Source organism: Azospirillum rugosum (assembly GCF_017876155.1).
Classification (GTDB): Bacteria; Pseudomonadota; Alphaproteobacteria; order Azospirillales; family Azospirillaceae; genus Azospirillum; species Azospirillum rugosum.
This window is the reverse complement of sequence record NZ_JAGINP010000004.1, coordinates 166636-373084: the sequence shown is the minus strand read 5'-3', so window position 1 is coordinate 373084 and position 206449 is coordinate 166636. Positions and strand designations below refer to the sequence as shown.

Sequence of the window (206449 nt, the reverse complement as noted above, 5' to 3'; positions counted from 1 at the left end):
TGGGCTCGACCACTACGAGGTGCGTTCCTGGACCGGTTGGCACCGGCACATCACTTTGGCGATGCTGGCTCTGGCCTTTCTCACCGTCGTGCGCACGGCGGCTATCGGGGGGAGAGGACCCGGCCGATTTGGCGGCCGAGCTTCTGCCCTTGACCGTGCCGGAAATCCGCCGCCTGCTTCACCGGCTGCTCGCCCCACCACCCCCCGAACACGCCACCGTTATTGCCTGGTCACTCTGGCGAAGACGCCATCAGCAGCGGGCGCGACGCTCCCACTGGGCGCGCCGTACCCAAGCCGATAAAGTCCGGCTGTAGTATTAGGTCGCTGAAGTCGGGCACGTCCTGGCTGCGCGTGAGGTCGGCGAAGACCTGGACGTTCGCCCGCGGCTCCCACAGCAGGCCGATCTTCGGGTTCACACCCGCGTAGGTCTGGCTGGAGTTGCGCCGCGGGTTCCATTTGTCGCTGAACTCCCGCTCGTCGCGCAGAACCTTGGCGCCGGTCATCAGGGCAACGGTCGGCGTCAGAAGCAGCCGGTTCTCCGCGTAGGCCTCGACGTTGCGGGCGTCCTGCCGGTTGTTGGCGGTCTGCGCCCCCCGGCTGCCGGCAATGTTGGCGAATTGCAGCGCCGTGTTGTTGCCGGCGAACGCGCGGGCGCCGAGGACGAGGTCGTCGCGCAGGCCCCCCACCGTGAAGGAGGTCGTGTAGCGCGGCGCCACGCCGTAGGTCCAGCCGTCCTGATCGATGACTTGGAAGATGGGGTGGAACAGTTTCTTGTGGATCGCCCACGTGTCGAGGTCGACCTGCCCGCTGTCGAGCCGGACGGTCGTCCGGTTCGCCACCCGCTCCGTCCAGGTCATGCGCGACTGGTTCCCGGCGATCGCGCTGGGCGCCGCCTTGGTCGGGTTGTTCAGCGCGTCGCTCAGGCTGAGGGCGCCGGGCAACTGTTGGTCGACGATGTAGGCGCCGACGTAGAAGCGCGTCTCCACGTCGGGGTTGAAGCGGTAGCCGACGTTCCCGTTGATCATCTCGCCCTGCTGGCGCGAATGCTGGCGGAAGCCGTCGGCGTGGGTCACCGTTCCGCTGATCAGGAAGTCGGCGTCGCCGAGGTCCCGCGAAACCTGCCCGCTGGCCCGCGCCGTGCCGTAGCTGCCACCCTCCAGCCGCAGGATGTTCGGCGCCACCGCGGTCCGCGCCGTCGGCGTCACGAAGTTGATGGCGCCGCCGAGCGTCGAGGAGCCGTAGGCCAGCCCGTTGCCGCCGCGGAACACCTCGGTGTAGCGCAGGCCCAGCGGGTCGATCTGGTAGAAGTCGCCGCTGCCGTCGGCGAGATTGACCGGGATGCCGTCCTGCAGCACCTCCAGCCCGCGCAGGTGGTACCCGCGGGCGAGACCGGAGCCGCGCACGGACAGCCGGACCTCCTGTCCGTAGCGGCTCTGCACGAAGACGCCGGGCGTGTCCTGGAGGACGTCGCGCAGGTTCCCGGCGTGGCGGCCCTTGTAGGACTCGCTGTCCACGAAGCCGACCGAGCCGGGCGTCCGGTTCAGCTCCTCGCGCGCCTGATCGGCGGTCGGGGCGGTCAGCGAACCGGCGGCCTGCGCGTCGATGGTCAGTGTGTCCAGCGTGATCGGCTTGTCCGACGCGGGCGACGGCCATGGCGACGGCGATGGGGGCGTGGTGGTCTGCGCCAAGGCGGGCGACAGCGCGGTGGTCATCAGGAGGAGGGTGGCGAGCGCGGCGGCGCCGGAGCCAAGCTGTGCGAAGCGAGTCACGAAAGATCTCCCCATGGGCCGGCGATGCCGCCGGCCGGCTTTTCACGTCGATGAGGCGGAAGCGGAAGGAGACGACCCGGTGGAGCGCGGGCGTTGGGGCGGAAGCCGCGCGGCGGACGACGGGGGAGGGGCTGGCGACGCTGTGGCCACCGCGTCGCGCGGCGGCGCGGCCAGCGCTGGCTGATGAAGCGCCGGCGGCGTCTTCGGCGGAACCGGCTGCTGCGGCTTTGGCGGCGGCAGCGGAACCAACGCCGCCACAGCCGGGACTTCGGGAGGCGGAACCTCGGGAATCGGCGGTTCCGGATCGGCCGGCGGTTCTATCGGGGAAACCTCCGCCAGCGTCGGCGGCGGGACGATGGCTTCGCTCATCTCCGGAACAGGAGGAGGCTGCGGCAGCGGCGTGGCCTCAACGGCGCGCGCCTCTTCGACCGGTGGCAGCGAGACGTCGATTCGCAGGACCGGCGGCGTCGGCGGGGGTTGCTCGTGCCACGCCATCAAACCCGCCAGCACCACGGCATGTGCCGAGACCGACAGAACAGGAGCCCAACGGCGGACCATCCCGGCCATGGCTCAGGGCCCCCGGGAAACGGCCGGAGGGGCCGCCAGCCCTTCGGCTATCAGCGAGACCCGGGTGAAGCCGGCCCGGCTCACGTCGCCCATCAACTCCATCATGCGGCCGTAGCTGAGGGACTGGTCGCCAGCTTCCAGCCCGGCTTGGGCATCGGCTTGACACCGATCACCCCCTCCGGCAGGCGGATGCGGACCGCCGTCGTGGCGGCGCCGCCGCAGCCGTGCGGGACGCGGAGGACGGCCTTGCAATAGCTGCCGGCCGGGGCCTCGCGGGTTTCCAGCGAGACGTGCGCCGAGGCGGTGCCGGCCGCAGCGGCCAGGCACAGCAGCCCGGCACCGAGCGCCAGGGCGTGGACGTGTTTCATGGTGGCTCCGACAAGGGATCGGGCGCGGAGATAAGATGCAGCGATCGGATGCAGGGATCAGGCAGGGACGCAGTCGGCGTCCGGCTGTTGACGATTAGACCTGTTCGGTGGCCGGCGGTGCGCGCGGACCGCTGCCGATGAAGAAGAGTTGCGGCGGGCGGATCCCCGGCTGTGCGAGAACCACCGTCGCCGCGTAGCTGACCGGAACGGCAGGGTCGGCCCCGGGGTGGGCCGGCGTTCCGTGCGTGTTCAGCGCAAGGCAGAACGCGCACAGCTCTTCGTGTTGATGCCGGTCGGCCAGTGCCGGCGTGTCCGGCTGTGCCGTGCCTTCATGGTGCTGGTGATGGGCGTGATGGGTATGTTGGACCTGATGGGAAGCCGCCGCTTCGGCTTTCTGCCGGGCGGCGTTGCGGGCCGCCATGGCGAAGTCCGGGACGATGGTCTGCACCAGGATCGCCAGCACCGCCAGCCACCCCGCCCACCGAGCCCATCCCTCGACCGCGCGTGTGCCGGCGCCGCCGGAAGCGGCCCTTTCGACACGGCGGTTGGGGCGGAAGCTGGTCACGGCGTGGGCTGCTCGAAAGCGGTGGATCGTGCTGTCGCCCCTACCGATACGTGCATTCGCGATGCGAGCGTTTGTCCGTGGTCAAGTGTCGGCCGGCCGATTTCGTTTTTACGCGATCATTTTGGCGTTGTCGAGGTTCCGCCCAGTTCGACAGGCCGACCCTTGCAACCGTCCACGGTGCGGCATTCGCCCGAAAACTTGACGTTGCGCACAACACCTCTGTACACGGAACTCCCAAAAGGCCGTTCAAGGAAAGAAAATAGTGGAGATGAAGAGACTTTCTCTCAAACAAGCGCTGGCTCTTGGCGCGTTCGTTTTCCTGCCATTGCAGGCGAATGCCGCCTCGTCGTCCGTCGATGCGCTTGCGGCGAAGCACGCCTCGGCGAATTACAGGGAATTTGTCGAACTTCTGGCGATTCCCAACGACGCTGTTGTTCCCGCCGACATTCAGAAGAACGCCGCATGGCTGGAGCGGGCGTTCCAGAAGCGGGGCTTCCAGACGCGGCAACTGGCGAACAACGGCAAGCCGATGCTGTATGCGGAGTTGCCGGACGCCGATCCCGCCAGGAAGACCGTCCTGTTCTACGCGCACCTGGACGGACAGTCGGTCACCCCGCAGCAGTGGCAGCAGAAGAGCCCCTGGGACGCGGTGCTGAAGCGCAAGAACGCCAAGGGCGAGTGGGAAGCCATCCCGCTTGAGACCCTCTACGGCGACCAGGTCGATCCGGAGTGGCGGCTGTTCGCGCGGTCGTCGTCGGACGACAAGGGGCCGATCATGATGCTGCTGACGGCCATCGACGCCCTGAAGGAGACGGGCCGGAAGACCAGCGTCAACGTCAAGGTCATCCTGGATTCCGAAGAGGAGAAGGGATCGCCCTCGCTGGGCGAGGTCATCCGGCAGAACGCCGACCTGCTGAAGAGCGACGCGTTGCTGGTGCTGGACGGCCCCATGCACCAGACCAACAAGCCGACGCTGGTCTTCGGCAACCGGGGCGTCGCCCTGGCGACCGTGACCGTCTTCGGAGCCAAGCAGGGCCTGCACAGCGGCCATTTCGGCAACTACTCGGCCAACCCGGCCATGCGGCTCGCCCAACTGCTGGCCTCCATGAAGGACGAGAACGGGCGGGTGACCATCCCCGGCTATTATGACTCCGTGAAGATCGACGCGGCCGCGGAAAAGATCATGGCCGCCGTCCCCGACGACGAAACCGCGCTGCGCAAGCGCCTGGGCATCGCGCAGGCCGAAAAGGTCGGCCGGAACTACCAGGAGGCCCTGCAATACCCGTCGCTGAACATCCGGGGCATGGCGGCCGGCGACGTGGGCGCCAAGGCCCGCACGATCATCCCCGAAAGCGCCGTCGCCGAACTCGACCTGCGCACCGTTCCGGAAACGCCGCCGGAGCAGTTGATTGGCCTGCTGAAGAAGCACATCGAGGCGCAAGGCTATCACCTGGTCCAGGGCACCCCGACGGACGAGGAGCGGGCGCAATACGACAAGCTCGCCTCCGTGGCGTCAGAGGAGGTTTCCGCCTCCAGCTCGGCGGCGCGGACCGACATGCAGTCCGCGGTCGGCGAGTGGCTGTACCGCTCCTACAAGGCCACCTACGGCGAAGAGCCGGTGCGCATCCGCATGATGGGCGGCACGGTGCCCACGGGCTCGGCGGTCGAGGCGCTGAAGGTGCCCTTCGTGATCGTCCCGCTGGTCAACGCCGACAACAACCAGCACAGCTATGACGAAAACCTGCGCGTGGGCAACTTCGTGTCGGGCGTGACGGGGCTCATCGGGGTCCTCCAGCAGCCGTTCTGAGCCAACCGTCCCGCAAAGCAACCTTATCTGCTCGGCAAGGCCGGTCCCGGAAGCGGGGCCGGCCTTCAGGACTCCTTCACCTGGACCGCCCCGGTGTGGACGACGTCGGTCCGGGCGAGCTTGCGGTAGACCGCGTCGAAGGTGAAGTCGGCGATGAAGCCGATCAGCACCGCGAACAGCAGCAGCAGGCGCGGCGGATCGCTTGCCGGCGTCGCGCCGGTGCCGAGCATGGCCGGGTTCGCGGCGACTTGGGATACGATGTAGAGCAGCGAGGAGATGAATCCGGCGGCCACCCCCAGCGCCACCCCCCGAACGGTGGATTGGTCGGTTTCGCCGGCCCACAGCGTGCGCACCGTCGCGCCGGCCGCCCCGGCAAAGGCGCCGGCGGACATCAGCAGCGCCTGGAACGAGACCGCACCGACGGCGCTCCACCCCAGGCCGACCGCCAGGACGACCAGGGTGACCAGGACGAGAAGGATGACGCTGACGGACCTTTTCTGAACCTGGAGGTCCAACTCCCGCTTCGCCCGCTGCGCGGCCGCGCGGTCCTTCGCCCGGCGCTCGTGCTGGTCGAGCAGGGCGCGCACGCAGGCCGCGGCGCTGTCGTCGGCCCACTGCGGCCGTCCGAAGAGGTTGCGTTCGTCCTTCGTGACCAGATCCTCGCCGGGCGTGATCGCCCCCCAGACCCGGCTGGCCGCGCCGCCGAAGGTGCCCAGCGCCACCAGCGGCTTGCGTTCCGCCAGCGCCAGATGGCCGGTGATCAGCGTCGCCTGACCGCCGCCGATCAGCAGCACGCCGTCGGCTTCGCGGAGCGATCGGTAATAGGAGATCTCCCATTCCCGATGAGGGTCGGCGTGGAAGTCGAACAGATCCCGATGGTCCTGGCATTCGGGGAACTTGTCCGCCTTGCTCCCCGCCGGGCAGCGGACCTGGATCGCCTTCGGCTCCTTGGCTTCCGCGACGAAGCCGCGCACGACATCCCTCTCGATGAAGTTCTTGCTGGAGTAAACGATGATGCGGCACCCGGCTTTCGCCAACTCGGCGCCGAGCTGCTCCGCCGCCGCACGGGCGGCGTCGCAATCGACCGGCGGATCGTAGTCGCGCTCCGGTTCGGCGCTGCCGGCGATGGCGATGAGCGGTCCAGGCATGGGTGGTCTCTTTGTGGGGAGGGAATGTCGTCGGTCAGGTGCGGGGGATGTTGGGCGGGGTTATGGGTCGGGGTGGTCGCGCATCTTCCGGAGGACCAACTCGAGGTTTTCCTGAGTTGTCTGAGTGCGCGGATGCTGGTCACCGTACGCCGATCGAAAAATTCTCAGTGCGCGCTTCAATTGCCGCTCAGCGCCGACCAGATCACCCAGGCCCAATAGCACAATGCTTAAATTGTTGACGCGAGTCGCTAGATTCGGGTGTTCATGACCATAGACCTTCTCGCTAATGCTTATAGCGCGATCAATGTGTACCTTAGCGCTAACCAGATCACCCAAGTCACGCAGCACAAGGCCGAGATTGCTTAAACGAATCGCCACATTCGAATGGTCAGGGCCGTACGTCTTCTCGTCGATACGCAGGGCGCGTTCATAATTTTCCTTAGCACCGACTAAATCACCCAAGTCATGCAGCACAATACCAAGATTGCTGACGCGAATGGCGGCATTTGGATGATTAGGCCCATCGGTTTTCTCGCCAATTTTTATGGCGCGCTCAAAACTTTCTTTAGCGCCGGCCAGATCACCCAAATCCCGCAGCACAAGGCCGAGATTGTTAATGTCGGTCGCGACCTCCGGATTGTCGGAGCCTAGGGCTTTCTCGTCGATCCGCAAAGCGCGCTCGTAGAGTGCTCTAGCACCGGCCAGATCGCCCAACCCCCGCAGCACGCCACCGAGATTGTTGAGGCGACTCGCCATTATTGGGCGATCAGAACCGTCGGTTTTCTCGCAGATGCGGAGGGCCCGCTCGAGCTGTGCTCGGGCGGCGTCGAACTCCGCTCGCCCACTCTGATACAAACCAACCTGGTTGAGCAGAGTACCGATCTGACCCATAGCCAACCCGCGAATTTCTACCCAGTGTGCTGCCTGCAGAGCATGGGACACGAGCCGGGCGCAGGTCGGCCACGTCTCGGGATAATCACTGTCGTACGGAAAGGCCGCGGTCACCATCGCTAACGCCGCTTCCGCCCAGTTCGCCCAGCCGGCCTCGTCTAGGCGGTCCCGCACCACCATCTGCACCAGTCGGTGCACAGACAGATCGTCGCCCTTGCGACCGATCAAGGAGTATCGCAACAAGCCGGTCAGCGTTGCGTTTAGCGTCACCGGGTTAGCGGCCACTTGGTCCAGCGGTTCCGGCAGTTTCGCCGCCTGAGAGACGATAACCTCCAGCGGGATTTCCTCCGGCGCCAGGAAAGCGCACAGGTTCAGCAGAGCGCGGGCCGGTGTGTCCAGGCGTTCCATCGCCAGCGCCCAGGTGGTCGCCACCGTGTCCGGGTACTCGGTGGCTGGCTGCCCGGCTTTCAGCAGGGCGGCGTGATGCTCCTCGAACAGCTTCCGGTAATTCGCCAGCGAATCGCTGGCTTCTTCGATGTAGGCCGCCGCCTGCTCCAAAGCGAGCGGTAGGTATCCAAGCGCTTCGGCCAGGGACGCGGCGGCTTGGCGGTCGCCGTCGCCGGTTCGCCTCATCAGGAAATCGGTCGCCTCGTCCGGGTCCAGGACCTTCACGTCCAGGCGCTCGGCTAACCCACCCCAGACCGGTGAGCGGGAGGTGATGATCACGGCGCCACCACCGCCCTGTGGCACGTAGGGGCGAACCGCATCGCGGGTTTCGGCGTTGTCCAAGACGAGCAGCCAGCCCGTGTTCCGTTCGAGCCAGGCACGCACCGCGGCCACCACGACGTGCTGCTCCCGCGCTTGCGCCTCCGGCAGGCCGAGCGGCGCCGCCAGGGCGGCGTAGTCCGCCGCCAGCGTCGCCGGATCCTCCGCGCGGATCCACCAGACGACGGGGTGGTCGTCCCGGTGCCGCCACGCGTATTCCAGCGCCAGCTGGGTCTTGCCGATGCCTCCCAGGCCGGAAAGCGCTGCCGGACGCCCGGCCGACAGCGTCGCCCCTAGCTGGGCCAGGAGGGCCGACCGGCCGGCGAAGTTCGGATTGCGCCAAAACGGCACGTTCCAGACCGTCTGGGTGGGCGTGCCGGCCGCTGTGCGGACGGTTCGTTCCGCCGCGATTTCCTCGGCCGCCTTGGCGATGCCCTTGGCAATCGACAGGAACGCCTCGTCCAGAGAACCCCATGTCTGGCTGATCGCCGGTTCGCCATCCTTCGGCAGCGCCTGGAGCTTGGCGAAGACGCCGCGCTGCCACAGGCAGGGGCGCAGGATGATCGGCAGGACCCGCGCCTCGCCGGCCTCGTGTCGCTCCATCGCCAGAGTCAGCTCGACATCGTAGATGTAGTCGGACGCCAGGAAGTCGGCGCTGATCAGAAGCAGGACGATGTCCGCCGCCCGCAACGCGGCGTCGATCCGACCAGCCCATTCCCGCCCGGCGGTGATCTTGCGGTCGTGCCAGGTCTCGATCAGCCCTTGCCGGCGCAGGATGGCGAGCTGCTTCTCCAGCTTATCGCGCAAGGCTTCGTCCTCGTGCGCGTAGGAGATGAAGACGTTCAGGGCGCGCGGCGGAGGGGACATGGCGTCACGGGATTGTGGTGGATCGATGCGCAAGGACGGGCCCCGCCGCGCGCTCGTCCGTTCTCGAACCGGTGGGTTGAGGTGAGGTTGCGTCAGGCGCCGGAAAATATGAAGCAGCCGCCAATCCCGGTCAAGAAAACCACCGTCAGCTTTGGTCTGTGCAATCTGCGGATGGCGAGGGGGCGAGCCATCCCCGGTAATGCACCACAGGGCCGACCAGCGGAAACGCGACGTCGATGTCGAACAGGAAGCGCGTGCCGTTGCCGGATTCGCTGCACTCGATGGTCGGGCGGCTCCAGGCCGGCAGGGGGATGCCGAGCAATCTCCAGCCGGCCAGCGACCACGCAAGCCGGTCCTGCGTCGCCTCCAGCCGAAACAGCAGGTCGAAGGGACCGAAATGTTCGATCAACAGTCCGCCGTCACGCCGGCGGCCGGCCTCCATGGTGCTGGCGTACCGCCGCCCGGCGAAGCGGCGGTTCCAGACTTCGCGCCCCCGGCCGTCGGGATGGAAGGAGACGCTGACCGGCACGCCGTGCCCGGGCTTCGGCAGGCCGGCGACCTTGCACAGCAGCCAGGCTCCGGGATTGGCGGCGGCGCGGATGTCGGCCAAGCCGGCGGTGTGGGCGCTGGTGGTCAGTCCGTGCAAGGCGCGCACGGGAGCGGGAAGGTCATCGAACGCGGTGCCGAGGATGCGCTGAAAAGGGGTCATGGCAGCTTTCTCCGTTAGAAATCGGGCTTGAACACCATCAGCCCGACGATCGCCACCATCGCCGTGAAGGCGGGCCAGCCGAGCGCGAACCAGATGCGGAAATAGCGGTGGTACAGCGGGGGCAGGGGCGTTCCCGCGGCGACCGCGTCCTCGGCCATGCGGCGCATGCGGATTTGCAGCCACACCACCGGCAGCCAGCACGCGCCGGCCACGGCGTAAAGCACCAGCGTCAGGACGATCCAGCCGGAGGTGAGCGGCCATCCCTGCTCCAGCGCGAGCCACAGGCCGCTGACGGGCTGGATCACCACCGTGGGCGTGGTGAACAGCCAGTCGGCCAGCACGACGTTGCGGTTGGCGACGGCGATGGCGCGCACGTCCTTCGACAGGTTGCTCGCCATGCCGTGGAAGGCGGTCCCCAGGCCCGTGCCGAACAGCAGGATGGCCGACAGGATGTGGATGAGCTTGAGCGTGGTCGGGTCCATATCAGGCCTCCATGGCCATCATCGCCAGCGTCGCCGCGGCGATGGGCAGGTTCTTGAGCAGGGGGGCGAAGGGATGCGTCCAGTGGTCCAGGGGCAGGCCGGCGGCGATGATGGTGAAGGCCGCCACGCTGGCGAGCATGGCGCCGCCGACCGCCACCGGACGCCACCGGGCGAGCAGGAGAAGCCCGAGCGTCAGGTCGAGGCCGGCGCCGCCGAAGAGGGCCAGGTCGGCCAGCGGACCCTGCAACCCCACCGACGCGAGCAGGCGATGGGAGTCGGCCAGCGGATGCAGGCCGAACGACAGCAGGCCGGTGACGATCCACAACAGCGCAAGGCTCCAGCGCAACACCGGCCGCAGGGCATACAGGCGCGCGTGCAGGCGGTCGGCGTCGGACGCCGGGTGACGGGCCAGGGCGTCCGACAACGCCTGGGGCGCCCGGCCGAGAACCGCGGCGAAGGGCGCCGGGTCGGCGGTGTTGCCGGCCTTCAGCATGGCGAGGGTTTCGCGGTTGACGGGACCGCCCCGCAGGCGCTCGCCGATGGTGGCGACGGCGCCGAGAAGCGGCTCGGGAACCGGAAGCCAGCGCCGCGGCGGCAGGCCCAGCCACATCCGCAGCGTCATGGTCAGCGCGTCGGTGGTCATCGGCTCCGGGCCGACCACGTCGATGCGGCGGGGCAGCGGGCCATCCAGGGACACCAGCCGGACCACCAGCGCCGCGAGGTCGTCCACGTGCACCGGCTGGACCGTCCAGCCGCCGGGGCCGATGCGTGGGGCCAGGGGCAAGGCCGCGAGGGCGGAAAACAGCGCCGTGCTGGCACCGCCGCGGCCGATGACGACCGAGGGGCGGAGCACGCAGCAATCAATGCCGGGGCTGCTCGCCAGCGCGGCTTCCCCGCGGCCCTTCGTGCGCTGGTACCGGGTCGGCCCGTCCGGCGCCGCGCCCAGCGCCGACAGGTGGATCAGCCTTGGCACGCCGGCCGCCCGGCACGCCCGGACCAGCCGCTCCGTCCCTTCGGCGTGCACCGCCTCCATGCTGTTGCCGGCATGGCCCTGCACCAGGCCGGCGGCGTTGATGACCACCGCCTGCCCGGCGAGCTTGGCGGCGAGCGTGGGCTCATCGTCGCGGACCAGATCGAACCCCGTGCGGCCGGGCGCGGTCACGCGATGGCCGGCGGCGTCGAGGGCGGCGTGCAGGTGCCGGCCGATGAAGCCGCGGCCGCCGACGATCAGGATCGCGGTCACGACGGCATCCCGCCGCGCGTGAACGCCCACACCGCGAACAGCCTGTCCATCACCATCGATACCCCCAATCCGTTCCGTTACGCCCTGGGAATGGCAAAGGCTGTGCCACGCCGCGCGGGCCCGGATTTCGCGGTCGGGAGCGCTTCGCCTGTTAACCGCGGTTGCGGATTGCGGTAGGGTCCCTGTAAACGCTGGATACACCTGGGTTGAGTGGGGGAGCGGTCGGGGTGGTTGCATCGGCGGCGCTGGTCACGGCCATGGGGCTTTGCGCGCTGGGGGGCGCCGGGCTGGCCACCCTGGTGTGGCGGCATGGACGGGCGCTTCCCGGAACCAGGCCGCTGGCGGGCTTCCTCCTGCTGGTCGGCGGCTGGTCGGTCGGGCTGCTGATCCCCGGCCGGCTCGGTGCGGCGCTGATGGCCCTGGCTCCGCTGGGCGGCGCGCTGTTCGTCCATTTTGCCGCCGCCCTGACCGGGCGCTCCGGTCCGACGATCCGCCGGGCCTATGCGGCGGGTGCCGTGGCTGCGCTCCTCGCGCTCCTCGGCGGGACCGGCCGTTTCGTTCCCTGGCCACTGGTGGGGCCGGGCGTGGACGCGCTGTTCCGTTATGAAGGGGCCGGGTTGGTCGCCGGCGCGGCCACCATGGTCCTTGCGGCCGTGGGGCACTGGATGCTGCTGGGCGCGTGGCGCACGGCCGAGGGTGTGGAGCGCCGGCAGCTGACGCTGGTGCTGCTGTCGTCCGGCCTCGGGCTCCTTTCGGTCGGCGGCCTGGCCTTTCCGGTGCTTGGCATCGAGGCCTATCCGTGGCCGTTGCTGCTGCTTCCCCTGTATCTGGCCGTGCTGGCCTACGCCGTGCTGCGCTACCGACTGATGGCGGTGAACCGCTGGGCCGTGCGGGCGGTGTGCTGGGGGCTGCTGATCGCGCTGGCGGCCCTGGTCTCGGCGTCGAGCGCGGGGATCGCCGCGGAGCGGGCGGGCGCGCCCTTCCTGTGGACCGCGGCCGCGTTGCTGGGGGGCCTTGCCCTTGCCGGTCCGCTGCGCCGGTTGGCGGACCGCATCGTGTATCCCGGCGGCGAGGTGACCGCCGACGATCTGGCCCGCTGGCGGCGGGAACTGCAGGAGGCGGGGGACAAGGCCGCGCTGACCGCGACGGCGGAGCGGCTGCTGCGCGAGCGCCTTGCGCTCACCGATGGCGCTGCGCCGGAACGCCTCGATGCGATCGACCTTGACCGGGCCCCGCCCGGTCCGCGGCGGGTGGCCGGGGTGCTGGCGGAGCTGGCCGCGCAGGCCCAGGCCGACCTCGACCGGCGCCGTTCCTTCGCCGAACGCCAGCGCCTGGCCGAACTGGGAGCGTTGGCCGCCACCGTGGCCCACGACCTTCGCAACCCGATGAACATCGTCGCCATGGCGGTGGCCGACGCCGCGCCGGAGACGCGCGGCGAGGTCAGGACCCAGCTCGGCCGCATGGACGCCCTGGTGCGGGACCTCCTCGACTACGCCAAGCCGTGGCGGGTGGAGGCGACCGACGTCGACCTTGCGGACACGCTTGCCCAGCTGGGTGGGGAGGTGGCGACCGACATCCCTCCGGGGCTGTCGCTGCGGGCCGACGCGGGGCGTCTGAAGCAGGCCCTGGCGAACCTGCTGGACAACGCCCGGGCGGCCGGCGGCCGCGTCCTGTTGACCGCGGAGCGCCGCCCCGACGGCGTGGTCGTCGACGTCTGCGACGACGGTCCGGGCATTCCGGAGGAGATCCGCGCCTCGCTGTTCCAGCCCTTCGTGTCGCGCAGCCCTGGCGGCACGGGCCTCGGGCTCGCCATCGTCGCCAAGGTCATGGCCGCGCACGGCGGCTCGGTGTCGCTGGCCGAACGGCCGGGATGGCCCACCTGCGTCCGCTTGAGGTTCCCGTCATGAGCACACTGCTTCTCGTCGACGACGAGCCCGCCTTCCTCCGCCTCGCCGCCGCGTGGCTTGAGAAGCAGGGCCACAGGGTGGTCACCGCCGCCGATGGCGCCCAGGCGCGCGACCTGTTCCAGCGGGAGCGTCCCGATCTGGTGCTGCTCGATCTCGTCATGCCGCCCGAACGCACGCCGGAGGCCGGGCTCGCCCTGGTGCCCGCCTTTGCCGCGGTGCCGGTGGTGGTGCTGACCGCGCACGCGGAGCACGAACTGGCCCTGCGGGCGGTGGCGGAAGGCGCGTGGGACTTCCTCGCCAAGCCGGTGGAGCCGGAGCTGCTGCGCTTCGTCGTCGCCCGCGCCCTCGCCAAGCGCGGGTTGGAGATGGAACTGGCCGCCCTGCGCGCCGCCCGGCCACAGGACGATGGAATGGTGGGGGTCAGCCCGGCGATCCTGCGCCTGAAGGAGATGATCCGCCGCATCGGCCCGGCGGAGGTGCCGGTCATGGTGCTGGGTCCCAGCGGCAGCGGCAAGGAGCTGGTGGCGCGCGCCCTGCACGCGGCGAGCCCGCGCGGCGCCGGCCCCTTCGTGCCCGTCCATTGCGGCGCCATCCCGGCGGAGCTGCTGGAGAGCGAGCTGTTCGGCCACCTGAAGGGCAGCTTCACCGGCGCGCATCAGGACCGCCAAGGATTGCTGGCCGCGGCGGACGGCGGCACCCTGTTCCTCGACGAGGTCGGCGAGATGCCGCCGGCCATGCAGGTCAAGCTGCTGCGCTTCCTCCAGGAAGGCACCTACACGCCGGTGGGCGGGCGCCAACCCGTGGCGGCCGACGTCCGGGTGGTCTCGGCGACCCACCGCGACCTGGAGGGCATGGTGGCGCAGGGGGCGCTGCGCGAGGATTTTTATTACCGCCTGAAGGGGCTGATCCTGCGCACGCCGGCCCTGGCGGAGCGGCGCGAGGATGTGGCGCTGCTGGCCGCCCGCTTCCTGGCGGACCTGCCCAGGCACCGCCGCCTGCGGCTGGCGCCGGACGCGCTGGCGTGGCTGGCGGAGCAGGAATGGCCGGGCAACGTCCGCGAACTGCGCGCCGTGGTCACGACCGGCGCCGCGCTGGCCGAGGGGGACGTCGTGACCGCGGCCGACCTCGCCTTTGCGCGCAGCGGCGATCCGGCCGCCCTCGCCCCAGCCCCGCCGGCCACCCTGGCGGAGGCGGTGACCGCGCTGGAACGCCGGATGATCACCGCAGCGCTCGCCGCCACCGGGAACAACCACAGCGCCGCCGCGCGCCGGCTCGGCCTGTCGCGGGTCGGGCTCTTGAAGATGATGACCCGGCTGGGGCTGCGGCGGTCCGGCCCGTGAGGTTCAGAAACTTCCCACGCCCGGCCGGCGTAGCCTGACCTCGAACAGGGCGCCGCGCTCGGAAGGGAGCAGGTCGATGGCTCTGCCATGCGCTGGCGGAGAACCCGCGCGCGATGGCGAGGCCGAGGCCGGTGCCTCCGCTTCCGCGCGCCGTGGTGAAGAAGGGTGTGAAGACGCGGCCGACGTTGGCGGGCGGCACGCCCGGCCATGTGGGGATACAGGTGTTGCGTTGCCGGTATCGCTGAGATACAGGTGGCTGATGAGCGACGCACCCACCACCTCGGACTCCCGGTACGCCTGGCTGCTGCTGGCCCATCAGCTGCCGCCGAAGCCCGCGTACTTCCGCGTGAAGGTCTGGCGCCGCCTCCAGGCGTTGGGGGCGGTGGGCATCAAGAACTCGCTCTACGCCCTGCCCGCCGGGGAGCAGGCACGGGAGGATTTCCAGTGGCTGCTGCGCGAGATCAACGAGGGCGGCGGGGAGGCTGCGGTGTTCGAGGCGCGGTTCATCGACGGGCTGACCGACCGGGAGGTCCGGGCGCTGTTCGACCGGGCGCGCGACGCCGATTACGAGGCGCTGGCCACCGATGCCCGTGGAGTGGCCGAGGTCCTTGCCGCCGGGCCGCAGGCGTGGAGCGGGCGGAAGGGCGAGGTCCGGGTCCAGGCGGCCCGGCTGCGGCGGCGGCTGGCGGAAATCGTCGCCATCGACTTCTTCGGCGCGGGCGGCCGGGAGCCGGTGGAGGGACTGCTGGCCGGGATCGAGGCCCGGCTCGCTGAGGCCGAGCGTGGCCTGGGCGAGGAGGAGACGACCTTGGACGCCAAGGCGGTCGGGGACCTGAAAGGGCGGACCTGGGTGACGCACCGCGGCGTGCAGGTGGACCGCATCGCCTCGGCGTGGCTGATCCGCCGGTTCATCGACCCGGAGGCCCGCTTCAAGTTCGTGCCGGACAAGGGCTATGTGCCGGAACCCGGCGAACTGGGCTTCGACATGTTCGAGGCGGAGTTCACGCATGAGGGCGACCATTGCACCTTCGAGGTCCTGCTGGCCAAGCTGGCGCCGCCGGACGGGGCGCTTCGGGCGATCGCCGAGATCGTCCACGACATCGACCTGAAGGACGGCAAGTTCCAGCGCGAGGAGGCGGCGGGCATCCGCAAGCTGCTCTCCGGCATCGCCGCCGCCACGGACGACGACGAGCGGCGCCTGGAGCGCGGCGGCGCGGTGTTCGAGGATCTCTACGGTTATTTCTGCAAAACGCGCGACTGAGGAGACCCCGATGACCGAGGCGAACGCCACCGTGGATACACCCGTATCCGTGACGAGGGATGGCGGGCATGGGGGCGGCGGGCATGGGGTGAGCCTCCGCGAGGCGACACGGGTGTGGGCGCGCATCGCCGCGCTCAGCTTCGGCGGCCCGGCCGGGCAGATCGCGGTGATGCACCGCATCCTGGTGGAGGAGAAGCGCTGGATCGGCGAGACGCGGTTCCTGCACGCGCTGAACTACTGCATGCTGCTGCCGGGACCGGAGGCGCAGCAGCTGGCCGTCTATGTCGGCTGGCTGATGCACCGCACGCCGGGCGGACTGATCGCCGGCACCCTGTTCGTGCTGCCCGGCCTCGTCGCCATCATGGCGCTCAGCTGGATTTACGCGGCCTTCGGCAACGTCGGGCTGGTGCAGGGGCTGTTCTTCGGTCTGAAGGCGGCGGTGCTCGCCGTCGTGCTCGAAGCCGTCGTGCGCATCGGCAGACGGGCGCTGAAGAACCGGGTGATGCTCGGCATCGCCGCGGCGGCTTTCGTGGCGATCTTCGCCTTCGACGTGCCGTTCCCGATCATCATCCTGGTGGCCGGTCTGGTCGGCTTCGTCGGCGGACGGCTGGGCCGTCCGGAGTTCGCGGTCGGCGGGGGGCACGGGTCCGGCACGGGCAAGACCCTGGCGGACAGCGACAGCCTGCTTGGCGAGGGCACGCCCCCGCACGCGCGGCCGACGCTGGGCTGGTCGCTGCGGGTCGGTGCCATCTGCCTGGCGCTGTGGCTGGGGCCGGTGCTGGCGCTGCTCCTGACGCGCGGTCCGGGCGACGTGTTCGGCGAGATCGCGGTGTTCTTCTCCAAGATGGCGGTGGTCACCTTCGGCGGCGCCTACGCCGTGCTGGCCTATGTGGCGCAGCAAGCGGTCGAGCATTATGGCTGGCTCCGTCCCAGCGAGATGCTGGACGGCCTGGGCATGGCCGAGACGACGCCGGGGCCGCTGATCATGGTGACGCAGTTCGTCGGCTTCATGGGCGCCTTCCGCGACCCGGGCGCGCTGCCTCCGCTGCTGGCCGGCACGCTGGGCGGGCTGCTGACCACCTGGGTCACCTTCGTGCCGTGCTTCCTGTGGATTTTCCTCGGCGCGCCGTTCGTGGAGGCGCTGCGCGGCAACAAGGCGCTCGGCGGCGCCCTGTCGGCGATCACCGCCGCGGTGGTCGGCGTCGTGCTGAACCTGGCGGTGTGGTTCGCCCTGCACGTGCTGTTCGGGCGGCTGGAACCGGTGCGCGGCGCCGGCGTCTCGTTCGACGTTCCGGTGCTGAGCACGGTCAACATCCCCTCGCTGGTCCTGACCATCGGCGCGGTGCTCGCCGTCTTCCGGTTCAAGGTGGGCATGATTCCGACCCTGGCGGGGTGCGCGCTCCTTGGCTTGGCCCTTCGCGTGGCGACCGGCTAGTTTTCCGCATTCCTCCGCAACGATGCCGCGTGGACAATGTTCTGACGAAGGGAGGATGCACCATGACGTCTCACCGGCCCGCACCCCAGCCCCTGCCGCCCTTCGCTCGCCCTGACGGGTCCTGCCTGGGCCGCATTCCGGAGAATGAGGACGACGAGGAGTCCGTCCCTGCCGCACCAGCGGAGCCCAAGGACGCTTCGGTCCAGCCTGCCGAGCCGAGGGCGCCACAGGCCGGCCGGGCCATTTTGGGCTCTTGAGCCGGTCATGATCTTGGGGAATTGACGATGCTGTTTCGCGACGTCGGCGACGATGCGATCGCCATCCCGCAGCCGAGCCATGCCTGGCTTTCGGGCCAGTTGCTCCGCGCCTGGGGCAACGGGACCTTCGCCCCGGCTACGCCCTACGAGGAGGTCTGCCTCGGGGCGGAACTGCACGACATCGGTTGGCTGTCATGGGAGGCCGCACCGACGTTGAACCCGCAGACGGCCCGCCCGCACAGCTTCCAGGAGCTTGGCGCCGCCATCCACACCGGGCTTTGGACGGATGGCGTGCAGCGCGCGCTTGCGTTCGGGCGCTATCCGGCTCTCCTCGTCTCGCTGCACGCCGACACGATCTACGGCAGCTTCTTCGATTTCGCCAAGGCGACGACGGAGGATGCTGCGCTGGTTCGCCGCTTCCTGGATGACCAGCACCGCTTTCAACGCGCCTGCATCGAGGCGCTGTCGGACAACCCGCGTTATGCAACGGCTCTCTCCCCGCAGGCGGTCGAGCGCAACCGATTGCTCGTCGCCGCCGTGGACCGCATGTCGCTGGAAATCGGATGGGGTCTCACCGATGAAGCGCGGATTCCCAATGTGCCGACCGCCGGCGAGGCCCGGACGGAGGTCCGCCTTCGCTCACCGTCCGGTAACCCGGCGGATCTGGTCGTCGATCCCTGGCCCTTCGCCGCCGACCGCGTCGAGGTGCTTTGCGAGGGTCGCCTCCTGCGCGGTCGCTTCACCGACGAGGGGGCAATGCGTCGGGCGCTGGACAGTGCGAAGCCCGTCACCATCCTGACCGTGCTGAAGCGCCCGTAGGTGTGGATCGACCTCCGAGACGAGCGCCGTTCACACCCGGCCACCCTCGGGCATGGCGGCCCATAGCCGAATGAGCCGGCGTGGAAACGCCCTGGGGCCGTCTAAACTGTGCCGGCCCTGGCCCTGCTGCCCGGCCCGCACACAAGCGAGCGATCGCCCATGCTCACACGGCCCATGCTCAACCGGTGGACCCGGCGCGCGTTCGGCAAGATCGCCGGGCTGACCGCGCTCGGCCTGTCCGCCCGGGCCAGCGCCGCCGACGCACGGCCGGGCGGCCAAACCACGATCCACCCGGAGACCGCGCGCCGGTTCCCGGACGGGTTCCTCTGGGGCACGGCCACCTCCGCCTACCAGGTCGAAGGGGCCGTCGGGGAGGATGGCCGCGGACCGTCCATCTGGGACCGCTTTGCGCACACGCCCGGAAAGGTGCGCGACAACGACACGGCCGACGTGAGTGCCGACCACTTCCACCGCCATCGGGAGGATGTGGCGATGATCCGCGACCTGGGCGCGAAGGCTTACCGCTTCTCGATCGCCTGGCCCCGCCTGTTCCCGCAGGGCACAGGCGTTCCGAACCCGAAGGGCCTGGACTTCTACGACCGGCTGATCGACGAACTGCTGGCCAACGGCATCGAGCCCTTCCCGACGCTCTACCACTGGGACCTGCCGCAGGCCTTGCAGGATCGCGGCGGCTGGGAGTCGCGGGACACGGCCAAGGCCTTCGCGGACTACGCCGGCTGCGCCGCCGAACGGCTCAGCGACCGGGTCCGCCGTTTCATCACCACCAACGAAATCTCCGCCTTCGTGGAGCTTGGCTATGGCACGGGGGTGCATGCGCCCGGTCTCACACTGCCGCCCGGCCGGCTGAACCAGGTGCGGCATCACGCCGTGCTGGGCCACGGTCTGGCCGTGCGGGCGATCCGCGCGCATGGGCGACCGGGGACGATGGTGGGGCCGGCGGAGAGCATGGCCGTCTGCGTGCCGGTGATCGAGACGCCCGAGCACATCCGTGCGGCCGCGCTGGCGACGCGCGAGCGCAACGCCGGCTGTTTGACGGTGATGATGGAAGGCCGGTACACCGATGCCTACCTCGCGACGGCCGGCGCGGATGCCCCGGCCGTCACCGCCGACGATCTGGCCGTGATCGCGAGTCCCGTCGATTTCGTCGGGATCAACGTCTACACGCCGACCCACTATGTGCGCGCCATCGATGCGGCGCCGGGTTACGCCGAGGTGCCCTTCGCCCAGTCCCATCCGCGCATGGCGTCGGAGTGGCTGAGGATCGGCCCCGAGGCGCTCTACTGGGGCCCCCGCCATCTGGCCGATATCTGGAAGGCGACGGACATCCTCATCACCGAGAATGGATGCGCGGCGGCGGACATGCCGGAGCCCGACGGAACCGTGTACGACACCGACCGCGTCATGTTCCTGCGCAGCTATCTGACGCAATTGCAGCGCGCCACATCGGAGGGGGTGCCGGTGCGCGGCTATTTCCTGTGGAGCCTGATGGACAATTTCGAATGGGCGGAAGGCTTTGCAACGCGCTTCGGTCTGCATCACGTGGATTATGAAAGCCAGAGGCGAACGCCGAAGCTGAGCGCGTCCTTCTACCGGGCGGTCATCGCTCAAAACAGGGTGGTTTAGGAAAGGGATCGCGATGCAATGCACGTGGCTGGCCGACAGCGCCGGCACCACCCGCCGCCTCGTCCTGGGACAATGTGTGGCCGTGGTGTGGCTTGGCGAGACGGACTGGAAATGGCTGGTCACGGCGCCGGAAGACAACTTGGCGAGCGGTTCGTGCAAAGGCTTGAGCGGCGCCATGGCCGCCGCCGAACAGGCCCTGCACGCCGCCGTCGCGGGATGGAGCGGACATGGGTAGGTTTTCGTAATGCGACGAGTCACGTGATGCCCGACCAAATGAAATGGGCGGAACCTCGGGGTTCCGCCCATTTCATATTATGCGTCCCGAGTCCCACTTTATGGGTCGAAACAGAACAGGCCACATTTACACGTCGAGGTTGGCGACCTTCAGTGCGTTTTCCTGGATGAATTCGCGCCGCGGTTCAACGATGTCGCCCATCAGGGTGGAGAAGACCTCCTCCGCCTGGTCGGCGTGGCTGACCTTTACCTGAAGCAGCGAGCGCTTGGTCGGATCCAGCGTGGTTTCCCACAGCTGGTCGGGGTTCATTTCGCCCAGGCCCTTGTAGCGCTGGATCGTCACGCCGCGGCGGCCGAGCTCCATCACCGTGTCGAACAGGGCGACGGGGCCGGTCAGGCTGCGGCTTTCCTTTTGCTTCTCAAACGCACGGCCCGGCTCGGCGTAGACGCGCTTGAGGTCCGCCGCGATGGCGTCCAGCTTGCGCGCTTCGACGCTCTTCAGCAGGTCGGCGTCGAGGAGATGGCGGTGGGTCACGCCGCGGCGGGTGCGCACCAGCGCGTAGCCCCCCTGCGGCAGCGATTCGCCGCGCCATCCGCCTTCGGCGTCGAGTGTGTTCAGCCGATCCGCCACGGTCTGCGCCGCCTGCTGGGCGAGCGCCGTGTCCTGGGCCAGGGTGGCCGACAGGGCGCCGATGACCGCCGCCTGCTCCGCCACGTTCAGGCTGCCCGCCTTGCGGGCGATCGCCTCGATGTTCTGGCGGGCGCCGCGGGCCTGCTCCACCAGTTCCTTCAGCGTTTCACCGGTCAGCAGCGCGCCGTCGGCGGTGCGGACCGACAGGTCGCCCAGCGCCGCCTCGATCAGGTACTCTTCCAGCGCCCGGTCGTCCTTCAGGTACCGCTCCTTCGCGTTGCCGCGCTTGATGCGGTAGAGCGGCGGCTGGGCGATGTAGAGGTAGCCGCGCTCGATCAGTTCCGGCATCTGCCGGAAGAAGAAGGTCAGCAGCAGGGTGCGGATGTGGCTGCCGTCCACGTCCGCGTCCGTCATGATGATGATCTTGTGGTAGCGCGTCTTGTCCGGGTTGAACTCGTCGCGCCCGATCCCGGTGCCCAGCGCCGCGATCAGCGTGCCGATCTCGGCCGAGGACAGCATTTTGTCGAAGCGCGCCCGCTCCACGTTCAGAATCTTGCCGCGCAGCGGCAGGATGGCCTGGAACTGGCGCGAGCGGCCCTGCTTGGCCGAGCCGCCCGCCGAGTCGCCCTCAACGATGAACAGTTCGGACAGGGCCGGGTCGCGCTCCTGGCAGTCGGCCAGCTTGCCGGGCAGGGAGGCGATGTCGAGCGCACCCTTGCGCCGGGTCAGCTCGCGCGCCTTGCGCGCGGCCTCGCGGGCGGCGGCGGCCTCGACCACCTTCTGCACGACGCGCTTGGCATCGGCCGGATGCTCCTCGAAATACTGGGCGAGGCATTCGCCGACCACCGCCTCGACCACCGGGCGGACCTCCGACGAGACCAGCTTGTCCTTGGTCTGGCTGGAGAATTTCGGGTCCGGAACCTTCACCGACAGCACGCAGGTCAGGCCCTCGCGCGCGTCGTCGCCGGAGAGGTTGACCTTCTCCTTCTTCGCGATGCCCGACTCGTTGGCGTAGTTGTTGATCGCCCGCGTCAGCGCCGCGCGGAAGCCGGCGAGGTGCGTGCCGCCGTCCTTCTGCGGGATGTTGTTGGTGAAGCAGAGCGTCGTCTCGTGGTAGCTGTCGTTCCACTGGAGCGAGCATTCCACGGTGACCACCCCGCCATGCTCCGTCGGGCGTTCCGCCTTCATGGAGATGGCCGGCTTGTGCAGCGCCACCTTCGACCGGTCGAGCCAGCTCACGAAGGCTTCCAGCCCGCCCTCGTAGCACAGGTCGAGCACCTTCGGCTCCACGCCGCGCGCGTCGGTCAGCACGAGGCGGACGCCGGAGTTCAGGAAGGCCAGCTCGCGCAGCCGATGCTCCAGCGTCGCGAAGTCGAACTCGGTGTTGGTGAAGGTGTCCTTGGACGGCAGGAAGGTGACCTCGGTGCCGCTCAGCGGCTTCTGGCCGCCATTGCCGTCGTCCACCATCGGGGCGGCGGCGACGTCGGCCAGCCGGGCGTCGGCGACGCCGTGGCGGAAGCGCATGGACCATTCCCGGCCGCCGCGCCAGATGCGCAGGTCCAGCGTCTCCGACAAGGCGTTCACGACCGACACGCCCACGCCGTGCAGGCCGCCCGACACCTTGTAGGAGTTCTGGTTGAACTTGCCGCCGGCGTGCAGCTGGGTCATCACGACCTCCGCCGCCGAGACGCCTTCCTCCGGATGGATGTCCGTGGGAATGCCGCGCCCGTTGTCGCGCACGGTCACGGAGCCGTCGGCGTTCAGCTGAACCACGACCTTGTCGCAGTAGCCGGCCAGGGCTTCGTCGATCGCGTTGTCCACGACCTCGTAGACCATGTGGTGCAGGCCAGAGCCGTCATCGGTGTCACCGATGTACATGCCCGGACGCTTGCGCACGGCATCAAGCCCGCGCAAGACGGTGATCGATTCCGCGCCGTAGTCCTGCTGCGGGAGGTCGTTCTTCAATGCTTCCTGTGCCATGGTTCGACTATAACAGACTGCGTTGCGGTTTCGGCGGATTACCGTGCTGCGGTATGCGATTTTTCGGGATTTTTCGCGGTTCCCAGCAGGATTTGGGGCGGGGCTAAACCGGGGTCACGGTCGCGTCCTCGATGTGGAAGCGTTTGGCGGCCGAGCCCAGCGGGGCGAAGACGTTGTCGTCGGTTCCGGTCATCCAGGCCTGGGCGCCCAGCGCCAGGATCTCGTCGAACAGAGCCTCGCGCCGGTGCGGATCCAGATGGGCGGCGACCTCGTCCAGCAGCAGCAGCGGGGCGGCCCCGCGCTCCGCTGCCAGCAGGCGCGCGTTGGCCAGCATGATGGCGATCAGCAGCGCCTTCTGCTCCCCCGTGGAGCACAGGGCGGCTGGCATGTCCTTCTGCGCGTGGCGCACCGACAGGTCGCTCTTGTGCGGGCCGACCGCGGCCCCGCCGGTGTCCGAATCGAGTCGGCGGCTGTCGCGCAGGGATTGGCGCAACGCGTCCTCCGCGGCCAGCGCCGGACCCTCATCCAGCCAGCGCTCCACGGTGCCCTGCACGGCCAGGTCGGCGCCGGGGAACGGGCCGACGGAACGGCCGCAGGCGGCGCGCAGCCGCTGCACCACGTCGCGGCGGGCGGCGGCCACGGCCATGCCGGTGGTTGCCATCTGGTCCTCCAGCCCGGTCAGCCAGCCGTCGTCGACACGGCCGTCGCGCAGCAGGCGCGCGCGTTCGCGCAGCGCGTGCTCGTAACGGCTGAGGCGGCCGGCGTGGGCGGGGTCGAAGCCGAAGACCAATCGGTCGAGGAAGCGGCGGCGCCCGCTGGACCCTTCCAGGAACAAGCGGTCCATCTGTGGGGTCAGCCAGACGACGGCGACATGTTCGGCCAGCACGGTCTGGCCCTTGGCCGGATGACCGTCGATGCGGACGACGCGGCGGTCCCGGTCGCCGCTCCCTGATCCATGGGCTCCGGCCTCGCGTCCCGTGCCGATCTCCACCGGGCCCATGGGTGTGTCCAGGACGGCGGCCACGGCCCAGCCGGCTCCCGGCGGGGAACCGATCCGTTCCACCTCCGCCAGCTTCGCCCCGCGCAGGCCGCGGCCGGGTGCGAGAAAGCTGACGGCCTCCAACAGGTTGGTCTTGCCGGCGCCGTTCGGCCCGGTCAGCACCACCGGGCGGTTGTCCGGCTCCAGGCGCGCGCCGTCATAGCCGCGGAAGCGGGTCAGCGTCAGGCGCGTCACCGCCAGCGCCGCCGGACCCAACAGGTCGGGGCGGCCAGCCTCGGCGGCCAAGAGAGCGTTGGTCTGTCTGGCTTCGAGCAAAGTGTCCGTTCCGAACCGCGGCGGCGCAGCCTCCGCAGCCCAAGCTGGGGCCGTCCGATGGGGGCCGTCAGGCCCCTGGACGCCGTCCACAGGACCGATCACACACGCATCGGCATCAACACGTACAACGCGGTACCGTCCGCGACGTCGCGGATGATGGTCGGGGAGGCCGCGTCCGCCAGCGAGAAGCGGGCGCCTTCGCCCTCGATCTGCTGCGTGATATCAAGGAGATAGCGAGAGTTGAAGCCGATTTCCAGGGGGCCTTCCTGGTAATTGACCTCCAGCTCCTCCGTGGCGCTGCCGGCTTCGGGGCTGGTGGCCGACAGGGTCAGCGTGCCGCGGGTCAGCGACAGCTTCACGGCCCGGCTCTTCTCGGTGGAGATGGTGGCGACGCGGTCCACGGCGGCGGCGAACAGCTTGGCGTCCACCTCCATGGTCTTGTCGTTGCCGACCGGAATGACCCGCTCGTAATCCGGGAAGGTGCCGTCGATCAGCTTCGACGTCACGACGACCGAATCGAAGGCGAAGCGGATCTTGTTGTCCGACAGCGACAGCTCGATGCGGTCGGCCGCCTCGTCGATCAGCTTGCGGATCTCGTTCACCGTCTTGCGCGGCACGATCACGCCCGGGATGCCCGAGGCGCCGTCCGGAAGCGGCATCTCCACGCGGGCCAGACGGTGCCCGTCGGTCGCCACGGCGCGCAGCACCGGCAGCTCAGCCCCGCCGGCCTTGGCCTTGGCGGCGTGCAGGTAGATGCCGTTGAGGTAGTAGCGCGTCTCTTCCGTGGAGATGGCGAAGCGGGTGCGGTCCACCAGCGCGCGCAGGTCGCTCGCCGTCAGGTCGAAGCGGTGCGGCAGGTCGCCGCCGGACAACTGCGGGAAGTCCTCCATCGGCAGGCAGGACAGCTTGAACTGCGACCGGCCGGCGCGCAGCGTCAGGATCGTGCCGTCGCCGCCGATGTCCAGCTCCACCTGGCTGCCGTCCGGCAGCTTGCGGACGATGTCGTACAGCGTGTGGGCCGGGGCGGTGGTGCCGCCCGGGCGGGCGACGCTGGCCGGCACCGTCTCGACGATCTCAAGGTCCATGTCGGTGGCGGCCAGCGACAGCTCGCCGTCGCTCGCCTTCAACAGGACGTTGGACAGGATCGGAATGGTGTTCCTGCGCTCCACCACACTCTGCACGTGACCCAGGGACCGAAGAAGGGCGGCGCGTTCGATGATGATGTTCATGCTGGTCGTCGTCTCGGCAGGTCGTTTTTATGCGCGATTCGCAGGATTTCCGGTGCCGATCCGGCCGCCTTGCACGACGCGGAACGGGCGCGCATCATACCACAACACCGCTTTTGCCGAACGAAATTCGTGAACGGCCGGGGATGGGGCGGAAAATCCGTGTTTCGGCGCGGAAAGGGGGGCGGGAGACGCGCGCAGGAAGGGCGGATTCGGAGCCGACTCGGGTCCCGAAGAGGGGCCAAATCCGGCTCAATGGCCCTGTTCCGCGGCGAATTGCGCGTCCAGCCCGGCCCGGTAATCGGGGTACTTCAATTCCACCCCAAGCTGCCGCTTGATGCGGTCGTTCTTCACGCGCCGGCAATCCGCGTAGAAGCTCGCGGCCATCGGTGACAGGTCGGCCTTCTCGAACGGCACGAGCGGCGGGGGTTCCACCTTCAGCAAGTCGCAGGCGTAGGCGACCACCTCGTGCGAGGGGGAGGGCAGGTCGTCGGCGACGTTGTAGACCGCACCCAGGGTCGGCTGCGCCATGGAAGCCCGCAGCGTGCCGGCGATGTCCTCCACGTGGATGCGGCTGAAGACCTGCCCCGGCTTGTCCACGCGCTTGGCCGTGCCGTCGCGCACGTTGTCCAGCGCGCTGCGGCCGGGGCCGTAGATGCCGGCCAGCCGGAAGACGTGCAGCGGCACGCCGTACTGCCGGTACAGGTTCAGCCAGCCGCGCTCCGCCTCCACGCGGCGCTTCTGCCGGTCGCCGGTCGGGCGCAGCCAGGCGGCCTCGCCGACCCACTCCCCCCTCGTGTCGCCGTAGACGCCGGTGGTGGACAGGTAGCCGGCCCAGTCGAGCGTGCGGAGGTCGGCCAGATCCATGGCGTGTTGGTCCAGCACCGGGTCGCCCTTCTCGTCCGGCGGCACGCTGACCAGCAGGTGGGTCGTGCCGTCCAGCGCCGCCCTGGCGTCGGCCAGCGGACGGCCGCGGTCGAACAGGAAGGCATCAAAGCCCTCGGCCTCCAGCGCGGCGCGCTTGTCTTCGCTGCGGCAGGTGGCGGCGACCCGCCAGCCCTCGGCTTTCAGCGCCTCGGCGAACACGCGCGCGGTGAAGCCCAGGCCGAAGACGAACAGACGGGGTGCGGGCATCGTTCTCGAATCCTTGCGTCGAAACCTTGCGTCCAAGGCGGCAATGGCGGAGTGTAAAGGCGTCATGACCCAACGCAACGCTTACGTTCCGGCCAAGGTTCTCGCCAAGGCGTTCGCCGCCGGCCTCGCGCTCCTCACCGCGGGCACGGTCGCGGGCACGGCCGCCGCCGCGTCCGACCCCGCCGCTGCCAGTCGGGGCATCGACCACAACAGGGAATTGCAAGCCTGCCTCACCCTGGCCGAGCGCAAGCCGTCGGAAGCGTTCGAAAGCGCGCTGACCTGGCAGGACCGGGGCGGCGGCGACCTCGCGCGGCTGTGCCAGGCGCTGGCGCTGTTCCACAAGGGCGACTTCAAGGCCGCCGGCGCGCGGCTGGAGGAGCTGGTGCCGGCCCTCGGCAAGGACGATCCGAAGGCGGCCGCGTCCCTCCTCGGCCGCGCCGGCTGGGCTTGGCTGCGCGCCGGCGACGACGCGCGGGCGGAGCGGCTGTACAGCCAGGCGCTGGAGCGTCAGCCCAACGACGTGGACCTCTACATCGACCGGGCCTTCGCCCGCGGCGAGGCGGAGCGCTACTGGGACGCCATCGCCGACCTCGACACGGCCCTTGCCAAGGACCCGAAGCGGGCCGACGCCTATCTCTACCGGGCGGGAGCGCACAAGGCGCTGGCCAACGACCGGCAGGCCATCGCCGACATCGACCAGGCGTTGCAGCTGAAGCCGAACGACCCGGACGCCATCTTGCTGCGCGGCAACATCAAGGCGCAGGTCGGCAATGTCGCCGCCGCCAAGGACGATTGGCAGCTTGTCCAGCGGCTCGCCCCGGACACGTCGGCGGCGCGGACCGCGCAGATCAACCTGGACCGCGCTGCCAAATACCAGGCGGCGCAGGCACCCAAGGCCGGCCCCAAGGCCGGCCCCAACGCCGACAAGGCTCCGGACGCCAAAGGCGGAACAGACAAGCCGGCCAAGCCGTAACGAACGCGGGCGTCAGCGCGGCTGTGGGGTGATCGCCGTCAGGATCAGTTCGATCTTGCGGTTCAGTTCTGCGTGGTTCTCGTTCATCACGCGGACGATGGATTCCTGCCCGACCTCCAGGTTCGTCAGGCGTGTTTCCACACGGTCCAGGCGCGTTTCGACGCGGTCCAGGCGCGTTTCGAGCGCCTCCTGTCCCTTTTCCAGGTTTGCAAGGCGGTGGTCGACGGTTGCGAAACGGCCGTCGATGGCGCGGCCGAGCGTGTCGATGGCCTCGATGACGGAGTCCTTGGTGGCATAGTCCCTGCCGCGGGCCGCGGACGCGCGCTCGCCCAGGGGGCCCGGGGGCTTTGTGGGAAAACGCGGGGGCGTGGCCATGCGGGCGTCCTTCGGGGGAGGTGTCGGCCTGGGAACTCGGCTGGGGAAACTCGGGCGGGCTGATCTCTGTACGGTTGTATGCCGGAAGGGTTCCGCTGTCAACGCGGCGGCCGGCCGGCTCAGAAATCCAGATCGGCGTAATGGCGGGGTGGGGGGCAGCCGGGGATGTTGTCGGCGAGCAGGGAGCGGAAACTGGGGCGCGACTTGATGCGGGCGTACCAGTCCTTGGCCTCCGGCACCTTGTCCCACGGGACGTTGTCCACATAGTCGACGCAGGACAGCGCCGCCGCCGCCGCGATGTCCGCGACGGTGAAGTGCGGCCCGGCGAGCCAGGAGCGCCGCTCCGACAGGAAGGCGATGTATTCCATGTGGTACTGGATGTTCGCCAAGCCCGCCCGGATCGCCGGGGCGAACGGGTGGCCCTGGCCGGAGAGGCGCTTGATCAGCTTCTCGCCGACCAGATTCTCCGTCACCTCGCGGTCGAACTTCTGGACGAACCAGGCAACGATGCGCCGCACCTCCGCGCGCGCCACGATCTCCCGCGGCATCAGAGGCAGGTCGGGGTAGGCCTCCTCCAGATACTCCAGCAGGGGAAGGCCGCCGGCCACGACGGTGCCGTCCTCCTCCACCAGCACCGGCGGCTCGCCGGCTGGGTTCAGGAGCAGGAAGTCCTCGCGCCGATCCCACGGCTTTTCGATCACCGGTTCGAAGGGAAGGCCCTTCTCGGCGAGCATCACCCGCGCAATGCGGGACAAGGGATTGAGGGGGTGGTGATAAAGTATCCGCATGCCGGGCCGGACTGTAGCGCAAGGGAGACCCGGAAAACAGTCTGCGCTTCGGCGGGTGCCTTTTCCCGATCGGCGAGGGGAGTACCCTGGTCGGCGAGGGTCAGAGCGCGGATTTGCGGTACACGACCAGCGGGTCGACCTCGTCGCCCAGACCTGCGGACAGGACGGGGGTCCATCCATTGTGTTCGTAGAAGGCGCGGGCGGCTTCGTTGCGGACCGCGCAGGTCAGTTCGGCCGATCCCTGAAGCAAGCTGAGCGCTTCCCGCAGCAGCGCGCTGCCGATGCCACGGCCGCGCCAGAGGGGGTCGATGAACAGGTTGTGGATGAAGCGCTCCGCCACATCCACGGAGATGAAGCCGACGACGATGGAACCGGCGGCCCGACTATCCGCTTCCGCCACCAGGATTTCCTCCCCCGCCACGCAGTCGTAATAGTCGTTCAGGCCGAAGCGGTCTTCCGGATGCCAGGGGAAGGCCGCGCGGCGGCCGAGGAGGAAGATTTCGGCGCAGCGTGGCCCGTCGGCCAGGCTGGCGAACCGAATGCTGACGCGCGGGTCGTCCTGTGCCGGCATGACGCCCTCCCCCATGGCTCCGGATGTCTCCAAATGTTTGGACAAGCCGTCCAAACAACCATCCAGCGCATAGAATATTCCGGGGCGCCCGATCTGGATAGGCCATGCGTGCAACAGGTGCAGCAAAAACGGCGGCCCGGATGGTCCGGACCGCCGTTCGCACACGCACAATTGCCGGTCTTTACTCGGCCGGAATGGCCTTCGGCTGGGTCACCGGCACTTCCAGGCGGCTCAGCATCTCCTTGGGCACGACCTGCCAGAACTTGGCCATCTCGCGCGCCCAGTCGTTGAGGATCTCGGCCGCGAAACGGCTCTGCGTCTCCGCCACGTGCTCCTCGATCAGGCGCTTCAGCTGGTCCTCGTAATGGGCGACCTCGATGCGCTGGAAGATGACGCTCTCGTCGTTGATGTGGAGCGGCAGGCTGTCGTCCGGGTCGTAGACGTAGGCCATGCCTCCGGTCATTCCGGCAGCGAAATTGTCGCCGACCCGGCCCAGGATGACCGCCGTGCCGCCGGTCATGTACTCGCAGCCGTTGGAGCCGCAGCCCTCGACCACCACGGTGGCGCCGGAGTTGCGGACAGCGAACCGTTCGCCGGCCTGGCCCGCGGCGAACAGCTTGCCGGCCGTCGCACCGTAGAGGACCGTGTTGCCGATGATCGTGTTCTTGTTCGTCTCCAGCGGCGAGGAGGTGGTCGGCCGCACCACGATGGTGCCGCCGGATAGGCCCTTGCCGACATAGTCGTTGGCGTCGCCCATCACCTCCAGCTTGATGCCCTGGACCGCGAAGGCGCCCAGCGACTGGCCGGCCGTACCGCGCAGGCGCACGGTGATGTGGCCGGGCTGGAGCCCGAACATGCCGAACTTGCGCGTCACCATCGAGGACAGCCGCGTGCCGATGGCGCGCTGCGTGTTCCGGGCGTTGTAGGCGAGCTGCATCTTCTCGCCCTCCTCGAACAGCGGGCGGGCGTCTGCGACGATGCGGGCGTCCAGCGTGTCCGGCACTTCGTTCCGGCCCTGCAACGTGCAGTACCGCGCGTTTTCGCCCGGGTCGACCTGGGCCAGCAGCGGGTTCAGGTCGAGGTCGTCGAGATGCTCGGCGCCGCGGCTGACCTGGTGCAGCAGGTCGGTGCGGCCGATGACCTCGTTCAGCGAGCGGAAGCCGAGGCCCGCCAGGATCTCGCGCACTTCCTCGGCCAGGAAGGTGAAGAGGTTGACGACCTTCTCCGGCGAGCCGACGAACTTCTCGCGCAGCTTCGGATCCTGCACGCAGACGCCGACCGGGCAGGTGTTGCTGTGGCACTGCCGCACCATGATGCAGCCCATGGCGATCAGGCTGGCGGTGCCGATGCCGTACTCCTCCGCGCCCAGCATGGCGGCGATGACGATGTCGCGGCCGGTCTTGAGGCCGCCGTCGGTGCGCAGCCGCACGCGGTGGCGCAGGCGGTTCAGCGTCAGGACCTGGTGCACCTCCGACAGGCCCATCTCCCAGGGCAGGCCGGCGAACTTGATCGAGGTCTGCGGGGACGCACCCGTGCCGCCGGAATGGCCGGAGATCAGGATGACGTCCGCGTTGGCCTTGGCGACGCCGGCAGCAATCGTTCCGATGCCGGAACGGCTGACCAGCTTCACCGTCACTTTCGCATCCGGATTGATCTGCTTCAGGTCATAGATGAGCTGAGCCAGATCCTCGATGGAGTAGATGTCGTGGTGCGGCGGCGGGCTGATCAGCATGACGCCGGGCGTGGAGTGACGCAGCCGCGCGATCATCTCCGTCACCTTGAAGCCGGGGAGCTGGCCGCCCTCGCCGGGCTTGGCGCCCTGGGCGACCTTGATCTCCAGCTCGCGGCACTGGTTCAGGTACTCGGCGGTGACGCCGAAGCGGCCCGAGGCGACCTGCTTGATCGCGCTGTTCCAATTGTCGCCGTTCTTGTCCGGGCGGAAGCGTGCCGGATCCTCGCCGCCCTCGCCGCTGTCGGACTTGGCGCCGATGCGGTTCATGGCGACGTTCAGCGTGCCGTGCGCTTCCGGAGAGAGCGCGCCCATGGACATGCCCGGCGTGATGAAGCGCTTGCGGATCGAGGTGATGCTCTCGACCTCGTCCACCGACACCGGGGCGTTGGCGGAGCGCAGCTCCAGCAGGTCGCGCAGCTGCATCGGCGGCCGCTTGTTCACCTGCTCGGTGTACTTCTTGAAGGTCGTGTAGCTGTCGTTGGTCACCGCCTGCTGGAGGGTGTGGATGATGCCACCCTCCCAGCCGTGGCGGTCGCCCGACTTGCGGAAGCGGTAGAAGCCGCCGACCGGCAGGGTCACGACCTCCTCGTCGTAGGCCGACGCGTGCTGCTCCAGCACCTTCTTCTGGATGCCGTTCAGGCCGATGCCGGAGATGCGGCTGACCATGGCCGGGAAATGCTCCGCGACCAGCGCGCGGGACAGGCCGATGGCCTCGAAGTTGCCGCCGCCGCGGTAGCTGCTGATGACCGAGATGCCCATCTTGGACATGATCTTCAGCAGGCCGTCGTCGATGGCCTTCTTGTAGTTGGCCATGCCCTTTTCCAGCGGCACGGAGCCGAACAGGCCGCGGCGGTGGCGCTCGGCGATGGCTTCCTGCGCGAGGTAGGCGTTGACCGTGGTGGCACCGACACCGATCAGGACGGCGAAGTAGTGGACGTCCAGCCCCTCCGCCGTGCGCACGTTCAGCGAGGTGAAGGTGCGCAGGTTGGAGCGGATCAGGTGCGTGTGCACCGCACCCGTGGCGAGGATCGCCGGGATGGCGGCGCGCGCCGGGCCCATCGCCTCGTCGGTCAGGATGACGTGGTTGGCGCCGCCGCGCACGGCGTCCTCCGCCTCCTGGCGGATCCGGCGCAGCGCGTCGCGGAGCGCGTCATGGCCGCCGTCGACCGGGAAGGTGGCGTCGATCTCGGCCGCCGTGTCGCCCATGTAGTCGCGCATGGCGCGGAACTCGGCGGTCGTCAGGACCGGCGATTCCAGCTGCAGCAGGCGCGTCTGGGTCTCGTCCTCCTCCAGGATGTTGCCGAGGTTGCCGAGGCGCGTCTTCAGGCTCATCACCCGGCGCTCACGGAGCGAGTCGATGGGCGGGTTGGTGACCTGGGAGAAGTTCTGGCGGAAGAAGTGGTGCAGGCCGCGGTACTTGTCCGACAGAACGGCGATGGGGCTGTCGTCGCCCATCGAGCCGATGGACTCCTTCCCGTCCTCCACCATCGGGTGAAGGATCAGCTCCATGTCTTCCATGGTGATGCCGAAGGCCTGCTGGCGGCGGCGCAGCTCGGCCTTCTCCATCTCCGACGGCTCGCCCTTCTGGGAGGCGGTCTTGACCAGCTCGTCCAGGTGCGTGGTGTTCTTGACCCACTTGCCCCACGGCTTCAGCGTGGCGAGATGGTCCTTCAGCTCGCGGTCGTGGAACAGCCGGCCGGCCTGGAGGTCGACGGCGATCATCTCGCCCGGGCCGAGGCGGCCCTTCTCGACCACCTGCGTCTCGTCGATCTTCACCATGCCCGTCTCGGAGCCGGCGATGATCAGACCGTCGGTGGTGATGGTGTAGCGCATCGGGCGCAGGCCGTTGCGGTCCATGCCGCCGACGACCCAGCGACCGTCGGTCATGGCCAGCGCCGCCGGGCCGTCCCACGGCTCCATGACGGAGTTGCAGTACTGGATCAGCGCCTTGTGGTTGTCCGGCGTGGTCTGCGAGCTGGTCAGCGCCTGCGGCACCAGCATCATCTTGACCATCGGGGCCGTGCGGCCGGCGCGGACCATCACCTCGAACACCGTGTCGAGCGCGCCCGAGTCCGACAGGCCCACGCCGATGATCGGCTTCAGGTCGGCCATGTGGCTGCCGAAGGCCGGATGCTCCATCCGGGTCTCGTGCGCCTTCATCCAGTTGACGTTGCCCTTCAGCGTGTTGATCTCGCCGTTGTGGGCGAGCATGCGGAAGGGCTGGGCCAGCGGCCAGGTCGGGAAGGTGTTGGTCGAATAGCGCTGGTGGTAGATGGCGAAGTCGGACTCGAACCGCTCGTCCAGCAGGTCCGGATAGAAGGTCGTCAGCTGCTCCGCCAGGAACATGCCCTTGTAGATGAGCGAGCGGGCGGACAGGGAGCAGATGTAGAAGTCGTTGATCTGCTCGCCCTTCACCGCCTTCTCGATGCGGCGGCGGATGACGTACAGGTCCAGTTCGAACTGCTCGTCGGACACGCCCTTGCTGTTGCCGATGATGATCTGCTCGATCTCCGGCCGCGTGGCGTTGGCCTTCTCGCCGATGATGTCGACGTTGATCGGCACTTGGCGCCAGCCATAGATGTAGTAGCCGAAGGCCAGGATCTCGGTCTCGACGATGCAGCGGCAGGCTTCCTGCGCGTCCAGGCTGATGCGCGGCAGGAACACCTGGCCGACGGCCAGCTTGTTGTCCGGCGCGCGGTGGCCGATGACCTTGACATGGTCCTTGAAGAACTTCTGCGGCACGGCGACGTGGATGCCCGCACCGTCGCCGGTCTTGCCGTCGGCGTCCACCGCGCCGCGGTGCCAGACGGCCTTCAGCGCCTCGATGCCTTTCTCGACCACCGAGCGGCGGGGCTTGCCGTCGATCGCGGCGATGAAGCCGACGCCGCAGGCGTCGTGCTCATCCTCCGGGTTGTAGGCGTTGGCAGTGGTCAGCGCCGCGGCGTTGGCGCGGTATTCGGCGACGAACTGCTCACCCTGGTTCAACTCGGTGGTCATCGGTGGACCCTTTCCGTCTTCAATGCCGGAGGAGCGTTGCTCCTCCATTCCCGCATCGCGCGGGTGTCGTGGACCCCGTGTGTCGGGTTTCGCTGCGCTTCACCCGACCTACGAATTTCGGCTGAGTTCCCGGTTACTCGGCGGCCTGGGCGACCAGCGTCTCCGCCTTCGCCTGGGCGTAGGCGTGGATCGCGTCCGCCGCGTCGCGGCCGTCGCGGATGGCCCACACGACCAGCGAGGCGCCGCGCACGATGTCGCCGGCGGCGAAGACGCCGTCCAGGTTGGTCATCTTGCTGCGGAAGTCGATCGGCAGCGTGCCCCAGCGGGTGACCTTCAGCTCCGGCTCGGCGAACATGGCCGGCAGGTCCTCCGGCTCGAAGCCCAGGGCCTTGATGACCAGGTCGGCCTCGACCGTGAACTCGCTGCCCTCGATCACCTGCGGGGTCTGGCGGCCGGTGGCGTCGGCCACGCCCAGGTGGATGCGCACGGCGCGCACGCCGGTCACCACACTGTCGCCGGTGAAGCCTTCCGGGGCGGCCTGCCAGATGAACTCCACGCCTTCTTCCTCGGCGTGGGCGACCTCGCGCTGCGAGCCCGGCATGTTCTTGCGGTCGCGGCGGTACAGGCACTTCACCGAGGTGGCGCCCTGGCGGATGGCGGTGCGGACGCAGTCCATGGCGGTGTCGCCGCCGCCCAGCACCACGACCTTCTTGCCGGCCGCGTTCAGGGAGCCGTCGGCGTAGGCTTCCACCGTGTCGCCCAGGCCGACCTTGTTGGAGGTGGTCAGGTATTCCAGCGCCGGCACGATGTTGCCGAGGCCGCAGCCCGGCGCCTGGATGTCGCGGGCCTTGTAGACGCCGGTGGCGACCAGCACGGCCACATGGCGGCGGCGCAGCTCCGGCAGGGTGGCGTCGCGGCCGACCTCGAAGTTCGGGTGGAAGACCACGCCGGCGTCGGCCAGCAGCTGCACGCGGCGCTCGACGACGTTCTTCTCCAGCTTGAAGCCGGGGATGCCGTAGACCAGCAGGCCGCCCATGCGGTCGTAGCGGTCGTAGACGTGCACCTCATAGCCCTTGGCGCGCAGCTCCTCCGCCGCGGCGAGGCCGGCGGGGCCGGCGCCGATGACGCCGACCGACAGGCCCAGCTCCCGCGCCGGCTTGCGCGGCTTCACCCAGCCGTTATCCCAAGCGGTGTCGTTGATGTACTTCTCGACGGAGCCGATGGTGACCGCGCCGTGGGTCGACTGCTCGATGACGCAGTTGCCCTCGCACAGGCGGTCCTGCGGGCAGATGCGGCCGCAGATTTCCGGGAAGTTGTTGGTGGCCTGGGAAACCTCGTAGGCCTCCTCCAGCCGCCCTTCCGCGGTCAGCTTCAGCCAGTCGGGGATGTTGTTCGAGACCGGGCAGTGAACCTGGCAGAACGGCACGCCGCACTGGGAGCAGCGGTTGGCCTGCTCGTTGGCGCGCTCGTCGGAGAAGCGGGCGTAGATCTCGGCGAAGTCCTCGCGGCGCTCACTGGCGGGGCGTTTGTCGGGCATCCGCTGCGCGGTGTGCACGAAGCCCAACATCCTCTGGTTCGCCATAGCGCCTGCTCCTTCTTCGCGCGTCCCGTGTGCTGGGGACGATGCTGGCGGCCCGGCGCCTGATTTGGCGTGGCCGCGGTGAGAACGATTGTCCGCGGTTGTGCGGTCGGAACGTCATATACCGCATAGGAACAGGTCTGGCGAGCATAATTTCGCCGTTAAGGCAGGTTTGCTGACCAAACGGTCGCTCGCCGCCCAGGGAACCCTTTCGTTCGGCGATGAGCCCGGAAAAGCAGAAAGAAAATTAGTCCCGAAACGGACCTATAACCCTAATCGGGGTATCGCCCCTTGTCCCTTCGCCATTGCAGCGTGGCGCTGCTATAAGCCGGCATTGCCACCCGCACACCTCTTAGAAGGCCCTGTGCCGCATGTTCATCGACCAATATCTCGACGCGATTCTGCTCGGCCTGATCGAAGGCCTGACGGAGTTCCTGCCGGTGTCGTCGACCGGGCACCTGATCATTTTCGACCGTCTGCTGGACTTCCAGGGCCCTCCGGGCAAGGTGTTCGAAGTGGTGATCCAGCTCGGCGCCATCCTGGCCATCTGCACCGTCTATTTCGCGCGGCTGTGGAAGGTCGTCACCGGCCTGCCGGACAGCCCGGACGCCCGGCGCTTCGCCGTGGCGGTCATCCTGGCCTTCCTGCCCGCTATGGTGCTGGGGGCCGGCCTGCACGGCATCATCAAGAACGTGCTGTTCAACCCGACTGTCGTCAGCTTCGCGCTGATCATCGGCGGCGTCGCGATTTTGCTGGCCGAGCGCCTCGTGCCCGTCGCGCGCTATCACCAGATCGAGCGCTTCCCGGCGCCGCTGGCGCTGAAGATCGGGCTGTGCCAGTGCCTGGCTCTGGTGCCGGGCGTGTCGCGTTCCGGCGCCACCATCCTCGGCTCCCTGCTGATGGGCGTGGACCGCCGCACCGCCGCGGAGTTCTCCTTCTTCCTGGCGATCCCGACGATGGCCGGCGCCACCGCCTACGACCTCTACAAGAACTGGAGCGGGATGACCTTCGATTCCGGCGCGCTGATCGCCGTCGGCTTCGTCACGGCCTTCATCGCCGCGGCGCTGGTGGTGAAAACGCTGGTGGACTTCGTCGGCCGCTACGGCTTCGCGCCGTTCGGCTGGTACCGCATCGCGGTCGGCACAGGGATGCTGGCGTTCCTGTACCTGTAACGGCGCCCCCTCACGCGCGCCGGGGCACAGCGCGCGTGGAGGCCAGCGCGATCACCAGGGCCAGCGCGGCGACCAGGGCGAAGGAAAAGCCCACCGTGCTGGCCTCCGCCACGAAGCCGAGCAGGGCGGGGCCGGTCAGCACGCCGGCGTAGCCCAGAGTCGCCACCGCCGCGATGGACGAGGCGGCGTTGCCCTCCTCCCCCGATCCCGCGGCGCTGAACAGCACCGGCACGACGTTCGACAGGCCGAGGCCGGTCAGGCCGAAGCCGACCACCGCCACGACCGGCCCGCCGCCCAGCAGGGCCACGGCCAGGCCGGCGAAGGCGAGCATCGCCCCCGACCGCACCAGGGTCGCCCCGCCGACGCGCTGGCGAAGCGCATCCCCGCAGAAGCGCCCGGCGGCCATGGCGCCGGAGAACACCGCGAAGCCCAGGCCGGCGACCGTGGTCGCGCCGCCCAGATCCTCGCGCAGGTAAATGGCGCTCCAGTCCAGGATGGCGCCCTCGCTCAGGAAGGCCAGGAAGGTCAGCGCGCCGAGCAGCAGGGTCCCGCGGCTCGGCAGGGCAAGGCCACCCGACTCCGCGCCGCCGTCGGCCTTGCCCGGCAGGAAGCGGCCCTGCAGGGCCAGAAACAGCGCGATCAGTGCGCCGGCGATCACCGCGCAGGCCGCCGCGGGCGGCATCATCTGAAGCAGCAGGCCGCCGGCCGCCGCGCCCACAAGCCCGCCGAGGCTCCACATGCCGTGCAGGGACGACATGATCGGCCGGCCCAGGTGCCGCTCCACCAGCGCGCCGTGCGCGTTCATGGCGACGTCCATCGTCCCGCCGGCTGCGCCGAACAGGAACAGCACGGCGCACAGGCCGGCGAGGCTCGGCATCAGGGCCGGCAGGGGGAGCAGCAGCGCGAAGAGCAGGGCGGTCACGCGCACCGCCGGCGCGCTCCCCACCCGCCCGAGCAGGGCGCCGGTCCCGATCATCGCGGTCAGGGCGCCGGCCGCCAGGCAGAGCAGGGCCAGGCCGACCACGGCCGGGCTCAGGTCCAGATGGGTCTTGATCACGGGAATCTGGGTCGCCCACCCCCCGAAAACGGTGCCGTTCAGAAAAAAGGCCACGATGGTCGCCCATCGGGCCGCCGGGGCGCGCGCCGCCAGATCCTGCATCGGAAAACCCACGCTGCTTCAGCCGCTTGCCACCGCCCGGGGAGGGCGTGGGATGAAGCTAGGTGCGGGCTGGCCCGTTGGAATTCAAGGCTTGCCATGGCCGGCGGTTTCGTATCGGGGGCCGTGGACGATCATGCGCCGAAGCGTCAGCCGAGCCCGATGCCTGCGGGGTGCTGCGACAAAGTGTACAGGATGAGTTCGAAAGAACGCTCCCGCGTCCCGGGGGAACGCCGCGCGCGGAGGGAATTTCCCCAACGTTTCAAGGGCATATAAACAGATTGAAGTGGTTTCCAAAGATACTAATCCACATCAGCGCTGCTGGGTCAGTGAAGATGCATATTGGGATCTGCCACGTCCGGATTGAACATTAAAACATGTATGTCATTTTAGACGAAGTAGGCGGTTACGCCTGCTTTCGATCCTTCGTGTACGGGAGTGATTGGCATGGAGTATTGCATACGATGGCGTGGTAGTCTGAGTATAGTGCTCTTTTCTCTCGGTTTCTACGTGTGCAGCTTTGGAATTGCTGGTGCTACCACTGCAGAAATCATCGCAGCCCCCTACCTGGAGTATCGAGCACAGGAAACTATAAACACCCAATCTCTGGTTCAAATCGGTGCGCGGATCGTCTATGGCTTCGCGGCATTGAGCACTCTCTTCGTGCTTCTGTACGTCACCTCACGGGGCCGCTTTGTTGCGGAGATTCTCAAGGGAACTGAATGGGGGGAACGCTTTCTGAAGGTGCTCCGCGAGCAGGTCCTGACGACCGCAGCCTTTAAGACGCTGCTTCTCTATCTTATGATAGGGAGTCTGGCCGGTGAGATTGCCGTCCGTGTCTACTATTACATTGTGGCGGCTTGTGAATGACTTGGCGCAATCCGGACACCACACATCCGGAATTCATTGTCCATTGTTGAGGGACTTGTGATGGGTCGGCCTCGATCTGGACCGATGAACAAACACAACGGTGTCTATGTTCTGTAAAACTCGCCTGCTCACGTAAAAGCCCCGGCCGTTCCGCCGGGGCTTTTCGCTTTCATGGGCCTGCCGCGCTGTGGCAGATGGCGTCAGCGCGCGCTCGGGTACTTGTTGAACTTGCCCACATCGCGGGTCAGCGTGGCGTTGCGGCCGCCGACGATGAAGCGCGACAGGTAGGTCGGCAGGATCACCTCGCAGCTCGCCAGCTCGGTCATGCCCAGCTCCTTGAAGCCCGGGGTCGAGGGCGACGCCACGTTGTCCGTCTTCAGAAGCTCCACCTGGTCGCGGGTCAGCGGCGGGGCGATCAGCGGGATTTTCTCGCAGAAGGCGCCCAGCTTTTCCGCGATGTTGAAGGGCACCGGAACCAGCAGGCGGTGCTTGCGGCGGATCTCGTGGAGCATCAGCTCCATCAGTTCCTTGAAGGTGTAGACGCGCGGGCCGCCCAGCTCGAAGGTCTTGCCGGCCGCGCTGTCCTGGTGGACGGCGGCGGTGATGGCGTCGGCCAGATCGCCGACATAGACCGGCTGGAACTTCGTGGAACCGCCGATTAGCGGCAGCGCCGGGGCGATCTGGGCCATCGACGCGAACTTGTTGAAGAAGGCGTCCTCCGGCCCGAAGACGATGCTGGGGCGGATGATCGTCGCGCCGGGGAAAGCCTGGAGCACCGCCTGCTCGCCGGCCGCCTTCGACCGCGCGTAGGCGGAGGCGGAGCGGGTGTCGGCGCCGATGGCCGAGACGTGGACGAGCTTGCGCACGCCGTTGGCCGCCGCGATGCGGGCGATGCGCGTCGGGGCGTCGACATGGACGGTCTGGAAGCTCCAGGGCGCCGTCTCGTACAGGGCGCCGATCAGGTTGATCACCGTGTCGCTGCCCTGGATGGCGCGCGCGACCGACTGGTCGTCGGTGACGTCGGCGGCCATCGGGACGATCTGCCCGACCGAACCGGCCGTCTTCAGGAAATTCGCCTGGTTCGGGTGGCGCGACACGACGCGCACGATGGCGCCCGACTTGGCGAGGCGGCGGATCAGATGGCGGCCGATGAAGCCCGAACCGCCGAACACCGTGACCACTTCATTGCGATAGGACATCGACCTTCTCCCGTGCCGTTGGGCCCGCACATTCCCCGAAATCCAGCGATCCGGCAGCGGCCGGGCCAGGGCGAGGCCGGCGGATCGGAGGATGCTTATAGAGAAAACTCCCCGGCGAGGCTAGGCCCGCCGCGCGGGTCCCGGCCCAAATCGCGGCGAAGCGGGCGGGGGAGGGGAACGTCCGCGGGCTCCGCGCAAAAAGTGAAAAAAAGCTGTTGACGGGGATCCGCCGTCCGGCTACATAAGCGGCCCACACCGAGCCCAGGTGGCGGAATTGGTAGACGCGCAGGTTTCAGGTACCTGTGGCAGAAATGTCGTGGAAGTTCGAGTCTTCTCCTGGGCACCAAATCTACCCGGCTGCGCCGCATGCTACGGACCTCCCCTTCCGGGGGACGGGAAGGAAGCAGAGCGGCGTTCGTCGTTTCTGGGGTCCATGGCCGGGGGCCGTCCTCCAACGCGGGAAGCCACCCGATGCCCATCGATCTACATGACGGCGACCTGCCGGACGGTCTCGACCTGAAAGCCATGGCCCGCGACGGCGCCGTCGCGATCGACACCGAAACCATGGGGCTGAACCCCCACCGCGACCGGCTGTGCTTGGTCCAGCTGTCGCCCGGCGACGGCACGGTGCACCTCGTCCAGTTCCGCCAGGACCAATTCCAAAGGGGGCGCTACGACGCGCCGAACCTGAAGCGGCTGCTGACCGACCCGGAGGTCACCAAGCTCTTCCACTTCGCCCGCTTCGACGTCGCGATCATGCAGGCCTATCTCGGCGTGGTCTGCCAGCCGGTCTATTGCACCAAGGTCGCGTCCAAGCTGGTGCGCACCTTCACCGACAAGCACGGCCTGAAGGATCTGGTGAAGGACCTGCTGGGCGTGGAGCTGTCCAAGCAGCAGCAGTCCTCCGACTGGGGTGCGGACGAACTGACGCCGGAGCAGATGAAGTACGCCGCGTCCGACGTGCTGCACCTGCACGACCTGAAGGACAAGCTGGACGTCATGCTGGCCCGCGAAGGACGGACCCACCTGGCCAAGGCCTGCTTCGACTTCCTGCCGGCGCGCGGCGCCCTCGACCTGGGCGGCTGGGACCAGCCGGACATTTTGGCGCACTGAGCGCCAATCGGGTTGGAATAGGACCGTTCATCCGGGCGTTGATTTGACCGGCGGCGCAACGGTGGGCATACTGCCGGGGCGCGATCCCGCCCGTTGGTGCGTATGCCCAACCCGGGGTTTGTCGGTGTACCTGTGTTTGCCCGGGGTGCGTTATCGGCCCGCGGGGCCCAACTGAAGAGGCAACTTCGCCTTGACCAGCCTGATCGATTGCCCGGCCGCCGGGGAGCAGGACGAGACGCTCGCCACGGCCGTGCCCGACCGCGACATCGCCAGCGCCATGCGGGTGCTGCGCATGGAGGCCAACGCGCTCACCGCGCTGGCCGCCAGCCTGGACGGCGCCTTCACCCGCGCGCTCGACACGCTGGCCGGCATCGCCGGCCGCGTCGTGGTGACGGGCATGGGCAAGTCCGGCCATGTCGCGCGGAAGATCGCGGCGACCCTGGCCTCCACCGGCACGCCGGCCCTCTTCGTCCATCCGGGGGAGGCCAGCCACGGCGACCTCGGCATGATCGCGCGCGAGGACGCGGTGATCGCGCTGTCCAACTCCGGCGAGACGCACGAGCTGTCGGACGTCATCGCCTACACCCGGCGCTTCGCGATCCCGCTGATCGGCATCACCCGGCGCGCCGGCTCCTCGCTCGCCGAACAGTCGGACGTGGCGCTGGTCCTGCCGTCGGCGCCGGAAGCCTGCCCGCTGGGCCTCGCCCCCACCACGTCGACCACCATGATGCTGGCCTTGGGTGACGCCCTGGCCGTGGCGCTGTTGGAACGTCGGGGCTTCACCGCGTCCGACTTCAAGGAGCTGCATCCCGGCGGCCAGCTGGGCCGGGCGCTGCTGAAGGTCACCGACGTCATGCACAAGGGCGACGACATGCCCCTGTGCGGGCTGGACACTCCGCTGTCGGACGTGATCCTGGAGATGACGGCCAAGCGGCTCGGCTGCGTCGGCGTGCTCGACGATGCGGGCGTGCTGGTCGGCGTCATCACCGACGGCGACCTGCGCCGCCACCTGAAGCCCGAATTGCTGGCGGAGCGGGCGGACAGCATCCTGTCGCCCCGGCCGAAGACGATCCGTCCCAAGGCGTTGGTCGTGGAAGCCCTGCGGGAGATGAACGAGAAACAGATCACCAGCCTGTTCGTGATCGAGGCCGACCGGCCGCTTGGCGTCGTGCACATCCACGACTGCCTGCGCGCCGGGGCGGCGTGAGCGGCGGCCGGTGGAAGGTGGCCTGATGGACAGCGACTTGAAGGACGGCGGCCTGATCGAACGTCGCCGCGGGGAGCGTGGCCCGAATGAAGGCGGACCCATGAGCGCGGACGACCTGCGCGCCAACAATCTTCGTACGGGCGAACTTCGGACGGGCGACCTTCGTGCGGATGGCCGGCACCGGATCGGTCGAACGGGGGCCGCGGACGGGGAATCGTCCATTCCGCTGCGCGCCGATCCGTCGGGCGGTCGCGCCCACCAGCGCCGCGTCATCCGCCCGGTCAGCCGGCTGTACAGCCGTTTCGTCACCGGAATGAAGTACGTCCTGCCGGCCGTGGCGCTCGCCGTGCTGGCGCTGATCGCGGCCTGGCCGTCGCTGACCGAGCTGCCGACTCCGAAGATTGCGGCCGACAAGGGCCAGACGGAGATGATCAAGCCGCGCTACCTGAGCAAGGACGAGCAGAACCAGCCCTTCTCCCTGACCGCGGTGAAGGCGGACAAGCTGGCCGACCAGCCGGACATCGTGGTGCTGGACCAGCCGGAGATGGAGATGACCCAGAACGACGGCGCCTGGGTCAACATCCGGTCCGACAAGGGCTGGTACGATCAGAGCACCGGCATCCTGAAGATGCGCAGCAACGTCCGCGTGCTGCGCGACGACGGCAACGAGTTCACCACGGAAGAGGCCGAGTCCGACGTCCGCAAGGGCACGGCCTGGGGCGACGTCCATGTGGTCGGCCAGGGACCGCAGGGCGTGATCAACGCCGAGGGCTTCCGCCTGTCCGACCGCGGCAAGACGATGGTCTTCCTGAACCAATCCAAGGCCGACGTCCAGGCCGCCGAGCGCCCGGGGGGAGGAAAGAAGCGGTGAGTGCAGCCACCTTTGCGGCCCAGTTCGTGAGCAGGTTCGCGAGCAATGTCGCGGCGGGAGCGGCCGGCCTCGCGCTGGCCGGCCTTCTGGCGCTGTCGTCCGCCCCCGCCCAGGCGCAGGGGATGCCCGGCCTGGGCGGCGGGCCCAACCCGGTCGAGGTCAACGCCGACCAGGCGATCGAATGGCACCAGGATGTCCGCGCCTACGTCGCGCGCGGCAACGCCTCGGCCAAGCGCAACGACAGCACGGTCTACGCCGACGTCCTGACCGCCTATTACCGCGAGGTCCCCGGCAAGGGCAACGAGGTGTTCCAACTCGTCGCCGAGGGCAACGTGCGCATCGTCAGCCCGTCGCAGACGGTGTTCGGCGAACGCGGCGTCTACGACGTGGACAAGCAGGTGGCGGTGGTGACCGGCAACAACCTGAAGCTGGTCACGCGCACCGACGTGGTCACCGCCCGCGACACGCTGGAATATTACGAGGCCAAGGACATGGCGGTGGCGCGCGGCGACGCGCTGGCCGTGCGCCAGTCCAACGGCGACCGGCTGCGCGCCGACGTGCTGATCGGCCAATTCAAGAAGATGCCGGACGGCACCACCCAGATGGAGAGGATCGACGGGTCCGGCAACGTGGTCGTCACGACGACCACCGACGTCGCCCTGTCGGACAAGCTGGTCTATTCGGTCGCGGACGAGACGGCGGTGCTTCTCGGCAACGTCAAGATCACCCGCAACGACAACCAGCTGAACGGCGAAGCCGCCGAGATGAACACCAGGACCAAGGTCAACCGGGTCATCGCCGGCCCCGCCACCGGCGGGCGGGTGATGGGCCTGCTGGTTCCCGGCCAGGAGCCCGGCACTCCCGGCGCCCCGGCCTCCGGCAAGCCGGGCGCCAAGCCGGCCAAATCCTCCAAACCCTGACGGCTTCAGCCCCAACCGCCCGGCAGCCAACACGATGACCCCAACACGATGACCATGGATATCGAAGACCGGGACCTCGACGACCACCGGGCCGCAAGGCCGGACCCGGCGGCGGGATCCGCGCTGGGTGCGGACCTGCCGTCCGAAGGGCTCGTCGCCTTGCATCTGGGCAAGTCCTACAAGAAGCGCCCCGTCGTCCGCGACGTGACCGTGACGGTGCAGCGGGGCGAGGCCGTTGGCCTGCTGGGCCCCAACGGCGCCGGCAAGACCACGTGCTTCTACATGATTACCGGCCTGATCGCGGCCGACTCGGGCACCATCCTGCTCGACGGGCAGGACATCACGGCGCTCCCCATGTACCGGCGGGCGCGGCTCGGCATCGGCTACCTGCCGCAGGAGGCGTCGATCTTCCGCGGCATGTCGGTGGAGAACAACATCCGCGCCGTGCTGGAGGTGGTGGAGACGAACCGCGACGCCCGCGAGGCGATGCTGGACGAGCTTCTGGCCGAATTCTCCATCACCCATCTGCGGCGCGCCCCCGCTCTGGCCCTGTCCGGCGGCGAGCGGCGCCGCGTGGAGATCGCCCGCGCGCTGGCCTCGCAGCCGCACTTCATCCTGCTGGACGAACCGCTGGCCGGTATCGACCCGATCGCCGTGAACGACATCCGCGAACTGGTCAGCCATCTGCGCGACCGCGGCATCGGGGTGCTGATCACGGACCACAACGTGCGCGAAACGCTGGACCTCGTCGATCGGGCATACATCTTGCACGATGGTGTGGTACTAATGGAGGGAGAGCCGTCGGAGATCGTCGCGCACCAGGATGTGCGGCGCGTCTACCTCGGCGACCGGTTCAGCCTCTAGCCTGGTCTCCCTGCCCATGGCGCTCAGCCAACGACTCGATCTACGCCAAACACAGTCCCTGGTGATGACCCCGCAGCTGCAGCAGGCGATCAAGCTGCTGCAGCTGTCGAACATCGAGTTGTCGGATTTCGTGGACCGGGAGATCGAGCAGAATCCCCTCCTGGAGCGCGATGGCGGCCCCGGTGATTCCGGGGGCGACTCCGCCGGTGACGGCGGGAACGCGAACGGCGCGGTGGAACCGGGCATGGCCGACCTGTCGGGTCCGGAAGAGCCGCCGCCGTCCTTCGAAGGACGGACCCGCGACACGGTGGAGATGACCTCGTCGGAGACGATGGGCTCCTCCTCCGACGCGCCGCTCGACACCGATTTCGAGAATGTCTACGCCGACGACCGCTTTTCCGACGGAACGGACGGATCGAGCGACGTCTACGGCTCCTGGCAGGAGCGTGGCGGGCGCGGCGGCTTCGAGGATGACGACAGCAACCTGGAAGCGACGCTGACCGGCCAGGTCAGCCTGCGCGACCATCTGACCGAACAGCTGAAGATCGACCTGCCGGACCACGGCGACCAGCTGATCGGCCTGGCGCTGATCGACATGCTGGACGAGGCGGGCTGGATCACCGGGTTGGAGGTGGAGGCGCTCGCCGGGCAGCTCGGCTGCGAGCCGGAGCGGGTGGAACGGGTGCTGGCCGCCTGCCAGCGCTTCGACCCGCCGGGCATCTTCGCGCGGTCCCTGAAGGAATGCCTGGCCATCCAGCTGCGCGAGAAGAACCGGTTCGACCCGGCCATGGCGGCCCTGCTCGACAACCTGGAGCTTCTGGCCGCGCGCAACCTGCCGGCGCTGATGAAGGTCTGTGGCGTGGACGCCGAGGACATCGGCGACATGGTCGCCGAGATCCGCAAGCTGAACCCCAAGCCGGCGCTCTGCTTCGACCACACGCCGGCGCAGCTGGTCACGCCGGACATCCTGATGCGCGCCAACCCCGGCGGCGGCTGGCTGATCGACCTGAACCCGGACACTTTGCCGCGGGTGCTGGTCAACCACCGCTACTTCGCACGCATCTCCGGAACGGCCCGCAACAAGGCCGACAAGGAGTACATCACCGAGCGGTTCCAGTCCGCGAATTGGCTGGTGAAGTCGCTGCACCAGCGAGCCACCACCATTTTGAAGGTCGCCAGCGAGATCATCCGGCAACAGGACGCTTTCTTCATTCATGGTGTCTCTCATCTTAAGCCGCTGATCCTTCGCGACATCGCGGAAGCCATCGGCATGCACGAGAGCACGGTCAGCCGAGTCACCACCAACAAGTTCATGGCGACCCCGCGCGGCGTGTTCGAGCTGAAATACTTCTTCACCTCCGCCATCCAGGGTGCCGACGGCCAGGCCGCCCATTCCGCAGAAGCGGTCCGGCACCGCATTAAGACCATGATCGACGCGGAGAAGCCGGACGACGTGCTGTCCGACGACAAAATTGTCGAGATCCTTAGGGGTGAAGGGATCGACATTGCGCGACGGACCGTCGCGAAGTATCGTGAAGCGATGCGAATCCCGTCATCGGTGCAGCGCCGCCGTGCCAAGATGTCACGCATGTAAACGGGTCCGAACTAGGGCGTCGTTCGTTGACAGCCTGGGGCTTGGCCACTATGGTCCCGGTCCGCACGTGGCGGCCTGCCGTCGTCTTCTGTCCCTCGCGGACCAATTTGGAAACCTCCCAAAATGCAACTGACCGTCAAAGGCAAGCAGCTTGACGTTGGCGATGCCCTGCGCACCCACGTCGCGGATAGCCTGAACTCCGTCGTCGGCAAGTATTTCAACAAGCCGATCGAGGCGAACGTCGTCCTGACGCGCGACGCGCACCTGTTCAAGGCCGACATCCAGGTCCATGTCGGCCGTGGCATCGTGCTGCAGAGCGCGTCGGAAGCGACCGAGCCGTATCCGGCGTTCGACACGGCGTGCGAGAAGCTGTCCAAGCGCCTGCGCCGGTACAAGAGCCGCCTGCGCGATCACCACACCGTCGACGCCGCCCCGCAGCAGGAAGCCGTGCCGGCCCGCTACCAGATCCTGGAAGCGGAGAAGGACGAGGCCCATGTCGATGGCGACGAGGCGGTGGCCGAAAAGGCCCAGCCCATGGTCATCGCCGAGATGCAGACCTCCATCGCGACCCTGACGGTCAGCGAGGCGGTGATGCGCATGGAGTTGGCCGACTCCCCGGCTTTGCTGTTCAACAACAGTGCGCATGGCCGTCTGAACCTGGTCTACCGTCGCGCCGATGGCAACATCGGCTGGGTCGACCCGGCGGAGAAGGCCGGCGCCTGATCCCGGGCTCCGTCGCAACCACACCGCAACCGTCATGCTCGATCTCATCACGCCGCACGCCATCCTCCCCAGCCTCAAGGCCGGCAGCAAGAAGCAGGCCCTGCAGGACATGGCGCGCAAGGCGGCCGAGCTGACCGGCCAGCACGAACGGGCGATCTTCGACGTCCTGCTGGAACGGGAGCGGTTGGGCACCACCGGCGTGGGGCATGGCATCGCCATCCCCCACGGCAAGCTGTCCAACCTCGACCGCGTCCACGGCGTCTTCGCCCGGCTGGAGCGGCCCATCGACTTCGACGCGATCGATGAGCAGCCGGTCGATCTGATTTTCCTGCTGTTGGCCCCGGACCATGCCGGTGCCGACCATCTGAAGGCGCTGGCCCGTGTGTCGCGCCTGCTGCGTGACCAGTCCATGTGCGAAAAGCTGCGCGGCTCCGACTCGGCGGACGCCATCTACGCGCTTCTGACCCAGCACGAAGCCAGCCACGCCGTGTGAGGCAAGACGGGAGGGCGAGAGCCCTCCCGTTTCCTTTGCGCCCGCGGCGCGCTATAATCTTTCCATGCCGAACGTGTTCCGAATGCCGTGGATCACGCCCGAGGACTATCTCGCCGCCGAACGGGCGGCCGAGGTCCAGGACGAGTCACCGAGGGTGATGTTCTTCTGAAATCCATCAACGCCGCGGTGACGCTGGACGACCTGTACGCTCCATAAGGCCTGCGTAGGTTGGGTGGAGCGTACGCGGAACCCAACATTCCCAGCGATGGTGGGTTTGTTGGGTTGCGCTGCGCTCCACCCAACCTACGGGCTCATCAAACGCGTTCGGCCCAGGTCATGTAGTTCACGTCGAGGTCGCGCGGGTTCAGGCGGAACTCGTCGGACAGCGGGCTGTACGTCACCCCGGTCAGGTCCTTGATGCCAAGCCCGTGCACGCGTACGGCGGCGGCCAGTTCGCTCGGGCGCAGGAACTGGCGCCAGTTGTGGGTGCCGCGTGGCATCCAGCGCAGGATGTACTCCGCCCCCACAATGGCCAGCGCGAAGGACTTCGGCGTGCGGTTCAGCGTGGCGAGGAACAGCACGCCGCCGGGGGACAGCAGGTCGGCGCAGGACTTCACGAACAGGTCGACGTCGGCGACATGCTCGATCACCTCCATCGCCAGGACCACGTCGAAGCGCTCGCCGGAGGCGGCCAAGGCCTCGGCGGTGGTGGCGCGGTAGTCAACGGGCGTGCCGGTCTCCGCGGCGTGCGTGGCGGCGGTCCTCACGTTCTTCTCCGACGCGTCCACGCCGACCACCGTGGCGCCCATGCGGGCGATCGGTTCCGCCAGGAGGCCACCGCCGCAGCCGATGTCCACGACGCGGACGCCCTTCAGCGGGTCGGGCGCCAGCGGGTCGCGGCCGAGCCGCCGGCAAATCGTGTCGCGGATGTAGGTCAGGCGCAGCGGGTTGAGGCGGTGCAGCGGCCGGAACTTGCCGGTCGGGTCCCACCATTCCGCGGCGATGGCGGAAAAGCGGGCGACGTCCGCTGGATCAACAGTGCCTGCGGTTCCGGCAGTCGCGGTCATGAATGAAATCCCGTATGCTGGTTTGCGATAACAATTGCGGGGCGAACTTGCCTCGCTGTGAACGACAGAGTATGGATACGCCGCCCCGCGCCGGCAACGGTAGAGCGGGGGCGCGCGGACGGCCGGTTTTTCGGCACAGATATGGTGTGAGGTATGGCGCGGATCGTCCTCAAGTTCGGTGGCACGTCGGTCGGCGACATCGACCGCATCAAGAACGTGGCCCGCAAGGTCGAGCAGGAAGTGAAGGCGGGCCACCAGGTGGCCGTCGTCGTGTCGGCGATGTCCGGCGTGACCAACCAGCTCGTCAAATACTGCAACGACATCGACAAGCTGCACGACGCGCGCGAGTACGACGCCATCGTCGCTTCGGGCGAGCAGGTGACCTCCGGTCTCCTCGCCATCGCGCTGCAGTCGCGCGGCATCCCGGCGCGCTCCTGGCTCGGCTGGCAGATCCCGATCTACAGCGACGAGACGCACGGCAAGGCCCGCATCGTGTCGATCGACACGACCGAAATCGACAAGCGCATGGAGACCGGCGAGGTCGCCGTGGTCGCCGGCTTCCAGGGCGTGACCGAGGGCGGCCGCATCACCACGCTGGGCCGTGGCGGGTCCGACACCTCGGCGGTGGCGCTGGCCGCGGCGCTGAAGGCCGACCGTTGCGACATCTACACCGACGTGGACGGCGTCTACACCACCGACCCGCGCATCGTCACCAAGGCCCGCAAGCTCTCCAAGATCACCTACGAGGAGATGCTTGAGCTGGCGTCGCAGGGCGCCAAGGTCCTGCAGACGCGCTCGGTCGAGATGGCGATGAACCACCGCGTGCGCGTGCAGGTTCTGTCGAGCTTCGAGGAGGCCGCGGGCAGCGCGCTTCCCGGTACCCTGGTTGTGGACGAGGACGAGATCGTGGAAAAGGAAGTTGTGAGCGGCATCGCCTACAGCCGCGACGAGGCGAAGATCACCCTCATCGGCGTTGCCGACCGTCCGGGCGTGGCGGCCAACATCTTCGGGCCGCTGACCGACGCCGCCATCAACGTCGACATGATCGTGCAGAACGTGTCCGAGGACGGCACGTCCACCGACATGACCTTCACGGTCGGCAAGGCCGACATCGCCCGCGCCGTGAAGGTGCTGGAAGACGCCAAGGCCGAGCTGAACTACCGGCGCCTGGCGTCCGACGCCAACGTCGTGAAGGTGTCGGTGATCGGCGTCGGCATGCGCAGCCACACCGGCGTGGCCCAGCGCATGTTCAAGGCGCTGGCCGACAAGGGCATCAACATCCAGGTCATCTCCACCTCCGAGATCAAGATTTCGGTCCTGATCGCCGAGGAGTATGCGGAGCTGGCGCTGCGCGCGCTGCACACGGCCTACGGCCTGGACGCGGCCTGACGTCAGTAGGAAAAGGGGAGAGGCGGGCATGACCGACGCCAGGTCCGACATCCGTTCCGACGGGGCGGCGCGGGCGCGGCTCGACCAGCTGTGGGCGCGGGGGCGCGACTTCCTCGGCACGCGCACCGCCATCATGGGTGGTGCCATGAGCTGGGTGTCGGAGCGCCACCTCGTGTCCGCCATCTCCAACGCCGGCGGATTCGGCGTCGTCGCCTGCGGGTCGATGCCGCCGGAGCTGCTGGCCAATGAGATCGCCGGCACCAAGGCGCTGACCGCGAAACCGTTCGGCGTGAACCTCATCAACATGCACCCGCAGCTCGATCAGTTGATCGATGTCTGCCGGGAGCAGGGGGTGAGCCACGTGGTCATCGCCGGCGGCTTCCCGTCCGGCGCGACCATCAAGCGGATCAAGGACGGCGGCGCCAAGGTCATGGCCTTCGCCCCGACCCTGGTCAGCGGCCGGCGCATGGTGAAGCTGGGCGCCGATGCGCTGGTGATCGAGGGCACGGAGGCCGGCGGCCACATCGGCCCGGTGTCCACCACCGTGCTGGCCCAGGAAATCCTGCCCGACCTGCGCGACGTCCCGGTCTTCGTGGCCGGCGGCATCGGCCGCGGCGAGGCCATCGTCGCCTATCTGGAACTGGGGGCGGCCGGCGTGCAGATCGGCACGCGCTTCGTCTGCGCCACGGAATCCATCGCGCACCCGCGCTTCAAGCAGGTCTTCATCAAGGCGTCGGCCCGCGACGCGCAGGCGTCGGTGCAGATCGACCCGCGCTTTCCCGTCATCCCGGTGCGCGCGCTGGCCAACGCGGGCTCCAAGCGCTTCATGGAACTGCAGCGGGAGGTCATCGCCCGTGTCGACCGCGGCGAGATGTCGCGCGACGAGGGGCTGCTGGAGATCGAGCATTTCTGGGCAGGCGCACTGCGCCGCGCGGTCATCGACGGGGACATCGAGACGGGCTCCCTGATGGCCGGCCAGAGCGTCGGCCTGGTCACCCGCGAACAGCCGGTGGCGGAGATCATCGACGACTTGGTCGCCCAGGCCGAATCGTCGCTGGCGCGTCGGATCGGCGGCCTCGCTGCCGTCGGCCAGCCCGTCGAACCTGGGCCGGTCGAACCTGGGCCGGTCGAGCTGGGGCCGGCCGTGCTCGGGGCGGCCTGAGATGACCGACACCGTGGGCGAAGCTTCCGCCGGCTTTGATGGCGCCGCCTCGCGCCGGCTGCTGGCGCGCCTGCGCGACGTCATGGCGGGATCGGGATCGGGGCAGGAGCGGCTCGACAAGATCGTCTCGCTGATCGCCGCGGAGATGGGGGCGGACGTCTGCTCCGCCTACGTCATGCGCGCGGGCGAGGTGCTGGAGCTGTTCTCCACCTTCGGCCTGAACCAGACCGCGGTGCACAACACGCGCCTGCGCGTGGGCGAGGGCATCGTCGGCGACATCGCCGGCCACGCGCGGCCCATCGCGCTGGACAACGCGCCGTCGCACCCCAGCTTCGCCTACCGCCCGGAAACGGGCGAGGACCCCTTCCTGTCGCTGGCCGGCGTGCCGATCCTGCGCGGCGGCAAGGTGCGCGGCGTTCTGGTCATTCAGCACAAGGACCGCCGCCGCTACACGGAGGAGGAGGTCGAGACCCTGCAGACCATCGCCATGGTCGTCGCCGAACTGGTGGCCCAGGGCGAACTGGTCAACCCGCAGGAGGTCTCCTCCACCGGCGACCCGGCGCTGCTGCCGGCGCGCCTGTCCGGCACCTCGCTGGCCGGCGGCCTGTCCATGGGCCTTGCGGTCATCCACCGGCCGCAGCTGACCATCCGCCAGATGGTTGCCGAGGACGCGGAGAGCGAGCTGGTCCGGCTGAACGCCGCCATCGCCACCATGCACAGCGCCATCGACGACCTGCTGGCCGCGGCGGCGCTGGCGGGGCTGGGCGAGCCCAAGGACATCCTGGAAACCTACCGCATGTTCGCGGAGGACCGCGGCTGGCTCTCGCGCATCCGCGAGGCGATCCGCATGGGCCTGACGGCGGAAGCGGCGGTGCAGCAGGTGCAGAACGACACCCGCGCCCGCATGAGCCACCTGACGGACCCCTACATCCGCGAACGGCTGCTCGACCTGGAAGACCTGACCAACCGGCTGCTCCAGCATCTGGCCGGCCGCAAGTCGGAGGCCGACGGCGGCACCCTGCCGGATGACATCGTGCTGGTCGCCCGCTCCATGGGGCCGGCGGAGCTGCTGGACTACGACCAGCGCCGCCTGCGCGCCGTGGTGCTGGAGGACGGATCGCCGTCCAGTCACGTCTGCATCGTGGCGCGCGCGCTGAACATCCCGGTGGTGCAGGCCAACGACGCGCTGAACCGGATCGAGCCGCTCGACCCCGTCATCGTGGACGGCGACCACGGGCAAGTGTTCGTACGCCCGGCCGAAGACATCCAGATGGCCTTCGCCGAGAGCGTCGCGCTCCGCACGCGCAAGGAACAGATCTACGCGGAGATCCGCGGGCTGCCCTCGGTGACGCGCGACGGCGTGCCGATCTCCATCCAGCTGAACTGCGGCCTGCTGATCGACCTGCCGCACCTGAAGGCCAGCGGGGCGGAGGGCATCGGCCTCTACCGCACCGAAATCCCCTTCATGGTCCGGTCCTCCTACCCCGACGTGAAGGCGCAGACCGACCTCTACGCGCGCATCCTGGACGAGGCCGGCGACAAGCCGGTGGTGTTCCGCACGCTGGACGTCGGCGGCGACAAGATGCTGCCCTACATCGCGTCGGGCGAGGAGGAGAACCCGGCGCTCGGCTGGCGGGCGATCCGCATCGGGCTCGACCACCCGTCGCTGCTGCGCCAGCAGCTCCGCTCGCTGCTGCGGGCGGCGGCCGGCCGGCCGCTGTCGGTGATGTTCCCGATGATCGCCGAGGTGGCCGAGTTCGACGCCGCCAAGCGCCTGCTCGACCTGGAGCTGAAGCGTCTGGAGCAGCAGGGCTTGGAGCCGCCGAGCCGTCTGCGCGTCGGCACGATGATCGAGGTCCCGTCGCTGCTGTGGCAGCTGCCGGCCCTGCTGGCGCGGGTGGATTTCCTGTCGGTCGGCTCCAACGACCTGACGCAGTACATCTTCGCCAGCGACCGCGGCAACCCGCGCACGGCGACCCGCTACGACCCGCTGGCCCCGGCCATGCTGTGCCTGCTGCGGCGGCTCGTGGAGGCCTGTAACGACGCGGGCGTTCCGCTCAGCATCTGCGGCGAGATGGCCGGGCGGCCGCTCGACGCCATGGCCCTGCTGGGCATCGGCTTCCGCAGCCTGTCCATGTCCCCGCCCTCGGTCGGGCCGGTCAAGACCATGCTCCGCTCGCTGGACGTGGCGGCGCTGCGCCAGTACATGGCCGGGCTCTACCAGAAGGGCGACCACAGCCTGCGCGACAAGCTGCGCAGCTTCGCCAAGGACCACGGCGTCCTGATCTGAGCACCGGGGACGGCTCTGTCGCCCCCCTGTTGCCCCCCTCTGTTGCCTGGGCCACACGCCCCCTTGATCGTTTGTAGAAGCGACGTTTTGTTACAGCGGCTCGGCCGATTGGCGTATACAACGTCGCAGCGTTGCGGTCATTCGCGGTTGCGCAGCCATCGGGGCTGGCGTACCCATGCGAGGGGACGACCGCCTTGGTTTCCGGAGCGACGGTGCGGCTGACATGATGGGCAAGCGCAAGGTTCTCGACACCCTCGACCCCGCGTCCCAGTTCGGCTCTCTGCCGGCCGGGCCCAGCGTGTCGGACACGCTGCGCGAAACGCGCGAGAGCCTCGGCTACGACCTGCGCGAGGTCGCGACGATGCTGCGCATCCGCTACCCCTACCTGCAGGCCATCGAATCCGGCCGCTTCGACGAGCTTCCGGGGGCCGCCTACGCGGCCGGCTTCCTGCGCTCCTACGCCGAATGCCTGGGGCTCGACCCCGAGGCAATCATTACCCGGTACAAGGACGAGGCCGCCGGCAAGACGCGCAGCCAGCAGCTCTATTTCCCGACCCCCGTTCCGGAAGGCCGCATCCCCGGCGGCACCGTCCTGCTCGGCACCATGGTGCTGGCCGGCATCGTCTACGGCGGCTGGTACTATCTGTCGGCCACCGACCGGTCGATGGTGGACCTGGTGCCGACCCTGCCGGACCGGCTGGTGTCGCTGCTCGACACCTCGCCCCTGAACAACGTGCCGGGCAGCGCCCAGGCGCCGGCGCCCACGGACACGGCGCCGCCGGTTCCGAACATGACGGCGGAAGCGCCCACGACACCGCCTTCGGCTGGCGGGGCCTCCACGCCGGCTCCGGTCCCCACCGGTCCGGTCGCCGCCCCGGTGGCGCCCACCCCTGCGGCTCCCGCCGTTCAGTCGGCCCCCGCTCCCACGCCTGCTCCCGCCAAGGTGGCCAACGCGCCCGCCGCGGCGCCGCAGCCCGCCGCCCCGGCTCCCATAGCCCCGGCCCCCACGGCTCCGCCACCGGCGCCGGCCGCTGCGCTGCCGGCCCCGACGCCGGGGGTGAAGCCGTCCGTCGTCGCGGCGATTCCCCCGGCCGCCGTTCCGGCTGTGCCCGCGGCTCCCGCCGGCATGGTCAGCGTGCCTCCGCCTCCGTCCGAGGACGAAGAAGGCGAGGGCACCGCGCAGGAACCCACTCCGCTGTCGCCCGGCGCCCCCGCCATCGCCGGCCTGCCGCCCGCCCCGCCGCCGGCGCCGGCGCGCGCCGCGACCGACACGGCCGGCTTGCCGTCCAAGGTCTACGGCAGCCAGAACCCGACCTCGCGCATCCAGCTCCGCGCCACGCAGGACAGCTGGATCCAGGTCCGCGACGGCAACGGCGAGATCATCTTCACCCGCGTGCTGAAGCCCGGCGACGTTTACCGCGTGCCCGACCGCGCCGGCATCCGCGTTCGCACCGGCAACGCCGGCGGCCTGACCATGGTCACCGACGGGGTGGACGGCGCGCCGCTGGGTGCCGTCGGCCAGGTGCTGCGCGACGTGGCGCTGGACCAGGGCGGGGCGCCTCCCCGCACCGGCAGCGCCCGCTGAACCCGGCCGAGCGCGACCCGGCCGGTGGGTTCGGACGGATGGCAGACTTGAATCCCCAGGCTTCGACCGCACTTCAGGCGTGACGCCGGCTGCGCTATAAGGGCGTGGACGGCGCCTTCGCGACCGGTCCCTCCGTTCGAAGCCCCGAGGCTGAATCCCATGAGCAGCGTGCGTCCCTACCGCCAGATTCTCCGCCGCAAGTCCCGCCAGATCCGGGTGGGCAACGTGCTCGTCGGCGGCGACGCGCCGATCTCGGTGCAGACCATGACGAACACGCCCACCGCCGACGTGAAGGCGACGGTGGAGCAGATCCTGGCGGCGGAGCGCGTGGGCGCCGACATCGTGCGCGTGTCCTGCCCCGACCAGGAATCGGCGCTGGCCCTGAAGCAGATCGTGCCCCAGGTCAACGTCCCGATCGTCGCGGACATCCATTTCCACTACAAGCGCGCCATCGAGGCGGCGCAGAGCGGTGCCGCCTGCCTGCGCATCAACCCGGGCAACATCGGCTCGGCCGAGCGCGTGCGCGAGGTGGTGAAGGCGGCCAAGGACTATGGCTGCTCCATGCGCATCGGCGTCAACGCCGGCTCCCTGGAGCAGGACCTGCTGGAGAAGTACGGGGAGCCCTGCCCGGAAGCGCTGGTCGAAAGCGCGCTGAACCACGCCAAGATCCTGGAGGACCACGATTTCACCGAGTTCAAGATCTCGGTGAAGGCCTCCGACGTGTTCCTCGCCGTCGCCGCCTACCAGGGGCTGGCGGAGGCCTGCGACTACCCGCTGCACATCGGCATCACCGAGGCCGGCGGGCTGCGGGCCGGCACGGTGAAGTCGTCCATCGGGCTCGGCATGCTGCTGTGGTCGGGGATCGGCGACACCATGCGCGTGTCCCTGTCGGCCGACCCGACGGAAGAGGTGCAGGTCGGCTACGAGATGCTGAAGTCGCTCGGCCTGCGCCGCCGCGGCGTCACGGTCATCTCCTGCCCCAGCTGCGCGCGCCAGAACTTCAACGTCATCAAGACGGTGGAACTGCTGGAGGCCCGGCTGGCCCACATCACCACGCCGCTGACCCTGTCGGTCATCGGCTGCGTCGTGAACGGCCCCGGCGAGGCGCGGGAGACCGACATCGGCCTGACCGGCGGCGGCAACAACACCCACCAGGTCTACCTGTCCGGCGTGACCGACCACCGGCTGAAGGACCAGGACATCGTCGAGCACCTCGTCGGCCTGGTCGAGAAGAAGGCGGCGGAGATCGAGGCCGCCAAGGTGGCTGAACAGGCTGTCGAGAGCGCTCCGGCGGCGGAGTGACCGCCTTTCCACGGACGGCACGGATGAACGCGGAGCGATCGGCACTGCCATAGCGCCCAATCTGTGTTTATCTGTGTTCCTCTGTGGATTGAAAAAGCCCATCCGTGACCTCCTCCTACTTCGTCATCGGCGCCAGCCACCGGACCTGTTCGGGCGCGATCCGCGACCGTCTGACGACGGAGGAGGCGGAGGTGCCGATGATGCTGGATCGCCTGCGCGACGCCGGCCTGACCCAGGCGGTGTGGCTCAGCACCTGCGACCGGGTGGAGGTGCAGGCGGTCGATGAGCGCCCGCACGAAGCGGCGCTCGCCGTCGCCGGGATCATGGCGGAGCGGGTCGGCCTGTCGGAGCCGGACCTCGCCGGGCAGCTCTACACGCTGACCGGGGTGGACGCGGTCCGGCACGTCTTCGCCGTCGCCTGCTCGTTGGACAGCCAGATCGTGGGCGAGCCGCACATCCTCGGCCAATTGAAGGCGGCGCACCGCCACGCCGCGACGGCCGGGCTCACCGGGCCGGCGCTGGAGAGCCTCTTCCAGGCGGCCTACGGCGCCGCCAAGCGGGTGCGCCGGGAAACACCGATCGCGGAGGGGGCAACTTCGCTCGTCGCGGCGGCGGTCCAGGTGGCGCGCGACCTGCACGGCGACCTGAAGCGCTGCTCCGGCCTATTGATGGGCCTCGGCGACATGGGGGCGCTGGTGCTGGACGGCCTGCGCGAGGCCGGGCTGGGGCGGCTGACGGTGGCCTCCCCGGTGGATCGCCGGGCCGAATCGGCGGCGCGGCGGATGGACAGCCACTTCGTTCCCTGGGCGGATCTCGATTCCGCGCTGGCCGGTGCGGATATCGTGGTGACCGCGGCCGGTCTGGGGCGCTATATCCTGTCGGCGCAGGCGTTGGGGGCGGCGTTGAAGCGCCGCCGCCGGCGCCCGGTGTTCGTGGTGGACGCGGCCATCCCGGCCGACGTGGACCCGGCGGTCGCGTCGCTGGACGAGGCGTTCGTCTACGACCTCGCCGACCTGGAGCGCGTGGCGCTGCAGGGGCGGGTGGGGCGCGAGGCGGCGACCAAGGCGGCGTGGGCCATCGTGGACGAGGCCGTGGCGGCCTTCGCCCGGCATCGGGCGGAGCGTGCTGCGGTGCCCGCCGTGGCGGCGCTGCGCGCGCATTTCGAGGCGGAGCGTCGGCGGCTGCTGGACGAGCACCGCGGGCTGGATGCGGCGGCGGCGACGCGGCTGCTGGTCAACCGGCTGCTGCACGGCCCGTCGGAGGCGTTGCGGGCCATGGCGGCGGGCGACGGCTCGGAGGGTGGCGCCGACACCGGCGGGGCCGGGCTGGTGGAGCGGGCGGCGGCCGAACGGCTGCTGTTCCAGCTGTTCCGGCTGGCCGAGAGTGATGGCCCCCAAATCGATGGGAATGAGGACGAGCGACGTGAGCCTGGACGAGAAGTTCAATAAGGTCGTGGCCCGCCATGACGAGTTGCGGGACGCCCTGGCGGCGGGCACGGTGGACCCGGCGGACTTCGCCCGGCTGTCGAAGGAATACGCCGACCTCACCCCCGTCGCCGAGGCGATCGCGGAGCTGAAGAAGGCCAGGGCCGAGGCCGCCGACCTCGCGGGCATGATCGCCGACCCGGCCGGCGACGCCGAGATGAAGGCGCTGGCGGAGGAGGAGTTCGGCGACCTGACCCGCCGCATCCCCGGCCTGGAGCGCCGCGTGCAGATCGCGCTGCTGCCCAAGGACGAGGCGGACGAGAAGAACGCCATCCTGGAGGTGCGCGCCGGCACCGGCGGCGACGAGGCCGCCCTGTTCGCCGCGGAACTGTTCGAGATGTACCGCCGCTACGCCGGCCTGCACGGCTGGCGCTTTGAGACGATGGAGGTCAGCGAGACCGGCATCGGCGGCTACAAGGAGGCCATCGCCAGCATCACCGGCCGCGGCGTCTTCGCCCGGCTGAAGTTCGAATCGGGCGTCCACCGCGTGCAGCGCGTCCCGGCGACGGAGACGCAGGGCCGCATCCACACCTCCGCCGCCACGGTCGCCGTGCTGCCGGAGGCGGAGGAGGTGGACATCCACATCGACGAGAAGGACCTGCGCATCGACGTGTTCCGCTCCAGCGGCCCCGGCGGCCAGTCGGTGAACACGACGGACAGCGCGGTGCGCATCACCCACCTGCCGACCGGCCTGGTGGTCAGCCAGCAGGACGAGAAGAGCCAGCACAAGAACAAGGCCAAGGCCCTGAAGGTGCTGCGCGCCCGCCTGTACGAGCTGGAGCGGTCCGCCAAGGATGCGGCGAGGGCGGCGGACCGCAAGAACCAGGTGGGCTCCGGCGACCGCTCGGAACGCATCCGCACCTACAACTTCCCGCAAGGGCGCGTGACCGACCACCGCATCAACCTGACGCTCTACAAGATCGACAAGGTGATGGCCGGCGAAGCCCTGGACGAAATGATCGACGCCCTGGTCGCGGAAGACGAGGCCGCGCGGCTGGCCGAGTTGCAGTAGGCCAAGCGCTCAAGCCCCCTCCACCGCCGCAGGCGGGGGAGGGCTGGGGAGGGGACCGAGGGCGTCGCCGATCATGCGCGCCACGCCCTCGGAATTGCCGAGCACGTCGTTGTTCCAGAACCGCAGGATCCGCCAGCCGTGTTGCCGCAAGTGCCTGTCCCGAGCAGCGTCATAGGCGGACTCTGCGTGCTGCCCGCCATCGACCTCGACGATCAGCATGGTCTCGACGCAGGCGAAGTCCGCAATGTAAGGGGGAATAGGATGCTGGCGGCGGAAGTACCACCCGCCAATTTGCCGGCGCCGTATGATGGACCACAGCTTCCGCTCCGCATCCGTGGGCTCGCGGCGCATAGTCCGCGCGCGGTTGCGTGTTTTCTCCGTGATGCGGGGCATTGTATGCGTCCTTTTGCCCCCTCCCTAACCCTCCCCCGCTTCGCGGTGGAGGGGACGAAACGCCGCAGTGTCCAAGCTCCCTCCACCGCCAGAGGCGGGGGAGGGTTGGGGAGGGGGCTATGACCCAAACATTGAAACAGCTCCGCCGCGCCGCCGAAGCCCGTCTGCGCGAGGCCGGCGTGGACACGCCGGACCTCGACACACGGTTGCTCATCGAGCACGCGCTGACCCTCACCCGCGAGGACTTCTTCCTCAGGGCCGACACGCCCATCCCCGACGCCGACGCGGCCCGCGTCATGGCGTTGGTGGAGCGCCGCGCGGCGCATGAGCCGGTGGGGCGCATCCTGGGCCATCGGGAGTTCTGGACGATCGACCTCGCCCTCAACCCCGACACGCTGGAGCCGCGGCCGGACACCGAGACGGTGGTGGAGACGGTGCTGAAAGCCGTGCCCGATCCCGCCGCCCCCCTGCGGCTGCTCGACCTCGGCACGGGGACGGGTTGCATCCTGCTGGCGCTGCTTGCCGAGTTGCCGCAATCCTCGGGCGTGGGGGTGGACCTCAGCCCGAACGCGGTCGCGGCGGCGGCGGACAACGCGGCGCGCAATGGGCTGGCCGGGCGGGCGCGCTTCCAGGCCGGGAACTGGGGCGAGGGGCTGGCGGAGCGCTTCGACGTCGTCGTCTCCAACCCGCCTTACATCCCCAGCGCCGACATCGCCACCCTGGCGCCGGAGGTGCGGGAGCACGACCCGCGGCGCGCGCTCGACGGCGGGGCGGACGGGCTGGACGCCTACCGGGCAATCGCGGCGCAGCTTCCGGGCCTGCTGGAGCCCGGCGGGCTCGCCGCGCTGGAGGTCGGGCAGGGGCAGGCGGGCGATGTGGCGGGGCTGCTCCAGGCGGCGGGGCTGGAGGTGCGGGGTGTGTTCCGCGACCTGGGCGGGGTGGAACGCTGCGTCCTGGCCCGCAAGGCCCCGTAAATCCGGCCGTCTTAAAAACAGGTTGCCCCCAAAAAAAAAGGTTGGATTGCTGCGCCGTCCCCATTAGGGTGCAGGGTACGACGACAACCCTAGGGACGATGGCCCCAGGGGCGTTCCCAAGGCCACCGGAAACTCCGCGCAGGTGGGCGGAAGTCCGCTAGGCCACCCGGTTTGAGGGCGGGCGCGTCGTTTGCTCCCCGTGACCCATCCGCGGACTGCTCCGCGGCGGGCTCGACGGCCAGGACGGCCGCCGGGGTATTCCGGGGATTGCGCTTCTCTTGCAGAGGGCCCTAAGAGCCAAATGAGACAAGGACCGAACTCCAGGCGCTCGCGCGGTCGTGGCAACGGCGGCGGTGGTGGCGGAGGTGGTGGCGGCGGCGGCGGTGGAAACCGCCGGCAGAACGTCCCGCTGCGGCACCAGACGTTCGACAGCAACGGCCCGGACGTGCGCATCCGCGGCAACGCGTGGCAGGTCCATGAGAAGTACCAGGCGCTGGCGCGCGACGCCGCGTCCTCCGGTGACCGCATCCAGGCGGAAAATTACCTGCAGCACGCGGAACATTATTTCCGCATCATCAACCAGATCCAGGAATCGGAAAACCGCCAGCGCAATCCGGGCGGCAACGGCCATGGCGCGCTGTCCGGCAACATGCCGGCCGACGAGGACGAGGTTGGCGAGGCCGGCGAGGAAGCCGACGGCGCGGACGAACGGGCCCCGCTGAACGCCTGAGCGTTCGCCGGCCCACTCCCTTGGGCCTGTTTCCTTCAGGGAAGCGTGGTGTCGGACAGGGTCACCGGGTCGCCCAGCGCGATCCGGCCGCCCTGCACCACGCGGGCGTAGACCCCGCACTGCGTGTGGCCGTAGCCGCGCTCCAGGATTGGAAGCGTGTTGAAGTCGCGCGCGCCCGTGGCCGGGTTCACCTCGCTGGACGAGCGGCAATCCTTGTGGGCGCAGACCCGCAGGGTCGCTCCGCCGACGGTCAGCAGGGCACCGATCCACTGGCGCTCCACCCACGGCTCCAGCCCATCGATCATCAGGTTGGCGCGGAAACGGCGCGGGTCGACCGGCTGCTTGGCCACCCGCTCCTCCAGGTCGCGCACGCTGGCGAGGTTCAGGATCGAGACGGCCGCCTCTTCCCGGTCGGTGAAGGCGGCGTCCTTCGCCTCGGCGAGCTTGGGAAGCCCGGGAGCGGCGCCGGCGAGGTAGGCGGCGAAGAACTGCTCCACCAGCATCCGGCCCATGGGCTGGTCCAACCGCCCGCGCGACACGGGCTTGCCGCCGCGCCGGATGATCAGCGACTGGGTGTCCTCGTCGAACTCGCTGTCGAGAAGCGCCAGCTTTTCGTTGCGGTCGAGCGTGAAGAAATCCTCGTTGGGCCGCCAGACCCCCGCATCCAATCCGGCGTCTTGCGCCGCCGGCCCATGCAGGATGCCGAAACGGCGGTCGAACGGGATCGGCTGGCCGGTGACGAGGTCAACGGCGGGCAGGTCCTGGCCGCTCAGCCCCTTGATGGGGTAGCGGCGGATGGCGGCGACGGTCGCGGTCATTGCACTGCACAATGGTGGGACCGATTCGGTTCTGTCAACCGTCGCGAACGGAATCCGTCACCAACGCACTCACCAACGCACTCACCAACGCACTCACCACCGCTCTGGCACCGGTTCCCGACCCAGGAACTCGGCCAAGCGCCGCCGCGTCGCCGAGGAAACGTCGTCGGGAAGCTGGTCGAGCGGGAAAAAGCGCGCCTCCACGATCTCCACCCCGTCCGCGACGGGGGTCCCTGACCATTCCCGCGCGACGAAGACCGCCACATGGTCGCTCGCCCCATGACGGAAGCGGGCGTAGACGGCGAAGGGCTGCGGGTCGCTGTCGACGCTCAGCCCGACCTCCTCCCGCACCTCGCGGCGCATGGCCTCCACCAGAGTCTCGCCTTTTCCGACCCCGCCGCCCGGAAAATGCCAGCCGCCGACGTAGCTGTGCCGGATCAGCAGCACCCGCCTCGCGCCAGCCCCGCCCGATTCGTCCCCAGATTCGTCGATGATGATGGCCCGCACGCCCATGGTCAGCGGCCGCGCGACCAGATGCCACAGGTTGCGGGCGTGCCAGGCGAGGCGCAGGGCCGAGGAGGTCAGGGACAGCGGCACGATGGGGCGGCGGGACGTGGTGGCGATGGCCGACATGCGGGGCCTTCAGGGGCTTGATTCAGCTTCCAAAGCGCGGCGAAAGGAATCGAGGTCGGCGCGGAACGCCGCCAGCGCCCCCGGTACCGTGTCCGCGACCTCCAGCAACCGCTCTTCGTCGAGGTCGCCAACGTAGCTGTTGCGTTCGCGGTGACGGAAGGCGCGCAAACGGTCGAACGCCGATAGGGTGCCCCCCGACAGCACCGGAGGCCGTACCGCAGGCAGGGCAACGCCCATGCGGACGAGCAGGGTCCTATGCCACGCTTCGTCCTTCGGAACCGATCCGTCGATGGTGCTCGCGATCATCTTCAGCATGCGTTCGACCCCGGAATAGGCCTTCTCGACGCCGGAGGCGATGCCGCTGACCGCCAGCCAACGGATCACCCGGTCCGACCGCATCGCCGGATCATCCCGGAAGCGCCGCACCGCTTCGGCCAGCAACGCCCCTTCCTCGTCCACGCGCCGCCATTCCAGGTCGAGATCAGCGAAGATCGGGTGCACGGACCGCTTCCTCCAGCATTCGGGTGCGGTGGGGTGCCTTGACTTCGTCCAGATAGACCAGATCGAAGGGAAGATCCTCCATTACGGCCTCGACCCCGGTTTCCAGGGCGTAGCGCAGGTGCGGCGGGCAGGACAGCACCAGGAAGTCCACGTCCGAATGGTCTTTGAAACCGCCGCGGGCCAGCGATCCGATCACCGCGGCGTCTACCCCTTGTCCGGACAGCCAGTCGAGCGCGGATCGCGCCCTCAGGATGGCCGCTTTCCGGCGCTCCTCTGCCCGGCGGCGCAACAGCGCGTCAAGCCGCGACTCGGCCATGGCCCATCCTCCGAAAACCCTTCGGTCAAGGTGGTCTTGCATAGGCTGGACACGCTACCACATCTACGGCAACACAGCATCCTTGCGGATCGCACATCGTTTGTGGATCGGATCGACCGGGCTGCCCAGCGGACGGTCGGCGGATAAGGGAGCAGACCTATGGACTTCGAGAAGTACACCGAGCGCAGCCGCGGCTTCGTGCAGGCGGCGCAGACCCTCGCCTTGCGGCGCGGCCACCAGCGGCTGACGCCGGAACATCTGCTGAAGACCCTTCTGGACGACAAGGAAGGGCTGGCGGCCAACCTGATCCGGGCGGCCGGCGGCGACCCCGCCGCGGCGCTGGCGGGCGTGGACGCGGAGCTGGACAAGCAGCCCAAGGTGGAAGGCAGCGGGGCCGGGCAGGTGTACCTGTCGCCCGAACTGTCGCGCGTGTTCGAGCAGGCGGAGAAGATCGCCCAGAAGGCGGGCGACAGCTACGTCACCGCGGAGCGCATCCTGCTGGCACTCGCCATGGCCGACGGCACGCCGTCCGCCAACGTGCTGAAGCGCGCCGGCGTCAACCCGCAGTCGCTGAACACCGCGATCAACGAGATCCGCAAGGGCCGCACCGCCGACACGGCCAGCGCCGAGCAGGGCTACGACGCCCTGAAGAAGTACGCGCGCGACCTGACCGAGTCGGCGCGCGAGGGCAAGCTCGACCCCGTCATCGGCCGCGACGAGGAAATCCGCCGCACCATCCAGGTGCTGGCCCGCCGCACCAAGAACAACCCGGTGCTGATCGGCGAGCCGGGCGTCGGCAAGACCGCCATCGTCGAGGGCCTCGCCCAGCGCATCGTCAAGGGCGACGTGCCGGAGGGGCTGAAGAACAAGAAGCTGCTTGCGCTCGACCTCGCGGGCATGGTGGCCGGCGCGAAGTACCGCGGCGAGTTCGAGGAGCGGCTGAAGGCCGTGCTGTCGGAAATCCAGGCGGCGGCCGGCGAGATCATCGTCTTCATCGACGAGCTGCACACGCTGGTCGGGGCTGGCAAGGCGGACGGCGCCATGGACGCCTCCAACATGCTGAAGCCCGCGCTGGCGCGGGGCGAGCTGCACTGCGTCGGCGCCACCACGCTGGACGAGTACCGCAAGCACATCGAGAAGGACGCCGCCCTGGCGCGGCGCTTCCAGCCCGTCTTCGTGCCCGAGCCGACGGTGGAGGACACCATCTCCATCCTGCGCGGCCTGAAGGAGCGGTACGAGGTGCACCACGGCGTGCGCATCACCGACAGCGCCATCGTGGCGGCGGCGACTCTGTCCAACCGCTACATCACCGACCGCTTCCTGCCCGACAAGGCCATCGACCTGATCGACGAGGCGGCGAGCCGCCTGCGCATGGCCGTGGACAGCAAGCCGGAGAACATCGACGAGCTGGACCGCCGCATCATTCAGCTGAAGATCGAGCGCGAGGCGCTGAAGCGCGAGTCCGATGAGGCCTCCCGCACCCGGCTCGGCAACCTGGAGCAGGAGCTGGCCGACCTGGAGCAGGAGTCGGCCGAGCTGACCGCCAAGTGGCAGGCGGAGAAGGACCAGCTTCAGGGCGCGCAGAAGATCAAGGAGGATCTGGAGAAGGCCCGCACCGAGTTGGAGCAGGTGCAGCGCGAGGGCAACTGGGCGAAAGCCGGCGAGCTGGCCTACGGCGTCATCCCGGATCTTGAGAAGGCGCTGAAGGCCGCGGAGGAGCACGCGGCCAACCGCATGCTGAACGAGGAGGTGCGCGACACCGACATCGCCTCGGTCGTCAGCCGCTGGACCGGCGTGCCGGTGGACAAGATGCTGGCCGGCGAGCGCGAGAAGCTGCTGGCGATGGAAACGCGCCTGAAGACCCGCGTGGTCGGCCAGGACGAGGCCATCGTCGCGGTGTCCAACGCCATCCGCCGGGCGCGCGCCGGCTTGCAGGACCCGCACCGGCCCATCGGCTCCTTCCTGTTCCTCGGCCCCACCGGCGTCGGCAAGACGGAGCTGACCAAGGCGCTGGCCGAGTTCCTGTTCGACGACGAGACGGCCATGGTCCGCCTCGACATGTCGGAATACATGGAGAAGCACTCCGTCGCCCGCATGATCGGCGCGCCCCCGGGCTACGTCGGCTATGAGGAGGGCGGGGCGCTGACCGAGGCGGTGCGGCGCCGGCCCTATCAGGTCGTGCTGTTCGACGAGGTGGAGAAGGCCCACCCGGACGTCTTCAACGTGCTGCTCCAGGTGCTCGACGACGGGCGCCTGACGGACGGGCAGGGGCGGACGGTGGACTTCCGCAACGTGGTCATCATCATGACCTCGAACCTCGGCTCCGAAGTCCTGGCGAGCCAGCCGGAGGGGCAGGACAGCAGCGCCGTCCGCGACGAGGTGATGGAGGTGGTGCGGGCGCATTTCCGGCCGGAATTCCTGAACCGGCTGGACGAGATCCTGCTGTTCCACCGCCTGGACCGCAGCCACATGGGCGGGATCGTCAAGATCCAGCTCGGCCGGCTGGTCAAGATGCTCGCCGACCGCGACATCGCGCTGGAGGTGGACGACGCCGCGACCCAGTGGCTGGCCGAGGCCGGCTACGACCCGGTCTACGGCGCCCGCCCGCTGAAGCGCGTGATCCAGCGGGAGCTGCAGAACCCGCTCGCCACCATGATCCTGGAAGGCCGCGTCGCCGACGGCCAGACGGTGAAGGTGGGGGCCGAAGGCGGCGAGTTGACCATCAACGGCCTGCCCGTCTCCGCCCAGGTCCGCAGCGCCGCCGCGGCGGGGCCGGTGGCGACGACGGTGCATTGATCGCCCGGCCCTGATCGGGAGCCTTGATCGGGATGGGAGCGCGGATGGACGACACCGGAAGCGGCAACTGGATGTCGCTTCGGCACGACGCCGAGACCGGTGTCGAGACCATCCGCGCCCACTTCAAGGGGCACGCCTACGATCCGCACGACCACGACGACATCCTGGTCGGCGTCACCGAACAGGGCGTGCAGCAGTTCCAATGCCGCCGCCGCGTCCACACCAGCACGCCCGGCCGGGTCATCCTGATCGAGCCGGGCGAGGTGCATGATGGGCGTAGTCCCCAGGACGACGGCTTCACCTACGCCATGCTGTACCTGCCCTACCGGCCCTTCGCGGCGCGGATGGCGGAGGTGGCGGAGCTTGGGCCGACGTCAGGGCTTTTGGGTTTCCGGGACACGCTGTCCGACGATCCGGACCTCGGGACGGTGATCCGCTCCGCCTTCCTGGCGCTGCACGGGCGGGAGGGGCGGCTCGCCCGCGACCTCGCGCTCGACCGGCTGGCGCTGGCGCTCGCGGGTCATGCAGCCGTCCGGGAAAACGTCCGCCGGCCGCAGCGCGCGGCGGCGCTGGCGCGCGACGCCCTGCACGCCCGCATGGCCGAGGACATCGGCCTGGAGGAGCTGGCGGCCCTGGCGGGTGTGGACCGCTTCCGCCTGAACCGGGCCTTTCGCGAGTCCTTCGGCCTGTCGCCCCACGCCTATCTGGTGCAGCTGCGCCTGAAGGCTGCGCGCCGGCTGCTCGCAGTGGGGCAAACGCCGGCCGCAGCGGCGGCGGAGGTGGGCTTCGCCGACCAGAGCCACCTCGGCCGCTGGTTCCGCCGGGCCTACGGCATGACGCCGGCCGCCTACCGGCGTATCTGCACAAACGTTCCAGACTGAGGGCAGCCCCTTCCGCCACGGTGTCGGCGAAGGAGGCACAAGACATGTTCGACACCAAAATTGCGTTCGACACCAAGGTTGCCCTGATCGTCCGTTCCGACCTCGCCGGCTGGCAGAAGCTGAACGTCGCGGCCTTCCTCGCCACCGGCATCGCCGCCGCTGCGCCCGAGGCGCTCGGCGAGCCCTATGTGGACGCGCGCGGGCGCGTCCATGGCCGCATGCTCGGCCAGCCCATGCTGATCTTCGCCGCCGACCGGGACCAGCTTCAGGCCGCGCACCGGCAAGCGCTGGAACGCGACCTCAGCGTCGTGCCCTATGTCTTTGCCATGTTCTCGACCGGGCACGACGCGGCCAACCGCGCCGCCTTCGCCGCGGAGAATCCGGACGACACCGACTTCGTCGGTCTGGCTCTGCGCGGACCCAAGAAGGCCGTGGACAAGGCGACGAAGGGCCTTGCCCTGCACGGGTGAGCGCTGGAGTTTTACCCGATCAGCCCGATCCGGTTCAGCCGCAGCGCCTTCAGCCAGCCCGAGGGCGCGTCCAGCCGTGCGTTGAGATCCACGGAGAAATGCCGCAGGTCGGCCCGCCCGATCAGGTTCTCCGCGGGCACGAAGCCCACGCCGCCCAGCGGGGCCGGGACGCGGCTGTCCAGCGAATTGCTGCGGTTGTCGCCCATCATGAAATAATGCCCCTCCGGCACGCGGAAGGGCGGCGTGTCGTCCATCGCCGTCAGGCGGCTGTCCTGGAGGATGCGGTGGCGCACGCCGTTGGGCAGAGTCTCGACGTACTGCGGGACGCGCCGGAGGGTGCCGCCCTCGCCGGGTTCGGTGAAGTCGGCGACACGCTCCAGCCCGACGGGCGCACCGTTGATGTGGAGGACGCCGGCGATCACCTGCACCGTGTCGCCGGGCAGGCCGATCAGGCGCTTCACGTAGGACTGGTCCGGGTCGCGCGGCAGGTGGAAGACCACGATGTCGCCGCGCTCCGCCGGGTGTCCCAGCACCCGCCCGGCGAAGGGCGGCAGGCCTGCGGGCAGGGCGAAATGGCTGTAGCCGTAGGGAAACTTGCTGGCGAACAGGAAATCGCCGACGAGCAGGGTGGGCTCCATGGATCCCGAGGGGACATGGAACGGCTCCGCGACCGCGGTCCGCACGCCGAAGGCCAGCAGCAGGGCCACGACGATGGTCTTCAGCGTTTCCAGCAGGCTGCTTTTGGTGTCCATCCCGCGGCGCTCCACCACACAAGGAATGTGGTTATCCTACCGTCGTGCGCGGCGGACCGCCAGCGGCTTTCCTCAGGTCGCGAACTCGCCCGCCACCGCCGCGAAATGGCAGGCGGCCGCCACCACGACGAAGGCGTGCCAGACCGCGACGTGGTAGGGCAGCCGATCCAAGGTGTGGATCACCGCACCCACCGTGTAGACGATGCCGCCGATCGCCAGGAGCAGCAGGGTGGAGGGGGCCAGCGACCGCCACAGCGGCTCCGCCACCGACAGCACCGCCCAGCCCAGCCCCAGGTAGAGGGCGAAGCCCAGCCGTTCGAAGCGGAAGGGGAAGCGCAGCTTCAGCCAGACGCCGACGGCGGCCACCCCCCACACCGCGGCGCAGAGCGCGGTGCCCAGACCGCCGTTCAGCCGGTTCACCGCGAAGGGCGTGTAGCTGCCCGCGATCATCACGAAGATCATCGCGTGGTCGAGCCGCCGCAGCCGCTCCTTGCGGCGGCCTGGCGGCGTCAGGTGATAGGCGGCGGACGCCGTCAGCATCCCGATCAGCCCGGCGCCGTAAGCCGCCAGCGACAGCGTCTCGGCCGCGGACACGCGCCCGGCCGTGACCATCAGCAGCCAGGACGCGCCGATCAGCCCGGCGATCACGCCGATGGCGTGGACGACCGTGTCCGCCGCACGCTCTCCGGCCGTGTAGACGGGAAACTCGTAAGGGGAATCGGACTTCATGACCACCAGCGTGCCGGAAAGCCATGTAGAAGGAAACGCCTCCCCACGGATCCCGGCCGCCACGGAAACGTTAACTCCGGAGATACACCCGGTTGATGTAGGGGTCGTAGCGTCCGCCGGGATTCGGCAGAACGGGCTGCAACGGGCCGAAGCGGTTGCGCAGCAGGGTGTATTCGGTGACGACGATCAGCCGGTCGCTCTGCGTCGGCTGCAAGGCCTTGTGCATGCCCACATTGTCGGCCAGGAAGCAGTCGCCCGCCCGCCCGGTCAGCGCGACGGGGGCCGCCGCGCCGTAGGTCGCCTCCACCTCCTCGTCGCTGTAGTTGCGGCGGGCCACCAGATCCTTCCCGTGCTGCGAGGCCGGAACGTACATGTGCGGCCCGCCGCCCAGGTCCGTGTCCGTCAGGTACAGGAACATCTTGAAGTGGCGGACCTGGTTGTAGTCGCGGTGGTAGTTCTGCGTGCTGATCCGCGGGTTCGGGCGGGCCAGCGACCACCAGACCGACATGCCGTCGATGGTCGGCTTGCAGCCGTGGAAGGCCTCCGCGACCTCCAGCACCAGCGGATGGTTGATGGTGTCCAGGAGGTGCGGGGCGGCCAGGAACTGCTCCTCGACGTAGCGGGCCATCTGGATGTCCGGCGCCGGGACCTTGTCGATGGTGAAGGATCCGTACTGGCGATGGCCGCCGTCGAAGCAGGGCTGCTCCTCGAAGTAGCGCCGCATCGCCGCCACCTGTCCGTCGGTCATCAGGCGGAAGGCGTCCGTGTAGCCCCGCGTCTCCAGCTGCGTCTTCAGGGTCAGCGCGCGCTCCGACGGCTTGAAGCCGGGGGTGCGCGGCCGGAACGGGGCGATCATGGACGCCGCGATCTTGCGCCGTGGCTCGATCTCCAGGCGCGGGATCTGGTGCCAGATGACGTCGTCGATCCAGCGGGCCTTGTTGTTGAACGGGGTCTTCACGCGAACAAGCCCTCCGGATGGCTGCGCGGCTGCGGGCAACTTGTTCAGAAATATCCCAAATACGGGAAAATGTTTCGATGATTCGTGTGCGGCATTTTGTGCACAAATCCTGCGTTCGCGCGCGGACGGGCGGGACTTGTACCCGGACAATAAAGTTCGGGCGGTCCGGCTTTCGCAGCGCTATGGTCCACAACCCGACGCTGTTTCGAACCACCGTTTGACGATGACCAGACTGTCCAGTTTTGCCTCGGGCGCCCGCGACACCGTGCCGATGCTGGTGGGGGCCGCACCCTTCGGCGTGATCTTCGGCACTCTGGTGGCCGCGGGTCCGCTTGCCCTGTGGCAGGGGCAGCTGATGTCGCTGAGCGTCTATGCCGGGTCCAGCCAGTTCATCGCGGTCGGCCTGGTGGCCGGGCACGCGGGGCTGCTGGTGATCTGGCTGACCACGCTGATCGTGAACCTGCGCCACGCGCTCTACGCGGCCACGCTGCTGCCGCACGTGGCGCATCTGCCGGCCCGCTGGCGCTGGACGCTGGGATTCTTCCTGACCGACGAGACCTTCGCGGTGATGGCCGGCTATTACCAGCGGCACCCGCGCGCGCCGCTGGGCCATTGGTACTTCCTGGGATCCTGCCTGTCCATGTACGGGAACTGGCAGCTCTGGACCCTGGTCGGCCTTCTGTTCGGGGCGGCCTTCCCGCAGCTGCAGTCGCTCGGCCTCGACTTCGCGATGGTCGCGACCTTCATCGCCATCGTGGTGCCGCAGCTGGCCAGCCTGCCGCATTTCGCCGCCGCCCTGGCCGCGGGGACCATCGCCTATCTGGGGCAGGGCCTGCCCTACAAGCTCGGCCTCATGGCGGCGGTGACCGTCGGGGTGATGGTGGGGCTGTCGCTCCTGCGCTGGCGCGCGGGAAGCCGGGAACGGGTGGAGGAGGCCGCGTGATGGACGACGCGATCCTCACCAACACCATCATGATGAACACCTTCATGATCCTGGGGATGTCTGCGGTGACGGTCTTCGTGAAGGCTGCGCTGTTCATCCTGGGCGACCGGATCGTCTTCCCGCCGCTGTTGAAGCAGGCGCTGGGCTTCGTTCCGGTGACGGTGCTGACCGCCATCATCGTGCCGATGATCCTGTCCCCGCACGGCGAGGGGCTGGAGCTGACCTGGCGCAACCCGCAGCTGGTCGGCGCCGCCGTGGCCGTGCTGGCCTGCGTGGCGACCGGCGGGCGGCAGTTGCTGACCATCGTCGCGGCGCTGGCGACCTTCTTCGTGTGGCAGCTGGGCGTGCTCGGGTAAGCAGGCGGTGATGCCACAAACAGTGCATAGCCGGCGTGCTGCACCGCGGTGGCGCTCAAGCCTCCGCTTCCTGTATGGTCGCGCGATCGAAAGGGCTGTTCCATAGGGTCTGAGATGACGCGGCGTCTGCGAGTGCTTTCCCTGTCCGTGGCCGTTGGCTGCGCGGTGCTGCTCACCGCATGCGGGACGCGCGACCGGGCGCCCCGGCCTCCGGTCGTGCAGACGGCGCCGCAGACATCCGGCGCCGGGCTCGACCCGATGTACGGCGATTGGGAGACGGACAAGTCGACCCAGCTGCGGTCGCAGCCGTCCAACAGCGCGCCGATCGTCGCCTCCTTCCCGCCGGGCGTGCCGGTGAAGGTGATGGGCCGCTCCCGCGGGACCGATTGGGTCGCGGTGCAGGCCGCCGGCTCCACTGCCTATGTCCGCATGCACCTGCTGCGCCTGCGCGGCACCGCGGTGCAAACCACCAAGGGCAGCACGACCACGGTCGCCAAGCCGACCGACAACGCCGGGCCGACCATCAAGGCCGCCCCCCGCCGCAAGATCGAGGCGGCGCCGATCGCGAACTGAGCCGGCCGCCACGAAAAAGGGCCCCTCGTCCGGCGGACGAGGGGCCTTTTCTGTTTGGGACCGGCGGAACGGTCAGAACTCCTTCCAGTCGTCGTCCTCGCTGGTGTTCCGCTTCAGCACGGCGGCGGCGCTGGCGACGGGCTTCGCCACCGGCTTCTTGGCGGCGGGGCGGGCGTTGCGGCCGATGGGCGACGGCTTGGCCATGCCGCCCGTTCGATGGACAGCGGCCGGCTGGGTCGCGATGGCCTGGATGGAGCGCGGATCCAGCTTGAAGAAGCCGATCAGGGTCTTCAGGTCGCCCGCCTGCCCGGCCATCGCCTGGGCGGCGGCGGTGGTCTCTTCCACCAGCGCGGCGTTCTTCTGGGTCATCTCGTCCATCTGCGAGACGGTGGCGTTGATCTCATCCAGCGCGGAGGCCTGCTCGGACGAGGCTGCGGCCATCTCGGCGATCAGGCCGGCGACCTGCTGCACGCCCGACACGATGCCGCCCAGCGCGTCGCCGGCCTTCTTCACCAGGTCGACGCCGTCGCGCACCTGGCTGTCGCTGTCCAGGATCAGGCTCTTGATCTCCTTCGACGCCTGGGCGGAGCGCTGGGCGAGGTTGCGCACCTCCTGCGCCACCACCGCGAAGCCGCGGCCCGCGTCGCCGGCCCGCGCCGCCTCCACCGCCGCGTTCAGCGCCAGCAGGTTGGTCTGGAAGGCGATCTCGTCGATCACCCCGATGATGTCGGTGATCCGGCGGCTGGCGTCCTCGATCCGCCGCATCGCCTCGATCGCGGAGCCCGCGACCGCGCCGCCCGACTCGGCGGCGGAACGGGCGTCGGCGGCCATGGTGTTGGCGCGCTGGGCGTTGTCGGCGTTGGAGCGCACGGTGGCGCCCAGCTCCTCCATGCTCGCCGCCGTCTCCTCCAGCGAGGAGGCCTGCTGCTCCGTGCGCTCCGCGAGGTCGGCGGAGCCGGTGGACACCTCCGCCGCGGCGGACGCGATGGTCTCCGCCGACTGGGTGATCTGGCCGACGATCTCCGACAGCTTGGCGGAGGTGGCGTTGACGTCGGTCTTCAGGGTCTGGAAGGCGCCCTGGTAGTCGCGCTCGACGCGCTTGTTGAGGTCGCCCTGGGCGAGCGCGCTGAGCACGGCGCCGAGGTCGGCGATGACCGCCTCCACCGTGTCGGTCAGGCGGTTGATGCCCTTCGACATGGTCTTGTAGAAGCCGTCCTTGCCGGCGAGGTCGAGCCGGCGCGACAGGTCGCCCTTGGACACGCCGTCGATCAGCTGGGCGATCTCCTCGCCGATGGCCTGCTCGCGGGCCCGCTTGACCTCCTCCTCGCGGCGCTCCTCCTCCAGCCGGGCGCGCTCGGCCTCGTCCATCGCCTTCTTCTCGATGGCGTTCTCCTTGAACACCTGCACCGCCTGCGCCATCCGCCCGATCTCGTCGCGGTTGGACAGCGCCGGGATGGTCACCCCCAGGTCGCCGCCGGCCAGCGCCGTCATCGTCCCGGTCATCGCCGTAACCGGCTTCACGATCGACCGCGCCACCGCCCAGGCGGCCAGCAGGCCGACCAGCAACGCCGCCGCGGCCAGCGCAAGGTCGATGGTCATGGTGCGCTCCATGCCAGCCTGCATCTCCGTCTGGACGGCGTGGCGTGCCTGCGTCTGCGACTCGACGGTATGGTTGGCCAATTCGCCGAATTCCGCGGCTTCCTTCGCCATGACGGAGAAGGCGAGATCCTGCGTGGTCATGACCAGCGCCGCGACCTGCTCGAAAACCTCGACGTAGCGGTCGGACAGTTGGTCGGCTTCCTGGGCCAGCCGCTTGCGGGTCGGGTTGTGCAGCTGTTGGGCCAGCGGATGGATGACCGCGTTGAAATGGTCGTTGCGCTTCTTGACGTCGTCCGCCTGCTTTTGGCTCGGCTCGCTGAGGAAGCGCTGGGCGCTGAGGCGCGCCTGCATCAGCTTCTCCTGGGCGATGCCGGCGAGCGCTGCGGCTTCCATGTCGCCGTCGGCCATGGCCGACTGGATGATCTGCGTCAGGTTCTCCCGCGCCTTGGTGCCCGTGGGATTCATCTGTTCGGCGATCAGGCGGTCGCGCTTCTCGCGCATCTCCACCAGCTTGCCGAAGTTGGCGCGGTAGCTCTCGAAATGCTGGATCATCCGCTCGATCATGGCGCGTCGCCCGGGATCGTGCGTGGCGTCGCGCACCGTCCGCAGATCCTGCTCCAGCGCCTTCTGCCCGTCGCGGACCTTTTCGGCCGTCGCGCGGTCGCCGGTGAACATGTAGCTGAGCGCGTTCCGCCGCATCCCGCCCACCGACGCCTCAAGCTCCGTCACGCGGATCGAGTTGTCGGAAATGGCCACGTAGCGGTCGACGTCCGCGCTGGTGACCGACAGCGCCCGCACCCCGACGCCCACGACCAGGGCAAGCAGCGCAAGCACAAGGAGGAAGCCCGTGTAGATTCGGGTCCCGACCCGGAAGCGGCCGGAAAAGCTGGCGTTCTGCATGATCGAATGAATCCCAGCGTAGGATGACCCGCCAAGGATAGGACCCACATGTTTCAAGTGTCTTTACGTTCCCTCAAATTTCGTAATGTTTTTGCCCCTATGCCCGCAGGGCATGTTGCCCCTGTGCCCGCAAGGCAGCGATGCGCAGGCTCCGCCGCCCTTTGCGCGGGCGCCCCTTGCCCTTAGGTTAGGAGCGCCGCCGTTCAACCGCTTGCCGACCGGAATTCCTCCCCATGCGCCGCCGCTCCCAACCCAAGGGCCCAGCACTGTCCTACGCCGAGGCCGCGACCAGCACCGGCGACCTGGGGGCGCTGCGCTCGCTCGTGCCCTACCTCTGGCCCGCCGACTCGCTGGAGACGAAGGTGCGCGTCGTCCTGGCGCTGGTGCTCCTGGTCGGGGCCAAGGCAGCCAACGTCTATGTGCCGATCTTCTACAAGCGGGCGGTGGACGCGCTGGGTGGCGGAAACGCCAGTGCGGCGGTGGCGATCCCGCTGGGCCTGATCGTCGCCTACGGCCTGGCCCGCGTGACGTCGCTGGTCTTCGCGGAACTGCGCGACGCGGTGTTCGCCTCCGTCGCCCAGCGCACGATCCGCAAGGTCGCGCTGTCGGTGTTCCAGCACCTGCACGCGCTGTCCCTGCGCTTCCACCTGGAGCGGCAGACCGGCGGCCTGACCCGCTCGCTGGAGCGCGGGACGCGCGCGATCGAGGCGCTGCTGCGCTACGCCCTGTTCTCCATCGTGCCGACGCTGGTGGAGATCGCGCTGGTCTGCATCATCCTGTGGCGGATGTTCAACGGCTGGTTCGCGCTGGCGACCTTCGTCACGGTGTTCGGCTACATCGCCTACACCTTCTTCGTGTCGGAATGGCGCATCCAGTTCCGCCGCGCCATGAACGAGACCGACAGCAAGGCCAACACCAAGGCGGTGGACAGCCTGCTGAACTACGAGACGGTCAAGTATTTCGGGAACGAGCAGCACGAGGCGCGGCGCTACGACGCCGCACTCGCCTCCTACGAACAGGCGGCGGTGCAGAGCCAGCGCAGCCTGTCGCTGCTGAACATCGGCCAGTCGGCGATCATCTCCGTTGGGTTGGCGGTCGTCATGGGCATGGCGGCGCGGGGCATCGTCAACGGCTCCATGACCATCGGCGACTTCGTGCTGGTCAACACCTATCTCTTGCAGCTCTACCAGCCGCTGAACTTCTTCGGCGTGGTCTACCGCGAGATCAAGCAGGCGCTGACCGACATCGAATCGATGGTGAAACTGCTGTCGGTGGACCGGGAGGTGGCGGACCGGCCCGGCGCCCCGGCGCTGGCGGTGACCGGCGGCGAGGTGCGGTTCGAGGGGGTGGAGTTCGGCTACGACCCGCGCCGGCCGATCCTGAAGGGGGTGAGCTTCACCGTGCCGGCCGGCAAGACGGTGGCGATCGTCGGCCCCTCGGGCGCCGGCAAGTCGACCATCAGCCGGCTGCTGTTCCGCTTCTACGACGTGTCGAAGGGCCGCGTGCTGATCGACGGGCAGGACATCCGCGCGGTGACGCAGGAGTCCCTGCGCGCCTCGCTCGGCATCGTCCCGCAGGACACGGTCCTGTTCAACGACACGGTCTACTACAACATCGCCTACGGCCGTCCCGGCGCCAGCCCGGCGGAGGTGGAGCGGGCGGCGCGGCTGGCCCACATCCACGACTTCATCATGGCGCTGCCCGACGGCTACGAGACCACGGTGGGCGAGCGCGGGCTGAAGCTGTCCGGCGGCGAGAAGCAGCGCGTCGCCATCGCCCGCACCATCCTGAAAAATCCCGGCATCCTGCTGTTCGACGAGGCGACATCCGCGCTCGACACCCACACGGAGCGGGAAATCCAGGCCAACCTGCGCGAGGTCAGCCGCGGCCGCACGACGCTGGTCATCGCCCACCGCCTGTCCACGGTGATCGACGCCGACGAGATCCTGGTGCTGGAGGCCGGCCGGGTGATCGAGCGCGGCCGGCATGGCGAACTGCTCGCCCGCGCCGGGGCCTACGCCGCCCTGTGGGCGCGTCAGCAGGAGTCCTCGCAGGGGCCGGAGCCGGTGCCCGAAGTCCTCGCCCCCACCTGACCGACTCCGGTAAACTTCATCCATCCTCATCCGACGGGAGCATCCATGGGACCGGTACGGCACGCGCTGCGCGCGGCGACCCAGCCGATTCACGACCGGCTGGACAAGGCGGCGATCCTGCGCCCGCTGACCAGCCCGGACATCACGGTCGATGGCTACCGCGCGGCGCTGGTCGCGCTGCACGGCTTCAACGCCCCGCTGGAGCGGGCGCTGGGCGGGCCAGGAGAGCGGTTGGACCTGCTGCGCGCCGATCTCGCCGACCTGGGGCTCGACGCCGACGCGCTGCCCGTGGCGACCGGCCTGCCGCACCTCGACCGTCATCCGGCGCGGCTCGCCGCGCGCTACGTGCTGGACGGGTCGGCGCACGGCGGGCGCGTCATGCTGCCGAACGTCACGCGCGCGCTGGGCTTCGACGCGGGGCGCGGGGCGCGCTTCCTGGCATCGGCCGGGATCGACATGGCCGGACGCTGGCGGGCGCTGCTCGCCCAGCTGGAATGCGACCTGACGGAGCCCGCCGCCACGGCGGAGGCCTGCGACGCCGCCGTCGCGCTGTTCGCCGCCCTGGAGGTCTGGCTGGACCGCGGCGCACGGGAGACGGTCTGACCGGTCGGCGGTTGCCGTTGGGTTGCGCCTGCGGCTTCACCCAACCTACGGGGGCTACGGGGGCAGTTCGTATGGGTAGGTCGGGTCGAGACCCGACGTCGCTGCTTCCCAAGGCGGATTGCCGCGGGGGCTTCACCAGTCCCGCGGAGCCCGCTAGGTTCTCGGACCATGACGACCTCCGCCGCCCATACCCCCGCAGCGCTCGCCGAAGCGGTGCTTCGCGGGGACCGCCGCGCGCTCGCCCGCGCCATCACGCTCATCGAGTCGACCCGGCGTGACCACCGTGCCCAGGCCGACGCGTTGCTGGAGGCGCTGTTGCCGCACACCGGCAATTCGGTGCGGGTGGGCATCTCCGGCGTGCCGGGGGTGGGCAAGTCGACCTTCATCGAGGCGTTCGGGCTGCACGTCATCGGGCTGGGGCACAAGGTTGCGGTGCTGGCCATCGACCCGTCGTCGCAACGCACCGGCGGCTCCATCCTCGGCGACAAGACCCGCATGGTGGACCTGTCGCGAGAGACGGACGCCTTCATCCGCCCCTCGCCCGCGGGCGCCACGCTGGGCGGCGTGGCCCGGCGCACGCGCGAGGCCATGCTGGTCTGCGAGGCGGCGGGCTTCGACGTGATCGTGGTGGAGACGGTGGGCGTCGGCCAGTCGGAAACGGCGGTGGCCGACATGGTGGACCTGTTCATGCTGCTTCTGCTGCCGGCCGGCGGCGACGAGCTTCAGGGCATCAAGAAGGGCATCGTGGAACTGGCCGACCTCGTGGTCGTCAACAAGGCCGACGGCGACCTTGCGGCCACCGCGCGGCACACGGTCGCGGACTACCGCCACGCCTTGACCCTGCTGCGCCACGGCGACTGGCGCGTGCCGGTGCTCAGCTGCTCTGCCATTTCCAAGGCGGGCATCGACGCGGTCTGGAATACGATCGGGGAGCACCGGGGCATCACCGAAGCCTCCGGCGCCCGCGCGACCCGGCGCGCCGAGCAGGCCCGCGCCTGGCTGTGGAGCGAGATCCGCGAGACCCTGGTGGACGCCTTCAAGGCCCACCCCGCCGTCCGCGCCGACCTGGCCGACCTGGAGTCGCGCGTCACCGCCGGTGCCGTCACCCCGACCGCCGCGGCGCGCGGCCTGCTGGAACGGTTTCTCGGGCGCCCGGTGGAGTAAGAGCCCGATGATATAGGGGTGGAGTAGCGCTTTCCTCTTATATTGCGGCGCAGCATTTCCTATTGCACCGCGTTATCCCCGTGCATAAGTTGGCGTGGGCGGGAAAGGTGCGCCTTTTGGGCGCGTGGGCGATGGGATTTGCCCGCGATCTCCGGGGTTCCTTGCGGGCGTTGGCCTTTCCGATCTTGCCGCCGCATCGAGTCGCACAGGGGGAAACCTTCGACATGACCGCCACCAACACGCTTCTGAACCTTTTCGCGCCGTTCGGTTCGCTGGCCAAGGCCAACGCCGAAACCCACGCCGCCCGTTCGGCGCGCGTCGCCGGCCTGCTGCAGGACGGCTACCGCCGCCTGTTCGACAACGCGACCGCCGGCGTCGGCGAGACCTCGCGCCTGGTCGGCGAGTTCAGCAAGGTCCGCAACGCCGCCGACTTCGCCGCGCTTCAGGGCGAGTGGCTGAGCGTCACGCAGGCGCGCGTCGCCGGCCAGGTGCAGACGGTTCTCGACCTCTCCTCCAAGATCGCCGCCGAACTGACCTATGTCCCGGTCACGGCCGCGCCGGCTCCGGCCGCCGCCCCGGTCGCGAAGGCCGTTGCGCCCGTTGCTCCCGTGGTGCCCGCGCCGAAGGTCGAGGCTCCGAAGAAGGCCGCCGCCCCGAAGGCTCCCGCCGCCAAGGCGCCTGCCGCCAAGGTCGAGGTGAAGGACGAGGCCCCCAAGGCCGCGCCGGCGCCGGTGGCCGCTCCGAAGGTTGAGGCGAAGGCCGAGCCCAAGCCCGCCGCCCCGAAGAAGGCTCCGGTCGCCAAGGCCGCTCCGAAGGCTGCGGCGATCAAGGCTGAAGCTCCCAAGGCGCCGGCCCCGAAGGCCGAAGCCCCGAAGGCCGAGGCTCCCAAGGCGACCGCCCCGGCGCCCAAAGCCGAGGCGGCACCGGCGCCCAAGGCCGAGGTGAAGAAGGCGGAGGAGGCCAAGGCGGCCGCTCCCGCCCCTGCTCCTGTTGCCGCTCCGGTCGCCGCTCCGGTCGCCGCTCCGGTCGCCGAGGCCCCGAAGAAGGACGACAAGGCGGCCGCCCCGGCCGCCGAGTGACGTCCGGAGAACGACTCCCGTGAGTTGTCGACGCCGCGCGCGCCCGTCGCCTTCCTTGCTTGACGGGCGTGTGCCGGTTCGACTATAACGCCGCCTCCTTCGGGCGGAATGCTGCCCGGGACCGGGTTTCATTTGCTAAAATAAAGGATCAGTCCGATGGCACGTCGGTGCTCCGTGACCGGCAAGGGCACGCAGTTTGGCAACAACGTCAGCCACGCCAACAACAAGACCCGCCGCCGTTTCCAGCCGAACCTGCAGGAAACGTCGCTGCTGAGCGACGCTCTGGGTCAGTTGGTGCGTCTGCGCCTCTCCACCAACGCGATCCGTTCGATCGAGCACAAGGGCGGCCTCGACGCCTTCCTGCTCGACGCGAAGGACGCCGTCCTCAGCCTGGATGCGCGCCGCCTGAAGCGCCGCATCGCCAAGGCCCAGGACAAGCAGGCCGCCGCGGCCTGATTGCGGCCGGAGGCCGCGCTCGGCCTCCAGCCTTCTGGTGAAGCGTCCGCGGAGGGATCCTCTTCGCGGACCGGCTCAAGAGCCCAAGCCAGGACGACTCCGACTCTCGGTTGTGCCGAATCCCGGTTGAGAGTGTCGCGCGCGAGGCCGCAAGGCTCCGCGCGCGTTTTGTCGTGCCTGGGCGTTGCGTCAGAAGGACCGCTGCACGCCCACCAGCACGCGGTAACGCGGCGAATCGGGGCCGAAGCCGACGCCCACGCCGGCGCCCAGCGCCAGATCGTCGCCGATGACGTGCCGCACGCCGACCTCCACGAGGTTATCGGCTTTGCCGCGCTCCTGCTGCTGGTCGCGCAGGATGTCGAAGGCCACCGCCGTGTTCGGCGCGACGGCAAAATTCACACCGGCCACCATCAGGAAACGGTTTTCCCGCTGGTCCGACTCCGGGTCGATCAGCCGGCGCCAACCCAGGTTCACATGCAGGCGCGGCGCCCGGGTCGACGTGCCGAGCGGCTGGGTCACGCGCCCGACGATACCCACCTCGGTCGCCGTGCCGCCGGATCCGTAGGGAATGTCGATCAGCGGTTCCAGCGAGATGCCCAGCCGGCCATCCTTCGGGGCCAGCAGGTTGATCTCGGCCGACAGGTTGACGCCGCCCTGCCGCGTGTCGTCGGCGTTTCCGACCCGGTAGGTCGGGTTCGCCTTCAGCGACAGGCCGTTGGCGACGCCGACCTCGATTTCCGGGTCCAGGTTCAGGCGGTTGCGCCCGCCGTCCTGCTTCAGCCGGTCGAAGGTCCCGCGCAGCTTCAGGTCGACGCTGCCCTTTTCGATGGCCGCCGCGTCCTGCACCGTGATCGGGATTTCGCTGGACAGGCCCATCAGCGCCTTGTCGTCGGCCCAGGCGTCTCCGGCCACACCGGTGACCACCAGTGCCGCGATCGCGCCCGCAACACGCTTTTGCATTCTCGTCCCCCTCCACAAGCCGCGCCAGCGTCAACGCGGCTGGATCGGGAAGGGTCCCCCTCATTCCACAAGGGCCTCACTCCACCGAGTCGGGATCCTCGGCGTCCACGACGCGGCGCGCGATGTCGTAGGCGAAGCCGGCGCGGCCCAGCGCCGCCAAATCCTTGTCGCGGAACTCGGCGCGCTTTTCCGGCAGGCGGTAGGGGCCGAGCCGGCGGCGGCGCGCCAATGCCAGGGCGGCGGTCAGGTTCAGGTCGCCGTCCACCTCCTCGTCCAGCGCGTCCAATGCCTTGTCGGCCTCGTCGCGGGCGATTCCCTTGGAGGCCAGCTTTTCCCGGATGGCGCGGGTGGAGGTGCCGCGGCGGTGCAGGCTGGCCGCGCGCATCTCGGCGTAGGCCGCGTCGTTCAGCAGGCCGCTGCGCTGGTAGCGGGCGATGAGATCCTCCACCCAGCGCGCCCCCTCGGCGGGGTCGGTGCCGTGCGCCTGGGCGGAACGGTCCACCTTGCGCATCAGCACGCGCCGCAGGTTGGCCGAGGAGCTGGCGAAGCGTTGCAGGTAGTACAGCGCCGCGTTCTCCAGATACTGCGCCGTCACGCGTTTCGGCGGTTTGGGGCCGGACGGTTTGGCGCTGGGCTGGTTGGAGGTGGGCGGCTTGCGGGCCGGCGGCGATTCCCGCGTCATGGCTGTCTCCCGTACGGCGGCGGTTGCCGGGAGGGCGCACGCGCCCTAAAGTCCCGTCCGCCCCCGTGAAATGTGGTCCGATCCATAGTCCGATGACTCATCCTCTTCCTCCCATGCCCCGCACCGTCGGCGCCGTCAACTGGGTCGGCCTGTGGACCCTCTACGCCCGCGAGGTGCGCCGGTTCCTGAAGGTGCACCAGCAGACCGTCTGGGCGCCGGTGGTGACCACCCTGCTGTTCTACGCCGTCTTCGCGCTGGCGCTGGGCGGCGCGGTGCGCACCGTCGGCCCGGTTCCCTACCTGGAGTTCCTGGCGCCCGGCCTGATCATGATGGCGATGGCGCAGAACGCCTTCGCCAACACCTCCTCCTCGGTGGTGATCGCCAAGGTGCAGGGCAACATCGTCGACATCCTGATGCCGCCGATGGCGCCGCTGGAACTGGCCTTCGGCTTCGTCATGGGCGGGGTGACGCGCGGGCTGTGCGTCGGGCTGGTCACCGGGCTGGCGATCTGGTGCTTCGTGCCGGTGCATATGCCGCACCCCTTCTTCGTGGTCTTCCACGCGGTCATGGCCTCCATGCTGCTGTCGCTGCTGGGGCTGGTCGGCGGCATCTGGTCGGAGAAGTTCGACCACATCGCGGCGGTGACCAACTTCGTGGTGACGCCGCTGTCCTTCCTGTCCGGCACCTTCTATTCGGTGGAAAACCTGCCGCCGACCTTCTGGTGGATCGCTCATTTCGACCCCTTCTTCTACATGATCGACGGCTTCCGCTACGGCTTCATCGGCCGGTCGGACGGCACGCTGGGGGTCGGCATCCTCGTCATGCTGGCGATCAACGGTGCCTTGTGGTGGCTCGCCTGGCGCATGCTGAAGACGGGCTACAAGCTGAAGGCGTAAATCCAGGCCTTTGGGGGCACCCTGTCCGTTGACAGGACGGGGTGATCTCTTGATAGTCGTCGTTCCCCGACGGGCAACCCTGCCCGCCGGGTCGTCCTCATTCGGAGGTTTCTACCGTGATTCCGGTCGTTATGCCCACATACTCCCGCGCCGACGTCGTGTTCGAGCGGGGCGAAGGTCCGTATCTGTACGCGACCGACGGGCGACGATTCCTGGATTTCGCCGCCGGCGTGGCGGTGACGGCGCTTGGTCACGCGAATCCCTACCTGATCAAGGCGCTGACGGAACAGGCCCACAAGGTCTGGCACACCTCCAACCTCTTCCGGGTGGCGGGGCAGGAGAGCCTGGCCAAGCGCCTGACGGAGGTCACCTTCGCCGACACCGTGTTCTTCACGAACTCGGGCGCGGAGGCGTGGGAGTGCGGCGCCAAGGCCGTGCGCAAGTACCATTATGAGAAGGGCGACAAGAAGCGCACCCGCATCATCACCTTCGAGCAGGCCTTCCACGGCCGCACGCTGGGCGCCATCTCGGCCGCCCAGCAGGAGAAGCTGGTGAAGGGCTTCGCGCCTCTGCTCGACGGTTTCGACCTCGTGCCGTTCGGCGACCTGGACGCGGTGCGCAAGGCCGTCACCGACCAGACCGCCGGCATCTGCGTGGAGCCCATCCAGGGCGAGGGCGGCATCCGCGTCGGCTCGGTGGAGTTCCTGCGCGGCCTGCGGGAGATCTGCGACGAGCACGGCCTGCTGCTGTTCCTGGACGAAATCCAGTCGGGCATGGGCCGCACCGGCAAGCTGTTCGCCCATGAATGGGCCGGCATCACGCCGGACGTCATGGCGGTCGCCAAGGGCATCGGCGGCGGCTTCCCGCTCGGCGCCTGCCTCGCCACGGAAAAGGCGGCGTCCGGCATGACCGCCGGCACGCACGGCTCCACCTACGGCGGCAACCCGCTCGCCACCGCGGTCGGCAACGCCGTGATGGACAAGGTGCTGGAGCCGGGCTTCCTGGAGCATGTCCAGCGCATCGGCGGCGTGCTGGAGGAGAGGCTGCACGGGCTCGTCTCCGAGCATCCGGCCGTCTTCAAGAGCGTGCGCGGCAAGGGGCTGATCCTCGGCCTCGTCTGCGGCCCGGCCGTGGGCGACGTGGTGGCGAAGCTGCGCGCCAACGGCCTGCTGTCGGTTCCGGCCGGCGACAACGTCGTCCGCCTGCTGCCGCCGTTGATCATCGGCGAGGCCGAGGTGGAGGAGGCCGTCGGCATCCTCGATAAGACCGCGGCCGAGATCTCTGGGGAGATGGCGTGATGTCCTCCGCTTCTCCGACTGCCGTGCGTCATTTCCTCGACATCGACCGGTTCGACAAGGCGACCCTGCGCCAAATCCTGGACATGGCCGTCACCATCAAGAAGGACATCCCGGCCTACCGCTCGCTGTTCGCGGGCCGTGCGCTGGCGATGATCTTCGAGAAGCCCTCGACCCGCACCCGCGTGTCGTTCGAGGTCGGCATGCGCCAGCTCGGCGGCGACGTGGTGGTGCTGAAGCCCGACGACATGCAGCTGGGCCGCGGCGAGACCATCGGCGACACCGCCCGCGTGCTGTCGCGCTACGTGGACGTGGTGATGGTCCGCACCATGGGCGAGGAGCGCGTCCATGAGCTGGCGAAGCACGCCTCGGTGCCGATCATCAACGGCCTGACCGACCAGTCGCACCCCTGCCAGATCATGGCCGACCTGATGACCTACGAGGAGCACCGCGGCTCCATCGAAGGGCGCGTCGTGGCCTGGAGCGGCGACATCAACAACGTCGCCGTCAGCTGGGTGCACGCCGCCGTGCGCCTGGGCTTCGAGATCCGTCTCGCCTGCCCGGACGCCTACGGCCCGCCGCCCGGCCTGCTGGAGTGGGCGGCGAAGGAGGGCACCGGCCGCGTCGTGGTCGTCTCCTCGCCGGCCGAAGCGGTGGCGGGGGCCGACTGCGTGATCACCGACGCCTGGGTGTCCATGCACAACACCGACGTGGACGAGCGGAGCGCCGTGCTCGCCGGCTATCAGGTGAACGAGGAACTGATGAGCCTCGCCCACCCGGAGGCGCTGTTCATGCACTGCCTGCCCGCCCACCGCGGGGAGGAAGTGACCGACGGCGTGATCGACGGCCGGCACTCCGTGGTCTGGGACGAGGCGGAAAATCGCCTGCACGCCCAGAAGGCCATCCTGGCATGGTGCCTGGAAGCCAATGTCTGAAGCCACTATCTAAGGTCACTTGACCAAAGGACACCACGGCGGGAGCGCTTGGGTAAGCGCTCCCGCTCGTCCTGTTGAACGATTGAGGACATGATGGACGATCCTTCCGTCCAACCGCTTCGCGACGACCTCGTTCTGCCATTCCAGATCGAGGCGTCGCGCCTGCGCGGCCGCATGGTGAAGATGGGCCCCGCGCTGGATGAAATCCTGACGCGCCACGCCTATCCGGAGCCGGTCGCCCGCTTCCTGGCCGAGACGATGACGCTCGCCATGCTGCTGTCCAGCATGCTGAAGTACGACGGCATCTTCACGCTGCAGACCAAGGGCGACGGGCCGATCAGCCTGATGGTGGCCGACATCACCTCGGTCGGCGACATCCGCGCCTACGCCCAGTACGACGAGGAGGCGCTGAAGAAGGCCGCCGACGACGTGGCCATCGCCCCGGCGCCGGCCCTGCTCGGCAAGGGTCACATCGCCTTCACCGTGGACCAGGGGCCGAACACCGAACGCTACCAGGGCATCGTCGAGCTGTACGGCAAGACGCTGGCCGACTGCGTGCAGCATTACTTCCGCCAGTCGGAGCAGATCGACACCGGCCTGACCGTGGCGGTCGACCAGGAAACCCTGCCGGACGGAAGCAAGGGCGCCTGGCGGGCCGGCGGCATCATGGTGCAGCGCCTGCCGCAGGATCCGACGGAACATGTGCTGGGTTCCGGCGACGAGGACGCGTGGCGCCGCGCCATGGTCCTGCTGGCCAGCACCACGGGCGACGAGCTTCTGGACCCGGAGCTTGCGGCCAGCGACCTGCTGTTCCGCCTGTTCCACGAGGACGGCGTGCGCGTCTGGCAGCCCAAGGCCTTGCGGTTCGGCTGCCGCTGCTCGCGCGAGCGGGTGTCCGACATGCTGTCCCGCCTGCCGCGGGCCGAGGTCCAGGACCTGAAGATCGACGACGGCCGCGTCGAGGTGGTCTGCCAGTTCTGCTCCACCGCCTACCACTTCGACGACGCGGACCTGGACCGGGTCTACGGGGCGGCGAAGTAACGCACGGTGAAATAAGGCGGGCGGCGAAGTCGCCGCCTCAGGATCCGAATGCGCTTCCAAAGCGGCGCGGCTATAGTGCCGCGCCGTTTTCGTTTGTCCAACCGGAGCGATCATGCCCTCCCGCCGTTTCGTCCTTGCCGCCGGCATCGCCGCCCTGGCCCTGTCGGCCTGCCAGAGCGCGCCGCCGCCACGTCCGGCGCCGCGGCCCATCGACTTTTCCAACTTCGGCCCGATCGTGCTGAACGCGGGCAGCATCGATGTGGTCGACGCCTACCGCCCGAACGGCGGCGTCCATGTGGAAGGCCGCTCGGCGGTGCCTCCGGCGCAGGCCGTGCGGCTGTGGGCCAGCGAGCGGTTGCGGGCCGCGGGCGGGCCGGGCCGCGTGCGCGTCACCATCCGCGACGCCAGCATCGTCGAAGCCCAACTGCAGAAGACCGGCGGCGTGAAGGGCTACTTCACCAACGACCAGGCCCAGCGCTACGACGGCCGCATCGAGGTGGAGGTGAGCGGCGAGGCGCCGGGCGAGACCAGCTTCCGCGGCTCCACCCGGTCGATCGTGACCTATTCGACCACGGTGCCGGAGAACATCTCGCTGGCCGACCGCGAGGCCACCTTCCTGGAGATCACCCGCCGCATGATGGACGACCTGAACGGTCGGCTGGATGCGGGAATTCGGAAGGATCTGGGGCCAATGGTGCGGCGCTGACCGTCAGCCGGAACGCTCCACCCCGCTGCGTCGCGTGACGGTCCTACGGCGGGTCGTCCTGTTGGATGCGACGCATAAGGCGAATGTCCGTGTTGCGCTTCGCCTTCCGATGTTTTAGTTTTTTGGCGATGGGAGCGCTCTTCGGGGTGCTCCCTATCCCATTTCGCGTGTCGAGGGGACATGGAACTGTTGGCCTTCTTCACATCAGGCGATCCCTCGACCCCCGGTGTGCAATCCGATCAGGCGAACGGTGGCGCGGGGCGGAGCCCGTCGGCCAGCACCGTTCGGTCCGATGCCGACAAAACCGACACGAATCCGACGGACGACGCGCGATCGCGCCACCTCGGCGACGCCTACCTGGGAGCGCCCCGCGCGGAGGTCATGATGCCGGGAAGCGCAGCCCCGATCACCATGTTCGACTCCATTCTCCCCGCCGACGTGCGCCGGTCGTTGGATGAACACATTCGCCGAGTCAGAATCGGGTAACGTCATCATTCATGGGGATATACGACGACTATCTGCGCGACCCCGTCACGCGCGCTTACGCGATTGCCATGATCGCGGCGGCCGGTCGTCCCCTGGTTTCCAACGAATTCAACTGGTATGTGGCGGACGCCCTGGTTCGCGACATCACCGCGCGCGACAGGGCGGGTCAGCCCCTTTTCCTGGCGTACCAAAGCGCTTTGCGGATGGTGCGCCTATCGCCGACCTTGCCAAGCCTGTCCTACGCATTGCTGTGCGCCTGTGCGCCAATCACGTTCCAGACCGTTTTGGCTGACGAGGCCTGGGTGGCGTTGATGCCCGACCCGGCGGATGCGTCGCTCGATTTCCAGGGCAGGGGGCGCCGCCATTTCCGGGCAGTCTTCGCCGCAGGGCTGGTGGAGCGGCTGTGGGGCCAGATCTCCTTCCCGACGATCCAACGCGACCGCGACCTGTTCCAACAACTGCGCCTCAGGCCCGTCGCGCCGGACGTGGTCAGGCAGGAATGCGCCGCCCTGGCGTGGGACCTCATCGGCCATCCCGCTGCCGGTCCCGGCAACCCCGGCCTGATGCGCGCCTTCGACGAGGCGTTCGCCGCACCGCCGGGCGGATCGTCGGTGCAGCGGATGGAGGCGGTGCACAAGCCGGTGAAGGGACTGATCGAGGATTTGCGCCGCCGCCGCTGAGCCTCCGCTCGAACCACATCAGAGCGCAAGTTGGGTGGAGGCGGCAGCCGAAACCCAACATCGTTGCAATTCCGCTTGTGTTGGGTTGCGCTGGCACTCCACCCAACCTACGGCGAACACCACATGCAAAAAGGGCCGCCCCACGGGGCGGCCCTTTCCATTCGCGGATGCCGGACCGCTTACAGCGGATTGCGATCCGCTTTGGACTGCGACCGCAGTCCCGGCCGCACATGCGGCCGAAGCCCGGCCGGCAAATGAGGCCATGTGAATCTAAAGCGGATGGAAATCCGCTTTAGTAGCGGTAATGCTCCGGCTTGAACGGGCCTTCGGCCTTCACGCCGATGTACTCAGCCTGCTTGGCCGTCAGCGTGGTCAGCTTGGCGCCGATCTTGTCCAGGTGCAGGCGGGCGACCTTCTCGTCCAGGTGCTTCGGCAGCACGTAGACCTTGCGCTCGTAGTTGGCGTGGTTGTTCCACAGCTCGATCTGGGCCAGCACCTGGTTGGTGAAGCTGGCGCTCATCACGAAGCTCGGGTGGCCGGTGGCGCAGCCCAGGTTCACCAGGCGGCCCTGGGCCAGGACGATCAGGCGCTTGCCGTCGGGGAAGACGACCTCGTCAACCTGCGGCTTGACCTCTTCCCACTTGTAGTTGCGGAGAGCCTCGATCTGGATCTCGCTGTCGAAGTGGCCGATGTTGCAGACGATGGCGCGGTCCTTCATCTGGCGCATGTGGTCCAGCGTGATGACGTCCACGTTGCCGGTGGCGGTGACGAAGATGTCGCCCAGCGGGGCGGCCTCGTCCATGGTCACCACCTGGTAGCCTTCCATGGCGGCCTGGAGGGCGTTGATCGGGTCGATCTCCGTCACCAGCACGCGCGCACCCTGGGAGCGCAGCGAGGCGGCCGAGCCCTTGCCCACGTCGCCGTAGCCGGCGACCACGGCGACCTTGGCGGCGACCATCACGTCGGTGGCGCGCTTGATGCCGTCGACCAGCGACTCGCGGCAGCCATAGAGGTTGTCGAACTTCGACTTGGTGACGCTGTCGTTCACGTTGATGGCCGGGACCTTCAGCGTGCCCTTCTTCATCATCTCATAGAGACGATGGACGCCCGTGGTGGTCTCCTCCGACAGGCCGCGGACCTCGGCCAGCATCTCCGGGTACTTGTCGTGCATGATCTGGGTGACGTCGCCGCCGTCGTCCAGGATCATGTTCGGCACCCAGCCGTCCGGCCCGCGCAGCGTCTGCTCGATGCACCACCAGAACTCCTCCTCCGTCTCGCCCTTCCAGGCGAAGACCGGGATGCCGGCGGCGGCGATGGCGGCGGCGGCCTGGTCCTGGGTCGAGAAGATGTTGCACGACGACCAGCGGACCGTGGCGCCGAGCGCGGTCAGCGTCTCGATCAGCACGGCGGTCTGGATGGTCATGTGCAGGCAGCCGACGATGCGGGCGCCCTTCAGCGGCTTGGACTCGCCGAACTCCGCGCGCAGCGCCATCAGGCCCGGCATCTCGGTCTCGGCGATGGTGATTTCCTTGCGGCCCCACTCGGCGAGGCTGATGTCCTTGACCTTGTAGTCGGTGAAGTTGGCGGGCGCGGCCATCGGGCTGTCTCCTGGACAACGAAAAAGAACAGGGGCGGGCGCACCGGCCCGCGTCTGGCGCATGGTGTAGCAGCGTGCCCGCAAGCGCGCAAGCATAAAGATATCTTTATGTTTAAGCGGTATGTTGCGCGCCCGTGACGGCTTCCCGTGATGTGCGGCTTGCCACAAACGTCGCCGCCGTGCGTTGCTTCCGCGGGAATGGCCGGAGGAAGGCGATGGTGCGCTACGGTTTGTTGGCCCGGCTCGGCCGGCACGAATTGACGCTGCTCGTCAGCGTCGCGGTGGCCGCGGGCCTGATCCTGTCCTTCGCCCTGCTGGCGGGGGAGGTGGTGGAGGGCGAGACCGCCGCCTTCGACCGTACGGTCCTGATGGCCTTGCGGGTGGCGGGCGATCCGGCGGTTCCCCTGGGGCCGGCTTGGCTTCAGAACGCGGCGCGCGACATCACGGCGCTCGGCAGCATCGCGGTGTTGTCGCTGATCACGGCGATCGCGTTGGGCTTCCTGCTGTTGCAGGGCAAGCGCGCGGCGGCGGCGCTGGTGTTGCTGGCCGTGGGCGGCGGCATGACGCTCAGCTCACTGATGAAGAACCAGATCGGGCGGGCGCGGCCGGACCTCGTGCCGCACGGCGACGTCGTCTTCACCGCCAGCTTCCCCAGCGGCCATTCGCTGATTTCCGCGGTGGTCTACCTGACGCTGGGCGCCATGCTCGCCCGCTTCGTCGAGGGGCGGCGGCAGAAAGCCTATGTGCTGATGGTGGCCATCGGCCTGACGCTGCTGATCGGGTGCAGCCGGGTCTATCTCGGCGTGCATTGGCCGACCGACGTGCTGGCCGGCTGGTGCCTGGGGGCGGCCTGGGCGTCGCTGTTCTGGATGGTTGCGCTGTGGCTGCAAAGACGCGGTGCGGTGGAACCGAACCTTGAGGAGGAGTCCGCCCCCGATCGCGCTTGACCCGACCTCGCCTGACCCGATATCTCGGTGTGACGGAGATGGGACGGCACAGCATATCGATGTCCAAAGGCACCCTCGACCACGAAACCTTGCAAGCCGTCGGCGTCCTGAAGCGCGCCGTGGAGCAGGCGCGGGTGACCGGCGTGCTGGAGTTCCGACTGCTGGTCGCGGCGCTGGAGCGCACGCTGGAATCGCGCAGCGTGCGCGAACTTGACGAGGCCAAGCGCGTTTTCGACACGCTGGACGGCGAGATCCGCGCCCGCGTCGTGGAGTACGCGAACGAGGCGGCGCGGGCGGAGGCCGGCATCCACGGGGCGCGCGGCCCCGTCCCGGTGGCGGAACCGGAGGCGAAGCGCACCGCCCTGCGCAAGGCGGTCCGCTCGGCGACGGGGTTCCTCGCGGCGCTGAACGGGGCGCGGGGCGGCGCCCAGGCTTCCGTCGAGGCCACCAATCCGGGGGGGGCGCCCGACAGCCGTGTCACGGCCAAGTCGCGCCTGCTGGCGGCGGTGGAAGAGCGGCGGGAGAACGACCTCACCGCCGCGCGGTTGCTGTCCGGCGGTCCGCTGTCGCCGGCAAGCTGGACGTCTTAAGGAACAGGTTGGATGACGCAGTTCAGGGTTGGCGATCAGGTCACGATCCACAACAGCCAGACCGGACCGGAAAAGATCGCCACGGTAGAGGCCTTCACCGAGGGCAAGCGCTGCATGGTGCTGTCCGACGGATCGCAGTGGCGGGCGGACGGGCAGCGCCAGTGGCGCGCCGGCAGCGCCTACTACAAGGGGCCGGTGGTCGAGCCGACGCAGCCCGGCGACCTGGAGATCGTCACCAAGCGCCGCGCCATCGGCGTGATCCGCAAGTTCGCCCAGGACCTGAACATGGACAGCCCGCTCAGCGCCGAGGCGCTGAAGCGGGTGGTCGATTTGATCCAGGCGGAAAAGGCCGCCGCGAAGGTGGCCGATCCGGAGTGAGCGACCGGGCCTAGATGCAGCGCCCGCCGTCCACCTCCAGGCAGACGCCGGTCAGGAATTCGGCCTCGTCGGAGCATAGGAACAGGGCGGCGTTGGCGATGTCCGCCGGCTGGGACAGGCGGCCGAGCGGGATCGAGGCCTTGAATTGGGCGCGCTTTTCCGGCGTGTCCTCCCCCATGAACAGGTGCAGCATGCCGGTCTCGCCGGCCACGGGGTTCAGCGCGCAGACGCGGATCTTGTCGGGCGCCAGCTCGACCGCCATGGACTTGGTGAGCGTGATCGCGGCCCCCTTGGAGCCGTTGTACCAGGTCAGCCCTGGCCGCGGCCGCACGCCGGCCGTGGAGGCCACGTTCAGGATCACCCCGCCGCCCTGCCGCCGGAACACCGGCACCGCGTGGATGGCGCCGAGGTAGATCGACTTCACGTTGACCGCGTAGATGCGGTCGAAGGTGTCCTCGTCCACTTCGGTCATCGGGCCGTTGCGGTGGGTGTAGCCGGCGTTGTTGACCAGGATGTCGAGCGTCCCGAAGGACTCGACCGCCGCGGCGACCATCGCCTCCACGTCGCGGCTGACGGAGACGTCGGCGCGCACCGCACGGGCCCGGTCGCCCATTTCAGCGGCGACGCGCCGGGCGGCCTCCTCGTTGATGTCGGCGACGACGACGTTCGCCCCCTCGGCGATGAAGCGCTTGACGATTCCTTCCCCGAACCCCGACCCGCCGCCGGTGACGATGGCGACCTTGTTCGCAAGGCGCATGTGTTTTCCTCCCGGTGTTGTTTGTTGCTTCAGTCGTGCTTGATCGCCACGGTCTTGGTGACGGAGAAGCCGTAGAGCGCCTCGAAGCCCTTTTCGCGGTTGAAGCCGCTCTTCTTCACGCCGCCGAAGGGCAGTTCGACGCCGCCGCCGGCCCCGTAGTTGTTGATGAAGACCTGCCCGGCCTGGAGCCGCCGGGCCAGCCGCATCTGCCGGCCGCCGTCGCGCGTCCAGACGCCGGCGACGAGGCCGTAGGGCGTGCCGTTGGCGATGCGCACCGCCTCCTCCTCCCCGTTGAAGGGGATGCAGGCGAGCGCCGGGCCGAACACCTCCTGCTGCTCCAGGGCGGAGCCGGGGGCCACATCGCCGAACAAGGCCGGGGCGACATAGAAGCCGCCGGCCGGCGCGCCGTCCACCACCCGCCCCTCCGCCAGCAGGCGGAAGCCGTTGGCCTTCGCGGCGGCGACCATGCCGGCGACGCGGTCCTTCTGCTTGGCATTGATCAGCGGGCCGACGTCGTGGTCCTCCAGCGCCGGCCCGACGGTCAGGGCGCGGAAGCGCTCCGCGACCATGGCGGTGAAGCGGTCGTAAATGGGCCGCTCGACCAGCACGCGGCTGCCGGCGGAGCAGGTCTGGCCGGCGTTCTGCACCGCCGCGCGGACGACGAAGGTCAGCGCCTGCTCCAGGTCGGCGTCGGCGAAGACCAGCTGCGGGGACTTGCCGCCCAGCTCCAGCGTCACCGGCACGATGTTGCGGGCCGCCGCCTGCTGCACCAGCGTGCCGACCTCCTGGCTGCCGGTGAAGGAGATGTGGTTGATGCCGGGATGGGCGGACAGCGCGGCCCCGGCCTCCTCCCCATAGCCCGTGACGATGTTGACGGAACCCGCGGGGAAGCCCGCCTCCGCCATCAGCCGGCCGAGATAGAGCGTGGTGAGGGAGGCGTCCTCGCCCGGCTTGATGACGCAGGCGTTGCCCATGGCCAGCGCCGCGCCGACGCTGCGTCCGATGATCTGCAGCGGGTAGTTCCAGGGGATGATGTGGGCGGTGACCCCGTGCGGCTCCCGCAGGGTCATCACCGTGTAACCGTTGAGGTAGGGGATGGTGTCCCCGTGCACCTTGTCGGCCGCCCCGCCGTAGAACTCGAAGTAGCGGGCGCAGGCCGTCACGTCCGCCTTGGCCTGGGCCAGCGGCTTGCCGACGTCGCGGGATTCCAGGGTCGCCAGCGTCTCCGCGTGCTCAAGGATCACGGATGAGAGGCGCTGCATCAGCCGTCCGCGCTCCGCGGCGGTCAGGCGGCCCCAATCGCCGTCCAGGGCGGTGCGGGCGGCGGTCACGGCGCGGTCGATGTCGGCGGCGGTGCCGCGGGGGATGGCGGCGAACTCCTCGCCGGTGGAGGGATCGACGACGGGAATGCGGCCGCCGTCCAGGGCGTCCACGAAGGCCCCGCCGATCAGGAGAGAGGTGTCCATGGGGTCAAATCCTCAGAAGACGAGGCCGCGGAAGAACAGGGTCACCGCGGGCACGTAGGTGATGACCATCAGGCAGGCGAAGACGACGATCACGAAGGGCACCAGCCGGCCGACGATCTGCTCCAGGCTCAGGCCGGCGACCTGGCAGGCGGCGAACAGGTTCACGCCGAAGGGCGGCGTCACCATGCCCAGCGCCAGGTTCACGACCATGATCAGCCCGAAATGCACGGGGTCGATGCCGAAATGGGCGGCGACCGGCGCCAGGATCGGGGCCAGCACGATGATGGAGGCCGAGGTCTCGATGAACATGCCGACCACGAACAGGAACAGGTTCACCGCCAGCAGAAAGGCCCAGCCGCTGCCGATCGCCTCGGCGATCCAGGCACCGATGGCGGCCGGGACGCCGGCCCGCGTGATCAGGAAGCTGAACAGCCCCGCCGCCGCGATGATGAACATGATGATGGAGGAGGACAGGACCGATTTCTTCAGGATCGGCCCCAGGTCCCGCCAGCCGATGGCGCGGTAGACGCCCATGCCGACGACGACCGCGTAGAAGACGGCCACCACCGACGCCTCCGTCGGCGTGAAGACGCCGCGGTAGATGCCGCCGATGATGATCACCGGCATCAGCAGGGCCAGCGCCGCCCGCTCCGTCGCCTTGACGAATCCCAGGTTGCCGGCGGCGTCCTCCTTGCCCCAGCCGTTCATCTTGCAGGTGACGTAGACGAACAGGGTCAGCGCCCCGCCGATCAGCAGGCCCGGCCCGACGCCGGCCGCGAACATCTCTCCGATGGAGACCTCCGCCGAAACGCCGTAGAGGATCATCGGGATCGACGGCGGGATGATCACCCCCAGCTCCGCCGAGGTGGCCTGGAGGGCGGCGGCGAATTCCGCCGGGTAGCGGTGCTTGATCATCGCCGGGATGATGATGGAGCCGATGGCGAAGGTCGTCGCCACGCTGGACCCCGACACCGAGGCGAAGATCATGCAGGTCAGCACGCAGGAGCAGGCAAGCCCGCCCTGCACGTTGCCGACCACCGCCTTGGCGAAGTCCACCAGCCGGCGGGAGATGCCGCCGGCCTCCATCAGGTTGCCGGCCAGGATGAAGAAGGGCACGGCCATCAGCGGGAAGCTGTCGATGGTCGTCACCAGCTTCTGCGCCACCACGATCAGCGGCATGGTGGTGAAGGCGGCGATGCCGCCGATGCTGGCCGCCGCGATGGCGATCGCGATGGGCACGCTGAGCGCGAACAGTCCCACCATGACGAGGAGCATGAAGCTGGTCATGGCCTTAGACCTCGTACACTTCTTGGGGGGCCGGTGCGCTGGCGCGGGCGTGCAGGGCCTCGCGGATTTGCTCCGCCGTGCGGGCCAGCAGCCCGACGATGGCGAGCACGGAGCCCACGGGCACGGCGGCGTAGACCAGCGCGATGGAGATGCCCTCCCCGGTGAAGGGATTGTCCACGCCGGCCAGCATCTGGAAGCGGACGCGCACCGCCATGTCCCAGCCGTACCAGGCCATGACCAGCAGCACGCCCAGCGACAGGCCGGAAATCGCGACGATCAACACCACGCGCGCCCCTCCGTGCAGCCGGTTGAACAGGAACTCCACCGCCATCAGGGCGCCGGTGCGGAAGGCGACGGCGACGCCCAGATAGACCATCCAGATGTTGAGGGAGCGCGCCGTCACCTCCGACCAGGTGGAGGGTTCCTCGAAGACGAAGCGCGTCACCACTTGGTAGAGCGAGACGCAGCAGGTGAGCACCAGCAGCGCCATCGCCGCGCGCAGGGTCCAGCGCATCAGGAAGGATTCGATGGACGAGAGGGCCGCGAGCATGGGGGACTCCTCGAATCGCTTGCCCCCTCCCCATCCCTCCCCCGCTTGCGCGGGAGAGGGGGCTTGAATCCCCTCCACCGCAAAGCGGGGGAGGGTTAGGGAGGGGGCGCAGTGCGGCTCAGTAAGCGCGGCTCAGTACTTGTAGGACTTGATCGCGTCGATCTTGTCCTGGCCGAACTTCTTGGCGTAGTCGGCGTAGGCGGGCTTCAGGGCTTCCTGGAAGGCGGTGGTGTCCACGTCGGTGACCACCTCCATGCCCTGCTTCTTCAGCTCCTCGATGCCGTTCTTGGCGTCGTCCTCGGCCTTCTGGCGCATGGCCTTGGCGCCCGCCAGGGCGGCCTGCTTGAACCAGCCCTTTTCCTGGTCCGACAGCTTGTTCCACACCGACGGCGACAGGATGATCAGGGCTGGCGAATAGACGTGCTGAGTCACCGTCAGGTACTTCTGCACCTGGGAGAACTTGGCGGAGAGGATCACGCCGATGGGGTTCTCCTGCCCATCGACCGTGCCCTGCTGCATGGCGGTGAACAGCTCCGGGAAGGCCATCGGCGTGGGCAGGACGCCCAGCGCCTTGAAGGCCGTCATGTGCACCTGGTTCTCCATGGTGCGGATCTTCAGCCCCTTGGCGTCGGCCGGCGACTTCACGGGGTGCTTGGAGTTGGTCAGGTTGCGGAAGCCGTTCTCGCCCCAGGCCAGCGCGATCAGCCCGTGCTTGGGGAACTGGTCCAGGATCGCCTGCCCGATGGGGCCGTCCAGCACCGCGTGGGCGTGGGCGTAGTCCTTGAACAGGAAGGGGATGTCGGTGATCAGCGTGTCCGGCACGAAGTTGCCGACCGGGCCGGAGGAGGTGACGACGATGTCCACCGTACCGATCTGCGCACCCTCCACCATCTCGCGCTCGCCGCCCAGCGCGTTGGCCGGGAACTGCTTGATGGTCCATTTGCCGCCGGACAAGCGGGACAGTTCGTCGCCCATCGCCGTGGCGCCCACCCCGTAGTGGGAGGTCGGGGCGAGCGAGTAGCCGAGCTTCAACTCCTCAGCGCCGGCCGCCACGGACGTGGCGAGGCCGAGCGCGAACACACCGGTGGCGATGACCCTTTTCAGCAACATGAACGTGTTTCCTCCCTCAAGGAACGCGATGCGGCACAGCGGCCGGTGGTCCGGCTCTGAGACTGTTGGTGCCACGAGCAAATGTTAGCGTGTGTTGACCCGTTTTGGCATGTCCTCTTCGACATAGGCCTGCACGATGGCGTCGATGCCCGTGTCGCGGCCGAAGCCCAGCCGGTCGGCGCGATCCGTGTCCATGTCCGCCGGCCAGCTGGCGACGATGCGGGCGATCCGCTCGTCCGGCCGGTGGTCGATCAGGGACGAATCGCCGCCGGCCTTCTCCAGCGCCGCGATCATGCTGCGGACAGTGACGGAGATGCCCGGCAGGTTCAGCGTGCGATCGTCCTCCCACGCCTCGGGGGCCAAGCCGTGGGCGTGCAGCAGGTTGGCGACCACCCGGGCGGGGGAGGTGATCCACAGCGCCAACTCCTGCGGCACCGGGCAGGCCGAGCGCTCGCCCGACAGCGGCTCCCGGATGATGCCGCTGGCGAAGGAGGAGGCGGCGAGGTTCGGCTTGCCCGGCCGCACCACCACGGTCGGCAGGCGCAGGCTGCAGCCCTGGATGAAGCCCTTGCGGCTGTAGTCGTTGACCAGCAGCTCCCCGATCGCTTTCTGGGTGCCATAGGAGGATTGCGGGCGGGCCGGCGTGTCGTCCAGGACCAGCGGCGGTGCGTGGCCGAACACGGCGACGGAGCTGGCGAAGACGACGCGCGGCGGGGCGGGCAGGGCGCGGCAGACCTCCAGCAGGGCGCGGGTTCCGTCCACGTTGACGCGCATGCCAAGGTCGAAGTCGGCCTCCGCCGCCGCGCTGACCACGGCGGCGAGGTGGAAGACGCTGTCGAAGCCTTCCTTGCGCAGCCGGTCCTGCACCGCCGGGTCGCAGAGGTCGCCGACGATGCTGTCTGTACCGGGAAGGGGCTCCGCGCTTGGCTGGACGTCCAGCAGCGTGATGCTGTGTCCGCCCTCGGCGAGCAGACGCTGCGCCAGCTTGCGGCCAAGGAAGCCGTTGCCGCCGGTGATCAGGATCCTCATGGCATGACCTCCAGCGCGTCGGAGAAGAAGTTGGGGCCGCCGAAGTTGCCGGACTTCAGCGCCAGCGCGTAGGTCACGGGGCCGAGGCTGACGGTGGCGGGCACGCCCGGCGCGATCTCCGGCCCGATGCGCAGGGCCTTCACCCCCAGCGCGTCGACCACGGCGCCGGAGGTCTCGCCGCCGGCCACCACGAAGCGGCGGGCGCCGGCCTCCGCCAATCCCTGGGCGAGGCGCGCGAAGGCTTCCTCCACGCGCCGCCCGGCCTCCTCCCGGCCGTGGCGGTCCTGCACGGTCCGGACGCTGTCCGGCGGAGCGCTGGAGGCGACCAGGACCGGCCGATGGCCGAACTCGGCCATGACGGCGTCATGCAGCGCGGGCACCATGTCCGTGCCGGCCAGCAGGGCGTCCACGTCCAGCCGGAGCACGGGATAGCGTTGGCCCGCCGCCTCCACCTGCGCCAGCGTGGCGGGGGAGCAGCTTCCGGCCAGAAGCACCTCCGGCCCGGCGACGGCGGGCAGGTCGGTGGCGTTGCGGCCGCTGGCCAGCCCAGCCTCGATGAAGTTGCGGGCGATGCCGCCGGCCAAGCCCGACGCTCCGGTGACCAGGGAGAGGTCGCGGCAGGCGGAGCCGATGGCGGCGAGGTCGCCCAGTGTCAGCGCGTCCACCACGGCGGCCCCGATGCTGGCCTTGCGCAGCACGTCGAAGGCGGCGCGCACCGCGTCGGGCCCCTGCGTCACCGTCTGCCAATCCACCAGCCCGATCCGGGTCCGGCTCTGCCGTTCCAGGACGCGGACAAGGTTGGCGTCGCGCATGGGGTTCAGCGGGTGGTCCTTCAGCGGCGATTCGTTGAGCGGCTGGCTCCAGACGAACAGGTTGCCCTGGTAGACCGTGCGCCCGGTTTCGGGGAAGGAGGGGCTGGCGATGGTGAAGCCGGCGCCGGTCTCCTCCAGCAGCGCGTCCATGACCGGGCCGATGTTGCCGCGGTCAGTGCTGTCGAAGGTGGAGCAGTACTTGAAGTAACACTGCCGCGCGCCGAGCCCCTTCAGCCGCCGCCACGCGTCCACGGACATGCGCACGGCCTCCGCGGGCTCGATGGAGCGGCTCTTCAGCGCGGCGACCACGGCCTCCGCGTCGTCGGGGGCGTGGTCCAGCCCTTCGGGGCCGATGGTCTGGACGGTGTGCAGGCCCGCTTTGGCGAGCGTGTTGGCGAGGTCCGACGCGCCGGTGTAGTCGTCGGCCACGCAGCCCAGGAGCAGGCGGCTCATCGCGCGGCGTCCAGATAGCGCTTGGCCCAGCCGAGGCCGGCGACGGTTCCCGCCTTCGGCCGGTATTCGCACCCGACCCAGCCGGCGTAGCCGATCTCGTCCAGCACGCGCAGCAGGTGGTGCGGGTCGCACTCGCCGGTGTCCGGCTCGTGCCGGTCGGGGACGCCGGCGATCTGCACATGGCCGATCACGGGGGCGAGCCGGCGCAGCCGCATGGTCAGGTCGCCCTCCATGATCTGCGCGTGGTAGAGGTCGAACTGGAGCTTCAGGTTGGGGCGGTCCACCGCCTCGATCACCTGGACGGCTTCCGTCGTCGTGCGCAGCAGGTAGCCGGGCATGTCGCGGTCGTTCAACGGCTCGATCACGATGGTGCGGTCGTGGTCGGCGGCGCGGTGGGCGGCGTGGCGCAGCCGCTCCGCATAGAGCGCCAGCGCGTCCTCGCGGCTCATCCCGGCGGGCGGGATGCCGGCCATCATGTGCAGGGTGGGGCAGTCCAGGGCCGCGGCGTAGATCAGCGCGCGCTCGACCGATTCGACGAAGTCGGTCTCCCGGTCGGGGAGGCAGGCGAGGCCGCGCTCCCCCGCCGCCCAGTCGCCGGGGGGCATGTTGAACAGGGCGACCGAGACGCCGCTGTCCGCCTTGCGGCGGGCGACCTCAGCCTCTGGGAAGTCATAGGGGAACAGGAACTCCACCGCGCGGAAACCGGCGTCGGCGGCCGCCTGGAAGCGGTCGAGGAACGGGACCTCGTTGAACATCATGGTGAGATTGGCGGCAAGGCGCGCCATGGCCCTCTCTCCTCCCCGTGGTCGCGGACCGATTGTTGGGTCCGCTGATTGTCCGGCAGTGTCGACGCCCGCTCGGGGCGCCGTCAAGCCTGACGGCAGGAAAAGAGAGAGTGGCGCGAGTGACGGGACTTGAACCCGCGGCCTCCGGCGTGACAGGCCGGCGCTCTAACCAACTGAGCTACACCCGCATAATGGCTCCGGATGCTGGACTCGAACCAGCGACACGCGGATTAACAGTCCGCTGCTCTACCGACTGAGCTAATCCGGAACGGAGGCCGGCTTATAAAGCTGATCCGGGACCCTGGCAAGGGAAATCGAACAGGGCCTTCCAACTTTTTTCCAGGGGGCGGGATGGGGCCGGGAATCCCGTGACAAGAACGCCCACGGCTCGCCCGATGGTTGACAGGCGGGCCGGCTTTCGCTTCCTTCCGCGACCGGTGTTCCTCCTCCGTTGGTCCTAGCCCGCATGTCCAAGGTTGTCCCGTTCGCCGCCGCCCGCGAGGCCCTGATGGCCCGCCTTACCGAGCAGCTTCCCCCCTCCACCGAATGGGCCGGGCGTCTGCTTCTGATGCCCGAGGGGGTGCGGACCGAGCCGATGCCGGCGCAGGACGCGGTGGAGGGCCTGCGCGCCTTCCGCGCCGGGCTGGGCGAGGCGATCGGCGCCGCTCCCTGTTCGGTGGGCGGGATGTGGGTGTCGCGGGAGGATTGCCTGGACTGGGACGGGCTGCTGGCCCCCCTGGCCGTCGCCGCGGGCTATGTGGTGAAGGGGGCGACCGGCGGGGCCGGCCTGTCGGTGGAGCTGTTCCGCTGCAAGGCGGCGCTGGCCGGCTGGGGCGTGCGCGGCGTCCGTGGGGAGGCGTCCGTGGCGCGGGCGGCGGGCTACGCCGTGGTGTCGGTCAGCCGCCGCCCGGACGACCAGGAAATCGTGCTCGACCGTGTCATGGACACCTTCAGCTTCGTCCTGCGCAGCCAGGGCGAACCGACGGTGGAGGCCGAGGATCTGGACGCCCGCCTGGCCCGGCGGGCGTGGCCCATGCGGAAGTGACCGGAACCGCGTCAGCGGATCAGGGCGTCGGCGTGGATGATCCGTGCGACGGTCTGCGACCGCTGGACGTCCCGCACTTCCAGGATGATGCCGAGGTTCAGCGCGGCCAGGTTCTCCGCCAGGGAGCGCACCGTCTCCCTCACCTGGTCGAGGGCGTTTGGGTCCCAGTCCGAGTCGCTGCCGAGCGAACTGACAAAGGCATTGATTTCCAACTGCATTTCCGCCGGGTCCCGCCGATGGTGGTGTGTCCTTACACCTCCTGCATTACCCCGGCGCGATGGTCCCAACAATGACGCTTGCGCCATATGTCGGGAGCCGATCGTGACTCTCCCCTAGATATAGCGGGGGCGAAAGCGCAAGGTCTCACCGACCGTCGGTACGACGAAGCGGTTAGACTCTACGGATTGCTCGGCGAGGGCTTGGTCCAGCTCCCGGGCGGGGGCGTCGAAGGCTTCCGGCGTCAGCTGGAAGGTGCCGAAATGCATGGCGACGCTCTGCCGCGCGCCAAGCTCCCCATGCGCCCGCACGGCTTCGGCCGGGTCCATATGCTGGGCCGCCATGAACCAGCGCGGCTCATAGGCGCCGATGGGCAGCAGCGCCACGTCGATGGGACCGAACCGCGCGGCGATCTCGCGGAAATGGGGGCAATAGCCGGTGTCGCCGGCGAAATAGACGGTGACGTCCGGCGCCTCGATCACGAAGCCGCCCCACAGGGTCCGGCGGCGGTCGAACCGCCCGCGCGCCGACCAGTGCTGGGCGGGCACGAAGGTGATGCGCGTGCCCTCCGGCCCGTCGATGCCGTCCCACCAGTCCATCTCCGCCACCGCCTCGAAGCCGGCCCGGCGCAGCGGCGGCCCGTTGCCGATCCCGGTCAACGCCTGGACGGCGCCGTGGCGCCGCGCCAGCCGGCGCAGGCTCGGCAGGTCCATGTGGTCGTAGTGGTTGTGGCTCAGCAGCACGGAGTCGATCGGCGGCAGGTCCGCCATGCGCACCCCCGGCGCGCGGGCGCGCTTCGGTCCCAGCCGGCCGAACGGCCCCGCCCGGTCGGAGAAGACGGGGTCGGTCAGGAAGGCGGCGCCTCCGACCTGGATCAGGAAGGTGACGTGCCCGACGAAGGTGACCGCCACCTCGCCCCGCGCCGGCGGTGCCGCGGGCGGGACGCGCGGCTCCACCGGCGGCAGCGCCGGCCAGCGCTGCCAGGACGTCCGGTAGAGCCGCCAGAGGTCGCGCAGGCCTTTGTCCGTGTCCGCGTGTGGATTGAAGAATCGGTTGCCGTCCCAATGGTCGGAGGGTACGGCGGGAAAGCGGGCTTGGGAGTCGTCGCGCGGCATGGGCAACAGGTGGGGACGCGGCGGTTCCTTGGCTAGGCCTTGTCCATGGCGCGCGGGCGGTTAAGTCCTATAACGGTTGGCCAAACGAACCGTGGGCGTTGCAGAAAGTTTTGTTGACAACGCGTTGATAGAATTGCATTTTTGACGTGTTGCCATGCAAAATCAGCGCATAGGGTATTTGGTATACCAGTGTATAGTCTGCTCATCGAGAACGATGGAGATTGCCATGAACAGCTCGACCTTCACCAACGCCCGTTCCGTCCTGACCCAGCCCTCCCACGCGCAGATCATCCGCGAGTTCGTGGTGTCCTGGTTCAAGGCCACGCCGGTGTATCTGGTCTACCGCGCCCTGACCGAGAAGTGATCGCGGCGCGGCACGCAGCGGGGGCGGTTCCCTGAAGACTTCACCGCCGCCCCCCGCCGTCTGCTTTCAGGTTTCCGGCGGAAAGTTCCGCCGCCAGACCGGCGCCAGCGCCGGCAGGCTGTCGACGCGGTCCGCCACCGCCGCCATCTTCGGGCAGTGTTCCCGGAACCAGGCGCGGCGCGGCCGCCAGCGGACCATCGCCCCGGCATAGATGTCCAGGGCGGAAAAACGCTCCCCCAGCACCCATGGCCCTTTGACGGCCGTCTCCTCGAACTGGCGCCACAGCCGCTTGCGGTGCTCCAGCGTGGACGCGCCCAGATCGTCCGGCGCACCGGGCGCCCAGCGCTCCGGATAGTCGCCGTAGGTGAAGGTCGGGTAGACATTCGCCACCATCCACACCAGCCAGCGCAGGAAGTCCGGACGCTCCGCCGCATCGGGTGGGGGCGCCAAGCCCGATTCCGGGTGGCGCTCGGCCAGCAGAAGCGCGATCGCCGCGCTTTCCGTCATCACGGTGCCGTCGGGCAGGACCAGCGCCGGCACCTGGGCCAGCGGGTTCACCGCGCGCAGCCGCTCGCGCGCCGGGCCGTCCCGGTCGAAGCCCTCCACATCCTCGAACGCGACCGGCACGCCGCAGCAGGCCAGCATGGCCTCCACCAGCACCGAACCCCAGCCGGGCACCCCATACAGCCTGTAGCCGTCCGTCATTCCTCCACCCCCCGTCCGTGATCCGGCGCCGAGGCGAGCGCCCAGAACGCCTCCGCCGCCGGGCTCTGGCGCGCGCGGGGGCGGAACAGCCGCACCTCCACCGCGATGTCCCAGGCGCCGTCGCCCGCCCGCACCAGCAGGCCCCGCGACAGGTCGTCGGCGATCAGGCTTTCCGGCAGCCACGCCACCCCGCGCCCGTCCCGCGCCAGGGTGCGCAGCACCGCCGCCAGATGCGAGGTGAACACCGTTTCCAGCCGCAACGGCACGGGGAAAGCTCCCTGCGCAGCGCGGACGATGCGGCCCATGCCGGATTCCGGGCTGTAGGCAAGGTGGGGCAGGGGGCCTGCCGCCAGGCTGTGCAAAGGCTGGCCGTCCGCGCGCGGGGCGGTCACCGGCACCAGCACGTCCTCCCCTACGCGGGCGGAGCGGAAGGCGGCGGTGTCCAGCCGGGACGGGGCGGCCGCGTGGTGGTGGCACAGCAGGAACTGCGCTTGGCCTTGCAGCATCACCTGCTCGCAGGCCTGCATGCTGTCGGAGACGAGGTGGATGGCGCCCAGCCGCGCCGCGGAGTCGGCTTGGACGTGGGCCCGGCCCTCCAGCGCGCGCAGCCAGGCGGGAAAGAAGGTCAGCGACAGCGCGTGGGTCGCGGCGAAGCGCAGGGAGGAGGCCGCGACCTCCCCCGCCAGCCGCGCCTCGTCCCGCCCCTGGAGCAGGCGCCGCACCGTCTCGTCCGCGAAGGGGCGGAAGCGCCGCCCGGCCTCGGTCAGGCCGACGGGCTGCGTCGTGCGGTCGAACAGCGGCGTGCCGACCCAGTCCTCCAGCGCGCGGATGCGCCGGCTGAAGGCCGGCTGCGTCAGGTGGCGCCCCTCCGCCGCGCGCGAGAAGTTCCCGCACTCCGCCAGCGCCAGGAAATCCTCCAGCCAGTTCAGTTCCATACCTGTGTTCCAAAAAGGCTTGATGTGCGAGGTTGGAAAATGAGAAAATCAAGCATAGGAACTGATAATACTGATCCTGGAGTGTTAGACGATTCCGCGTTCATAGATTCTGGCGGGCAACCCATTGTGTGTGTTCGCGCGAAAATGCTAATTCTGCTTCGTTGACGAACTCGGAAAACGAGCTTTCGCTATCGACTTCCGATATTTTTCCCTGGAGTATTCCAATCTCATGAGCCGTGAGTGTATATGCAGAAGAAAGTTCATTGAATTTCTTTATTTGAACCCAGCCAACAATAGAGGAAGCGATAACAATCAAGGTGTCATTTGGCCATAATTTCCATTCTGGATAAGTTATCCGCATCAGTGTAAATAATATAGCCATAAAATAAATAAAAACACACAAAGCAACCCATTGGCTTTCCCTCTTTTTGTTATAGGCAGCTTTTGTCTGATACCATAGACGCTGCTCGCGTATTCTATTGACCTCGTATAAGTTTTTTCTCTCCTCTAAATCAAGCCCGCGCACAGTGTCCATGCTTGTAGTGATTTGATCATTTGCAGCTGAATCCGGCGGTATGCGCTCTCCAATATGGCGATTTGCCTCAAGAACACTTTTTAATAAATTCCGAAACTCGGCCTTTGCAAGCCTATGGTCAGCGGCGCCTTCGAAAGGCGCCGCTCGCATACAATATCTCCAGGTTGATGTTTTGATCGATTCCGCAAGCGCCCTACCTTTGTACCAGAATTGTTCAGGCTTCGTCTTTGATCTATACAGCAGAACAGCAAGAGATATTATGAATATAAACGCTGAGTGTGCATAATAAAGCCTGCTGTTATCAAGATCAAGGGACAAGATGGACGCAAGTATAAGAAGGCCATATTCCATCCGAAGGAGGAGTAAATATGTTTTCTGTGACGAATCGGATAGTTTGCTCGCGGCAATGTAAATTGCTGGGTAATCAAACGGTGTGTCACTTTTCACGGCGTGATTTCCCGAATTCCTGAAATTATCGATGCCGTGTTCCATCGGACCATTTTATCTGCTGCAATTGAAACGGCATATGGCGTTCGCTCTGCGCCCCAAGGCACAACTCCTAAAATAGGCTTTTCAAGTTCCTTCGCAAAATCGATTTCAAACTGAATCCATTCACTGTGTGCGACGTACATTCCCGCAAGAACCACCACGCACTGGACGGGCCGTATCTGCGCGCACAACTGCTCTTTAAGCTGAATTGTTGTCAAACCTTCGAACGCTTTACTTACAGGAACAGAATAGTTTGTCCAAAGGAAATTGGGAGCTCCATTTATAAATTCTTCCATTCGATTGTAGTCAGCGCTGTACCGCCACGCATGGCTTATAAAGAGTCTATAGTTGTGCAAATAAGGCATGATTCTAACTCATGACTTGCAGGAGGTGTCAAAAGGCGCATGCTTTGTAGCATTGTTAATGGGGTTCTGCAACCCTATGCGTGCGGTTGAGTCAACCCGTTCTCCACGTCTGCACTCCTAGAGCCCCTCTTCGGATTGTTTATGTTTGTGCTGAACAGAAACTCCAGATGACATGCCAAGGGAAAGAGCATTTATGCCGATCCTGCATCACGCGATCGGAAACTGGCATTGGCCCGGCGCTGCCGTCCATCCCTATGTTCCCGTCACGAATGCAGGAGGACGCGCCATGCGCATTGTGGGGATCCGGGAGAAGACCGTCGGCATCAAGTCCGACATCGCCAACGCCTACATCGACTTCAGCCAGATGACGTGCAGCGTCGTCGCGGTGGTGACCGACGTGGTGCGCGACGGCAAGCCGGTGATCGGCTACGGCTTCAACTCCAACGGCCGCTACGGGGCCGGCGGGCTGATGCGCGAACGCTTCATCCCGCGCCTGATGTCGGCCGCCCCCGACAGCCTGGTCGACGAGGCCAACGGCAACCTGGATCCCTTCAAGATCTGGGCGCGCCTGATGACCAACGAGAAGCCGGGCGGCCATGGCGAGCGCTCCGTCGCCGTCGGCACCATCGACATGGCGGTGTGGGACGCCGTGGCGAAGATCGCGGGCAAGCCGCTCTACCGCCTGCTGGCCGACCGCTACCGCGGCGGGGTGGCCGACGAGTCGGTGTGGGTCTACGCGGCCGGCGGCTACTACTATCCCGGCAAGGGGGTCGAGGCGCTCCAGGCCGAGATGCGCAGCTACCGCGACCGCGGGTACAAGGTCGTGAAGATGAAGATCGGCGCGACCTCGCTGGAGGACGACCTGCGCCGCATCGAGGCGGTGCTGGAGGTGGTCGGCGAGGGGCGGAACCTCTGCGTCGACGCCAACGGCCGCTTCGACCTGAAGACCGCCATCGCCTACGCCGAGGCGCTGAAGCCCTACGACCTGTTCTGGTACGAGGAGGCCGGCGACCCGCTCGACTACGCGCTCCAGGCCGAGCTGGCGAACCATTACGACAAGCCCATGGCGACCGGCGAGAACCTGTTCAGCCACCAGGACGCCCGCAACCTGATCCGCCACGGCGGCATGCGTCCGGACCGCGACTGGCTGCAGTTCGACTGCGCGCTCAGCTATGGCCTGGTGGAGTATCTGCGCACGCTGGACATGCTGGCGGAGAACGGCTGGTCCAGCCGCCGCGTCGTGCCGCACGGCGGCCACCAGATGTCGCTGAACATCGCCGCCGGCCTGCATCTGGGCGGCAACGAGTCCTACCCGGACGTCTTCAAGCCCTTCTGCGGCTTCGCCGACAGCATCGCCGTGGAGGACGGCCGCGTCCGCCTGCCGGACCTGCCGGGCATCGGCTTCGAGGACAAGGCGGAGCTGTTCGGCGTGATGCGCGAGGCTCTGGAGACCGGAGCGTGACCTGTTCCTGTGGTAGAGGCGGTTGAAGGCCGGGTGCGCACCGCACACATGCTTTCCCGGTGTTCAACATTTCGGAAAGGAGGTGATCCAATGTCTCATGGAGCCAAGCCGGTTGCCGCGCTGTTCGGTCTCGCCGCTCTCCTGACGGCGGGGATCGCCCAGGCGGAGTGCTCGTCCAACCACAGCACAAGCGCCAGCACGCAGAAGCCGGCCAGCGACACGGTCGCCACCGGCACCAAGGCGCCGAGCAGCCCCCGCGGTTAATCCCGGCCGCACCATGCCGGAACGGGCCGCTTCCCTGGACGGGGAAGCGGCCCGTTTCTTTTTGGGCGATTCTGCCATTTTTAAAGCGGATTGCGATCCGCTTTGGACTGCGACCGCAGTCCCGGCCGCACATGCGGCCGAAGCCTGACCTCTCGCGGGAACGAAGTTCCCGCTGGCGGCAGGCGGATGCCACAGGCATCCGCCGAGAGCCGGCAAATGAGGCCATGTGAATCTAAAGCGGATTGCGATCCGCTTTGGACTGCGCCTTTTGGCCGCAGAGACTCGGATCTCCCTTGCGCCGGTGGGGGGCGCAGGCGTAAACCGCAAATGAGAATAACTCTCATCCTTGGTCCGCGCCTGAGGTTCGTGCCGATGCCGACGTCGTCCCCCACCCGTTCCCGCGCCCTGTCCCTGATCGTTGCCGGTGTGGTCAGCGCCGGGCTGTTCGGGGGCGCCTCGGCCGTTTTCTCGGCCCAGCGGGCGGGCGCGCCGGACGCGTCGCCGAACGACCCCGCCTATTACGCCCGGCCAGCGGTGGTTCCCTTCCCGGCGTCCAACCCCTACACCGACGCCAAGGCGGCGCTGGGCGAGAAGCTGTTCCACGACACCGCCCTGTCGGGCGCCGGCGACCGCGCCTGCGCCTCCTGCCACGAGCCGGGCAAGGGCTTCCAGGACGGGCGGGCCGCGGCCGACGGGCTGGACGGCGCGCCGCTGGGCCGCCGCACGCCCTACATCGGCGACGCCGCCTGGGGCGAGCGCTACTTCTGGGACGGCCGTGCCGCCAGCCTGGAGGAGCAGGCGCTGGGCCCGGTCCAGAACCCGCGGGAGATGAATCAGACGCTGGACGGCATGGTGGCCGCGCTGAAGTCGAAGCCCGCCTACGCCCCGCTGTTCGCCGCCGCCTTCCCGGAGGAGCCGCAGATCACCGCCGCCAATGTCGGCAAGGCGCTGGCGACCTTCGAGCGCACGATCCTGTCCGGCCAGACCGCCTTCGACCGCTGGGTGGCCGGCGACGCCAAGGCCGTGTCGGACAGCGCCAAGCGCGGCTTCGAGCTGTTCACCGGCAAGGCCGGCTGCGCCTCCTGCCATTCCGGCTGGGCCTTCACCGACCACGCCTTCCATGACATCGGGTTGCCCGGCGACGACAAGGGCCGCGGCGCCATCCTGGGCGAACCCAGCGTCGACCACGCCTTCAAGACGCCGGGGCTGCGCAACGTCGCCAACCGCGCGCCCTACATGCACGACGGCTCCATCGCCACGCTGGAGGCGGTGCTCGACCATTACGCCGGCAACTACGTGGACCGGCCGACCCTGTCGCCCGACCTGCCGCGCCTGACCCTGACCGCCGGGGAGAAGGCCGACCTGCTGGCCTTCCTGCGCAGCCTGGACGCCACCGGCCCGGCCCCGGCCTTCAAGCCGGAGGCGCCGCCGGTCAAGGTGGCCTCGCTCGCCCCCGTCATTCCGGTCGCCGCGACGCTGCCCGCCGAGCCGCCGGCCAATCCACCGGTTGTCGGGCAGCGCGGCAAGCGCTTCAGCGTCGCCGCGGTGCAGCTGCGCGCCGGCCAGACGCTGACCGTCCACAACGACGACAACCGCGAGCACAACGTCCGCTACGAACGCGACGGCAAGGAGTTCAACAGCGGCGTCCAGGACCCGGGCCAGAGCGCGCTGATTCCCTTCCCGGAGGCCGGCCACTATTACGTCTTCTGCGGCATCCACCCGAAGATGAAGCTGGACGTGGACGTCGCCGGGCAATGATTGTGCTGGAATGAGAAACGAAATTTCTTGTATCGGATCTCGTTCGAAAAGGTGTCCAGCTCGTTCGTTGCAATTTTCATGATGTGAAATCCTTGACTCTTGCGCCTTGCGGGCGTGTGACGGAAAGATGGGGCCACCATTCTGGGTGGCACCCGCTGCCCGCAAGAACAGTCAGGGGCTTCCATGCACGACGACACCGGACACCACCATTCCCACGCGGACCATTCCCACGCGGGCCATGACTGCTGCGGGCACACGCCGCGCAACTCCCGCCGTTCCTTCCTGAAGATCGCGTCGCTGGGCGCCGGCGCCATGCTGCTGGCGCCGATGATCCCGGGCAAGGCGCAGGCCGGCGGGAACGTGGAGGCGCTGCTGCTCTCCTGCATGGACTACCGGCTGGTGGACGACGTCGCCCGCTACATGGACGGCCGCGGCCTGACCAACAACTACGACCACGTCATCCTGGCCGGCGCGTCGCTCGGCGCGCTGACGGACAAGAAGAAGGCCTGGGGCGAAGCCTTCTGGGACCATGTGGACGTCGCCAAGCAGCTGCACCACATCCACAAGGTCATTGTCATGGACCACCGTGACTGCGGCGCCTACCGCGTCTTCCTGGGCCAGGACCTTGCGGGCGACAAGGACAAGGAAACCGCCGCCCACGCGGAGCAGCTGCGCACGCTCGCCGCGATGGTCAAGCAGAAGCATCCGGACCTGGAGGTGGAGCTGCTGCTGATGTCGCTGGACGGCTCCGTCGAGTCCGTCACCCTGACGGCCTGATCCAAGCAGACCAATCGCCCGGAGTCCAATCGCCCGGCAGACCAATCGCAACTTGCGATTTCCGCGCCCGGCCCGGTGATCCTCACCGGCCGGGCGTTTTCCTGGCACGCTCGCTTTCATGATTCGTACACGAAATAATTTGGTTGTGGGGCGGCGGGGTATTTGGTAAACAACAAGTAAAGGGTGTGCCTGGCGTCGCAGCATGCATCCGAAGACGCGAGTGTGGCGGCAAGGCGCATCGATCCCAGTGGCAGGAGGGTCGCGTCGTGGCCCGCCGTTCATCCGCGCCGTTCCGCCCCATGACCCTGCCATCCCGCCTCATCCTCCTCGTTCTCCTGGCCACGCTGCCGGCCATCGGCATTCAGGCCTACAACGATTTCCGGGCGCGCCAGGCGGGGGAGGCGCGGGCCGTCGAGGAGGCCTCTCGGCTCTTGGCCCTGATCCAGGACGAGCAGCAGCGCGTCATCGACGGGGTTCGCGAGGTGCTGGTGACCGTGGCGGAGATCGCGCCGACGCTCGTCGGCGACGAGGCGCGGTGCCGGACCTTCCTGGCGCGCCTGCGGCGGCAGCTGCCGCGCGCGCAGGGCATCGTCCTGACCGACCTTGCGGGCGTCGTGCGTTGCGCCAGCGAACCGGGCCTCGTCGGCATCACGATCGGCGACCGCCCGCACATCCGCATGGCCCTGTTCGGGCAGGCCTTCGCGATCGGTGACTATGTGCTGCGGCGCACCGACGGACGCGCGGTCCTTCCCTTCGGGGTTCCCTTCACCGACGCGGACGGGCGCGTCGCCGGAGCCGTGGGGATCGCGGTCGATGCCGGCTGGATGCGCGACTATCTGGCGCGCAAGCCGCTGCCGCCGCACGCGGATCTTCTCCTGGCCGACCGCAACGGCGTCCTGCTCGGCCGCTTCCCGGACGAGGAGTCCAACGGTGGGCCGGTGGAAGCGGCCCAGGTCGGGAAGCCCCTGCCGTCCCAACTGCTGTCCCTCCTGCGCGCCGAGGCGGGCGGGGTGACCGTCATCCCCGGCCTGGACGGTCACGAGCGCATCATCGCCTCCGCGCCCGTGCAGGATCCGCCGCAGGGGCTGTTCATGGCGGTCGGGCTCGACCGGGACCAGGCGATGCGCGCCCGCGCGGCGGCGGCCCAGCGCAGCATCCTGCTGCTGTCGTTATCGACCGGACTGGCGCTGGCGGCGGCTTGGTTCGGGGCGCGGGCCTTTGTGCTGCGCCCCGTCGCACGTGTGCGGTCCGTGATCGAGCGCTGGCGCGCCGGCGACCACGGGGCGCGGATCGGGGCGCAGCCGGACGGGACGGAGATCGGCCACCTGGCGCAGACCTTCGACGCCATGGCCGACGAACTCCAGACGCGCGAGCGCGCCCGCGAGGAGGCCCACGCGGCGGAGCGGCGCATGGCGGCCATCCTCGCCAGCTCGACCGACGCGGTGCTGGAATTCGACCGCAACGGCGTGATCACCTTCGCCAACGACCGGGCCTCCGTCCTGTTCGGTGGCGGGACACTGTCCGGCCGGTCCTACACCGCGGTGCTTCCCGGCTACGCCGTCGCACCCTTCGAGGAGCGGTTCCGGCCGGCGATCGACCAGGGCGTGCCCGCCGAGCTTGAGGTCTGGTTCAGCGCTACCGACGAATGGCACGCGCTGCGGCTGTTCCCCATGGGCGACCGGCTGGCCGTCTACGCCCTGGACGTCACCGGGCGCAAGCGGATGGAGGAGGACCTGCGCCGGGCCAAGGACCAGGCGGAGCGGGCCAACCGGGCGAAGTCGCGCTTCCTGGCGGCGGCGAGCCACGACCTGCGCCAGCCGGTCCAGTCCCTGTTCTTCTTCGCGACCGCGCTGTCCGACCAGATGCGCCGCCAGCCGACCGGCTACGCCACGGTGGAGGCCATGCAGCAGGCGTTGGAGGCGCTGAAGCGGCTGCTCGACGGTCTTCTGGACATTTCCAAGCTCGACGCCGGGGTGGTGAAGCCGGTCCCGACGGTCCTGGCGCTGCAACCCGTCTTCGATCGCCTCGCCGCCGAATACCGGCCGCAGGCGGCGCGCAAGGGGCTGGACCTGCGCATCGTCGCGACCGGGCTGCACGTGCGCAGCGACGCCATGCTGCTGGAGCGCATCCTGCGCAACCTGCTGGACAACGCGCTGCGCTACACGCCGGGTGGCCGCATCCTGCTGGGCGCACGCCGGTGCGGCGGGGAGGTCCGCGTCACCGTGTGCGACAGCGGCATCGGCGTCCCGCCGGAACGCCGGGATGAGATCTTCGAGGAATTCACCCAGATCGGCAACCCGGAGCGCGACCGGGAACGCGGCCTCGGCCTCGGCCTCGCCATCGTGCGGCGCCTCTCGGCCCTGCTGGAGCACCCGCTGACCCTGCGGTCGGAGCTTGGCCGGGGATCGGCCTTCACCGTCGCCGTCCCGCGCGCGGAGGCGCCGCCGCTCCCGGCTCCGGCCCCCAAGGCCAGCCTTCCGCGCGATCCGGAACGGCCCACGCTCGTCCTGGTGATCGACGACGAGGTCATCATCCTGATGGGGCTGCGCGCCATGCTGGAGGGCTGGGGCTACGAGGTCATCGCCGCGACCGCGGAGGAGGAGGCGATCGGCCTGCTGGAAAAGGACGGCCGCCGCCCGGACCTCGTGCTGGCCGATTACCGTCTGCGTCAGGGCAAGACCGGGCCGGAGGCCCTGCGCGCCGTCCACGCCCATTTCAACGCGGCGATCCCCAGCATCATCCTGACCGGCGACACCGCCCCCGAACGCATCGTCGAGGCCCAGCGCAGCGGCTTCAGCATCCTGCACAAGCCGGTGTCGGCGCACCACTTGCGGAAGGTGGTGGGGGAGGTCGGGGGGGAGGTGAGCGGTGGTGCCCCCTCCCCATCCCTCCCCCGCTGCGCGGGAGAGGGGGCGGGAGCCTTGTCAACGTTCGGCGGCAGTCCCCTCCACCTCGAAGAGGGGGAGGGTTAGGGAGGGGGTATGGCTCACTCCGCCGGCCGCATCACCCCGTGCGGCATCTCGTCCCGCGCCGCCTCCCGCTGCGGGGCCTTCACGCGGAACCAGGCGGCGTAGAGGGCGGGAAGGAAAAAGATGGTCAGCACGGTGGCGCCGGTCAGGCCGCCCATGATGGCGACGGCCATCGGGCCCCAGAAGGCGCTTTCGGCCAGCGGGATCATGGCGAGGATCGCCGCCGCCGCGGTCAGGCCGATGGGGCGGGCGCGGCGCACGGTGGCCTCGATGATGCCGTCCCAGCGGCTGCGCCCCTGGCTCACGTCCTGCTCGATCTGGTCGACCAGGATGACTGAATTGCGCATGATGATGCCGGCCAGCGCGATCACGCCCAGCATGGCGACGAAGCCGAAGGGCAGGTTGAAGACCAGCAGCGACGCCGTCACCCCGATCAGCCCCAGGGGGGCGGTCAGCAGCACCATGGCGACGCGCGAGAAGCTTTGCAGCTGCAGCATCAGCGTCGTCACCATGATCAGCAGCATCAGCGGCAGCATGGCGTTGATGGAGTCCTGGCCCTTGGCGCTCTCCTCGATGGCGCCGCCCATGGCGATGGCGTAGCCGTCGGGCAGCGTGGCGCGGACCGCGTCGAGCTGGGCGTTCAGCTGCTGGCTGACCACCGGGGCCTGGACGCCGCCGGTCACGTCGCCCTTCACCGTCATGGTCGTCTCGCGGCCGCGGCGCCACAGGACGGGCTCCTCCAGCTCGTACTTGACGGAGGCGACCTGCGACAGCGGCACGGCGTCGCCGCGGCCGGTGCGGATGTTAAGCTCGCCCAGCCGCGACAGGTCCAGCCGCTCCTCCGGCGTGGTGCGCAGGACGACGCCGATCAGCTCCGTCCCCTCGCGGTATTGGGTGACCGGCATGCCGTTCAGCAGCAGTTGCAACGCGTTCGACAGGTCCTGTTTGGAGATGCCGAGCGCGCGGGCCTTGGCCGTGTCCACCTCCAGCCGGACGCGCTTGGACAACTCGTCCCAGTCCAGGTGGACGTTCGCCATGTTGGGGTGGGTGCGCATGCGGTCGCGCAGGTCGTAGGCGATCTTGCGGATGGTCGCCGGGTCGTCGCCGGTGACGCGGAACTGCACCGGGTAGCCGACGGGCGGCCCGTTCTCCAGCCGGCTGACGCGGACGCGCGCGGCGGGGAACTCCCCCTCCGCCCGGGCTTCCAGGGTGTTCAGGACGTGCTCCCGCTCCTCCAGCCCCTTGGTCATCACCATGAACTGGGCGAAGTTGCTGTTCTGGAGCTGCTGGTCGAGCGGCAGGTAGAAGCGCGGGGAGCCGCCGCCGGTGTAGGCGACCCAGTAGTCCACGTTGGGATCCTTGGCGAGGATCGCCTCCATCGTCCTCACCTCCGCCGCCGTCGCCTCGAAGGAGGATCCCTCGGCGAGGCGGACGTCCACCAGCAGTTCCGGCCGGCTGGCGCTGGGGAAGAACTGCTGCTGCACGAAGCCGAAGCCGACCAGCGCCGCGAAGAAGGCCGCGACCGTCACCCCGATGGTCACCCAGCGGGCGCGCACGCACGCCGCAACCATGCCGCGCAGGATGCGGTAGCCGCGGGTGTTGTAGATGTCGAGATCCTCACCGTCGTGATGGACGTGCTTGGGCTTGGGCAGCAGGACGTAGCCGAGGTACGGGGTGAAGATCACCGCCACGATCCAGGACAGCAGAAGCGACAGCCCGACCACCCAGAAGATCGCGTTGGTGTACTCGCCCGCCGCCGACTGGGCGAGGCCAACGGGGACGAAGCCCGCCGCCGTGACGACGGTGCCGGTCAGCATGGGGAAGGCGGTGGAGGTGTAGGCGAAGGCGCCGGCCTTCAGCCGGTCCCAGCCCTGCTCCATCTTCACCACCATCATCTCCACCGCGATGATGGCGTCGTCCACCAGCAATCCAAGCGCGATGATCAGCGCGCCCAGCGAGATGCGGTGCAGGTCGATACCCAGGATCTGCATGGTGACCAGGGTCAGCGCCAGCACCAGCGGCACGGCCAGCGCCACCACGATGCCGGTGCGCCAGCCCAGGCTGACCAGGCTGACGGCGATGACGATGGCCAGCGCCTCGGCCAGCGACTTCATGAACTCGCCGACGGAGGCGTCCACCACGCGGGGCTGGTCGGCGACCTGCGCCACCTCCAGCCCGACCGGCAGACCGGCCTGGATCTTCGCCATCTCGGCCTTCAGCGCCTCGCCCAGGTGCAGGACGTTGCCGCCCTTCGCCATGACGACGCCCAGCCCGACGGCCTCGCGGCCGTTGTGGCGCATGGTGAACTGGCGCGGCTCCACATAGCCGCGCTTGACCTCGGCCACATCGCCGATGGTCAGCATCCGGCCGCCCGTCTCCACGGGGATGGCGCGCACCTCCTCCGCCTTGTCGATGCCGAGGTCGACGCGGACGTAAACGCGCTGGCTGCCGGTGTCCACGTCGCCCGCCGCCGCGACGGCGTTCTCGCGCTGGAGCGCCTGGATCACCGCGTCCACCGGCAGGCCGAAGCTGGCGAGCCGCTGGCTGGAGATCTCGACGAAGATCCGCTCCTCCTGCGGGGCGATCAGCTCCACCTTCTCCACGTCCTTCAGGCGCAGCAGCTTGGCGCGTACGTCGTCGGCCACCTTCTTCAGCTGGGCGGGGGTGAAGTCCTCGCCCATGAAGGCGTAGATGGCCGAATAGACGTCGCCGAACTCGTCGTTGAAGCTGGGGCCAACGACCCCGTCCGGCAGGGTGTGGCGGATGTCGCCCACCTTCTTGCGCACCTGGTACCACAGGTCGGCGACCTTGCGCGGCGGCGTGGAATCCTTCAGCGTCAGGAAGATGACCGACTCGCCCGGCTTCGAGTAGCTGCGGGCGTAGTCGTAGTAGGGGACCTCCTCCAGCTTCTTCTCGATGCGGTCGGTGACGAACTGCTCCACCTCGCGCGCGGTGGCGCCGGGCCAAGTGGTGCGGATCGTCATCACCTTGAAGGTGAAGGACGGATCCTCCGCGCGGCCCAGCGTCCGGTAGGTCAGGGCGCCGGCCAGCACGGTGGCGAGGATGAAGAACAGCACCAGCGTGCGGTGCGAGAGCGCCCAGGCCGACAGGTTGTTGCGGGTGAGCGCATCCTTGAGATGGTTCTTCATCGCGCCGGCTCCGTCCAGACACGGACCTTCTGGCCGGCGTCAAGCTTGTGCACGCCGGCGGTCACCACCCGGTCGCCGTCCTTCAGCCCACCGGCCACGACCGCGAGGTCGCCGGCGTAGGCGACCACCGACACCGGACGCAGGTCCAGCCGGCCACCGCCGTCGCTGTTGCTGTCGCCGGGCAGCACCCAGACCGCGGTGCCTTGGTCCTTCTGCGTGATGGCCGTCAGGGGCAGTCGGGCGACCAACCCGCCGCGCTCCTGCCGGGCGACCAGCGTGGCGGTCATGCCCAGCTGCACCGACGGCGGCGGGTTCGTCAGCGTGACGCGCGCCTGATAGGTGCGGGTGCCGGGGTCGGCGCTGGGCGAGACCTCCCGCAGGGTTCCCGGGATGCGCAGGCCGGGCTGGGACCACAGCTCGACGCCCAGCTGCCGCTGCGGCAGGCCGGCCAGCTGCTGTTCGGGGATGTTGGCGACCGCCTCCACCTCGCCCAGGCGGGCGACGCGGAAGGCCGGCTGCCCCTGGGCGACCACCTGTCCGGGCTCCACCAGCACGGCGGTGACGACGCCGGGGCTGTCGGCCAGCAGGGTGGTGTATTGGACGGAGTTGTTCAGCACGCGCAGCTGCGCCTCGATCTCCCGGACCTTGGCGTCGGCCTTGTCCAGCGCGGCCTTGCGGCGGTCGTGTTCCTGGCGGGTCGTCCATTCCCCGCGGGCGAGCTTGGCGTAGCGGTCGAAGTCGGCGCGGGCGTTGGCCGCGTCGGCCCTGGCGGAGGCGAGCTGCGCCTGGGAAGCGCGCACCTGCAACTCGATGTCCGCCGGGTCCAGCCGGGCCAGCGGCATGCCGGGCTCGACCCGCGCGCCGACCTCGACCAGCCGGGCGACCACCTTGCCGGCAACGCGGAAACCCACGTCGGCCTCGACGCGCGGGCGGATGACGGCGGGGTAGCGGACGGTGTCGTCGGCGGGCTCCAGCGCCACGGTCGTCACGCGCACGGGGCGCGGCTCCGGAGCGCTTGCGGCCTGCTCGTCCTTGCATCCGATCAGCGCCGCGGCGCCGAGCAGGAGCCCCAGCGCCAGGGTCCCCGATCCCACCCGCCGAACCATAACCCTTCTCCCAACTGGACTGGACTGTATCGTACTGCTAGAGTCCTAGACCGCAGCCCGACCCTCGTCAAGAGTGAACGATACAGTTCAGTGCAGATGACATCAGAGCCAATTGCCGCACCCGCCGCGCCAGATGCGCCGACCCATGACCCGAAAGCCTTGAAGATCCTGGCGGCTTCGCGAGAGGCGTTCCTGGAACTCGGCTATGGCGGGACCTCCATGGACCTCGTCGCGCAACGGGCGCGGGTGTCCAAGACGACGCTCTACACGCGCTTCCCCAGCAAGGAGGAGCTGTTCGTCGCGACCATCACCGCGGAATGCGACCGCTATGGCCTGCGTTTCGCGCCAGACGCCTTCGACGATCTTCCGTTGGAGGAGGCGCTGGCCCGCGTCGGCCGCCGCTTCGTCGACCTGCTGTGGTCGCCGGAGGTCATCAAGATGCACCAGACCGTGGTCGGCGAGGCCTCGCGCTTTCCGGAAGTCGCGCGGCTCTATTACCAGGGCGGGCCGGAGCAGGCGGTCGCCGGATTCGTGGCCCTGTTCGAACGGCTCGCCCGCCGCGGTCTCGCCCGCATCGAGGATCCTGTGTTCACCGCGATGCAGTTCCTGTCCGTGCTTCAAGGCGGCGCGCGTTGTGCGCTGGAACTGGGCCTGTGCGACTACCCCCCGGCGGAGGAACGCGAGGCCTTCGTCCGCAAGGCCGTCGCGCTGTTCGTGCGGGGGATCGTGTAGGGCAGGGGATTGTGGTGGGTGGGGAGTGGTCGCGCCGGGCCCCCACCCTAACCCTCCCCCATCTTCGACGGGGGAGGGGACTGCCGCCGCTCGACCACCAAAGCCCCTCCCCCGCGAAGTGGGGGAGGTTGGGTGGGGGCCCAGAGAAACCACTTCCCCACCACCTGCCCGCCCCGCATGTTCCCTTTACGTTCATTCCTGCCGTCGCTATCCTCGCCCTTATGGACGAGCTTAAGCGACAGCCGCTGAAGGGGCGGGGGGCCATCAGCAACGCGACTTCGCGGTACGAGCGCGAGACGCGCGTCCTGTCGGACGACGGCTGGGGCGAGAACGAGGCGCTGGCGGAACCGGTGCGTACGACGGTCTTCGACGACACGGCGAAGTCCGTCCTGTCGAAGAACAGCTCCCCCGACGTGATCTTCGAACGCTCGGTGAACCCGTACCGTGGATGCGAGCACGCCTGCATCTACTGCTTCGCCCGTCCCACCCACGCCTATCTCGGCCTGTCGCCGGGGCTGGACTTCGAGACGAAGATTTTCCGCAAGGCCCGGGCGGCGGAGCTGCTGGCCGCGGAACTGCGGGCGAAGTCCTACCGCTGCCAGCCGCTGGCGCTGGGCGCCAACACCGACCCGTACCAGCCCATCGAGCGGGAGCAGCGCATCACCCGCGCGGTGCTGGAGGTCTGCCGCGACTTCAACCAGCCCGTGATGATCATCACCAAGTCCGCTCTGGTCCTGCGCGACCTCGACATCCTGGCGCCGATGGCGGCGAGGGGGCTGGTCAACGTCGCCCTGTCCCTCACAACGCTCGACCGCGACCTCGCGCGCCGGCTGGAGCCGCGGGCCAGCACGCCGCAGCGGCGGCTCGCCGCCATGCGCGACTTAACCGCGGCCGGCGTGCCGGTGGCCGTGCTGGCCAGCCCGATGATCCCGGCGCTGAACGACCACGAGCTGGAAGCAATCCTCACCGCCGCGGCGGAGGCCGGCGCGACGCAGGCCAACTACATCCTGCTGCGCCTGCCGCTGGAGATCAAAGACCTGTTCGAGGAGTGGCTGCGCGAGCACGCCCCGAACCGCGCCGAGCGGGTGCTGAGCCTGATCCGCCAATGCCGGGACGGCGAGCTGTACCAGTCGCAGTTCGGCAGCCGCATGAAAGGCTCCGGCCCGGTTGCGGAACTGCTGTCCCAACGTTTCAAGCTGGCCTGCAAGCGTCTGGGCTTGAACGCCCGCGATGCCAGCCTCAATTGCGCCGACTTCAAGCCGCCGCCCGCCAAGGGTGATCAACTGTCTCTGCTTTGATTTGATCGTTCTTCTGCGCGTCCGATGACCGGACCGCTTCTTAGCGGAATCTTCAACAATCGAGGCTCAATAAAGAGACTGAAATTCGGTAAATCGAGACAGCGCTGCGACAGATGGCGACCCTGGGCATCGAGAGCACTTCTCCTCAGAATTCCACAAATGATGTGACCGCCAATCGGCAGATTGGTGCGTTGACCGGGCTTCTGCAACTGGAGCGACGCGCGCGGCGGGCTGGAACGGTCGAGGAATTCGGGTTTCTGGCTGTGAATGAAACCCTGGGTTTGATCCGTTACAGGCAGGCGGCGCTGTGGCGATGCGACGGCGCACGGGGCGGCCGTCTGGTCGCGCTGTCCGGCGTGCCGCTGCTCGACCGCCGGGCGCCCTTCGCGGTCTGGTTGGAGCGCGTGCTGGAAGACGCGCAGGCCGACGCGGGGGACGCGCCGGATGCGGGCGGGCCACGCCGTATCGACGCTGTCTCCCTGCCGCCGGACCTGACCCGGGATTGGGCGGAGTGGCTGCCGGCGCACGCTGTGTGGGTGCCGCTGCTTGGCCGGGATCAGGCGCTGCTCGGCGCGCTCGTGCTCGCCCGGGAGGAGCCCTGGGGGGATGCGGAGCTGCACCTGCTCGGCTACGTCGCCGACGCCTACGGTCATGCATGGCAGGCCTTGGAGGGTGGTTCCCGTTCCGGGATGGGGACCTTGTTCCGCCGGCGGCGCGCCCGCGCGGCCGTGTTCGCGCTGGTTCTGGCCGGGGCGGCGGCTGCGCTGGCCTATCCGGTCCACCAGTCGGCCCTGGCCCCAGCGGAGGTGATCGCCCGCAACCCCACCGTGGTCCGCGCGCCCATCGACGGCGTGGTCGACCGCTTCGAGGTGCAGCCGAACGAGGAGGTGCGGGAAGGGCAGCTTTTGCTGGTGCTCGACCGCGTCCGCCTGCAAAACCGCCTGGACGTCGCCCGCAAGGCCTACGAGGTGGCGGAGGCGGAACACCGCCAAGCCGCGCAGCAGGCGCTGTTCGATCCCAAGAGCAAGGCCAACCTTGCGGTGCTGAAGGGCCGCATGGAGCAGCAGGCCGCCGAGGTCGCCTATGTGGACAGCCTGCTGGCCCGCGTGGAGATTCGCGCGCCGCGGGCCGGCGTCGCCGTCTTCGACGACGTGAACGACTGGATCGGACGGCCGGTGAAGATCGGGGAGCGCATCCTGACCGTCGCCGACCCGCGCGACACCGAACTGGAAGTCCGCCTGCCGGTCGCGGAGGCCATCGCGCTGGAGCCCGGGGCGGACGTCCGGCTGTTCCTCAACATCGATCCGCAGAACCCGGTGTCGGCCTCCCTGACCTACGCCGGGTACCAAGCGGAGCCGACGCCCGACGGCGTGCTGGCCTACCGGCTGAAGGCCGCCTTCGCCGCGGGGGCGCAGCCGCCGCGCATCGGGCTGAAGGGCACCGCGAAGCTGTACGGCGGAGACGGGCGGGTGATCGAACTGCTCCTGCGGCGGCCCCTCGCCAGCCTCCGCCAGCGGCTCGGCCTGTGAGCGCCGCCGTGATCGCCGGCGCGGCGGTCTCGTCGGTTCGGGTGGACGCGCCGCAACGGATGCCGCCCCTGCGCGAGGAGCTGATCCTGCACCCCGGGCCGCGGGCGCCGGGCGGCGCGCCGACCTGGACGTTGCTGGACCCGTCCAGCAACCGCTTCTTCCGCATCGGCTGGCCGGAGCTGGAGATGCTGGCGCGCTGGGACCGCGGCACGCCGGACGGCATCGCCGCGGCGGTGTCGGCCGAGACCACGCTGCGCGTTTCACCGCCGCAGGTCGAGGCCTTCGCGCGCTTCCTGTGGACGCAGGGGCTGTTGCAGGCCTTCGGGGACGGCGCGCTCGGCCGGCTGAAGGCGCACGCGGCCGCGGCCAAGCCGCCGTTCCTGACCCGGCTGCTGCACACCTACCTGTCCTTCCGCATCCCGCTGGTGCGGCCGGACGGCTTCCTGCGGGCGACCATGCCGCTGGTGTCGCTGATCTACACGCGGCTGTTCCTCGCGCTCACCGTTTTGGCGGCGCTGGTCGGCGGTGCGCTGGTGCTGCGGCAGTGGGACGCCTTCTTGGGCACCTTCCCGCATTTCTTCACGCTGGAGGGGGCGGTGCTGGCCGGCCTCGTGCTCGGCGGGGCGAAGCTGGCGCACGAGCTGGGGCACGCCTACACGGCCCGGCGCTTCGGCTGCCGCGTGCCGTCCATGGGCATCGTCTTCCTGGTGCTGTGGCCGGTCCCCTACACCGACGTGACCGACGCCTGGAGGCTGGTGTCGCGCAGCCAGCGCCTCGCCATCGGGGCGGCGGGCATGGCGGCGGAGCTGGTGCTGGCCGCCTACGCCACGCTGGCCTGGAGCTTCCTGCCGGACGGCCCCTTGCGCAGCGCGGCCTTCCTGCTCGCCGGGTCGACGTGGCTGCTGACGCTGGCGGTGAACCTGAACCCGCTGATGCGGTTTGACGGCTATTTCCTGCTGTCGGATTGGCTGGACGTGCCGAACCTCCAGGACCGCGCCTTCGCGCTGGCCCGCTGGCGGCTGCGCGAGACGCTGTTCGGCCTGGGCGAGGTGCCGCCGGAGGCGCTGCCGGCGCGCAAGCGTCGCATCATGCTGGCCTACGCCTACGCGACGTGGCTGTACCGCTTCTTCCTGTTCCTGGGCATCGCGCTGCTGGTCTACCACCTGTTCTTCAAGCTGCTGGGGCTGTTCCTGATGATGGTCGAGATCGGCTGGTTCATCCTGCGTCCCATCCAGAAGGAGCTGAAGGCCTGGGCCGAGCGCCGCGCCCGGTTCCGGCCGAACCGGCGGCTGGCGGTGACCGTCGCGGCGGCGCTGACCGCGGTCGGGCTGCTGCTGGTCCCCTGGCGCGGCACGGTGAGCGCGCCGGCGGTGCTGCGCGCCGAGCAGCAGGCGTCGATCTTCGTGCCGAAGGGCGCGCGGCTCGTGGAGGTCGGCGCGGTGTCCGGCGGGGCGGTGGAGGCGGGCCGCGTGCTGTTCCGCTTCGACTCCCCCGACCTCGCCCACGACCGCGCGCAGGCCGAGCGCAAGGCGGAGGTGGCGCGCTGGCGCACCGAGGTGCAGAGCCTCGACCGCACCCTTCTGGAACGCACCCAGGCCGGCTGGCGCGAGCTGGAGGCCGCCCAGGCGGAAGCGCGGGGATTGGCGGAGGAAGAGGCGAAGCTGACTGTCACCGCCCCCTTCGCGGGCGTGGTGCAGGACGTCGCGGACCCGCTGTCGCCCGGCGAATGGCTGCCGGAGGGCATGAAGCTGGCGACGGTGGTGTCGCCGCAAGCCCCCCTGATCGAAGCCTACGTGGCGGAGGAGGACCTGGCCCGCGTGCCCGTCGGCGCCCCCGGCGCCTTCCTGGCCGACGCGGGGGAGGACCGCTGGATTCCGGCGCGCGTCGTCGCCATCGCCGCCACCAGCAGCCGCACGCTGCCCGAGCCGGCGGTCGCCTCGGTCTATGGCGGGGCGGTCCCGACGCGGATCACGCGCGGGGAGGTGCTGGTTCCCGAAACGCCGGTCTACCGCATCCTGCTGCGCCCGGAAGGCGTTGCCGTCACGCCGGGTCGGGTTACCCGCGGCATGGTGCGCATGGACGGTGCGGCCGAAAGCGTGGTCGCCCGCCTGTGGCGGATCGCGGTCGGCGTGGTGCTGCGGGAAAGCGGGTGGTGAGAAGCGCCTGAGTTGGGCCCCCCTCCCGACCTCCCCCACTTCGCGGGGGGAGGGGCTGAGCGCGCGAGCGGCGGCAGTCCCCTCCCCCGCGCAAGTGGGGAAGGGTTAGGGTGGGGGCCCAGCGCGACACTCATCCATTCGGTAATTTCCTCTACCGCGGCGGCTCGAACTGGGCCGTGCCGCTCATCCCGGCGATCAGGTCGGGGGTGGGCTGGGTCAGGGCGCCGAAGACCTTGATCGACTGGCTGACCGGGTCGATGCGGGCGCCGAGGCGGACGATCTTGGCCGGGACGGTCTTGCCCGTCTCCTCGATGCGGACGGTGAAGGGCGCGCCCGGCTTCAGCCAGGACAGCCAGCGGGACGGAACGATCAGCTCCACCTCCAAATCCCGGTCGTCCAGGATCTCCATCAACTCGTGCCCCTCGGCGACATACTGGTCGCGGCGGACCTTCAGCTCGACGACGCGGCCGGGGTAGGGGGCGGTGATGGAGCAGCGGTCCACCAGCGTCTGCATCATGCTGACCTCGGCCTCAGCGGCGGCGAGCTGGGCGGCGGATGCCTCCACCTCCAGCGCGCTGATGGAGTTCAGCTTGTCGAGACGGGTGTGGACCTGGTGGGTCTTGCGGGCGCCCTGGGCCTGGGCGCGGGCCTTCTCCAGCCGCGCCTTGTGCAGGGAGCAGTCGATCCCGGCGATGCGCTGGCCGGCGGCGAAGCGTTCGCCCTCGCGCAGCGGCAGGTCGGCAATGCGGCCGGGAACCTCGGTCGAGAGGATGGTGCTGCGCACGGGGCTGAGCTGCGCGCGGATTTCGCCGGAAGCGTCGTTCGCGGACGGCGCCTGCTCCGCCCAGGCTGGTGCCGCCAGGAGCAGGCTGCCGAACGCGGCGGCCCGCAGACCCAAAGCGAGGCGGGCGGTCAGGACACCGGCTCCTTGCCATCGGCCTTTCCGGTCGGCTTTTCGGCCGATGTCGCGGCGGGCACCGCGGGATCGTCCTTCAGCTCCTTGGCGATGCGGCCGGACTGCCAATCGGCGAGAACCCGGTCGATGCCCGTGGACAGGCCCTTGACGTCGTGGCTCTCCACCGTGTCCGGCATCGGGTCGAGGCCGAGCGCCACGTAGACGGTGGAGATGGCGTTCTGCAGGTCGGCGTAGGCGCGGTCGCGCGCCAGCTCCGCGTTGATGGCCGAGGCCTTGGCGCGGATGCGCTCCAGCCCGGATTCGGCGCTCGCGGTCGCCTGCTGCTGCACCTGTTCGTTGATGCGCCGCTCGATGGATTCCAGAAGCTGCGTCTGCTCGTAGGTGGTGCGGGCGCGCAGGAACTGCTGCTGGGCGACGTGCACCTGGGTTAGCGTCGCCATGCTGACGGCCAAGCGGCGGAAATCGCTCGCCTCCTCCTGCGCCTCGGCGGCGGTGATGGCGGCCGGGCCGGAGGCCAGCGTCACAAGGTTGTAGGCGAGCCGCGCCCCGGCCTCCGCCCAGTTGTTGTACACGAGGAAGGAGTTGCTGTCGTAGTTGTAGCCGCCGGTCAGGCTGATGCCCGGCAGCATGCGCACCATGGCCTTGCGGACCTCGGCCACGTTGATGCGCTTCTGGTAGCGTTCCTCCTGCAACTCCGGCCGGCGCAGCAGCGCCACCGTCTCCATCCGCTCCATGGGGATCGACAGTTCCGGCAGGGTCTTGCGGAAGCCGTCCGGCAGCTGAAGCGTGTAGGTCTGGCCGAGCGGCAGGTTCATCAGGGCGGCCAGCTGCGCCTTGGCGATGGCGAGGTCCTGCTGCACCGTTTCCAGCTGGCGGATGATCTCGATCAGCGCCTTCTGATAGCGCAGCGATTCCAGAGGCGGGCGCAGCCGCTCCTCCTCCACCGTCTGGCTGTCCTTCAGCGCCCTGCGCGCCTCCTCCAGCACGGGGGCGATGCGGCCCTCCAGGCGCTCGCCCGTGGCGGCCTGCCAGTAGGACGCACGCACCTGCTGGATGATGGCGTTGATGATGCGGCGCCGCCGCTCCCCGGAGATCAGGACGCGGTCGGCCTGCTGGTGCGCCTGGAAATAGCTGACGCCGAAGTCGAGGATGTTCCAGGTCAGCGTCAGGTCGGCGGTCGCGCGGTTGCGGTCCTGGCTCATCGACGGTTCCAGCGAGCGGACGCCGGTCGTCGGGTTGCGGCTGATGGTCAGGTAGTCCTTGTCGCGCGTGGACAGGCCGGCGCTTGCGGCCAGCTTGGGCAGCAGGTCGTAGCTGGTCAGGGTCAGCTGGCGCGACTGCACCGCCTCCTCCAGCATCGCCTGCCGGTAGTCGAGGTTGTACTTGATGGCGCGGGCCATCGCCTCGGCGAGCGAAATGGGGCCGGTGACCGGTTCCTGGTTCGTGAACAGGCGGGCGCGGTCGGCCTCCACCTGGGCGCGGCGCTCCTCCAGCGTCAGCGGCTCGGGCGTCACCGCGCAGGCGCCGAGGGTCAGGGCGAGCGCCAGAAGGGCCGCGCCCTTCGCGCCATTGCGCGTCCCGTTGCGCGTCCATCCGCCCTTCAACCGCGCCCGCTTCGCCGTCCCTGCCGCCATGACCAGATATCTCGCATTCGATTTGCTTTCTAACTATGCCTATGTCACATTCAAGTATGTCGTGCAAGAGCATCGATGAAGACAAATTCACGGTTGGTAAATGAAAGGTAAACGACGCTCTTTAAGCGCTGAGTGAGGAGAAAATTTACATTTCATTAAACTGGCTGCAGCTTTCAATTGCGAAACCGCCGCTGCGGAGTGAATGAATTTTTATAATTTCCCTGGTGGTTGTGGAAATTTGGCGCGGTGTGCAATTTTCGGCACAACGAACACTGAACGCGCCCGAATGGGCGTGACGTAAAAAACCAAAGTCAAACGGGTCGAGCAGGCGGGGCAGAGGCAGGTCATGGGCATCATGAAGCGCACGGATGCTAAGCGGGTTTCGAAGGTTGAGGCGCCGATGGACGGGGCTGCCCAGGGGGTCGTCCCGGCGGCCGTCACGGCCATCGCCCTTGAGCCCCGCTTCCTGTTCGACGCGGCCGGGGTCGCCACCGCCGTCGAGGTCGCCCATGCCGACGACCACGCCATTCCCGCGGCGACGCCGGACACGCACGCGGTCGACCAGCAGCTGCTCGCCGGGCTCGCGGCGCAGCCGGCGGCCGCGGACGTCGCGGCACAGCCCGCGGCAACCCCCGCCGCCCCGGCGCCCGCACCGGCCCTGCCGGCGCACGAGGTCGTCTTCGTCGACGCGTCGGTTCCGCAGTACGACAAGCTGCTCCAGGGTCTGCCGCCGGCCACGCAGGTCGTGACGATCGACGCCAATCGCGACGGCCTGGCGCAGATCGCCGACGCGCTGAAGGGCCAGCAGAACGTCACCGCCGTCCACATCCTGTCGCACGGCTCCGCGGGCGAGATTTCGCTCGGCAACGCGGAGATCAGCAGCGCCACGCTGGCGACCCACACGGCGGAGCTGGACGCGATCAAGGGCGCGCTGGCGCCCGGCGCCGACATCCTGATCTACGGCTGCGACGTGGCGCAGGGCGAGCAGGGCGTCGCCTTCGTGAACCGCCTCGCCGCCGCCACCGGCGCCGACGTGGCCGCCTCGGTGGACGACACGGGCAGCGCTACGCTTGGCGCCAACTGGGTGCTGGAGGAGCACACCGGCGCCATCGAGACCTCCATCGCCGTCAGCGCGGCGGGGCAGGAGGCCTACCAGGGCCTGATGGCGAACATCCTGCCGGGCTCCGCCGGCTGGACGCCGCTGATGCAGGGCACGCTGTTCGATCCGAACAACGACACCCAGGCCAAGGCCGCGGACACCGATCTCGTCGGCGACACCTCCCACGCGGTGCTGTACGGCGCCTACGACAACAACGGCACGCCGGACAACCCGAACGACGATTTCCTGGCCTTCCGCATCCGCATCGACAACCCGACCAGCTCCACGGAGTTCGGCGGCGTCGCGGTGATCGGAATCGACGCCAACCAGGACGGCCGCATCGACCTGTTCCTGGCGGTGGACGGGCGCAACAACACGCAGGCGGTCCGCATCCTCGATCCGGGCACCGGGCTCAACAACTCGCCCAACACGACGACGACCTCCGCGCTTCCCGCCGGCTGGCTGCCCAACAACGGCGTCTATTCCTTCACCGCCACCAACTATTCGGTCGCCGCGGTCAGCGCCGCCAACGACCCGCAGTGGACCGGCAACAGCGACCTCGGCAACGACGGCAAGACGGACGTCTTCGTCAGCTTCAAGATCCCGATGGCCGACATCGCGAGCGTGCTGGCCAAGCCGTCGGCCACCGACCGCAGCGGCAACGTCGGCCCGCGCGGCACCACGGGCATCGCCGGCTTCACCAAGGACACCACCGTCTCCTACGTCCTGATGACGGAGACGCAGCCGGGCCCGATCAACGGCGACCTGGGCGGCGTCGGCGCCAACTACGACAAGAACGCAACCTTCGCGCAGCTGGGCGCGATCACCGGGCCGATGACGCCGTCCAACCCCGTGGCGGTGGGCCAGTCGGTGACCATCAACCACACCATCGGCGACGGCAACCTGTCGGCCAGTGAGGACGGCGCCGTCCTGCTGCAAGGCAAGGTCGGCTCGACCACCCCGAACGGCTCCTGGGTCAAGATCACGGTCACGGACAGCGGCAATCACAGCGTGACCGGCTATGCCCAGGTCAGCGGCGGCGCCTGGCAGATGACCAAGGATCTGTCCTCGCTCAACGACGGCACCCTGTCGGTGTCGGCGGAGTTGTGGACGACGGGCACCAACACTGGAACGCGCGTCACCAATTCCGTCGGCGACAGCACCACCGTGCTGCACGACCGGACGCCGCCGGTCATCGCCGTCTCCGCCCTGGCGACGGCCGGCCAGCCGACGATCAGCGGCACGTCGGACCTGCCGGTGGGCTCCACCCTCACGGTGACGGTCGATCCCAACGGCGACGGCATCCTGACCGACGCCGTCGTCTACAAGACGACCGTGAAGGCCGGCAACGTCTGGAGCATCGACACCGCCGTCGCGGCCCCCTTCAGCGGCGCGGTGGCCGCCGGCGGCTTCACGCGCACCGCCGGCGTGGCGGTCAGCGGCACCGACGACGCGGGCAACAGCACCAGCGTGCTGGCCATCACCAAGCCGACGGTCAACACGCTGACCACCAACAGCGTCACCCCGACGATCAGCGGCACATGGGGGGGAGCCAACGGCGGCACCGACAGCCTGTCGGTCCGGGTCAACAACGTCACCTACACCACGGCCACCGGCCTGACGATCACCGGCACCGTCTGGTCGGTCGCGCTGACGGCGAACACCGGCGCCAACGCGCTGGCGTCCGGGCAGAGCTACGACGTCGTCGCGACGGTGACCCGGACCTCGCCCGGCGGCAGCACGACCGACGCCAGCGTCAACGAGTTGACCGTCATCGCCGGCCCCTACGTCGACATCGGCAACGACGGCGCCGGCACCGCGGGCACCGCGGCCTCCGCCAAGCCGACGATCACCGGCAAGGCGACGGCGAACGCCGTGGTGGTGCTGGTCATCGACCTGGACAACAGCAGCGCCACGACCAACGACCGGGTCACCTACTCCGCCACGGCGGACGGCAACGGCGATTGGTCGGTCGACCTCCAGTCCGCCTCGCCCATCGGCGGCACGCTTCCCGCGGCCGGCCTGTCGGGCACCGTTGGGCTGGTGGCGACGGTCACCGACAGCAACGGCGGCACCGCCACCGACACCAAGGCCCTGACGATCTCCATCCCGTCGCTGACGATTTCCGGCATCAGCAACGCCCTGCCGATCGCGTCGGGCGTCACCGCCGACGGCATCCTCAACGCCTCGGAAGACGACGCTGCGGTCGTGACGATCAGCGCCACCAACGTCGCCACCAACCAGACGATCGCGGTCAGCGTCTCCGACGGCGCACACAGCGCGGTGACCGGCACGGCCGTCTATGACTCCGTCAGCGGGACGTGGAAGGCGACGCTGAACCTGTCGTCGCTGAACGACGGCACCAACAACCTGACGGTCACCGCCACCTACGGGCAAGCAAGCGCGAGCACGACCGTCAGCCACGACGTGCAGGCTTTCGCGACAGTCGTCTCCAAGGAGATTTCCAGCACCAGCGGCGCCACCATCACCGGCACGGCGGACGCCACCGCCAGCTCCCTGACCGTGACTCTCGTCGCCTACAAGCAGAACAACGGCGGTGGAAACAACGGAACCACCTACACCGCGCAAACGCCCATCGTCTACACGACCAGCACCGGCCTCACCTTCAGCAACGGCGCCTGGTCTGTGCCGGTGCCGACCAGCGGCGGCGTCATCAACCAGAACGGCGAATATTACGTCGTGACGGTGTCCGGCACCGACGCCGCCGGCAATTCGGTGAGCGCATCCGGCCAGGTCACGAAGATCAGCGGCACGGCGCCGACCGTCACGATCGGCGCGATCGCCACCGACAACATCATCGACGCCACCGAGGATTCGGCCCTCTCCATCACCGGCACGACGAGCGTCTCGAACGGCATCGTCAAGGTGACGGTCACCGACGGCACCAACAGCATCACCCAGGAGGTGACGGCCAGCGGGACGACCTGGACGCTGAACAACCTGAACCTCCACGCCTGGAAGGGCGGCCCGATCTTCGTCGAGGCGCAGCTGCTCGCCTCCAGCGGCAGCACGACCGTCTGGGCGGAGGCGTCGGCCACGCCCACCCACACCCTGGCCGTGCCGCCCACCATCGCCATCAGCACGCCCATCGGCGACGGCAACCTGTCGGCCAGCGAGGACTCCTCGGTCACGGTGACCGGCACGACGACCAACGCGGCCGGCAAGACCGTCACGGTCACCGTCACCGACGGCACCACGACGAAGACCGGGACCGCCACGGTCGGCAACGACGGCACCTGGTCCGCGACCTTCACCGGCGCCAACGTGCTGTCCGGCCTGAACGACGCCACGCTCCAGGTGTCCGCGTCGGTGACGGCGAACGGATCGACCGCGACCGCCAACGCCAGCGTCCTGCACGACCGGACGCCGCCGGTCGTCTCCATCGCGCCGCTGCTGACGGCGGGCACGCCGGTCATCACCGGCAGCAGCGACCTGCCGGCCGGCTCCGTCATCACCGTCACCATCGACCCGGACAATGTCAGTGGGACGGCGTCGGCGGTCAGCTATCAGGCGACGGTGCTCGCCGACCACAGCTGGTCGGTGGACCTGTCCTCCGCCACTCCGACCAGCGGCAGCCTGCCGACCGGCGGGCTGACGGCCTACGCCAAGATCACCGCCACCGGCCAGGACGCCGCCGGCAACGGCACCACGGCCACCGCGCTCGACAAGCCCGTCGTCGACAGCCTGCTGACCAACAGCACGACGCCGACCGTCACCGGCAGCTGGGCCAACATCGCCGGCCAGACGCTGTATGTCGTCATCAACGGCAAGGCCTACGGCGCCACCGCCGGGCAGTCGGTCACGCTGGGCGGCACCGCCTACACCACCGTGGCCGGCCTGAGCACCAGCCTCGACCGCTGGTCCGTCACCACCCAGGCCCTGGCCGCCGGCACCTACGAGGTGGCGGCCTACGCTGTCAGCGGCGCGACCCAGGCCGCCGACGCCACCGCCAACGAGCTGGTGGTCGACCTGACGGCGCCAGCCGTCGCGATCGCCACGATCACGGACGACACGGGAAGCTCCACGACCGACTGGATCACCAAGGACGGGACGCTGGTCTTCACCGGAACCGCGGAGGCCAACGCCAACGTCCTGGTGACGCTGACCAACGCGGCGGGCGCCACGGTCTTCTCCACGACCGTCGTCGCCACGGGCGGCGTCTGGTCGGTGGACCGCACCGGGCAGGCCGCGCTCGCCGACGGCGCCTACACGCTGACGGCCGTGGCCAAGGACGCGGCGGGCAACAGCGCCACCGCGACGCGGAGCCTGACCGTCGACAGCTCCGCCACGCTGGCCGTCACCACCAACCACAAGGCGGCGTCCACCGCCCCCGTCATCACCGGCTCCAGCGACCTGGAGGCCGGCCAGAGCATCGACGTGACGGTGAACGGCGCCACCTACCGCGTCCAGGCCCAGGCCGGCGGCGGCTGGAGCCTCGATCTCGCCACCGCCCAGCCGACCTCCGGCACGAAGACGGCGCTGGTGGACGGGCAGAGCTACACCATCACCGCCACCGGCATCGACGTGGCCGGCAACACGGCCACCGCCGGCAAGGCGATGCTGGTGGACGTCAGCGCGCCAAAGGTCGCCATCGTCAGCCCGCTGGACTGGAACGGCGGCAACAGCAACGGTGTCCTCACCCTGGCGGAGGACGGCAGCGTCGTCATCAAGGGCACCACCGCCAAGGGGGCCTCGACCACCGCGCTGGCCGGCGGGCAGATCGCCGTCACCATCACCGACGGCACGACGACGATCAGCGACACCGCCACCGTGCAGGCCGACGGCAGCTGGAGCCTTGCCGCGCTGAACCTGCGCGGGCTCGCCAACGGCACCATCACCGTCGCGGCCACCTACGTGGATTCGAGCGGGGTCGCCTACACCGACGTGGCAACCGTCCTGCACGACAAGAGCGGCCCGGTGTCCATCGACGGCATCGGCAGCGACACGGGCGCGCCGGGCGACTTCGTCACCGCCGACCAGACGCTGGTCTTCCGCGGCAGCGCCACGGCGGGCCAGCCCGTCACCGTGACGCTGACGAATTCCGGCACCGGCACCGTTTTCAGCGGCACCGTCACCGCGGGGGCCAACGGCACCTGGACCTACGACAACCAGGGAAACACGCTTTCCAGCGGCACCTATACGCTGACCGCCACCAGCAACGGCACCACCGCCACCCAGGCCATCACCGTCGACGCCGCGGCGCCGGCGGGCCCGGTGACGGTCGCCAGCCAGACCACGGGAAGCGTCACCCCGACCATCACCGGAACCGCGACGGTCGGCGCCGGAGAGACCCTGACCGTCACGGTGAACGGCAAGACCTACACGGCCGGCGACGGCAGCCTGACCCTGACCGGCACCTCCTGGTCGCTGACCATCCCGGCGTCGGACGCGCTGACCCCAGCCAGCACGGACAACGGCTTCAACGGCAAGTACTCGGTCACCGCGACCATCCGCGACACGGCGGGCAACACGCTCACCGACACGACGAGCGACGAACTGACGATCACCGACGTCACGAAGCCCGTCATCGACCTGGACAGCGTCGCGAGCGGCCTCGGCCATGGGGGCACCAGCACGGACGGCGCCGCGGTCAGCCTCGACAACGACAGCGCCGCCGCCACGGTGGTCGAGGCGAACAAGCTCCAGAACGTGACCGTCACCGCCGGCGGGTTGCAGAACGGCAGCAGCGAGAAGCTCATCCTCGGCCAGACGACGGTCGCCGCGGACGGTTCCAGCGGCAGCAAGCTGGACATCCTCGTCGGCAACGTCCGGGTGAACCTGAGCTACGCGTCGGGCGTCTTCACCATCACCAAACACGACTGGTCCAGCCTGACCGCCGCCGAGGCGCAGGCGGTGATCCGCGACATCCAGTACCAGAACGCGCTGGGAACCGGCTCCACCGCCGGCCAGCGGACCTTCGCCTTCCGGACCGTCGACCAGGCGGGCAACCTGTCGGACGCGGCGACGGCCACCGTCACGCTCGCCTCGGGAAGCAGCCCGACGCCGACGCCCACCCAGACGGTCGTGATCAGCAAGGCCGTGGACGACGTCGCCCCACGCACCGGCGATCTGGCGAGCGGTGCCGTGACCAACGACACAGCGCCCGAACTGCAAGGCACCATCAGCGCCGTCCTGGGCGCGGGCGAGGTCGTGGCGGTCTACCGGGGTGCGACCCGGCTGGGCACCGCCACGGTCACCGGCACGACGTGGACCTACACCGATACGGCCCTCAGCAACGGCTCGACTTACAGCTACACCGCGCGGGTGGAGAACGCCACCAACCAGGGCACGCCCTCCACCGCCTTCAGCCTGACCATCGACACGGCGGCGCCAAGCGCGCCGGGGTTGGCATTGGTGATGGACAGCGGGGCGAGCGGCAGCGACCGGATCAGCAACGTCGGCACGGTGACCGTCTCTGGCCTGGAGACCGGGGCGGCCTGGGAGTACACGACCAACGGCGGGACGAGCTGGACCACCGGCACGGGCAGCAGTTTCACGCTGGCCGAGGGCAGCTACGCCAACGGCGCGGTGAAGGTCCGGCAGACCGACACCGCCGGCAACCTCGACAGCGAAGCCAGCCTGGGCGCCACGGTCATTGATGCCACCGCGCCGGTGGTCGCCAGCGCGACGGTTTCCGGAACGTCCCTGGTGCTGGGCTACACCGAAGCGAACCGGTTGGACGCGGTCAACCTTGCGGGAACCAATGCCTTCACGGTGAAGGTCGGCGGCAGCACCGTCACCGTGTCGGCGGTCAGCGTGGATGCGGTCAACAAGACCGTCACGCTGACCCTGGGCAGCGCGGTGGTCGCCGGGCAGAGCGTCACCGTGTCCTACGCCGATCCGACCCTGGGCGATGACGCGAGCGCGACGCAAGACGAGGCGGGCAACGATGCCGCCGGCTTCACCGACCGGGCGGTCACCAATTCCACCCCGGCGACCACGCCCACCCAGACCGTCGTCATCACCAAGGCGGTGGACGATGTGGCGCCGAAGGTCGGCGATTTGTTGACCGGAGCGAGCACGAATGACACCGCTCCGGAACTGCGCGGCACGATCAGCGCGGCGCTCGGCACGGGCGAGGCGCTGGCGGTCTACCGCGACGGCGTGAAGGTCGGCACGGCGACGGTCAGCGGCACCAATTGGACCTACGCCGACAGCGGGCTGAGCAACGGGGCGACCTACAGCTACACCGCGCGGGTGGAGAACCTCGTCAACCCGGGCACGGCCTCCACGGCCTTCGCCCTGACCATCGACACCACCGCCCCGGCCGCGCCGGCCCTGGCCCTGGCGACGGACAGTGGCACGTCCGCGAGCGACCGCATCACCAAGGTCGGCACGGTGACCGTGTCCGGCCTGGAGAGCGGAGCGACCTGGGAATACAGTCTGGACAACGGCGCGAACTGGACGGCGGGTTCCGGCAGCAGCATCGCGCTGAGCGGGGATGGGGCCAAGTCGGTGCTGGTCCGACAGACCGACGCGGCCGGCAACACCTCGGCCAACTCCGCGGCGTTTGCCTTCACGCTCGACACCACGGTGGCCGCGCCGAGCGTGGCGCTCGCCACCGACAGCGGCACGTCCACGAACGACGGCATCACCAAGCTGGGCACGCTGACCGTCAGCGGCGTTGAGGCCAACGCCACGGTCCAGTACAGCAGTGACGGCTCGAACTGGAGCGTCACGGCTCCGACGCTGAACCAGGGCAGCAACACCGTCCACGTCCGGCAGGTCGATCTCGCCGGCAACGTGTCCAGCGCCACGCCCATCACCTTCACCTACGACACGGCGGCGCCAAGCGCGCCGGGTTTGGCGCTGGCGACGGACAGCGGGGCGAGCGGCAGCGACCGGATCAGCAACGTCGGCACGGTGACCGTCTCCGGCCTGGAGACCGGGGCGACCTGGGAGTACACGACCAACGGCGGGACGAGCTGGACCACCGGCACGGGCAACAGCTTCACGCTGGCCGAGGGCAGCTACGCCAACGGCGCGGTGAAGGTGCGGCAGACCGACACCGCCGGCAACCTCGGCAGCGAAGCCAGCCTGGGCGCCACGCTCATCGATGCCACCGCGCCGGTGATCGCCAGCGCCACCGTGTCCGGCACGTCGCTGGTGCTCGTCTACACCGAAGCGAACCGGCTGGACGCGGTCAACCGCGCCGGCACGAACGCCTTCACGGTGAAGGTCGGCGGCAGCACCGTCACCGTGTCGGCGGTCAGCGTGGATGCGGCCAACAAGACCGTCACGCTGACTTTGGGCAGCGCGGTGGTGGCTGGGCAGAGCGTCACCGTGTCCTACGCCGATCCGACCCTGGGCGATGACGCGAGCGCGACGCAGGACGAGGCGGGCAACGACGCGGTCGGCTTCACCGACCGGGTGGTCACCAACTCCACCCCGGCGACCACGCCCACCCAGACGGTGATCATCACCAAGGCGATGGACGACGTCGCGCCGCGGACCGGCGACCTGACCAGCGGGGCGAGCACCAACGACACCGCGCCGGAACTGCGCGGCACGATCAGCGCGGCGCTCGGCACGGGCGAGGCGCTGGCGGTCTACCGCGACGGCGTGAAGATCGGCACGGCGACGGTCAGCGGCACCAATTGGACCTACGCCGACACCAGCCTGAGCAACGGGGCGACCTACAGCTACACCGCGCGGGTGGAGAACCTCGTCAACCCGGGCACGGCCTCCACGGCCTTCGCCCTGACCATCGACACCACCGCCCCGGCCGCGCCGGCCCTGGCCCTGGCGACGGACAGTGGCACGTCCGCGAGCGACCGCATCACCAAAGTGGGCACGGTGACCGTGTCCGGCCTTGAGAGCGGAGCGACCTGGGAATACAGTCTGGACAACGGCGCGAACTGGACGGCGGGTTCCGGGAGCAGCATCGCGCTGAGCGGGGATGGGGCCAAGTCGGTGCTGGTCCGACAGACCGACGCGGCCGGCAACACCTCGGCCAACTCCGCGGCGTTTGCCTTCACGCTCGACACCATGGTGGCCGCGCCGAGCGTGGCGCTCGCCACCGACAGCGGCACGTCCACGAACGACGGCATCACCAAGCTGGGCACGCTGACCGTCAGCGGCGTTGAGGCCAACGCCACGGTCCAGTACAGCAGCAACGACTCGAACTGGAGCGCCACGGCTCCCACGCTGAACCAGGGCAGCAACACGGTCCACGTCCGGCAGGTCGATCTCGCCGGCAACGTGTCCAGCGCCACGCCCTTCACCTTCACCTACGACACGGCGGCGCCAAGCGCGCCGGGGTTGGCATTGGTGACGGACAGCGGGGTGAGCGGCAGCGACCGGAACAGCAACGTCGGCACGGTGACCGTCTCCGGCCTGGAGACCGGGGCGACCTGGGAGTACACGACCAACGGCGGGACCAACTGGACAGCCGGCACGGGCAGCAGCTTCACGCTGGCCGAGGGCAGCTACGCCAACGGCGCGGTGAAGGTGCGGCAGACCGACACCGCCGGCAACCTCGGCAGCGAGGCCAGCCTGGGCGCCACGCTCATCGATGCCACCGCGCCGGTGATCGCCAGCGCCACCGTGTCCGGCACGTCGCTGGTCCTCGGCTACACGGAAGCGAACCGGTTGGACGCGGTCAACCGCGCCGGCACGAACGCCTTCACGGTGAAGGTCGGCGGCAGCACCGTCACCGTGTCGGCGGTCAGCGTGGATGCGGCCAACAAGACCGTCACGCTGACTTTGGGCAGCGCGGTGGTCGCCGGGCAGAGCGTCACCGTGTCCTACGCCGATCCGTCCGTCAGCGACGACACAAACGCCACGCAGGACGAGGCCGGCAACGACGCGGCCAGTTTCACCGACCGGGCGGTGACCAACGCCACCCCGGCGACCACGCCCACCCAGACGGTGTTCATCACCAAGGCGGTGGACGACGTCGCGCCGAAGGTCGGCGATTTGTTGACCGGAGCGAGCACCAACGACACCGCGCCGGAACTGCGCGGCACGATCAGTGCGGCACTCGGCACGGGCGAGGCGCTGGCGGTCTACCGCGACGGCGTGAAGGTCGGCACGGCGACGGTCAGCGGCACCAATTGGACCTACGCCGACACCGGCTTGAGCAACGGCTCGACCTACAGCTACACCGCGCGGGTGGAGAACCTCGTCAACCCGGGCACGGCCTCCACGGCCTTCGGCCTGACCATCGACACGGCGGCGCCGAACACCCCGGCAATCACCTCGGCGACGGACGACGCCGTTCCGGTGATCGGCACCGTACCGAACGGCGGGGTGACCAACGACAGCACGCCGGCCCTGACCGGCACGGCGGAGGCCAACAGCACGGTCAGCGTCTACGACGGCGCGACGCTGCTCGGCACGACGACGGCGAACGGGTCGGGCGTCTGGACCTACACGCCGTCGACGCTGAGCCAGGGGCCGCACAGCTTCACCGTCACGGCGACCGATGCCGCCGGGAATGTCAGCGGCGCCTCCACGGCCTACGCGCTCACCATCGACGCGGCACCGGTCGGCACCGATAACACCATCAGCACGCTGGAGGACAGTTCCCGTACGCTGACGGCGGCCGATTTCGGCTTCACCGATGCCGACACCGGCGACACGCTGGTCAAGGTGAAGGTGACGCAGCTGCCCTCCGCGGGGACGCTGGCGCTGAATGGCACCGCGGTCGTGCTCGACCAGGAGATTCTGCGGGCCGACATCGACGCCGGCAAGCTGGCCTTCACCCCGGCCGCGAACGGCAACGGCGCCGGCTATGCGAGTATCGCGTTCAGGCTGTCCGACGGCACCGTCTACGCGGACGCCGCCAATGTCCTGACCATCGACGTCACGCCGGTGAACGACGCGCCGGTCGCCACGGCGAGCAGCGTCACCATGGCGGAGGACGCCACCCGCGCCTTCCAGGCCAGCGACTTCGGCTTCACCGACGTGGAAGGCCACGGACTGGCGGCGGTGATCATCACCTCGCGCCCGGCGGCCGGCACGCTGGCCTACAACGGCACGGCGCTCACGGCGGGCGACGTGGCGTCGGGCTTCGTGGTGGCCGCGGCGGACCTCGGCAAGCTGACCTTCACGCCGGCGCGCGACGCCAACGGCACGGGTTACGCCAGCTTCGCCTTCAAGGTCCAGGACAACGGCGGCACGGCCAACGGCGGGCAGAACACGTCCGCCGCGGCGACCCTCACCATCAACGTCACCCCGGTGAACGACGCGCCGACCGGCGCCGACAAGACCGTCGGCACGGCGGAGGACACGCCCTACACGCTGGCGGCGGCCGATTTCGGCTTTGCCGACGTGGACGCGGGCGACGCGCTGGCGGCGGTGACGGTGACGCGGCTTCCCGCGGCCGGCACGCTGACGCTGAATGGCATCGCCGTGACGACCGACCAGGTGATTTCCAGGGCGGACATCGACGCCGGCAAGCTGGTCTTCACCCCGGCCGCCGACGCCAACGGCGCCGGCTATGCCAGTTTCGCGTTCAAGCTGTCGGACGGGGCCCTCAACTCGGCGACCGCCAACACCATCACGGTCGACGTGTCGGTGGTGAACGATGCGCCCCTCGCCGTAGCGCAGACCGTCGCGGCGGTTGAGGACGTGGAGCGGACGATCACGCTGTCCGGCACCGACGTCGATGGCGACGCGCTGACCTACCGGGTCAACCGGCCGGCGGCCGGCACCCTGTTCCAGGTCAACGCCGACGGCTCGCGGGGCGCCGCGATCACCGCGGACGGCACCGTGGTGACCGACGGCGCCCACCGCGTGATCTACGTGTCGGCGGTGGACGGCAACGGCGCCGGCCACGGGACCTTCACCTTCACGGTCTCGGACGCCTCGGTCGCGAGCGCGCCGGCCACGGTGACGGTGAACGTCGCCCCAGTGAACGACGCGCCGGCCCTGACCGGAACGAAGGCGACTTTGGCGGCCGGCACCGAGGACGCCCCGTATACGATCCGCAAGGCCGACCTGCTGGCCGGCTACACCGATGTGGACGGCGATCCGCTGACCGTGGCCGACCTCGCCGCCGACCATGGCACGCTGACCGACAACGGCGACGGCACCTGGACCTTCACGCCCGACGCCGACTACAACGGGCCGGTCAGCCTGACCTACAGCGTGACGGACGGGCAGGGCGGCCGCACGGCGGCGGCGCAGGCCTTCGCCCTGTCGGCGGTGAACGACGCGCCGGCCCTGACCGGAACGAAGGCGACGCTGGCGGCCGGCACCGAGGACACGGCTTACGTGATCCGCAAGGCCGACTTGCTGGCGGGCTTCACCGACGCGGATGGCGACACCCTGTCGGTCACCGGGCTTACCGCGACCAACGGCACGCTGACCGACAACGGCGACGGCACCTGGACCTTCACGCCGAACGCCGACTACAACGGACCGGTCGGCCTGGCCTACAGCGTGACCGACGGCAAGGGCGGATCGGTGGCCGCGTCCAACGGCTTTGCAGTGGCTGCGGCGAACGACGCCGCGGTGATCGGTGATCCGACCTCGGCCGCGGTCACCGAGGACGCGAACGTCGCCAACGGCAAGCTCATCGCCACCGGCACCCTGTCCATCCGGGACGTGGACGCGGGGGAGGGGACGTTCCGGACGACGGTCGGCAGCGACCAGGGCAACCTCGGCAGCCTCGCGCTCCAGGCCGACGGGACCTACGCCTATTCGGTCGACAACAGCGCCGTGCAGTTTCTGGGGGCCGGGCGGACCAGGACCGACAGCTTCACCGTCACCTCCTTCGACGGCACCAGCAAGCGGATCAGCTTCACCATCACCGGCGTCAACGACGCCGCGGTGATCGGCGGCACCGATGCCGGCACCGTCACGGAGGACAAGGACGTCACGGCCGGCGGCCAACTGGTCACCGGCGGAACGCTGACCATTGCCGACACTGACACCGGCGAGGCGAGCGTCCAGCCGCAGGCGGGCACCGCGGGGCGCTACGGCGTCTTCGCGCTCGCCGCCGACGGTCGCTGGACCTACGCGGCGGACAACGCGCAAACCGCCATCCAGCGGCTCGGCGCGGGGGAGACCCTGACCGAGACCTTCACGGTCAAGGCGCTGGACAGCACCACGCACACGGTCACCGTCACCATCACCGGGACCAACGACGCGGCCGCGATCGGAACGCCGACCGTGTCGTCGGTCACCGAGGACCTGAACGTCGCCAACGGCGCCCTGACCGCCGCGGGCACCATCGCGATCAGCGATGCGGACCAGGGGCAGGCGGCGTTCCAGACCGCCGTCGCCTCCAGCGCCGGCAATTTGGGAAACCTCACGCTCCAGGCCGACGGGCGCTACGTCTATGTGGTGGACAACAACGCCGTGCAGTTCCTCGGCGCCGGCCAGACCAAGGTCGACAGCTTCACCGTGACGTCCAAGGACGGCACCACGCGGCAGGTCGCCATCACCGTCAACGGCGCCAACGACGCACCCGCCTTCACCAGCGGCCCGGCCAGTGCGGCCTACGCCGACACGTCGGCCCCGGACACGTTCCAGCCCTTCACCGGGACGCTGGCGGCGCGCGACGCCGACGGCAACGCGGTGACGTTCGGGATCGGCGGAGGCACCGTCCAGGGCGGCCTCGTCACCAAGGCGGGCGCCTACGGCACCCTGACCGTGAACAGCGCGACCGGCGCCTTCGCCTTCGTGCCCGACGCCGCCGCCATCGATGCGTTGCCGGGCAGCGTGAACCCGGTCGAAACCTTCACGGTGACGATCGCCGACGGCCAGGGCGGGACGGCGTCGCAGACCCTGACCATCACCCTGGCGGGGGCGAACGAGACCCCGGCCGTCACCACCACGCCGGTGTCCGCCCCGACGGACACGCCGGTCGCCCAGCCGGCGCCCCCGACCGTCACGGCGCCCACGCCGGTGGTTCTGGTCACGGTCGAGCCCACCCGGCCGACGACGAGCACCAGCGTCTCCCAGGCTGTCGCGTCGGTGCTGAGCGCGACGGCGCCGACCCTGCCCCGCGCGTCCATGGACCTGACGGCGCAGGACACGTCGCCGAGCGTGGCGGCGCAGACGGCGACGGCCCGCGACCCGGGTGGCCAGTCGTCGTCTCCGACCGGCTTCGCACCGTCCTCGTCCTACCGCGGGAGCAGCCTGCTGCCGCCGTCCGTGTCCTTCGTCGCGTCCGCCGACACGCTGGGCGGCGCCAGCCTCATCACGGTCGGCTCGGTCGGCGACCGGGTCGTCACGCCCGGCCAGCCGAACCTGATCTCCGTGCCGGCCGGCACCTTCCAGACGTCCGACCCGAACGCCCACATCACGCTCCAGGCGTCCCTGTCGGATGGCTCCCCGCTGCCCGCCTGGCTGAAGTTCGACTCCGGGAACGGCACCTTCAGCGGCAACCCGCCGCCGGACCTGAAGGCGACCATCAGCATCAAGGTCATCGCCCGCGACGACCAGGGGGCCCAGGCGACGACGGAGTTCCGCCTTAACATCGGCAACAACGCGTCGGACGGGGCGGCGGATGCGGCGCCCCAATCGGCACCCAGGCCGGCGGCCGGGCGGGGCAACGCGGACGGCAAGGCTCCCGCCGGCGCTCCGAACGGTGCGGAGGAACAGCCGAATGCGCCCGCCGAAGCCACGCCGTCCGAGACCACGCCGGCAAGTCCAGAACCCGGCAAGCGCGCCGACGCCGATGCGGTCAAGCCGCCGGTCGGCAAGCTGGCCTTCTCGCGGCAGGTCAACGCGCAGGCTCCGAGCGGGCTGCTGGCCGAAGGGGAGGAACTGCTGCGAAGCCTCCAGATGCTGCTCGCCGGGTAAGCCGCGGTCGCTCAAGGCGCGCGGCGCGCCAGGGACCTGATCGCGCAAAACGGTTTCACCCGCGCATCGATCAGGACTCTGGCGCACCGCGCCGGCTGTGGCATAAGGGGCCGACCAAGCCACGGGAACCCAGCCGGACATGATTCGCTTCGACAGCATCAGCAAGCAGAACAGCCACCGTATCCTTTTCCTGGAAGCGTCCGCGGCGCTGAACCGGGGCGAAAAGGTCGGTCTTGTCGGACCCAATGGTGCCGGCAAGACGACGCTGTTCCGGATGATCACGGGCGAGGAACTGCCGGACACCGGCCAGGTGGCGATCGAGAAGCAGGTCTCCATCGGCTATTTCAACCAGGACGTCGGCGAGATGTCGGGCCGCAGCGCCGTCGCGGAGGTGATGGACGGGGCCGGCCCGGTCAGCGTGGTGGCGGCGGAGTTGGCGAGCCTCGAAGCGGCCATGGCCGATCCCGACCGCGCCGACGAGATGGACGCGATCATCGAGCGCTACGGCGAGGTGCAGGCGCGCTTCGACGAGCTGGGCGGCTACGAGCTGGAGGGGCGGGCGCGGGAAGTGCTGGCCGGGCTCAGCTTCAGCCAGGAGATGATGGACGCGGACGTCGGCGCCCTGTCGGGCGGCTGGAAGATGCGCGTCGCGCTCGCCCGCATCCTGCTGATGCGGCCGGACGCCATGCTCCTCGACGAGCCGAGCAACCACCTGGACATCGAAAGCCTAATCTGGCTGGAAGGCTTCCTGAAGGGCTATGAAGGCGCCCTGCTGATGACCTCGCACGACCGCGAGTTCATGAACCGCATCGTCACGAAGATCATCGAGATCGACGGCGGGTCGCTGAACAGCTACTCCGGCGACTACGCCTTCTACGAGCAGCAGCGGGCGCTGAACGAACGGCAGCAGCAGGCGCAGTTCGAACGGCAGCAGGCCATGCTGGCGAAGGAGCTGAAGTTCATCGAGCGCTTCAAGGCCCGCGCCTCCCACGCCAGCCAGGTGCAGAGCCGGGTGAAGAAGCTGGAGAAGATCGAGCGGTTCGAGCCGCCCAAGCGCCGCCAGACCGTGGTGTTCGACTTCCCGCCGGCCCCGCGTTCGGGCGAGGACGTCGCGGTCCTGAAGAACGTGCACAAGGGCTATGGCAGCCGGACCATCTACGAAGGGCTGGACCTCACCATCCGCCGCAAGGAGCGCTGGTGCGTCATGGGCGTCAATGGTGCCGGCAAGTCGACGCTGCTGAAGCTGATCGCCGGGGTGACCGAACCGGACGCCGGGACCGTGACCATCGGCGGCAGCGTCAAGATGGGCTATTTCTCCCAGCACGCCATGGAGCTGCTCGACGGCGACCAGACGGTGTTCGAGGCTCTGGAAACCTCCTTCCCACAGGCGGGGCAGGGGTCGCTGCGCGCGCTGGCCGGCTGTTTCGGCTTCTCCGGCGACGACGTGGAGAAGAAATGCCGCGTCCTGTCGGGCGGCGAGAAGGCCCGGCTCGTGATGGCGATCATGCTGTTCAACCCGCCGAATTTCCTGGTGCTCGACGAGCCGACCAACCATCTCGATCTCGACACCAAGCAGATGCTGGTCACGGCGCTGGCCGCCTACGAGGGCACCATGCTGTTCGTGTCGCACGACCGGCACTTCCTGGCGCGGCTGTCCAACCGGGTGCTGGAGCTGACGCCGGAGGGCATCCACCAGTACGGCGGCGGCTACACGGAGTATGTGGCGAGCACCGGCCAGGAAGCGCCGGGCATCCACAGCTGATCCGGAGCCTGGCGCCGGTCCCCATGAGAGGAGGGCTGAACGTCCGGGGAGACTCGGGCCAAGCCGATGCTTATAGTGCGCGCTCGCTTCGGGGCGGGGAACCTTTGCCCCGGGGATGGGTATTGCCGCAGAACGACGAAGCGGAACGGACATGACCAGCCACGAAGACGTCTTCGACACGCCGGAGGCGCGGCAGCCGACCATCCTGTCGGTGTACAATCAGAAGGGCGGCGTCGGAAAGACGACCACCTCGGTGAACCTCGCGCTCGCGCTCGCCGCGCTGGGCAAGAGCGTCGTCCTGATCGATTTCGACCCGCAGAGCAGCGCCACCAGCAACTTCCTGCTGCGCGAGAAGGCGAAGGTCGGCATCAACGACCTGCTGAGCCAGGAGACCTTCGTCGAGGACGCCATCTCCCCGACGGCCTTCGACGGGCTGTCGATGATCGTCGGCGCCCGCAAGCTCTACTCGCTGGAGCACGCGCTGGACTCCCGCGGCGGATCGCAACGCGGCCTGCGCAAGGCGCTGCATTTCTCCCGCAACCCGCCGGACTATGTGGTGATCGACTGCCCGCCGGCGCTCGGCCACCTCGCGGCGGGCGCGCTGGCCGCGTCCGACCGGCTGGTCGTGCCGGTGTTCCCCGGCCGCTACGCGCTGGACGGGCTGAAGCGCACCCTGTCGGTGGTGGAGCACATCCAGAAGGGCCTGAACCCGAACCTCTCGCTCGCCGGCATCCTGATGCTGTCGATCACCAACGACGAGGTCGGGCGGGAGTCGCTGACCCTGCTGCGGTCCGAATTTCCGGATCTGATGTTCCGCACCGCCGTCCCCTACGACGTGGACGTGGTGAAGGCCACCTACCGCCGGATGCCGGCCTCGATCTTCAGCCCGGAGGGGCGGACGACCGCCCGCTTCGTGACCCTGGGCTGGGAGATCATCCACGGCCGCGGCACCACCCCGACCGACGAGGAGCTGAAGCCCGCGCTGGACCGCATCCGGAGCTGGCAGGAGGCCACCGACGCCTCCTACAGCGCCCGCCGGGCCGCCACCGCGTCGGACGAGGCGGAGGAGACGTCCGGCGGCGGAAACGGCGCCCGCCCGGCGGACCGCACCCCGCCGCGCTCCGGCCGGGCGCTCGTCGCGGCGCTGGTCGGGCTGGTCATCGGCTTCGCGCTCGGCGCAGTCGTCGGGCAGCCTATCCTCGGCAAGGTGCTGGCGAGCCTGGGCGGCTGACCGCCGCCCTTCCAACGCCGATGTTGAAACGCTACAGCACCGCCTTCCGCGCGGACAGCAGGATGCTGGTCTCCGTGGAGGCGATGCCGGCGATCTGGCGGATGCGGCGCAGCGTGTCGTCGAAGGCCTCCAGCGAGTCCGTTTCGACTTCGGCGACGACGTCCCAGCGGCCGTTGGTGGTGTAGACGGTCCGCACCTCCGGAAAGCCGTGCAGCCGCGCGATGACCGTCTCCGCGGCGCGGCCTTCCACCTCGATCATCGTGATGGCCCGCACGGTCGCGGGCCGCAGATCCTTGCGCAGCAGCACCGTGAAGCCGGCGATGACCCCGCTGTCGACCATCCGGTCGATGCGGGCGCGCACGGTGGCGCGCGACACGTCCAGCTCGGCGGCAAGGCTGGCAACGGGCCGGCGCGCGTCCGCGCGCAGCAGGGCCAGCAGGCGGTAGTCCAGGTCGTCCATGCCACTTTGATAACCGGGACTGAGCAGACTGTCAAAACTACCGCCGTTTGTTGGCACTTCTCCGTCTTTCTGCCGCCTGCGGCGATCCCGATACTGAAGGGAAAGCGCGAACGGCGCGACTGAGGCAGGGAGAGACAGGGCATGACGTCGCAAGGTGCGGCTCAGGACAGCGGGCAGCGGTTCGTCGAGATTCTGGGGGTGCCGATCGAGGCGGGGGCCGGCCATCCCGGCGCCCTGATGGGGCCGGCGGCGCTGCGCACGGCGGGGCTGGTGCGGGCGCTGCGCGACCTCGGGCACGAGGTGCGCGATCTGGGAGACCTGACGCCGCCGCACGAGGGCGAGGGGGCGGACCGGCTGGCGGAGATCACCGCCTGGTCGCGGGTGCTGGCCGACCGGTCCTATTCCATGATGCGGGCGGGCGGCGTGCCGGTCTTCCTGGGCGGCGACCACAGCCTGTCCATGGGCTCCGTCACCGGGGTGGCGCGGCACTGCCGGGACACGGGGACTCCGCTGTTCGTGCTGTGGCTGGACGCGCACGGGGACTTCAACACGCCCAACACCTCGCCGTCCGGGAACATGCACGGGATGCCGGTGGCGCTGCTGTGCGGGGAGGACGGCTTCGACGGCGTCTTCCCGCCGGAGCAGCGGGCCACGGTCGACCCGGCGCATGTCCACCTGTTCGGCATCCGCAGCCTCGACCCCGGCGAGCGGCGGCTTCTGCGCGCCCGCGGCGTGGACGTGGTGGACATGCGGCTGATCGACGAGCACGGCGTCGGGGTCCACATGCGCCGGATCATCGAGCGGGTGAAGGCGGCGGGCGGGCACCTGCACGTCAGCCTGGACGTGGACTTCCTCGACCCGTCCATCGCGCCGGCGGTGGGCACGGCGGTGCTGGGCGGGGCCACCTACCGCGAGGCGCACCTGATCATGGAGATGCTGCACGACGCGGGCGTCGTCGGCTCCCTGGACGTGGTGGAGCTGAACCCCTTCCTCGACGAGCGGGGCAAGAGCGCCCTGCTGCTGGTCGACCTGGTGGCGAGCCTGTTCGGCCGCCGCATCATCGACCCCGCGGTCACCCAATCGCAGATCGGCGGGCAAGCCGTCTGACTCAATAAGGAGGAAACAAGGCCATGACGCAGCACGCCGCCAAGCTTATCGGGGCCGACCTCATCGGAACCGAATCCCGCCTGGGCGCCTACAACTACAAGCCGCTGGACGTGGTGCTGTCCCGCGGGGAGGGAGTCTGGCTGTGGGATGTGGAGGGCAACCGGTATCTGGACTGCCTGTCCGCCTACTCCGCGGTCAACCAGGGGCACTGCCACCCGAAGATCCTGGAGGCAATGGTCGAGCAGGCCTCCAAGCTGACCCTGACCTCCCGCGCCTTCCGCAACGACCAGCTGGCCCCCTTCTACGAGGAGCTGGCGGCGCTGACCGGGTCCCACAAGATCCTGCCCATGAACAGCGGGGCGGAGGCGGTGGAGTCGGCCATCAAGACCGTCCGCAAGTGGGGGTACGAGGTGCGCGGCGTGCCGGAGAACCAGGCGGAGATCATCGTCTGCGCCGACAACTTCCACGGCCGGACCATCAGCGTGGTCAGCTTCTCCACAGACCCGGACGCCCGCGGCGGCTTCGGCCCCTTCACGCCGGGCTTCCGCACGGTGCCCTTCGGCGACGCGGCGGCCATGGAGGCGGCCATCACCCCCAACACGGTGGCCGTCCTGCTGGAGCCGATCCAGGGCGAGGCCGGGGTGGTCATCCCGCCGCCGGGCTACCTGCGCCGGGTGCGGGAGCTGTGCACCGAGCGCGGCATCGTCATGATCCTGGACGAGATCCAGACCGGCCTGGGCCGCACCGGAAAGCTGCTCGCCGAGGAGCATGAAGGGGTGGAGGCCGACGTCACCCTGATCGGCAAGGCCCTGTCCGGCGGCTTCTACCCCGTGTCGGCGGTGCTGTCGAATTCGGAGGTGCTGGGCGTGCTGAAGCCCGGCCAGCACGGCAGCACCTTCGGTGGCAACCCGCTGGCCTGCGCCGTGGCGAGAGCCGCCATGCGCGTGCTGGTGGAGGAGGGCATGATCGACAACGCCGCCACCCAGGGCGCGTATTTCCAGGAGCAGCTGGCCGGCATCCGCAGCAACCTGGTCCGCGAGGTCCGCGGCCGCGGCCTGATGCTGGCGGTGGAGCTGCACCCGGAGGCCGGCGGCGCCCGCCGGTACTGCGAGGATCTCCGGGCGCGCGGCATCCTCGCCAAGGACACCCACGACCACACCATCCGCATCGCCCCGCCGCTGGTCATCACGCGGGAGCAGGTGGACTGGGCGCTGGAGCGTTTTGACGCGGTGCTGACGGGCAGCCATTCGTAATCCGGCGCTTGCGGCCCACCGGTGGCTCCGGCAGGGTGGGCCGCAACGGTTTCCCTATGCGTCAACGGCAGAGACAACGGCAGAGTCAGCGGCTGATCATGAACAGCGACACCATCGCCCTCCCGTCCGCCACGCCCGGCACCCGGCGGACCCTGACGGTCCAGCGCTTCGGCACGCCCGGCGCGCGCCCGCAGGTCTACCTCCAGGCCTCCCTGCACGCCGACGAGATCCCGGCCCTGCTGGTCGCCGACAAGCTGCGCCGGATCCTCCAGGCGGAGGAGGCGGCGGGGCGCCTGCGCGGCGAGGTGATCCTGGTCCCGGTCGCCAACCCCATCGGGCTCGGCCAGTCGCTGATGGGGCACCATGTCGGCCGATTCGACATGGAGGACGGGAAGAACTTCAACCGCGACTACCCCTACCTGACCGACGCGGCGGCGGAGCGCCTCGCCGGCCGCCTGACCGACGACGCCGACGCCAACAAGGCCGCCGTCCGCGCGGCCCTGGCCGACGCGCTGGCCGAGCAGACCCCGCGGACCGAGGCGGAGCACCTGAAGCACCGGCTGCTCGCCCTGGCGATTCAGGCCGACTATGTGCTGGACCTGCATTGCGACCTGGAGGCCGTGATGCACCTCTACACCCTGACGCCCTCGGCGGACGCCTTCGCGCCGCTCCAGCGGCTGCTGGGCGCGCAGGCGGTGTTCCTGGCCGAGGAGTCCGGCGGCGACCCCTTCGACGAGGCGGTCAGCCGCCCCTGGAACGAGCTGGCCAAGCGCTGGCCGGACAAGCCGATCCCCATGGGGTGCCATTCCGTGACCGTGGAGCTGCGCGGCCAGGCCGACGTGGAGCACGCCCAGGCCGAGACCGACGCCCGCGCCATCGCCGGCTTCCTCACCCACGTCGGAGCCCTGTCCGGCGAGCCGCCCGCCCTGCCGGAGCCGCTGTGCGCCCCGACCCCGCTGGAATCCTCCGAACCCCTGGTCGCCCCGGTCGGCGGAGTCGTGGTCTTCCACCACAAGCCCGGCGACCGCGTCGAGGCCGGCGCCGTGGTCGCCGACATCCTGGACCCCCTGGACGGCACCCTCACCCCGGTGCGCAGCAGCTCTGCCGGCGTCCTCTACGCCCACAACGCAACCCGCTTCACCCAGGCCGGCAAACGAATCGCCAAGGTCGCCGGCACCACCCTGCGCCGGACCGGGCCCCTGCTGAGCGCCTGACGGGGCCGGAGCCGTTGGGCATCGTTGTGCGGATTGGGCAGAATGCCCGGTCTGCACAACGGGGGCGGCGGGCGCTTGCCGTGTGGCAGGACGCCGGTCCCAATGCGACGTTTGAAACGCTATGAAACATGAAACGCGGTGATGTTTCATAGGGTGGGGTTCCGGACAGGATCAAGGACTTTCATCCTATTTCGGCCGTACCGGCTTGGCAAGCGCCATGACGCCGGGTGACCGATTCAGCGCCAGCCAAGCCCCCTCTCCCCCCTGGGGAGAGGGTTGGGGTGAGGGGGTTGCGCGTGTGCCGGACGTCCCGCCAAGCTCAGCTTGGCGAAACCGACATGCATTGGCTGATGGAACGGAGGCTGGCGCTGTCCGATCCGGGGGGAGACGGTGGGAATGTCGGTGTTTCGGGCAGAGACCCACCGGACGCTCTTCCATCCCCACGGCTTGGCCCTGCGAACAATTACGTTGACAACTCCTTCCGAATACAGGCGAAAAGAGCTAGGTGTGGAAAACACCATGTAACGTCTCATTAAAAGTCAATTTTTAGCTTATCCTGATATACTCCAATCCGCTTCTTTGCCCTCTCAATGACATCGCTGAAGTGAAGAAGTTCGAAGTAAGTTTCACCAAGTTGCTGCCGGGTAACAGGATCAAGAAGCGGGCTCGACTGGAACCAGCCATTCCCAGTTGGAAATGGCGTCCAATTCCCGCTAAGGCGGAGTGGGTTAACTGAATCTCCTATAAGATAGCAATAAAATTTCTTTATCTTTCCACCAGATTTGGCAGCTAGGAGATGAGAGTACTCCGAGAGATCGCCTATGTGATCAGCCATTGAAACGCCAGGAGCTTTGAACTCGACAATAATTGCCGAGCCTTCCTTGCTGAAGAGGGCGATGTCCGGTCTTTTGCCAGCATTGTCTTCCGTTCGCTTGGCTAGGACTTTCTTGAACTCCTCGTCAATGTCACTTTCAAAGATGTTGGTCCCATCATTCCATGTGATATTCGCCAAAGGGATGTCTGAGGCAATATAGTCGTAATAATGATACTCTTCGCTCAAGAGCCAAATGTCATGATCGACGAATTCAGTGCTATCTTTTCGCATAGGGAAGAAGATGCTATGGATGATTCTCTCGTCCTTGCGACGGCCCCCTTCGGGGACAGCTTGCATTGCTAAATTCTTGCCACAGGCTAGGTCGAGGATCTGGACAATTGCAGCGCGGCGCACAATGAGTTGAGATAGATTCGCCATATCAAAATTTTTGAGCGATGACGTGTATTTCCATGCTAGCTCATTGATCATCGCCCGAAACTCCTCTGAGTCCGGCTCTGCCTTGATGATCTCCTCCTTAAGGCTGAAAATTTCAGCGGTTTCGTTGATAACTCGTTCCTGATATTTTTTCAGAACGCGCTCCGCAACCGCCTGAGCCGGTTCTCCATAAACAATGCGCGTCGATGTATCCTGAAGCATGGCATCGCTGATGCCGAAATTATCGCTAATTTCTTTGATAATATCTTCTTTGTTCCACTTGGTCGGAGCAACAAACCCATCAATCACTGGATCTATCGCGTCGAAAATAGTGGCATAGGATAGTGTTTCGGTCGCAAACATGTCGCCCGTAATAATTTCAGCTGGTATGGCTTCGAAATCATCACGCTGTTCGTTAACACGTTGATCCAAATAATCGCTCTCGATCAGAATAATATGATGGTACCCGTCCACCGGATTGTTCTGCTCCGCTCGGGTCCGTAGATAACGGGCAGTGATATCCTTTACGGGAGATGACTTTGCACAGAATGCAATAGCATTCTTTGGGAGGTCGTATTGCGTTGCGTCAAGCTGATAATGTGACAGCTTAAAGCTATGATATGTGCCAAGGCATTCACCAGTGACCGGATTGCGCTCTTCGACGTCAACCACGGGCTCCGCCGCCACCTTAGGAAGATCAGAGCGTTCTAGCACCTCGCATTCTTCAACACCGTTCCAATGACGGGTAACGAACTTTATCCTAAAATCGCCAAGGCGGGTATTGAGACTAACCAGTCTTTGGAGAAATGCTACAAGCATCTGCTTTCTGAGCATTGGAGCAGAAAAAAGACGGCTTAGCGGCTCACCATGCATTCGTATACGGGCCGACTCTTTGAAATGCTCTAGCTTTATAGTCGTCCCAATTGCTTCCTCACCCCCGTCGCTAGAACGAAAGTCACCAGCGTCAATAATTTTCTTAGGTTCCGAATAGTGCATTTCTCGAGTAAGAATATTGTCTCCGTCACGGTAAGTGCTATAGATGGACATCGACGAAAAATAATGGAAAAATTGAATGCGGCCGGCCCCCTTGCATTTCCCAATACCGGAGATAGGAAGGTCGTCCTTATAGGATGTATCCTTCGTCAGGAAGGCGTTGAGTTGATCTTCTCCAAAACCGCATCCATTGTCCTTGCAGAAAATCACCATAGTTTCTTTATCATCGAGCAGGTCAGCACGTAAAAATTCAGCAAAAATTTCAATGTCCATATAAGGTGAAGAGGGGTCTTCGTGCTTCCTTATAAGATAAGAATCTATAGCATTGGATATAAGCTCGTCAAATACAACGTAGACGTTTGAGCTTAACTTGGTGTTCTTTAAGCTTCCGCGAATATCCAGTGTCATTTTTTCCTCATCCATTATCTCAACGTGTATCAGAGATCGTTGCGCCGCCAAAAGCATGGTAAGTGAGGGTAAATATATCTCCAACTGGGTCTCTTGCAACGGCATTATGCCACGGCGGGCAGGGCAAGGCGTCGAGAGCGGCAACGCAATGACCATGTTTCCTGAAAATGAACAGTCGGTAGCAGGATCAACTCCGTCGCTCTGTTTCGATAAGAAAATGTCCGCTTTTGGCGCAAAGCGATCCTGTGGAATCGGTCCACATTAGGTCATGAGACGATACCGTCCAAAAGCAGAGCATGAGCGACACTTTGGCTCCCCCTTACCCTCCCTTCTCCCGCGCCAATTCCAGAAACCCCGCGATGTAGTCCACCGCCTCCTCGCCGCGGCGGGTGCCGAGGTGGATGCTTTTGGGGAGGCCCGCTGGGCCGAGGCGGACGGGGCGGAGGGGGAGGTCGGCGCCGTCTTCGCGGACCAGCCAGTCGGGCAGGACGGTGACTCCGCGGCTGGCGGCGACGAGGTGGAGCATCAGGTCGGTTGTCTCGGCCGTGCGGTGGCGGCGCGGGCGTCCGTGGGCGGGGACGAGGAAGCGGGTGTGGAAGTCCAGGCGCTCCAGGCTGACCGGGACGGTGATTAGCTCCTCGTCCAGCAGGTCCTGCGGCTGGGCCACGCCGCGCTCGGCCAGGGGGTGCGCTTTTGCCGGACGTACCGCCATGCACGACCCCCTCACCGGCCCTTCGGGCCACCCTCTCCCCAGAGGGGAGAGGGCTAAACGGCCAAATGCGATCGCCCTGGTGGGGCCGGTCAGCCGCATCAGCCAGCGCTGGCGGGGGTGGCATTCCATCCTCACGCGCCCATTCCCAAGCAAGGGGCTCCGCGTCGGCCGGAGGCGAATCGTGCAACGATCATCCTTTGATCCTCGGATTTACCCTCACCCGGCCCTTCGGGCCACCCTCTCCCGGGGCGGGAGAGGGATTGGGCGTCCGTGACTCCGGTTCATCAATCATGGAAACAAACCGTTTCCGTTCATGATGCGGGGGCGCTACTCCTGGGTCCGTTGCCATTGCCGCACCGATCGGGACCCTTCATGCCGCACGCCGACGCCAGCACCACGACTTCAAACCCGGCCGGAAGCGCCTCCGCCGACCCCCCCGCCAACCCCTATGGGCATGAGCTGGGCAACGTCCTGCGGCTGTCCGTCGCGCAGGCTCTGGCCGGGGCGAACGCGGTGGTCGTCTACGCGACGGGCGCCGTCGTCGGCAACACGCTGGCGCCCAGCCCGGCGCTGGCGACCCTGCCGATTTCCATCTTCGTGGTGGGGATGGCGCTGTGCACCCTGCCGGCGGGCGCCATCGCGCGAGTCCATGGGCGCCGCGCCGCCTTCCTGGCGGGCACGGGCTGCGGCGTGCTCGTCGGGTTGTTGTCGGCGCTGGCGGTGGTGCTGGGGTCCTTCTGGCTGTTCTGCGCGGCGATGGTGCCCGGCGGGGCCTACGCCGCGGTGGTGCTGTCCTTCCGCTTCGCCGCCGCCGACTGCGCCCCGGCGGAGCGGCGGGCGCGGGCCATGTCCGCGGTGATGGCGGGCGGGGTGTTCGCCGGGGTCATCGGGCCGCAGCTGGTCACCTATACGATGGACCTGTGGGCGCCGTTCCTGTTCGCGGCCACCTACGTGGCGCAGGCGGCGGTGGCCGCGGTGTCGGCTCTGGTGCTGCTCGGCGTGCGGCTGCCGAAGCCGACGGCGGCGGAGGTGGCCGGCGGGCGGCCGATCGGGGCCATCGCGGTGCAGCCGCGCTTCGTCACCGCCGTGGTCTGCGGGCTGGTGTCCTACCTGCTGATGAACTTCATCATGACCGCCGCGCCGCTGGCGATGCGGCTGTGCGGCCTGTCGCAGGAGGCCTCCAACCTCGGCCTGCAATGGCACGTGATCGCCATGTACGCGCCCAGCTTCGTCACCGGGCGGCTGATCGCGCGCTTCGGCGCCCCGCGGCTGGTGATGGCCGGGCTGGTGCTGATCGGCGCCTCCGCCGCGGTCGGGCTGTCGGGGGTGGAGGTGGCGCATTTCTGGACGAGCCTGGTGCTGCTCGGCCTCGGCTGGAACTTCGGCTTCCTGGGCGCCTCGGCGCTGGTGCTGGAGTGCCACCGGCCGGAGGAGCGGACGCGGGTGCAGTCGCTCAACGACTTCATCGTGTTCGGGACGATGGCGCTGGGCTCCTTCGCGTCGGGCGGGCTGCTGACCGCCTATGGGTGGGACACGGTGCTGTGGGTGTCCTTCGTGCCGCTGGCGGTGGCGGTCGCGGCGCTGGCCTACACGGCGTCCGTGCGGGGAGCGGTGCGCGAGGCGGCCTGAGGCGGGCGAAGGCTGCGTGGGCAAAAGAAAGCCCTCCGTCCCCGGGGGGAAGGAGGGCTGTTCAAGTCTGGGGACGTGCTGTGCGCTTTAGGCGGAGACCAGCTCTTCCAGCGAGCGCTCGATGATGTCCAGGCCCTCGTCCACCAGCGCGTCGGACGCGGTCAGCGGGACCAGGATGCGGATCACGTTGCCGTAGGTGCCGCAGGACAGCAGGACGAGGCCCTTCTCCGCCGCCTTGGCAACCAGCGCCTTGGTCAGCTCCGGCGCCGGCTCCTTGGTGCCGCGGTCCTTCACCAGCTCCATGGCGATCATGGCGCCCAGGTTGCGCACGTCGCCGATCACCGACAGCGTGTTGCGCTGGGCCATCGTGCGGAAGCGGCCAGCGATGCGCTCGCCCAGCTGCTGGGAGCGCTCGATGAGCTTCTCCTCCTCGATGACGTCCAGCACGGCGAGCGCCGCGGTGGTCGCCAGAGGGTTGCCGGCGTAGGTGCCACCGATGCCGCCGGGGATCGGGGCGTCCATGATCTCCGCCTTGCCGGTGACGGCCGACAGCGGGAAGCCGCCGGCGAGGCTCTTCGCCATGGTCATCAGGTCGGGCTCGACGCCGGAATGCTCGATGGCGAACATCTTGCCGGTGCGGGCGAAGCCGGTCTGGATCTCGTCGATGATCAGCAGGATGCCGTTCTGGTCGCAGATCGAGCGGAGCGCCTGCAGGAACTCCGGCGGGGCGATGTTGAAGCCGCCCTCACCCTGCACCGGCTCCACGATGATCGCGGCGACGCGGGTGGCGTCCACGTCCGACTTGAACAGCGATTCCAGCGCCTTCAGGCTGTCCTGGACGCTGATGCCGCGGTAGGCGTTGGGGAAGGGCGCGTGGTAGACCTCGGCCGGGAAGGGGCCGAAGCCGACCTTGTAGGGCACGACCTTGCCGGTCAGCGCCATCGCCAGAAGCGTGCGGCCGTGGAAGGCGCCGGTGAAGGCGATCACCCCCGGACGGCCGGTGTGGGCGCGGGCGATCTTGACGGCGTTCTCCACCGCCTCTGCACCCGTGGTGAAGAAGGCGGTCTTCTTCGGCGTGGAGCCCGGGACCAGCGCGTTCAGACGCTCCGCCAGAGCCACGAAGGACTCATACGGCGTGACCATCGCGCAGGTGTGGGTGAAGCGGTCGAGCTGCGCCTTCACGGCCTCGACGATCTTCGGGTGGCGGTGGCCGGTGTTCAGCACGGCGATGCCGCCCGCGAAGTCGATGAAGCGGTTGCCCTCGACGTCCCACAGCTCGGCGTTTTCGGCGCGGTCCACATAGACCGGCATGGCGTTGGCGAGGCCGCGCGGAACGGCGGCGTTGCGGCGATCCTGGAAGGACTGGTTGCTCATGTCTAAAACCCCCCGATTCGAAAATGCAGTCGTAGGTTGGGTGGAGCGCATGCGGAACCCAACAGGGTCTTTCCGGCGGCGCTTTTGGGTTCCGGCTTCGCCTTCACCCAACCTACGGTGTGGCGGCTGCTTTAGGCGATTGCGTCAGGCGCCCAGGCCGACGCACAGGTACTTGATCTCCAGGAAGTCATCCATGCCGTACTTGGAGCCTTCGCGGCCGATGCCCGACTGCTTGATGCCGCCGAACGGCGCCACCTCGGTCGACAGGATGCCCTCGTTGATGCCGACCATGCCGTATTCCAGCTGCTCCGCCACGCGCCAGACGCGGCCGATGTCGCGGCTGTAGAAGTAGGCGGCCAGCCCGAACTCCGTGTCGTTCGCCATGCGGATGGCGTCGGCCTCCGTCTCGAACTTGAACAGCGGGGCGACCGGGCCGAAGATTTCCTCGCGGGCCACGCGCATCTCGGTGGTGACGCCGGTCAGGATGGTCGGCTCGAAGAAGGTGCCGCCGAGCGCGTGGCGATTGCCGCCCAGCGCCACCTTGGCACCCTTGGCGACCGCGTCGCCCATCAGCTCCTCGACCTTGTCGACGGCCTGGGCGTTGATCATCGGGCCCTGATTGATGCCGGCTTCCATGCCGTTGCCGACGCGGATCTCCTTCACTGCCTCCACCAGCTTGGCGGCGAAGGCGTCGTAGACGCCGGCCTGGACCAGCAGGCGGTTGGCGCAGACGCAGGTCTGGCCGGAGTTGCGGTACTTGGACGCCAGCGCACCCTTGACGGCCTCGTCCAGGTCCGCGTCGTCGAAGACGATGAAGGGCGCGTTGCCGCCGAGTTCGAGCGAGACCTTCTTCACCGTGTCGGCCGACTGGCGCATCAGGATGCGGCCGACCTCGGTCGAGCCGGTGAAGCTCAGCTTGCGGACGATCGGGCTGGCGGTCAGCTCGCCGCCGATGGCGACCGGGTCGGAACCGGTGACGATATTAAACACACCGGCCGGAACACCCGCACGCTCCGCGAGCACGGCCAGCGCCAGGGCCGACAGCGGGGTGTCCTCCGCCGGCTTCACCACGACCGTGCAGCCGGCGGCGAGCGCCGGGGCCACCTTGCGGGTGATCATGGCGTTGGGGAAGTTCCAGGGCGTGATCGCCGCGACGACGCCGATCGGCTCCTTCAGCACGACGATGCGCTTGTTGCCGGCGAAGGTCGGGATGACGTCGCCGTAGACGCGCTTGCCTTCCTCGGCGAACCACTCGATGAAGTTGGCGCCGTAGACCACCTCGCCGCGCGCCTCGGCCAGCGGCTTGCCCTGTTCCGCGGTCATCAGGACCGCCAGATCCTCCTGCGCGGCCAGGATCAGCTCGTACCAGCGGCGCAGGATGACCGCGCGCTCCTTGGCGGTCTTGGCGCGCCAGGCGGGCAGGGCGGCGTCGGCGGCGTTGATCGCCTGCCGGGTCTCCTCCGCGCCGACGTCGGCCACTTGCGCCAGCTCCTCCCCCGTCGCCGGGTTGGTCACCGGAAAAGTCTTGCCGGAGAACGCGTTGCGCCACGTGCCGTTCACGTAGGCCTGGGTCTGGAGAAGGCTCTTGTCGGTCAGCGACAGCATAGGGGTCTGCCTTGGTTTGGCCCTGGGGTTTGGCCCTGGGGTTGGACAATGAAAAGGAGCGTACCATGTTTAAAAAGTTAAACAACCCTATTCGGGTGTTGAGTTTTTGATGACGCACCCACGCGAATCCGGTATGCCTTTTGATCAGGAAACAGGGACCGACCCATGGACGTGGACGCAGTGGATTTCGACGTCGGCGCGCGCCTGAAGCAGGTCCGCGAAACCAACGGCCTGTCCCAGCGCCAGCTCGCCCAGCGCGCCGGCGTGACCAACGGCACCATCTCGCTGATCGAGCAGAACCGGTGCAGCCCGTCGGTTTCCTCGCTGCGCAAGGTGCTCCAGGGCATCCCGATGTCGCTGGCGGAGTTCTTCTCCCCCGGCGAACTGCCGCCGCGCGAGCAGATCTTCTTCAAGAGGCGCGATCTGGTCGAATTGACGGGGCTGGTCAAAAGCAAGGTCGGCACGATCTCCTACCGGCAGGTCGGCGACCTGCGCGGGCGCAACCTCCAGGTCCTGCACGAGAAATACGCGCCGGGCGCCGACACCGGCGGGCGCACCATGCTCCAGCACGAGTCGGAGGAAGGCGGCATCGTCATCCGGGGCCGGATCGAACTGACGGTCGGCGACCGCAAGGAGATCCTGGAGCCCGGCGACGCCTACCTGTTCGACAGCCGCATCCCGCACCGCTTCCGCAACGTCGGCGACGAGGAATGCGAGATCATCAGCGCCTGCACGCCGCCGTATTTGTGATGGTGTGATCTTCGATGTTCCCTCTCCCCTCCGGGGAGAGGGAAGGGGCCCGCGCCGGAGGCGTGGGAAGGGTGAGGGTCGCGCGAGAATCCGTCGCTGATCCTTGCCGGTACCCTCACCCGGCCGCTTCGCGGCCACCCTCTCCCGGGGCGGGAGAGGGGATGGACGCCGCAGGGAGTCACCCAGCAACCCACGGGCGCCGGCCTTGCGGGGCGGCGCGCGATAGGGTTTTCTTTCCTCGACACGCGCGCACGCGAAGGTCGTGCCGCTCCGGTTCGAGGATCCAGCATGCGAACAGCACTCCGCTTCACCGGCGCCCTTCTGGTCGCCTTCACCGCAGCCTTGCCGGCGGCCTGGGCCGACACGGTCACTCTGCGCATGGGCAACGAGTACCCGGCCAACTCCATCACCGCGGAGGGCGACGCCTTCTTTGCGGAGAAGGTCAAGGAGCTGACCGGCGGCGCCGTGGTGATCGAAACCCAGTTCGATGCCAAGCTCGGCAAGTCGGCGGATCTGTTCGCGGCGGTCGGCCGCGGGGAGGTCGATCTGGCCGACCCGTTCGCGGGCTCGCTCGACAAGGCGGACCCGCTGTTCCTGCTGTCCTCGCTGCCCTTCGTGGCGGTGACGCCGGCGCAGTCGAAGGCCCTGCTGGACGCCGCGCGGCCGGAGTATGAGCGGGCGCTGGCCGCCCACAACCAGAAGCTTCTCTACGTCACGCCCTGGCCGCCGTCGGGCATCTGGGCGAAGAAGCCCGTGGACACGGCCGACGCGCTGAAGGGCCTGCGCATCCGCACCTACGACAAGACCGGCGAGGACGTCTTCGCGCGGCTGGGCGCCGTGCCGGCCAGCATCAGCTTCGCCGACGCGCAGGCCAAGCTGGCGAACGGCGAGATGGACGCGGCCCTGACCTCCGGCGACGGCGGGGCGGGGCGGAAGCTGTGGGACGTGCTGACGAATTTCACCGAGCTGAACTACGCCGCGCCGCTGAGCTTCGCGACAATTGGGACCGCGGCCTGGGACAAGCTGACCGACGACCAGCGCAAGGGCGTGCTGGAGGCCGCCGCCGCGACGGAGCAGCGCCAGTGGCAGGTGGTGCAGGACCGGGTTGCCAAGAATTACGAGGCGATGCGGGGCCATGGCATGACCATCACGACGGGTTTGAGCGAAAGCTTTGTGGCGGCCCTGCGTGCGGCGGCGAAGCCGGCGGTGGAGGCCTGGACCGCGCGGACCGGGGAGCGCGGGGGGCGGATTTTGGCGGAGTATGAGGGGCGGAAGTGAGGGGGGCTGCTCGGGGCCCCCTCCCTAACCCTCCCCCGCTTCGCGGGAGAGGGGACTGCCGCCGCTCTTTCCCCAAGCCCCCTCTCCCGCGTTAGCGGGGGAGGGTTGGGGAGGGGGCAACGCCCCTCACCCCGGCAAATTGCCCTTCAGCCGCTCGTTGCGGCGGCGCAGGCCCTCCATGGTGGCGAGCAGGATGACCGACACGGTGGTCAGGATCACCGCCGCGGCCGTGATGGTCGGGCTGATGTTCTCGCGGATGCCGCTGAACATCTCGCGCGGCAGGGTGCGCTGCTCCGGGCCGGCCATGAACAAGACGACCACCACCTCATCGAAGCTGGTCGCGAAGGCGAACAGCGCGCCCGACGCCAGGCCCGGCAGGATCAGCGGCAGGATCACCCGGCGGAAGGCGACGAGCGGCGAGGCGCCGAGCGAGGCCGCGGCGCGGGCCAGGTTCATGTCGAAGCTTTGCAGCGTCGCGCTGACCGTGATCACCACGAAGGGGGTCGCCAGCGCGGTGTGCGCCAGGATCAGGCCGGCGTAGCTGCCGGTCAGACCGATCGGCGCGAAGAAGAAGTACAGGCCGACTGCGGTGATGACGCCCGGCACGACGACCGGCGACAGGACCACCGCGAGCACCAGCGGCTTGAACTTGCTCTTCCACTGCGCCAGCCCGAGCGAGGCCATGGTGCCCAGCACCATCGACAGGATGGTCGAGGCGACACCGATGATCATGCTGTTCTTCAGCGACAGCATCCAGCGCGGGGAGTTCAGGAAGTCCTGGTACCAGCGCATGGAGAAGCCCGGCAGCGGGTAGGTCAGGTAGGCGCCGGAGCTGAAGGACAGCGGCATGATCGCCAGGATCGGCGCCATCAGGAAGATGAAGATCAGCGTGGACGCGACGACGGTGGTGATCCAGGCGACGCGCTGGCTGGTCGTGCGGGGGGAGTGGTTCGCGCTCAATTCTTCATCCCTCCCGTGACCTGCTGGCCGTGGACCAGCTTTCCATAGACGACGGCGAGCAGCAGCGTGGCGAGCAGCAGGACCGCGCCCAACGCCGAGGCCAGGCCCCAGTTGACGGTTTCGGTGGTGTAGAAGGCGATGAAGTAGCTGATCATCTGGTCGGCCGCACCACCGACCAGGGCCGGCGTGATGTAGTAGCCGATGGCCAGGATGAAGACGAGCAGGCTGCCCGCGCCGACGCCCGGCAGGGTCTGCGGCAGGTAGATCCGGCGGAAGGCGGTGACCGGCGAGGCGCCGAGCGAGGCGGCGGCGCGCATGTAGGCCGGGGAGATCGCCTTCATGGTGCTGTAGAGCGGCAGGATCATGAAGGGCAGCAGCACGTGGGTCATCGCCACATAGACGCCGAAGCGGTTGTAGATCAGCCGCAGCGGCTCGTCGATCACGCCCAGCCAGCGCAAGCTGTCGTTCACCACGCCCTCGCTCTGCAACAGCACGATCCAGGCGCAGGTGCGCACCAGGAGCGAGGTCCAGAAGGGCAGCAGCACGAAGATCATCAGCAGGTTCGACCGGCCGGCGGGCAGGTTCGCCAGCAGGTAGGCGACCGGAAAGCCCAGGATCAGGCAGAGCGCGGTAACGCCGAAGCTGATGGTGAAGGTGCGGGCGAAGACGTCGCGGTAGATGGCCTGCTCCGCCGGGGCGGCGACGATGGCGCCGTCCACGTTGCGCGTCAGGTCCACCGCACCCAGCAGGTAGAAGCTGGTCAGCGGGCCGCTCGCGCTCTTGATCGCCGCCCAGGTGGCGCGGTCGCCCCAGGCCGGGTTGATCGCGATGAGCGTGTCCTTGGCCGTGCCGGGCTCCGGCGCCGTCTTCAGGTTGCGCGCCGTGCTGGCGAGGATCGTGCGGAAGCCGTTGATGGTGTAGTTCAGCCGCTTCGACGCGATGGCGACGGTGCCGGCCGCGCGGGCGGCCTGGAGATCGCCGGCCAGCGCCGCAAAGGCCTTCTCGTCCGGCAGATCCTTGCCGTTCCAGTCGGACAGGGCCGCGACGGTGTGGGGCAGGGTCTTCGGCACCTCCCAGTCTTCCACCGAATGCCAGAGCATGCCGGCGATGGGGCCGAGGAAGGTGAAGAGCAGGAACAGGAGAAGCGGCAGGACCAGGGCCAGCGCCTTGAACTGGCGGGCCCGTTCCGCCCGCTTCAGGCGGCGCTTGAGCGGCACCTCGGTCGGCGCGTCGGCGCCGGCGACGAACGCGGCTGTCATGGGCGGCCTACAATAAGTAATAGAAGTGCAAAGAGTTTTTTGGAGGTGCTGGCGCTGGGCCCCCACCCTAACCCTCCCCCACCTTCGGCGGGGGAGGGGATTGCTCCTCCCCCCGTCGAAGATGGGGGGAGGTTGGGAGGGGGGCCCGGCTCAGGAACCTCAGGGACTTACTTCGCCGCCCACTTGTTGAAGCGCTCGGTCAGGCGGTCGATGTTCTCAAGCCAGAAGGGGACGCTGATCTCGACCGCGTTCTTCATGTTCTCCGGCGCGGTCGGCAGGTCCTTCAGGACGGCCGGGGCGATCTTGGCCGGGGCGTCCTTGTTGGACGTGCCGTAGGCGATGTTCTCCGACAGCTTGGCCTGGTTCTCCGGCTTGCCGACGAAGTCCAGGAACTTGTAGGCGGCGTCCTTGTTCGGGCTGCCCTTCAGGATGACCCAGCTGTCGATGGTGAACAGCGCGCCGTTCCACACCATGCCGAAGTTCTTCTTCTCGGCCTTGTTGGCGGCGTCGATGCGGCCGTTGTAGACCGAGGTCATCGCCACTTCGCCGGAGGCCAGCAGCTGCGGCGGCTGGGCGCCGGCCTTCCACCAGACGATGTCGTTCTTGATGGTGTCCAGCTTCTTGAAGGCGCGGTCGATGCCTTCCTCGGTCGCCAGCACCTTGTAGACGTCCTTCGGCGCGACGCCGTCGGCCATCAGGGCGATTTCCAGCGTGGTCTTGGCGCCCTGGCGCAGGCCGCGCTTGCCCGGGTACTTCTTGGTGTCGAAGAAGTCGGCCCAGCTCTTCGGCGCGTCCTTGATCTTGTCCTTGTCGTAGCCGAGCACGAAGTCGTACACGATCGCGCCGACGCCGCACGGGTCGACCGTCGGCGGCAGGTAGGCGGACTCGCCGCCGATCTTCGAGAAGTCGAGGTGCTCGAACAGGCCTTCCTCGCAGCCGACGGCCAGCTCCTCGCTCTCGACCTGGACGACGTCCCAGGTGGCGGCACCGCCCTGCACCTTGGCGCGCAGGACGCCGATGCCGCCGTCCCACGACTCGTCGTTCATCGGAACGCCGGCGGCCTTCTTGAACGGCTCGAAATAGACCTTCTTCTGGGCGTCCTGGTACGCACCGCCCCACGACACGACGGTCAGGTCACGCGCCTGGGCGGCCGTGGCCAGCGCAATGCCGGCGGTGAGCGTCGCGACGAATCCGAATGCCACTTTAAGCTTCGACATCGTTCCCCGTTCCTTCGTTTCTATGGTTGCGTCTTGCAGGTGATGCGTCCCGGACCGATCACGCCGGCCTGATCACACGGGATCGAGGGCCCGGCAGTCTTCGGGGCGGAAGGCGATGGTCACGGCCTGGCCGTGGCCGAGGCCCGCGTGGGCGCCCGGCGGCAGCTTGACCATGAACTCCCCGTTGCCGGCGACCTTGAGCACGGCCAGCGCGTGGTCGCCGAGATAGATGGTGTCCTGCACAGTGGCGGGCAGGCGGTTGGCGAGGTCGGTGGAAGCGCCGCCAGTCGAGGCGTCATCTGGCACGATCACGATGCGCTCCGGCCGGACGGACAGCGCGGTGGCCGCCCCCGGCCCCTCCACGTTGACCGCCTGGGCCACGACCGAGCCGCCGGAGGTCAGCGCCACGCGGCAGAAGCCCTGTTCGATATTCTCGACAGTGCCGGACAGCACGTTGTTCTCGCCGATGAAGTTGGCGACGAAGCTGTTCACGGGCTGCTCGTACAGCGCGTCGGGCTTGTCGATCTGCTGGACGATGCCGTCGTTGAACACCGCGATGCGGTCCGACATGGTCAGCGCCTCCCCCTGGTCGTGGGTGACGTAGACGACGGTGATGCCCATCTGCTCGTGCAGCTGCTTGATCTCCAGCTGCATGTGCTCGCGCAGGCGCTTGTCGAGCGCGCCCAGCGGCTCGTCCATCAGCACCAGCTGCGGGTTGAAGACCAGGGCGCGGGCAAGCGCCACGCGCTGCTGCTGGCCGCCCGACAGCTGGCCGGGGCGGCGGTGCGCCAGATTCTCCAGCTTGATCATGCGCAGCGCGTTGCGCACGCGCTCCTGAACCTCCGCCTTCGCGGTGCCGCGGACGGTCAGCGGGAAGGCGACGTTCTCCTCGATCGTCAGGTGCGGGAACAGGGCGTAGTTCTGGAACACCATGCCGATGTCGCGCTTGTGCGGCGGCATGTTCTTGATCGGCCGGTCGGCGAGGTAGATCTCGCCCTGCGTCGGCACCTCGAAGCCCGCCAGCATCATCAGCGTGGTCGTCTTGCCCGAGCCCGACGGGCCGAGCAGCGTCACGAACTCCCCCTTGCGGATGTCGAGGTCGAGGTTCTTCACCACAAGGTGTTCGCCGTCGTAGGTCTTCTGCACCCCGACGAACCGCACCAATGCCTGCGCCGTCCCGACCATGCCGCCGTCCATCATCTTCCCCCGTCCTCCGAGGCATCCGCGGTTCCGGGTTGCGTTTCCGGAACACGTCCTATGCGTTGGGACAGACGGTATACGCGTTTAATAAATTCGACAAGCCTGTTGCTCGCGTCATGATCAACTGAACAGGCTGGCGAATTTTTGTGCAGATGCGAAGGCTCTGACCACGCTTTGAACGCAAGTGTGCTCTTTCCGTAATCGGATGAGAAGCCCGACTTTGGGAGGTTGCGGTCCCCGCAGGGCCGGGGCATCCCATCAGTTGCCGATGCGGGGCGCGATTCGCGCGACGATATCGGTGAAGTTCCGCACCAAAGGCGAGCGCTCGCCGCTGCGCTGGGCCAATTGCAGCGTGGTGAAGGCGTCGGCGCTGTCCAGGGGGCGGTAGACCACCCCTTCCAGCGCCACCTGTCGTAGCTGACCGGGAAGAATCGACACGCCCAGCCCGGCGGCGATCAGGCCGATGATGGTGAAAGCCTCGCGCGCGTCCTGCGCGACATTGGGGCGGAAGCCCGCGGCGGCGCACAGCGCGAAGACCTGCTCGTGCGTGCTGGTGCCGAAATCGGCGGGGTAGAAGACGAAGGGCTCGTCGCGCAGCGCGGCCAGCGGCACCACGTCGCGCGCGGCCAGCGGGTGGTCGGCGCGCATCACCGCCAGCAGCGGTTCGCGCACCACATCATGGAATCGGTAGGCGGCGGGATCGGGGACGAATCGCGGCTCCCGGATGAAGCCCACATCGAGCCGGTGGTCGGCCAGCGCCGTCAGCTGCTGCTTGGACGGCAGCTCCACCAGGGTGAGGTGCACGTCGGCGTGGGCGCGGCGGTAGGCGTCGATGATTCGCGGCACCACGGGCAGGAAGGGAGCGGCCGCCGTGAAGCCGACGCGCAGCTCCCCCACCTCGCCGCGCGCGGCGCGCCGGGTCAGCACCGCCGCACGCTCCGCCCGCGCCAGGATCTCGCGGGCCTCATTGAGAAGGAGTTGGCCGGGCTCGGTCAGCTCGACGCGGCGCTTGGTGCGTTCGAACAGGCGGGCGCCCAACTCCGCCTCCAGCGCCTGGATCGACTGGCTGAGCGGCGGCTGGCCGATGCCCAGACGCACCGCGGCGCGGCTGAAATGCAGCTCCTCGGCGACGGCAACGAAGTGGCGGAGGTGGCGGAGATCCATGGTGTTCTCTTATATGAAAAATCGATGAATATCGCCAGACAAATGTATTTGCTCCATGAGAAGGACTGCGCCACCTTGCACGCAAGATCAACAGACACCCAAGTTTCTGGGGAGACTCAACCAATGGCCGCCAAGACCGGTATCGCTTCCGCCAAGCTCGCCTCCTTCAGCTGGGAGGATCCGCTGCTGCTCGACGAGCAGCTGACCGAGGACGAGCGGATGATCCGCGACGCCGCGCGCTCCTACTGCCAGGACAAGCTGCTGCCGCGCGTGACCGAGGCGAACCGGCACGAGATCTTCCACCGCGAGATCATGAACGAGATGGGCGAGCTGGGCTTCCTCGGCTCGACGATCGACGGCTACGGCTGCGCCGGCGTGAACTACGTCTCCTACGGGCTGGTCGCGCGCGAGGTGGAGCGGATCGACAGCGGCTACCGCTCGGCCATGTCGGTGCAGTCCTCGCTGGTCATGCACCCGATCTACGCCTACGGCAGCGAGGCCCAACGCGAGAAGTACCTGCCGAAGCTTGCCACCGGCGAGTGGGTCGGCTGCTTCGGCCTGACGGAGCCGGACGCCGGCTCCGACCCCGCGGGCATGAAGACGCGCGCGAAAAAGGTCGCGGACGGCTACATCCTGACCGGGTCGAAGATGTGGATCACCAATTCGCCCATCGCCGACGTGTTCGTGGTGTGGGCGAAGAACGACGAGGGCAAGATCAACGGCTTCGTGCTGGAAAAGGGCATGAAGGGCCTGTCCGCGCCGAAGATCGAGGGCAAGTTCTCGCTCCGCGCCTCGACCACCGGCGAGATCGTCATGGACGAGGTCTTCGTGCCGGAGGAGAACCGCCTGCCGAACATCGAGGGCATCGCCGGCCCGTTCGGCTGCCTGAACCGCGCCCGTTACGGCATCGCCTGGGGCGCCATGGGTGCGGCTGAGTTCTGCTTCCACGCCGCCCGCCAGTACCAGCTGGACCGCAAGCAGTTCGGCCGCCCGCTGGCCGCCAACCAGATCCCGCAGCTGAAGCTCGCCAACATGCAGACGGAGATCGCGCTCGGCCTGCAGGCCGCGCTGCAGGTCGGCCGCCTGCTGGACGAGGGCAAGGCCGCACCCGAGATGATCTCGCTCATCAAGCGCAACAACTGCGGCAAGGCGCTCGACATCGCCCGCGTCGCCCGCGACATGCACGGCGGCAACGGCATCGCCGACGAGTTCCACGTCATCCGCCACGTGATGAACCTGGAGGCCGTCAACACCTACGAAGGCACCCACGACATCCACGCCTTGGTGCTGGGCCGCGCGATCACCGGGATCCAGGCGTTCAGCGCCTAAGGTCACGCGAAGGAAGGGGGATTCACCACAAAGGCACAAAGAACACAAAGAATTTCACAAAGGGGCGTTCCATTCTTGGGCCGGTGCAAAGGTGCCGGAGCGTCTTTGTGAAAATCTTTGTGTCTTAGTGTCTTTGTGGTGAAAACCCCTTGCCCCATTTGTGCTTCCACAATTCCGGAAGGATGTTTGTGCCATGCCCGGCCCTCTTTCGCACGTTCGTGTCCTGGAACTGTCCCGCGTGCTCGCCGGGCCGTGGGCGGCGCAGACGCTGGCCGATCTCGGCGCCGACGTCATCAAGGTGGAGCGGCCGGGGGCCGGGGACGACACCCGCGCCTGGGGGCCGCCCTGGGCCGGGGAGCAGTCGGCCTATTTCCTGTCGACCAACCGCGGCAAGCGGTCGATCACCATCGACTTCGAACAGCCGGAAGGGCAGGCGCTGGTGCGCAAGCTCGCCGCCGAGGTCGACGTGGTCATCGAGAACTTCAAGGTCGGCGGGCTGGTCAAGTACGGGCTCGACTATGAGAGCCTGAAGGCGATCAACCCCGGGCTGGTCTACTGCTCGATCACCGGGTTCGGGCAGGACGGGCCGTATGCGAAGCGCGCCGGATACGACTTCATGATCCAGGGCATGGGCGGGCTGATGAGCATCACCGGCCAGCCGGATACGGAGGCGGGCGGCGGGCCGGTCAAGGTCGGCGTGGCCGTGACGGACGTGTTCACCGGGCTCTACGCCACGGTCGGCGTGCTGGGCGCGCTCGCCCACCGCGACCGGACGGGGGAGGGGCAGTGGGTGAACCTCGCCCTGCTGGACGTGCAGGTGGCGGTGTTGGCCAACCAGGCGATGAACTACCTGGTGGGCGGCAAGGCGCCGCAGCGGCTGGGCAACGCGCACCCGAACATCGTGCCCTACCAAGCCTTTGCGACGCTCGACGGCCACATCATCCTGGCGGTCGGGAACGACAGCCAGTTCGCCAAGTTCTGTCAGGTCGCCGGCCGGCCGGAGCTGGCGCAGGACGAGCGCTACGCCACCAACCCGGCGCGCGTCGCCCACCGCAAGGAGCTGGTGGCGATCCTGGAACTGCTGCTGGAGCAGCGCACCAGCCGCGACTGGCTGGGCGCGCTGGAGGCGGTGGGCGTCCCCTGCGGGCCGATCAACGACATCGCGCAGGTCTTCGCCGACCCCCACGTCCAGGCCCGCAACATCCACCGGGATCTGCCGCACGAGCAAGCCGGAACCGTACCGACGGTGGCGAGCCCGATCCGCTATTCCGCGACGCCGATCGAGCACAGGGTCGCCCCGCCGACGCTCGGCCAGCACACCGACGCGGTGCTGGGCGAGGCGCTGGGCCTATGCGCGGCGGACATCGCCGCCCTGCGGGATAAGGGCGTGATCTGAGGTCGCTTGCGGGTCAGTTTGCGAGCCCCCACCCCAACCCTCCCCCGCTTCGCTCTCGCGCAAGCAAAGCTTGCGCTGACGCGACAGGCGGACCTTCGGTCCGCCGAGAGCAGGGGAGGGAGTTTTTTTGTGAAGGTCCATGACCGCCATCGCCGCTCCTGCCTCCGCCGCGTCCGACAGCCGGATGGGCATCCTGATGATGCTGCTGGGCATGTCGCTGTTCACCGTCAACGACGCGCTGGGCAAGTGGCTGGTCAGCGAATATCCGGTCGGCATGCTGCTGGCGATCCGCAGCCTGTTCGGCGCGGTGCTGCTGGCCCCGATGATTTGGCGGGAGGGTGTGCGCGCCGTCTTCGCGGTGGAGCGGCTGCCGTTGCATCTTCTGCGCGTCGGCTGCGTGACGGCGGAGGTCGCCTGCTTCTACTGGGCGGTGCGCTGGCTGCCGCTCGCCAACGTCATGACGATCTACATGGCCGCCCCGCTGCTCGTCACCGCCCTGTCGGTGCCGATCCTGGGGGAGAAGGTGGGCTGGCGCCGCTGGGCCGCCGTGCTGGTGGGCTTCGCGGGCGTGGTCGTGGTGCTGAACCCGACGGGCGCCTTCGACCCGCTGCCCTCGCTGGTGGCGTTGATCGGGACGACCATCTTCGCCACGGGCATGATCACCACCCGCCTGCTGCGCGACGCCCGCAACCTGTCGCTGGTCAGCTACCAGACCTTCGGCACGGGCCTGCTGGGGGCGGCGTCGCTGCCCGTCGTGTGGGTGGCGCCGCCGGGCATGGACTTCCTGCTGCTGGGCGCCTTGGGCATCACGGCGCTGGCCGGGCACGCGGCGATGAACCGGTCGCTGCAGCTGAGCCCGGCGGCGGTCGTCGTACCGTTCCAGTACGTGTCGATCGTCTGGGCGGTGGTGCTCGACCTCGTGGTCTGGGGCACGCCGCCGACGCTGCGCATCGCGGCCGGCGCGCTGCTGATCATCGGCAGCGGCCTGTTCGTCTTCCACCGCGAGCAAACGCTGAAGCGCAACGCCGGCGGGTGAGGCCATTTAACGGTACGGTTTGATGTCGGGATCGATGCCGGCGGCGGCCGGCACGTCCGGGTCGTATTTCGGCTGGTCCTTCAGCTGGTCGCGGGTGGCGTTGACGGTCACCCGCTTGCCGTCCGGTGACAGCTCCACGTCGCGCCACGGCACGGCCACCGTGCTGCCGCCGAGCCCGGCCAGCGTGCCCCATTCCACCACCACGGCCGCCACCTTGCCGTCGGGGCGGACCAGCAGGTTCTCCAAGTCGCCGACGTCGTTGCCCTGCGGGTCCTTCACCTTCTGGCCGATCAGGTGCTCCACCTGCCGGGCCATGGCGTTCTCCGCGTAGTTCTTGCGGGCCGCACCCGGGTCGCGCTTGGTGGTGAGGGTGGGCTCCTCGTGGATCTTGTCGGTCACCGAGTTTTGCGCGGCTGCATCCGGTGCCGTCATCAGGGCGGGAACGCCGACGGCCAGCGCCGCCGCGACGGTCAGAACGATCCGCATCGCACAGTCCTCCTTCTGCCTTTGCCAACTGCCTTGGTCTTCGCCAGAAACCCGCGAAGGCGCGGCAGGGTTCCAGGCCATCTATCGGGGGAAGAAGCGCGGCTCCAGCCGGACGGGCACGGGCGGCACCGGGGTCCAGCCACGGGCGCGCAGGACGTCGTTCGACTCCACCGGCCTGCGGCCTGGGCCGAGCGACCAGGTGACGTGGTAGGTCGAGCCGTCCGGGCGCCGCGTGGTGTTGCCGATGGAGACGACTAGGGCCTGCACGCCAGCCCCGTCGTCGGCGATTCCGGTGATGGTGCCCTGGGTTTCCTTGGGGAGCGGCGCCCCCGGGCCGACCCCGAAGGCCAGCGTGACGTGGTGGGCCACGACGGTGGCGTAGGCGGGCGGGAACAGCGCCAGCAGGCGGGCGCGCTCGTCGTCGGGGAGTTTCCAGCCGGTGTAGGGCATGGTGGGGATTCTGTGAGGTGGTTGCGCTGGGCCTGAACTGGTTGCGCTGGGCCCCCCTCCCAACCTCCCCCCACTTCGCGGGGGGAGGGGCTTTGGTCGCGGAGCGGCGGCAGTTCCCTCCCCCGTCGAAGATGGGGGAGGGTTAGGGTGGGGGCCCAGTGCGACGACGTCCCCCTACCGCCGTCCCGTCCGCAGGATCTGGTCCATGACCTGGCTGGCTTCGGCGGGGCCGGAGATCAGTTCGATCATGCGGATGGCGGTGTAGCCGGTGCGGGCGTCGCCGTTGCCGTCCACCAGCACCTGGCGGGCGGTGTCGGTCAGGGAGGCGGTCGCCTTCTGCGTCACGCTCTTCAACTCGCCGCGCAGGCCGAGCGTGTCGGCGATGGTCGAGCATTTGCGGAGCGCGCGGGCCTGGTTCTCCGCCATCACCATCTTGCCGGTGTCCTCGCCGCCGCCCGTGGTCAGGGTGGCGACGGCGGTCAGGATCTCGCCGTCGGCGCCGTCCAGCACCTGGGTGCGGACCATGTCGTGCACCGATTCCCGGACCGCCTTCAGGCGCTGGTCGAACTCCTTGTTGCGGCTGTATTCCATGGCGGAGCGGGTGGCCTCCAGGCTGGCCATCAGGTCCACGGCGAGATCGGCCGCGGCCATGCGGTCGGTCGTGCTGCCGGGCGTGGCCGCGGCGCCGCGCGAGCGCTCCTCGATGCGGGCGACCACCGTGCCGCTGAGGTCGAGGAACAGCGCGGCGCGCTCGCTGGCCTTCTGCCCGAAATCCATGTCCCACAGGCCGCCCAGCAGGATCGACGGGTCGGACAGGCGCGCCGCCGCCAGGAGGATGAACAGCTTCAGCGTCTCCGGCCGGCCGCGCGCCACCGTGCGCCCGGCCGCCTGGACGCCCTCCAGATGGTCCTTGTGCAGCTTCTGCACCGGCTTCGGGGCCAGCACGGCCTTCATCTCGTCCACGGCCGGCGCGATCGCCAGGATCTGCGCGATGTCCTGGATGGTGCGCAGGCGGTCCGGGTTGACGCGCAGGCCCAGCTCGTCCACGTAGCGCCCCAGATCCAGCTGCGCCAGGATGTCGGCCACCGCCGCGGCGCTCATCGACCAGAAGGCGGCGGCCGGCTCCGCACGGGCGGCGCCGTCGCGCAGCGCGCCGGCCACGCCGCGCAGGCGGTCCTTGCCGATGGTCGATTCCACCAGCGGCCACAGGCTGTTGACCACGGCGCGGTCGATCCGGTTCAGCGGCGCCGGCTGGTTGCCGTTCGGCACCTCGAACAGATCCTCGAAGGGTTCGCAGAACAGGCGCTTGAAGGTTGGCCGCCGCTTGGGGCGCACCTCCACCAGACGCGGACGGATCAGGGAGAAGGTCTTCTGCACCTCCGGATGATCGCCGATCTGCTCCAGAAGGCCGACGACTTGGCGGAAGCGTTCCTCGTCGATGTCGAGGAGCTTGGAGCCGAGCCCGAGGATTGCCTGCGGATCCATCGTCAGGCCGCCTTTCCCTTGATCGCCTCGATCCGCATTACAAGATCCATGTCGAGTTGACCACTGCGCCAATCAACATAGGCCCGTACGGTTCGGCGATTCGCCGCCAGCACGCGATCGGCTTGCAGCGCGTGGTCGGCGCGCTCCTCGTCCTTTGGAAGCAGGGGAAGGACGCGGAACAGCTCGTGCACGGTCATGTCCTGCTCGTGCCGGCTCTTCTCCTGGGCGGCCGCCCAGGTGTTGACGATGAAGTCCCAACCGTCCAGCAGCCAGGACAGCCGCGTCGTCGACCGGCGGACGGTCGCGCGCTTGGTGTCCCACTGGCGCAGAAGCGTTTCGAACGCCGCCACGGACTGGTCGAGCTGGGTCACCACGTTGCGGACATGGTTCAGCGTGTGCTCCGCCACCTCCGCGCAGAAGCTGCCGATCGGGGCCGATTCGGACACGTTGTCGACCGACCATTCCGTCATGCTGTCGCGGAAGTGCAGCAGGTCGCGCATCAGGCGGCGCAGCCGCGCCGGCTTGGGCGAGGTGCCGATGCCGACCGGCTCCATGAAGACGGCCAGTTCGGCGACGCGGGAATACAGCTCGGTCGGTTCGATGGACAGGCTCTGCGCGGCCTTGACCATGTAGGAGCGGGTCAGCCTCTGCCCTTCCTCCGACCCCAGGCCGGCGCGCAGGATCTCCGTCGATTCCAGGCCGGCGGCCTTCAGCACCTCCACGATCAACTGGAAGTTGATGAGGAGGCGCTGTTCGTCGTCGTCGCGCAGCGCTGCCTCCGCCGCCTCCACGGCCAGCGGTCCGGCCAGCCCGCAGCGCGCCGCCTCCAGCACCGCCTTGCGTATGTCGTCCGGGGAGCAGCCCTCGCCCCTGTGAATGAGTTCCTGTAGCATGCGGTCGTGCACGGTCATCGGAAAGGCCAGCGGCAGGCCCTTCCACGGCACGACGTAGACCCCGCGCCCTTCCGACAGGTTCGGGACCAGCACCTCCAGCTGCTCCCGGTCGTCCTTACGGACCCTGGTCTGCGCCAGCACCGGCGTGGTGAAACCCACGGCCGCGCCACGCTCCTCAAAGGTCGAGGGGGCGAAATTGGTGAGTGAGCGCATGGTCCTGGACCGGCTGTCGGGGCGAGGTTGATCAGGGTCGTACCAAAACATCATCGAATCAATTTTTCGTTAAATCCAGTGGGTTTGATGCTGTCCCTTGGGGCGCCCGAACGGGAATCCGGTCCTTTGGAGGTAACGTGCCACACCCGTGGCCTGTTGCCCGTTAAGGCATCATGCAAGGACGGGAGGCGCGGTATATGGCCGTGTTGAAATGGATCGGCCTCGGCCTCTTGGGGCTCGTGGTCGTGATCGCGGCGGGGGTGGGGATCGCGCTCGCCGTGTTCGATTGGAACGACGCCCGCGGCTTCATCGCCCGGCAGGCGACCAAGGCCCTGAACCGCGAGGTCGCCATCGACGGCGACCTGAAGGTGACGCTGGGCGACCCCATCCGCATCCACGTCGAGGGCGTGCGCGTCGCCAACGCGGACTGGAGCGACGAGAAGACCATGGCGGCGCTGAAGGTGCTGGACGCCCAGCTGCGCCTGTGGCCGCTGCTGCGCGGCAACTACGAGTTTCCGGAAATCCGCCTGTCGGCGCCGAAGCTGGTGCTGGAGAAGAACCAGGACGGCGAGCCGAACTGGAACTTCGGCGGCCCCGACCCGCGCAAGGAGGTGGCCAAGGAGACGGTGAAGCCCGAGGATCGCGGCGATATCCCCATCATCGAGGCGCTGGTGGTCGAGGAGGGCCGCCTCCGCTACCGCGACCCGAACAGCAAGATCGACATCGACAGCGGCATCAACACCGCCACCGGCGGCAACGGCGAGGCGGAGGTCCACCTGGACGGCAACGGCAACTTCGCCGGCATGCCCTTCACGCTGCTGGTCGAGGGCGGATCGCTGCAATACCTGCGCGACAACCCCAAGCCCTACCCGATCAAGGTCGAGACCGCGGTCGGCAAGACCAAGGGGAAGATCGAAGGCTCCATCGCCGAACCGGTGAAGCTGGAGGGCGTGGATCTGTCGGTGGCGCTGAGCGGCGACGACCTGTCCGACGTCTTCCCCATCCTGGGCATCCCGACGCCGAAGACCCGCCCATACAGCCTGACCGGCCATCTGGGCAAGGACGGCACCGTCTGGCGCTTCGACGGCATGAAGGGCAAGGTGGGGGAAAGCGACCTGTCCGGCACCGTGGCCGTGGACACCGGGGGCGAGCGGCCGAAGGTCACCGGCGACCTGACATCGAAGAAGCTGGCCGCCATCGACATGGCGGGCTTCATCGGCGCCTCCCCCGAAGGCAAGGGCGACTACCCGACCAAGAAGGCGGACCGCATCATCCCCGCCACCAAGGTGCCGGTGGAGAAGCTGCGCAACGCCGATATGGACGTCAAATTCCGCGGCGAGCATGTGGAGGCGCCCTTCTCCCCGCTGGACGACCTGACCGCGCGCATCGTGCTGGAGAACGGCAAGCTGACCGTCGATCCGCTGTCGCTGGGCATGGGCGGCGGCAAGATCGCCGGGACGACCGTGCTGGACGGCAGCCAGAAGGTGCCGGCGCTGCGCTCCAACCTGGAGGTGCGGCAGGTCAAGCTGGCCCAGCTGTTCCGCGAGACGCGCTTCGCGCAGGAGATGGGCGGCACGGCGAGCGGGCGCATCCAGCTGGCCGGGCGCGGCGCCACGGTGGCCGACATCCTGGGATCGTCGGACGGCAAGCTCGGCGTTGCGGTGGACGGCGGGAAGATCACCAGCTATGCCATCAAGGGGCTGAAGACCAACATCCTGGAAACGCTGGGGGTCGTGCTGTCGGGCGACAAGCCGCTGCCGTTCAACTGCCTGGTCGCCAACCTGTCGGTGGACAAGGGCGTGGTGAAGAGCGAGGCGCTGGTGCTGGACACGCCGGAAACGCTGGTCACCGCCGACGGCACGATCAACCTGCGCAACGAGGCGCTGAACCTGAACGTGCTGGGCCGGGCCAAGAAGCCGCAGGTCTTCGCCACCCACGTGCCCGTCCAAGTCCGCGGCACGCTGGGTGATCCCGACATCGGCGTGGACGCGACGGAGTCCACGGCCCGCGGCGCCGCCGCGGTGGCGCTGGGCGTGCTGCTGACCCCGCTCGCCAGCGTGCTGCCCTTCCTCGATCCCGGCAGCGACGAGAATCCGCACTGCGGCCAGCTGATCCAGGACGCGCGGTCGCCGTCGAAGACGAACAACAGCTCCGGCTCGGCCGGGGCGCCGACGCCGCGCGGCGGCGAGTCCGGCAAGTCCCGATAACACGATCCCCCGACAACGTTCATCATCGAAAGGCCGCATGACCCTCGACCAAGCCTACGCCTTCGGCATCATCGGCGCGGTGATCGCGCTGCTGATCTGGGACAGACTGCGTTACGACCTCGTCGCCATGCTGGCTTTGCTGGTGGCCGTGGGCGTCGGCATCGTGAAACCGGACGAGGCCTTCCGCGGCTTCTCCGACGACATCGTGATCATCGTCGCCTCGGCCCTGGTGGTCAGCGCGGCGGTCGGCCGGTCCGGCATCGTGGAGGAGGCGATGCGGCCGCTGAGCGGGCGCATGAAGACCGTGCCGGCGCAGATCATCGTGCTGACCGGCGCCGTCACGCTGCTGTCGGCGGTGGTCAAGAACATCGGGGCGCTGGCCATCTTCATGCCCATCGCCCTGCAGGTGGCGCGGCGCAACAACACGTCGGTGTCCAGCCTGCTGATGCCGATGGCCTTCGGATCGCTGCTCGGCGGGCTGATGACGCTGGTCGGCACCTCGCCCAACATCATCGTCAGCCGCCTGCGGACCGAGATGGTGGGCGAGCCCTTCTCCATGTTCGACTTCACGCCCGTGGGGCTGGTCATCGCCGTGGCGGGGGTGGCCTTCCTGACGGTCGGCCACCGGCTGCTGCCGAAGGGGCGGAAGGCGGCGTCGGGTGCCGCCGGCTTCTCCATCGACGACTACACGGCGGAGGTGCGGCTGCCGGAGACCTCGCCCTTCGTCAACAAGACGGTCGCCGACCTGGAGGCCTTCGGCGAGGGCGACGTGACCGTCGCGGCCGTCATCCGGGAGCGGCACCGGCGCTACGTCCCCTCCGGCCACTGGGTGCTGTTCGCCGGCGACGTGCTGGTGCTGGAGGCCGACACCCAGGCGCTGGCCGACATCGTCAAGTACGCCGGCCTGGAGCTGATGCACGAAAAGGCGCTGGAGGGGGTGGAGAGCGACGAGGACCTCGCGGTGATCGAGGCGGTGGTGGAGCCGCGCTCCGCCCTCGTCGGCACGACGGTGGAGGACGTGAGCCTGCGCGAGCGTTATGGCGTCAACCTGCTGGCGCTGAGCCGCCGCGGCCGGCCGATCCGCCAGCGGCTGCGCCGGGTGCGCTTCCAGCTGGGCGACCTCCTGGTGCTCCAGGCGCGGGCGAGCGGCCTGTCGGAGACGCTGTCCGCGCTCGGCTGCCTGCCGCTGGCGGAGCGGGACCTCGCCATCGGCCGCGTGCGCAAGCGCTGGCTGGCGCTGACGGTGATGGTGGTCACCATCGCGCTGGTCGCCACAAGCACGGTGCCGGTGGTGCTGGCCTTCTTCGGCGCGGCCGTCGCCATGACGGCGCTGCGCGTCGTGACGCTGAAGGAGGCGTACGACGCCATCGAGTGGCCGATCCTGGTGCTGCTCGCGGCACTCATCCCGGTCAGCGAGGCGCTGCGCACCACCGGCGGGACGGAGCTGATCGCCGGTTGGCTGTCGATGGCGGCGCAGGGCCTGCCGCCCATCGGCGCGCTGGCCCTGATGCTGGTCGCCGCCATGGCGGTGACGCCCTTCCTGAACAACGCGGCGACGGTGCTGGTGATGGCGCCCATCGGCGCCAGCCTGGCCAACCATTTGGGGCTGCGGCCGGACGCCTTCCTGATGGCGGTGGCGGTCGGGGCGGGCTGCGACTTCCTCACCCCGATCGGCCACCAGTGCAACACGCTGGTCATGGGACCGGGCGGCTACCGCTTCGGCGACTACTGGCGGCTGGGGCTGCCGCTGTCGATCATCGTGGTGGTGCTGGGCACGGCGGCCATCGCGCTGTTCTGGCCGCTGCGGGCGGGGTGAGTGTTGGAGGTGGAGTGGGAAGTGGTTGCGTTGGGCCCCCACCCAACCCTCCCCCACTTCGCGGGGGAGGGCTCTGTTCCCTCCCTCGCCGAAGGTGGGGGAGGGTTAGGGTGGGGGCCCAGTGCGACCACTCAGTCGCTCCAGCCGTCCCCCCGCCGTCCCAGGCGGCTGGCGGACATCAGGTCGGTGCGGCTGACGCCGATGTCGCGCAGGAGGCGGTCGTCGAAGCGGTGCGGGTCGGCGGGGCGGGGGCGGCGGCGGGGCGTGACGGCGCGGCAGACGGCAAGCACCCCCAGGGCGAGGGAGCGCGGCAGGGCGGCGCCAGGGATTCGCAGGGTGGTTCGCATGGTCGTTTCCTCCGGATTTTTTGGGCAGCGGGGCTGGTTGGTGCAGGGATAGACCTCCGCGCCCATTGCCGAAGTGAGCCGCTTCACAAGTCGGGGGAGCTTTCCGGCTTTCGGCCGGCCGGCCGGGGCGCTACACAGGGCGCCATGCCGGCCATCATCCCTATCGACGATCCCCTGGACCCTCGCATCGCCCCCTACCGCGACGTGCGCGAGCGCGACCTCGTCGGGCGGGAAGGGCTGTTCATCGCGGAAGGCGCGGTGGTACTGCGCAGCCTGCTGACCGCCTCCCGGCACGAGGCGCTGTCGCTGCTGATCGCGGAGAAGCGGGTCGCGGCGCTGATGCCGATGCTGGAGGCGTTGCCGGAGGGCGTGCCCGTCTACACGGCCGGGCAGGCGGTGCTGGACGCCGTCGCGGGTTTCCCGCTGCACCGGGGCATCCTGGCGCTCGGCCGGCGCGCGGCGGAGCCGGAGCCGGACGCGCTGTTAAGCGGGCTGGGGCGGCGGGCGGTGGTGCTGGCGCTGTGCGGCATCGGCAACCACGACAACGTCGGCGGCATCTTCCGCAACGCCGCGGCCTTCGGGGTGGACGCGGTGCTGCTCGATTCCGGCTGCTGCGACCCGCTCTACCGCAAGGCGATCCGGGTGTCGGTCGGGGCGACGCTGATGGTGCCCTTCGTCCGGCTGGCCGCCGGAACGGATCTGGTGGGGCTGCTGGAGCGGCACGGCTTCGCCACCATCTCCCTGAGCCCGGCGGGATCGGTCGCGCTGGCGGGCTTGAGGCGGCCAGAGCGGGCGGCCCTGCTGCTGGGGTCCGAAGGGCCGGGGCTGCCGGCTTCGGTGCTGGCGCGGACGCGCACGGTGCGCATCCCCATGGCGGGCAGCTTCGACTCCCTCAACGTCGCGACGACGAGCGGCATCGTGCTGCACCACCTGTCCTTCGTGGCGCCGCCGGAGAGTGTTTCAGAGTAGGCGCGTGGTCCGGGGGCCTGATCGGAGAGCCCGGCGATGTTCAGAGGAACGTTCTATCCATCGGATTGGAATGATGTCTTGGATAGGTCGCGAAAAGAAGCGATCCGCCAAGAAACCATCCGAGGAGTTGAAGAGATGAGCTACCGCCTGGGCGCCAACCACCAGGCGCTGCCGGTGAACCGCCCGCACGCCGCTGATGTCCGCAACCACCAGCGTGATGGGGCGATGCGCTTCGACGGCAATGGCGGCGGCCGCCCGAACTACGAGCCGAACAGCGTCAACGGCCCGGCGCAGAGCCCGGCCGCCGCGGAGCCGCCGCTGCGCATTTCCGGCGACGCCGCCCGCTACGACCACCGGGAAGGCAACGACGACTATGCGCAGGCCGGCGCGCTCTTCCGCCTGATCGGTGCGGAGGCGCAGGACCGGCTGATGGACAACATCGCGGGCTCGCTGGGCCAAGCCCCGGACGCCATCCAGCAGCGTCAGCTGAAGCACTTCTACGCCGCCGATCCGGCCTATGGCGCCGGCGTCGCCAAGCGGCTGGACCGCGTCACGGTCGCCGCGGAGTAGGTAATATTGGGGAGAGTGGTCGCGTTGGGCCCCCACCCTAGCCCTCCCCCACTTCGCGGGGGAGGGGATATCTCCTCCCCCCGTCGAAGATGGGGGGAGGCCGGGAGGGGGGCCCGGCGCTTGCGCTTCTCACCCCCGCCGGATCTGCTCCAGCACTTGCCGCAGCTCGCCGGGGTGCAGGGGCTTGTGCAGGAAGGAGCAGCCGCGGCGCTGGCCTTCCAGGAGGGCGCTCTGGGCGGTTTCGCCGCTCAGGACGACGGCGGGGATGTCGCGGTTGTAGAGGCGGCGGACGCGGTCGATCACGTCGAAGCCGGACACGGTACCGGGCAGGCGCAGGTCGGTCAGGATCACCGCGGGCGGCTCCGGCAGGGCGTCCAGCACGGCAAAGACCTCCCGCATGTCGCCGGCCGCGGCGACCGTGCAGCCCCAGCTTTCCAGGATCATCTGGAGGCCGGTCAGCACCATCGCTTCGTCGTCCACGGCCAGCACGGTCATGCCGGCGAGCGGCAGTCCGCCGGACGCGGACGGCGTGGAGTCCGGCGGCGCGGCGGTGTCCGGGACCGGATCGGCGGCCAGGGGGGCCGCGGCGTCGATGGTGACGGAGAAGACCGTGCCGCGCCCGACGCGGGAGCGCACGTCCACCGTGGTGCCCAGCAGGTCCGACAGGCGCCGCACGATGGCGAGGCCAAGGCCGAGGCCGCGCGTCGGGTCGCGGTTCGGGTTCTGGAGCTGGTGGAACTCGTCGAAGATGGCGGTCAGCTGCTCGTCCGGGACGCCGAAGCCGGTGTCCCACACCTCGATCCGCCATTGGTCGCCGCGCCGCCGCATGGCCAGCAGCAGGCCGCCGCGCTGGGTGTAGCGGATGGCGTTGGACAGCAGGTTGCGCATGATGCGCCCGAACAGCACCGGGTCGGTCACCGCGCTGCCGGGGCAGAGCCGGGCGCGCAGGCGCAGGCCCTTCTCCTGGCCCTGCGGCCGGAACTCCTCCACCAGCTGGCCGAGCAGCTCGTCGAGCGCCACGGTCTGCAGGTCGGGCTGCACCGTCCCGGCGTCGAGCGTGGAGATGTCGAGCAGCGCGTTCAGCAGCCGCTCCCCCGCCGTCATGGCGTTGCCCAGCATGTCGGCCGTTTGGCGCGCCTTCTCGTCGGTGATCTGCGAGCAGAGCGCGTCGAGGAACAGGCGCATGGCCTGGAAGGGCTGGCGCAGGTCGTGGCTGGCCGAGGCCAGGAAGCGAGAGCGCGCGGCGGTCGTCCGCGCGATCTCCGCGCGCATGGCCTTTTCCATGCGGGAGGTGGCGCGGTGATCCGGCATCGGCTGCGCGGCGATGGCCGACGCGCCGACCGTGCGCCCGCCCTCGGTCAGCGGGACGGCGCGGAACAGGACCGGCTCCGCCCCGCTGGTGTGCGGCACCAGCGCGAAGGGCACGCCGTCGGCCGGGATTTGGCTGGCCGGAATCGCCGCCGCGGCGTACAGCGGCTTCACCGCGGCGGCCACCGCGGGCCAGCCGGCGCCGAGCCAGGCTGCGGCCGGCAGGGCGTCGCCCGCTGTCTTGCCCAACTCCTTGCCCAGCAGGGCGGCCAATTCGTCATTGGGGAAGAGCAGGGGGTTGTCCGGCGCGCCGGACAGCACGAAGGCCGGCACCGCGCAGGCGCGGCAGATCCGGCGCGCGTTGGCGACGCACTCGGTCCCGTCCTGCGGCCCGCTGTTGGCCGTGCTGTCCTGATGGCGAATCGTCACGAAATTCCCCTAACCGCCCTGGTGTCATATCGCGCACCTTAGCCTTTGGTGCGTACACGATGGAATCGCCCGAAAGCTCTAGATGTTCCTATGCAGAAGGAACGGGGTGCAACATCCGCTGGAGGTGGTCCTCCACCATGTATTTGCGCCGCAGAAGGGCCATCAAGCGGATCTTCAGCACCTCCATCGGCTGCGACTTGCCGATGAAGTCGTCCGCACCCGCCGTCAGGCTGGCCGTCAGGCGGTCCTCGCCCTCCTGGCTGGTCAGGATGACGATCTGGAAGAACAGGCCGCGGCGGCGGCGGAAGCGGTCGAACCGCTCGCACAGCTGGGTGCCGCTGGTGCCGGGCATGACGAGGTCGAGGATCACGCAGTCGAGCCCGCCGTCCTCCAGCGCGGCCACCGCCTCGTCGGCGTTGCGGGCGGCGACGACGTGGCAGCCGTCCTCCTCCAGCTCGGCGCGCAGGAACTCGCGGTAGGTGGCGCTGTCGTCCACGATCAGGATGCGCGCCCGCTTCAGGATGTCGGACACGGTCGGCGGGGCGTTGCGCCGCTCCAGCACGGCGATGGCGTCGCGCACGACGGCGCGGCTGTCCGCCGGGTCGGCCCACTGGGCGTCGTTGGGCAGCGGGATCGCCGCCGCGCGCTCCGCCGAGCCCAGCAGGATGGCCGGGGCGGGGGAGAAGCGCCGCAGCTCCGCCAGGACCTGGGGGGCGGAGCTGTCGCCTTCGACCATCAGCAGGTCGGCGGGCTGCCGGTACAGCTCCACCACCGCCGGTTCCAGCGCGTCCACGCAGGCGGCCTCTATGCCCTGTTCCTCCAGCAGAAGCTTCAGCAGCAGCCCCTGCGTCTGCGAGGCCACCACGATCAAAGCGCGGGAGCCGGTCATGAAGCCTCCTTAACCATCGAAACAAGGTCCAGCAGCCGCGCCGCCACCCGGTCCACGGGCAGTTCCTCCGAAACGCCGCCCAGCCGCACCGCCGTGCCCGGCATGCTGTGGATCACCGCGGTCGAGGCGTGCTCGGCGATGGTGTGGGCGCCGGCCCGGTGCATGTCCACAAGGCCGCGGGCGCCGTCCTCGCCCATGCCGGTCAGCAGCACGCCGATGCCCGCGGCGCCGAAGGCCGCGGCCATGGAGGTGAACAGCACGTCGCCCGACGGGCGCTGGCCGCACACCATGTCGCCGTCGACCAGCCGCATGGCGCCGGGATCGGCGGCCAGATGGGTGTCGCCGGGCGCCACGTAGACGTGGCCGGGCCGGGCCGGCGCGTTGTGCTGGGCCAGCACGACCGGAAGCGGGCAGACCGACCCCAGCCAGGAGGCGAAGCCGGCCACGAAGGGCGCGCCGATGTGCTGCACCACGAAGACCGGCAGCGGGAAGGTCGTCGGCAGGCCCTTCAGCACCTTGACCAGCGCCGCCGGCCCGCCGGTGGAGGCGACGAGCCCCAGCGCCCGGTAGCCCCCACGGCCGCCGGCCGGTGTCCGCGCCGGTGGCGGCGCGGCGGGCCTGGGTGGCGGAGGAGCGGCGGCGGCCGGGGTGGCGGCGTCCTCGCGCGGGCGGCCGCGCTGGCGGATGACCTTCACCTGGCTCATGATCGTCAGCTGGGTGCAGAGGTGGCGCGCCACGGTCTGGTAGTCCGCCCGCGCCATGCTGCCCGGCTTCTCCACCACCGCCAGCGCGCCGGCCTGGAGCGCGCGCATGGGGATGTCCAGGTCGTGCACGTCCGACGCCACGACGACGATCGGCACCGGGTGCTCCCGCATCAGGCGGGTGGTCACGGCGAAGCCGTCGATGCCCGGCAGGCGGATGTCCAGCGACACCACGTCGGGCTTCACGCTCTCGACCATGCGCAGCGCCTGCTCGCCGGAGGAGGCGATGCCCGCCACCTCCAGCCGCGGATCGGCGCCGATGACGTGGGCGAGCAGCTGCTGGACGACGGGCGAATCCTCGACCACCAGCACGCGGATTTTCCGGTTCCCGGTCATGATCCAAGTCCGGTCATAGCAGGCGCCGGATGCCCGCCAGAAGCTCGTTCTGGTCGAAGCGGGTCTTCACGATGTAGGCGTCGGCCCCGAGGTCGAGCCCGCGCTCCCGGTCCTCGTCGCTGGCGCGCGAGGTGACGAGGATCACCGGCAGGTCGGCGGTGAGCGGGTTGCCCTTCACCGCCCGCAGCAGCGCGAAGCCGTCCATCCTCGGCATTTCCACGTCGCTGATGATCAGGTCCACGTCCTCCAGCTCGGAAAGGGTCTCCAACGCCTCGCGGCCGTCCACGCACAGCGTGACCCGGTAACCATGGGCTTCCAGGATGCTCTTTTCCAGCGTCCGTGTCGTAATGGAATCGTCCACCACCAGGATGTGGTGGCGCCGCCGGGGCGCGTCCTCCGCGCGGGCCAGCGGCGGCAGGGCGGCGCCGGCCTGCGGGGCCAGCCCGGCGGGGTTCAGCACCAGCGCGGGGGAGCCGTCGTCCAGCAGCACGGTGCCCAGGAAGCGCGCCGCGTCGATGCCCACCTCCTCCGCCGCGGTGACGACCGCGTCGCGGGTGGTCAGCAGCTCGTCCACCAGGAGCGCCAGCCGCCGCCCGCCGGCGCGCACGACGGCGAGCGCCAGCACCGCGCCGGTCCCCGCCGCCGGCATGGGCGGGGCGTCGTAGCCGAGCAGCCCGGCCAGCGAGGCCACGGGGACGTCCTCCTCCTCCAGCCGGACGGTCGGGGTGGTCAGGTCGGTCAGCAGCTGGTCGGCGGGCAGGCGCATCACCCGGGCGACGTCGCCGCCCGGCAGGGCCAGGATGTCGTCCTCCACCGCGACGAAGACGAGGCGTTGGCTGAGCAGGCTGAGCGGCACCGCCACCGTGGCGACGGTGCCGCCGCCCGGCCGGTCCGTCAGCGTCACCGTGCCCTGGAGCCGCGTCGCCTCCTGCCGGACGATCGCCAGCCCCATGCCGCGGCCGGCAAGCTCCGTCGTGCGGTCGGCGGTGGAGAAGCCGGGTTCGAAGATCAGGCCCAGCAGCTGGTCGGGGGCGGCCGCCGCGGCCTCCTCCTCGGTCAGCAGCCCGCGGTCCACGGCGCGGCGCGCGACGGCCGCGGCGTTCAGCCCGCGCCCGTCGTCCTCCACCCGCAGGACCAGCCGGCTGCCGGTCACCGACGCCTCGAAGACCACGGTGGCCGCGGCCGGCTTGCCGGCGGCCACGCGCTCCCGCGGGGTTTCCACGCCGTGCGTCACGGCGTTGCGGGCGAGGTGCAGGACGGGGTCCTTCAGCCGTTGCAGGACGACGCGGTCGGCCTGGGTTTCCAGCCCGCGGATGTCGACCTCGACCTCCTTGCCCTGGGCGCGGCTCATCTCCCGGATCATGCGGCCGAGGCCGCTGAACTGCGATTCCGCCGGCAGCATGCGGAGCTGCTTCACCTCCTCCTGCAACCCGCCGCTCCAGCGGCGCAGCGACCAGAGGTGCCGGTCGTGCGACCGGTGCGCGGCGTCCAGCGCGGCGCCCAGCGCGCGGAAGCGCCGTTCGAAGGACAAGAGGCGCGCCGCCCCGTCGTCCGCCCGCCCGCGGGCGCCGCGGCTGTCCAGGGAGCGGCCGACCTGCGGGCGGATGGCGTTCCAGCTCCGCTCCAGCGCGCGCCACTCGCCGCGCAACTCGTGCAGCTGCTCGACCAGGGCGGACTGGTTCTCGATCTCCGGCAGCAGGCCGGCGGCGGTGTTGAACAGCCGCTCCAACCCGGCGCTGCGGATGCGCACCAGCGACGGCGCGGCACCGCGCAGGACGGAGACGGTGCCAGGGGCGGGGTTTTCCGGCGCGGCGGTGACGGGGCGGGGCGGCGGGGCGGCGGGGGCGTCCGCCTGCGGGCGGCGCTGCACCGGCTCCGGCCCGCCGGCCTCGCCGCCGAGCCGCGCCAGGTCGGCCAGCACGCCGGCCGTCTCCACCGCATTGCCGCCGCGGGTCGCCCAGGCGACCACGTCCTCGATGGCGTCGAGCGCGTGGCGCACGACCGCCCGCGCCGCGGCGTCGAGCGGCACGCTGCCGCGCTGCACGGCGAGGAACACGGCCTCCAGCCAATGGGACAGCCGTTCCACCTCCGGCAGGTCGACGGCGCGGGCGGCCCCCTTCAGGCTGTGGGCGCGGCGGTGGATTTCGGCGAGGTCGGGGACATAGGCCGGGTCCTGCTCCGCCGCATGCAGCGCCTCGCGGATCGCCGCGAGGTGATCCTTGTGCTCCAGCTCGAAGGCGGCGAGCAGCCGTTCGCGGATGTCGGTCATGGCATGCACGCCTCTAGCCCTTCTCCCCTGTGTGGGAGAAGGGTTGGGATGAGGGGGCGGCCGAAGGCCGGAAAGGTGTTTCCGTGCCGACGTTTACCCCTCACCCCAACCCCTCTCCCACAAGGGGAGAGGGGCTTCGAAGGGAATGCGAAATTCATCATCACACGCGGTAGTTCCGCACGGCCTCGACGAGGCCCTGGCCGAGGTCGTTGAGGTTGGCGGCGGCGCCCTCCAACTGGCGGGTGCCGGCGGCGGTCTGGCTGCTGGCCTCGCGGATGTTCTGGAGCGCCTGGATCACCTGCTCCAGGCCGATCTGCTGCTGGTTGGTGCCGGCGACGATCTGCTGGAAGGCGAGCACGCTCTCCTGGACACTCTCGGCGAGGTCGCGGATGGTCGCCTGGGTGGCGTCGGTCTGCCGCTTGCCCGCACCCACGCGCTTGACCGCCTCCTCGGTCAGCATGACCGAGGCGTTGATGCCGTGCTGGATCTCGCTGAGGTTGGAGCGGACCTGCGCGGTGGCTTCCTTGGCCTGATCGGCCAGGCTCTTGATCTCGCTGGCCACCACCGCGAAGGTGCGGCCGTGCTCGCCGGCCGCCGCGGCCTCGATGGCGGCGTTGAGCGCCAGCAGGTGCGAGCGCTCGGCGATGTCGTTGACGGTCAGGATGATCTCGCCGATGGCCTGCGTGCGCTCCGACAGCACGACGATGTTCTCGGCCACCGCCTCGGCCTGCTCGCGGATCGCGTCCATGGCCTGGTTGGTGTCCTCCACCGCCTTCAGCCCGGTCTCGCTGGTCGCCGCCGCCGACTGTGCGTTCTCCGCGACGTCCTGGGCGCGGCGGTTGATCTGCGCGCCGGATTCGGTGATCTCGCTCAAAGTCGCCGTGGTCTCCTCCACCGCGGCCAGCTGCTGCGCCACGCTGGCCGCCTGCTGCTGGGTGGAGGCGCGGATCTGCGCCGTCGCCGCGTGCACGCTTTCGGCCGTCGCGCGGGTCGTCGCAGCCATGCTGCGCAAACTGGAGGTCATCTGGTTGAGGTGCTGGCCCAGCTCGGCCAGCTCGTCGTCGCCGTCCACGGTGATCTCCCGCGTCAGGTCGCCGTCGCCGACGCGCGAGACGTAGCCGATCGCCGTGCCGAGCCGCCGCGTGATCGAGCTGCCCATCAGGTAGGCGATCGCGATGGCGGAGCCGACCACGACCAGCACCGCGATGATGGAGGCTTGCTGCGCCTCGTCGTAGATGGCGCGGATGTCGTTCCGGCCGGTTTCCGACAGGCGTCGGATGTGGTCGTGCAGCCGGCCGAGCCGGTCGTTGAGCGTCTGGCGCATCTCGTCCAGCCGGACGCGGCGCTGCACGAACTCCTCGCCGTTGCCCTGGTCGGTGCGCTGCATCATCCCCACGGCCTCGCCCAGGATCGACCGGACGATCCGGTCGAAGGCGTCGACCTCGCCGCTGAGGTCGCCCCAGACGCGGCGCCGGTCCTCCGTGACGCCGCGGCCGGCCAGCTCCGCGGTCAGCGCCTTCAGCTTGCCGGACTCCTCCAGCATGCGGGCGGCGCCCGCCTCGTAGCGCTGGCGCAGCGGCCCGATCTCCAGCGGGCGGCCTTCCAGCTTGGCCATCGCCGCCATGTTGGTCACGGTCTCGCGGATGCTGCGCAGGTTGCTCTGCATCACCTCGATCTCGCGCACGGATTCGGAGACCTGGATGTCGTAGGTGGAGATCGCCGTCATCACGCGCAGCGCGTCGGAAAAGCGCGTCAGCTGGAACACCGCGAGCGCGGTGGTCAGCAGGCAGAGGATCCCGAAGCTGACGATGAGCTTGTGCTTGACCTTGAGTTTCATTCGTCCTTCGTGCTCCTCAGCTGGTCGAGGATCGCCGCCACATCGACCACCGCGATCCGGCCGTCCGTGACGGCGGTGACGAAACGCCCGGCCTCGGGCGGGGCCTTCGCGCGCAGCGCGGCGAGATCGAGGTCGACGATGGTTTCCACCGTGCGCAGGCGCAGCGCCACCGGGCGCGCGCCGCCGCGCAGGACCACGGCGAAGCCGCCGCCGGCCGGGACGGCGGTGCGCCCGCACAGCCGGTCCACGTCGTAGAGGCGCATGACCCGCCCGTCGATGGCGATCAGCCCCAGCAGGTCCGGCGGCGCGCCGGGCACCCGCGCCACGCGCGGCAGCGGCACCACGCGGGCCAGCCGCGCCAGCTCCAGCCCGTACAGCCCGTCGGCCCCGCGCCCGACCAGCAGGGGCAGGGTCGGCGATTCGTCCTGCGCGCCGTCGCCGCCCGCCGCCAGCTCGTCCGCGCGGCGGCGCAGCAGCGCGTCGGCCCAGGCGCTGCCGAAGGCCCCGGCCTCCTCCGCCTCGCGCCGGGTGCGGGCAAGGCGGTCGCGGACGGCGGCCCAGTCGATGTCGCCGTCCGCGTCGCGGTCGGTTCCTGTCGGGAAGTCCATCACGCCTCCTCCCCGGAGAACCAGAGGTCGATCATGCTGCGCAGCTCCGCCACGGTCAGCCCGCCGCCCTCGGCGACGAGGTCGGTGCCGTCGCGTTCGGCGACCGCGGCGCGCGCGTTGCGGAAGTGCCGCTGCGCCGGCCCCAGCTTGCCGCGCCGCCAGTAGGCCAGCGCGAGGTGGTAGTCGGCGAGCGCGAAGCCGGAGTCCAGGTACAGCGCCTTCTTGAAGGCGACGACGGGGTCGCCGACCCCCAGCTCCTCCTCCAGCAGGCCCAGCCGGAAATGCACCGCGGGGTCGAGCCGGTTGCGCTCCGCCAGGGCCAGGCAGGCCTCCAGCGCCGCCGCGCGGTCCCCTTCCGACATGAGGTCGGTGGGACGCGGCTCCGGCGACCGCGGAGGGGGTGGGGCAGGGACCGGCGCGGGCAGAGGGTCCGCGGGCGTCGCACGGCGCGCGGCGGGCGGCTTCGCGGCCCGGGCAGCGGGGCGGGGCGCCGGCTCGGCGGCGGGCGGTTCCGGCGCCGCCGCCGGGGTGGGCAGCGCGGGCGCCGGAGCGCAGCCGGGCAGGGGCTTGCGGTAGAGCGTGGCGCCCGGAACCGGCACGGGGGTGAACAGGGCGTTCACCTGCGGCCCGGTCTCCGCATGGCCGACCACCAGCCAGCCGTTCGGGGCGAGCGCCGCGTGCAGCCCTTCCAGCAGGCGGCCGCGCGTGGCCTCGTCGAAATAGATCATGACGTTGCGGCACAGCACGACGTCCAGCGCGCCGAGCCCGCGCGGGTAGTTGGGCAGCGCCCCTTCGACCAGGTTGAAGACGGAGAAGGTCGTCCATTCCCGGAACTTCGGCTTCACCGCCAGCTGGTCGCCGCGGCGGTCGAAGCACTCCTCCAGCACGGCCGGGGCCAGACCGCGCACCGCCCAGTTGCCGTAGACGCCGCGCCGGGCCGCATCGATGAAGGTGGCGTTGATGTCGGTGCCGATGATGGTGACCTGCCAGTCGCGCAGCTGTTCCGCGAAATGGCGCTTCAGCAGGATTTCCAGCGTGTAGGCTTCCGGCCCGATGGAGCAGCCCGCGCTCCAGATCCGCAGGATGCGGCTGTCGCGGTTGCGGCGCAGGCATTCGGGGATGGCCACGGCGCACAGCGCCTCGAACTGCTCGGCGTAGCGGAAGAAGAAGGTCTCGCCGACGGTCAGCTCGTTGATCAGCGCCTGGTATTCCGGACCGGCCGGCCCCTCGCTGTTCAGGATCGCCAGATAGCCGGCAAGCCCCGTCACCGACCGCTCGGCCAGCCGGCGGCTGACGCGCTCCGCCAGCGCCTGGTCCTTGTCGGCGTAGTAGGCGAGCCCGGTGGTCTCGATCACGGCCGTCTTCAGGCGGGGGAAGACGGGATCGCGCAGGACAGCGTCGACGCGGTTCATGGTGCCGGCTCCGCGGCGTCTTCGGAGTCGGTGGCTTGCCACCGCGCCGCGCGCTCGTCCGCCAGGGCCTGGAAGGCGGCGAGCAGCCGGCCCTCCGTCTCCGTCAGCAGGCGTTCGGGGTCGAGCAGCGTGGCGTTGCCGGCGCCGAACGGGAAGGCCCCCACGGCGCAGCCGTTGAAGGACAGCGCGGCGTCGGCCTCCAGCAGCGCGGAGGCCGGCACCGGCACGATGTCGAAGACGCGGTCCACCAGCAGGGCGAGCGGCCGCCCCTCCCGCTCGATCAGCAGCAGCGGTGCGTAGAGCGCGGCCGGGGCCGGCTCAAAGCCCAGCAGGATGTCGAATCGCAGGACCGGGACGGTCCGGTCCCGGTGGCGGAACAGGCCCGCGACCACCGGCGGGGCGGCCGGCGGGCTGTCCAGCCGCGGCAGGGGCAGGACACGGCGCACGGCGTCCGCCGGCAGGGCGAGGACCCTGCCGGAAACGGAAAAGACCACGGTCCGTGTCGCCGATGCCGTTGCAACCATGGGCGGATGCTGTTCCTGCCGATCGGGGGGAGTCGAAACCGGCGCAGAACATGACGCATCGCACCTGTGTTGGAAATACCACGAAAGGCAAAGGGCCCAGCCCAAGTTGGGAGGGGGAGAAGAAGTTATTGCCCCCTCCCTAACCCTCCCCCGCTTCGCAGGGGAGGGGACTGCCGCTGGCGCCGCAGATTGGCCCTCCCCTGCGAAGCGGGGGAGGGAGGGACCCGCGAAGCGGGAGGGTGGGGGCAACCGCGCCCCCGACCCGATCAGGTCGTCAGCAGGCCGATGATGTCCGTCGGCAAGTGGTCGAACCCGTGGCCGTAGGCCGCGCTGTCCGACGCCAGCGTGTAGTTGCCGTGCGCGGCATCGGTGAAGTGCGGATCCAGCACGACCGCGGTCTTGTCGTAGCCGGCCGCCTGCCAGTCCGACAGCTTGCCGGTCGACCCGCTCGCCAGCACCTGCGGCCACACGTCGAACAGTTGCTTGGAGGTGTCGATGTGGCTGTAGATGTTGCCGGTGAAGGTGCCGACGTTGCCCGGACCGTAGATGTGGACGGCCGAGCCCTTGGCGACGTCGAAGATGTTCTCCGTGATGGAGTTCCCGGTCATCGCGTGGCCCTTGTAGCCGCCCCAGGCGACGCTCTGCTGCAGGCCGATCTGGGCGCCGGTGTTGTCGGCCACGATGTTGTTGGTGACCGTGTTGTTCCAGCCGCCGTGCAGGAAGATGCCGCCGATGTTGCCGTGGACGAGGTTGTCCTCGACCCGGGCGCCGCTGGTCCAGTCGTCCAGGTAGATGCCCCAGCTGACCTGGTCGCCCCCGCCGGACACCGACGTGCCGGTGACCTCGTTGTGGGCGACGACGCTGCCGGTCAGGTCCTGCTGGCGGTTGATCAGGTAGATGCCGCCGCCGTCGCTGGTCGCCAGGTTGGCGTTGATCACCTTGTTGTCGGTGATGCTGACGCGGTAGGTCGCGTCGCTGCCCGTCGTCTCCACCGAGCCGACCGCGATGGCCTTGGCCGGGGTGTTTTCGACCTGGTTGTGGGTGACCTTGACGTCGGAGCTGCCGTTGACCCAGATGCCGGCGTCGCCGATGTTCGCGGCGTTGGGGCGCTGGACCAGGTTGTCCGACACGTCGGTGAAGTTGGAGCCGGCCTTGACGTAGATCGACTCCGCGCCGGTGCTGATGAAGGTGTTGCCGGTGACGTGGCTGTTGGCGCTGCCCTCCACCGTGATGCCGTAGCCGCCGCCCTTCACCGTGTTGTCGGTGAAGGTCAGGCCCGAGGCGTTGTTGGCGTAGACCGCGTGGCCGTCCGTGCGGGTGTCGGTGAGCGTCAGCCCGTCGATCGTCACGTTCTTGGCGCCGCCCAGCCCGATCAGGACCGAGGCCTGGCCGTCGCCGTGGATCACCGGCTTTTCCGTGCCGTAGGCCAGGAACTTCACGCCGCTGTCCTGGGAATCCAGCCAGACCACGTCCTTCACGTGGTAGTCGCCGCCGCGGACGTAGGTGGTGTCGATGTTCGGGTCGGCGCGCATGGCGTCGCGGGCGGCGCCCAGCGTGGCCTTCGGCCCGTCGGTGCCGTCGGCGTTCGGGGCCGCCAGCTTGCCCGACCAGCTGTCCTTGCCGTTGGCCGCCACGTAGATCGCCGGGCCGGTCGGCGTGTTGCCGCCGCCCGTGCCGCCGCCGCCCGTGCCGCCGCCGGTGTTGCCGCCCGTGCCGCCGCCGGTATCGCCGCCGCTGCTGGTGCCGGGGAACCAGGACTTGTCGGCCGCGACCTGCAGCGTGCCGTTCCACCACAGGCCGGACTGGCCCTTAACCACGTCCTGCCCGTCGAGCGCGCCCTTGTCGTAGGTGACGTTGCTGTCGGTCGCCGACACGGCGTGGCCGTTGATCGTCACCTTGTTGACGATCAGGGAGCGGTCCTGCCCGTTCACGACGGCGTCGTTGTCGTACTGGATCTGGATCTTGTGCGCCTGGCCCTGGGCGACGTCGGTCTTGAAGGTGTAGTCCTTGGCGGTGGTGCCGACCGTGCCCTCGCCGACGGCCTTGCCGTCGACCAGCAGCTTGAAGTGCGCGTTGACGCCGCCCGCGGCGTTGCCTTGCGCGTTCACCGTGATGCTGGTGTTGCCGGTCGTCGGGGCCGTCGGGGTGGTGGTCGACGGGAATTCCGACGCCGGGGCGGCGACCTGGAGGGTGCCGTTCCACCACATGCCGGACTGGCCCTTGACCACGTCCACGCCGTCCAGCGCGCCCTTGTCGTAGGTGACGAGGCTGTCGGTCGGGTTGTGGGCGGTGCCGTTGATGGTGATCTTGTTGACGATCAGCGAGCGGTCCTGGCCGTTGACCACCGCGTCGTTGTCGTACTGCACCTGCACCTTGTGCGCGGTGCCGCGGGTGGCGTCCACGGAGAAGCTGTAGTCCTTGGCGGTGGTGCCGACCGTGCCCTCGCCGACCTTCTTGCCGTCGACCAGCAGGTTGAAGTGCGCGTTCACCCCGCCCGCGGCGAGCCCTTGCGCATTGACCGTGATGGTGGACTTGGCCGCGGAGGCGGTGCTGGCCGGGTAGTAGGAGGCCGGCGTCGCGAAGTTCAGCGCGCCCGGCCAGTACAGGCCTTCCTGCCCGGTGATGATGTCCCTGCCGTCGATCGCACCCTTGTCGTAGGTGCCCTGGTTCGGGGACAGCGTGTTGCCGTTCACGACGACGGAACGGACGAAGAGGTTGCGGTCCTGGCCACCGGCGCTGCCGTCGTTGTCATAGACGATCTGCAGCTTGTGGGCCTGGGCGGCGGAGACCGGCGCGGTGAAGGTATAGGCAGACGGGCTGGTCGCGCTGACGGTTGCCTGGCCGGCGTCGACGCCGTCGATCAACAGGCGGAAGTGCGGCCAGATGCCTCCGGCGGACTGCCCATAGGCGTTCACGACAATCTTGGCGTCGTTCTGGCCCGTGGTGGTCGTAGCCATCGGTTGGTTCCCTCATTGTGTGCTCAACAGCCGCGAGCATGGAGAGGGACGTACGACATTTGTGCGCCATTTTAGTAACACGCAAGAGGCCGCTTTTGGTAACAGCCACGGTCACGCCTTCCTGTGTTTCTATCCGCGTCCGCCGCCCCCCGCGAAGGTGGGGCGGCATCGGGAGCCGTGCGCACGAAACCGCAAGAAGGCCATGGAAGAAGAGGCCGCCCCGCGTGTTGAAGGCGTACGCAAAGAACCAAGAGGCATGCTTTCCATGAAGAAGATCGCTGTTACCGCCATCATCGCCCTGTCGCTGGCCGGCTGCTCGCAGAGCGGCAACGGCTACGGAACCAAGCAGACCGTCGGCACCGTCGGCGGCGCCGTTGCGGGCGGCGCGCTCGGTTCGCGGTTCGGCGGCGGCACCGGCAAGCTGATCACCACCGGTGTCGGCACCCTGCTCGGCGCCTATCTCGGCAGCGAACTCGGCCAGTCGCTGGACCGCGCGGACGAGGGCTACGCCCAGCAGGCGGCCAGCCAGGCCTATTCGGCGCCGATCGGCTCGACCATCCAGTGGAACAACCCGGAATCGGGCAACCGCGGCACCATCACCCCGGTCCGCGACGGCCGCGACAGCAGCGGCGCCTATTGCCGCGAGTACCAGCAGACCGTCTACGTCAACGGCCGCGCCCAGCAGGCCAACGGCACCGCCTGCCAGCAGCCGGACGGCTCCTGGCGCATCGTGTCGTAACGAGGGCGGACAGCCCTCCTCCGAGAGGGGCGCCACTGCAACGCAGCCGCACGATCGTCATTCCCGCGAAGGCGGGAATCCAGGGCAGCCCGATGAGTGTCCAAAGCGCTCTGGATCCCCGCCTTCGCGGGGATGACGGTTGTGCGGAGCGTCAGACGTGGGATTTTATCCTTTCCCGATCCCCGTCAGGCGGATCGCCACCTGTTTGGTGAACAGGTTGACGGCAACGACCTCGTAGGACGCGCGGTGCTCCTCCGCGTATTCCTGGAAGGCCTTGAACTCGTCGTCGCGCCAGGTCCGGTTCCCGATGAACTCGTCGAAGACCAGCACCGTGCCGGCCCGAAAACGGGGGGCGAGCGCGGTCAGGACTGTCTTGGCCGACGAGTAGATGTCGCTGTCCACGTTGACGAAGCGCACCGGCCCGCCGTGCGCCGCCAGGAAGGGCGGCAGCGTGTCCTCGAACCAGCCCGCGTGCAGCACGACGTTGGACCGCACCGGCGGCAGCTGCTTGCCGGTGGACAGCACGCCCTGCGGCTCGTTCACCCAGGCCTCCGGCAGGCCCTCGAAGGAATCGAAGCCATGGACGGTGTCGTCCGGCACGGCCTCCGCGATCTGGTTGATCGAGGTGCCGCGGCGGACACCGAACTCCAGCACCAGCCCCGCCCCCGTCGCGAGGTCAAGCGCGTGGCGCAGCAGGTTGGCGCCGACGCCGAACAGGCGCGCATCGGCGGCCATGTGCGGGCGCAGCGCGGCGACACCCTCCACCAGCGGCAGGCGCTTCGGGTGGCCGGCGACCTTCGCGGCGAACAGCGCGTCGGCCTCCGCGTCCCGCCCCAGCAGCCGCAGGTAGGCGCACAGGAAGCCCCAGTATTTGCCGGCCGCACCCGGACAGTCGGCGGCGCGGCGCAGGCGGCGCAGCGCGTCCTCGATCCCGTGCAGGTCCAGCGCCGCCGCGTGGCTGCCGAACCAGGCCGCGGCGTGCTCCGGATCGTCGGCCAGCCGCTCGTCGTGGGTGGCGAGCGCGCCGGCGGCGTCGCCGAGATGGGCGAGGCTGAGCGCCCGCTCGTAGAGGATGTCGGCACCGCGGTTGCCCGCGGCCAGCGCCTCATTGGTCACGCGCAGCGCCTCGTGGTAGAGCGCGTCGCGGCGGTAGGCGCCGGCCAGCGCCTCAAGAATGCCTGGGAAGCCGGGGGAGGCGGCGGCCACGCGCTCGAACAGGCGGACGGCGTACAGCCGGTCGCCGGCGGCCAGGGCGGCGTGGCCGAGGTGGAACAGGGTCTCCAGGTCGTCTGGCGCCTGGGCCAGCGCGCGGCGCAGGTGGCGGAGTGCGGCGGCATGGTCGCGCCGGCCAAGCTCCGCGGCGCCGGTCAGCCGGTCATGCTCCGCCCCCGCCAGGCCGGAGGAGGCCAGCAGGCGCAGCGCGTGCTTGTAATGCCGCGCGGCCAGAAGGCCGCGCGCCGTGGTCAGGACGTCGTCCAAGGAAGGGCCCACCCGTCGCTCGCGAATCGAGCGCGACATGTGCCGTCATGCGGGCCCCTTGCGCAAGGCCCCCTTTACGCAAGCTTCCGCTACAGGGTCCAGCCGCCGTCGATGACGTGGATGGCGCCGGTGGTGAAGGCCGATTCGTCGGACGCCAGATAGACGGCGAGCGCCGCGATCTCCTCCGGCTTGCCGAGGCGGCCCATGGGCTGGCGGCTGATGAAGGCGGCACGCGCCGTCTCCACGTCGCCCTGGGCGGCGATGCGGTCGTCGAGCGACGGCGTCTGGACCGTGCCCGGGCAGATGGCGTTGCAGCGGACGCCGCGCCCGACGAAGTCCGCGGCGATTGACTTGGTCAGCCCGATCACCGCCGCCTTGGTGGTGCCGTAGACGAAGCGGTTCGGCACGCCTTTGATGCTGGAGGCGCCCGACGACATGTTGATGATGCTTCCCGCCCCCTGGTCCAGCATGGCCGGCAGGAAAGCGCGGCACATCCGGTACATGGAGCCGACGTTGAGGTCGAGCGAGAAGTCCCAGTCGGCCGGCGCGCAGTCCAGGATGCTGCCGTGATGGACGAACCCGGCGCAGTTGAACAGCACCTGCACCGGCCCGATCGACCGCGCCGCCTCCGTCACCGCCGCCGAATCGCGGACGTCGAGAAGCCGCGTCTCGATCGCGCCGTTCTCGGCGCGCAGCCGCTCTAGCGCGTCGGCGTTGATGTCCGTGGCGATCACCCGCGCGCCCTCGGCCGTGAAGGCCAGCGCCGTGGCGCGGCCGATGCCCTGGCCCGCCGCGGTCAGCAGGGCGGTCTTGCCGGAAAGCCTGTCCATGGTTCCTCCCATCATGACGGGCCTCTTCCGGGCCCGGAACGCGGTCAGTCTGGCGGGGCGGGCGGGGGGCCGCAAGCTGGCCTTGGTGGCTAGTCCGGGACCGGTTTCGCGAAGAAATCACTCCTTCGATATTTTCCCCTTTGACAGGGGGGCCGGGGATTGCTATTCACCCGCTCCCGCCGATGCTGCCGTAGCTCAGTGGTAGAGCACTCCCTTGGTAAGGGAGAGGTCGAGAGTTCAATCCTCTCTGGCAGCACCATGGGGCCGTAGCTCAGCTGGGAGAGCGCCTCGTTCGCAATGAGGAGGTCAGGGGTTCGATCCCCCTCGGCTCCACCAACTTCTTCGGCGGTTGGTTGGTTGACTTGAGTAAGTTTGGTAAGGTTGAATTTAGTGCTTGCTTCGGCGGTCTTTGTTCTTTAGAAGGTCGCCTACGACGCGGGTGTAGCTCAGTTGGTTAGAGCGCCGGCCTGTCACGCCGGAGGCCGCGGGTTCAAGTCCCGTCACTCGCGCCACTTTCTCTTCGGCCACCCTGTGTGGCCACAGTTTTTGGTTGTCGGTATCTCGCGGTTTGGTCCTGTAGCTCAGCGGGAGAGCACTACGTTGACATCGTAGGGGTCGCTGGTTCAATCCCAGCCGGGACCACCATTGGGGGATCGTCTAGCGGTAGGACAGCGGACTCTGACTCCGCCAGCCTAGGTTCGAATCCTAGTCCCCCAACCAACTTTCCAAATTTCCCAAATTCCCTGCACATCACGCGGTTCGGGCGACGCCGATCGGCTGGTCCGCCGGCCGTGCCGTTCACAGCCCGGCGGCGAACAGGTCGGATTCGAATCGCATCTCCATGCCGGTGGTCTGGGCGCCCTCGGTCAGGTCGGGGACGCGCTTCGCCAGATGGGCGACCAGTTCCGACGCGCTGATCATGCCGTTGCGGTCGGTGTCTGCGACCTTGCCGAACGCTTCCAGCAGGGCGAAGGTGAAGGCGCCGTGGCCCCAGCGGGCGCTCTCGTAGGATTTCTGGTCGGCGCTCGACGAGGTGATGACGGTGACGTTGCTGCCCGCCAGGGCGGCGCTGAGCGCCTTGGCGTTGGGCGCGCGGGTGCCGCCGACCGCGCCCGAATGGCAGGTGTCGAGCAGAAGCAGCACCCGGCCCTTCTGCGCCAGCAGCTCCACCTGCCGGCGCAGCTCCGACAAGGACAGGCTGGCCGCGGCCATGCGGGAGGGTTGGAGGGTGTCCACCCCGTGGGCGATGACATGGAACTCCCCGTCGATGACCGCCCCGTGGCCGGAGAGCAGGATCACCACCAGATCCTGCGTGGGGTCGCTGCCGCGCATCCCCGCCCGCATGGCGCTCAGCGCGTCGAGGATGCCGCCCCGCGTCGCGTCCTTGTCGGTGAGGGACTGGGCGAGCACCTTGCCGTAGGGCGTGCCCTGCTCGCCGTCCAGGGCGGCCATGACGTCGCGGGCGTCCTTGGCGGCGTAGGTCAGGCCCAGGCCCTTCGCCTTCTCGCCGTAATTGTCGATGCCCACGGTCAGCACATGCAGCCGGGCGCCGGGGGCTGCACCGGTGCGGCGCCTCACCGCCTCGCGGGCGGCGGCCATGTCGGCGAGCCCGAGGGCGCGGGCGGTTTCCATCTCCCGCAGCACCAGGGGCAGGGCGTCGGGGCGGTAAAGGTTGGGGATGTCGGCGACGGGAATCGCCTCCGCCGCGGCGTCCCAGCCGTGGTTGATGTGCCATTTCAGCACGCCGCGCGCACCGGGTGTGGCGGCGTAGAAGCCCTCCGGCGTCCAGGCCACCCAGTTCACCCGGTCGACCAGCGGCATGAAGGCCAGAAGTTCGCGCCCATCGTCCATCCGGTGCCAGCGGATCGTGCCGTTGGCGTAGGCCGCCACCACCAGCCGCCCGTCGCCGGTGACGTTGACAGCCCACACCACGCTTGGGACATGGCGGGACCACTGGGGCTGCCCCTTGGCGTCAAAGGCGCGAAGGGACCAATCGGCCCCGAGCACGAAGCCTTGCCCGTCCGGCGCGATCGCCATGCTGCGCGACCACTCGAAGGGAATGAGGGGCAGCGGCATCCCGTCGAGGGTGGGGTGATCGCTGCCTTCCCAGTTCGCGATCGGCAGGCCGGTCTGGCGCGGTGGTACAGTGGTACCGTCCTGTTTGATTGCGGACAGGCGCAACGTGCGCAGATCGAAACGGACCGGGGCTTTGCCCCACACTTCGTAGCCGAAATCTACCACTGTGCCGTCTGCCGACGCCGACAGTGTGCGTTTTTGCATCCTGAAATCCGCTTTGGGCGAACCTTGCACCCAAAGCGGCACGCCGTCGGCATTCAGAGACGCCAAATAAGGATCGGCCGCCGCCACAAGCATCCCACCGCCAGCCAGCGGCAGAACGCTCGTGTAGATGTCGTCAGTTGCGGTTAGCACATCGCGTTCAGCCCAGCCGGCCCCACTCCACGTGACCAATGAGGACTTCCCATCCGTCCGAATATAGCTTCCGCCAGCCAGCAACGTTCGGCCATCCGTCGACCAAGCCACCTTGGGAAGGGCGCCATCGCCCATGCCGCTGGTATCCGGTCCCGGTTGGCGCGCGAGAGTGCGGCCATCTAGGATTTCAACGCTGGCGGAGTCTCTGAAACCAACTGCCAGCCGCTTGCCGTCTGGGGAAAAGGCGATACCGTAGGGTCGGCGACCGGCCCTTGTCTCCTGAATCACAGGTTTGGCGAAATCAGGGCCGTAGAGCCGGATGCGTCCATCATAGCTCACGGTGGCTAGCCGTCCGTCCTTGCTGAACGCGGCTCCGTAGCTGTCTCCACCATAATCGGTGTCGCGGGCGATTTCGGTCCAATCGGCTGCTCGGTCATAAACCCGCAGGCCCTCGGTCTTCCCCAGCGTAGCAGCCAAATAAAGGCCGTCGAGTGAGAAGACGAGGTGGTGGACCACGTTCGGCAGTCCGCCGATGCGTTTCAGAAGAGCGCCACTGGCACGGTCGAAAATATAAATTTGCTGTGACTCCTCACTCCCTGCTGTCCATCCCCCCACTACGATCAGACTTCCGTCCGGGCTGATCGCCACAGCAAAGGCCTTACCGACATGCCCCGGCCCGGCGGGAAGCCGGATGGTGCGCTGGAGCGTCCCATCCTCCATCGACCACACGCGCACGGTCTTGTCGTCGGAACCGGTGACGGCGAAACGCCCGGCAGCGTCAACCGATGCCCGCTTGATGATCGCCGTGTGCCGGCCGGGATCGACAACCAGGGTCGGGCGGTCGTACAGGGCCTTGTCGCTCTGGGACAGTGCCGGAAGCGGGGTCAGCGCCAGCAGCGCGGGCAAGAGGCCGGCGACGCGGCGGATCCTGCGGGTCAGAAGGTTGCGGGGGCTATGTCGGAAAAGGGCGTCCATGCCGCCGCCTCCACCTGAGTCTGAATGGTGCGGCGGGCTGCGGCGTCGCGATCCCGCGCGTCGATGAGCAGGTCCTTCATCGCGCCGATCAGTGGCTCGACCACCGCGCCGACGATCTCGGCGACGGGGCCGCCCTTGGCGCCGGGGGCGGCGGGGACCAGGGACTGCGCCGTGCGGCACAGCGACTCCCGGCCGCCGGCCGCCCGGTCCAGCCGGGGCGTCAGGTCGCGCAGGCTGGTCGGGTCGGCATTCTTGGCGAGCGCCGCCACAAGGCCGGCGATGACCCCATCCACCTCGGCCTTGGCGGCGCCGTAGGCCATGGCAGCGCGGTCCCGCGCCGGGGCGTCGCCGCGCGCCTTGATCAGCGCCGCACAGGTTTCAGCCTGCGTCCGCTCCTGCGCCAGCCGCGCCACCGCCTCCTGCCACGCCATGCCGGCTATCGCCGGCGTTGTGGCCAACAAGGCAACCAGAAAGTGTGTGATGATGCATTTTATGGCGGTCTGCACGTCAGAGCGGCTCGCGTATGATGACGGTGTGGGGAATTTTAACAGGGATATACCTCCATAGGAAGCGAGCCGCCGCGCTGCGTGGACCCTGCCATCCCCGCACGGTCACACCTGTTCCTGGAAAAATCAAAGTAGGTATGCGAACTTTTCCATCCGCGCGGACGCGGGTCGTCCGGCATGGCGCCCTTGTTCGGCTGCGCGGCGAGGACGGCAAGGAGGGTGCGGCGATGGTCGCCAGGGAACGCGGGCTGCGGACGACGGTGGCGCTGACCAGCGCCGCGCTGGTGCTGGGCGTGTCCGTAGTGCTGGCCGGCCTGACCGGGATGCGCTCGCGCGTGCGGATCGAGAACGCGATCGGCCGGTCGCTGGCCGAAGCCGCCGACCAGATGGCCGACCAGCTCGACGTGTCCATGTGGGCGCGCTCCAGCGAGGTGGCGATGCTCGCCAAGCTTGGCATATCCCACGTCCTGGACGACCCGGCGGCGATGCGCCGGCTGCTGGACGAGTTCAAGGCCACCTTCCCGACCATGTCCTGGATGGGCGTCGTCGACCCCCGGGGCAAGGTGATGGCGGCAACCGACGGCATCCTGGACGGCGCCGACATCTCCGCCCGGCCGGTCTACCGGAACGGGCTGGACGGCCTGTTCGTCGGCGACGTGCACGACGCGGTGCTGCTGGCCAACCTGCTGCCGAACCCCAGCGGCGAGGCGATGAAGTTCGTCGACATCTCCATTCCCGTGCACGACGCGGACGGCCGGGTGGCGGCGGTGCTGGCCACCCATCTCAGTTGGGAATGGACGCGCGAGCTGCGCCGGGCGCTGATGCAGACGATGCAGGACCGCCCGGGGCTGGAGCTGCTCATCGTTGCGGCCGACCGGACGGTGCTGCTGGGCCCGCGCGATCTGCTGGGCGCCAAGCTGGAGATCGACGCGGTGCGCCGCGCCCAGGCCGACGACCGCGGCTGGACGGTGGAGACTTGGCCGGACGGCCGCGATTATCTCACCGGCTACGCGTTCGGCAGCGGGCACCTGACCTACAAGGGCCTGGGCTGGAGCGTCATCGCCCGCCAGCCGTTGGAGGTCGCCTACGCGCCGGCGACGGCGCAGACCGTGGAATCGGTGCTGGTCGGCGGCGCGATGGTGCTGCTGTTCAGCGCGCTGGCCTGGATGGCCGCCGGGCGCGTCACCGGCCCGCTGCGCCGCATCGCCGTGGCCGCGGAGCGCATCCGCGCCGGCGACCGCGCGGCGGAAATGCCGGTCGTCGCGGGGTCTGCGGAGATCGCCTCGCTGTCGGCGACCCTGCGCGACCTCGTGGACGGGCTGGTCCACCGCGACGCGGCCCTGGTCCGGCTGGAGGACATCGCCTACCAGGACCGGCTGACCGCCCTGCCGAACCGCCGCTATTTCGAGCAGTATGTGGAGGCGACGACCTCCGGGGGCGGGTCCGCCACCTTCCTCTACATCGACCTGGACGGCTTCAAGCCGATCAACGACCGGCTGGGGCACGACGTCGGCGACATCGTGCTGCGCCAGGTCGGCGGGCGGCTGGCCGCCTGCTTCCGCGGCGACGACGTGGTCGCCCGGCTCGGCGGCGACGAGTTCGCCGCGGTCCTGCCGGCCCGCTCCGGAACGGAGCCGCCGAACCTGGATGATCTCGCTGCCCGGATCATCGCCGCGGTGAACGAACCGGTCGTGGTGAAGGGGGAGGCGGTCAAGGTCGGCTGCTCCATCGGCGTGGCCCAGTGGCCGGCCGATTCCGCCGACGTGGCGGAGGCCCTGCGCTTCGCCGACCAGGCGCTCTACCGGGCCAAGCGCGACGGCCGCAACCGGGCCGTCCGCTGGTCCGAGAGCCTGACGACAACCGCCACGGCCGGTGCCGCCTAGCCTCGCCCATCCCCAAGGGGGAACCGCGTCCGGAACAACCGGGGAAAGCGGTGGGTAAGGCGCTTGCACGATGGAGCCAAGTCCCCGTCTTGCCGTTTCATATCCGCACCGGCCCGGCATGCAACCGGCGCCGTGCGGACGGCCAAGGCGGGAGAGTGAGATGAGCCTCGACAGTAAAGGACAGCGCGCCCGGATGCTCCGTTTGCTGGCCGTCGTCGAACATTACGAGCGCAACAGCGCCGTGGGCGCGCAGCTGATGCGCGGCACCCGCTATGAACTGGCCGTGCAGGCGACCGACGTGAACGGCGACCGTTGCCTGTTCCCCGCCTGCGGCTGCGCCGAGGCCGACTGCGCCCGCCGCCCGCCGCCCGGCCCGCAGATCACCTGGGGCGGCCCGAAGGCCGGCTGGCGCGTGCGCTGAGGCTCCCCATTTTTAATAATGCGGCGGTGGCGGCTCGTCCTGTGGGGCGCGGGAGGCGCCGGACTCCAGTTCGGCCACGCGGTCGCGCAGGCGGCGCAGTTGCGCCGTCAGCAGGTCGATGGTCCGCCCCTGCTCGAACATCACCGAGGACAGTTCCTCGGCCATCCGCTCGTGGTGGGCGATCCGGCTTTCCAGATCGGTCAGGCGGCGTTCGACGGCGTCGTCCATTCACATATCCCGCAGTAACGAGTGCCAGGCATGGGCCGGCGTTTTGTACTGTATTGGAACGTTTGATTCCCGCCTTTTGTTGGCCGCTTTTTGTTGCAGGGCCGTTTCCTATGGCCGGGGTTAAGGTCGGTTCAACAAAGCAACAAAATTGCGAGGAGACCATGTTGCGGTTGGGAACGAAAGTCCGCCACCAGGGGCGCGAGGCCATGGTGATCGCCCGGACGCTGGGCGGCAGCCAATCCTACGACCTGCGCCTGATCGACGGCACCATCGTGAAATACGCGTCCGCGGAGGACTGCGAGGTCGTCACGGGCGACGCCGGCCGGCGTTCCGCCTTCGGCACCGGGACGGCCGCGCCGCGCGCCTCCGGGCTTCAATTCCCCGGCTGAGGCTCGGGCTGAGGTCGGTTGCGAAACAGGCGTTGCCGAAGCCGCGCCGTCCGCGCACTATCGCGCGATGGAACGGCTTGACCAAGATGAACGTCCCGGACGGGGCTGGCGCGTGATCCAGGGCGGCGGGGCGCCGGCACCGGCGGCGGCGTCCGACGACGCGGCCCGTCCCATCCCGGAGGATTACGGGCTGACGCCCGCGGACCTGCGCATCTGGTACGCGCCGGGCCGCGTCGGCGCGCTTCTGGCCCTGGCCGCCACCGTCGGGATGGCCGCGCTGGAGGCCTGGAGCGGCCTGCGCTCCGTCGACGGGTGGGTGTTGGGCGCTGTGGGCGGGCTGCTGTACGGCGCGCTGTTCGGCGGCTTCGCCGGGCTGGGCCTGATGGTGCTGGTCCATTGGTGCGACCCGCTGGTCGGGATGGCCTGGCCGGTCTACGCGCGCCTGCGCCGCTACCGCGAGGACCTCGCCTCGGCACGCGCGGCGGAGCGGGGGAACGAAGGTTACGGCGCCTGAGCGGGGGCCAAATCGGCGCCTCCATCTTCGGCCCCACCTTCGGCCCCACCTTCGGCCAATGCCGCGGGTCTATTCCTTATGGAGCGATGGTGTTTTCGCGTTCGCGCACAATCTGCATGAAAGCAGATTGGGAGAGACGCTGTGAATCGATTCGACGAGAAAGTCTATCGCGTCCCGAAACGCAAGGACGGGCCAAGCCTCGCCGAGCAGAAAAACCAGTTGGTGCGTCTGAAACAGGATCTTGAGCAGTTCAAGGCCCGCCAGGCGGGCACCGCGGTGATCGGAAGCTTGCAGGCGCGCATCCGTGACCTGGAAGCCAACGTCACCCGCGCCGAAGCCGCCCGCATGATGGACCGCCAGTCCCGCCGCGCCCCGGGGGAAGAGGGCGGTGAGGCCTCAAGCGAGGCCGGATCGGAAGGCCCCGGCGGCTACCGCGCCACCTCCAGCCGCTTCCCGCCGCGCGGCCGTCCCGGCCGGGATTATTGATCCGGACATTAAAAGCCCCTCTCCCGAGGCGGGAGAGGGGCTTCATACGTGAGCGCCCCCTTACACCGCCTTCATCTGGCGGGCGAAGTCGTCCACGTCGCTTTGCAGGGTGCGGGCGTGGACGGTCAGGCCCTGGGCGGCGCCGAGCAGCCCGCCGGCCGCCTCGCCGGTGCGGTTGGCCGCCTGGGACACGCCGGAGATGGTCACCGACACCTCCTGCGTGCCGACGGCGGCTTCCTGGACGTTGCGGGTGATCTCGCGGGTCGCGGCCCCCTGCTCCTCCACCGCGGCGGCGACGCCGGCGCTGATGTCGTTGATGCGCTCGATGGTGCCGACGATGCCGCTGATGGCGCCCACCGCCTGCTGCGTCTCCGCCTGGATGGCGACGATCTGGGCGGAGATCTCCTCGGTCGCCCGGGCGGTCTGGTTGGCGAGGTTCTTCACCTCCGACGCCACGACCGCGAAGCCCTTGCCGGCTTCCCCCGCCCGCGCCGCCTCGATGGTCGCGTTGAGCGCCAGCAGGTTGGTCTGGCTGGCGATCTCCGTGATCAGGTTGACCACCGCGCCGATCTTCTCCGCCGTCTGGGCGAGGCCCTGTATGGTGACGTTGGTGCGCTGGGCCTCGTGCTCCGCCTCGCTGGCGATGCGGGCGGCCTCCCCGATGCGGGCGCTGATCTCGCCGATGGAGGAGGAGAGTTGCTCGGTCGCGGTCGCCACGGTCTGCACGTTGCCGGTCGCCTGCTCCGCCGCCGCGGCCACGGTCGAGGACCGGCGGGAGGCGTCGTCGGCGGCGTGGGTCAGGGACTCGGCGTTGGAACGGATGCTGTCGGCCTCGCCGTTCAGCGTGCGGCACAGGCCGCCGACCTTGTCGGCGAAGGCGCAGGTCAGGGCCTCCAGCCGGTCCTGGCGCTGCTGGCGCTGGGCGGTGTCCCGGCGTTCCTGCTCCGCCAGATCCTGGTTGCGCTTCAGGGCGTCGCGGAAGACCAGCACCGCGCGGGCCATGTCGCCGATCTCGTCGCGGTTGCGGGTGCCCGGCACCTCGGCCGCCACGTTGCCGGCGGCGATGTCCTTCATCGCCGCGGTCATGCCGCCGATCGGGCGGGCGATCATGCCGCGCGCCACCACCACCGCGAGGAACAGGCCGAAGGCCACGCCGCCGACGCCGAAGCCGACCATCAGGAAGGTCCAACGGCTCTGCGCCGCCGCCAAATCCGCGTGCAGGCGGTCGATCAGCGCCTTCTGTTCGGCGCCGAGCGCCTCCAGCGCAGTGTTCAGGGACTGGCGGTTGCTGCGGTTCGCGTCGTTGTCGCCGTACAGCCGCCCCTCCGGCGCGCCCTTGTCGCGGGCGATGCGGACGAGTTCGGTGCGGAAGCGGACGAACTCCTCCGTCTTGGCGGCGACGGCGTCCAGCGCCGGCCGCGCGTCCGGCGGGGTCAGGGCCTTCAGGTCGCCCAACCGGTCGCCCAACGTCTTGAGCGTCGCGAGCAGGGGCTTGCCGAACTTCTCAACCTCCGCGGCGTCCTTCGCCATGTAGACGCCGCGCGAGTCCATCACCACCGACAGGACGAGCGCGTTCAGCCGTTCGCCCAGGAACTGCCGGCTGGCCGCCTTTTCGATGGCTTCGGACTTCGCCGTGAGGTCCTGCATCGCGACAAGACCCATCAACCCGGTGACGGCCGCGACCGCCACCTGGAGGCCGACGAGCAGGTACACCTTGGGTCCGATCTTCAGACTTCTGAGAATGTTCAGCATCTTGGGTCTTCCCTATGGCCCGCGATCTTGCGTCGCTTTTCTCGCCAACGATAATGAGGTCACTCAAGGTTTCCGAAATGTTAAATTGATCTATGACAAGTTGCCGCGTGACGTTTGGGGGAGGGGCGGCCCAACGTCTTATTGTTCAGCACGCATACAATTTGATATATTCCGCTTTTCCTCGTCCCCGGCTGGCACCGGCCGGGAATAAAGCTGCGGCCAGGATGTTCATGGGGGTGTGAGGAGCGCATCGCTCAACCGCCACCCACCCGCTGGTGCCCCATGACCGCCGCCCCGACGATTGCCCGGTTCCTTCTTCCCGCGGCCATGCTCGCGCTGTCGGCCTGCAACCTCAGCGAACTCCAGGTCACCACCTACGACGGCGGTCCGGCCTACGGTTCCTATGGAACGCCTTACGGTTACGGCTATGGCAGCGGCTACGTCGTGCCCGGCTATCGCTACGGCTATGAGGAGCCGGCCTACCGGCGGGGCCCGCGGGGCTGGGGCTATCCCGACTATTACGGGTCGAGCGACCGGGGGTGGGGCGGCGGCGGTTGGGGCGGCGGTTGGGGCCGCCACGGCTGGGAGCGGTCGCGCTATCAGCGGTCCTACGCCAACAACGGGCGCTGCGACGACGCCCGCTACCGCACCTCCAACGGCGGCCGGGCCGATCCCGGAACCGACGAGCGGGACTGCCGGAGGTACGGCGACGGGCGGAAATGACCGCCGGGGATTTTCACGCTGCGGAAAAGTTTGGCCGGGCCGGACGGCGAGGGGTAGGGTGGGCACCCCTAGTCCCAGACCGACTTCGGCCAGACCGCCATGCGCCAGACCCTCGTCGCCGTTCTCCTCCTCTTGCCGCTGACGGCGCCCGCTGTGGCCGCGCAGCCGCCGAGCTTCGACTGCGCGAAGGCATCCCAGCCGGCTGAGAAGGCGGTGTGCGCCGACGCGACCCTGTCGGCCATGGACCGGCTGCTCGACCGGGCCTACCGGATGGCGCTGGACGGCCTGCCGGCGGAGCAGGCGGCGTCGCTGAAGGGCGACCAGGTGCGCTGGCTGCTGGAGCGCGCGCGGGCCTACAAAGCGGCGAATGAAGCCAATGGAAACGATGGACGGGCGGCTCTGGTGACGCTCTACGACCAGCGGCTGCGCGCGGTCATCGCGAAGGCCGGGCCGCGCATCCTGCCGGCGGCGCTGGCCAAGGCCCAGCCCATCGACCCGCTGGCCGAGGCCGGCCCGGGAGCGGAGGAGGAAATCGCCTTCGTCGCCTATGTCCTGACCAGCCTCTTCCCCGACCCGCCCGTCCCTGGTGCTGGCGGCGAGGCGGAGGTGATGTCGCCCTACGAGCGCTACGCCGGCTTCACCTACGCCGGGGCTCTGCCGGACGGGCGGTTGTTCGTCGCGGTCGCGCAGGACTGCGGCGCCTACCAGTGCTCCACCACGCCCTTCGTGGTCGACAAGGCCAAGGGGACCGCCGCGCGGCTGGCGGTGGAGGTGGTGGAGCAGGGCAAGCGCCGGCTCGACCCGCAGGCCGTTCCGCTCGGCGCCCCGTCGGTGAAGGGCGACGTGGTGGAACTGTTCGAACTGGCGCGTGGGGCGGGCGACTGCGGCGTGAAGTGGCGCTACCGGGTGGAGGGCGCCGCGCTGGCTCTGGTCCAGTCGGTGGAAAAGCCCGCCTGCGACGGCAAGGACTGGAGCCGCGCCGTCACCAAGAGTTACGGAAAACCCGATTGAAGCAGGCTCCGCCGCCCTCCACCTTCAGACTCTGAAACCAGGAGGGGGCGGGGCATGACGGTCAGCCGGGACGAACTGAAACGGCGCATCGGGCAGGCGCTGGGCGAGGCCAAGGCCGATCTGGTCATCAAGAACACCCGCTTCCTGAACGTCGTGACCGGCGAGATCGCCGAGGGCGACGTCGCCGTCTGCGGCGACCGGATCGTCGGCACCTATGAATCCTACGACGGGGTGGAGGAGATCGACGGGCGCGGCCTGACCGTCGTGCCTGGCTTCATCGACACCCACGTCCATTGCGAATCCACCTGCGTCACCCCGCAGGAGTTCGACCGCTGCGTCCTGCCGCGCGGCACCACCACGGCGATCTGCGACCCCCACGAGATCTGCAATGTGCTGGGCGAGGCTGGGCTGCGCTACTTCCTCGACAGCGCCGGCGGGACGGTGATGGACCTGCGGGTGCAGCTGTCCTCCTGCGTGCCGGCGACGGAACTGGAGACATCCGGCGCGCGGCTGGAGGCGCCGGACCTCAATCGCCACAAGGACCACCCGAAGGTGCTGGGGCTGGCGGAGTTCATGAACTTCCCCGGCGTCTTCCACAAGGTGGACGGCGTGCTGGACAAGCTGGCGGCGTTTGATGGACGGCACATCGACGGCCACGCCCCGCTGCTGAGCGGGCGGGAGCTGAACGCCTACCTCTCCTGCGGCATCCGCAACTGCCACGAGACGACCAGCGTGCCGGAGGCGATGGAGAAGCTGCGCAAGGGCATGCAGGTGCTGATCCGCGACGGGTCGGTGTCGAAGGACGTGCACGCGCTGGCCCCGGTGATCCAGCCGGAGACCTCCCCCTTCCTGGGCTTCTGCACCGACGACCGCAACCCCCTCGACATCGCCGAGGAGGGACACATGGACCACCTGATCCGCAGCGCCATTCGGCTCGGCGCGCCGGTGGCCCACGTCTATCGCGCGGCGACCTGGTCGGCGGCGCGCGGCTTCGGCCTGTTCGACCGCGGCGTGGTGGCGCCGGGGCAGCGCGCCGACCTCGTGCTGCTGGACGATTTGGAGAGTTGCGCCATCAACCGCGTCATCCGCGGCGGCCGGGTGGTGACGGAGGACAGCTTCGCCGGCCGCCCGGCGGTGGAGCCGGTGGGGCTGAACTCCGTGAAGCTCGACCCGGTGACGGCGGAGGATTTCGCGGTGCCGGGCGGCGGGTCCGTCCAATCGGTCATCGGCGTGCTGCCGGGCAAGATCATCACGGAGCACCGGCGGCTGGAGGTGCCCTCGAAGGGCGGCAACCTCGTCGCCGACCCGGAGCGCGACATCCTGAAGATCTGCGTCTTCGCCCGCCATGGCACGAACCGCAACGTCGGCCGCGGCTTCGCCCAGGGGTTCGATTTCAAGGAAGGCGCGCTGGCCTCCTCGGTCGGGCATGACAGCCATAATGTCTGCGTGGTGGGGGCCAGCGACGCGGACATGGCCATCGCGGTCAACCGCCTGATCGAACTTCAGGGTGGCTTCGTCGCCGTGCGCAACGGCCGGGTGGTGGGGGAACTCGCCCTGCCTCTGGCCGGCCTGATGAGCCTGGAGCCCTTCGAGAGCGTGGAGCGCCGGTTGCGCACCCTGCGGGCGTCCGTGCGGGAGATGGGCTGCCCGCTGGCCGAGCCCTTCCTGCAACTGGCCTTCCTCCCGCTTCCGGTGATTCCGCATCTGAAGATCACGGATCGCGGGCTGGTGGATGTGGATAGGTTTGAGTTGGTTGGGGTGTAGGAATGTGATGGGGGTGAGTGGTCGCGCTGGGCCCCCACCCTAACCCTCCCCCATCTTCGACGGGGGAGGGAACTGCCGCCGCAAGACCCGTAAAGCCCTCCCCCGCGAAGTGGGGGAGGGTTGGGTGGGGGCCCAGCGCGACCACTTACACCCCTCACCCCGGCTCCCAGCCCTCCGGGGCCATTTCGAAGCCGGCGAACTCGAAGGCGGGGGAGACGGTGCAGCCGACCAGGACCCAGCCGCCGGTTGGGCCGTCCAGCGGGCGGGCCGCCTGCCAGGTGTGGGCGGGCACGACGCCTTGCGGGCGCTGGCCGGCCGCCAGGTCCATGCCCAGGATCAGGCGGTCGACCGACCGCCCGTCCTCGGAGATGGACAGTTCCAGCGCGCCGCCGGCGTGCCAGTGCCACATCTCCACCGCGTCCACCCGGTGCCAGTGCGAGCGCTCGCCGGCGCGGAGCAGGAAGAAGATGCCCGTCTTCACACCGCGCCCGCCGCCCGGCGGGGCGTCCCGGTAGGTTTCCACATAGTGGCCGCCTTCCGGGTGGGGCGTCATGCCCAGC

The 206449-nt window shown here is 69.0% G+C and carries 167 protein-coding genes, 8 tRNA genes and 1 pseudogene (1 of these 176 cut by a window edge); 92 read left to right on the top strand and 84 right to left on the bottom strand.

The features are described 5' to 3' along the window. A pseudogene (locus J2851_RS35630) lies at positions 1-301 on the top strand (IS701 family transposase); the annotation flags it as partial. On the opposite strand, the gene J2851_RS08095 reads toward J2851_RS35630, so the two are convergent. The 4 genes from J2851_RS08095 to J2851_RS08080 all read right to left on the bottom strand — a co-directional run bounded on the left by J2851_RS08095 (position 231) and on the right by J2851_RS08080 (position 3269). Further along, a complete protein-coding gene (locus J2851_RS08095; RefSeq protein ID WP_209765517.1) occupies positions 231-1769 on the bottom strand; it encodes a TonB-dependent receptor family protein in 1539 nt (512 codons plus the stop codon). The pseudogene J2851_RS35630 and the gene J2851_RS08095 overlap by 71 nt on opposite strands. A gap of 42 nt (positions 1770-1811) precedes the next feature. Further along, positions 1812-2264 (bottom strand): hypothetical protein, encoded by a 453-nt coding sequence (locus tag J2851_RS08090; protein ID WP_209765514.1) that lies wholly within the window; start codon positions 2262-2264, stop codon positions 1812-1814. A 173-nt stretch (positions 2265-2437) separates the two neighbouring features. Continuing rightward, positions 2438-2704, bottom strand: a complete 267-nt coding sequence (locus J2851_RS08085) for a DUF1775 domain-containing protein (protein ID WP_209765513.1) — start codon at positions 2702-2704, stop codon at positions 2438-2440. A gap of 94 nt (positions 2705-2798) precedes the next feature. Then, a complete protein-coding gene (locus tag J2851_RS08080; protein WP_209765511.1) occupies positions 2799-3269 on the bottom strand; it encodes a DUF2946 domain-containing protein in 471 nt (156 codons plus the stop codon). Positions 3270-3537: 268 nt separating this feature from the next. Here J2851_RS08080 and J2851_RS08075 point away from each other — a divergent pair, with 268 nt between their 5' ends. Further along, entirely contained in the window at positions 3538-5076 is a 1539-nt protein-coding gene (locus tag J2851_RS08075) for a M20/M25/M40 family metallo-hydrolase (protein ID WP_209765509.1), read from the top strand. Positions 5077-5141: 65 nt separating this feature from the next. Here the strand turns inward: J2851_RS08075 and J2851_RS08070 are convergent, their stop codons facing one another. The 5 genes from J2851_RS08070 to J2851_RS08050 all read right to left on the bottom strand — a co-directional run bounded on the left by J2851_RS08070 (position 5142) and on the right by J2851_RS08050 (position 11181). After that, the gene (locus tag J2851_RS08070; RefSeq protein ID WP_209765507.1) at positions 5142-6224 is read right to left on the bottom strand and encodes a hypothetical protein; all 1083 of its coding nucleotides are present in this window, start codon (positions 6222-6224) and stop codon (positions 5142-5144) included. Positions 6225-6284: 60 nt separating this feature from the next. After that, positions 6285-8780, bottom strand: coding sequence for an FxSxx-COOH system tetratricopeptide repeat protein (gene fxsT, locus J2851_RS08065; RefSeq protein WP_209765505.1), 2496 nt, complete (start codon positions 8778-8780; stop codon positions 6285-6287). Between the two features lie 112 nt (positions 8781-8892). Beyond that, the gene (locus J2851_RS08060) at positions 8893-9456 is read right to left on the bottom strand and encodes a DUF4166 domain-containing protein (protein WP_209765503.1); all 564 of its coding nucleotides are present in this window, start codon (positions 9454-9456) and stop codon (positions 8893-8895) included. Positions 9457-9470: 14 nt separating this feature from the next. Further along, complete coding sequence (locus J2851_RS08055; protein ID WP_209765501.1) at positions 9471-9938, bottom strand: DUF2269 family protein; 468 nt, start codon at positions 9936-9938, stop codon at positions 9471-9473. 1 nt (position 9939) lies between these two features. After that, a complete protein-coding gene (locus J2851_RS08050; protein WP_209765499.1) occupies positions 9940-11181 on the bottom strand; it encodes an NAD(P)H-binding protein in 1242 nt (413 codons plus the stop codon). A gap of 227 nt (positions 11182-11408) precedes the next feature. On the opposite strand from J2851_RS08050, the gene J2851_RS36515 reads away from it, so the two are divergent. The 7 genes from J2851_RS36515 (at position 11409) to J2851_RS08015 (ending at position 20079) form a co-directional block, all read left to right on the top strand. Continuing rightward, positions 11409-13088: a sensor histidine kinase gene (locus J2851_RS36515; RefSeq protein ID WP_209765497.1), complete on the top strand. Its 1680-nt coding sequence runs from the start codon at positions 11409-11411 to the stop codon at positions 13086-13088. Continuing rightward, on the top strand, positions 13085-14428 hold the full coding sequence (locus J2851_RS08040; protein WP_209765495.1) for a sigma-54-dependent transcriptional regulator: 1344 nt from the start codon (positions 13085-13087) through the stop codon (positions 14426-14428). Before J2851_RS36515 ends, J2851_RS08040 begins: the two co-directional genes overlap by 4 nt. 259 nt (positions 14429-14687) lie before the next feature. Next, positions 14688-15689: a chromate resistance protein ChrB domain-containing protein gene (locus tag J2851_RS08035; RefSeq protein WP_246500494.1), complete on the top strand. Its 1002-nt coding sequence runs from the start codon at positions 14688-14690 to the stop codon at positions 15687-15689. 10 nt (positions 15690-15699) lie between these two features. After that, the gene (gene chrA / locus J2851_RS08030; RefSeq protein WP_209765493.1) at positions 15700-17124 is read left to right on the top strand and encodes a chromate efflux transporter; all 1425 of its coding nucleotides are present in this window, start codon (positions 15700-15702) and stop codon (positions 17122-17124) included. Positions 17125-17408: 284 nt separating this feature from the next. Further along, positions 17409-18200 carry a DUF3891 family protein gene (locus J2851_RS08025; RefSeq protein WP_209765491.1) on the top strand — a complete coding sequence of 264 codons (792 nt, stop codon included), beginning with the start codon at positions 17409-17411 and terminating at the stop codon, positions 18198-18200. A 159-nt stretch (positions 18201-18359) separates the two neighbouring features. Continuing rightward, entirely contained in the window at positions 18360-19844 is a 1485-nt protein-coding gene (locus J2851_RS08020) for a GH1 family beta-glucosidase (RefSeq protein WP_209765489.1), read from the top strand. Positions 19845-19857: 13 nt separating this feature from the next. Beyond that, positions 19858-20079 (top strand): hypothetical protein, encoded by a 222-nt coding sequence (locus J2851_RS08015; protein WP_209765487.1) that lies wholly within the window; start codon positions 19858-19860, stop codon positions 20077-20079. A 126-nt stretch (positions 20080-20205) separates the two neighbouring features. On the opposite strand, the gene gyrB is transcribed toward J2851_RS08015, so the two are convergent. The 4 genes from gyrB to J2851_RS07995 all read right to left on the bottom strand — a co-directional run bounded on the left by gyrB (position 20206) and on the right by J2851_RS07995 (position 26364). Then, a complete protein-coding gene (gene gyrB / locus J2851_RS08010) occupies positions 20206-22689 on the bottom strand; it encodes a DNA topoisomerase (ATP-hydrolyzing) subunit B (RefSeq protein ID WP_209765485.1) in 2484 nt (827 codons plus the stop codon). A 103-nt stretch (positions 22690-22792) separates the two neighbouring features. Further along, the gene (recF, locus tag J2851_RS08005; protein WP_370881298.1) at positions 22793-23974 is read right to left on the bottom strand and encodes a DNA replication/repair protein RecF; all 1182 of its coding nucleotides are present in this window, start codon (positions 23972-23974) and stop codon (positions 22793-22795) included. A 128-nt stretch (positions 23975-24102) separates the two neighbouring features. Then, the gene (gene dnaN, locus J2851_RS08000; protein WP_209765483.1) at positions 24103-25233 is read right to left on the bottom strand and encodes a DNA polymerase III subunit beta; all 1131 of its coding nucleotides are present in this window, start codon (positions 25231-25233) and stop codon (positions 24103-24105) included. Positions 25234-25482: 249 nt separating this feature from the next. Beyond that, the gene (locus J2851_RS07995; RefSeq protein WP_209765481.1) at positions 25483-26364 is read right to left on the bottom strand and encodes an SDR family oxidoreductase; all 882 of its coding nucleotides are present in this window, start codon (positions 26362-26364) and stop codon (positions 25483-25485) included. A 64-nt stretch (positions 26365-26428) separates the two neighbouring features. Between J2851_RS07995 and J2851_RS35620 the strand changes: the two genes are divergently transcribed. Then, complete coding sequence (locus J2851_RS35620) at positions 26429-27337, top strand: tetratricopeptide repeat protein (protein WP_246500493.1); 909 nt, start codon at positions 26429-26431, stop codon at positions 27335-27337. Positions 27338-27349: 12 nt separating this feature from the next. Here J2851_RS35620 and J2851_RS07985 read toward each other — a convergent pair whose 3' ends face one another. The 5 genes from J2851_RS07985 to J2851_RS07965 form a co-directional block, all read right to left on the bottom strand. Then, a complete protein-coding gene (locus tag J2851_RS07985) occupies positions 27350-27712 on the bottom strand; it encodes a hypothetical protein (protein WP_209765479.1) in 363 nt (120 codons plus the stop codon). Positions 27713-27831: 119 nt separating this feature from the next. Next, positions 27832-28500 carry a glutathione S-transferase family protein gene (locus J2851_RS07980; protein ID WP_209765477.1) on the bottom strand — a complete coding sequence of 223 codons (669 nt, stop codon included), beginning with the start codon at positions 28498-28500 and terminating at the stop codon, positions 27832-27834. 100 nt (positions 28501-28600) lie between these two features. Continuing rightward, the gene (locus J2851_RS07975) at positions 28601-29071 is read right to left on the bottom strand and encodes a GNAT family N-acetyltransferase (protein ID WP_209765475.1); all 471 of its coding nucleotides are present in this window, start codon (positions 29069-29071) and stop codon (positions 28601-28603) included. A gap of 181 nt (positions 29072-29252) precedes the next feature. After that, positions 29253-33800, bottom strand: a complete 4548-nt coding sequence (gene gltB, locus J2851_RS07970) for a glutamate synthase large subunit (RefSeq protein ID WP_209765473.1) — start codon at positions 33798-33800, stop codon at positions 29253-29255. A gap of 133 nt (positions 33801-33933) precedes the next feature. Next, positions 33934-35382 carry an NAD(P)-dependent oxidoreductase gene (locus J2851_RS07965; protein ID WP_209765471.1) on the bottom strand — a complete coding sequence of 483 codons (1449 nt, stop codon included), beginning with the start codon at positions 35380-35382 and terminating at the stop codon, positions 33934-33936. A 368-nt stretch (positions 35383-35750) separates the two neighbouring features. Here J2851_RS07965 and J2851_RS07960 point away from each other — a divergent pair, with 368 nt between their 5' ends. Further along, positions 35751-36551 (top strand): undecaprenyl-diphosphate phosphatase, encoded by an 801-nt coding sequence (locus J2851_RS07960; protein ID WP_209765469.1) that lies wholly within the window; start codon positions 35751-35753, stop codon positions 36549-36551. 10 nt (positions 36552-36561) lie between these two features. On the opposite strand, the gene J2851_RS07955 is transcribed toward J2851_RS07960, so the two are convergent. Next, complete coding sequence (locus J2851_RS07955; protein WP_307418671.1) at positions 36562-37722, bottom strand: MFS transporter; 1161 nt, start codon at positions 37720-37722, stop codon at positions 36562-36564. Positions 37723-38154: 432 nt separating this feature from the next. Here J2851_RS07955 and J2851_RS07950 point away from each other — a divergent pair, with 432 nt between their 5' ends. After that, positions 38155-38577, top strand: a complete 423-nt coding sequence (locus J2851_RS07950) for a hypothetical protein (RefSeq protein WP_209765467.1) — start codon at positions 38155-38157, stop codon at positions 38575-38577. 200 nt (positions 38578-38777) lie between these two features. Here the strand turns inward: J2851_RS07950 and J2851_RS07945 are convergent, their stop codons facing one another. After that, complete coding sequence (locus J2851_RS07945; RefSeq protein WP_209765465.1) at positions 38778-39776, bottom strand: complex I NDUFA9 subunit family protein; 999 nt, start codon at positions 39774-39776, stop codon at positions 38778-38780. Positions 39777-40035: 259 nt separating this feature from the next. On the opposite strand from J2851_RS07945, the gene J2851_RS07940 reads away from it, so the two are divergent. The 9 genes from J2851_RS07940 (at position 40036) to ptsN (ending at position 47561) form a co-directional block, all read left to right on the top strand. Continuing rightward, positions 40036-40122 (top strand) — tRNA-Leu (locus tag J2851_RS07940). A gap of 125 nt (positions 40123-40247) precedes the next feature. Beyond that, entirely contained in the window at positions 40248-40889 is a 642-nt protein-coding gene (locus tag J2851_RS07935) for a ribonuclease D (RefSeq protein ID WP_209765463.1), read from the top strand. A gap of 277 nt (positions 40890-41166) precedes the next feature. Next, a complete protein-coding gene (locus J2851_RS07930; protein ID WP_209765564.1) occupies positions 41167-42096 on the top strand; it encodes a KpsF/GutQ family sugar-phosphate isomerase in 930 nt (309 codons plus the stop codon). A gap of 25 nt (positions 42097-42121) precedes the next feature. Further along, on the top strand, positions 42122-42967 hold the full coding sequence (gene lptC / locus J2851_RS07925; protein ID WP_246500492.1) for an LPS export ABC transporter periplasmic protein LptC: 846 nt from the start codon (positions 42122-42124) through the stop codon (positions 42965-42967). 26 nt (positions 42968-42993) lie between these two features. Further along, positions 42994-43887, top strand: coding sequence for an LptA/OstA family protein (locus J2851_RS07920; RefSeq protein WP_307418674.1), 894 nt, complete (start codon positions 42994-42996; stop codon positions 43885-43887). Between the two features lie 54 nt (positions 43888-43941). Then, positions 43942-44751, top strand: a complete 810-nt coding sequence (lptB, locus tag J2851_RS07915) for an LPS export ABC transporter ATP-binding protein (protein WP_370881299.1) — start codon at positions 43942-43944, stop codon at positions 44749-44751. A gap of 16 nt (positions 44752-44767) precedes the next feature. Further along, positions 44768-46345: an RNA polymerase factor sigma-54 gene (gene rpoN / locus J2851_RS07910; RefSeq protein ID WP_209765457.1), complete on the top strand. Its 1578-nt coding sequence runs from the start codon at positions 44768-44770 to the stop codon at positions 46343-46345. A 123-nt stretch (positions 46346-46468) separates the two neighbouring features. After that, positions 46469-47068, top strand: a complete 600-nt coding sequence (gene hpf / locus J2851_RS07905; protein WP_209765455.1) for a ribosome hibernation-promoting factor, HPF/YfiA family — start codon at positions 46469-46471, stop codon at positions 47066-47068. Between the two features lie 34 nt (positions 47069-47102). Beyond that, positions 47103-47561, top strand: a complete 459-nt coding sequence (gene ptsN, locus J2851_RS07900; protein ID WP_209765453.1) for a PTS IIA-like nitrogen regulatory protein PtsN — start codon at positions 47103-47105, stop codon at positions 47559-47561. A 314-nt stretch (positions 47562-47875) separates the two neighbouring features. Here ptsN and ubiG read toward each other — a convergent pair whose 3' ends face one another. Then, a complete protein-coding gene (gene ubiG / locus J2851_RS07895; protein ID WP_209765451.1) occupies positions 47876-48628 on the bottom strand; it encodes a bifunctional 2-polyprenyl-6-hydroxyphenol methylase/3-demethylubiquinol 3-O-methyltransferase UbiG in 753 nt (250 codons plus the stop codon). A 153-nt stretch (positions 48629-48781) separates the two neighbouring features. Here ubiG and J2851_RS07890 point away from each other — a divergent pair, with 153 nt between their 5' ends. The 7 genes from J2851_RS07890 (at position 48782) to prfA (ending at position 58852) form a co-directional block, all read left to right on the top strand. After that, entirely contained in the window at positions 48782-50017 is a 1236-nt protein-coding gene (locus J2851_RS07890) for an aspartate kinase (RefSeq protein ID WP_209765449.1), read from the top strand. A gap of 28 nt (positions 50018-50045) precedes the next feature. After that, on the top strand, positions 50046-51179 hold the full coding sequence (locus tag J2851_RS07885; protein WP_209765447.1) for an NAD(P)H-dependent flavin oxidoreductase: 1134 nt from the start codon (positions 50046-50048) through the stop codon (positions 51177-51179). A 1-nt stretch (position 51180) separates the two neighbouring features. After that, complete coding sequence (gene ptsP / locus J2851_RS07880) at positions 51181-53469, top strand: phosphoenolpyruvate--protein phosphotransferase (protein WP_209765445.1); 2289 nt, start codon at positions 51181-51183, stop codon at positions 53467-53469. Between the two features lie 223 nt (positions 53470-53692). After that, entirely contained in the window at positions 53693-55054 is a 1362-nt protein-coding gene (locus tag J2851_RS07875) for a helix-turn-helix domain-containing protein (RefSeq protein WP_246500491.1), read from the top strand. Between the two features lie 159 nt (positions 55055-55213). Continuing rightward, positions 55214-56356, top strand: coding sequence for a flavodoxin-dependent (E)-4-hydroxy-3-methylbut-2-enyl-diphosphate synthase (ispG, locus tag J2851_RS07870; RefSeq protein WP_209765443.1), 1143 nt, complete (start codon positions 55214-55216; stop codon positions 56354-56356). Positions 56357-56460: 104 nt separating this feature from the next. Next, on the top strand, positions 56461-57804 hold the full coding sequence (gene hemA, locus J2851_RS07865) for a glutamyl-tRNA reductase (protein ID WP_209765441.1): 1344 nt from the start codon (positions 56461-56463) through the stop codon (positions 57802-57804). Then, positions 57779-58852, top strand: coding sequence for a peptide chain release factor 1 (gene prfA / locus J2851_RS07860; RefSeq protein ID WP_209765439.1), 1074 nt, complete (start codon positions 57779-57781; stop codon positions 58850-58852). Before hemA ends, prfA begins: the two co-directional genes overlap by 26 nt. 9 nt (positions 58853-58861) lie before the next feature. Here prfA and J2851_RS07855 read toward each other — a convergent pair whose 3' ends face one another. Beyond that, positions 58862-59245, bottom strand: a complete 384-nt coding sequence (locus J2851_RS07855) for an endonuclease domain-containing protein (protein ID WP_209765437.1) — start codon at positions 59243-59245, stop codon at positions 58862-58864. Between the two features lie 119 nt (positions 59246-59364). Here J2851_RS07855 and prmC point away from each other — a divergent pair, with 119 nt between their 5' ends. Then, the gene (gene prmC, locus J2851_RS07850; protein ID WP_209765435.1) at positions 59365-60219 is read left to right on the top strand and encodes a peptide chain release factor N(5)-glutamine methyltransferase; all 855 of its coding nucleotides are present in this window, start codon (positions 59365-59367) and stop codon (positions 60217-60219) included. 301 nt (positions 60220-60520) lie between these two features. Next, the gene (locus J2851_RS07845) at positions 60521-60949 is read left to right on the top strand and encodes a DUF4167 domain-containing protein (protein ID WP_209765434.1); all 429 of its coding nucleotides are present in this window, start codon (positions 60521-60523) and stop codon (positions 60947-60949) included. Between the two features lie 35 nt (positions 60950-60984). On the opposite strand, the gene J2851_RS07840 is transcribed toward J2851_RS07845, so the two are convergent. The 4 genes from J2851_RS07840 to J2851_RS07825 all read right to left on the bottom strand — a co-directional run bounded on the left by J2851_RS07840 (position 60985) and on the right by J2851_RS07825 (position 63217). Beyond that, positions 60985-61767 (bottom strand): MOSC domain-containing protein, encoded by a 783-nt coding sequence (locus J2851_RS07840; protein WP_209765432.1) that lies wholly within the window; start codon positions 61765-61767, stop codon positions 60985-60987. Between the two features lie 93 nt (positions 61768-61860). Then, on the bottom strand, positions 61861-62400 hold the full coding sequence (locus J2851_RS07835; protein ID WP_209765430.1) for an NUDIX domain-containing protein: 540 nt from the start codon (positions 62398-62400) through the stop codon (positions 61861-61863). 9 nt (positions 62401-62409) lie between these two features. After that, positions 62410-62901 carry a ribonuclease toxin HepT-like protein gene (locus J2851_RS07830; protein WP_209765428.1) on the bottom strand — a complete coding sequence of 164 codons (492 nt, stop codon included), beginning with the start codon at positions 62899-62901 and terminating at the stop codon, positions 62410-62412. Beyond that, entirely contained in the window at positions 62882-63217 is a 336-nt protein-coding gene (locus tag J2851_RS07825; RefSeq protein WP_209765426.1) for a nucleotidyltransferase family protein, read from the bottom strand. The genes J2851_RS07830 and J2851_RS07825 overlap by 20 nt, the downstream gene beginning before the upstream one ends. Positions 63218-63376: 159 nt before the next feature. On the opposite strand from J2851_RS07825, the gene clpB reads away from it, so the two are divergent. From clpB to J2851_RS07810, 3 genes are read left to right on the top strand one after another with little or no spacing between them, the layout of a single operon-like run. Further along, positions 63377-66013 carry an ATP-dependent chaperone ClpB gene (gene clpB, locus J2851_RS07820; RefSeq protein WP_209765424.1) on the top strand — a complete coding sequence of 879 codons (2637 nt, stop codon included), beginning with the start codon at positions 63377-63379 and terminating at the stop codon, positions 66011-66013. 44 nt (positions 66014-66057) lie between these two features. Then, complete coding sequence (locus J2851_RS07815) at positions 66058-66894, top strand: helix-turn-helix domain-containing protein (protein WP_246500490.1); 837 nt, start codon at positions 66058-66060, stop codon at positions 66892-66894. A gap of 44 nt (positions 66895-66938) precedes the next feature. Next, positions 66939-67364, top strand: coding sequence for a DUF2000 domain-containing protein (locus J2851_RS07810; RefSeq protein ID WP_211114252.1), 426 nt, complete (start codon positions 66939-66941; stop codon positions 67362-67364). Between the two features lie 11 nt (positions 67365-67375). Here the strand turns inward: J2851_RS07810 and lepB are convergent, their stop codons facing one another. From lepB to J2851_RS07795, 3 genes are all read right to left on the bottom strand, one after another. Then, positions 67376-68116 (bottom strand): signal peptidase I, encoded by a 741-nt coding sequence (gene lepB / locus J2851_RS07805; protein ID WP_209765422.1) that lies wholly within the window; start codon positions 68114-68116, stop codon positions 67376-67378. A gap of 72 nt (positions 68117-68188) precedes the next feature. Beyond that, the gene (trhA, locus tag J2851_RS07800; RefSeq protein ID WP_209765420.1) at positions 68189-68845 is read right to left on the bottom strand and encodes a PAQR family membrane homeostasis protein TrhA; all 657 of its coding nucleotides are present in this window, start codon (positions 68843-68845) and stop codon (positions 68189-68191) included. A gap of 70 nt (positions 68846-68915) precedes the next feature. After that, a complete protein-coding gene (locus tag J2851_RS07795) occupies positions 68916-69803 on the bottom strand; it encodes a phytanoyl-CoA dioxygenase family protein (RefSeq protein WP_209765418.1) in 888 nt (295 codons plus the stop codon). A gap of 223 nt (positions 69804-70026) precedes the next feature. Here J2851_RS07795 and J2851_RS07790 point away from each other — a divergent pair, with 223 nt between their 5' ends. The 3 genes from J2851_RS07790 (at position 70027) to J2851_RS07780 (ending at position 71675) form a co-directional block, all read left to right on the top strand. Further along, positions 70027-70746 (top strand): AzlC family ABC transporter permease, encoded by a 720-nt coding sequence (locus J2851_RS07790; protein ID WP_209765416.1) that lies wholly within the window; start codon positions 70027-70029, stop codon positions 70744-70746. Then, positions 70746-71102 carry an AzlD domain-containing protein gene (locus tag J2851_RS07785; RefSeq protein ID WP_209765415.1) on the top strand — a complete coding sequence of 119 codons (357 nt, stop codon included), beginning with the start codon at positions 70746-70748 and terminating at the stop codon, positions 71100-71102. Before J2851_RS07790 ends, J2851_RS07785 begins: the two co-directional genes overlap by 1 nt. Before the next feature lie 132 nt (positions 71103-71234). Then, positions 71235-71675 (top strand): SH3 domain-containing protein, encoded by a 441-nt coding sequence (locus J2851_RS07780; RefSeq protein WP_307418693.1) that lies wholly within the window; start codon positions 71235-71237, stop codon positions 71673-71675. Positions 71676-71747: 72 nt separating this feature from the next. Here J2851_RS07780 and J2851_RS07775 read toward each other — a convergent pair whose 3' ends face one another. After that, a complete protein-coding gene (locus J2851_RS07775) occupies positions 71748-74174 on the bottom strand; it encodes a methyl-accepting chemotaxis protein (RefSeq protein WP_209765413.1) in 2427 nt (808 codons plus the stop codon). 233 nt (positions 74175-74407) lie between these two features. Here J2851_RS07775 and J2851_RS07770 point away from each other — a divergent pair, with 233 nt between their 5' ends. From J2851_RS07770 to rpmB, 5 genes are all read left to right on the top strand, one after another. After that, positions 74408-76267 carry an ABCB family ABC transporter ATP-binding protein/permease gene (locus J2851_RS07770; protein WP_246500489.1) on the top strand — a complete coding sequence of 620 codons (1860 nt, stop codon included), beginning with the start codon at positions 74408-74410 and terminating at the stop codon, positions 76265-76267. A 45-nt stretch (positions 76268-76312) separates the two neighbouring features. Further along, positions 76313-76870: a biliverdin-producing heme oxygenase gene (locus J2851_RS07765; protein ID WP_209765412.1), complete on the top strand. Its 558-nt coding sequence runs from the start codon at positions 76313-76315 to the stop codon at positions 76868-76870. A 168-nt stretch (positions 76871-77038) separates the two neighbouring features. Further along, a complete protein-coding gene (gene meaB, locus J2851_RS07760) occupies positions 77039-78034 on the top strand; it encodes a methylmalonyl Co-A mutase-associated GTPase MeaB (RefSeq protein ID WP_209765411.1) in 996 nt (331 codons plus the stop codon). Positions 78035-78258: 224 nt separating this feature from the next. Further along, positions 78259-79113, top strand: a complete 855-nt coding sequence (locus J2851_RS07755; RefSeq protein ID WP_209765410.1) for a hypothetical protein — start codon at positions 78259-78261, stop codon at positions 79111-79113. Between the two features lie 156 nt (positions 79114-79269). Further along, positions 79270-79569, top strand: coding sequence for a 50S ribosomal protein L28 (rpmB, locus tag J2851_RS07750; protein WP_209765409.1), 300 nt, complete (start codon positions 79270-79272; stop codon positions 79567-79569). Between the two features lie 189 nt (positions 79570-79758). Here rpmB and J2851_RS07745 read toward each other — a convergent pair whose 3' ends face one another. Together J2851_RS07745 and J2851_RS07740 are read right to left on the bottom strand one after the other, a co-directional pair. Further along, positions 79759-80529: a hypothetical protein gene (locus J2851_RS07745; protein ID WP_246500488.1), complete on the bottom strand. Its 771-nt coding sequence runs from the start codon at positions 80527-80529 to the stop codon at positions 79759-79761. A 76-nt stretch (positions 80530-80605) separates the two neighbouring features. Beyond that, positions 80606-81211 carry a regulatory protein RecX gene (locus J2851_RS07740; protein WP_209765408.1) on the bottom strand — a complete coding sequence of 202 codons (606 nt, stop codon included), beginning with the start codon at positions 81209-81211 and terminating at the stop codon, positions 80606-80608. A 92-nt stretch (positions 81212-81303) separates the two neighbouring features. On the opposite strand from J2851_RS07740, the gene J2851_RS07735 reads away from it, so the two are divergent. From J2851_RS07735 to J2851_RS07705, 7 genes are all read left to right on the top strand, one after another. Further along, the gene (locus tag J2851_RS07735) at positions 81304-82107 is read left to right on the top strand and encodes an ABC transporter permease (protein WP_209765407.1); all 804 of its coding nucleotides are present in this window, start codon (positions 81304-81306) and stop codon (positions 82105-82107) included. Between the two features lie 131 nt (positions 82108-82238). Then, positions 82239-83405 (top strand): aspartate aminotransferase family protein, encoded by a 1167-nt coding sequence (locus J2851_RS07730; RefSeq protein WP_209765550.1) that lies wholly within the window; start codon positions 82239-82241, stop codon positions 83403-83405. Further along, positions 83405-84337, top strand: coding sequence for an ornithine carbamoyltransferase (gene argF, locus J2851_RS07725; RefSeq protein ID WP_209765406.1), 933 nt, complete (start codon positions 83405-83407; stop codon positions 84335-84337). Before J2851_RS07730 ends, argF begins: the two co-directional genes overlap by 1 nt. Before the next feature lie 93 nt (positions 84338-84430). Then, positions 84431-85378: an Hsp33 family molecular chaperone gene (locus tag J2851_RS07720; protein WP_209765548.1), complete on the top strand. Its 948-nt coding sequence runs from the start codon at positions 84431-84433 to the stop codon at positions 85376-85378. Between the two features lie 112 nt (positions 85379-85490). Beyond that, positions 85491-86084 carry a hypothetical protein gene (locus J2851_RS07715; RefSeq protein ID WP_209765404.1) on the top strand — a complete coding sequence of 198 codons (594 nt, stop codon included), beginning with the start codon at positions 85491-85493 and terminating at the stop codon, positions 86082-86084. A 180-nt stretch (positions 86085-86264) separates the two neighbouring features. Next, positions 86265-86570 carry a hypothetical protein gene (locus J2851_RS07710; protein WP_209765403.1) on the top strand — a complete coding sequence of 102 codons (306 nt, stop codon included), beginning with the start codon at positions 86265-86267 and terminating at the stop codon, positions 86568-86570. Positions 86571-86581: 11 nt separating this feature from the next. After that, positions 86582-87250, top strand: a complete 669-nt coding sequence (locus tag J2851_RS07705; protein WP_209765402.1) for a hypothetical protein — start codon at positions 86582-86584, stop codon at positions 87248-87250. Between the two features lie 292 nt (positions 87251-87542). On the opposite strand, the gene ahcY is transcribed toward J2851_RS07705, so the two are convergent. Continuing rightward, positions 87543-88847 carry an adenosylhomocysteinase gene (gene ahcY, locus J2851_RS07700; RefSeq protein WP_209765401.1) on the bottom strand — a complete coding sequence of 435 codons (1305 nt, stop codon included), beginning with the start codon at positions 88845-88847 and terminating at the stop codon, positions 87543-87545. A gap of 215 nt (positions 88848-89062) precedes the next feature. Between ahcY and J2851_RS07695 the strand changes: the two genes are divergently transcribed. The 3 genes from J2851_RS07695 to J2851_RS07685 are packed head-to-tail and all read left to right on the top strand — an operon-like array spanning position 89063 to position 90762. Further along, positions 89063-89794: a phosphatase PAP2 family protein gene (locus J2851_RS07695; protein WP_209765400.1), complete on the top strand. Its 732-nt coding sequence runs from the start codon at positions 89063-89065 to the stop codon at positions 89792-89794. Positions 89795-89853: 59 nt separating this feature from the next. Further along, a complete protein-coding gene (locus tag J2851_RS07690) occupies positions 89854-90384 on the top strand; it encodes a hypothetical protein (protein WP_209765399.1) in 531 nt (176 codons plus the stop codon). Positions 90385-90396: 12 nt separating this feature from the next. After that, positions 90397-90762, top strand: a complete 366-nt coding sequence (locus J2851_RS07685; protein WP_209765398.1) for a hypothetical protein — start codon at positions 90397-90399, stop codon at positions 90760-90762. Between the two features lie 10 nt (positions 90763-90772). Here the strand turns inward: J2851_RS07685 and J2851_RS07680 are convergent, their stop codons facing one another. The 10 genes from J2851_RS07680 to J2851_RS07635 form a co-directional block, all read right to left on the bottom strand. Beyond that, a complete protein-coding gene (locus tag J2851_RS07680; RefSeq protein ID WP_209765397.1) occupies positions 90773-91519 on the bottom strand; it encodes an SDR family oxidoreductase in 747 nt (248 codons plus the stop codon). A 29-nt stretch (positions 91520-91548) separates the two neighbouring features. Continuing rightward, positions 91549-92985, bottom strand: coding sequence for an aldehyde dehydrogenase family protein (locus tag J2851_RS07675; RefSeq protein WP_209765396.1), 1437 nt, complete (start codon positions 92983-92985; stop codon positions 91549-91551). 12 nt (positions 92986-92997) lie between these two features. After that, positions 92998-94272 carry a TRAP transporter large permease gene (locus J2851_RS07670; RefSeq protein WP_209765395.1) on the bottom strand — a complete coding sequence of 425 codons (1275 nt, stop codon included), beginning with the start codon at positions 94270-94272 and terminating at the stop codon, positions 92998-93000. Between the two features lie 4 nt (positions 94273-94276). Next, a complete protein-coding gene (locus tag J2851_RS07665; protein WP_209765394.1) occupies positions 94277-94822 on the bottom strand; it encodes a TRAP transporter small permease in 546 nt (181 codons plus the stop codon). Positions 94823-94954: 132 nt separating this feature from the next. Then, positions 94955-95932: a TRAP transporter substrate-binding protein gene (locus J2851_RS07660; RefSeq protein WP_209765393.1), complete on the bottom strand. Its 978-nt coding sequence runs from the start codon at positions 95930-95932 to the stop codon at positions 94955-94957. A gap of 84 nt (positions 95933-96016) precedes the next feature. Further along, positions 96017-96961 carry a D-erythronate dehydrogenase gene (denD, locus tag J2851_RS07655; RefSeq protein ID WP_209765392.1) on the bottom strand — a complete coding sequence of 315 codons (945 nt, stop codon included), beginning with the start codon at positions 96959-96961 and terminating at the stop codon, positions 96017-96019. After that, a complete protein-coding gene (gene otnK, locus J2851_RS07650; RefSeq protein ID WP_209765391.1) occupies positions 96958-98226 on the bottom strand; it encodes a 3-oxo-tetronate kinase in 1269 nt (422 codons plus the stop codon). The genes denD and otnK overlap by 4 nt, the downstream gene beginning before the upstream one ends. Continuing rightward, a complete protein-coding gene (gene otnI / locus J2851_RS07645; protein WP_209765390.1) occupies positions 98223-99011 on the bottom strand; it encodes a 2-oxo-tetronate isomerase in 789 nt (262 codons plus the stop codon). Before otnI ends, otnK begins: the two co-directional genes overlap by 4 nt. Positions 99012-99122: 111 nt before the next feature. After that, positions 99123-99199: transfer RNA gene (locus tag J2851_RS07640), tRNA-Asp, on the bottom strand. Positions 99200-99203: 4 nt separating this feature from the next. Then, positions 99204-99279: transfer RNA gene (locus J2851_RS07635), tRNA-Asn, on the bottom strand. Positions 99280-99477: 198 nt separating this feature from the next. Between J2851_RS07635 and J2851_RS07630 the strand changes: the two genes are divergently transcribed. Continuing rightward, positions 99478-100056 carry a hypothetical protein gene (locus tag J2851_RS07630; protein ID WP_209765389.1) on the top strand — a complete coding sequence of 193 codons (579 nt, stop codon included), beginning with the start codon at positions 99478-99480 and terminating at the stop codon, positions 100054-100056. An 11-nt stretch (positions 100057-100067) separates the two neighbouring features. On the opposite strand, the gene J2851_RS07625 is transcribed toward J2851_RS07630, so the two are convergent. Both J2851_RS07625 and J2851_RS07620 read right to left on the bottom strand, forming a co-directional pair. Further along, the gene (locus J2851_RS07625; protein ID WP_209765388.1) at positions 100068-100274 is read right to left on the bottom strand and encodes a hypothetical protein; all 207 of its coding nucleotides are present in this window, start codon (positions 100272-100274) and stop codon (positions 100068-100070) included. Positions 100275-100388: 114 nt separating this feature from the next. Continuing rightward, complete coding sequence (locus J2851_RS07620; RefSeq protein ID WP_209765386.1) at positions 100389-101387, bottom strand: MBL fold metallo-hydrolase; 999 nt, start codon at positions 101385-101387, stop codon at positions 100389-100391. Between the two features lie 226 nt (positions 101388-101613). On the opposite strand from J2851_RS07620, the gene J2851_RS07615 reads away from it, so the two are divergent. Next, positions 101614-101751 (top strand): hypothetical protein, encoded by a 138-nt coding sequence (locus J2851_RS07615; protein ID WP_209765384.1) that lies wholly within the window; start codon positions 101614-101616, stop codon positions 101749-101751. Positions 101752-101817: 66 nt separating this feature from the next. Here the strand turns inward: J2851_RS07615 and J2851_RS07610 are convergent, their stop codons facing one another. The 4 genes from J2851_RS07610 to J2851_RS07595 form a co-directional block, all read right to left on the bottom strand. Then, entirely contained in the window at positions 101818-102456 is a 639-nt protein-coding gene (locus J2851_RS07610) for a glutathione S-transferase family protein (RefSeq protein ID WP_209765382.1), read from the bottom strand. Then, positions 102453-103391 (bottom strand): LysR family transcriptional regulator, encoded by a 939-nt coding sequence (locus J2851_RS07605; protein ID WP_209765380.1) that lies wholly within the window; start codon positions 103389-103391, stop codon positions 102453-102455. Before J2851_RS07605 ends, J2851_RS07610 begins: the two co-directional genes overlap by 4 nt. 100 nt (positions 103392-103491) lie before the next feature. Next, positions 103492-104373 (bottom strand): DUF4231 domain-containing protein, encoded by an 882-nt coding sequence (locus J2851_RS07600; protein WP_209765379.1) that lies wholly within the window; start codon positions 104371-104373, stop codon positions 103492-103494. Continuing rightward, on the bottom strand, positions 104370-104780 hold the full coding sequence (locus tag J2851_RS07595; protein WP_209765377.1) for a TIR domain-containing protein: 411 nt from the start codon (positions 104778-104780) through the stop codon (positions 104370-104372). Before J2851_RS07595 ends, J2851_RS07600 begins: the two co-directional genes overlap by 4 nt. Positions 104781-105066: 286 nt before the next feature. On the opposite strand from J2851_RS07595, the gene J2851_RS07590 reads away from it, so the two are divergent. The 5 genes from J2851_RS07590 to J2851_RS07570 all read left to right on the top strand — a co-directional run bounded on the left by J2851_RS07590 (position 105067) and on the right by J2851_RS07570 (position 112013). Then, positions 105067-106242, top strand: coding sequence for a mandelate racemase/muconate lactonizing enzyme family protein (locus J2851_RS07590; RefSeq protein ID WP_209765375.1), 1176 nt, complete (start codon positions 105067-105069; stop codon positions 106240-106242). Positions 106243-106332: 90 nt separating this feature from the next. Further along, positions 106333-106506 carry a hypothetical protein gene (locus tag J2851_RS07585; RefSeq protein WP_209765373.1) on the top strand — a complete coding sequence of 58 codons (174 nt, stop codon included), beginning with the start codon at positions 106333-106335 and terminating at the stop codon, positions 106504-106506. Positions 106507-106878: 372 nt separating this feature from the next. Next, on the top strand, positions 106879-108264 hold the full coding sequence (locus tag J2851_RS07580; RefSeq protein WP_209765371.1) for a cytochrome c peroxidase: 1386 nt from the start codon (positions 106879-106881) through the stop codon (positions 108262-108264). Positions 108265-108447: 183 nt separating this feature from the next. Then, entirely contained in the window at positions 108448-109041 is a 594-nt protein-coding gene (locus tag J2851_RS07575; protein WP_209765369.1) for a carbonic anhydrase, read from the top strand. Between the two features lie 266 nt (positions 109042-109307). Further along, positions 109308-112013 (top strand): ATP-binding protein, encoded by a 2706-nt coding sequence (locus tag J2851_RS07570; protein WP_209765368.1) that lies wholly within the window; start codon positions 109308-109310, stop codon positions 112011-112013. Positions 112014-112027: 14 nt separating this feature from the next. On the opposite strand, the gene J2851_RS07565 is transcribed toward J2851_RS07570, so the two are convergent. Together J2851_RS07565 and J2851_RS07560 are read right to left on the bottom strand one after the other, a co-directional pair. Next, positions 112028-115159, bottom strand: coding sequence for an efflux RND transporter permease subunit (locus J2851_RS07565; RefSeq protein WP_209765367.1), 3132 nt, complete (start codon positions 115157-115159; stop codon positions 112028-112030). Next, positions 115156-116265 (bottom strand): efflux RND transporter periplasmic adaptor subunit, encoded by a 1110-nt coding sequence (locus J2851_RS07560; RefSeq protein ID WP_209765366.1) that lies wholly within the window; start codon positions 116263-116265, stop codon positions 115156-115158. The genes J2851_RS07565 and J2851_RS07560 overlap by 4 nt, the downstream gene beginning before the upstream one ends. 159 nt (positions 116266-116424) lie before the next feature. Between J2851_RS07560 and J2851_RS07555 the strand changes: the two genes are divergently transcribed. The 4 genes from J2851_RS07555 (at position 116425) to J2851_RS36510 (ending at position 121980) form a co-directional block, all read left to right on the top strand. Next, the gene (locus J2851_RS07555; RefSeq protein ID WP_246500486.1) at positions 116425-116997 is read left to right on the top strand and encodes a TetR/AcrR family transcriptional regulator; all 573 of its coding nucleotides are present in this window, start codon (positions 116425-116427) and stop codon (positions 116995-116997) included. Between the two features lie 221 nt (positions 116998-117218). Next, positions 117219-118295, top strand: a complete 1077-nt coding sequence (locus J2851_RS07550) for a PA0069 family radical SAM protein (RefSeq protein ID WP_209765364.1) — start codon at positions 117219-117221, stop codon at positions 118293-118295. Between the two features lie 281 nt (positions 118296-118576). Continuing rightward, positions 118577-119824 (top strand): efflux RND transporter periplasmic adaptor subunit, encoded by a 1248-nt coding sequence (locus tag J2851_RS07545; protein WP_209765363.1) that lies wholly within the window; start codon positions 118577-118579, stop codon positions 119822-119824. Further along, the gene (locus tag J2851_RS36510; protein WP_209765361.1) at positions 119821-121980 is read left to right on the top strand and encodes a site-2 protease family protein; all 2160 of its coding nucleotides are present in this window, start codon (positions 119821-119823) and stop codon (positions 121978-121980) included. The genes J2851_RS07545 and J2851_RS36510 overlap by 4 nt, the downstream gene beginning before the upstream one ends. 151 nt (positions 121981-122131) lie before the next feature. Here J2851_RS36510 and J2851_RS07535 read toward each other — a convergent pair whose 3' ends face one another. Together J2851_RS07535 and J2851_RS07530 are read right to left on the bottom strand one after the other, a co-directional pair. Next, the gene (locus tag J2851_RS07535) at positions 122132-122878 is read right to left on the bottom strand and encodes an efflux RND transporter periplasmic adaptor subunit (RefSeq protein WP_209765358.1); all 747 of its coding nucleotides are present in this window, start codon (positions 122876-122878) and stop codon (positions 122132-122134) included. A gap of 14 nt (positions 122879-122892) precedes the next feature. Continuing rightward, positions 122893-124530: a TolC family protein gene (locus tag J2851_RS07530; RefSeq protein WP_209765357.1), complete on the bottom strand. Its 1638-nt coding sequence runs from the start codon at positions 124528-124530 to the stop codon at positions 122893-122895. 346 nt (positions 124531-124876) lie between these two features. Here J2851_RS07530 and J2851_RS07525 point away from each other — a divergent pair, with 346 nt between their 5' ends. The 3 genes from J2851_RS07525 (at position 124877) to J2851_RS07515 (ending at position 143400) form a co-directional block, all read left to right on the top strand. Then, positions 124877-140407 carry an Ig-like domain-containing protein gene (locus tag J2851_RS07525; protein ID WP_209765356.1) on the top strand — a complete coding sequence of 5177 codons (15531 nt, stop codon included), beginning with the start codon at positions 124877-124879 and terminating at the stop codon, positions 140405-140407. A gap of 139 nt (positions 140408-140546) precedes the next feature. Continuing rightward, positions 140547-142169: an ABC-F family ATP-binding cassette domain-containing protein gene (locus J2851_RS07520; RefSeq protein ID WP_209765355.1), complete on the top strand. Its 1623-nt coding sequence runs from the start codon at positions 140547-140549 to the stop codon at positions 142167-142169. A gap of 151 nt (positions 142170-142320) precedes the next feature. After that, positions 142321-143400 (top strand): ParA family protein, encoded by a 1080-nt coding sequence (locus J2851_RS07515; protein ID WP_209765354.1) that lies wholly within the window; start codon positions 142321-142323, stop codon positions 143398-143400. A gap of 31 nt (positions 143401-143431) precedes the next feature. Here the strand turns inward: J2851_RS07515 and J2851_RS07510 are convergent, their stop codons facing one another. Beyond that, on the bottom strand, positions 143432-143860 hold the full coding sequence (locus J2851_RS07510; RefSeq protein WP_209765353.1) for an Lrp/AsnC family transcriptional regulator: 429 nt from the start codon (positions 143858-143860) through the stop codon (positions 143432-143434). Positions 143861-144001: 141 nt separating this feature from the next. On the opposite strand from J2851_RS07510, the gene rocF reads away from it, so the two are divergent. From rocF to J2851_RS07495, 3 genes are all read left to right on the top strand, one after another. Continuing rightward, complete coding sequence (rocF, locus tag J2851_RS07505; RefSeq protein ID WP_209765351.1) at positions 144002-144967, top strand: arginase; 966 nt, start codon at positions 144002-144004, stop codon at positions 144965-144967. A gap of 23 nt (positions 144968-144990) precedes the next feature. Then, on the top strand, positions 144991-146220 hold the full coding sequence (gene rocD, locus J2851_RS07500; protein WP_209765350.1) for an ornithine--oxo-acid transaminase: 1230 nt from the start codon (positions 144991-144993) through the stop codon (positions 146218-146220). Between the two features lie 98 nt (positions 146221-146318). Further along, positions 146319-147434, top strand: a complete 1116-nt coding sequence (locus tag J2851_RS07495; RefSeq protein ID WP_209765349.1) for a succinylglutamate desuccinylase/aspartoacylase family protein — start codon at positions 146319-146321, stop codon at positions 147432-147434. A 532-nt stretch (positions 147435-147966) separates the two neighbouring features. Here the strand turns inward: J2851_RS07495 and J2851_RS07490 are convergent. Then, entirely contained in the window at positions 147967-150240 is a 2274-nt protein-coding gene (locus J2851_RS07490; RefSeq protein WP_209765348.1) for a hypothetical protein, read from the bottom strand. A gap of 163 nt (positions 150241-150403) precedes the next feature. Next, positions 150404-150796 carry a LysR substrate-binding domain-containing protein gene (locus J2851_RS07485; RefSeq protein WP_209765347.1) on the bottom strand — a complete coding sequence of 131 codons (393 nt, stop codon included), beginning with the start codon at positions 150794-150796 and terminating at the stop codon, positions 150404-150406. Between the two features lie 372 nt (positions 150797-151168). Between J2851_RS07485 and J2851_RS07480 the strand changes: the two genes are divergently transcribed. Beyond that, complete coding sequence (locus J2851_RS07480) at positions 151169-152425, top strand: MFS transporter (protein WP_209765346.1); 1257 nt, start codon at positions 151169-151171, stop codon at positions 152423-152425. 87 nt (positions 152426-152512) lie between these two features. On the opposite strand, the gene gabT is transcribed toward J2851_RS07480, so the two are convergent. Then, positions 152513-153799, bottom strand: coding sequence for a 4-aminobutyrate--2-oxoglutarate transaminase (gene gabT, locus J2851_RS07475; RefSeq protein WP_209765345.1), 1287 nt, complete (start codon positions 153797-153799; stop codon positions 152513-152515). 144 nt (positions 153800-153943) lie between these two features. Next, the gene (locus J2851_RS07470; RefSeq protein WP_209765344.1) at positions 153944-155404 is read right to left on the bottom strand and encodes an NAD-dependent succinate-semialdehyde dehydrogenase; all 1461 of its coding nucleotides are present in this window, start codon (positions 155402-155404) and stop codon (positions 153944-153946) included. Between the two features lie 165 nt (positions 155405-155569). Between J2851_RS07470 and J2851_RS07465 the strand changes: the two genes are divergently transcribed. Together J2851_RS07465 and J2851_RS07460 are read left to right on the top strand one after the other, a co-directional pair. After that, complete coding sequence (locus J2851_RS07465; RefSeq protein ID WP_211114250.1) at positions 155570-156154, top strand: cupin domain-containing protein; 585 nt, start codon at positions 155570-155572, stop codon at positions 156152-156154. Positions 156155-156442: 288 nt separating this feature from the next. Beyond that, positions 156443-157432, top strand: a complete 990-nt coding sequence (locus tag J2851_RS07460) for a TRAP transporter substrate-binding protein (RefSeq protein WP_209765343.1) — start codon at positions 156443-156445, stop codon at positions 157430-157432. Between the two features lie 126 nt (positions 157433-157558). On the opposite strand, the gene J2851_RS07455 is transcribed toward J2851_RS07460, so the two are convergent. The 5 genes from J2851_RS07455 to J2851_RS07435 form a co-directional block, all read right to left on the bottom strand. Then, on the bottom strand, positions 157559-158392 hold the full coding sequence (locus J2851_RS07455) for an ABC transporter permease (RefSeq protein ID WP_209765341.1): 834 nt from the start codon (positions 158390-158392) through the stop codon (positions 157559-157561). Continuing rightward, positions 158389-159651, bottom strand: a complete 1263-nt coding sequence (locus tag J2851_RS07450) for an ABC transporter permease (protein ID WP_209765339.1) — start codon at positions 159649-159651, stop codon at positions 158389-158391. Before J2851_RS07450 ends, J2851_RS07455 begins: the two co-directional genes overlap by 4 nt. Before the next feature lie 167 nt (positions 159652-159818). Next, positions 159819-160868 (bottom strand): ABC transporter substrate-binding protein, encoded by a 1050-nt coding sequence (locus tag J2851_RS07445; RefSeq protein WP_209765337.1) that lies wholly within the window; start codon positions 160866-160868, stop codon positions 159819-159821. 72 nt (positions 160869-160940) lie between these two features. Then, a complete protein-coding gene (locus J2851_RS07440; protein ID WP_209765544.1) occupies positions 160941-162065 on the bottom strand; it encodes an ABC transporter ATP-binding protein in 1125 nt (374 codons plus the stop codon). Positions 162066-162326: 261 nt separating this feature from the next. Next, positions 162327-163232 carry a LysR substrate-binding domain-containing protein gene (locus tag J2851_RS07435; protein ID WP_209765335.1) on the bottom strand — a complete coding sequence of 302 codons (906 nt, stop codon included), beginning with the start codon at positions 163230-163232 and terminating at the stop codon, positions 162327-162329. A 123-nt stretch (positions 163233-163355) separates the two neighbouring features. Between J2851_RS07435 and J2851_RS07430 the strand changes: the two genes are divergently transcribed. The 3 genes from J2851_RS07430 (at position 163356) to J2851_RS07420 (ending at position 166993) form a co-directional block, all read left to right on the top strand. Continuing rightward, positions 163356-164561: an acyl-CoA dehydrogenase gene (locus J2851_RS07430; protein ID WP_209765333.1), complete on the top strand. Its 1206-nt coding sequence runs from the start codon at positions 163356-163358 to the stop codon at positions 164559-164561. A gap of 193 nt (positions 164562-164754) precedes the next feature. Next, a complete protein-coding gene (locus tag J2851_RS07425; protein ID WP_209765331.1) occupies positions 164755-165957 on the top strand; it encodes a CaiB/BaiF CoA transferase family protein in 1203 nt (400 codons plus the stop codon). A 139-nt stretch (positions 165958-166096) separates the two neighbouring features. Beyond that, positions 166097-166993 (top strand): DMT family transporter, encoded by an 897-nt coding sequence (locus J2851_RS07420; RefSeq protein WP_209765329.1) that lies wholly within the window; start codon positions 166097-166099, stop codon positions 166991-166993. A gap of 6 nt (positions 166994-166999) precedes the next feature. Here the strand turns inward: J2851_RS07420 and J2851_RS07415 are convergent, their stop codons facing one another. The 4 genes from J2851_RS07415 to J2851_RS07400 all read right to left on the bottom strand — a co-directional run bounded on the left by J2851_RS07415 (position 167000) and on the right by J2851_RS07400 (position 170466). Further along, positions 167000-167479: a PRC-barrel domain-containing protein gene (locus J2851_RS07415; RefSeq protein ID WP_209765327.1), complete on the bottom strand. Its 480-nt coding sequence runs from the start codon at positions 167477-167479 to the stop codon at positions 167000-167002. Between the two features lie 81 nt (positions 167480-167560). Beyond that, positions 167561-167929 (bottom strand): hypothetical protein, encoded by a 369-nt coding sequence (locus J2851_RS07410; RefSeq protein WP_209765326.1) that lies wholly within the window; start codon positions 167927-167929, stop codon positions 167561-167563. Positions 167930-168103: 174 nt separating this feature from the next. Next, on the bottom strand, positions 168104-169414 hold the full coding sequence (locus J2851_RS07405; RefSeq protein ID WP_209765325.1) for a hypothetical protein: 1311 nt from the start codon (positions 169412-169414) through the stop codon (positions 168104-168106). Between the two features lie 2 nt (positions 169415-169416). Then, positions 169417-170466: a hypothetical protein gene (locus J2851_RS07400; protein ID WP_307418717.1), complete on the bottom strand. Its 1050-nt coding sequence runs from the start codon at positions 170464-170466 to the stop codon at positions 169417-169419. Positions 170467-170717: 251 nt separating this feature from the next. Between J2851_RS07400 and J2851_RS07395 the strand changes: the two genes are divergently transcribed. Together J2851_RS07395 and J2851_RS07390 are read left to right on the top strand one after the other, a co-directional pair. Continuing rightward, the gene (locus tag J2851_RS07395; RefSeq protein ID WP_209765323.1) at positions 170718-172727 is read left to right on the top strand and encodes an AsmA family protein; all 2010 of its coding nucleotides are present in this window, start codon (positions 170718-170720) and stop codon (positions 172725-172727) included. Positions 172728-172764: 37 nt separating this feature from the next. Continuing rightward, on the top strand, positions 172765-174543 hold the full coding sequence (locus J2851_RS07390; RefSeq protein ID WP_209765322.1) for an SLC13 family permease: 1779 nt from the start codon (positions 172765-172767) through the stop codon (positions 174541-174543). 131 nt (positions 174544-174674) lie between these two features. Here J2851_RS07390 and J2851_RS07385 read toward each other — a convergent pair whose 3' ends face one another. Next, positions 174675-174890 carry a hypothetical protein gene (locus J2851_RS07385; RefSeq protein ID WP_209765321.1) on the bottom strand — a complete coding sequence of 72 codons (216 nt, stop codon included), beginning with the start codon at positions 174888-174890 and terminating at the stop codon, positions 174675-174677. 144 nt (positions 174891-175034) lie between these two features. On the opposite strand from J2851_RS07385, the gene J2851_RS07380 reads away from it, so the two are divergent. Next, positions 175035-175859, top strand: coding sequence for a TrmH family RNA methyltransferase (locus J2851_RS07380; RefSeq protein WP_209765319.1), 825 nt, complete (start codon positions 175035-175037; stop codon positions 175857-175859). 135 nt (positions 175860-175994) lie between these two features. Further along, positions 175995-176429: a catalase-related domain-containing protein gene (locus J2851_RS07375; RefSeq protein ID WP_246500485.1), complete on the top strand. Its 435-nt coding sequence runs from the start codon at positions 175995-175997 to the stop codon at positions 176427-176429. A 129-nt stretch (positions 176430-176558) separates the two neighbouring features. Here J2851_RS07375 and J2851_RS07370 read toward each other — a convergent pair whose 3' ends face one another. The 9 genes from J2851_RS07370 to J2851_RS07330 form a co-directional block, all read right to left on the bottom strand. Beyond that, positions 176559-178166, bottom strand: a complete 1608-nt coding sequence (locus tag J2851_RS07370; protein WP_209765318.1) for an ATP-binding response regulator — start codon at positions 178164-178166, stop codon at positions 176559-176561. Positions 178167-178254: 88 nt separating this feature from the next. Further along, positions 178255-179055, bottom strand: a complete 801-nt coding sequence (locus tag J2851_RS07365) for a response regulator transcription factor (RefSeq protein ID WP_209765316.1) — start codon at positions 179053-179055, stop codon at positions 178255-178257. Then, complete coding sequence (gene cheB / locus J2851_RS07360) at positions 179052-180152, bottom strand: chemotaxis-specific protein-glutamate methyltransferase CheB (RefSeq protein ID WP_209765314.1); 1101 nt, start codon at positions 180150-180152, stop codon at positions 179052-179054. The genes J2851_RS07365 and cheB overlap by 4 nt, the downstream gene beginning before the upstream one ends. A gap of 13 nt (positions 180153-180165) precedes the next feature. Next, positions 180166-182421, bottom strand: a complete 2256-nt coding sequence (locus J2851_RS07355) for a hybrid sensor histidine kinase/response regulator (RefSeq protein WP_209765312.1) — start codon at positions 182419-182421, stop codon at positions 180166-180168. A gap of 160 nt (positions 182422-182581) precedes the next feature. Further along, positions 182582-184258: a methyl-accepting chemotaxis protein gene (locus J2851_RS07350; RefSeq protein ID WP_209765310.1), complete on the bottom strand. Its 1677-nt coding sequence runs from the start codon at positions 184256-184258 to the stop codon at positions 182582-182584. Continuing rightward, on the bottom strand, positions 184255-184866 hold the full coding sequence (locus tag J2851_RS07345) for a chemotaxis protein CheW (protein WP_209765308.1): 612 nt from the start codon (positions 184864-184866) through the stop codon (positions 184255-184257). The genes J2851_RS07350 and J2851_RS07345 overlap by 4 nt, the downstream gene beginning before the upstream one ends. After that, positions 184866-186278 (bottom strand): CheR family methyltransferase, encoded by a 1413-nt coding sequence (locus J2851_RS07340; RefSeq protein ID WP_209765306.1) that lies wholly within the window; start codon positions 186276-186278, stop codon positions 184866-184868. Before J2851_RS07340 ends, J2851_RS07345 begins: the two co-directional genes overlap by 1 nt. Further along, positions 186275-186772 carry a chemotaxis protein CheW gene (locus J2851_RS07335; protein ID WP_307418726.1) on the bottom strand — a complete coding sequence of 166 codons (498 nt, stop codon included), beginning with the start codon at positions 186770-186772 and terminating at the stop codon, positions 186275-186277. The genes J2851_RS07340 and J2851_RS07335 overlap by 4 nt, the downstream gene beginning before the upstream one ends. 296 nt (positions 186773-187068) lie before the next feature. Continuing rightward, positions 187069-189759 carry a carbohydrate-binding domain-containing protein gene (locus tag J2851_RS07330; RefSeq protein WP_209765302.1) on the bottom strand — a complete coding sequence of 897 codons (2691 nt, stop codon included), beginning with the start codon at positions 189757-189759 and terminating at the stop codon, positions 187069-187071. 265 nt (positions 189760-190024) lie between these two features. On the opposite strand from J2851_RS07330, the gene J2851_RS07325 reads away from it, so the two are divergent. Then, a complete protein-coding gene (locus tag J2851_RS07325; protein WP_209765300.1) occupies positions 190025-190498 on the top strand; it encodes an RT0821/Lpp0805 family surface protein in 474 nt (157 codons plus the stop codon). Between the two features lie 165 nt (positions 190499-190663). On the opposite strand, the gene J2851_RS07320 is transcribed toward J2851_RS07325, so the two are convergent. Beyond that, entirely contained in the window at positions 190664-191977 is a 1314-nt protein-coding gene (locus J2851_RS07320; protein WP_246500484.1) for a class I SAM-dependent methyltransferase, read from the bottom strand. Positions 191978-192066: 89 nt separating this feature from the next. Next, positions 192067-192807 carry an SDR family oxidoreductase gene (locus J2851_RS07315; RefSeq protein WP_281416003.1) on the bottom strand — a complete coding sequence of 247 codons (741 nt, stop codon included), beginning with the start codon at positions 192805-192807 and terminating at the stop codon, positions 192067-192069. A 184-nt stretch (positions 192808-192991) separates the two neighbouring features. Here J2851_RS07315 and J2851_RS07310 point away from each other — a divergent pair. From J2851_RS07310 to J2851_RS07290, 5 genes are all read left to right on the top strand, one after another. Beyond that, a tRNA-Thr gene (locus tag J2851_RS07310) sits at positions 192992-193066 on the top strand. A 1-nt stretch (position 193067) separates the two neighbouring features. Beyond that, positions 193068-193143 (top strand) — tRNA-Ala (locus J2851_RS07305). Positions 193144-193242: 99 nt separating this feature from the next. Beyond that, a tRNA-Asp gene (locus J2851_RS07300) sits at positions 193243-193319 on the top strand. 58 nt (positions 193320-193377) lie between these two features. Beyond that, positions 193378-193452, top strand: a tRNA-Val gene (locus tag J2851_RS07295). 1 nt (position 193453) lies between these two features. Continuing rightward, a tRNA-Gln gene (locus J2851_RS07290) sits at positions 193454-193527 on the top strand. Positions 193528-193605: 78 nt separating this feature from the next. On the opposite strand, the gene J2851_RS07285 is transcribed toward J2851_RS07290, so the two are convergent. Together J2851_RS07285 and J2851_RS07280 are read right to left on the bottom strand one after the other, a co-directional pair. Further along, entirely contained in the window at positions 193606-196212 is a 2607-nt protein-coding gene (locus J2851_RS07285) for a caspase family protein (RefSeq protein ID WP_209765296.1), read from the bottom strand. After that, a complete protein-coding gene (locus J2851_RS07280; RefSeq protein ID WP_209765294.1) occupies positions 196173-196643 on the bottom strand; it encodes a hypothetical protein in 471 nt (156 codons plus the stop codon). Before J2851_RS07280 ends, J2851_RS07285 begins: the two co-directional genes overlap by 40 nt. Before the next feature lie 212 nt (positions 196644-196855). On the opposite strand from J2851_RS07280, the gene J2851_RS07275 reads away from it, so the two are divergent. Together J2851_RS07275 and J2851_RS07270 are read left to right on the top strand one after the other, a co-directional pair. Continuing rightward, positions 196856-198601 (top strand): sensor domain-containing diguanylate cyclase, encoded by a 1746-nt coding sequence (locus J2851_RS07275; RefSeq protein ID WP_246500483.1) that lies wholly within the window; start codon positions 196856-196858, stop codon positions 198599-198601. A gap of 160 nt (positions 198602-198761) precedes the next feature. Further along, entirely contained in the window at positions 198762-199022 is a 261-nt protein-coding gene (locus J2851_RS07270) for a hypothetical protein (RefSeq protein WP_209765292.1), read from the top strand. A gap of 12 nt (positions 199023-199034) precedes the next feature. On the opposite strand, the gene J2851_RS07265 is transcribed toward J2851_RS07270, so the two are convergent. Beyond that, the gene (locus J2851_RS07265; RefSeq protein WP_209765290.1) at positions 199035-199250 is read right to left on the bottom strand and encodes a SlyX family protein; all 216 of its coding nucleotides are present in this window, start codon (positions 199248-199250) and stop codon (positions 199035-199037) included. 161 nt (positions 199251-199411) lie between these two features. Between J2851_RS07265 and J2851_RS07260 the strand changes: the two genes are divergently transcribed. From J2851_RS07260 to J2851_RS07250, 3 genes are all read left to right on the top strand, one after another. Continuing rightward, positions 199412-199639 (top strand): hypothetical protein, encoded by a 228-nt coding sequence (locus tag J2851_RS07260; protein WP_209765289.1) that lies wholly within the window; start codon positions 199412-199414, stop codon positions 199637-199639. A gap of 112 nt (positions 199640-199751) precedes the next feature. Beyond that, the gene (locus J2851_RS07255; RefSeq protein WP_209765573.1) at positions 199752-200153 is read left to right on the top strand and encodes a hypothetical protein; all 402 of its coding nucleotides are present in this window, start codon (positions 199752-199754) and stop codon (positions 200151-200153) included. Between the two features lie 141 nt (positions 200154-200294). Further along, positions 200295-200639, top strand: a complete 345-nt coding sequence (locus J2851_RS07250; protein ID WP_209765288.1) for a Gas vesicle protein V — start codon at positions 200295-200297, stop codon at positions 200637-200639. A gap of 60 nt (positions 200640-200699) precedes the next feature. On the opposite strand, the gene J2851_RS07245 is transcribed toward J2851_RS07250, so the two are convergent. Continuing rightward, positions 200700-202391: a methyl-accepting chemotaxis protein gene (locus tag J2851_RS07245; protein WP_209765287.1), complete on the bottom strand. Its 1692-nt coding sequence runs from the start codon at positions 202389-202391 to the stop codon at positions 200700-200702. Positions 202392-202673: 282 nt separating this feature from the next. Here J2851_RS07245 and J2851_RS07240 point away from each other — a divergent pair, with 282 nt between their 5' ends. The 3 genes from J2851_RS07240 (at position 202674) to ade (ending at position 205889) form a co-directional block, all read left to right on the top strand. Continuing rightward, the gene (locus J2851_RS07240; protein WP_209765571.1) at positions 202674-203114 is read left to right on the top strand and encodes a hypothetical protein; all 441 of its coding nucleotides are present in this window, start codon (positions 202674-202676) and stop codon (positions 203112-203114) included. A gap of 99 nt (positions 203115-203213) precedes the next feature. Beyond that, the gene (locus J2851_RS07235) at positions 203214-204125 is read left to right on the top strand and encodes a DUF1176 domain-containing protein (protein WP_209765286.1); all 912 of its coding nucleotides are present in this window, start codon (positions 203214-203216) and stop codon (positions 204123-204125) included. Between the two features lie 54 nt (positions 204126-204179). Then, on the top strand, positions 204180-205889 hold the full coding sequence (ade, locus tag J2851_RS07230; RefSeq protein WP_209765285.1) for an adenine deaminase: 1710 nt from the start codon (positions 204180-204182) through the stop codon (positions 205887-205889). A gap of 154 nt (positions 205890-206043) precedes the next feature. Here ade and J2851_RS07225 read toward each other — a convergent pair whose 3' ends face one another. Then, positions 206044-206449, bottom strand: the 3' portion of a protein-coding gene (locus tag J2851_RS07225) for a cupin domain-containing protein (RefSeq protein ID WP_209765283.1). It continues 38 nt past the right edge of the window; the window shows 406 of its 444 coding nt (coding positions 39-444); the start codon falls outside the window, past its right edge — the gene reads right to left on this strand; its stop codon occupies positions 206044-206046.

Coding starts and splice junctions, on each gene's coding strand:
- J2851_RS08090 (WP_209765514.1), bottom strand. CDS start 2,264: ATGGCGTGGCACGAGCAACCCCCGCCGACGCCGCCGGTCCTGCGAATC.
- J2851_RS08085 (WP_209765513.1), bottom strand. CDS start 2,704: ATGAAACACGTCCACGCCCTGGCGCTCGGTGCCGGGCTGCTGTGCCTG.
- J2851_RS08075 (WP_209765509.1), top strand. CDS start 3,538: ATGAAGAGACTTTCTCTCAAACAAGCGCTGGCTCTTGGCGCGTTCGTT.
- J2851_RS08070 (WP_209765507.1), bottom strand. CDS start 6,224: ATGCCTGGACCGCTCATCGCCATCGCCGGCAGCGCCGAACCGGAGCGC.
- J2851_RS08060 (WP_209765503.1), bottom strand. CDS start 9,456: ATGACCCCTTTTCAGCGCATCCTCGGCACCGCGTTCGATGACCTTCCC.
- J2851_RS08055 (WP_209765501.1), bottom strand. CDS start 9,938: ATGGACCCGACCACGCTCAAGCTCATCCACATCCTGTCGGCCATCCTG.
- J2851_RS08040 (WP_209765495.1), top strand. CDS start 13,085: ATGAGCACACTGCTTCTCGTCGACGACGAGCCCGCCTTCCTCCGCCTC.
- J2851_RS08035 (WP_246500494.1), top strand. CDS start 14,688: ATGAGCGACGCACCCACCACCTCGGACTCCCGGTACGCCTGGCTGCTG.
- chrA (WP_209765493.1), top strand. CDS start 15,700: ATGACCGAGGCGAACGCCACCGTGGATACACCCGTATCCGTGACGAGG.
- J2851_RS08025 (WP_209765491.1), top strand. CDS start 17,409: ATGCTGTTTCGCGACGTCGGCGACGATGCGATCGCCATCCCGCAGCCG.
- J2851_RS08020 (WP_209765489.1), top strand. CDS start 18,360: ATGCTCACACGGCCCATGCTCAACCGGTGGACCCGGCGCGCGTTCGGC.
- J2851_RS08015 (WP_209765487.1), top strand. CDS start 19,858: ATGCAATGCACGTGGCTGGCCGACAGCGCCGGCACCACCCGCCGCCTC.
- gyrB (WP_209765485.1), bottom strand. CDS start 22,689: ATGGCACAGGAAGCATTGAAGAACGACCTCCCGCAGCAGGACTACGGC.
- dnaN (WP_209765483.1), bottom strand. CDS start 25,233: ATGAACATCATCATCGAACGCGCCGCCCTTCTTCGGTCCCTGGGTCAC.
- J2851_RS07995 (WP_209765481.1), bottom strand. CDS start 26,364: ATGCCCGCACCCCGTCTGTTCGTCTTCGGCCTGGGCTTCACCGCGCGC.
- J2851_RS35620 (WP_246500493.1), top strand. CDS start 26,429: ATGACCCAACGCAACGCTTACGTTCCGGCCAAGGTTCTCGCCAAGGCG.
- J2851_RS07985 (WP_209765479.1), bottom strand. CDS start 27,712: ATGGCCACGCCCCCGCGTTTTCCCACAAAGCCCCCGGGCCCCCTGGGC.
- J2851_RS07980 (WP_209765477.1), bottom strand. CDS start 28,500: ATGCGGATACTTTATCACCACCCCCTCAATCCCTTGTCCCGCATTGCG.
- J2851_RS07975 (WP_209765475.1), bottom strand. CDS start 29,071: ATGCCGGCACAGGACGACCCGCGCGTCAGCATTCGGTTCGCCAGCCTG.
- gltB (WP_209765473.1), bottom strand. CDS start 33,800: ATGACCACCGAGTTGAACCAGGGTGAGCAGTTCGTCGCCGAATACCGC.
- J2851_RS07965 (WP_209765471.1), bottom strand. CDS start 35,382: ATGGCGAACCAGAGGATGTTGGGCTTCGTGCACACCGCGCAGCGGATG.
- J2851_RS07960 (WP_209765469.1), top strand. CDS start 35,751: ATGTTCATCGACCAATATCTCGACGCGATTCTGCTCGGCCTGATCGAA.
- J2851_RS07950 (WP_209765467.1), top strand. CDS start 38,155: ATGGAGTATTGCATACGATGGCGTGGTAGTCTGAGTATAGTGCTCTTT.
- J2851_RS07945 (WP_209765465.1), bottom strand. CDS start 39,776: ATGTCCTATCGCAATGAAGTGGTCACGGTGTTCGGCGGTTCGGGCTTC.
- J2851_RS07935 (WP_209765463.1), top strand. CDS start 40,248: ATGCCCATCGATCTACATGACGGCGACCTGCCGGACGGTCTCGACCTG.
- J2851_RS07930 (WP_209765564.1), top strand. CDS start 41,167: ATGCGGGTGCTGCGCATGGAGGCCAACGCGCTCACCGCGCTGGCCGCC.
- lptC (WP_246500492.1), top strand. CDS start 42,122: ATGGACAGCGACTTGAAGGACGGCGGCCTGATCGAACGTCGCCGCGGG.
- lptB (WP_370881299.1), top strand. CDS start 43,942: ATGGATATCGAAGACCGGGACCTCGACGACCACCGGGCCGCAAGGCCG.
- rpoN (WP_209765457.1), top strand. CDS start 44,768: ATGGCGCTCAGCCAACGACTCGATCTACGCCAAACACAGTCCCTGGTG.
- hpf (WP_209765455.1), top strand. CDS start 46,469: ATGCAACTGACCGTCAAAGGCAAGCAGCTTGACGTTGGCGATGCCCTG.
- ptsN (WP_209765453.1), top strand. CDS start 47,103: ATGCTCGATCTCATCACGCCGCACGCCATCCTCCCCAGCCTCAAGGCC.
- ubiG (WP_209765451.1), bottom strand. CDS start 48,628: ATGACCGCGACTGCCGGAACCGCAGGCACTGTTGATCCAGCGGACGTC.
- J2851_RS07890 (WP_209765449.1), top strand. CDS start 48,782: ATGGCGCGGATCGTCCTCAAGTTCGGTGGCACGTCGGTCGGCGACATC.
- J2851_RS07885 (WP_209765447.1), top strand. CDS start 50,046: ATGACCGACGCCAGGTCCGACATCCGTTCCGACGGGGCGGCGCGGGCG.
- ptsP (WP_209765445.1), top strand. CDS start 51,181: ATGACCGACACCGTGGGCGAAGCTTCCGCCGGCTTTGATGGCGCCGCC.
- J2851_RS07875 (WP_246500491.1), top strand. CDS start 53,693: ATGATGGGCAAGCGCAAGGTTCTCGACACCCTCGACCCCGCGTCCCAG.
- ispG (WP_209765443.1), top strand. CDS start 55,214: ATGAGCAGCGTGCGTCCCTACCGCCAGATTCTCCGCCGCAAGTCCCGC.
- J2851_RS07855 (WP_209765437.1), bottom strand. CDS start 59,245: ATGCCCCGCATCACGGAGAAAACACGCAACCGCGCGCGGACTATGCGC.
- prmC (WP_209765435.1), top strand. CDS start 59,365: ATGACCCAAACATTGAAACAGCTCCGCCGCGCCGCCGAAGCCCGTCTG.
- J2851_RS07845 (WP_209765434.1), top strand. CDS start 60,521: ATGAGACAAGGACCGAACTCCAGGCGCTCGCGCGGTCGTGGCAACGGC.
- J2851_RS07840 (WP_209765432.1), bottom strand. CDS start 61,767: ATGACCGCGACCGTCGCCGCCATCCGCCGCTACCCCATCAAGGGGCTG.
- J2851_RS07835 (WP_209765430.1), bottom strand. CDS start 62,400: ATGTCGGCCATCGCCACCACGTCCCGCCGCCCCATCGTGCCGCTGTCC.
- J2851_RS07825 (WP_209765426.1), bottom strand. CDS start 63,217: ATGGCCGAGTCGCGGCTTGACGCGCTGTTGCGCCGCCGGGCAGAGGAG.
- clpB (WP_209765424.1), top strand. CDS start 63,377: ATGGACTTCGAGAAGTACACCGAGCGCAGCCGCGGCTTCGTGCAGGCG.
- J2851_RS07815 (WP_246500490.1), top strand. CDS start 66,058: ATGGACGACACCGGAAGCGGCAACTGGATGTCGCTTCGGCACGACGCC.
- J2851_RS07810 (WP_211114252.1), top strand. CDS start 66,939: ATGTTCGACACCAAAATTGCGTTCGACACCAAGGTTGCCCTGATCGTC.
- lepB (WP_209765422.1), bottom strand. CDS start 68,116: ATGGACACCAAAAGCAGCCTGCTGGAAACGCTGAAGACCATCGTCGTG.
- trhA (WP_209765420.1), bottom strand. CDS start 68,845: ATGAAGTCCGATTCCCCTTACGAGTTTCCCGTCTACACGGCCGGAGAG.
- J2851_RS07790 (WP_209765416.1), top strand. CDS start 70,027: ATGACCAGACTGTCCAGTTTTGCCTCGGGCGCCCGCGACACCGTGCCG.
- J2851_RS07785 (WP_209765415.1), top strand. CDS start 70,746: ATGGACGACGCGATCCTCACCAACACCATCATGATGAACACCTTCATG.
- J2851_RS07775 (WP_209765413.1), bottom strand. CDS start 74,174: ATGCAGAACGCCAGCTTTTCCGGCCGCTTCCGGGTCGGGACCCGAATC.
- J2851_RS07770 (WP_246500489.1), top strand. CDS start 74,408: ATGCGCCGCCGCTCCCAACCCAAGGGCCCAGCACTGTCCTACGCCGAG.
- J2851_RS07765 (WP_209765412.1), top strand. CDS start 76,313: ATGGGACCGGTACGGCACGCGCTGCGCGCGGCGACCCAGCCGATTCAC.
- meaB (WP_209765411.1), top strand. CDS start 77,039: ATGACGACCTCCGCCGCCCATACCCCCGCAGCGCTCGCCGAAGCGGTG.
- J2851_RS07755 (WP_209765410.1), top strand. CDS start 78,259: ATGACCGCCACCAACACGCTTCTGAACCTTTTCGCGCCGTTCGGTTCG.
- rpmB (WP_209765409.1), top strand. CDS start 79,270: ATGGCACGTCGGTGCTCCGTGACCGGCAAGGGCACGCAGTTTGGCAAC.
- J2851_RS07745 (WP_246500488.1), bottom strand. CDS start 80,529: ATGCAAAAGCGTGTTGCGGGCGCGATCGCGGCACTGGTGGTCACCGGT.
- J2851_RS07740 (WP_209765408.1), bottom strand. CDS start 81,211: ATGACGCGGGAATCGCCGCCGGCCCGCAAGCCGCCCACCTCCAACCAG.
- J2851_RS07735 (WP_209765407.1), top strand. CDS start 81,304: ATGACTCATCCTCTTCCTCCCATGCCCCGCACCGTCGGCGCCGTCAAC.
- J2851_RS07730 (WP_209765550.1), top strand. CDS start 82,239: ATGCCCACATACTCCCGCGCCGACGTCGTGTTCGAGCGGGGCGAAGGT.
- argF (WP_209765406.1), top strand. CDS start 83,405: ATGTCCTCCGCTTCTCCGACTGCCGTGCGTCATTTCCTCGACATCGAC.
- J2851_RS07720 (WP_209765548.1), top strand. CDS start 84,431: ATGGACGATCCTTCCGTCCAACCGCTTCGCGACGACCTCGTTCTGCCA.
- J2851_RS07715 (WP_209765404.1), top strand. CDS start 85,491: ATGCCCTCCCGCCGTTTCGTCCTTGCCGCCGGCATCGCCGCCCTGGCC.
- J2851_RS07710 (WP_209765403.1), top strand. CDS start 86,265: ATGGAACTGTTGGCCTTCTTCACATCAGGCGATCCCTCGACCCCCGGT.
- J2851_RS07705 (WP_209765402.1), top strand. CDS start 86,582: ATGGGGATATACGACGACTATCTGCGCGACCCCGTCACGCGCGCTTAC.
- ahcY (WP_209765401.1), bottom strand. CDS start 88,847: ATGGCCGCGCCCGCCAACTTCACCGACTACAAGGTCAAGGACATCAGC.
- J2851_RS07695 (WP_209765400.1), top strand. CDS start 89,063: ATGGTGCGCTACGGTTTGTTGGCCCGGCTCGGCCGGCACGAATTGACG.
- J2851_RS07690 (WP_209765399.1), top strand. CDS start 89,854: ATGTCCAAAGGCACCCTCGACCACGAAACCTTGCAAGCCGTCGGCGTC.
- J2851_RS07685 (WP_209765398.1), top strand. CDS start 90,397: ATGACGCAGTTCAGGGTTGGCGATCAGGTCACGATCCACAACAGCCAG.
- J2851_RS07680 (WP_209765397.1), bottom strand. CDS start 91,519: ATGCGCCTTGCGAACAAGGTCGCCATCGTCACCGGCGGCGGGTCGGGG.
- J2851_RS07675 (WP_209765396.1), bottom strand. CDS start 92,985: ATGGACACCTCTCTCCTGATCGGCGGGGCCTTCGTGGACGCCCTGGAC.
- J2851_RS07670 (WP_209765395.1), bottom strand. CDS start 94,272: ATGACCAGCTTCATGCTCCTCGTCATGGTGGGACTGTTCGCGCTCAGC.
- J2851_RS07665 (WP_209765394.1), bottom strand. CDS start 94,822: ATGCTCGCGGCCCTCTCGTCCATCGAATCCTTCCTGATGCGCTGGACC.
- J2851_RS07660 (WP_209765393.1), bottom strand. CDS start 95,932: ATGTTGCTGAAAAGGGTCATCGCCACCGGTGTGTTCGCGCTCGGCCTC.
- denD (WP_209765392.1), bottom strand. CDS start 96,961: ATGAGGATCCTGATCACCGGCGGCAACGGCTTCCTTGGCCGCAAGCTG.
- otnK (WP_209765391.1), bottom strand. CDS start 98,226: ATGAGCCGCCTGCTCCTGGGCTGCGTGGCCGACGACTACACCGGCGCG.
- otnI (WP_209765390.1), bottom strand. CDS start 99,011: ATGGCGCGCCTTGCCGCCAATCTCACCATGATGTTCAACGAGGTCCCG.
- J2851_RS07630 (WP_209765389.1), top strand. CDS start 99,478: ATGTCCAAGGTTGTCCCGTTCGCCGCCGCCCGCGAGGCCCTGATGGCC.
- J2851_RS07625 (WP_209765388.1), bottom strand. CDS start 100,274: ATGCAGTTGGAAATCAATGCCTTTGTCAGTTCGCTCGGCAGCGACTCG.
- J2851_RS07620 (WP_209765386.1), bottom strand. CDS start 101,387: ATGCCGCGCGACGACTCCCAAGCCCGCTTTCCCGCCGTACCCTCCGAC.
- J2851_RS07615 (WP_209765384.1), top strand. CDS start 101,614: ATGAACAGCTCGACCTTCACCAACGCCCGTTCCGTCCTGACCCAGCCC.
- J2851_RS07610 (WP_209765382.1), bottom strand. CDS start 102,456: ATGACGGACGGCTACAGGCTGTATGGGGTGCCCGGCTGGGGTTCGGTG.
- J2851_RS07605 (WP_209765380.1), bottom strand. CDS start 103,391: ATGGAACTGAACTGGCTGGAGGATTTCCTGGCGCTGGCGGAGTGCGGG.
- J2851_RS07595 (WP_209765377.1), bottom strand. CDS start 104,780: ATGCCTTATTTGCACAACTATAGACTCTTTATAAGCCATGCGTGGCGG.
- J2851_RS07590 (WP_209765375.1), top strand. CDS start 105,067: ATGCGCATTGTGGGGATCCGGGAGAAGACCGTCGGCATCAAGTCCGAC.
- J2851_RS07585 (WP_209765373.1), top strand. CDS start 106,333: ATGTCTCATGGAGCCAAGCCGGTTGCCGCGCTGTTCGGTCTCGCCGCT.
- J2851_RS07580 (WP_209765371.1), top strand. CDS start 106,879: ATGCCGACGTCGTCCCCCACCCGTTCCCGCGCCCTGTCCCTGATCGTT.
- J2851_RS07575 (WP_209765369.1), top strand. CDS start 108,448: ATGCACGACGACACCGGACACCACCATTCCCACGCGGACCATTCCCAC.
- J2851_RS07565 (WP_209765367.1), bottom strand. CDS start 115,159: ATGAAGAACCATCTCAAGGATGCGCTCACCCGCAACAACCTGTCGGCC.
- J2851_RS07560 (WP_209765366.1), bottom strand. CDS start 116,265: ATGGTTCGGCGGGTGGGATCGGGGACCCTGGCGCTGGGGCTCCTGCTC.
- J2851_RS07550 (WP_209765364.1), top strand. CDS start 117,219: ATGGACGAGCTTAAGCGACAGCCGCTGAAGGGGCGGGGGGCCATCAGC.
- J2851_RS07530 (WP_209765357.1), bottom strand. CDS start 124,530: ATGGCGGCAGGGACGGCGAAGCGGGCGCGGTTGAAGGGCGGATGGACG.
- J2851_RS07525 (WP_209765356.1), top strand. CDS start 124,877: ATGGGCATCATGAAGCGCACGGATGCTAAGCGGGTTTCGAAGGTTGAG.
- J2851_RS07520 (WP_209765355.1), top strand. CDS start 140,547: ATGATTCGCTTCGACAGCATCAGCAAGCAGAACAGCCACCGTATCCTT.
- J2851_RS07515 (WP_209765354.1), top strand. CDS start 142,321: ATGACCAGCCACGAAGACGTCTTCGACACGCCGGAGGCGCGGCAGCCG.
- J2851_RS07510 (WP_209765353.1), bottom strand. CDS start 143,860: ATGGACGACCTGGACTACCGCCTGCTGGCCCTGCTGCGCGCGGACGCG.
- rocF (WP_209765351.1), top strand. CDS start 144,002: ATGACGTCGCAAGGTGCGGCTCAGGACAGCGGGCAGCGGTTCGTCGAG.
- rocD (WP_209765350.1), top strand. CDS start 144,991: ATGACGCAGCACGCCGCCAAGCTTATCGGGGCCGACCTCATCGGAACC.
- J2851_RS07495 (WP_209765349.1), top strand. CDS start 146,319: ATGAACAGCGACACCATCGCCCTCCCGTCCGCCACGCCCGGCACCCGG.
- J2851_RS07490 (WP_209765348.1), bottom strand. CDS start 150,240: ATGGTCATTGCGTTGCCGCTCTCGACGCCTTGCCCTGCCCGCCGTGGC.
- J2851_RS07485 (WP_209765347.1), bottom strand. CDS start 150,796: ATGGCGGTACGTCCGGCAAAAGCGCACCCCCTGGCCGAGCGCGGCGTG.
- J2851_RS07480 (WP_209765346.1), top strand. CDS start 151,169: ATGCCGCACGCCGACGCCAGCACCACGACTTCAAACCCGGCCGGAAGC.
- gabT (WP_209765345.1), bottom strand. CDS start 153,799: ATGAGCAACCAGTCCTTCCAGGATCGCCGCAACGCCGCCGTTCCGCGC.
- J2851_RS07470 (WP_209765344.1), bottom strand. CDS start 155,404: ATGCTGTCGCTGACCGACAAGAGCCTTCTCCAGACCCAGGCCTACGTG.
- J2851_RS07465 (WP_211114250.1), top strand. CDS start 155,570: ATGGACGTGGACGCAGTGGATTTCGACGTCGGCGCGCGCCTGAAGCAG.
- J2851_RS07460 (WP_209765343.1), top strand. CDS start 156,443: ATGCGAACAGCACTCCGCTTCACCGGCGCCCTTCTGGTCGCCTTCACC.
- J2851_RS07450 (WP_209765339.1), bottom strand. CDS start 159,651: ATGACAGCCGCGTTCGTCGCCGGCGCCGACGCGCCGACCGAGGTGCCG.
- J2851_RS07445 (WP_209765337.1), bottom strand. CDS start 160,868: ATGTCGAAGCTTAAAGTGGCATTCGGATTCGTCGCGACGCTCACCGCC.
- J2851_RS07440 (WP_209765544.1), bottom strand. CDS start 162,065: ATGGACGGCGGCATGGTCGGGACGGCGCAGGCATTGGTGCGGTTCGTC.
- J2851_RS07435 (WP_209765335.1), bottom strand. CDS start 163,232: ATGGATCTCCGCCACCTCCGCCACTTCGTTGCCGTCGCCGAGGAGCTG.
- J2851_RS07430 (WP_209765333.1), top strand. CDS start 163,356: ATGGCCGCCAAGACCGGTATCGCTTCCGCCAAGCTCGCCTCCTTCAGC.
- J2851_RS07425 (WP_209765331.1), top strand. CDS start 164,755: ATGCCCGGCCCTCTTTCGCACGTTCGTGTCCTGGAACTGTCCCGCGTG.
- J2851_RS07420 (WP_209765329.1), top strand. CDS start 166,097: ATGACCGCCATCGCCGCTCCTGCCTCCGCCGCGTCCGACAGCCGGATG.
- J2851_RS07415 (WP_209765327.1), bottom strand. CDS start 167,479: ATGCGGATCGTTCTGACCGTCGCGGCGGCGCTGGCCGTCGGCGTTCCC.
- J2851_RS07410 (WP_209765326.1), bottom strand. CDS start 167,929: ATGCCCTACACCGGCTGGAAACTCCCCGACGACGAGCGCGCCCGCCTG.
- J2851_RS07405 (WP_209765325.1), bottom strand. CDS start 169,414: ATGGATCCGCAGGCAATCCTCGGGCTCGGCTCCAAGCTCCTCGACATC.
- J2851_RS07395 (WP_209765323.1), top strand. CDS start 170,718: ATGGCCGTGTTGAAATGGATCGGCCTCGGCCTCTTGGGGCTCGTGGTC.
- J2851_RS07390 (WP_209765322.1), top strand. CDS start 172,765: ATGACCCTCGACCAAGCCTACGCCTTCGGCATCATCGGCGCGGTGATC.
- J2851_RS07385 (WP_209765321.1), bottom strand. CDS start 174,890: ATGCGAACCACCCTGCGAATCCCTGGCGCCGCCCTGCCGCGCTCCCTC.
- J2851_RS07380 (WP_209765319.1), top strand. CDS start 175,035: ATGCCGGCCATCATCCCTATCGACGATCCCCTGGACCCTCGCATCGCC.
- J2851_RS07375 (WP_246500485.1), top strand. CDS start 175,995: ATGAGCTACCGCCTGGGCGCCAACCACCAGGCGCTGCCGGTGAACCGC.
- J2851_RS07365 (WP_209765316.1), bottom strand. CDS start 179,055: ATGACCGGCTCCCGCGCTTTGATCGTGGTGGCCTCGCAGACGCAGGGG.
- cheB (WP_209765314.1), bottom strand. CDS start 180,152: ATGACCGGGAACCGGAAAATCCGCGTGCTGGTGGTCGAGGATTCGCCC.
- J2851_RS07355 (WP_209765312.1), bottom strand. CDS start 182,421: ATGACCGACATCCGCGAACGGCTGCTCGCCGCCTTCGAGCTGGAGCAC.
- J2851_RS07350 (WP_209765310.1), bottom strand. CDS start 184,258: ATGAAACTCAAGGTCAAGCACAAGCTCATCGTCAGCTTCGGGATCCTC.
- J2851_RS07345 (WP_209765308.1), bottom strand. CDS start 184,866: ATGGACTTCCCGACAGGAACCGACCGCGACGCGGACGGCGACATCGAC.
- J2851_RS07340 (WP_209765306.1), bottom strand. CDS start 186,278: ATGAACCGCGTCGACGCTGTCCTGCGCGATCCCGTCTTCCCCCGCCTG.
- J2851_RS07330 (WP_209765302.1), bottom strand. CDS start 189,759: ATGGCTACGACCACCACGGGCCAGAACGACGCCAAGATTGTCGTGAAC.
- J2851_RS07325 (WP_209765300.1), top strand. CDS start 190,025: ATGAAGAAGATCGCTGTTACCGCCATCATCGCCCTGTCGCTGGCCGGC.
- J2851_RS07315 (WP_281416003.1), bottom strand. CDS start 192,807: ATGGACAGGCTTTCCGGCAAGACCGCCCTGCTGACCGCGGCGGGCCAG.
- J2851_RS07285 (WP_209765296.1), bottom strand. CDS start 196,212: ATGGACGCCCTTTTCCGACATAGCCCCCGCAACCTTCTGACCCGCAGG.
- J2851_RS07280 (WP_209765294.1), bottom strand. CDS start 196,643: ATGGCGTGGCAGGAGGCGGTGGCGCGGCTGGCGCAGGAGCGGACGCAG.
- J2851_RS07275 (WP_246500483.1), top strand. CDS start 196,856: ATGCGAACTTTTCCATCCGCGCGGACGCGGGTCGTCCGGCATGGCGCC.
- J2851_RS07270 (WP_209765292.1), top strand. CDS start 198,762: ATGAGCCTCGACAGTAAAGGACAGCGCGCCCGGATGCTCCGTTTGCTG.
- J2851_RS07265 (WP_209765290.1), bottom strand. CDS start 199,250: ATGGACGACGCCGTCGAACGCCGCCTGACCGATCTGGAAAGCCGGATC.
- J2851_RS07260 (WP_209765289.1), top strand. CDS start 199,412: ATGTTGCGGTTGGGAACGAAAGTCCGCCACCAGGGGCGCGAGGCCATG.
- J2851_RS07245 (WP_209765287.1), bottom strand. CDS start 202,391: ATGCTGAACATTCTCAGAAGTCTGAAGATCGGACCCAAGGTGTACCTG.
- J2851_RS07240 (WP_209765571.1), top strand. CDS start 202,674: ATGACCGCCGCCCCGACGATTGCCCGGTTCCTTCTTCCCGCGGCCATG.
- J2851_RS07235 (WP_209765286.1), top strand. CDS start 203,214: ATGCGCCAGACCCTCGTCGCCGTTCTCCTCCTCTTGCCGCTGACGGCG.
- ade (WP_209765285.1), top strand. CDS start 204,180: ATGACGGTCAGCCGGGACGAACTGAAACGGCGCATCGGGCAGGCGCTG.